Source organism: Rhizobacter terrae (genome assembly GCF_003852895.1).
Classification (GTDB): Bacteria; Pseudomonadota; Gammaproteobacteria; order Burkholderiales; family Burkholderiaceae_C; genus Albitalea; species Albitalea terrae.
Window position 1 is genome coordinate 448,032 of the sequence record NZ_QUSW01000003.1, and the last position, 221,699, is coordinate 669,730.

215 protein-coding genes (2 of these 215 cut by a window edge) are annotated in these 221,699 nt (G+C 67.6%); 133 read left to right on the forward strand and 82 right to left on the reverse strand.

The annotated features are described in order from the left end of the window. Window positions 1-393: the 5' end (the start) of an SDR family oxidoreductase gene (locus DZC73_RS13630; protein ID WP_124540856.1), read on the reverse strand. 612 nt of this gene lie to the left of the window's left edge; only the first 393 of its 1,005 coding nucleotides appear in the window; its start codon is at window positions 391-393; its stop codon lies beyond the left edge, outside the window. A gap of 237 nt (window positions 394-630) precedes the next feature. Here DZC73_RS13630 and DZC73_RS13635 point away from each other — a divergent pair, with 237 nt between their 5' ends. After that, window positions 631-2,715 carry a beta-1,3-glucanase family protein gene (locus tag DZC73_RS13635; protein ID WP_198414852.1) on the forward strand — a complete coding sequence of 695 codons (2,085 nt, stop codon included), beginning with the start codon at window positions 631-633 and terminating at the stop codon, window positions 2,713-2,715. A gap of 362 nt (window positions 2,716-3,077) precedes the next feature. Here DZC73_RS13635 and DZC73_RS13640 read toward each other — a convergent pair whose 3' ends face one another. Further along, entirely contained in the window at window positions 3,078-3,470 is a 393-nt protein-coding gene (locus DZC73_RS13640) for a TraR/DksA family transcriptional regulator (protein WP_124540858.1), read from the reverse strand. A gap of 126 nt (window positions 3,471-3,596) precedes the next feature. On the opposite strand from DZC73_RS13640, the gene DZC73_RS13645 reads away from it, so the two are divergent. The 4 genes from DZC73_RS13645 to DZC73_RS13660 all read left to right on the forward strand — a co-directional run bounded on the left by DZC73_RS13645 (window position 3,597) and on the right by DZC73_RS13660 (window position 8,908). After that, complete coding sequence (locus tag DZC73_RS13645; protein WP_124540859.1) at window positions 3,597-6,104, forward strand: penicillin-binding protein 1A; 2,508 nt, start codon at window positions 3,597-3,599, stop codon at window positions 6,102-6,104. 92 nt (window positions 6,105-6,196) lie between these two features. Beyond that, on the forward strand, window positions 6,197-6,904 hold the full coding sequence (locus DZC73_RS13650; RefSeq protein ID WP_124540860.1) for a hypothetical protein: 708 nt from the start codon (window positions 6,197-6,199) through the stop codon (window positions 6,902-6,904). Window positions 6,905-7,024: 120 nt separating this feature from the next. Further along, window positions 7,025-8,173, forward strand: coding sequence for a metallophosphoesterase (locus DZC73_RS13655; RefSeq protein ID WP_124540861.1), 1,149 nt, complete (start codon window positions 7,025-7,027; stop codon window positions 8,171-8,173). Between the two features lie 78 nt (window positions 8,174-8,251). Continuing rightward, the gene (locus tag DZC73_RS13660) at window positions 8,252-8,908 is read left to right on the forward strand and encodes a class I SAM-dependent methyltransferase (RefSeq protein ID WP_124540862.1); all 657 of its coding nucleotides are present in this window, start codon (window positions 8,252-8,254) and stop codon (window positions 8,906-8,908) included. A 4-nt stretch (window positions 8,909-8,912) separates the two neighbouring features. Here DZC73_RS13660 and DZC73_RS13665 read toward each other — a convergent pair whose 3' ends face one another. Both DZC73_RS13665 and queE read right to left on the reverse strand, forming a co-directional pair. Continuing rightward, window positions 8,913-9,275 carry a 6-pyruvoyl trahydropterin synthase family protein gene (locus tag DZC73_RS13665; protein ID WP_124540863.1) on the reverse strand — a complete coding sequence of 121 codons (363 nt, stop codon included), beginning with the start codon at window positions 9,273-9,275 and terminating at the stop codon, window positions 8,913-8,915. Next, a complete protein-coding gene (queE, locus tag DZC73_RS13670; protein WP_124540864.1) occupies window positions 9,275-9,910 on the reverse strand; it encodes a 7-carboxy-7-deazaguanine synthase in 636 nt (211 codons plus the stop codon). Before queE ends, DZC73_RS13665 begins: the two co-directional genes overlap by 1 nt. A gap of 212 nt (window positions 9,911-10,122) precedes the next feature. On the opposite strand from queE, the gene DZC73_RS13675 reads away from it, so the two are divergent. After that, window positions 10,123-10,716, forward strand: coding sequence for a chalcone isomerase family protein (locus DZC73_RS13675; protein ID WP_124540865.1), 594 nt, complete (start codon window positions 10,123-10,125; stop codon window positions 10,714-10,716). A gap of 37 nt (window positions 10,717-10,753) precedes the next feature. Here the strand turns inward: DZC73_RS13675 and DZC73_RS13680 are convergent, their stop codons facing one another. The 6 genes from DZC73_RS13680 to rpmH form a co-directional block, all read right to left on the reverse strand. Continuing rightward, complete coding sequence (locus DZC73_RS13680) at window positions 10,754-11,221, reverse strand: cyclic nucleotide-binding domain-containing protein (protein ID WP_124540866.1); 468 nt, start codon at window positions 11,219-11,221, stop codon at window positions 10,754-10,756. Between the two features lie 160 nt (window positions 11,222-11,381). Beyond that, window positions 11,382-12,767: a tRNA uridine-5-carboxymethylaminomethyl(34) synthesis GTPase MnmE gene (gene mnmE / locus DZC73_RS13685; protein WP_124540867.1), complete on the reverse strand. Its 1,386-nt coding sequence runs from the start codon at window positions 12,765-12,767 to the stop codon at window positions 11,382-11,384. 237 nt (window positions 12,768-13,004) lie between these two features. Beyond that, window positions 13,005-14,723 (reverse strand): membrane protein insertase YidC, encoded by a 1,719-nt coding sequence (gene yidC / locus DZC73_RS13690; RefSeq protein ID WP_124540868.1) that lies wholly within the window; start codon window positions 14,721-14,723, stop codon window positions 13,005-13,007. Next, window positions 14,720-15,049 carry a membrane protein insertion efficiency factor YidD gene (gene yidD, locus DZC73_RS13695; RefSeq protein WP_124540869.1) on the reverse strand — a complete coding sequence of 110 codons (330 nt, stop codon included), beginning with the start codon at window positions 15,047-15,049 and terminating at the stop codon, window positions 14,720-14,722. The genes yidC and yidD overlap by 4 nt, the downstream gene beginning before the upstream one ends. A gap of 7 nt (window positions 15,050-15,056) precedes the next feature. Then, window positions 15,057-15,662, reverse strand: a complete 606-nt coding sequence (locus DZC73_RS13700) for a ribonuclease P protein component (RefSeq protein WP_124540870.1) — start codon at window positions 15,660-15,662, stop codon at window positions 15,057-15,059. After that, entirely contained in the window at window positions 15,601-15,735 is a 135-nt protein-coding gene (gene rpmH, locus DZC73_RS13705) for a 50S ribosomal protein L34 (protein ID WP_007834827.1), read from the reverse strand. Before rpmH ends, DZC73_RS13700 begins: the two co-directional genes overlap by 62 nt. Before the next feature lie 260 nt (window positions 15,736-15,995). Between rpmH and dnaA the strand changes: the two genes are divergently transcribed. The 4 genes from dnaA (at window position 15,996) to DZC73_RS13725 (ending at window position 22,806) form a co-directional block, all read left to right on the forward strand. Beyond that, window positions 15,996-17,447 carry a chromosomal replication initiator protein DnaA gene (gene dnaA / locus DZC73_RS13710; RefSeq protein WP_124540871.1) on the forward strand — a complete coding sequence of 484 codons (1,452 nt, stop codon included), beginning with the start codon at window positions 15,996-15,998 and terminating at the stop codon, window positions 17,445-17,447. Between the two features lie 244 nt (window positions 17,448-17,691). Continuing rightward, a complete protein-coding gene (gene dnaN, locus DZC73_RS13715; protein WP_124540872.1) occupies window positions 17,692-18,798 on the forward strand; it encodes a DNA polymerase III subunit beta in 1,107 nt (368 codons plus the stop codon). A gap of 108 nt (window positions 18,799-18,906) precedes the next feature. Further along, window positions 18,907-21,429: a DNA topoisomerase (ATP-hydrolyzing) subunit B gene (gene gyrB / locus DZC73_RS13720; protein ID WP_124540873.1), complete on the forward strand. Its 2,523-nt coding sequence runs from the start codon at window positions 18,907-18,909 to the stop codon at window positions 21,427-21,429. 3 nt (window positions 21,430-21,432) lie between these two features. Beyond that, window positions 21,433-22,806 (forward strand): DUF2314 domain-containing protein, encoded by a 1,374-nt coding sequence (locus DZC73_RS13725; RefSeq protein ID WP_124540874.1) that lies wholly within the window; start codon window positions 21,433-21,435, stop codon window positions 22,804-22,806. A gap of 19 nt (window positions 22,807-22,825) precedes the next feature. Here DZC73_RS13725 and DZC73_RS13730 read toward each other — a convergent pair whose 3' ends face one another. After that, a complete protein-coding gene (locus tag DZC73_RS13730; protein WP_124540875.1) occupies window positions 22,826-23,725 on the reverse strand; it encodes a LysR family transcriptional regulator in 900 nt (299 codons plus the stop codon). A gap of 101 nt (window positions 23,726-23,826) precedes the next feature. On the opposite strand from DZC73_RS13730, the gene DZC73_RS13735 reads away from it, so the two are divergent. After that, entirely contained in the window at window positions 23,827-24,933 is a 1,107-nt protein-coding gene (locus DZC73_RS13735) for an aldo/keto reductase (RefSeq protein ID WP_124540876.1), read from the forward strand. Window positions 24,934-24,957: 24 nt separating this feature from the next. Here the strand turns inward: DZC73_RS13735 and DZC73_RS13740 are convergent, their stop codons facing one another. Together DZC73_RS13740 and DZC73_RS13745 are read right to left on the reverse strand one after the other, a co-directional pair. Next, complete coding sequence (locus DZC73_RS13740) at window positions 24,958-25,140, reverse strand: hypothetical protein (RefSeq protein ID WP_124540877.1); 183 nt, start codon at window positions 25,138-25,140, stop codon at window positions 24,958-24,960. A 197-nt stretch (window positions 25,141-25,337) separates the two neighbouring features. Continuing rightward, a complete protein-coding gene (locus DZC73_RS13745) occupies window positions 25,338-26,636 on the reverse strand; it encodes an MFS transporter (RefSeq protein ID WP_235835119.1) in 1,299 nt (432 codons plus the stop codon). 174 nt (window positions 26,637-26,810) lie between these two features. Here DZC73_RS13745 and cyoA point away from each other — a divergent pair, with 174 nt between their 5' ends. The 7 genes from cyoA to DZC73_RS13780 are packed head-to-tail and all read left to right on the forward strand — an operon-like array spanning window position 26,811 to window position 33,606. Then, complete coding sequence (gene cyoA / locus DZC73_RS13750) at window positions 26,811-27,893, forward strand: ubiquinol oxidase subunit II (RefSeq protein ID WP_124540879.1); 1,083 nt, start codon at window positions 26,811-26,813, stop codon at window positions 27,891-27,893. A gap of 54 nt (window positions 27,894-27,947) precedes the next feature. Continuing rightward, window positions 27,948-29,948, forward strand: a complete 2,001-nt coding sequence (gene cyoB, locus DZC73_RS13755; protein WP_124540880.1) for a cytochrome o ubiquinol oxidase subunit I — start codon at window positions 27,948-27,950, stop codon at window positions 29,946-29,948. 19 nt (window positions 29,949-29,967) lie between these two features. Continuing rightward, complete coding sequence (cyoC, locus tag DZC73_RS13760) at window positions 29,968-30,591, forward strand: cytochrome o ubiquinol oxidase subunit III (protein ID WP_124540881.1); 624 nt, start codon at window positions 29,968-29,970, stop codon at window positions 30,589-30,591. Then, window positions 30,588-30,977, forward strand: a complete 390-nt coding sequence (cyoD, locus tag DZC73_RS13765) for a cytochrome o ubiquinol oxidase subunit IV (RefSeq protein WP_124540882.1) — start codon at window positions 30,588-30,590, stop codon at window positions 30,975-30,977. The genes cyoC and cyoD overlap by 4 nt, the downstream gene beginning before the upstream one ends. 2 nt (window positions 30,978-30,979) lie before the next feature. After that, entirely contained in the window at window positions 30,980-31,756 is a 777-nt protein-coding gene (locus tag DZC73_RS13770; RefSeq protein WP_124540883.1) for an SURF1 family protein, read from the forward strand. Continuing rightward, window positions 31,737-33,080, forward strand: a complete 1,344-nt coding sequence (locus DZC73_RS13775) for an ATP-binding protein (protein ID WP_235835120.1) — start codon at window positions 31,737-31,739, stop codon at window positions 33,078-33,080. Before DZC73_RS13770 ends, DZC73_RS13775 begins: the two co-directional genes overlap by 20 nt. Further along, entirely contained in the window at window positions 33,070-33,606 is a 537-nt protein-coding gene (locus tag DZC73_RS13780) for a response regulator transcription factor (RefSeq protein ID WP_124540884.1), read from the forward strand. The genes DZC73_RS13775 and DZC73_RS13780 overlap by 11 nt, the downstream gene beginning before the upstream one ends. A 46-nt stretch (window positions 33,607-33,652) precedes the next feature. Here the strand turns inward: DZC73_RS13780 and DZC73_RS13785 are convergent, their stop codons facing one another. Further along, window positions 33,653-34,369: an aspartate/glutamate racemase family protein gene (locus DZC73_RS13785; protein ID WP_124540885.1), complete on the reverse strand. Its 717-nt coding sequence runs from the start codon at window positions 34,367-34,369 to the stop codon at window positions 33,653-33,655. Window positions 34,370-34,499: 130 nt separating this feature from the next. On the opposite strand from DZC73_RS13785, the gene DZC73_RS13790 reads away from it, so the two are divergent. Then, window positions 34,500-34,970 carry an Lrp/AsnC family transcriptional regulator gene (locus DZC73_RS13790; protein ID WP_124540886.1) on the forward strand — a complete coding sequence of 157 codons (471 nt, stop codon included), beginning with the start codon at window positions 34,500-34,502 and terminating at the stop codon, window positions 34,968-34,970. Here DZC73_RS13790 and DZC73_RS13795 read toward each other — a convergent pair. Both DZC73_RS13795 and DZC73_RS13800 read right to left on the reverse strand, forming a co-directional pair. Then, window positions 34,936-36,174, reverse strand: a complete 1,239-nt coding sequence (locus DZC73_RS13795; RefSeq protein ID WP_161974576.1) for an acyltransferase family protein — start codon at window positions 36,172-36,174, stop codon at window positions 34,936-34,938. The genes DZC73_RS13790 and DZC73_RS13795 overlap by 35 nt on opposite strands. A 121-nt stretch (window positions 36,175-36,295) precedes the next feature. Beyond that, entirely contained in the window at window positions 36,296-37,186 is an 891-nt protein-coding gene (locus DZC73_RS13800) for a LysR family transcriptional regulator (RefSeq protein WP_124540888.1), read from the reverse strand. 71 nt (window positions 37,187-37,257) lie between these two features. Between DZC73_RS13800 and DZC73_RS13805 the strand changes: the two genes are divergently transcribed. After that, window positions 37,258-38,403, forward strand: coding sequence for an MFS transporter (locus DZC73_RS13805; protein ID WP_124540889.1), 1,146 nt, complete (start codon window positions 37,258-37,260; stop codon window positions 38,401-38,403). 22 nt (window positions 38,404-38,425) lie between these two features. Here the strand turns inward: DZC73_RS13805 and DZC73_RS13810 are convergent, their stop codons facing one another. After that, a complete protein-coding gene (locus tag DZC73_RS13810) occupies window positions 38,426-39,664 on the reverse strand; it encodes a cystathionine gamma-synthase family protein (protein ID WP_124540890.1) in 1,239 nt (412 codons plus the stop codon). Between the two features lie 69 nt (window positions 39,665-39,733). Then, complete coding sequence (locus DZC73_RS13815; RefSeq protein WP_124540891.1) at window positions 39,734-41,734, reverse strand: monovalent cation:proton antiporter family protein; 2,001 nt, start codon at window positions 41,732-41,734, stop codon at window positions 39,734-39,736. Window positions 41,735-41,786: 52 nt separating this feature from the next. Between DZC73_RS13815 and DZC73_RS13820 the strand changes: the two genes are divergently transcribed. The 4 genes from DZC73_RS13820 to DZC73_RS13835 all read left to right on the forward strand — a co-directional run bounded on the left by DZC73_RS13820 (window position 41,787) and on the right by DZC73_RS13835 (window position 44,903). Then, the gene (locus tag DZC73_RS13820; RefSeq protein ID WP_124540892.1) at window positions 41,787-42,842 is read left to right on the forward strand and encodes a KpsF/GutQ family sugar-phosphate isomerase; all 1,056 of its coding nucleotides are present in this window, start codon (window positions 41,787-41,789) and stop codon (window positions 42,840-42,842) included. After that, complete coding sequence (locus DZC73_RS13825; RefSeq protein ID WP_124540893.1) at window positions 42,842-43,420, forward strand: KdsC family phosphatase; 579 nt, start codon at window positions 42,842-42,844, stop codon at window positions 43,418-43,420. Before DZC73_RS13820 ends, DZC73_RS13825 begins: the two co-directional genes overlap by 1 nt. Window positions 43,421-43,484: 64 nt before the next feature. Then, window positions 43,485-44,087 (forward strand): LPS export ABC transporter periplasmic protein LptC, encoded by a 603-nt coding sequence (gene lptC / locus DZC73_RS13830; RefSeq protein WP_124541147.1) that lies wholly within the window; start codon window positions 43,485-43,487, stop codon window positions 44,085-44,087. A 12-nt stretch (window positions 44,088-44,099) separates the two neighbouring features. Then, window positions 44,100-44,903: an SDR family oxidoreductase gene (locus tag DZC73_RS13835; RefSeq protein WP_124540894.1), complete on the forward strand. Its 804-nt coding sequence runs from the start codon at window positions 44,100-44,102 to the stop codon at window positions 44,901-44,903. Between the two features lie 92 nt (window positions 44,904-44,995). Here the strand turns inward: DZC73_RS13835 and DZC73_RS13840 are convergent, their stop codons facing one another. Continuing rightward, window positions 44,996-45,487 carry an RNA recognition motif domain-containing protein gene (locus DZC73_RS13840; protein WP_124540895.1) on the reverse strand — a complete coding sequence of 164 codons (492 nt, stop codon included), beginning with the start codon at window positions 45,485-45,487 and terminating at the stop codon, window positions 44,996-44,998. Window positions 45,488-45,814: 327 nt separating this feature from the next. Between DZC73_RS13840 and DZC73_RS13845 the strand changes: the two genes are divergently transcribed. From DZC73_RS13845 to DZC73_RS13895, 12 genes are all read left to right on the forward strand, one after another. Continuing rightward, window positions 45,815-46,735, forward strand: a complete 921-nt coding sequence (locus DZC73_RS13845; protein ID WP_124540896.1) for a hypothetical protein — start codon at window positions 45,815-45,817, stop codon at window positions 46,733-46,735. 78 nt (window positions 46,736-46,813) lie between these two features. After that, window positions 46,814-48,220 (forward strand): YdgA family protein, encoded by a 1,407-nt coding sequence (locus DZC73_RS13850; RefSeq protein WP_161974577.1) that lies wholly within the window; start codon window positions 46,814-46,816, stop codon window positions 48,218-48,220. A gap of 63 nt (window positions 48,221-48,283) precedes the next feature. Continuing rightward, entirely contained in the window at window positions 48,284-48,922 is a 639-nt protein-coding gene (locus DZC73_RS13855) for a MarC family protein (RefSeq protein ID WP_124540898.1), read from the forward strand. 5 nt (window positions 48,923-48,927) lie between these two features. Beyond that, window positions 48,928-49,971 (forward strand): NAD(P)H-dependent flavin oxidoreductase, encoded by a 1,044-nt coding sequence (locus DZC73_RS13860; protein ID WP_124540899.1) that lies wholly within the window; start codon window positions 48,928-48,930, stop codon window positions 49,969-49,971. Further along, window positions 49,968-52,256 carry a tetratricopeptide repeat protein gene (locus tag DZC73_RS13865; RefSeq protein WP_124540900.1) on the forward strand — a complete coding sequence of 763 codons (2,289 nt, stop codon included), beginning with the start codon at window positions 49,968-49,970 and terminating at the stop codon, window positions 52,254-52,256. The genes DZC73_RS13860 and DZC73_RS13865 overlap by 4 nt, the downstream gene beginning before the upstream one ends. Before the next feature lie 123 nt (window positions 52,257-52,379). After that, complete coding sequence (locus DZC73_RS13870) at window positions 52,380-53,576, forward strand: DegT/DnrJ/EryC1/StrS family aminotransferase (protein ID WP_124540901.1); 1,197 nt, start codon at window positions 52,380-52,382, stop codon at window positions 53,574-53,576. A gap of 19 nt (window positions 53,577-53,595) precedes the next feature. After that, the gene (locus DZC73_RS13875) at window positions 53,596-54,297 is read left to right on the forward strand and encodes a GNAT family N-acetyltransferase (RefSeq protein ID WP_161974578.1); all 702 of its coding nucleotides are present in this window, start codon (window positions 53,596-53,598) and stop codon (window positions 54,295-54,297) included. Next, window positions 54,294-55,280 carry a methyltransferase domain-containing protein gene (locus DZC73_RS13880; protein WP_124540903.1) on the forward strand — a complete coding sequence of 329 codons (987 nt, stop codon included), beginning with the start codon at window positions 54,294-54,296 and terminating at the stop codon, window positions 55,278-55,280. Before DZC73_RS13875 ends, DZC73_RS13880 begins: the two co-directional genes overlap by 4 nt. Continuing rightward, complete coding sequence (locus DZC73_RS13885; RefSeq protein ID WP_124540904.1) at window positions 55,277-56,260, forward strand: glycoside hydrolase family protein; 984 nt, start codon at window positions 55,277-55,279, stop codon at window positions 56,258-56,260. Before DZC73_RS13880 ends, DZC73_RS13885 begins: the two co-directional genes overlap by 4 nt. After that, a complete protein-coding gene (locus DZC73_RS29700; RefSeq protein WP_161974579.1) occupies window positions 56,257-56,490 on the forward strand; it encodes an acyl carrier protein in 234 nt (77 codons plus the stop codon). The genes DZC73_RS13885 and DZC73_RS29700 overlap by 4 nt, the downstream gene beginning before the upstream one ends. Further along, window positions 56,487-57,236 carry an SDR family oxidoreductase gene (locus tag DZC73_RS13890; RefSeq protein WP_161974580.1) on the forward strand — a complete coding sequence of 250 codons (750 nt, stop codon included), beginning with the start codon at window positions 56,487-56,489 and terminating at the stop codon, window positions 57,234-57,236. The genes DZC73_RS29700 and DZC73_RS13890 overlap by 4 nt, the downstream gene beginning before the upstream one ends. A 37-nt stretch (window positions 57,237-57,273) precedes the next feature. Then, window positions 57,274-57,606, forward strand: coding sequence for a hypothetical protein (locus tag DZC73_RS13895; protein WP_124540906.1), 333 nt, complete (start codon window positions 57,274-57,276; stop codon window positions 57,604-57,606). Window positions 57,607-57,612: 6 nt separating this feature from the next. Here the strand turns inward: DZC73_RS13895 and DZC73_RS13900 are convergent, their stop codons facing one another. The 4 genes from DZC73_RS13900 to DZC73_RS13915 all read right to left on the reverse strand — a co-directional run bounded on the left by DZC73_RS13900 (window position 57,613) and on the right by DZC73_RS13915 (window position 60,056). Then, window positions 57,613-58,749 (reverse strand): FAD-dependent oxidoreductase, encoded by a 1,137-nt coding sequence (locus DZC73_RS13900; RefSeq protein ID WP_124540907.1) that lies wholly within the window; start codon window positions 58,747-58,749, stop codon window positions 57,613-57,615. Window positions 58,750-58,763: 14 nt separating this feature from the next. Continuing rightward, the gene (locus DZC73_RS13905) at window positions 58,764-59,105 is read right to left on the reverse strand and encodes a type II toxin-antitoxin system RelE/ParE family toxin (protein ID WP_124540908.1); all 342 of its coding nucleotides are present in this window, start codon (window positions 59,103-59,105) and stop codon (window positions 58,764-58,766) included. Further along, window positions 59,102-59,353, reverse strand: a complete 252-nt coding sequence (locus DZC73_RS13910; protein WP_124540909.1) for a type II toxin-antitoxin system ParD family antitoxin — start codon at window positions 59,351-59,353, stop codon at window positions 59,102-59,104. The genes DZC73_RS13905 and DZC73_RS13910 overlap by 4 nt, the downstream gene beginning before the upstream one ends. Window positions 59,354-59,423: 70 nt before the next feature. Further along, window positions 59,424-60,056 carry a LysE family translocator gene (locus tag DZC73_RS13915; protein ID WP_124540910.1) on the reverse strand — a complete coding sequence of 211 codons (633 nt, stop codon included), beginning with the start codon at window positions 60,054-60,056 and terminating at the stop codon, window positions 59,424-59,426. Between the two features lie 74 nt (window positions 60,057-60,130). On the opposite strand from DZC73_RS13915, the gene DZC73_RS13920 reads away from it, so the two are divergent. Together DZC73_RS13920 and DZC73_RS13925 are read left to right on the forward strand one after the other, a co-directional pair. Continuing rightward, window positions 60,131-60,370 carry a GFA family protein gene (locus tag DZC73_RS13920; RefSeq protein WP_124540911.1) on the forward strand — a complete coding sequence of 80 codons (240 nt, stop codon included), beginning with the start codon at window positions 60,131-60,133 and terminating at the stop codon, window positions 60,368-60,370. Then, window positions 60,364-61,671: a M20/M25/M40 family metallo-hydrolase gene (locus DZC73_RS13925; protein WP_124540912.1), complete on the forward strand. Its 1,308-nt coding sequence runs from the start codon at window positions 60,364-60,366 to the stop codon at window positions 61,669-61,671. The genes DZC73_RS13920 and DZC73_RS13925 overlap by 7 nt, the downstream gene beginning before the upstream one ends. Window positions 61,672-61,687: 16 nt before the next feature. On the opposite strand, the gene DZC73_RS13930 is transcribed toward DZC73_RS13925, so the two are convergent. The 4 genes from DZC73_RS13930 to DZC73_RS13945 are packed head-to-tail and all read right to left on the reverse strand — an operon-like array spanning window position 61,688 to window position 65,650. Beyond that, window positions 61,688-63,247: an amino acid adenylation domain-containing protein gene (locus DZC73_RS13930; protein ID WP_124540913.1), complete on the reverse strand. Its 1,560-nt coding sequence runs from the start codon at window positions 63,245-63,247 to the stop codon at window positions 61,688-61,690. Further along, window positions 63,244-64,317, reverse strand: coding sequence for a class I SAM-dependent methyltransferase (locus DZC73_RS13935; protein WP_124540914.1), 1,074 nt, complete (start codon window positions 64,315-64,317; stop codon window positions 63,244-63,246). The genes DZC73_RS13930 and DZC73_RS13935 overlap by 4 nt, the downstream gene beginning before the upstream one ends. Next, window positions 64,317-64,982, reverse strand: coding sequence for an acetyltransferase (locus tag DZC73_RS13940; RefSeq protein ID WP_198414853.1), 666 nt, complete (start codon window positions 64,980-64,982; stop codon window positions 64,317-64,319). Before DZC73_RS13940 ends, DZC73_RS13935 begins: the two co-directional genes overlap by 1 nt. A gap of 26 nt (window positions 64,983-65,008) precedes the next feature. Further along, complete coding sequence (locus DZC73_RS13945) at window positions 65,009-65,650, reverse strand: WbqC family protein (RefSeq protein WP_124540915.1); 642 nt, start codon at window positions 65,648-65,650, stop codon at window positions 65,009-65,011. A gap of 150 nt (window positions 65,651-65,800) precedes the next feature. Between DZC73_RS13945 and DZC73_RS29705 the strand changes: the two genes are divergently transcribed. The 8 genes from DZC73_RS29705 to DZC73_RS13985 all read left to right on the forward strand — a co-directional run bounded on the left by DZC73_RS29705 (window position 65,801) and on the right by DZC73_RS13985 (window position 74,316). Next, window positions 65,801-66,199, forward strand: a complete 399-nt coding sequence (locus tag DZC73_RS29705; protein ID WP_161974581.1) for a RidA family protein — start codon at window positions 65,801-65,803, stop codon at window positions 66,197-66,199. An 84-nt stretch (window positions 66,200-66,283) separates the two neighbouring features. After that, window positions 66,284-67,738 (forward strand): cell envelope integrity protein CreD, encoded by a 1,455-nt coding sequence (creD, locus tag DZC73_RS13955; RefSeq protein WP_124540917.1) that lies wholly within the window; start codon window positions 66,284-66,286, stop codon window positions 67,736-67,738. After that, entirely contained in the window at window positions 67,735-69,387 is a 1,653-nt protein-coding gene (locus DZC73_RS13960) for a GMC family oxidoreductase (protein WP_124540918.1), read from the forward strand. The genes creD and DZC73_RS13960 overlap by 4 nt, the downstream gene beginning before the upstream one ends. A 181-nt stretch (window positions 69,388-69,568) precedes the next feature. Further along, window positions 69,569-69,916, forward strand: a complete 348-nt coding sequence (locus tag DZC73_RS13965; protein ID WP_235835122.1) for a thioredoxin family protein — start codon at window positions 69,569-69,571, stop codon at window positions 69,914-69,916. Window positions 69,917-69,957: 41 nt separating this feature from the next. After that, window positions 69,958-70,848, forward strand: a complete 891-nt coding sequence (locus DZC73_RS13970) for a hypothetical protein (protein WP_124540920.1) — start codon at window positions 69,958-69,960, stop codon at window positions 70,846-70,848. A 109-nt stretch (window positions 70,849-70,957) separates the two neighbouring features. After that, window positions 70,958-72,334, forward strand: coding sequence for a pyridoxal-phosphate dependent enzyme (locus DZC73_RS13975; protein ID WP_124540921.1), 1,377 nt, complete (start codon window positions 70,958-70,960; stop codon window positions 72,332-72,334). Beyond that, complete coding sequence (locus DZC73_RS13980) at window positions 72,331-73,515, forward strand: trans-sulfuration enzyme family protein (RefSeq protein ID WP_124540922.1); 1,185 nt, start codon at window positions 72,331-72,333, stop codon at window positions 73,513-73,515. Before DZC73_RS13975 ends, DZC73_RS13980 begins: the two co-directional genes overlap by 4 nt. 126 nt (window positions 73,516-73,641) lie before the next feature. Further along, on the forward strand, window positions 73,642-74,316 hold the full coding sequence (locus tag DZC73_RS13985) for a PEP-CTERM sorting domain-containing protein (RefSeq protein ID WP_124540923.1): 675 nt from the start codon (window positions 73,642-73,644) through the stop codon (window positions 74,314-74,316). Here the strand turns inward: DZC73_RS13985 and DZC73_RS13990 are convergent, their stop codons facing one another. Then, entirely contained in the window at window positions 74,317-75,576 is a 1,260-nt protein-coding gene (locus DZC73_RS13990; protein ID WP_124540924.1) for an MFS transporter, read from the reverse strand. It abuts the gene before it with no gap. A 31-nt stretch (window positions 75,577-75,607) separates the two neighbouring features. Next, window positions 75,608-76,447, reverse strand: coding sequence for a dienelactone hydrolase family protein (locus DZC73_RS13995; protein ID WP_124540925.1), 840 nt, complete (start codon window positions 76,445-76,447; stop codon window positions 75,608-75,610). A 339-nt stretch (window positions 76,448-76,786) separates the two neighbouring features. Between DZC73_RS13995 and DZC73_RS29710 the strand changes: the two genes are divergently transcribed. Both DZC73_RS29710 and DZC73_RS14005 read left to right on the forward strand, forming a co-directional pair. Next, complete coding sequence (locus DZC73_RS29710) at window positions 76,787-78,394, forward strand: chitinase (protein WP_124540926.1); 1,608 nt, start codon at window positions 76,787-76,789, stop codon at window positions 78,392-78,394. 226 nt (window positions 78,395-78,620) lie between these two features. After that, window positions 78,621-81,269 (forward strand): M1 family metallopeptidase, encoded by a 2,649-nt coding sequence (locus DZC73_RS14005; protein ID WP_124540927.1) that lies wholly within the window; start codon window positions 78,621-78,623, stop codon window positions 81,267-81,269. On the opposite strand, the gene DZC73_RS14010 is transcribed toward DZC73_RS14005, so the two are convergent. Continuing rightward, complete coding sequence (locus tag DZC73_RS14010; RefSeq protein WP_124540928.1) at window positions 81,270-82,112, reverse strand: GH12 family glycosyl hydrolase domain-containing protein; 843 nt, start codon at window positions 82,110-82,112, stop codon at window positions 81,270-81,272. Window positions 82,113-82,344: 232 nt separating this feature from the next. On the opposite strand from DZC73_RS14010, the gene DZC73_RS14015 reads away from it, so the two are divergent. The 7 genes from DZC73_RS14015 (at window position 82,345) to DZC73_RS14045 (ending at window position 88,310) form a co-directional block, all read left to right on the forward strand. Next, entirely contained in the window at window positions 82,345-82,563 is a 219-nt protein-coding gene (locus tag DZC73_RS14015; RefSeq protein WP_124540929.1) for a TOBE domain-containing protein, read from the forward strand. A gap of 10 nt (window positions 82,564-82,573) precedes the next feature. After that, entirely contained in the window at window positions 82,574-83,185 is a 612-nt protein-coding gene (locus DZC73_RS14020) for an RBBP9/YdeN family alpha/beta hydrolase (RefSeq protein ID WP_124540930.1), read from the forward strand. A 119-nt stretch (window positions 83,186-83,304) separates the two neighbouring features. Then, a complete protein-coding gene (locus DZC73_RS14025; RefSeq protein WP_124540931.1) occupies window positions 83,305-84,318 on the forward strand; it encodes a sulfate ABC transporter substrate-binding protein in 1,014 nt (337 codons plus the stop codon). A 176-nt stretch (window positions 84,319-84,494) separates the two neighbouring features. Next, window positions 84,495-85,505: a sulfate ABC transporter substrate-binding protein gene (locus tag DZC73_RS14030; RefSeq protein WP_124540932.1), complete on the forward strand. Its 1,011-nt coding sequence runs from the start codon at window positions 84,495-84,497 to the stop codon at window positions 85,503-85,505. Between the two features lie 9 nt (window positions 85,506-85,514). Then, window positions 85,515-86,348: a sulfate ABC transporter permease subunit CysT gene (gene cysT, locus DZC73_RS14035; protein ID WP_124540933.1), complete on the forward strand. Its 834-nt coding sequence runs from the start codon at window positions 85,515-85,517 to the stop codon at window positions 86,346-86,348. Between the two features lie 2 nt (window positions 86,349-86,350). Further along, entirely contained in the window at window positions 86,351-87,256 is a 906-nt protein-coding gene (cysW, locus tag DZC73_RS14040; protein WP_124540934.1) for a sulfate ABC transporter permease subunit CysW, read from the forward strand. 4 nt (window positions 87,257-87,260) lie between these two features. Beyond that, window positions 87,261-88,310 carry a sulfate/molybdate ABC transporter ATP-binding protein gene (locus DZC73_RS14045; RefSeq protein ID WP_124540935.1) on the forward strand — a complete coding sequence of 350 codons (1,050 nt, stop codon included), beginning with the start codon at window positions 87,261-87,263 and terminating at the stop codon, window positions 88,308-88,310. 3 nt (window positions 88,311-88,313) lie between these two features. Here the strand turns inward: DZC73_RS14045 and DZC73_RS14050 are convergent, their stop codons facing one another. Then, window positions 88,314-88,892, reverse strand: coding sequence for a DUF1569 domain-containing protein (locus DZC73_RS14050; protein WP_161974582.1), 579 nt, complete (start codon window positions 88,890-88,892; stop codon window positions 88,314-88,316). A gap of 94 nt (window positions 88,893-88,986) precedes the next feature. After that, window positions 88,987-89,931, reverse strand: a complete 945-nt coding sequence (locus DZC73_RS14055; protein ID WP_124540937.1) for a CysB family HTH-type transcriptional regulator — start codon at window positions 89,929-89,931, stop codon at window positions 88,987-88,989. 175 nt (window positions 89,932-90,106) lie between these two features. Here DZC73_RS14055 and DZC73_RS14060 point away from each other — a divergent pair, with 175 nt between their 5' ends. Both DZC73_RS14060 and DZC73_RS14065 read left to right on the forward strand, forming a co-directional pair. Then, window positions 90,107-90,451 carry a hypothetical protein gene (locus DZC73_RS14060; RefSeq protein WP_124540938.1) on the forward strand — a complete coding sequence of 115 codons (345 nt, stop codon included), beginning with the start codon at window positions 90,107-90,109 and terminating at the stop codon, window positions 90,449-90,451. Window positions 90,452-90,589: 138 nt separating this feature from the next. Further along, window positions 90,590-92,176, forward strand: a complete 1,587-nt coding sequence (locus DZC73_RS14065; protein ID WP_161974583.1) for a methyl-accepting chemotaxis protein — start codon at window positions 90,590-90,592, stop codon at window positions 92,174-92,176. Here DZC73_RS14065 and DZC73_RS14070 read toward each other — a convergent pair. The 3 genes from DZC73_RS14070 to DZC73_RS14080 are packed head-to-tail and all read right to left on the reverse strand — an operon-like array spanning window position 92,157 to window position 95,476. Continuing rightward, window positions 92,157-93,296, reverse strand: coding sequence for an ABC transporter ATP-binding protein (locus DZC73_RS14070; protein ID WP_124540940.1), 1,140 nt, complete (start codon window positions 93,294-93,296; stop codon window positions 92,157-92,159). The genes DZC73_RS14065 and DZC73_RS14070 overlap by 20 nt on opposite strands. Further along, a complete protein-coding gene (locus tag DZC73_RS14075) occupies window positions 93,283-94,794 on the reverse strand; it encodes a sensor histidine kinase (RefSeq protein WP_124540941.1) in 1,512 nt (503 codons plus the stop codon). The genes DZC73_RS14070 and DZC73_RS14075 overlap by 14 nt, the downstream gene beginning before the upstream one ends. A 1-nt stretch (window position 94,795) precedes the next feature. Next, window positions 94,796-95,476, reverse strand: coding sequence for a response regulator transcription factor (locus DZC73_RS14080; protein ID WP_124540942.1), 681 nt, complete (start codon window positions 95,474-95,476; stop codon window positions 94,796-94,798). 371 nt (window positions 95,477-95,847) lie between these two features. Between DZC73_RS14080 and DZC73_RS14085 the strand changes: the two genes are divergently transcribed. Then, a complete protein-coding gene (locus DZC73_RS14085; RefSeq protein ID WP_124540943.1) occupies window positions 95,848-97,023 on the forward strand; it encodes a porin in 1,176 nt (391 codons plus the stop codon). 97 nt (window positions 97,024-97,120) lie between these two features. Here the strand turns inward: DZC73_RS14085 and DZC73_RS14090 are convergent, their stop codons facing one another. Both DZC73_RS14090 and DZC73_RS14095 read right to left on the reverse strand, forming a co-directional pair. Further along, window positions 97,121-97,609, reverse strand: coding sequence for a hypothetical protein (locus tag DZC73_RS14090; RefSeq protein ID WP_124540944.1), 489 nt, complete (start codon window positions 97,607-97,609; stop codon window positions 97,121-97,123). An 87-nt stretch (window positions 97,610-97,696) separates the two neighbouring features. Continuing rightward, complete coding sequence (locus DZC73_RS14095) at window positions 97,697-98,581, reverse strand: MurR/RpiR family transcriptional regulator (protein ID WP_124540945.1); 885 nt, start codon at window positions 98,579-98,581, stop codon at window positions 97,697-97,699. 267 nt (window positions 98,582-98,848) lie between these two features. Between DZC73_RS14095 and DZC73_RS14100 the strand changes: the two genes are divergently transcribed. From DZC73_RS14100 to phnD, 4 genes are all read left to right on the forward strand, one after another. Further along, window positions 98,849-99,868: an ABC transporter substrate-binding protein gene (locus tag DZC73_RS14100; RefSeq protein WP_124540946.1), complete on the forward strand. Its 1,020-nt coding sequence runs from the start codon at window positions 98,849-98,851 to the stop codon at window positions 99,866-99,868. A 5-nt stretch (window positions 99,869-99,873) separates the two neighbouring features. Next, a complete protein-coding gene (locus tag DZC73_RS14105; RefSeq protein ID WP_124540947.1) occupies window positions 99,874-102,072 on the forward strand; it encodes an ABC transporter permease in 2,199 nt (732 codons plus the stop codon). Window positions 102,073-102,095: 23 nt separating this feature from the next. Continuing rightward, entirely contained in the window at window positions 102,096-103,145 is a 1,050-nt protein-coding gene (locus tag DZC73_RS14110) for an ABC transporter ATP-binding protein (protein WP_124540948.1), read from the forward strand. A gap of 63 nt (window positions 103,146-103,208) precedes the next feature. Beyond that, complete coding sequence (phnD, locus tag DZC73_RS14115) at window positions 103,209-104,213, forward strand: phosphate/phosphite/phosphonate ABC transporter substrate-binding protein (RefSeq protein ID WP_161974584.1); 1,005 nt, start codon at window positions 103,209-103,211, stop codon at window positions 104,211-104,213. Window positions 104,214-104,218: 5 nt separating this feature from the next. Here the strand turns inward: phnD and DZC73_RS14120 are convergent, their stop codons facing one another. Both DZC73_RS14120 and DZC73_RS14125 read right to left on the reverse strand, forming a co-directional pair. Continuing rightward, window positions 104,219-104,581, reverse strand: coding sequence for a hypothetical protein (locus DZC73_RS14120; RefSeq protein WP_124540950.1), 363 nt, complete (start codon window positions 104,579-104,581; stop codon window positions 104,219-104,221). Window positions 104,582-104,731: 150 nt separating this feature from the next. Further along, a complete protein-coding gene (locus DZC73_RS14125; protein WP_161974585.1) occupies window positions 104,732-105,514 on the reverse strand; it encodes a sensor histidine kinase in 783 nt (260 codons plus the stop codon). Window positions 105,515-105,696: 182 nt separating this feature from the next. Between DZC73_RS14125 and DZC73_RS14130 the strand changes: the two genes are divergently transcribed. After that, complete coding sequence (locus DZC73_RS14130) at window positions 105,697-106,059, forward strand: hypothetical protein (RefSeq protein WP_198414861.1); 363 nt, start codon at window positions 105,697-105,699, stop codon at window positions 106,057-106,059. 221 nt (window positions 106,060-106,280) lie between these two features. Further along, complete coding sequence (locus DZC73_RS29995) at window positions 106,281-106,916, forward strand: PEP-CTERM sorting domain-containing protein (protein ID WP_235835123.1); 636 nt, start codon at window positions 106,281-106,283, stop codon at window positions 106,914-106,916. 108 nt (window positions 106,917-107,024) lie between these two features. Here the strand turns inward: DZC73_RS29995 and DZC73_RS14140 are convergent, their stop codons facing one another. After that, a complete protein-coding gene (locus DZC73_RS14140; RefSeq protein ID WP_124540953.1) occupies window positions 107,025-107,252 on the reverse strand; it encodes a hypothetical protein in 228 nt (75 codons plus the stop codon). A gap of 256 nt (window positions 107,253-107,508) precedes the next feature. On the opposite strand from DZC73_RS14140, the gene DZC73_RS14145 reads away from it, so the two are divergent. After that, a complete protein-coding gene (locus DZC73_RS14145; protein WP_124540954.1) occupies window positions 107,509-108,489 on the forward strand; it encodes a S1C family serine protease in 981 nt (326 codons plus the stop codon). Here DZC73_RS14145 and DZC73_RS14150 read toward each other — a convergent pair. Continuing rightward, window positions 108,486-109,037 carry a Crp/Fnr family transcriptional regulator gene (locus DZC73_RS14150; protein WP_161974586.1) on the reverse strand — a complete coding sequence of 184 codons (552 nt, stop codon included), beginning with the start codon at window positions 109,035-109,037 and terminating at the stop codon, window positions 108,486-108,488. The two genes, DZC73_RS14145 and DZC73_RS14150, sit on opposite strands and share 4 nt — an antisense overlap. Before the next feature lie 86 nt (window positions 109,038-109,123). Between DZC73_RS14150 and DZC73_RS14155 the strand changes: the two genes are divergently transcribed. Further along, entirely contained in the window at window positions 109,124-109,615 is a 492-nt protein-coding gene (locus tag DZC73_RS14155; protein WP_161974587.1) for an ester cyclase, read from the forward strand. Window positions 109,616-109,622: 7 nt separating this feature from the next. On the opposite strand, the gene DZC73_RS14160 is transcribed toward DZC73_RS14155, so the two are convergent. Further along, window positions 109,623-110,516, reverse strand: a complete 894-nt coding sequence (locus DZC73_RS14160) for a LysR family transcriptional regulator (RefSeq protein ID WP_124540957.1) — start codon at window positions 110,514-110,516, stop codon at window positions 109,623-109,625. A 140-nt stretch (window positions 110,517-110,656) separates the two neighbouring features. Between DZC73_RS14160 and DZC73_RS14165 the strand changes: the two genes are divergently transcribed. Together DZC73_RS14165 and DZC73_RS14170 are read left to right on the forward strand one after the other, a co-directional pair. Further along, window positions 110,657-111,313 (forward strand): choice-of-anchor R domain-containing protein, encoded by a 657-nt coding sequence (locus DZC73_RS14165; RefSeq protein ID WP_161974588.1) that lies wholly within the window; start codon window positions 110,657-110,659, stop codon window positions 111,311-111,313. Between the two features lie 4 nt (window positions 111,314-111,317). Beyond that, window positions 111,318-112,169: a class I SAM-dependent methyltransferase gene (locus DZC73_RS14170; protein ID WP_124540959.1), complete on the forward strand. Its 852-nt coding sequence runs from the start codon at window positions 111,318-111,320 to the stop codon at window positions 112,167-112,169. Between the two features lie 4 nt (window positions 112,170-112,173). Here the strand turns inward: DZC73_RS14170 and DZC73_RS14175 are convergent, their stop codons facing one another. After that, window positions 112,174-112,743 carry a sigma-70 family RNA polymerase sigma factor gene (locus DZC73_RS14175; protein WP_124540960.1) on the reverse strand — a complete coding sequence of 190 codons (570 nt, stop codon included), beginning with the start codon at window positions 112,741-112,743 and terminating at the stop codon, window positions 112,174-112,176. Window positions 112,744-112,872: 129 nt separating this feature from the next. Here DZC73_RS14175 and DZC73_RS14180 point away from each other — a divergent pair, with 129 nt between their 5' ends. The 4 genes from DZC73_RS14180 to DZC73_RS14195 all read left to right on the forward strand — a co-directional run bounded on the left by DZC73_RS14180 (window position 112,873) and on the right by DZC73_RS14195 (window position 117,116). Then, on the forward strand, window positions 112,873-113,586 hold the full coding sequence (locus DZC73_RS14180) for a response regulator transcription factor (RefSeq protein WP_124540961.1): 714 nt from the start codon (window positions 112,873-112,875) through the stop codon (window positions 113,584-113,586). Continuing rightward, entirely contained in the window at window positions 113,583-115,097 is a 1,515-nt protein-coding gene (locus DZC73_RS14185; protein WP_124540962.1) for a sensor histidine kinase, read from the forward strand. Before DZC73_RS14180 ends, DZC73_RS14185 begins: the two co-directional genes overlap by 4 nt. A 320-nt stretch (window positions 115,098-115,417) precedes the next feature. After that, window positions 115,418-116,185 (forward strand): TSUP family transporter, encoded by a 768-nt coding sequence (locus tag DZC73_RS14190; protein ID WP_124540963.1) that lies wholly within the window; start codon window positions 115,418-115,420, stop codon window positions 116,183-116,185. Between the two features lie 109 nt (window positions 116,186-116,294). Beyond that, on the forward strand, window positions 116,295-117,116 hold the full coding sequence (locus DZC73_RS14195) for an HDOD domain-containing protein (protein ID WP_124540964.1): 822 nt from the start codon (window positions 116,295-116,297) through the stop codon (window positions 117,114-117,116). A gap of 10 nt (window positions 117,117-117,126) precedes the next feature. Here the strand turns inward: DZC73_RS14195 and DZC73_RS14200 are convergent, their stop codons facing one another. Together DZC73_RS14200 and DZC73_RS14205 are read right to left on the reverse strand one after the other, a co-directional pair. Further along, on the reverse strand, window positions 117,127-117,942 hold the full coding sequence (locus tag DZC73_RS14200; protein ID WP_124540965.1) for an anti-sigma factor family protein: 816 nt from the start codon (window positions 117,940-117,942) through the stop codon (window positions 117,127-117,129). Window positions 117,943-117,944: 2 nt separating this feature from the next. After that, the gene (locus tag DZC73_RS14205; RefSeq protein WP_198414854.1) at window positions 117,945-118,478 is read right to left on the reverse strand and encodes an RNA polymerase sigma factor; all 534 of its coding nucleotides are present in this window, start codon (window positions 118,476-118,478) and stop codon (window positions 117,945-117,947) included. Window positions 118,479-118,635: 157 nt separating this feature from the next. Here DZC73_RS14205 and DZC73_RS14210 point away from each other — a divergent pair, with 157 nt between their 5' ends. Next, entirely contained in the window at window positions 118,636-119,148 is a 513-nt protein-coding gene (locus DZC73_RS14210) for a flavin reductase family protein (protein ID WP_124540966.1), read from the forward strand. Between the two features lie 24 nt (window positions 119,149-119,172). Here DZC73_RS14210 and DZC73_RS29715 read toward each other — a convergent pair whose 3' ends face one another. Next, on the reverse strand, window positions 119,173-119,337 hold the full coding sequence (locus tag DZC73_RS29715) for a hypothetical protein (RefSeq protein WP_161974589.1): 165 nt from the start codon (window positions 119,335-119,337) through the stop codon (window positions 119,173-119,175). A gap of 113 nt (window positions 119,338-119,450) precedes the next feature. Between DZC73_RS29715 and DZC73_RS14215 the strand changes: the two genes are divergently transcribed. Both DZC73_RS14215 and DZC73_RS14220 read left to right on the forward strand, forming a co-directional pair. Continuing rightward, window positions 119,451-120,347, forward strand: coding sequence for a LysR family transcriptional regulator (locus DZC73_RS14215; RefSeq protein WP_124540967.1), 897 nt, complete (start codon window positions 119,451-119,453; stop codon window positions 120,345-120,347). An 83-nt stretch (window positions 120,348-120,430) separates the two neighbouring features. Next, window positions 120,431-121,477: a hypothetical protein gene (locus DZC73_RS14220; protein WP_124540968.1), complete on the forward strand. Its 1,047-nt coding sequence runs from the start codon at window positions 120,431-120,433 to the stop codon at window positions 121,475-121,477. A gap of 24 nt (window positions 121,478-121,501) precedes the next feature. On the opposite strand, the gene DZC73_RS14225 is transcribed toward DZC73_RS14220, so the two are convergent. Genes DZC73_RS14225 through DZC73_RS14235 form a run of 3 tightly spaced genes read right to left on the reverse strand, consistent with a single transcriptional unit; the run spans window position 121,502 to window position 126,939 of the window. Next, the gene (locus tag DZC73_RS14225; RefSeq protein ID WP_124540969.1) at window positions 121,502-123,304 is read right to left on the reverse strand and encodes an ABC transporter substrate-binding protein; all 1,803 of its coding nucleotides are present in this window, start codon (window positions 123,302-123,304) and stop codon (window positions 121,502-121,504) included. Between the two features lie 21 nt (window positions 123,305-123,325). Further along, complete coding sequence (locus tag DZC73_RS14230; protein ID WP_235835124.1) at window positions 123,326-125,095, reverse strand: ABC transporter substrate-binding protein; 1,770 nt, start codon at window positions 125,093-125,095, stop codon at window positions 123,326-123,328. 23 nt (window positions 125,096-125,118) lie between these two features. After that, entirely contained in the window at window positions 125,119-126,939 is a 1,821-nt protein-coding gene (locus DZC73_RS14235) for an ABC transporter substrate-binding protein (RefSeq protein WP_328589506.1), read from the reverse strand. 294 nt (window positions 126,940-127,233) lie between these two features. Here DZC73_RS14235 and DZC73_RS14240 point away from each other — a divergent pair, with 294 nt between their 5' ends. From DZC73_RS14240 to DZC73_RS14275, 8 genes are all read left to right on the forward strand, one after another. After that, a complete protein-coding gene (locus tag DZC73_RS14240) occupies window positions 127,234-128,172 on the forward strand; it encodes an ABC transporter permease (protein WP_124540970.1) in 939 nt (312 codons plus the stop codon). Beyond that, window positions 128,169-129,257 carry an ABC transporter permease gene (locus DZC73_RS14245; protein ID WP_124540971.1) on the forward strand — a complete coding sequence of 363 codons (1,089 nt, stop codon included), beginning with the start codon at window positions 128,169-128,171 and terminating at the stop codon, window positions 129,255-129,257. Before DZC73_RS14240 ends, DZC73_RS14245 begins: the two co-directional genes overlap by 4 nt. A 3-nt stretch (window positions 129,258-129,260) precedes the next feature. Beyond that, window positions 129,261-130,952, forward strand: a complete 1,692-nt coding sequence (locus DZC73_RS14250; protein ID WP_124540972.1) for an ABC transporter ATP-binding protein — start codon at window positions 129,261-129,263, stop codon at window positions 130,950-130,952. 121 nt (window positions 130,953-131,073) lie between these two features. After that, window positions 131,074-131,703, forward strand: a complete 630-nt coding sequence (locus DZC73_RS14255) for a TetR/AcrR family transcriptional regulator (RefSeq protein ID WP_124540973.1) — start codon at window positions 131,074-131,076, stop codon at window positions 131,701-131,703. 259 nt (window positions 131,704-131,962) lie between these two features. After that, window positions 131,963-132,847 (forward strand): alpha/beta fold hydrolase, encoded by an 885-nt coding sequence (locus DZC73_RS14260; RefSeq protein WP_124540974.1) that lies wholly within the window; start codon window positions 131,963-131,965, stop codon window positions 132,845-132,847. Window positions 132,848-133,053: 206 nt separating this feature from the next. Continuing rightward, on the forward strand, window positions 133,054-133,272 hold the full coding sequence (locus tag DZC73_RS14265) for a hypothetical protein (RefSeq protein WP_124540975.1): 219 nt from the start codon (window positions 133,054-133,056) through the stop codon (window positions 133,270-133,272). Window positions 133,273-133,290: 18 nt separating this feature from the next. After that, entirely contained in the window at window positions 133,291-133,482 is a 192-nt protein-coding gene (locus DZC73_RS14270; RefSeq protein ID WP_124540976.1) for a hypothetical protein, read from the forward strand. Between the two features lie 256 nt (window positions 133,483-133,738). Next, entirely contained in the window at window positions 133,739-135,025 is a 1,287-nt protein-coding gene (locus DZC73_RS14275; RefSeq protein WP_124540977.1) for a solute carrier family 23 protein, read from the forward strand. A gap of 76 nt (window positions 135,026-135,101) precedes the next feature. Here DZC73_RS14275 and DZC73_RS14280 read toward each other — a convergent pair whose 3' ends face one another. Further along, window positions 135,102-135,587: a MaoC family dehydratase gene (locus DZC73_RS14280; protein WP_124541152.1), complete on the reverse strand. Its 486-nt coding sequence runs from the start codon at window positions 135,585-135,587 to the stop codon at window positions 135,102-135,104. Between the two features lie 50 nt (window positions 135,588-135,637). On the opposite strand from DZC73_RS14280, the gene DZC73_RS14285 reads away from it, so the two are divergent. Together DZC73_RS14285 and DZC73_RS14290 are read left to right on the forward strand one after the other, a co-directional pair. Then, the gene (locus DZC73_RS14285) at window positions 135,638-137,704 is read left to right on the forward strand and encodes a diguanylate cyclase domain-containing protein (RefSeq protein WP_124540978.1); all 2,067 of its coding nucleotides are present in this window, start codon (window positions 135,638-135,640) and stop codon (window positions 137,702-137,704) included. Further along, window positions 137,704-139,794, forward strand: coding sequence for a sensor domain-containing diguanylate cyclase (locus DZC73_RS14290; protein ID WP_124540979.1), 2,091 nt, complete (start codon window positions 137,704-137,706; stop codon window positions 139,792-139,794). The genes DZC73_RS14285 and DZC73_RS14290 overlap by 1 nt, the downstream gene beginning before the upstream one ends. On the opposite strand, the gene DZC73_RS14295 is transcribed toward DZC73_RS14290, so the two are convergent. Beyond that, window positions 139,791-141,932: a hybrid sensor histidine kinase/response regulator gene (locus DZC73_RS14295; RefSeq protein ID WP_124540980.1), complete on the reverse strand. Its 2,142-nt coding sequence runs from the start codon at window positions 141,930-141,932 to the stop codon at window positions 139,791-139,793. The genes DZC73_RS14290 and DZC73_RS14295 overlap by 4 nt on opposite strands. 221 nt (window positions 141,933-142,153) lie before the next feature. Here DZC73_RS14295 and DZC73_RS14300 point away from each other — a divergent pair, with 221 nt between their 5' ends. From DZC73_RS14300 to DZC73_RS14370, 15 genes are all read left to right on the forward strand, one after another. Beyond that, window positions 142,154-143,152 carry a Bug family tripartite tricarboxylate transporter substrate binding protein gene (locus DZC73_RS14300; protein ID WP_124540981.1) on the forward strand — a complete coding sequence of 333 codons (999 nt, stop codon included), beginning with the start codon at window positions 142,154-142,156 and terminating at the stop codon, window positions 143,150-143,152. A 51-nt stretch (window positions 143,153-143,203) separates the two neighbouring features. Continuing rightward, a complete protein-coding gene (locus DZC73_RS14305; protein ID WP_161974590.1) occupies window positions 143,204-143,722 on the forward strand; it encodes a GNAT family N-acetyltransferase in 519 nt (172 codons plus the stop codon). Continuing rightward, the gene (locus DZC73_RS14310) at window positions 143,715-144,170 is read left to right on the forward strand and encodes a GFA family protein (RefSeq protein ID WP_124540983.1); all 456 of its coding nucleotides are present in this window, start codon (window positions 143,715-143,717) and stop codon (window positions 144,168-144,170) included. The genes DZC73_RS14305 and DZC73_RS14310 overlap by 8 nt, the downstream gene beginning before the upstream one ends. Before the next feature lie 34 nt (window positions 144,171-144,204). Next, window positions 144,205-144,558: a hypothetical protein gene (locus tag DZC73_RS14315; protein WP_124540984.1), complete on the forward strand. Its 354-nt coding sequence runs from the start codon at window positions 144,205-144,207 to the stop codon at window positions 144,556-144,558. A 122-nt stretch (window positions 144,559-144,680) separates the two neighbouring features. Next, a complete protein-coding gene (locus tag DZC73_RS14320) occupies window positions 144,681-144,896 on the forward strand; it encodes a hypothetical protein (protein WP_124540985.1) in 216 nt (71 codons plus the stop codon). Window positions 144,897-144,913: 17 nt separating this feature from the next. After that, window positions 144,914-145,297, forward strand: a complete 384-nt coding sequence (locus DZC73_RS14325) for a hypothetical protein (RefSeq protein ID WP_124540986.1) — start codon at window positions 144,914-144,916, stop codon at window positions 145,295-145,297. Next, entirely contained in the window at window positions 145,294-145,812 is a 519-nt protein-coding gene (locus tag DZC73_RS14330; RefSeq protein ID WP_161974591.1) for a DUF4304 domain-containing protein, read from the forward strand. The genes DZC73_RS14325 and DZC73_RS14330 overlap by 4 nt, the downstream gene beginning before the upstream one ends. A 73-nt stretch (window positions 145,813-145,885) precedes the next feature. Then, complete coding sequence (locus DZC73_RS14335; RefSeq protein ID WP_124541153.1) at window positions 145,886-146,323, forward strand: hypothetical protein; 438 nt, start codon at window positions 145,886-145,888, stop codon at window positions 146,321-146,323. A 13-nt stretch (window positions 146,324-146,336) separates the two neighbouring features. Beyond that, window positions 146,337-146,894 carry an NADPH-dependent FMN reductase gene (locus DZC73_RS14340; RefSeq protein ID WP_124540988.1) on the forward strand — a complete coding sequence of 186 codons (558 nt, stop codon included), beginning with the start codon at window positions 146,337-146,339 and terminating at the stop codon, window positions 146,892-146,894. A 19-nt stretch (window positions 146,895-146,913) separates the two neighbouring features. Continuing rightward, window positions 146,914-147,465, forward strand: a complete 552-nt coding sequence (locus DZC73_RS14345; protein ID WP_124540989.1) for a metal-dependent hydrolase — start codon at window positions 146,914-146,916, stop codon at window positions 147,463-147,465. A gap of 10 nt (window positions 147,466-147,475) precedes the next feature. After that, the gene (locus DZC73_RS14350; RefSeq protein WP_124540990.1) at window positions 147,476-147,949 is read left to right on the forward strand and encodes a GNAT family N-acetyltransferase; all 474 of its coding nucleotides are present in this window, start codon (window positions 147,476-147,478) and stop codon (window positions 147,947-147,949) included. A 37-nt stretch (window positions 147,950-147,986) separates the two neighbouring features. Next, window positions 147,987-148,508 (forward strand): DinB family protein, encoded by a 522-nt coding sequence (locus tag DZC73_RS14355; protein ID WP_124540991.1) that lies wholly within the window; start codon window positions 147,987-147,989, stop codon window positions 148,506-148,508. An 83-nt stretch (window positions 148,509-148,591) separates the two neighbouring features. Next, a complete protein-coding gene (locus DZC73_RS14360; protein ID WP_161974592.1) occupies window positions 148,592-150,052 on the forward strand; it encodes a glycosyltransferase family 39 protein in 1,461 nt (486 codons plus the stop codon). Window positions 150,053-150,054: 2 nt separating this feature from the next. Continuing rightward, entirely contained in the window at window positions 150,055-150,438 is a 384-nt protein-coding gene (locus tag DZC73_RS14365) for a GtrA family protein (protein ID WP_124540993.1), read from the forward strand. Between the two features lie 147 nt (window positions 150,439-150,585). Further along, on the forward strand, window positions 150,586-150,996 hold the full coding sequence (locus DZC73_RS14370) for a peptidase inhibitor family I36 protein (protein WP_124540994.1): 411 nt from the start codon (window positions 150,586-150,588) through the stop codon (window positions 150,994-150,996). A gap of 6 nt (window positions 150,997-151,002) precedes the next feature. On the opposite strand, the gene DZC73_RS14375 is transcribed toward DZC73_RS14370, so the two are convergent. Both DZC73_RS14375 and DZC73_RS14380 read right to left on the reverse strand, forming a co-directional pair. Further along, entirely contained in the window at window positions 151,003-151,830 is an 828-nt protein-coding gene (locus DZC73_RS14375; RefSeq protein WP_124540995.1) for a ChbG/HpnK family deacetylase, read from the reverse strand. Further along, window positions 151,827-152,807, reverse strand: a complete 981-nt coding sequence (locus DZC73_RS14380; RefSeq protein ID WP_124540996.1) for a glycosyltransferase family 2 protein — start codon at window positions 152,805-152,807, stop codon at window positions 151,827-151,829. Before DZC73_RS14380 ends, DZC73_RS14375 begins: the two co-directional genes overlap by 4 nt. A gap of 68 nt (window positions 152,808-152,875) precedes the next feature. Here DZC73_RS14380 and DZC73_RS14385 point away from each other — a divergent pair, with 68 nt between their 5' ends. The 4 genes from DZC73_RS14385 to DZC73_RS14400 all read left to right on the forward strand — a co-directional run bounded on the left by DZC73_RS14385 (window position 152,876) and on the right by DZC73_RS14400 (window position 156,881). Further along, complete coding sequence (locus tag DZC73_RS14385; protein ID WP_161974593.1) at window positions 152,876-154,567, forward strand: SulP family inorganic anion transporter; 1,692 nt, start codon at window positions 152,876-152,878, stop codon at window positions 154,565-154,567. An 8-nt stretch (window positions 154,568-154,575) separates the two neighbouring features. Then, entirely contained in the window at window positions 154,576-155,232 is a 657-nt protein-coding gene (locus DZC73_RS14390; RefSeq protein WP_124540998.1) for an alpha/beta hydrolase, read from the forward strand. Between the two features lie 140 nt (window positions 155,233-155,372). Continuing rightward, entirely contained in the window at window positions 155,373-156,059 is a 687-nt protein-coding gene (locus DZC73_RS14395; protein WP_124540999.1) for a helix-turn-helix transcriptional regulator, read from the forward strand. A 168-nt stretch (window positions 156,060-156,227) separates the two neighbouring features. After that, complete coding sequence (locus tag DZC73_RS14400) at window positions 156,228-156,881, forward strand: Crp/Fnr family transcriptional regulator (protein WP_124541000.1); 654 nt, start codon at window positions 156,228-156,230, stop codon at window positions 156,879-156,881. A gap of 6 nt (window positions 156,882-156,887) precedes the next feature. Here DZC73_RS14400 and DZC73_RS14405 read toward each other — a convergent pair whose 3' ends face one another. The 4 genes from DZC73_RS14405 to DZC73_RS14420 form a co-directional block, all read right to left on the reverse strand. Further along, window positions 156,888-157,823, reverse strand: coding sequence for a M48 family metallopeptidase (locus tag DZC73_RS14405; protein ID WP_124541001.1), 936 nt, complete (start codon window positions 157,821-157,823; stop codon window positions 156,888-156,890). A 60-nt stretch (window positions 157,824-157,883) separates the two neighbouring features. Then, window positions 157,884-159,473, reverse strand: a complete 1,590-nt coding sequence (locus DZC73_RS14410; protein ID WP_124541002.1) for an AmpG family muropeptide MFS transporter — start codon at window positions 159,471-159,473, stop codon at window positions 157,884-157,886. 15 nt (window positions 159,474-159,488) lie between these two features. Then, window positions 159,489-161,201 (reverse strand): AMP-binding protein, encoded by a 1,713-nt coding sequence (locus DZC73_RS14415; RefSeq protein WP_124541003.1) that lies wholly within the window; start codon window positions 161,199-161,201, stop codon window positions 159,489-159,491. A gap of 102 nt (window positions 161,202-161,303) precedes the next feature. After that, entirely contained in the window at window positions 161,304-162,089 is a 786-nt protein-coding gene (locus DZC73_RS14420) for an exodeoxyribonuclease III (RefSeq protein WP_124541004.1), read from the reverse strand. 14 nt (window positions 162,090-162,103) lie between these two features. Between DZC73_RS14420 and pyrE the strand changes: the two genes are divergently transcribed. Continuing rightward, window positions 162,104-162,781, forward strand: coding sequence for an orotate phosphoribosyltransferase (gene pyrE, locus DZC73_RS14425; protein WP_407924102.1), 678 nt, complete (start codon window positions 162,104-162,106; stop codon window positions 162,779-162,781). Window position 162,782: 1 nt separating this feature from the next. Then, a complete protein-coding gene (locus tag DZC73_RS14430) occupies window positions 162,783-163,511 on the forward strand; it encodes a DUF4124 domain-containing protein (RefSeq protein WP_235835125.1) in 729 nt (242 codons plus the stop codon). Between the two features lie 39 nt (window positions 163,512-163,550). On the opposite strand, the gene gatB is transcribed toward DZC73_RS14430, so the two are convergent. The 3 genes from gatB to gatC are packed head-to-tail and all read right to left on the reverse strand — an operon-like array spanning window position 163,551 to window position 166,812. Then, window positions 163,551-164,999 (reverse strand): Asp-tRNA(Asn)/Glu-tRNA(Gln) amidotransferase subunit GatB, encoded by a 1,449-nt coding sequence (gene gatB, locus DZC73_RS14435; RefSeq protein ID WP_124541006.1) that lies wholly within the window; start codon window positions 164,997-164,999, stop codon window positions 163,551-163,553. A gap of 2 nt (window positions 165,000-165,001) precedes the next feature. Further along, entirely contained in the window at window positions 165,002-166,516 is a 1,515-nt protein-coding gene (gatA, locus tag DZC73_RS14440) for an Asp-tRNA(Asn)/Glu-tRNA(Gln) amidotransferase subunit GatA (protein WP_124541007.1), read from the reverse strand. After that, entirely contained in the window at window positions 166,513-166,812 is a 300-nt protein-coding gene (gene gatC, locus DZC73_RS14445) for an Asp-tRNA(Asn)/Glu-tRNA(Gln) amidotransferase subunit GatC (RefSeq protein ID WP_124541008.1), read from the reverse strand. Before gatC ends, gatA begins: the two co-directional genes overlap by 4 nt. A 218-nt stretch (window positions 166,813-167,030) precedes the next feature. On the opposite strand from gatC, the gene DZC73_RS14450 reads away from it, so the two are divergent. From DZC73_RS14450 to rodA, 5 genes are all read left to right on the forward strand, one after another. Continuing rightward, window positions 167,031-168,074, forward strand: coding sequence for a rod shape-determining protein (locus DZC73_RS14450; RefSeq protein WP_124541009.1), 1,044 nt, complete (start codon window positions 167,031-167,033; stop codon window positions 168,072-168,074). Between the two features lie 76 nt (window positions 168,075-168,150). Beyond that, complete coding sequence (gene mreC / locus DZC73_RS14455) at window positions 168,151-169,077, forward strand: rod shape-determining protein MreC (RefSeq protein WP_124541010.1); 927 nt, start codon at window positions 168,151-168,153, stop codon at window positions 169,075-169,077. Further along, a complete protein-coding gene (mreD, locus tag DZC73_RS14460) occupies window positions 169,074-169,595 on the forward strand; it encodes a rod shape-determining protein MreD (RefSeq protein ID WP_124541011.1) in 522 nt (173 codons plus the stop codon). The genes mreC and mreD overlap by 4 nt, the downstream gene beginning before the upstream one ends. Window positions 169,596-169,605: 10 nt before the next feature. After that, the gene (gene mrdA, locus DZC73_RS14465) at window positions 169,606-171,654 is read left to right on the forward strand and encodes a penicillin-binding protein 2 (protein WP_124541012.1); all 2,049 of its coding nucleotides are present in this window, start codon (window positions 169,606-169,608) and stop codon (window positions 171,652-171,654) included. Between the two features lie 58 nt (window positions 171,655-171,712). Next, window positions 171,713-172,867 carry a rod shape-determining protein RodA gene (rodA, locus tag DZC73_RS14470; protein WP_124541013.1) on the forward strand — a complete coding sequence of 385 codons (1,155 nt, stop codon included), beginning with the start codon at window positions 171,713-171,715 and terminating at the stop codon, window positions 172,865-172,867. A 33-nt stretch (window positions 172,868-172,900) separates the two neighbouring features. On the opposite strand, the gene DZC73_RS14475 is transcribed toward rodA, so the two are convergent. Together DZC73_RS14475 and DZC73_RS14480 are read right to left on the reverse strand one after the other, a co-directional pair. Next, window positions 172,901-174,403, reverse strand: a complete 1,503-nt coding sequence (locus tag DZC73_RS14475; RefSeq protein ID WP_124541014.1) for a sensor histidine kinase — start codon at window positions 174,401-174,403, stop codon at window positions 172,901-172,903. A gap of 75 nt (window positions 174,404-174,478) precedes the next feature. Further along, window positions 174,479-175,150 (reverse strand): response regulator, encoded by a 672-nt coding sequence (locus DZC73_RS14480; protein ID WP_124541015.1) that lies wholly within the window; start codon window positions 175,148-175,150, stop codon window positions 174,479-174,481. Window positions 175,151-175,323: 173 nt separating this feature from the next. On the opposite strand from DZC73_RS14480, the gene recA reads away from it, so the two are divergent. The 5 genes from recA (at window position 175,324) to DZC73_RS14505 (ending at window position 180,321) form a co-directional block, all read left to right on the forward strand. Further along, entirely contained in the window at window positions 175,324-176,427 is a 1,104-nt protein-coding gene (gene recA, locus DZC73_RS14485; protein ID WP_124541016.1) for a recombinase RecA, read from the forward strand. 57 nt (window positions 176,428-176,484) lie between these two features. After that, a complete protein-coding gene (locus DZC73_RS14490) occupies window positions 176,485-176,997 on the forward strand; it encodes a regulatory protein RecX (RefSeq protein ID WP_407924104.1) in 513 nt (170 codons plus the stop codon). A gap of 355 nt (window positions 176,998-177,352) precedes the next feature. Then, window positions 177,353-178,513: an ADP-forming succinate--CoA ligase subunit beta gene (gene sucC, locus DZC73_RS14495; RefSeq protein WP_124541018.1), complete on the forward strand. Its 1,161-nt coding sequence runs from the start codon at window positions 177,353-177,355 to the stop codon at window positions 178,511-178,513. A gap of 70 nt (window positions 178,514-178,583) precedes the next feature. Beyond that, the gene (sucD, locus tag DZC73_RS14500; RefSeq protein ID WP_124541019.1) at window positions 178,584-179,477 is read left to right on the forward strand and encodes a succinate--CoA ligase subunit alpha; all 894 of its coding nucleotides are present in this window, start codon (window positions 178,584-178,586) and stop codon (window positions 179,475-179,477) included. Window positions 179,478-179,625: 148 nt separating this feature from the next. Then, a complete protein-coding gene (locus DZC73_RS14505; RefSeq protein ID WP_124541020.1) occupies window positions 179,626-180,321 on the forward strand; it encodes a TerC family protein in 696 nt (231 codons plus the stop codon). Window positions 180,322-180,425: 104 nt separating this feature from the next. Here the strand turns inward: DZC73_RS14505 and DZC73_RS29720 are convergent, their stop codons facing one another. Then, on the reverse strand, window positions 180,426-180,590 hold the full coding sequence (locus tag DZC73_RS29720) for a hypothetical protein (RefSeq protein WP_161974594.1): 165 nt from the start codon (window positions 180,588-180,590) through the stop codon (window positions 180,426-180,428). A 38-nt stretch (window positions 180,591-180,628) separates the two neighbouring features. On the opposite strand from DZC73_RS29720, the gene DZC73_RS14510 reads away from it, so the two are divergent. The 9 genes from DZC73_RS14510 (at window position 180,629) to DZC73_RS14550 (ending at window position 190,146) form a co-directional block, all read left to right on the forward strand. Continuing rightward, entirely contained in the window at window positions 180,629-181,318 is a 690-nt protein-coding gene (locus tag DZC73_RS14510; RefSeq protein ID WP_124541021.1) for a TerC family protein, read from the forward strand. 52 nt (window positions 181,319-181,370) lie between these two features. Continuing rightward, the gene (locus DZC73_RS14515) at window positions 181,371-181,814 is read left to right on the forward strand and encodes a hypothetical protein (protein ID WP_124541022.1); all 444 of its coding nucleotides are present in this window, start codon (window positions 181,371-181,373) and stop codon (window positions 181,812-181,814) included. Window positions 181,815-181,950: 136 nt separating this feature from the next. Then, window positions 181,951-183,309: a serine/threonine-protein kinase gene (locus tag DZC73_RS14520; RefSeq protein ID WP_235835126.1), complete on the forward strand. Its 1,359-nt coding sequence runs from the start codon at window positions 181,951-181,953 to the stop codon at window positions 183,307-183,309. 37 nt (window positions 183,310-183,346) lie between these two features. Next, on the forward strand, window positions 183,347-184,129 hold the full coding sequence (locus DZC73_RS14525) for a Stp1/IreP family PP2C-type Ser/Thr phosphatase (RefSeq protein WP_124541024.1): 783 nt from the start codon (window positions 183,347-183,349) through the stop codon (window positions 184,127-184,129). A gap of 94 nt (window positions 184,130-184,223) precedes the next feature. Further along, the gene (locus DZC73_RS14530; protein WP_124541025.1) at window positions 184,224-184,913 is read left to right on the forward strand and encodes an FHA domain-containing protein; all 690 of its coding nucleotides are present in this window, start codon (window positions 184,224-184,226) and stop codon (window positions 184,911-184,913) included. 235 nt (window positions 184,914-185,148) lie between these two features. Then, window positions 185,149-185,994 (forward strand): MBL fold metallo-hydrolase, encoded by an 846-nt coding sequence (locus tag DZC73_RS14535; RefSeq protein WP_124541026.1) that lies wholly within the window; start codon window positions 185,149-185,151, stop codon window positions 185,992-185,994. A 115-nt stretch (window positions 185,995-186,109) separates the two neighbouring features. Next, window positions 186,110-186,589 (forward strand): pilin, encoded by a 480-nt coding sequence (locus DZC73_RS14540; RefSeq protein WP_124541027.1) that lies wholly within the window; start codon window positions 186,110-186,112, stop codon window positions 186,587-186,589. 73 nt (window positions 186,590-186,662) lie between these two features. Continuing rightward, window positions 186,663-188,354: a PglL family O-oligosaccharyltransferase gene (locus DZC73_RS14545; protein WP_124541028.1), complete on the forward strand. Its 1,692-nt coding sequence runs from the start codon at window positions 186,663-186,665 to the stop codon at window positions 188,352-188,354. A 34-nt stretch (window positions 188,355-188,388) separates the two neighbouring features. Further along, on the forward strand, window positions 188,389-190,146 hold the full coding sequence (locus DZC73_RS14550) for an O-antigen ligase family protein (protein WP_124541029.1): 1,758 nt from the start codon (window positions 188,389-188,391) through the stop codon (window positions 190,144-190,146). Window positions 190,147-190,185: 39 nt separating this feature from the next. Here the strand turns inward: DZC73_RS14550 and moaC are convergent, their stop codons facing one another. Continuing rightward, entirely contained in the window at window positions 190,186-190,707 is a 522-nt protein-coding gene (moaC, locus tag DZC73_RS14555) for a cyclic pyranopterin monophosphate synthase MoaC (RefSeq protein ID WP_124541030.1), read from the reverse strand. 114 nt (window positions 190,708-190,821) lie between these two features. Here moaC and DZC73_RS14560 point away from each other — a divergent pair, with 114 nt between their 5' ends. Further along, window positions 190,822-192,402 carry a M48 family metalloprotease gene (locus tag DZC73_RS14560; protein ID WP_124541031.1) on the forward strand — a complete coding sequence of 527 codons (1,581 nt, stop codon included), beginning with the start codon at window positions 190,822-190,824 and terminating at the stop codon, window positions 192,400-192,402. A 28-nt stretch (window positions 192,403-192,430) separates the two neighbouring features. Here DZC73_RS14560 and DZC73_RS14565 read toward each other — a convergent pair whose 3' ends face one another. Beyond that, on the reverse strand, window positions 192,431-192,787 hold the full coding sequence (locus DZC73_RS14565; protein ID WP_124541032.1) for a phage holin family protein: 357 nt from the start codon (window positions 192,785-192,787) through the stop codon (window positions 192,431-192,433). A gap of 434 nt (window positions 192,788-193,221) precedes the next feature. Between DZC73_RS14565 and DZC73_RS14570 the strand changes: the two genes are divergently transcribed. Continuing rightward, window positions 193,222-193,638 carry an SWIB/MDM2 domain-containing protein gene (locus DZC73_RS14570; RefSeq protein WP_124541033.1) on the forward strand — a complete coding sequence of 139 codons (417 nt, stop codon included), beginning with the start codon at window positions 193,222-193,224 and terminating at the stop codon, window positions 193,636-193,638. A 90-nt stretch (window positions 193,639-193,728) separates the two neighbouring features. Here the strand turns inward: DZC73_RS14570 and DZC73_RS14575 are convergent, their stop codons facing one another. From DZC73_RS14575 to recQ, 7 genes are all read right to left on the reverse strand, one after another. Continuing rightward, window positions 193,729-196,533, reverse strand: a complete 2,805-nt coding sequence (locus DZC73_RS14575; RefSeq protein ID WP_124541034.1) for an ATP-binding protein — start codon at window positions 196,531-196,533, stop codon at window positions 193,729-193,731. 131 nt (window positions 196,534-196,664) lie between these two features. After that, a complete protein-coding gene (locus tag DZC73_RS14580; protein ID WP_124541035.1) occupies window positions 196,665-197,270 on the reverse strand; it encodes a 2-hydroxychromene-2-carboxylate isomerase in 606 nt (201 codons plus the stop codon). A 104-nt stretch (window positions 197,271-197,374) separates the two neighbouring features. After that, entirely contained in the window at window positions 197,375-197,671 is a 297-nt protein-coding gene (locus DZC73_RS14585) for a hypothetical protein (RefSeq protein ID WP_124541036.1), read from the reverse strand. A 117-nt stretch (window positions 197,672-197,788) separates the two neighbouring features. After that, window positions 197,789-200,692: an excinuclease ABC subunit UvrA gene (gene uvrA, locus DZC73_RS14590; RefSeq protein ID WP_124541037.1), complete on the reverse strand. Its 2,904-nt coding sequence runs from the start codon at window positions 200,690-200,692 to the stop codon at window positions 197,789-197,791. Between the two features lie 55 nt (window positions 200,693-200,747). Beyond that, window positions 200,748-202,157, reverse strand: coding sequence for a hypothetical protein (locus tag DZC73_RS14595; protein WP_124541038.1), 1,410 nt, complete (start codon window positions 202,155-202,157; stop codon window positions 200,748-200,750). Beyond that, window positions 202,154-202,792, reverse strand: a complete 639-nt coding sequence (locus tag DZC73_RS14600; protein ID WP_124541039.1) for a sigma-70 family RNA polymerase sigma factor — start codon at window positions 202,790-202,792, stop codon at window positions 202,154-202,156. The genes DZC73_RS14595 and DZC73_RS14600 overlap by 4 nt, the downstream gene beginning before the upstream one ends. An 82-nt stretch (window positions 202,793-202,874) precedes the next feature. Further along, on the reverse strand, window positions 202,875-204,830 hold the full coding sequence (gene recQ / locus DZC73_RS14605) for a DNA helicase RecQ (RefSeq protein WP_124541040.1): 1,956 nt from the start codon (window positions 204,828-204,830) through the stop codon (window positions 202,875-202,877). A 109-nt stretch (window positions 204,831-204,939) separates the two neighbouring features. Here recQ and DZC73_RS14610 point away from each other — a divergent pair, with 109 nt between their 5' ends. The 3 genes from DZC73_RS14610 (at window position 204,940) to ssb (ending at window position 206,476) form a co-directional block, all read left to right on the forward strand. Then, window positions 204,940-205,335 (forward strand): hypothetical protein, encoded by a 396-nt coding sequence (locus DZC73_RS14610; RefSeq protein WP_124541041.1) that lies wholly within the window; start codon window positions 204,940-204,942, stop codon window positions 205,333-205,335. A 2-nt stretch (window positions 205,336-205,337) separates the two neighbouring features. After that, entirely contained in the window at window positions 205,338-205,790 is a 453-nt protein-coding gene (locus tag DZC73_RS14615; RefSeq protein ID WP_124541042.1) for a DUF2846 domain-containing protein, read from the forward strand. A 167-nt stretch (window positions 205,791-205,957) separates the two neighbouring features. Further along, the gene (gene ssb / locus DZC73_RS14620) at window positions 205,958-206,476 is read left to right on the forward strand and encodes a single-stranded DNA-binding protein (RefSeq protein ID WP_124541043.1); all 519 of its coding nucleotides are present in this window, start codon (window positions 205,958-205,960) and stop codon (window positions 206,474-206,476) included. Between the two features lie 66 nt (window positions 206,477-206,542). On the opposite strand, the gene DZC73_RS14625 is transcribed toward ssb, so the two are convergent. Beyond that, on the reverse strand, window positions 206,543-206,965 hold the full coding sequence (locus DZC73_RS14625) for a hypothetical protein (RefSeq protein ID WP_124541044.1): 423 nt from the start codon (window positions 206,963-206,965) through the stop codon (window positions 206,543-206,545). Between the two features lie 213 nt (window positions 206,966-207,178). Here DZC73_RS14625 and DZC73_RS14630 point away from each other — a divergent pair, with 213 nt between their 5' ends. Continuing rightward, complete coding sequence (locus DZC73_RS14630; protein WP_124541045.1) at window positions 207,179-209,971, forward strand: ATP-binding protein; 2,793 nt, start codon at window positions 207,179-207,181, stop codon at window positions 209,969-209,971. 1 nt (window position 209,972) lies between these two features. Here DZC73_RS14630 and DZC73_RS14635 read toward each other — a convergent pair whose 3' ends face one another. From DZC73_RS14635 to DZC73_RS14675, 9 genes are all read right to left on the reverse strand, one after another. Next, window positions 209,973-212,447 carry an ATP-binding protein gene (locus DZC73_RS14635; RefSeq protein WP_124541046.1) on the reverse strand — a complete coding sequence of 825 codons (2,475 nt, stop codon included), beginning with the start codon at window positions 212,445-212,447 and terminating at the stop codon, window positions 209,973-209,975. A gap of 22 nt (window positions 212,448-212,469) precedes the next feature. After that, on the reverse strand, window positions 212,470-213,510 hold the full coding sequence (locus DZC73_RS14640) for a TRAP transporter substrate-binding protein (protein WP_235835128.1): 1,041 nt from the start codon (window positions 213,508-213,510) through the stop codon (window positions 212,470-212,472). Window positions 213,511-213,612: 102 nt separating this feature from the next. Next, complete coding sequence (locus DZC73_RS14645) at window positions 213,613-214,254, reverse strand: FMN-binding negative transcriptional regulator (protein ID WP_124541048.1); 642 nt, start codon at window positions 214,252-214,254, stop codon at window positions 213,613-213,615. Window positions 214,255-214,293: 39 nt separating this feature from the next. Then, entirely contained in the window at window positions 214,294-216,753 is a 2,460-nt protein-coding gene (locus DZC73_RS14650; RefSeq protein WP_124541049.1) for a putative bifunctional diguanylate cyclase/phosphodiesterase, read from the reverse strand. Next, window positions 216,750-217,373: a methylamine utilization protein gene (locus DZC73_RS14655; protein WP_124541050.1), complete on the reverse strand. Its 624-nt coding sequence runs from the start codon at window positions 217,371-217,373 to the stop codon at window positions 216,750-216,752. Before DZC73_RS14655 ends, DZC73_RS14650 begins: the two co-directional genes overlap by 4 nt. A 114-nt stretch (window positions 217,374-217,487) precedes the next feature. Next, complete coding sequence (gene mnmA / locus DZC73_RS14660) at window positions 217,488-218,600, reverse strand: tRNA 2-thiouridine(34) synthase MnmA (protein WP_124541051.1); 1,113 nt, start codon at window positions 218,598-218,600, stop codon at window positions 217,488-217,490. A 27-nt stretch (window positions 218,601-218,627) separates the two neighbouring features. Next, complete coding sequence (locus DZC73_RS14665) at window positions 218,628-219,074, reverse strand: PaaI family thioesterase (RefSeq protein WP_124541052.1); 447 nt, start codon at window positions 219,072-219,074, stop codon at window positions 218,628-218,630. Continuing rightward, the gene (locus tag DZC73_RS14670; protein WP_124541053.1) at window positions 219,071-219,466 is read right to left on the reverse strand and encodes a MerR family transcriptional regulator; all 396 of its coding nucleotides are present in this window, start codon (window positions 219,464-219,466) and stop codon (window positions 219,071-219,073) included. The genes DZC73_RS14665 and DZC73_RS14670 overlap by 4 nt, the downstream gene beginning before the upstream one ends. A 36-nt stretch (window positions 219,467-219,502) precedes the next feature. Next, on the reverse strand, window positions 219,503-219,997 hold the full coding sequence (locus DZC73_RS14675) for an NUDIX hydrolase (RefSeq protein ID WP_124541054.1): 495 nt from the start codon (window positions 219,995-219,997) through the stop codon (window positions 219,503-219,505). A gap of 255 nt (window positions 219,998-220,252) precedes the next feature. Here DZC73_RS14675 and DZC73_RS14680 point away from each other — a divergent pair, with 255 nt between their 5' ends. Further along, entirely contained in the window at window positions 220,253-221,368 is a 1,116-nt protein-coding gene (locus DZC73_RS14680) for a Re/Si-specific NAD(P)(+) transhydrogenase subunit alpha (protein WP_124541055.1), read from the forward strand. A gap of 76 nt (window positions 221,369-221,444) precedes the next feature. Continuing rightward, window positions 221,445-221,699 carry the 5' portion of an aspartate 1-decarboxylase gene (gene panD, locus DZC73_RS14685; RefSeq protein ID WP_124541056.1) on the forward strand. The gene runs 108 nt beyond the window's last position, so the window shows 255 of its 363 coding nt (coding positions 1-255); it begins with the start codon at window positions 221,445-221,447; its stop codon lies off the right edge, out of view.

Sequence of the window (221,699 nt, forward strand, 5' to 3'; positions counted from 1 at the left end):
CGTCTCCTGGGCATCCTCATGCTCATTGAGGTAGACGATCGCCACGTCCGCCCCTTCACGGGCAAAGAGGATGGCCACCGAGCGGCCGATGCCCGAATCGCCGCCGGTGATGATCGCCGCCATGTTGCGCAGCTTGTTGCTTCCTTCGTAGTGGGGCGCGTGCGACTTGGGCTGCAGCTCCAACTCGGCCTCCAGGCCCGGCTTTCGGATGTGCTGCGCGGGCAGCTCGTCGGGCTCCTCTCGCGGACCGGCCTGCACGCCGCCCTTGGCCGCGGGTTTGCCCTCGGCTTTTTTCGTTGCGTCCTTGCGGTCCTGCTCGGCCTGCATGCGGGCCTGCTTTTCGGCGGTCGCGTCGGGTGCGTCGCCACGGTTCGTTCGCTTCGATGTGTTCATGGTCGTGGGCTCCTTCAGTGAGTTCGACACCGGCAGACGCCGTGCCCAGCCATCTTTCGTGACTCAAGACACGAACTGACACCAAGCAAGTGCTCGCGCTCGGAGAAACCCCTACCGGAAAGCGCTTTCAACATGGGCATCGAATCTCTATCATCCAGCTGCCACGAAAGCGCTTTCAGAGAACGCGACGTGCAGGGGTTCGGAAGTTGCGAACCGCACCTAAAAGGAGACACCCCGATGAAACGGATTGCACTATGGCTCGCCGGAGTATTGGCGACGCTGTTCTGCCTGCTGCCCTTCGCGCAGGCCCAGACCGCCAGTGACTACACCCAGGGCGTGGACGTCAGCGGCAACGTTGCCACCATTTGGTTCAAGCCCACCTCGTCGACCACCACGTGGGCCGACGTCCACTACAAGCTCAACGGCGGCGCGCAGCAGAACCTGCGCATGACCTGGAACGCTTCCGCCGGCCGCCACGAGACCCAGGTCACCCCGGTGGCCAACGGCAACACGCTGGCCTACAGCTTCACCTACAACAAGGGCACGCCGGCCTACGACTCGGCCAGCTTCAACTTCACCGTCGGCCAGAGCACGGGCGGCGGTGGCGGAGGCGGCGGCGACAGCGGTTCGGGCAGCGGCTACACCTATGGCGTGAGCGTCTCGGGCAACACGGCCACCGTGTGGTTCAAGCCCACGGGCAGCCTGTCGTTCGTGGACGTGCACTACACGCTCAACGGCGGCGCGCAGCAGAACTTGCGCATGACCAACAACACGGGTGCCGCCCGCTACGAGACCAACGTGAGTCCCGTGGCCACCGGTAACGTGCTGAACTACTGGTACACCTTCAGCACCAACGGCGCCACGCAGACCGACACGCCGCACTACTCGTTCACCGTGGGCGGCGGCACGACCAACCCTGGCACGGTGGCCACGCCGACCTTCTCGCCTGCGCCCGGCACCTACAGCAGCGCGCAGAACGTGACGATCAGCACAGCCACCTCGGGCGCGACCATCAAGTACACGACCGACGGCAGCACGCCCACCTCGTCCAGCGCCACCTACGCCGGCGCGATCAGCGTGGCATCGAGCAAGACACTCAAGGCCATCGCGCAGAAGTCGGGCATGACGGACTCGGCCGTCGCCACCGGTTCCTACACCATCCAGACCGGCGGCACCTGGAACGGCATGACCACCTTCAACATGGTCAACCAGACGAATGGGCGCTGGCCTGACAGCCAGGTGTACTGGTCCATCATCGGCAAGGACTGGGCCACCGGCCAGTTCGTGCACGTGGACCTGAACGGCAAGCTGATCCCGATGTCCACCGCCGACAACGGCGCGCTGACCAAAGGCGGCGTGACCTACACCAACTACTTCTACACGCTGGCGCAGTCCAAGTCGGTGACCATCCCCGCGATCAACTCAGCGCGCATCCTGTTCTCGGTGGGTTCGCCGATGTACATCCGCGTGGTGATCGACGGCAACGGCAACGTCGGCTATGCCGGCGCCAACATCGAGAACCCGACCGACCCGAACATCGACGTCTACTTCGATTTCGGCGAGATGGCGATCATTCCGAAGGGCCAGCCCAACCAGGGCATCTTCGTGAACACGACGCGCGTCGACCAGTTCGGCTTCCCGGTCAAGCTGCGCGTGCAGGGACTCAACGGCTTCGACCAGACGGTGGGCGAAGCGCTCGCCGAGTCGCGCGACACGCTGTTCAGCAAGTTCCAGACGGAGACGCCGGCGGAGTTCCACGGCCTGGCCCAGGCGCCGTACTCGCCCTACCGCATCATGGCGCCGTCGCATGCGACCTTCATCGCGGGCAAGGCCAACGCCAACTACCTGCAGTCGTACATCGACACGGTGTGGGCTCGCTACCGCAACGAAGACCTGGTGTTCACGCTGGACAACATGGGCACCTTCCACGGCCGCGTGAGCGGTGACCGTTTCGTCTTCACCGGCGGCAACAAGAACGGCACCTACTACATCAACGGCAAGCCCACCACGTCGATGGTGTTCCTGGGCAATGGCCTGCTGGACGACACCAGCGGCGGCCCGACGGACACCGGCGTGCAGCTGCAGATCCAGGCCCAGCTGTGCGCGGCGCTCAACCGCCACGTGGCCGAGACGCCAGCGAACTGGTACGTGCAGTCGGCCCACCATCCGGCCGGCCTGCCCAGCAACTGGTTCAGCAAGTTCTGGCACGACCACAGCATCAACAAGCTGGCCTACGGCTTCGCCTATGACGACGTCGGTGGCTTCAGCCCCTCCATCCACACTGATTCGCCGACGACCGTGACCTTCACGATCGGCTGGTGATCCTCCGTTGATGGAGAGACGCAAAGAGTTTTTCTGAGCGAGAGCGAGTGAGAGCTGAGCGGTGTGTCCTTCGGGGCCACCGCTCTTTTTTCGTCTGCTGTGGGGTGGGGCAAAGGCGTGGGTGGGCCAGGGGCTGCGTCTGTGGCGGCGAGCAGCGCAGCACCGAGGGGTGGCGCGCGCAGCGCGCTTCGTCCTCTAGCTTGCCGCGGCTGTTTGAGCGCAGCGCACCGCAGGGGCGCGTAGCGAGTTCTGCGGCACACCCCTCGGTGCGAGCAGCGCAGCGCAGTCGGCGCTACGCGCCGACCGCCACAGCCGCAGCCCCTGGCCCATGCCGCCTGCCGCGGATCCACCAAAAGCCCGAATCAAACGCTATACCGCAAGGTCGTCCCGTGCTTCTTCTCCCAAGCCCCCTGGCAGATCAAGCACCGAACCGCCGTCGGCTGCGCCTGCAATCGCTGCGGCGCGATGTCCTGCCCGCAATCCAGGCATTCACCATAGTGCCCACCCGCGATGCGCTCCCGTGCGGCAACGATGTCGGTCAGCTCTTCCTGATCGCGGATGAGTTCCACGTGCTCGATGCCATTGCGAAAGCGTTGCTCGCCTTCCTCGCCAAGATCTTCCACGTGATCGCGATTCGCACTGGGCCGATCCGCCTGCGCTTCCTTCGCTTCGCGCACACGTTCACGCAACTCGGCCTCACGGTCGGACAGGCGCTCTTCGACGGCATGAAGCTGCGCGGGGCTCAGGGCAGGCATGACAGGCTCCGATGAAAGGTTGAGATCATCACCACGAATCGGCAATCACCATGCCCGAAGCCCGGTGGATGGGCACGACGCTTGCCCTGACAGTCCAGGCTGCCACGCTGGCGGCAGGACGTGGACATGAACTACAAACGCCCCGAGTGGACGCGCTGGCCCACCCGCGCAGACGGCCCCGTGCCGTGGCACGCCTATGCGAGGCGCCTGACCCTGTGGGTCTTCCTGATGCTGGGCATCGCCTTGCTTGCGCTCACGGCATTCGTGCTCGCACTCATTCCCGCCTCGCCCGGCGCCCGCGAGCTGCGCGCATTGCAGGACGTGAAACCCAGCGTGCTCATGTCCGCCGACGGCAAGGTCCTCAGCATCTTCCAGCGCACGCAGCAGGAACGCGTGCCCCTCGGACGCATCTCGCCCAATGTCATCAACGCGCTCATCGCCACCGAGGACCAGCGCTTCTACGCCCACCACGGCGTGGACGTGTACCGCACCTTCGGCGCCGCCTGGCGCACGATGGGTGGCGACACGCAAGGCGGTTCCACTATCACGCAGCAGCTCGCGCGCAATCTCTTTCCCGACGACATCGGCCGCTCGCGCACGCTCACGCGCAAGGTGAAGGAGCTGATCACCGCGCTGCGCATCGAGCGCAACTTCAGCAAGCAGGAGATCCTGGAGAACTATCTCAACAGCGCGCCCTTCCTCTACAACGTGGTGGGCATCGAGATGGCCGCACGCACCTACTACGACAAGCCCGCGTCGCAGCTGGATGTGCTGGAAAGCGCCACGCTCATCGGCATGCTCAAGGGCACGCGCTACTACAACCCGGTGCTGCATCCCGAGCGCGCCCGCGAGCGGCGCAACGTGGTGCTCGGTCAGATGGCGCACCACAAGCTGCTGGACGAGTCACGGCTTGGCGCCCTGCGCGAGACACCGCTCAATGTCCAGTTCAACCGCCAGCCCGACGTGCTGGGCGACGCACCGCACTTCGCCATCCAGATGCGCAAGTGGCTCATCGCCTGGGCCGACGAGCATGACTACAACCTCTACACCGACGGCCTGGTCGTGCAGACCACCATCGATTCGCGCCTGCAGGCCGCGGCCATGCAAGCCGTCGATCGCCAGGCCAAGGCACTGCAGGCCGTGGCCGACGTGGAGTGGAGCGCTGCCGGCACGCGCATGAACGCCACGTCTGCCGACGCCTACGTGAAGATGCAACCCAAGGTGGATGCCTTCGGCTTCTTCTGGAACAAGCGGCGCGACCTGGTGGACCTGTTCGTGCGTGAGACGCCGCAGTACCGCGAGGCGCTGAAGGCCCAGGGCAACGATGGTGCAGCCCTGAAGACCGTCATGGCCAACGCCGAACTGATGTCGCGCCTGAAGGCCGAGAAGACCCACCTGCAGGCCGGCTTCCTCGCCATGGACCCGGCCACCGGCGAAGTGAAAGCCTGGGTCGGCAGCCGCGACTTCGACGACGACCAGTACGACCACGTGTCCCTCGCCGCGCGGCAGCCGGGCTCCACCTTCAAGCCCTTCGTCTACGGCGCGGCGCTGGAAAGCGGCATCAGCCCGGAGCACACCTACCTGGATGCGCCGGTGGAGATCCAGCTCAACGACGGCACCGTCTGGCGTCCCACCGACATGTCCACGCCCAGCGGCGAGATGATGACCCTGCGCGATGGCCTGGTCTTCTCCAAGAACGTCATCACCGCCCAGGTGGCGCAGGAGGTGGGCGTGGCGCGCGTGGCCAGCCTGGCGCGGTCCCTGGGCGTGACGCAGAGCCGGCTCGACCCGGTACCCTCGCTCGCACTGGGCACCAGCCCGGTCACGCTGATGGAGATGGTCAACGCCTACGCCACCATCGCGCAGCAGGGCCAGTACCACAAGCCGGTGATGGTCAAGCGCATCTCGAGCCGCCACGGCGACGTGCTGGCGGAGTTCGTCGGCGAAACGCGGCGGGCGATGTCCGCCGATGCCGCAACCGACCTCATCGACATGATGCGCGGCGTGGTCAACCGCGGCACGGGCACGCAGATCAAGTCGCGCTTCGGCATCGTGAGCGACATCGCCGGCAAGACGGGCACCACGCAGAACAACACCGATGGCTGGTTCATCCTCATGCATCCTGGCCTGGTGGCCGGCGCCTGGGTCGGCTTCAACGACTCGCGCGTCACCATGCGCAGCGACTACTGGGGCCAGGGCGGGCACAACGCCATCCTGCTGGTGGGCGACTTCTTCCGCACCGCGCTCAACGGCAAGCTTGTCGACGCCAAGGCACGCTTCCCGCAGGCGCGGCAGCATCCGCCGGAACCGGGCGCGTCGTGGCCGTCGGACCACTGGTCCATCGATCCGAACGCGCCTGAGCCGTCCGAGGGATCCTCCACGCCGGCAGTGACCTCCCCCAACGACGTGGTGATGCGCCGCGAGGGCGACGTGATCGTCATCGGCGACAAGGCGGCGGGCTTCGCATCCAGCCGGCCGGCAGCCAGCACTGACCCGCCCAAGACTTCGGCAGAGCTCGACCGCGCGCTCCAGGGCATGAGCCGCAGCACCGTCGGGCCGATGTCCGGCAGCGGCACAGGCAGCTCCACGCCGGCGACCTCGGACGACGCCGACGCCTCCGGCACGCCGCGCTGATACATCTTCCCCGCGGTCGGTGTGGATTTGGCACGGCTTGATCGCGTTTATCCGGCCCTGGCCGCGTCACGCGCCGGGTCCAATCGAAGGGCATGTGCAAGCCCTTCGTCCTCCTTGCCGCCGCGCTGCTCGCCACCCTGGGTGGTGCGCGGGCCGCCGACCTCACCGACACCGAGATGCGCTGGCTGCGCGCCGGCTGGCCGGTGGTGAACTATGCGAAGGAACAGCAGCTGCCGCTGGACATCGTGGTGCTGCCGCAGGCCAAGCCCGGTGACGCCCCGCTGGCCATGGGCTTCGAGAACAAGCGCTGCAAGCTGGTGCTGGCCATGCGCGGCAACCCCGAGGCTGAATCCACGCTCACGCAGATTCCGCCGGGCCTCGAAGGGCCGGTCGTTCAGGCCATGGTGGCGCACGAGCTGGGCCATTGCTGGCGCTACGTGCACGGCGCCTGGCACACCGTGCCGGCGGGCTTCGTGGACAACATCGACGAGACCGCGCCCATCGCCGACCGAGAGATCGCCCGCCTGCGCCACGAGATGCGCGACACGCGCCGCGAGGAAGGCTTCGCCGACCTGGTGGGACTGGCCTGGACGCTGCAGCACCATCCGCAGCAGTACGCACAGGTCCACGCCTGGTTCGCGCAGGTGCGCGACGACCAGCCGGTGCCTGGCGCGCACCACGACACCCGCGCGTGGCTGCGGCTCACGCGCGACGCTTCGGCCTTCGGCACGGTGAACGGCACCGACCCGTTCAACCAGGCCTGGCCGCTGTGGCAGCAGGGACTGGGCCTGGAACATTGAGGCGCAAGGCGCCATCCCACTGTGGCGATTCGGACAAATTGAGCGGCCAGCCGACGAACGGCGGTTGAATACGGCGCGCAGCCGCTCAACTGCGGAGCTTCCCGGCAACCCGTTCGCGCCATGGCCTTCTCGCCGCTCATCCTCCTGACCGCGCTGCTGCACGGCTACATCGGCCTGCGGCTGGTGCCGGCCTGGGCCGGCGAGCCCCTCGTGCAGTGGCTGCTGTCGGGCCTGCTGGCGGCCTCGGCCCTGCTCATGCCCGGCAGCCTCTTCGCCCGCCGCGCCCGGCAGGACCGGCTCACCCTCGCCCTGACCTGGGCGGGATTGCTCTTCATGGGCCTCTTCTCGTCGCTGTTCGTGCTGACCCTGCTGCGCGATGTGCTCCTGCTGGCGGCCTCCGCCTGGCAGGCCGCCACCACGCCATGGAGCGGCTTCGCGACCGCCGCGATGCTCAGCGGGCGCGCCGTGCCGCTGCTGGCCCTGCTCGTCACCGCCATCGGCTTCCTCAACGCGCGCCGCACTGCCGCCATCGTGCCGGTGGACGTGCCCATCGCCGGCCTGCCCAAGGCCCTGGAAGGCTTCACCATCGCGCAGATCAGCGACATCCACGTCGGCCCAACCATCGGCCGCGAGTACCTCGATGCGATCGTGCGCAAGGTCAACCGGCTGGAGGCGGACCTCGTGGCCGTGACCGGCGACTTGGTGGACGGCCGCGTGCCGGAGCTGTCGGCCCACGTCGCGCCGCTGGCTGACCTGCACTCGCGGCACGGCACCTTCTTCGTCACCGGCAACCATGAGTACTACAGCGGGGCCGAGGCCTGGGTGACGGAGCTGCAGCGCATCGGCCTGCGCGTGCTGCAGAACGAGCACGTGGTGATCCGCCACGAAGGCGAGCCGCTGCTGCTGGCCGGCGTGACGGACTACAGTGCCCACCACTTCGACCCCGCACGGCGCAGCGACCCTCAGGCCGCCATGGCCGGGGCACCGCACGATGCGCTGGTCCGCGTGCTGCTGGCGCACCAGCCACGCAGTGCGGAGGCCGCCGAGCGGGCAGGCTTCCATCTGCAGCTCTCGGGGCACACGCACGGCGGACAGTTCTGGCCGTGGAACCACTTCGTACCACTGCAGCAGCCCTTCACGGCCGGGCTGCACCGGTTGCGGCAGTTGTGGGTCTACACCAGCCGCGGCACCGGCTACTGGGGGCCGCCCAAGCGTTTCGGTGCGCCTTCCGAGATCACGCATCTGAGGCTCGTTCCCGATACGGCGTGAGGGGCTGGGCATCGATGCCTCGCCGGCGCCCGGCCAGAATGCATCAACACCACGCAACGACAACTCAAGGAGCCTCGCATGTCACGCACACTGACCATCGACGACACCCTGTTCCAGTACATCGTGGACCACGCCGCGCGCGAGCATCCGGCGCAGGTCGGCCTGCGCGAGGCAACGCGCGACCACCCCTATGCCGGCATGCAGATCGGTCCCGACCAGGGGCAGTTCATGGCCTTGCTGGTCAAGCTGATCGGCGCGAAGCGCACCATCGAGATCGGCGTGTTCACCGGCTACAGCGCGCTGAGCGTGGCGCTGGCCCTGCCCGAGGACGGGCGCGTGCTGGCCTGCGACATCAACGACGAGTTCACGCGGGTCGGCAAGCCGTTCTGGAAGCAGGCGGGGGTGGAACACAAGATCGACCTGAAGCTGCAGCCCGCGATGAAGACGCTGGACGAACGCCTGGCCGCGGGCGAGGCGGGACGCTATGACTTCGCCTTCATCGACGCCGACAAGCGCAGCTACGACGGCTACTACGAGCGCTGCCTGCAGCTCGTGCGCCAGAACGGGCTGATCGCCATCGACAACACGCTGTGGAGCGGCGAGGTGGCCAGGCCGGCGAAGAACGAAGACACGGCGGCGCTGCAGGCGCTCAACGACAAGCTGCACCGCGATGAGCGCGTGGACGTGTCGTTGCTGACGGTGGGAGACGGGCTCACGCTGGCCCGCAAGCGCTGACGACTCAGCCGACGATCAGCTTGCAGGAATCACCTGTGGCGCGCCACACCTTCACCGAGGCCAGCAGCGGCAGCGGCGCGCGCAGTTTCTCGGCGATGAAGGCGCACAGCCCTTCCAGCGTGGGCTTGGTCAACCCGGCCACCTCGTCCAGCAGGTGATGGTCGAGCATCTCCTGCACGACCGCCAGCTCGCGGCGGAAGAAGCCCAGGTCCATCAGCATGCCGCTGGCGGCGTCGGGCACGCCGCGCAGCGTGACTTCGGCGTGGTAGGTGTGGCCGTGGATGCGCTTGCTCGACGCGGCGTCGATCTCGCGCACCAGCGTGTGGGCCGCCTCGAAGTGGAAGGTTTGGGAGAGCTCGTAAACCATCAGCGGATCCCGATGACCTTGTGGGTCTGCACGCTCAGGCGCCAGCGCGGATCGCGCAGGCACTGGGCAATGGCCCATTGCGTGTTGGCCGACGCCTGCGGGCCGTCCATGGGTTGAAGAAAGAAGTGCTCGAAGTCGAGCATGGCGAGTTCATCGAGCGACAGCTCGGGCTGCGGCACCACCACCTTGAGCTCCTGCCCGCGTGTCTGCTTGAGCGGCGCACCGGCCTTGGGACTGATGCACAGCCAGTCGATGCCCGAAGGCGCGGCGATGGTGCCGTTGCTTTCCACGGCGATCTCGAAGCCCTGGGCGTGCATGGCGTCGATCAATGCCGCGTCCAGCTGCAACAGCGGCTCGCCGCCGGTGAACACCACCAGCTTGCGGCCCGCCACGCCGGCGGGCCAGCGCGAGTGGATCGACGACGCCAGCGACACCGCATCGGCGAAGCGCCCGCCATCGGGCCCATCCGTGCCCACGAAGTCGGTGTCGCAGAACCTGCATACCGCCGTCGCCCGGTCTTCTTCCCGCCCGCTCCACAGGTTGCAGCCCGCAAAACGGCAGAACACCGCCGGGCGACCGGCATTCGCGCCTTCGCCTTGCAGGGTGTAGAAGATTTCCTTGACCTGGTAGGTCATCGATGAGTCGCTGGAAGGAGGCCCGGCTGGAAAGCCTGGGCCAATGGGCCGGCCGGAGAACCCGCGGCCGCGTCAGGTGCGGCACGTAGGCCGAAGGGCCGTGATTTTACCGATTCGGGTTTACTCTGACGCTGAATGTGCTCAATGCACACGTGAGGGGGTTCACGTCGCCAGTACGATGGCAACGATTCCGAGAACAGTTGGGAGAACCCATGCTTCGCCTGCGCACCGCCCTTGCTTCCATCGCCTTCGCCTGCGCGGCAGCTGCCGCCACCCCGGCAGTGATGGCCGCCCAGACCACCACCAAGTTCGAGCCCACCGCCGACGTGCGCGGCACGAAGCTTGAACTGAACGGCGCCGGCACCCGCTACAAGGCGATCTTCAAGGTGTACGACATGGGGCTGTACACCACGAAGAAGGTCAGCACGCCGGCTGAACTGCTGGCCCTGCCCGGGCCCAAGCGGCTGTATTTCGTGGCGCTGCGGGAGCTTCCCGGCACCGACCTGGGCCGCCTGTTCGTCAAGGGTCTGTCGGAGAACTCGCCCAGGGAAGTGGTGCAGAAGCACGCCCTGTCGACCACCCGGTTCATCGAGATCTTCTCGGGCAAGTCCAAGATGATGCCCGGCGAGAGCTTCGCGATGGAATTCACCCCCGGCAAGGGCACGCAGTTCTTCATCACCGGCCAGGCCCAGGGCGAGCCCGTGGGCGATGACGAATTCTTCAGCATGGTGCTGAAGATCTGGGTGGGTGAATCGCCCGCCGACCGCGGGCTGAAGGACGCGCTGCTGGGCAACGACAAGAACTGAAGCCGGGGCCCGTCCGGGCCGCCGGCGGGTGCGGCCTTCAGGTGAACGGGACTTGCCGCACCATGTTGTTGCGCATGCGCATGGACATCACGCCACCGGCCGCGCGAAGCAGTTCGAGCGCCAGCGCCGGCGAACGCGCCGCCAGCTCTTCCAGGCGCGGCCCGCGCAGCGCCCACACCGCGCAAGGCGTCATCGCCTCGACGTTGGCCATGCGAGGGCCATCGCCGAACAGGCCCGGCTCGCCCACCACCGAGCCGGCACGCAGGATGGCGATGCGGTTGCTGCCCGGAGGCCCGCCGGTCACGAAGACCTGCAGCGAACCCTGCCCGAGGAAATACATCGTGCGGTCGGTGTCGCCCTGCTTGATGAGCAAGTCGCCGGCTCGGATGTCGTGGCGAGTGAGATAAGGAGAGATCACTCGCCATTGGTCCAGCGTCAACCGCGGCCTGAATGCATCTTCCGCATTCAGGGTCTGGATGGCATGCACCAGGTCATTGAATTCCATGTGGAAGCTCCGAAGCGACGTCAGCCCCGCCTCGTTGTAGTTGTGCGCCGATTATGGTTCGCCGCGCGAACACCCACAATCGCCCGAGTCGAGGGGCAAGCCCCATTGGTCCACGAATGGGTACCGTCTGTCGTGCCCTTTGTCACGACTGGCGCATCCCTCACTTCCCGATACAAAAGCGGCTGAAGATTTCGCCGAGCAGGTCGTCGGCACTGAATTCGCCGGTGATCTCGCCCAGCGCCGCCTGCGCCAGGCGCAGTTCCTCGGCCAGGATGTCCAGTGCCGGGTCGGGGCTGGTGGCCTGCGCATCGGCCAGCGCCAGGTGCTCACGGGTGCGCCGCAGGGCATCGACATGGCGGGTGCGGGCGATGAACAGGCCTTCGGGGCTGGCGTGCCAGCCGGCCAGTTCCAGCAGCTTGCGGCGCAGTTCATCCAGCCCGGCACCGGTCTTGGCGGACAGCGCGATGCCATGGGCCCGAGCGACCTGCGCTGCATCGGATTTGTTCAGCACATGCACCAACCGGTCGCCACTGGAGAGCGCCGCCGGCAATCGCGCAACGATGTCGGCTTCGCCCGCGTCGTAGTCCGCCTCGCCCATGCGCGTGAGGTCGTGCAGGAAAAGCAGCGCATCCGCACCCTCGATCTCTGCCCAGGTGCGCGCGATGCCGATGCGCTCCACCTCGTCGGTGGCCGCGTGCTCGCCGCGGATGCCGGCGGTGTCGATGACGTGCACCGGCACACCCTGGATCTGGATGGTCTGGCTCACCTTGTCGCGCGTGGTGCCGGCGATCGGCGTCACGATGGCCAGCTCGGCACCGGCCAGCGCATTGAGCAGCGAGCTCTTGCCCACGTTGGGCTGCCCGGCGATGACGACCTTGATGCCTTCGCGCAGCAGTGCGCCTTGCCGGGCGCGGTCGAGCACGGCGTCCAGCTGCGCGGTGATGCGCGTGAGCTGCCCACGGGCATCGGCCTTTTCGAGGAAGTCGATCTCTTCCTCGGGAAAGTCCAGCGTCGCTTCCACCAGCATGCGCAAATGGATGAGCTGGTCGCGCAGGGTGTGGATCTCGCGCGAGAAGTCGCCGCTCAACGAGCGCGTCGCCGAGCGCGCCGCCGCCTCGGTGCTGGCATCGATGAGGTCGATCACCGCCTCGGCCTGGGCCAGGTCGAGCTTGTCGTTGAGGTAGGCCCGTTCGGTGAATTCGCCCGGCTCGGCCACCCGCAGGCCGATGCCGCGGCCGGCCTCCAGGCAGCGCGCCAGCAGAAGTTGCAGCACCACCGGGCCGCCATGGGCCTGGAGTTCGAGCACCTCTTCGCCCGTGTAGGAATGCGGTGCAGGGAAATGGATGGCGATGCCCTGGTCGATGGAGGTGGCGCCGTCGCTGTCGAGGAAAGGCAGGTAGGTCGCGTGGCGCGGCATCAGCCTCTTGCCGCACAGCGCCCGGATGACGACGCCCAAATCCTTGCCCGACGCGCGCACGATGCCCACGGCACCGCGCCCGGGCGCAGTGGCGACGGCAACGATGGGGTCGTGGTGGCGCGGCAGCATGGGCGGGATTGTCGCCGCAGGTGCCAGGGTGGGATGGCGCGGGGGGAGGCCGAGGTCGACGTCCGTGACCGTCGGCGCTCCAGAGCCGGACTGCCATGTGTCCGCGCGCAGCGGGAATGCTGCGCCGGGCAATGGCAGGCCGGGTCAGCCCCGCATTGATCGATTGTGGAAGTTATCGACCCGGCCGGGGAGCCGCTTGAACCGCAGCGCGAATCGCGCGTGCGAAGTTCACGAGGCTCAGGTGTTGAGCACGCCCATGCGCTTGTTGATCACGTACTGCTGCGCGATGGACAGGATGTTGTTCGTCAGCCAGTACAGCACCAGGCCGGCCGGGAAGAAGAAGAACATCACCGAGAACGCCAGCGGCATGAACCACATCATGCGGGCCTGGACGGGATCGGGCGGCTTCGCGCCGAGCGCCACCTGCACCAGGCTGGTGGCCGTCATCAGGATCGGCAGGATGAAGTACGGATCCTTCAGCGAGAGGTCATGGATCCAGCCCAGCCAGGGCGCGCCGCGCATCTCCACCGTGGACAGCAGCACCCAGTACAGCGAGATGAAGAAGGGCATCTGCACGAAGATGGGCAGACAGCCGCCAATGGGGTTGACCTTCTCCTCGCGGTAGATGCGCATCATCTCCTGCTGCATCTGCTGCGGCTTGTCCTTGTAGCGCTCGCGCAGCTCCATCACCTTGGGGTTGATGGCCTTCATCTTGGCCATGGAGCGATAGGCGCTGGCGTTGAGCCAGTAGAAGGCGATCTTCAGCAACACCACCAGTGCGACGATGGCCCAGCCCCAGTTGCCCAGGATCTTGTGCAATTGCGTCAGCAGCCAGAACAGCGGCTCGGCGAGGATCTTCAGCACGCCGTAGTCCTTGACCAGCTGCAGGCCGGGGGCGATTTCCGAGAGCTTGTTCTCTTCCTGCGGACCGGCGAACAGCACCGAGTCGAAGGTGAAGTTCGCGCCGGGGGCCAGCGTGGGCACCGGGAACAGGATGGCCGCGGTGTAGATGCGGTGGCCGTACAGGTTCTCGGCCGCATCGATCGCGCGCACCCGGAACTCGCGCGCGCCCTGGGCCTTGTGCACCCAGGCGCTGGCGAAGTAGTGCTGCACCATCGCGACCCAGCCGTTGTCGGCGTTGAGCGTGGTGGGCGCCTTGTCCACGTCCTTGAACTCGAGCTTCTTGAACTTGGTTTCTTCGTTGTAGACCGCCGGACCGGTGAAGGTGCTGTAGAAGGCCGAGCCGCCCGGGCCGGGGACGCTGTCGCGGGTGAGCTGCAGGTACAGCTGCTGGGCCGGAAGGGCCGCGGTTCCCACGTTGCGCAGTTCGTGCTTCACATCCACGGTGTAGACGCCACGGTGGAACACGAAGGTCTTCACCAGCTTCTGGCCGCCTTGCTCAGCAGATTCAAAGCTGACGGACAGGTCGTTCACGCCTTGCTTGAGCGTTCGCTCGCCCGGCACGACGGCCATGGGGCTCAGGTGGTTGGGAGCGCCCGCCACGCCCAGCACGCCGGTCTCCGCCACGTAGACACGCTGCGACGTGCTGTCGAACAGCACGACGTTGCGCGCGGGCGCTTCTTGCGTCGACGCCTTGCCAACCAGCGCCAGCAGCGGCTCATACCACGGCTTCTCGATCTGCTCGGGCGTGTTCAGCAGCTCCAGGTGCACCAGCGTGCCGCCGCGCGAATCGAAGGTGGCCTTGACCACGTCGGTCACGACCTCGACCTTTTCGGACGCGACCGAGGGGATCACGCCTGATGCGCTCGCGGCGACGGCCGTGGCGGCAGCACCAGCCCCGCCCGATGCGCCATGCGCCGGTGCGCTGGCCGCCGTCTTGGGTGCTGCCGGATGCAGCAGCGAGGGCCGTCCGTTCTGCACGTTCCAGGCTTCGAACAGCAGGAACAGGGAAACCAGAAAGACGCCCCAGAGCAGGGTGCGGCGCATGTCGGTCATGGCGTGTTCTTTTCGCGGGAGATGGGGGAAGGATGGTGCCGGCCGGACGTGTCGCCCAGCAGTCGGCTGAAAAGCGGATAGGGCTTCTCGGGGACCGGATCATGCCCGCCGTTGCACCAGGGGTGGCAACGCAGGATGCGTCCGGCCGTGAGCAGCGTGCCGGCCACCGCGCCGTGGCGCTGCAGGGCCTGCATGGAATAGGCAGAACAGGTCGGCTCGAAGCGGCAGGCCGAGCCCAGCCAGGGACTCAGGAAGAACCGGTAGCCGCGCACCAGCAGCAGCAGTGCGTCGCGTGGTGCGTCGGTGACCCGCCGGAGGATGCTCATGGTCGCCTCAAGTGCGGGCGCCGCGCCGGACTGCAATGGCCATGAGCTCATCGAGCTCACCGCGGGCCGCACAACGCAAGGCATCGGAGGCCGCGCTGGGAAAGTCCTTGACCGCGAATGGCGAACGCAATCGCACGACCCACAAACCGGCGGGAAGACCCGTGCCGCCCTGGGACTGGCGCTGCACAGCGGCCCGGATCTGCCGTTTCAGCAGCGTGCGGGTGACGGACCGCTTGGCGTAGCGCTTGGGAACGACAACGCCCATCCATGCACCCTGCAGGGGCGGGACGGGCGGTGTTGAAGATGCGTCACCCGGGGCGTCATCCACAGCTGGTTTTCCAACAGGCGCTCCGCCTGTGGATAACTCAGTGGACAGCCTGTGGGTGGACGGCTTGCGCGGCTGGCTCGGGCGGTCTTGGACGTGATGAACGGCGAAATGCGCGCTGCGCGCCCGGCTGGGCGCTGACAGCACGCGTTCGAAGTCGACGGAACGCACGATGCGACCGATCACGACGCAGGCCCCGGTTGCGCAGGGCGTGGCGCGGTCGCGATCAGACGGCGAGGCGCTTGCGGCCCTTGGCGCGGCGGGCGTTGATGACGGCACGGCCGCCACGGGTCTTCATGCGGACGAGGAAGCCGTGGGTGCGGGCACGACGGACTTTGGAGGCTTGGTAGGTACGCTTCATGATTGGCTTTCCTGCTGGGGATTCCGTTGGAGGGTCCCGACAGGCTCTTGCGCGGCATGCTGGCTCTGATGGAGCAGCACAGGGCAAGCATTCGGGAAACCCACTATTACACCAAAAACCCCCTTCAAAGTCAAAGACTTGGACGGCAGGATGCGGCTTGCCAAGGGTCTTGACCCCCTCGCGAAAACTGTGGATAACCGCGTTCCTGGCCGACTCGGGGGACGTACAATCCGGCCGCTCCAAAGAGAGTTTTCCACAACATGACCGCAGACCTCTGGCAACGCGGATGCGAGCGACTCGCCGCCGAATTGCCCGAACAACAATTCAATACCTGGATCCGTCCACTGCCCGCTGCCGATGTGGCCGACAGCGAAGCAGGCGATGCGGTGGTGACGCTGCGCGTGCCCAACCGCTTCAAGCTCGACTGGATCCGCAACCAGTACGCCGGCCGCATCGAGGCCCTGCTGACCGAGATCGCCGGCAAGCCGGTGCGCCTGGAAATCGCACTGGCCCAGCGCGAGCCGGAGCAGCGGCTTGCCGTCAACGGCGTCGGCTCGGTCATCTCCATCAATTCACGCCCGCAGGCGCTGTCGCAGGTGCTCAGCGGCCAGGCGACGAACGGCAACGGCCATCCTGCCTCGCTGTCGGTGGTGCCTTCCACGCCCCCGAGTCCGACACAGCGGGCTCTGGCCACCAACCGGCTCAACACCAACCTCACCTTCGACACCCTCGTGCCGGGCCGCGCCAACCAGATGGCGCGCACCGCCGCGCTGCACGTGGCCGGTGCCCCGGGGCAGATGTACAACCCCCTCTTCATCTACGGCGGTGTCGGCCTGGGCAAGACGCACCTCATCCATGCCGTGGGCAATGCGCTGCTGGCCGACAAGCCCGATGCGCGCATCCTCTATCTGCATGCCGAGCAGTTCATCACCGATGTGGTGAAGAACTACCAGCGCAAGACCTTCGACGAGCTCAAGGCCAAGTACCACTCGCTGGACCTGCTGCTCATCGACGACGTGCAGTTCTTCGCCGGCAAGGAGCGCACGCAGGAGGAGTTCTTCAACGCCTTCGAAGCGCTGCTGGCCAAGCGGGCGCACATCATCATGACCAGCGACACCTACCCCAAGGGGCTGGTGGACATCGACGAGCGGCTCACCTCGCGCTTCGACGCCGGCCTGACGGTGGCCATCGAGCCGCCGGAGCTGGAGATGCGCGTGGCCATCCTGATGCGCAAGGCCGACGCCGAGGGGGCGACCATGCCCGAAGACGTGGCCTTCTTCGTGGCCAAGAACGTGCGGGCCAACGTGCGTGAGCTGGAAGGCGCGCTGCGCAAGATCCTCGCGTACTCGCGCTTCAGCCACAAGGACATCAACATCCAGCTCGCCCGCGAGGCGCTGAAGGACCTGCTGTCCATCCAGAACCGCCAGGTCGGCGTGGAGAACATCCAGAAGACGGTGGCCGACTTCTACAAGATCAAGGTGGCCGACATGTACTCCAAGAAGCGGCCGGCGAGCATCGCACGGCCGCGGCAGATCGCCATGTACCTGGCCAAGGAAATGACGCAGAAGAGCCTGCCCGAGATCGGCGAACTCTTCGGCGGACGCGACCACACGACGGTGCTGCATGCCGTGCGCAAGATCGCGGCCGAGCGCCAGAAGAACACCGAACTCAACCAGCAACTGCACGTGCTTGAACAGACGCTCAAGGGCTGAGCCAAGCTCCATCACAATGCGAGCTGACGCGTCAAGGAACAAGGGTGGGGACAACTTTTGAACAAGCTGCCAGATGTCCACAGGCCAAGGATGGTCGAAGAAGTTGTTGTGCCCCCGTCCCGCTGTTTCCGCCCACCGCCCCACAGGGTTGACCGCAACCTAAATGATTGATGGATCAGGAGAAAATGGCGTTCTCCACAGAAGCTGTTCACTCCTACTAGAACGACTAATTTAAGAGGCTGACATGATTGTCTTGAAGGCAGCGCAAGAAAAACTGTTGAACACCTTGCAAGCAGTGGCGGGCATCGTCGAGCGCCGTCACACACTGCCCATCCTGGCCAACGTGCTGATCCGCAAGACGGGCGGCCAGATCGAGCTCACGACCTCCGACCTGGAGATCCAGGTCCGCACGACGGCCGAGTTCGACGGCGACCCCAGCAACTTCGCCACCACCGTCGGTGCACGCAAGCTGATCGACATCCTGCGTGCCCTGCCCTCGGACCAGGCTGTCAGCCTCAGCGCCAACCAGAACAAGCTGACCCTGCAAGGCGGCAAGAGCCGCTTCACGCTGCAGACGCTGCCCAGCGACGACTTCCCGCTGGTGCAGGAAGCCGCCGACTTCGGCCCGATGTTCAGCGTGCCGCAGAAGACGCTCAAGCTGCTCATCAACCAGGTGCACTTCGCGATGGCGGTGCACGACATCCGCTACTACCTCAACGGCATCCTCTTCGTGGCCGAGGGCAAGAGCCTCACGCTGGTGGCCACCGATGGCCACCGCCTGGCGCTCGCGCAAGCCACGCTGGATGTCGAGATCCCGAAGCAGGAAGTGATCCTTCCGCGCAAGACCGTGCTCGAGCTTCAGCGCCTGCTCAAGGACGAGGACACGCCCATCGAGATGCGCTTCGCCGGCAACCAGGCCAAGTTCGGATTCAGCGGCATGGAGTTCGTGACCAAGCTCGTGGAAGGCAAGTTCCCCGACTACAACCGCGTGATTCCGAAGAACCACAAGAACCACGTGACGCTCGGCCGCGCGCCGCTCCTGTCGAGCCTGCAGCGCGCCGCCATCCTGACCAGCGAGAAGTTCAAGGGCGTGCGCGTGAACATCGAGCCGGGCGTGCTGCGCATTGCGTCGAGCAATGCCGAGCAGGAAGAGGCGAAGGAAGAACTCGAGATCGACTACAACGGCGACACCATCGAGATCGGGTTCAACGTGACCTACCTGATGGACGCGCTGGCCAACATGAGCCAGGAGATGATCAAGATCGAACTGCAGGACACCAACTCCAGTGCCTTGATCACCGTGCCCGAACAGGCCGGCTTCAAGTACGTGGTGATGCCCATGCGCATCTGATTCCGGGGCCACCGGCCCCACAGCGCCAAGCGGGCTTCGGCCCGCTTGGGCTTTTCAAAAGGGAACCCGTTCCGATGGGCGCGGGCCCCAGACCGACGTTGAACGAGCATGACTGACACCTCCAACATCCCCAGCGACGAGAACAAGCCCGCCGTCCCGGCCAGCGATGCCTACGGCGAGGGCTCCATCCAGATCCTCGAAGGCCTCGAAGCGGTGCGCAAGCGCCCGGGCATGTACATCGGCGACACCTCCGACGGCACGGGCTTGCACCACCTGGTGTTCGAGGTCGTGGACAACTCCATCGACGAGGCACTGGCAGGGCATTGCGACGACATCGTCGTGACCATCCACACTGACAACTCGATCTCCGTCATCGACAACGGCCGCGGCATTCCCACCGGCGTGAAGATGGACGACAAGCACGAGCCCAAGCGCAGTGCCGCCGAGATCGCGCTGACCGAGCTGCATGCCGGTGGCAAGTTCAACCAGAACAGCTACAAGGTGTCGGGCGGCCTGCACGGCGTGGGCGTGTCGTGCGTGAACGCGCTGAGCAAATGGCTGCGCCTGACGGTGCGCCGCGAGGGCAAGACGCATTTCATCGAATTCCGCAAGGGCTTCCCGCAGGACCGCGTGCTGGAGATGCGCGACGGCTTCGAGGTGAGCCCGATGAAGATCATCGGCGAGACCGAGAAGCGCGGCACCGAGGTGCACTTCCTGCCCGACGAAGAGATCTTCACCAACGTCGACTTCCACTACGACATCCTGAGCAAGCGGCTGCGCGAGCTGAGCTTCCTCAACAACGGCGTGAAGATCCGCCTGATCGACGAGCGCAACAACAAGGAAGACAACTTCGCCTTCGCCGGCGGCGTGAAGGGCTTCGTCGAGTTCATCAACACCGGCAAGCGCACGCTGCACCCCAACGTGTTCCACGCCACCGGCGAGAAGAACAGCGACCAGGGCACGACCATCACCAGCGAAGTGGCGATGCAGTGGAACGACGGCTTCAGTGAGAGCGTGCTGTGCTTCACCAACAACATCCCGCAGCGTGACGGCGGCACCCACCTCACCGGCCTGCGCGCGGCGATGACGCGGGTCATCAACAAGTACATCGAGGACAACGAGCTGGCCAAGAAGGCCAAGGTCGAAGTCACCGGCGACGACATGCGCGAAGGCCTGTGCTGCGTGCTGAGCGTGAAGGTGCCCGAGCCGAAGTTCAGCAGCCAGACCAAGGACAAACTGGTCTCCAGCGAAGTGCGCGGCCCGGTGGAAGACGTGGTGAGCAAGGCGCTGACCGACTACCTGCTGGAGAACCCGGCGGACGCGAAGATCATCTGCGGCAAGATCGTCGACGCAGCGCGTGCGCGTGAGGCTGCGCGCAAGGCCCGCGAGATGACGCGCCGCAAGGGCGTGCTCGACGGCATGGGCCTGCCCGGCAAGCTGGCCGACTGCCAGGAGAAGGACCCGGCGCTGTGCGAGATCTACATCGTGGAGGGCGACTCCGCAGGTGGCTCTGCCAAGCAGGGCCGCGACCGGAAGTTCCAGGCCATCCTGCCGCTGCGCGGCAAGATCCTGAACGTGGAGAAGGCGCGCTTCGAGAAGCTGCTGACGAGCAATGAAATCCTGACGCTCATCACCGCGCTGGGCACGGGCATCGGCAAGGGATCGGGCGGCGACGACTTCAACGTCGACAAGCTGCGCTACCACCGCATCATCATCATGACCGACGCGGACGTGGACGGCGCGCACATCCGCACACTGCTGCTGACCTTCTTCTACCGCCAGATGCCGGAGCTGGTGGAGCGTGGCCACATCTACATCGCCCAGCCGCCGCTGTACAAGGTGAAGCTTGGCAAGGAAGAGCAGTACCTGAAGGACGCGCACGAGCTGGACGGCTACCTGCTGCGCGTGGCGCTGAAGGATGCGAAGCTGGAGACCGGCGTGTCCGGCGCCGCCGTGCTGCAAGGCGATGCGCTGGAGGCGCTGGCGCGGCAATACGTGCTGGCCAACAACGTGGTCGAGCGCCTGAGCAACTGGATGGACGTGGAAGCGCTGCGTGCCATGGCCAACGGCCTGGAGGTGAACCTCGACACGCTGGAAGCTGCCGAGACTTCAGCCGCTGCGATGAAGGCCGCGCTGCACAACGCCGAGGTGACGGCCGAGTTCGACGCACGCATGGACAAGCACATCCTGCGCATCAGCCGCATGCACCACGGCAACGTGAAGAGCAGCGTGATCAGCGCGGACTTCGTGCATGGTGCCGACTACGAAGCGCTGAGCACCGCGGGCAAGACCTTCAAGGGCCTGGTGAGCGCGGATGCGGTCGTCAAGCGCGGCGAAGGCGAGAAGCAGAAGGATGCGAAGGTTGGTGACTTCCGGCAGGCGATGGCCTGGCTGCTGACTCAGGCTGAATCGGCTGTCGGCCGTCAGCGCTACAAGGGGCTGGGCGAGATGAATCCCGAGCAGTTGTGGGAGACCACGATGGACCCGAACGTGCGCCGTCTGCTGAGGGTGCAGATCGATGACGCGATCGAGGCGGATCGGGTGTTCACGATGCTGATGGGGGATGAGGTAGAGCCGCGGCGCGATTTCATCGAATCCAATGCCCTCAGGGCAGCGAACATCGACGTGTAAGTGATGGGCCAAGTCCTCCGCCGGGCCTTGGCCTTGATTGGCCTGGTCTGGTGTCTGCTGTCCCTGAACAACTTGGTGCTGGCGGGCCCTGGGTCTCCCGTCGCTTCTGGCCCGCTGGCAGCCGGCTCGATCAAATACCAGTTCGCCATCTACTACATCGGTACGCCTTCCCAAGCGCCGATGACGGTGTTTCGTTCCCAGCTCAAGTTGACGCCGAATGCCCCATCGGTGGTCACGACGATCCCTGACGAACCAACCGCGGCCTTGGTTCGAGCCAAGCTCGACGATTCGGTGCAGGAACACTATGCGCCGCCAAGCCTGGAGATGCTTCATTATTTCGGACGCGGCCTCACGCGTGAGCAGGCCGTGGCGATGCAAGCAGCGCGGCACGCGTTGATCCTCGACTTTGCACATCCTCGGTCGATGTCATCCTCGTCATACCGGCTTTCGCTTCAGCTGACGGAGCAGGTTGCCCGTGCAACCGGTGGATTGGTGTGGGACGAGGAGACACGCGAGGTGTTCACGGTTGACGAGTGGCACAAGCGCCGGCTCGACAGCTGGGAAGGCGAGACCCCTGACGTGTTGAAGCACACCGTCATCCATGCCTACAAGGGGGACAAACTGGTTCGGGCGATCACGTTGGGCATGGCCAAGTTCGGGCTTCCTGATGTGGTGGTCAGCGACTTTCCATGGTCGTCCAACAGGTCCATGGGCAATTTGATCAACCTGTTGGCCCAGGCCATGGTCGAAGGCGCGAGCGTCGGCTCGAAAGGGTTCTACGACCTGGATATTCGCTCCATCAAGCATGCCTCCGTGCGCCAATCCCAGATGACCACGCTCAAGGCCGGCAGCGAAGCCTTGGCTCATCTGGTGCTGGTCGAAGGCACTCCAGAGGATGGCGATCCTCGCAATCGCCTGGTCGAGATTCGATTCGACCGAGCTACAGGCCCTGATCGATATGCCAAGCAAGAGTTCTTGCTCGGCTCCTTGTTCGGGACTGAAGACTCTGTGGCCTACGTCAAGCACTCCGAGGAGTTGCTTGCCGTCAGCAGGGCCGCCAAGGCCAGGTTGCCTGCGCTCAGGGAAGCCTTAAACAACGGGCTTCAGCCCGGGGAACACCTCCTCGTCAAAGCGCCATTCAAGACGCCTGATGGCGGGCAAGAGTGGATGTGGGTTGAGGTGACAGCCTGGGAAGGCGAAGTCATCCGTGGTCTGCTGAAGAATGAGCCGGTCCAGATCCCGTCGCTTCACGCAGGCCAGATGGTCAAGGTGAATCAGCAGGAGGTGTTCGACTACCTGCGCCGGGACGGCAAGGGGCGCGAAGAGGGCAACGAGACCTCCAAGATTCTTCAGCGCATGCAAGACGCCAAGCGATAACGTTTGGTGCTCGGGCGGGTCAGTCCGCAGCTTCCATCGCGCAGTGCCCCATGAACGCCCGAAGCGAAGCAGGCAGTTGCCTGCGACTGGGATAGTAGAAATGGAATCCCGGTTGCACATGCCAGGCGGAACTCAGCACGGGCACCAGGCGGCCCGATTTCAGCGCCTGGGCGACTTCGCGCTCGAAGGTGTAGGCAATGCCGATGCCCTCCATTGCAGCCTGCGACATGCTCATGCTGTCGCTGACGGTTAGCGGGCCGTCCACTTCCGCTTCGACCAAACGCCCCTTGCGCCGAAGCTCCCAGCGGTACATGGCACCGCTGGCAGGAAAACGGTAGCGGATGCAGTCGTGGTGCTTGAGGTCCTCGATGGTGCTGGGCAGGCCCTTGCGCTTGACGTAGGCCGGTGAGGCCACGAGGCAGGTCCGCTCGCTGCGGGTCAGCGGCACGGCCACCATGTCGCGCTGAACCGATTCGCCCAGGCGAATGCCGGCGTCGTATCCACCCGCCGCGATGTCGACGAAGCCATCGTTGAGCGTCAACTCGATGCGAACTGCCGGATGTTTGGCGAGGAAGCTCGCAAGTGGCTTCTTCAACAGCATGTGATAGACCACCTGCGGGGCGTTGATGCGCAGCTGTCCGCTCAATCCGTCGCGATACGGTTCCAGCTCGGTGCTTGCCGACAGCAGCTCGTCCACTGCCGGCCCCACCCGTCCCAAGTAGCGCTCACCGGCGTCGGTCAGTCCCACGCTTCGCGTCGTGCGATGCAGCAGCCGCACCCCCAGCTTCTCCTCAAGCTGCTTCACCGCCTGGCTCACGGCCGGCGGCGTCACCTCCAACGCCGCGGCCGCAGCCGTGAAGCTGCGCTTATTCGCCACCATCACGAACGCCACCAGCCCATCCAGCTGCGTCAGTTTCATTACAAAGCCATGCTTATCACTTCGTGAAGATTATGGCGATTTATCTTCCCAACGCCACTGCGCACACTCCCTCCCATCGTCAACCGCACTGGGAGCATCGAATGAGCCAGAACACCGCCTACTACACCCTCGGCCGCACCGGCCTGCGCGTCAGCCGCCTGTCGCTGGGCGTGATGACCTTCGGCACCGAATGGGGCTGGGGCTCCGACAAATCCGCCGCCCGCCGCATCTTCGACAGCTACGTCGAGCACGGTGGCAACTTCATCGACACCGCCGACGTCTACACCAACGGCACCAGCGAAACCTGGCTGGGCGAGTTCGTGAAGGAACGCGGCCTGCGCGACCAGCTCGTCATCGCGAGCAAGTACACCTTCAACCTGGGCGACAAGAATGCCAACGGCGGCGGCAACGGCCGCAAGAACCTGATGCGTGCGGTCGAAGGCTCGCTCAAGCGCCTGAACACCGACTACCTCGACCTCTACTACCTGCACGCCTGGGACCAGGTCACGCCCGTGGAGGAAGTGATGCGCACCATGGACGACCTCGTGCGCAGCGGCAAGGTCCGCCACGTGGGCCTGTCCGATGTGCCGGCCTGGTACGCCGCCCGCGCGCAGACGCTGGCCGAATGGCGCGGCTACGAACCGGTGTCCGCGCTGCAGCTGCAGTACTCGCTGGTGGAGCGCAACCTGGAGCACGAGCACGCACGGGTCGCCACTGAACTGGGCATGGGCATCACCGTGTGGAGCCCGCTGGCCAGCGGGCTGCTCTCAGGCCGCTACCGCAAGGACGCCAAGCCCGACGGCCGCCTAGCCGCCATGCAGGGCAACGGCAACCCGGCCTTCCAGCACCTCACCGAGCGCAACTGGCGCATCGTCGAAGCGCTGGAGGACGTGGCGAACGAGGTGGACCGGCCGATGGCGCAGGTGGCGCTGAACTGGGTGGCGAACCGCCCGGGCGTGGCGAGTGTGATCGTCGGTGCGAGCAAGCCCGAGCAGCTGGATGTGAACCTGAAGGCGCTGGACTTCACGCTGCCGCCGGCACTCGTCCAGCGACTGGACGAAGCCAGCGCCGCGCCCGTGCCCTTTCCGTACTACTTCTTCACCAACGCCATGCAGGGAATGATGTACGGCGGCGCCACCGTGGGCGACAAGCCGGCGGGCTACACCGCCCCCGTGCTCATCAGCGGCACGGGCAGCGGGGTGGAGTGAACCTGGAAGGAACCGGCTGGCCGTTCAGGCTGGCCGGAAATACCGCGCTTCCAGCGTCTTGGCATTGGTCAGGTGCAGCCTGACCATCAGCCGCTCCATCCAGGTCAGCGGCTGGATGCGGCCATCCGGCAGCGCCAGCACGGGCCCGAGGATGGGCTCGTCTTCGATCTTGGACTCCTGGTACTCGCGGGCCTGGGGTGCGTTCATGGCGAAAGCTCCTCGCGTGAAAGAGTGACTGGAACCGATGCGATGACGCCACATGGCGTAACCATGTGTAGTTTATGGTGGCTTCCAGTCAGCCGGGCACTTGTTACCTAGGGACTCCCGACGGCTTGAATGGGTATCCGAACATCGCATGAAAAAAGGCCGCCTCGTGGCGGCCTTTGGACATCGGCAAACCGGCGTCAGTCGCGCACGGCGGACATCATGGCCTTGTTCACCCGCAGCGCCAGCAGCGTGCACACCACGCCCGACAGCAGGTACAGGCTCACCGCCACCAAGCCGAACTTCGCGGACAGTCCCAGCGCGACCAGCGGGGCAAAGGCCGCGCCGATCAGCCAGGCCAGGTCCGCCGTCAGCGCGGCACCGGTGTAGCGGAAGTGCGGCAGGAAGTTGGAGGTGACCGAGCCGGCCGATTGCCCGTAGGACAGGCCCAGGAGCACGAAGCCGATGAGGATGTAGGCGTTCTCGCCTGCATCGCCGCCGCTGCCCAGCAGCCACGGCGCCACGATGCTGAACACGCCGATCAGCACCGCCACGGTGCCCAGCGTGCGGCGCCGGCCGATCTTGTCGGCGACCAGGCCCGACACCAGCATGGCCACCGCGCCCAGCACCGCCCCGAACAGCTCCACCGACAGGAACTGCCCGATCTCCTGCTGCGAGTAGAGGTTGATCCACGACAGCGGGAACACGGTCACCAGGTGGAACAGCGCGTAGCTGGCCAGCGCGGCGAAGGCGCCGATGAAGACGTTGGAGCCTTGCTGCGAGAACAGCTCGCCCACGTTGCAGGGGTCGAGCTCGTGCTCGTCCATCTGCTTCTCGTACTCATGCGTCACCACCAGCCGCAAGCGCGCGAACAGCGCCACGACGTTGATGGCGAAGGCGGCGAAGAAGGGATAGCGCCAGCCCCAGGTGAGGAAGTCCTCACTTGAAAGATTGCCCCACAGGTAGGCAAAGATGCCGCACGCCACGAAGAAGCCCAGCGGTGCACCGAGTTGGCCGAGCATGGCGTACCAGCCGCGGCGCTTTTCCGGGGCGTTGAGGGCCAGCAGCGACGGCAGGCCGTCCCACGAACCGCCGGTGGCCAGCCCCTGGCCGATGCGTGCCAGCGTCAGCAGCACGACGGCCAGCACGCCGGCACTGGCGTAGCCGGGCAGCAGGGCCATGCCCACGGTGGAGGTGCCCAGCAGGAAGAGGGCGACGGTCAGCTTGGTGCTGCGGCCGAAATGGTCCTGGATCTTCATGCCCACCAGCGTGCCGATGGGGCGCACCACGAAGGCCAGCGCCAGCAGCGCGAAGGCGTAAAGCGTGCCGTGCAGCTTGTCCACGAACGGGAAGAACACCGCCGGAAAGACCAGCACGGACGCGATGCCGTACGTGAAGAAGTCGAAATATTCGGAAGCTCTGCCTATAACGACACCAACGGCAATGTCGCCGGGCGCGACGCTTGCTGCGTCGTCGCGCGGGTCCTGGGCGGTGGGCATGGAGGCAGCGGAATGGGCGGGATGGAGAGCGTGGGTTCCAGAGGTCATGGGCAGTTACTTCGGGCTGCCAGGCGCGGGGCCTGGGACAAAATGTCCAATCGTTGACTTGGGTCAATGAAGATACATTCCGCCCAAAAGCGCAAGCCTCGTTTTCCCGCGCGCTCGGAAACCCGGATGTATCCTCCTCGCCCCCTTCGAACTCTCGCGGCACTGGCCGGGCTGACCAGCCTGGGCCTGCTGGCCGGCTGTGACCTGGTGGTGATGAAGCCGCATGGCGACATCGCCGCCCAGCAATCGCAGCTCATCGTCACCTCCACCTTGCTGATGCTGCTGATCATCATTCCGGTGATCGCGCTGACGCTGCTGTTTGCCTGGCGGTATCGCCAATCCAACACGCAGGCAAGCTACGAGCCCGACTGGGACCACTCGACCCGCCTCGAACTCGTGATCTGGGGCGCGCCGCTGCTCATCATCATCGCCCTGGGCGCGATCACCTGGATCAGCACCCACAAGCTGGACCCGTACCGCCCGCTGGATCGCATCGACGCCACCCGGCCGATCGCCAAGAGCAGCGCCGAGGCCAAACCCCTGGTGGTGCAGGTCGTGGCCCTGGACTGGAAGTGGCTGTTCCTCTACCCGGAGCAGGGCATCGCCACCGTCAACGAACTCGCCGCGCCGGTGGACCGGCCCATCGAGTTCCACATCACCTCCTCCACGGTGATGAACGCCTTCTACATCCCCGAGCTGGCCGGCATGATCTACGCGATGCCGGGCATGGAGACCAAGCTGCATGCGGTCATCAACAAGCCGGGCGAGTACGCCGGCCTGTCGGCCAACTACAGCGGCGCGGGCTTCTCGAACATGCGCTTCACCTTCCATGGCCTGTCGAACGACGACTTCGCCAAGTGGGTCGAGGCCAACAAGTCCAAGGGCGACCCGCTCACGCGCGATGCCTTCCTGAAGCTGGAACAGCCCAGCGAACGCGAGCCGGTGCGCCGCTACGCCAAGGTCGACGGCGGCCTCTGGGGCGCCATCCTCAACCGCTGTGTCGATGGCAAGAAGATGTGCGTGAGCCAGATGGCCGCCATCGACGCCGCCGGCGGCCTGGGCAAGGGCGGCGTGTCCGGCCTGATGAGCCAGCCCTGGAAGACTGAGGACGGCACGACGAAGCAACGCACCGTGGTGGCCGCGCTGTGCACGCCCACCAACCCGACCGGCGAGCCGCTGCCCGCGAGCAGCGAAGCCCGGCAGCCCTGATGTGAACCGGCCCGGCCGCATTCCGCACCGGGCCCTTGAACGACGAGACCGACGATGTCCAACGATCTCAGCCACCTCCTCCTGGGGCGACTCAGCTGGGAAGCCATTCCCTATCACGAGCCCATCCTCCTTGCCACCTTCGCGGCCGTGGCGCTGGGCGGCTTGGGGCTGCTGGCGCTGCTCACCAAGTTCAAGCTGTGGGGTCCGCTGTGGCGCGACTGGGTCTGCAGCATCGACCACAAGAAGATCGGCATCATGTACATCGCGCTGGGCATCGTGATGCTGCTGCGCGGCTTCGCCGACGCGATCATGATGCGCGCCCACCAGGCCATGGCCTTCGGCGACAACCCGGGCTTCCTGCCGCCGCACCACTACGACCAGATCTTCACCGCCCACGGCGTGATCATGATCTTCTTCGTGGCCATGCCGCTGGTCACTGGCTTCATGAACTACGTGGTGCCGCTGCAGATCGGCGCACGTGACGTGGCCTTCCCGTTCCTGAACAACTTCAGCTTCTGGATGACCGCCGGCGGCGCGGGCCTGGTGATGGTCTCGCTGTTCGTGGGCGAGTTCGCACGCACCGGCTGGCTGGCCTACCCGCCGCTGTCGGGCCTCATGGCCAGCCCCGACGTGGGGGTGGACTACTACCTGTGGTCATTGCAGGTGGCGGGCATCGGCACCACGCTGTCGGGCATCAACCTCATCGCCACCATCATCAAGATGCGCGCGCCCGGCATGACGATGATGAAGATGCCGGTGTTCACCTGGACCTCGCTGTGCACCAACGTGCTGATCGTCGCGACCTTCCCGGTGCTGGCCGCCACGCTGGCCCTGCTCACCGCTGACCGCTACCTGGGCACCGCCTTCTTCACGAACGACCTGGGCGGCAACGCCATGCTGTACGTGAACCTCATCTGGATCTGGGGCCACCCGGAGGTCTACATCCTCGTGCTGCCGGTGTTCGGCATCTTCTCGGAAGTGGTGTCGACCTTCAGCCGCAAGAAGCTCTTCGGCTACGCGTCGATGGTGTACGCCACCGTGGTGATCACCATCTTGTCGTACCTGGTGTGGCTGCATCACTTCTTCACCATGGGCTCGGGCGCGAGCGTGAACTCCTTCTTCGGGATCACGACGATGATCATCTCGATCCCGACCGGCGCGAAGATCTTCAACTGGCTGTTCACCATGTACCGCGGCCGCATCCAGTTCACGGTGCCCATGCTGTGGACGGTGGGCTTCATGGTCACCTTCGTGATCGGCGGCATGACCGGCGTGCTGCTGGCCGTGCCGGCGGCGGACTTCGTGCTGCACAACAGCCTCTTCCTCATCGCGCACTTCCACAACGTGATCATCGGCGGCGTGGTGTTCGGCATCTTCGCGGGCATCAACTACTGGTTCCCCAAGGCCTTCGGCTACAAGCTCGACGAGTTCTGGGGCAAGTGCTCGTTCTGGTTCTGGCTGACCGGCTTCTGGGTCGCGTTCACGCCGCTGTACGTGCTGGGCCTGATGGGCGTGACGCGCCGCGTGAGCCACTTCGAGGACCCGTCGCTGCAGATCTGGTTCGTCATCGCCGCCTTCGGCGCGGTGCTGGTGGCGCTGGGCATCGCGAGCTTCCTCATCCAGCTGGCGGTGAGCTTCATGCGCCGCGAGCAGCTGCGCGACGTGACCGGCGACCCGTGGGAAGGCCGCACGCTGGAATGGTCCACCGCCTCGCCGCCGCCGGACTACAACTTCGCCTTCACGCCCATCGTTCATGAGCAGGATGCGTGGCACGACATGAAGAAGCGCGGCGCGGGCCGCCCGACCAGCGGCTTCAGGCGCATCCACATGCCCAGGAACACGGGCGCCGGTTTCATCATCGCCATGCTCGCCACGGCCTGCGGCTTCGCGCTGATCTGGCACATGTGGATCCCGGTGGCGGTGCTGTTCGCGGCCACGGTGCTCGCGGCCATCGTCCACACCTTCAACTACGACCGCGACTTCCACATCGAGGCGGATGCCGTCACGCGCAGTGAAGACGTCCGCACCGCGGCCCTGGCTGCACCTGCAGCCTGACCCGCCCGAGAGTTCGACCATGAGTTCCACCACCCTCGCGACCCCCGGCGCAGCGCCGGTCTTCTACGACAACGGTGACCACCACCCCGAGCAGGGCACGCTGCTGGGCTTCTGGCTCTACCTGATGAGCGACTGCCTGGTGTTCGCCGTGCTGTTCGCGGTGTACGCCGTGCTGGGCCGAAGCTACGCGGCCGGCCCCTCGGGCGCTGATTTGTTCGAGCTGCCGCTGGTGGCCACCAACACCGCGCTGCTGCTGTTCTCGTCGATCACCTATGGCTTTGCCATGATCTCGATGCAGCACGGCAAGAAGGGCGGCGTGCTGGCGTGGCTCGCCATCACCGGCCTGTTCGGCCTGGGCTTCCTGTCGATCGAAATCTGGGAGTTCGCGCACCTCATCCACGAAGGCGCCGGCCCGCAGCGCAGCGCCTTCCTGTCATCGTTCTTCACGCTGGTGGGCACGCACGGCCTGCACGTCACCTTCGGCACCATCTGGCTGGTGACGCTGATGGTGCAGGTCAACAAGCTGGGCCTGACCACGCCGAACAAGCGCCGCCTGGTGTGCCTGTCGATGTTCTGGCACTTCCTGGACGTCGTGTGGATCGGCGTGTTCACGTTTGTCTACCTGATGGGAGTGTTGCCATGAGCGCAGACCACAACCACGATCACTCGCACGACGACCACCACGACGACATCGGCTACCACGCCACCGTCAAGGGCTACGTCATCGGCTTCCTGCTGTCAGTGGTGCTCACCGCCATTCCGTTCTGGCTGGTGATGGGCAAGGTGCTGCCCACGCCGCGCCTCACCGCCTTCGTCATCCTCGCGTTCGCCGCGGTGCAGATGGTGGTGCACATGATCTATTTCCTCCACCTGAACGCGAAGGTGGAAGGTGGTTGGTCGCTGCTGGCGCTGACCTTCACTGGCGCGCTGGTGATCATCATGCTGGCCGGCTCCATCTGGGTGATGTTCCACATGAACGCCAACATGATGCCCATGGCCGATCCGCAGGTCATGCGCAACATGCCCTGACCATGGACGAGGACCCTGCGCGCTCGCCCCGTCCGCCCCGCGCCTTGTCGGCGCTGGTGGGGCTGGCTGCGCTGGTGTTCCTGGTGCTGATGGCGCTGGGCGTGTGGCAGATTCACCGCCTGGCCTGGAAGGAAGACCTGATCGACCGGGTGCAGCGGCATGTGAATGCCGCACCCGTGGCCGTACCGGCCCAGCCGGCGTGGAACTCGCTGACCCGCGAGAACCATGAATACTTGCGAGTCGAAGTGCGCGGCGAATACGACTTCACCCGCGAAGCGCTGGTGCAGGCCACCACCGAACTCGGGGCCGGCCACTGGGTGCTGACACCCCTGCGCGGCGCCGACGGCTTCACCGTGCTCGTCAACCGTGGCTTCGTGCCCACCGGCCTGCCCAACAGCCGCTGGACCATGCCCGCCGGCGAGCAGCGCGTGGTGGGCCTGCTGCGCTTCACCGAACCGGACGGCAGCATCCTTCGCGCCAACGACGTGGCGCACGACCGCTGGTACTCGCGCGACGTGGCGGCCATCGCCGGCTCGCGCCGCATCGCGGGGCCGGTGGCGCCCTACTTCGTCGATGCGGTGGCCGACGCCGCCACGCTGCAGGCCTGGCCGCGCCCGGGCCTCACGGTGCTGCGCTTCAGCAACAATCACCTGGTCTACGCCCTCACCTGGTTCGCGCTGGCCGCCATGGTCGCCAGCGCCATCGTCTACCTGGTGATGGACGAGCGACGCTTGCGACGCCTTGCCGGAGACCACCAACTTGCCGCTGCCCACCACTGATCTGACGGAGCGTCCGCCGCTGAGCGAAGTGGGTGCGGCGCCCGAGCGGCTGGCCGGCAGCAGGAATCTGGTCCAGCTCATCCAGATGCGCTGGCTGGCGGTGGCGGGGCAGCTGCTCACCATCCTGGCGGTGCACTTCCTGCTGGGCGTGTCGCTGCCGCTGGTGGAGATGCTCACGCTGCTGGCGGTGCTGGCGCTGTTCAACCTGGCGAGCTGGATGCGCAACCGCCTGGCGCTGCCGGTGAGCAACGGCGAACTCTTCGCCGCGCTGCTGGTGGACGTGGCGGTGCTGTCCGGGCAGCTCTTCTTCGCCGGCGGGGTCAGCAACCCCTTCATCTACCTCTACCTGCTGCAGGTCGCGGTGGGTTCGGTGCTGCTCAAGCCGCGCTACATCTGGGCCATCGTGGTGGTGACCAGCCTGTGCTTTGTGGCGCTCACACAGTGGCATCGGCCCTTGCCGGCGCCGGGGATGATGAGCCCGTCCATGTCCGCGCAGTACATCGGCGGCCTGCTCGTCTGCTTCGTGCTCAACGCCTCGCTGCTGGTGATCTTCATCGGCCGAATCGGCCGCAACCTGCGCCAGCGCGACGCGAGCCTGGCCGACCTGCGGCAGCGTGCAGCGGAAGAAGAGCACATCGTGCGCATGGGCCTGCTGGCCTCGGGCGCGGCGCACGAGCTGGGCACGCCGCTGGCGACGCTGTCGGTCATCCTCGGCGACTGGGCACGCATGGCGCCCTTCGCGGCCGAGCCGGAGCTGCGCGAGGAGATCGAGGAGATGCAGGTGCAGTTGAAGCGCTGCAAGAGCATCGTCAGCGGCATCCTGCTGTCGGCCGGCGAGGCGCGCGGCGAGGCGCCCGAAGAAACGACGCTGCACGACTTCCTCGATGACCTCGTGGACGAGTGGCGCACCACGCGGCCCGTGACCTCGCTGCACTACAAGCGCGACGACGTGCCCGACGTGCCCATCATTTCCGACTCCGCGCTCAAGCAGATGATCGGCAACGTGCTGGACAACGCACTGGAGGCCGCGCCCAAGTCGCCGCTGTGGCTGACGGTGGATTGCGACGAGGACACGCTGACCCTGCACGTGCTCGACAACGGCCCGGGCTTCGCGCCGCAGATGCTGGAGCAGTTCGGCAAGCCCTACCAGTCCAGCAAGGGCAAGCCCGGCGGCGGGCTGGGGCTGTTCCTGTCGGTGAATGTGGCGCGCACGCTGGGCGGGCGCATCGAGGCGCGCAACCGCATGGAGGGCGGCGCCGAAGTCATCATCACGCTGCCGCTGGCAACGCTGATGCCGCCAGAATGGGCACCCCATGGAGCCTGAACGCCAGCTGCTCATCGTCGAGGACGACGACGCCTTCGCCCGCACGCTCACGCGCTCGTTCGAGCGGCGCGGGTACGTCGTGCTGCGCGCGAGCAGCCTGGAGGAGGTGAAGGCCGTGCTGGCACAGCACCAGCCGGGCTATGCGGTGGTGGACCTGAAGCTGGCTGGCGACGCGTCCGGGCTGACCTGCGTGCAGCACCTGCATGCCTTCGACGAGCAGATGATGATCGTGGTGCTGACGGGCTACGCGAGCATCGCCACTGCGGTGGAAGCGATCAAGCTGGGTGCGCGGCACTACCTGGCCAAGCCGGCGAACACCGATGACATCGAGGCCGCGTTCGCCCGCGAACAGGGCGATGCCGACGTGGAGCTGACGCAGCGCTCCACCAGCATCAAGACGCTGGAGTGGGAGCGCATCCACGAGACGCTGGCGGAGACGGGCTTCAACATCTCCGAGACGGCGCGGCGCCTGGGCATGCACCGGCGAACGCTGGCGCGCAAGCTGGAGAAGCAGCGGGTGAAGTGAAGATGGATACCGGCGTTCGCCGGTATGAGGTGAATGCGGTGACTCGTCAGTGCTGCATGGACGCGAAGGTTTGACCCTCCAGCGCGAAATCCACCGCCGCCATCGCATGCAGCGTCGTCGTGTCGAAGATCGGATGCTCGATGTCGTGGCTGGCCAGGATCAGCGGCAGTTCCGTGCACCCGAGCACCATGCCCTGCGCGCCGCGTGAGGCGAGTTCGCTGCAGATCTCCTGCAAGGCACGCCGCGAACTGTCCCTGAACACGCCCTTGCACAGCTCCTCGAAGATGATGCGGTGCACCTCGCGGCGCCCGGCCTCGTCGGGCACCACGCACTCGATGCCGTGCTCGGCCAGGTGCTCGACGTAGAACGGCTGCTCCATGGTGAAGCGCGTGCCCAGCAGGCCCACCTTGTGAAAGCCCCGGGCCAGGATGGCCCGCGCCGTGACTTCCGCGATGTGCAGCAGCGGCACCGTGATGGCCGATCGCACCTCCGGCGCCACCTTGTGCATGGTGTTCGTGCCGATGAGCACGCAATCCGCGCCGCCGTCCTGGAGCCGCCGCGCCGCTTCCGCGAGGATGCGGCTCATGCCCGGCCAGTCCTGCGCCCGCTGGCGGGTGGCGATGTCCTCGAAGTCCAGGCTGATGATGTGGAAGGGCGCCGAATGCAGGCCGCCCAGACGGCGTCCGACTTCGCGGTTGATGGTCTGGTAGTACAGGGCGGTGGATTCCCAGCTCATGCCGCCGATCAGGCCGATGGTCTTCATGGAAAGCTCGTGGTGTCGGGTGGTCGATGGGTTGGAAGTTTGCCCATGCTCCCGGAGCATTTGGTCGCAATTTTTGGCGCGGCTGAGTTGGGGTTGGCAATTTCATGCTCATTCAGCTCAAAATCGCGACATGAAATCACTCGATGCCACCGACCGGGCGATCCTGGCCTTGCTCCAGGAGGATGCCGACATCCCCATGGCCAAGCTGGCCGAGGCGGTGAACCTCTCGCCCACGCCCTGCTGGCGCCGCGTCCAGCGGCTCAAGGAAGATGGCGTCATTACCCGGCAGGTCGCCTTGCTGGACCCGGCCAAGCTCAACCTGGGCGTGACGGTGTTCGTCTCGGTGCGCACCAACCAGCACAGCCAGGCCTGGTTCGACCGCTTCCACGCGGCCGTCACCCAGATCCCCGAGGTGGTCGAGTTCTATCGGATGAGCGGCGAGATGGACTACCTGCTGCGCGTGGTGGTGCCCAGCATCGCCGCCTACGACGCGGTCTACAAGCGGCTGATCGCCGGGTCCGACCTCTTCGACGTGAGCTCCAGCTTCGCGATGGAAGAGATCAAGCTCACGACGGCATTGCCGCTGGACTATGCCCTGTGAGCGCCGATGAGGGCGCGCTCTCGCTGCGCTGCCCGCGCAGCCGCCGACGCGCCGGCACCTCGATGAAGCGGTAGCACAGCACCGACGCGCCCACGGTGGTCAGCAGCATCAGCACGTGGACCGGGATGGTGTTGTACTCGCCCAGGAAGCCCAGCCACTGGAACGACAGGAAGGACCAGTGGATGATGTACAGCGCATAGCTGGCCTCGCCCAGCGTCACCATCCACGAGCGCTCCAGCAGCGGGCTCAGGAAGGTGCGGCCCGAGGCACAGGCGAGGATCAGGATCGTGAAGGGCGCGATGTACGCGCCGTACTTGGCCGACACGTCCAGCAGCCACAGCTCGGCGCTCGGGCCGGTGTAGTCGCCCGACCAGATGCGCATGGCCACCAGCGCCAGCGACACCACGATGGCCAGGTTGCGCCAGCCCTGGCTCTTCAGCACGCCCAGGCCGAAGCCCGGTGCACCGCGCAGGCTTTGCACGAACCACCGCCCCGCCAGGCAGCCGCACAGGAACTCGCTGTAGCGCAGGATGGGGCTGTAGACCATGGCGATGTAGCGCGTCTCGTCGGCCACCGGCGTCACGTAGGTCAGCACGTGGATGACTGCCGCATACAAGGCGATGCCGCCCGCGGCCACGGCCAGGTAGAACGCGAACAGCGTGCGCTTGCCCGGCTTCCAGCGGCACAGCCAGGCGCACACGAAGGGGAAGGTCGCGTAGAAGAAGAACTCGGCCGCCACGCTCCAGGCGGGCGTGTTCCAGAACATCGCGAAGGGCACGCTCGGAATCCAGGCCTGCAGGCCCAGCAGGTTCAGCAGCCACGAGGCGAAGAACATCTGGCCCTGTCCCTGCGCAGCGAAGGCGCCGGCATGGGCGCGTTCCCACACGTGCCAGGGCGTGTCCAGCAGCAGGCCCAGCACGTAGATCGGGTAGATGCGCGCGAAGCGGAAGCGCTGGAAGCGCCAGAAGGAGCCGGCCTGCACGCCGGTCTCGAACCAGTCCTGGTAGCGGTAGGTGAGGATGAAGCCGCTCAGGATGAAGAAGAAGGTCACCCCGTACTGCCCGCCCACGATGCCGCGCAGCACCCACGGTTCCAGCGGGCCGAACATGTCGCGGTAGTGCAGCAACAGCACCGCGAAGGCGGCGAAGAAGCGCAGGCTGGTGATGGCCTTGATGTCGGCGGGCGCGTGGTGGGTGGGCTGCATACCAATTCCAGACCATTTCAGCAGTGGCGCATTGTGGCGAACCGGCCGGGCCGGCGGAAGCCCGTTCGTGTAACTTGTTCCTCCGCTGAAACCCGGGGATGGGTTTCGGAGCGTCGCCCCCTCACGTCCGCTCGTCGAAGCGCCCGATGGCCTGCGCCACCCGCGTGGGCAGGGCATCGTCAGCGTCGTCGCTGCGGTGGCACACGACCACCGTGCGCTTGAGCGCCGGCCGCAAGGGCACGGCTCGCACGTCCCGCGGCAGGGGCGTCGAACCGGCCTCCAGCGGCATCACCGCGGCGCCGTAGCCGGCGCTGATCAGGCCGCGGGTGACCTCGTCATAGGGCATTTCCAGGCGCGGCGTCGGCTGCAGGCCGGCCTGCGCGAACCAGGCCATCAGCTGCATGTAGATGTGCGTCGTCGGCTCGTTGACGATGAACGGCCGGGCCGCGAGCCAGCGCGGCGTCACGTGGGCCGGTGCCTTCCACGCCTTGGGCACCACCGCCAGCAGCGGCGTGCTGCGCCACAGCTGGGCGCTGATGCCTTCGCCCACCGGCAGGCCGCCTGCCACGACCGCCACGTCCAGGTCGCCGGCCTTCAGCGATTGCAGCAGGTCGATGGATCGGCCGGTGTGCAGTTCGATCTGCGCATCGCCGAACTGCGCCTCCAGCATGCGCAGCAGCCCGGGCAGCACATGCGACAGCCCGCCGGTGGACGCTCCCACCCGCACGTGCGAGGCGATGCCCAGGCTGCGCCGCTTGACCGAGTCGACCGTGTCGCGAGCCTCGCGCAGCAGCCGCCGCGCGCGCTGCACCAGCTCCTCGCCGGCCGGCGTGGGGCTGACGCGCCGCGGGCCGCGCACCACCAGCGCCACGTCCAGCCGCTTCTCCAGTTCGCTGACGTGCAGGCTCACTGCCGGCTGCGACAGGTGCAGGGCGCGCGCAGCCAGCGTGAAGCTGCCGAGTTCGGCCACGGTGACGAGGGTGCGCAGCTGGTCGAGGTTGAGTTCGCGCATCAGGTTTCCTGATGAAGAGATGAGCAAGTATCGTTTTCCGGATCGATGAAGCCAAGGCAAGATGCTGGCCGATGACGCTTCCCCGATCCATTCCCATCGCGCTGATGTGCATGCTCCAGCACGCCTCGGCGACCGGCTGCCGCGCGGTGCTCCCGCTGATCGCGCTGGCGCTGGGCGCCAGCCCGGCGGCAGCCGGTGCGCTGGTGGCGACGCAGGCCCTCGCGCCGGCGGTGCTGAGCCTGCCCATCGGCAAGCTCGTGGCGCGGCGGGGCACGCGGTTTGGCGCCGGCATCGGCACGGCGCTGGGCGGCCTGGCGTTCCTCGTGATGGCGGCGCTGGCCTCCGCCTGGCATGCCGCCCTGCCCTTCGTGGTGGCGGCGGCCGTGGGCCTGGGTTTTGCGCTGACCCTGGTGAGCGTGCAGCGCGAACTCGGGCATTGCGTGGACGAAGGCGAGGCGCGGGCCTATGACCATTTCTCGCTGTTCGTCGCAATCTCGGGAAGCGCAGGTCCGCTGCTGGCCGGCTTCTGCTTGAGCGCCTTCGGTGCAAAAGGCGCCGCCATCGGCCTGGCGATGCTGGTCGCGGCGTCCATCACCACCATGCGCTGGTGCGGCGCGCGCTGGTCGCCGGTGCCGGCGCAGCCCGGTCCGCAGGATCGTGCCCAGGCTCCGGCCGCCAGTTCATCGCTCAACCGTCCCGCACGGGTGCTGTTGCGCGCCGAGGTGGTGATCTCGCTGCTCTGGAACGCCACGGCGATGCTCGCCATCCTGCGTTCCCATGACGCGGGCTGGAGCGCCGCCCAGGGCGCGGCGGTGCTGTCGGTGCTGGGTGCGGGCGTGGCCGCTGCGCGCATCGCGGGCCCCTGGATCACGCACCGGGCAAGCGACGTGGCGCTGATCAGGCTGTCCATGGCCGCGGCCGGCCTGGGCGTGGCGAGCTTCGTGGTGCCGCTGCCCTGGCTGGCGGTGTGCGCCCTGCAATTCGTCGTCGGCGTGGGACTGGGCGTGTCGCTGCGGCCGGTGCTGTCCGAGTTGCATCGCCGATGCGACGCCGAGGGCTACACCGGCGTGCTGGCCATCCGGCAGCTGCTGCTGAACCTGTGTGCCGTGGCCGGACCGGCCGCGATGGGCCTGCTCGTCGGCGCGCCCTGGAGCGGCGCGGTGTTCGCCGTGCTCGGGGCGATGGCCGTGCTGTCGGCCTGGGCGATGGAGGTCTGATCCCCGCAGCCTGGGCTGCCGGTCACCCGCCGGCCAGCGCCTGGTCGAAATCGGCGATCAGGTCTTCAGGATCTTCCAGGCCGACCGACACCCGCACCAGCCCTTCGGCGATGCCCATCTGCGCGCGCACCTCGCGCCCGGCCTCCCAGAAGATGGTGGGTGCCACCGGAATGACCAGCGTGCGCGTGTCCCCCAGGCCCGTGGCCTTGATGGGAATGCGCAGGCGATTGAGCACCGGCAGCACCTGGGCTTCATCGCGCAGCTCGAAGGCCATCAGCCAGGAGCCGCCACGGAACAGCTTCTTCACGATCGGGTACTGCGGGTGCGACTCCAACGCCGGGTAGTGCACCTTGCCCACGGCCGGATGCGCTTCCAGGAAGTGCGCCAGCGCCAGCGCCGTCTCGCTGCACTGGTTCAGGCGCAGGCTGAGCGTCTCCGAGCCCACGCTGATGCTGTGCGCCTGTTCCGACGAGAGCGAGCCGCCCATGTCGCGCAGGCCCTTCTTGCGGATCTGCTGCAGGCCCCAGCCTTTCGCATCGCCCTTGCGGTACGCCGCGGCGATGTTGGGATAGCCCGACCAGTCGAAGAGCCCGGTGTCCGTCACCGCCCCGCCCAGCGCCGCGCCGTGCCCGGCGATGCTCTTGCTCAACGAGTTGATGACCAGCCCTGCGCCCACGCCCTTGGGCAGGAAGAGGCCGGGCGAAGTGACGGTGTTGTCCACCACGTACAGCAGCCCGCGCTCGCGGCACAGCTGGCCGATGGCTTCGAGGTCGGGCACCTGGGTGCGCGGGTTGGCGATGGTCTCCACGAACACCATGCGCGTCTCTGGGCGGATGGCCGCGCGCACCGCCTCCACCGAGGTCGCATCCACCTTGCTCACGGCGATGCCGAGGTCGCCCATCGTGCCCAGCAGGCTGTTGGTGTTGCCGAACACGTACTGGCTGCACACCAGGTGGTCGCCGGCCTTGAGCAGGGTGAGGAAGGTGGCGGTGACGGCCGCCATGCCGCTGGCGAAGCAGATGGTGCCCGTGCCGCCTTCCATGCGGGTGATCTTGCTCTCCAGCGCGGCGGTGGTGGGCGTGCCCTGGCGGGCGTAGTTGAAGCTGCCCTTGAGCGTGCCCTGGAACACGCCGATGAGGTCTTCGACCTTCTCGAAGCCGTACTGGACGGAGGTGTGGATGGGCTTGTGCAGCCCGCCGTGCTCCACGCCGAACTGGCGGTCGGAGTGCAGCGAGCTGGTGGTGAATCCGGGTTCTGGCATGGCGGTGCTCTCGCAAATCAGCGCAAGCAGTCTGCCAGAAGCCGAAGACCGGCCCGGCCGGTGGGGCCGTCAGGTCGACCCCAGCAGCTTCTCTTCGGCCAGCGCCAGCGGCTCAGGCAGGCCCGAGAGCACCAGCGTGTCGCCGGCCGAGAGCACCACGTCGTCGCGCGGCTTGGTGACGGCGCCCGACGACTTGCGCAGTGACACCACCGACACGCCCACCGCGTGCAGGGCCTGGTCGGCCAGCGAGCGGCCCACGCACTGCGCGCCCGAGGGCAGCGTGACGCTGGCCAGGCGGGCAGTCTGCAGTTCGTCCACCGTGTCGTCGTCCGCGCCGTGGAAGTAGCCGCGCAGCAGGCCGTAGCGCGCATCGCGCTGGTCCTGCACCACGCGGATCACCCGCCGCATGGGCACGCCCACCAGCGCCAGCGCGTGGCTCGCCAGCATCAGCGAGCCTTCCAGCGCCTCGGGCACGACCTCGGTGGCGCCGGCGCCGCGCAGCTTTTCGAGGTCGGCATCGTCCAGCGTGCGGATGATGACCGGCACCTTGGGCGCGTGCGCCTGCACGAGGTGAAGAATCTTCAGCGCCGACGGCGTGTCGTGGTAGCTCACCACCACCGCGCTGGCGCGCGCCAGGCCGGCAGCCATCAGGCTTTGCAGCCGCGCCGCGTCGCCGAACACCACGCTCTGGCCCGCGGCGGCGGCCTGCCGCACGCGGTCGGGGTCCAGGTCCAGCGCCATGTAGGGGATGTGCTCGCCTTCCAGGATGCGCGCCAGGTTCTGCCCGCTGCGGCCGTAGCCGGCGATGATCACGTGGCTGGCGGTATTGATGGAGCGCTTGGCGATGGTGGTCATCGCCACCGACTGCATCAGCCAGTCCGACGAGCTCAGCCGCATCACGATGCGGTTGCTGTACATCACGATGAAGGGCGTAGCCAGCATGCTCAGCACCATGCTGGCGAGCACCGGGCTTTGCAGGTGCGGCGGCAGCAGCTTCTGGTCGGTGGCCAGCGCGAGCAGCACGAAGCCGAACTCGCCGGCCTGCGCGAGGTACAGGCCAGTGCGCAGCGCCACGCCGGTACCGGCGCCGAACAGCTTGGCCAGCGCGGTGACCAGGCCGAACTTGAACACCACCGGCAGCAGCGTGAGCGCGATCACCAGCGCCCATTCGCCCACCACGGCCATGAGATCGAGCTTCATGCCGATGGTGATGAAGAACAGGCCCAGCAGCACGTCGTGGAAGGGCCGGATGTCGGTCTCCACCTGGTGCTTGTATTCGGTCTCCGCGATCAGCATGCCGGCGATGAATGCCCCCAGCGCCAGCGACAGGCCCGCATGCTCGGTGACGTAGGCCAGCCCCAGCGTGACCAGCAGCAGGTTGAGGATGAACAGCTCCTCGCTCTTTCGCCGCGCCACCAGCGTGAGCCACCAGCGCATGACGCGCTGCCCACCCACCAGCAGCAAGGTCAGCACGACGGCGGCCTTCAGTCCGGCCAGGGCCAGCTCGCGGCCCAGCGATTCGGGCGACGAGCCCAGGGCGGGAATCACCACCAGCAGGGGCACCACGGCCAGGTCCTGGAACAGCAGCACGCCCATCACGCGGCGGCCGTGCTCGCTCTCCAGTTCCAGCCGCTCGGCCATGAGCTTGACCACGATGGCGGTGCTGCTCATCGCGAGTGCGCCGCCCAGTGCGATCGCGCTCTGCCAGTTCAGGCTCCAGGCGCGGCCCAGCATGCCCACCAGCCAGGCCATCAGCAGGTTGCCCGCCAGCGCGGCGACGATGGTCAGCCCCACCTGGCTCAGGCCCAGGCCGAACACCAGCCGCCGCATGCTCTTGAGCTTGGGCAGGTTGAACTCCAGCCCGATCACGAACATCAGGAACACCACGCCGAACTCGGCCAGGTACTGCACGCTCGCCGAGCCCTTGGCCAGGGCCATCGCGTTCGGGCCGATGACCACACCCACGGCGAGGTAGCCGAGCATGGGCGGCAGCTTCACCAGGCGGCAGACCACCACGCCCGCGACCGCGGCGACCAGGTAGAGCAGGACGAGTTCGAGAGAAGAGGCCATTCCGGTGGGGTTGAAAGACAGCCGGGCAGCAGGTTCGCAAGGCCCATGCCCGATGGTCGGCGCCGGCTGGAGCCGTGCCTACAATCGGCCCCATCCTAAACGCACACCTGCGTCCCCCGTGCCTGCAAAACCCTCATTCGATGCGCCTCGCGCGCTGCAGCTCGCGCACCAGACCTTTGACATCGAAGCGCGTGCGCTGCTGGGCCTGAAGGCGCGGCAAGGCGAGAATTTCGGCGAGGCGGTGCGCACCATGCTGCAGTGCACCGGCCGCGTGGTGGTGATGGGCATGGGCAAGAGCGGCCACGTGGGCCGCAAGATCGCCGCCACGCTCGCCTCCACCGGCACGCCGGCGATGTTCGTGCACCCGGCCGAGGCCAGCCACGGCGACCTGGGCATGGTCACCCGCGGCGACGTGGTACTGGCGATTTCCAATTCAGGTGAGGTGGACGAGATCGCCGCCATCCTGCCCGCGCTCAAGCGCCTGGGCATCACGCTGGTGGCGATGACCGGCCGCACCGAGTCCACCCTCGCGCAGCATGCGGACATCGTGCTCAGCAGCGCGGTGGACGAAGAGGCTTGCCCGCTGAAGCTCGCGCCCACCGCCAGCACCACCGCGCAGATGGCGCTGGGCGACGCGCTGGCCGTGGCGCTGCTGGACGCGCGCGGCTTCCGCGAGGAAGACTTCGCGCGCTCGCACCCCGGCGGTTCGCTGGGCCGCAAGCTGCTCACCCACGTGCGCGACCTGATGCGCACCGGCGAGGCGCTGCCGCGCGTGAGCCCCGAAACCGGCTTCACCGACATGATGCGCGAGATGAGCAGCAAGGGCCTGGGCGCTGCGGCCATCTGCGATGCCGACGGCCACGTGCTGGGCATCTTTACCGACGGCGACCTGCGCCGCGGCATCGAGCAGGGCCGCGACCTGCGCGATCTCAAGGCCGGCGAGGTGATGCACAAGAAGCCGCGCTCGGTGTCGCCGGACGCCCTGGCCGTCGATGCCGCCGACCTGATGGAAGAGGCGCGCATCACCCTCGTCCTCGTCGTGGACCGTGAGAACAAGCTCGTGGGCGCGCTCAACTTCAACGACCTGATGCGGGCGAAAGTCATCTGATGGCGCCCGTGCTGCTGACTCCGGCCATCGCTTTCCCACCCGAGCTGCTGCTCAAGGCCCAGGGCATCCGTGCGGCCATCTTCGACGTGGACGGCGTGCTCACCGACGGGCGCATCTACATCAGCGAGCGCGGCGAGGAATTCAAGGCCTTCAGCACGCTCGACGGCCACGGCCTGAAGCTGCTCGCGCAAGGCGGCATCGCCCCCATCGTCATCACCGGCCGCGATTCACCGGCGGTGCGCAAGCGCGTGGCGGATCTCAGCATCCAGCATGCCGTCTACGGCGCACACGACAAGCTGGCTGCCGCGGCCGGCGTGATGAAGACGCTCAACATCGACTGGACGGCCCTGGCCGCCATGGGCGACGACTGGCCCGACCTGCCGCTCATGACCCGCGCGGCGTTTGCCTGCGCGCCGGCCAACGCGCACATCGAGGCGAAGGCGGTGGCCCACCACGTCACGCAGGCCCAGGGCGGATACGGCGCCGCGCGCGAATGCTGCGACCTGCTGCTGACGGCTGCCGGCCGCTACGCCTCGCTGCTGCACGGCCACCTCGTCACGCTGGACGATGGCCACTGACATCATCCAGGAGACCAACGTGCTCGCGCCCAGTGCGGCGGGCGCGACCATCCGCCATGCCGACATGCCCTGGTCGGCGCGGCTCATCTCGCAGCTGTCGGCCTACCTGCCGCTGCTGCTGATGGCCATGCTCGCGCTGGGCACCTGGTGGCTGGTGCAGAACACACCCATGGCCGAGGCGCCGCAGGTGGCAGCCCCGCCCCGGCACGAGCCCGACTACCAGATGTCGCATTTCACCGTGCGCCGCTTCGGCCCGGACGGCGCCATGCGCGCGCAGATCGACGGCGACATGATGCGCCACTACCCCGACACCGACACGCTGGAGATCGACAACGTGCGTGTCCGCGCCGTGGCCCCCGACGGGCGGGTGACGCTGGCCAACGCCAACACGGCGCTGTCGAACGCCGATGGCAGCGAGCTGCAGCTCAAGGGCGGCGCCCACGTGGTGCGCGAGGGGCTGAACGGCGAGGAGCCCATGGAGTTCCGCGGCGAGTTCCTGCATGCCTTCCTGAACACCGAGAAGCTGCGCTCGCACCTGCCGGTGACGCTGACCCGCGGCGGCATGGAGATCCGCGCTGACGCGATGGACTACGACAACCTCGACCGGACGGTGCAGCTCAAGGGCCGCGTGACCGCCACCATTCCGCCGACCGCGCGCGGCAAGTAGAAGAACCCCACCATGAGTCCCACATCCACCGCCCTCGTCGCCACGGGCCCGCTGGTGTTCATCACCGGTGCGTCCAGCGGCATCGGGCAATCGCTGGCCGCGCGCTACTACCGGGCGGGCTACCGCATCGCGCTGGTCGCGCGGCGGGCGAACGAGGTGCAGGCCTGGGCGCAGACCCAGGGGCTGGACCCGGCGCGCGTGGGCGTGTACGGCGCCGACGTGCGCGACATCGCGAGCATCACCGCCGCCGGCCGCGCCTGCATCGAGCAGCAGGGGCTGCCGGACGTGGTCATCGCCAACGCCGGCATCAGCGTGGGCATCGACACCGCCATCTATGACGACCTCGAGGTGATGCGCTCGACCTACGAGACCAACAACATCGGCATGGCGGCCACCTTCCATCCGTTCGTGGCCGGCATGTGCAAGCGCGGCAGCGGGCGGCTGGTGGGCATCGCAAGCGTCGCGGGCATCCGCGGCCTGCCGGGCCATGGGGCGTACTGTTCGAGCAAGGCCGCGGTCATCAGCTACTGCGAGAGCCTGCGTGGCGAATGCCGGCCCTTCGGCGTGAAGGTGGTGACCATCGCGCCGGGCTACGTGGCCACGCCGCTTACCTCCGAGAACCGCTACAGCATGCCCTTCCTCATGCAGCCGGACGACTTCGCCGACCAGGCCTTCCGCGCCATCGAGGGCGGCGTCACCTTCCGCGTGATCCCCTGGCAGATGGGCGTGGTGGCCAAGCTGTTGCGTGCGTTGCCGAACTGGCTGTTCGACCGTGCGCTGGCGGGTCGGCCGAGGAAGAACCGCAAGACGCAGTAACGCCGGCCAATGAAAAAGGCGGTGAGCTCGTCGCTTCACCGCCTTTCGCAGCCCGGTGTGAGCACCGGGCCGACTGCCTTGTCGGGTCTGGATCAGTAGCCGCCGCTGCCGCCACCGTAGCCGCCGCGACCACCGCCGCCGCCGCCGTAGCCACCACCGCCGGAGCGGCCGCCGCCACCACCACCGTAGCCGCCGCCGCCGGAGCGGCCACCGCCACCACCGCCGTAGCCGCCACCACCGCCGCCGCCGTAGCCACCACCACCACCGGAGCGGCCACCGCCGCCACCGAAGCCGCCACGGCTACCGCCACCGCCGCCGAAGCCACCCGGACGCTCTTCGCGGGGACGGGCTTCGTTGACGACAACGGCGCGGCCGTCGAGGGATTGGCCGTTCATGCCATTGATGGCAGCTTGGGCCTCGGCATCAGAGCCCATCTCCACGAAGCCGAAGCCCTTGGAGCGACCGGTGTCGCGGTCCATCATGACCTTGGCGGAGGTCACCGTTCCGAATTGCGCGAACGCGCCTTGGAGGTCGTCGTCGCGAACGCTGTAGGCGAGGTTGCCCACGTAAAGTTTGTTGCCCATGGAGAGCGCCTTTCGTTTCCTGTATCAGACAGTCCTGTGGAGCTTCAACCTATCCTGAACCAATCAAGCAAAGGCGCTGCTACCTAACAAGGGAAAATCCATTATGAAGTAAACGCGAAATCGTGCGCAAAGCCGCGCGAAATAAAGTGTTGTTTTCGGGCAGAAGGATTTGAGGCGCAGGTAAATCGCACAGGGTTACCCAGGAGCCTCAGGTAAAAAAAGCCGGCCGTTCCCTCGTGCAAACCCTTAAATTCGGCGCCGGCCGATATCATCCGCCGCCGTTGCCCCGCGAGTTTCCGCAGGCCCCTCATTTTCGAAACCGCTCCCATGGCCCACCGCAGTCCGCTGGATGCGTTGAACATCGTGCTTTCAAGCGTCGACGCGGTGCGCAACCTGCGTGCGCTCTACGTGCTGCTGCTGACCTTTTCGGTGGCGGGGTTGCTCACCGCCATGGCTGAAAATGCCCTGGCGCAGGGTTCGATGCAGGTGGGTGCGCTGGAGGCCGCGGCGGCGCTGTTTGCCGCCTTCTATGGCGGCAATGCGGCCGGCATCCTCGTGATGGACGACGCCCGCGGCGCCCCGGTCCGCGACATCGTCGAAGCCTTGCGCGCCTCGCTGTTCACCGCGCACCGGCTGATCCTCGCGCTGGTGCTGATGCTGGCGGGCTACGCCCTCTTCGGTGCGGTGCTGTTCGGGCTGCTGTGGCTGTGCCGTGCCTCGGTGACCGGGCCGGTCATCGGGCCGATGCTGTTCGGCGCCGTCGTGCCGCTGGGCGTGGTGGGCGTGGGCGTCGCGCTGCTGTCGCTGGTGGCGGTGGTGGTACCTCTGGCCGCACCTGCCATCTGGTCCGGCGAACCGGTGCTGCCGGCGGTGCGCCAGCTCTTCCTGTGGGTGCGCCAGCGCCTGCTGACGGTGGCGCTGCTGATGTCCGCCGTGAGCCTGCTCACCGGTGCCGTCGGCGCGCTGGTCACCTTTGCCGTGATGATGGGCGGCCGCGTCATTGCCGTGATGGGCGTGACGGTGGTGGGTGTGGACGTGCCGGCGCAGCAGCTCATGGCCGGCCTCTTCGGCTACGGCCTGCGCAGCCTGGGTGCCGCGGGCGCGCCCACGGGCTCGACCGGCCATGCGGCGGCCGCGCTGGTCGGCGGCGGCATGGTGTTCGCGCTGGCGCTGGTGCTGCCCGGGCTCGTCTACCTGCGGGGCACCTGCTCGGTCTACCTCGCCATGCGCAACAGCAGTGTGAACTGATGCCGCGGCCGCATGGGCCGGCCTGACTACACTTCGCGCACCGGATTCATAGATCACACACCAAGAGAGGAAGAGGGAATGAACAAGGGCTTGATCGCCGCGGCTGCTGCCGTGGCCCTGGCAGGCGTGGCCGTCGTCGGCGGAGCCGCCGTGACGGGTTCGCAGGCCATGAAGAAGATCCAGGGCGCCCCGGCGCAATGGCAGGCGCAGTGGCCGCTGATGAAGGTGGTGGACCAGAAGTACCAGAAGAGCCTGTTCAGCGCGACCCACACCCTCACGCTGTCGTTCGGTTGCGGTGCCACCACCGACAACCCCATCACCATCCGCCAGACCATCCAGCACGGCCCGCTGCCGGGCTTCAAGACGCTGGCCGCCGCGGTGATCGACACCGAGATCGTGGTGCCTGACAACGAGAAGAAGGCCGTGGCCGCGCTGATCGGCAGCGACAAGTCGCCCTTCACTGCGCACACCGTGGTCGGCTTCGGCGGCGCGACGAGCACCAGCTTCAGCATCCCCTCGATGAACTTCAATGCGCCCACGGGCGAGAAGGTGGCGTGGCAGGGCCTGAGCGGCGATGTGAAGCAAGGCGGCGGCAAGATCCTCTACGACGTGGCAAGCCCCGGCTTCAGCTTCAGCGGCAAGGACGAGAAGTCCACCGTCGACATGAAGCTCGCGGCCCTGCGCATCCACGGCGAGATGGGCGATTCAGCCGGTTCGTTCTGGCTGCGCCCGGGCACCGGCGAGTTCGAGCTGGTGTCGCTGGACATGAACGCCACCAGCAGCGCCCAGCCCGGCATGCCGCCGATGAAGGTGGCGCTGTCGCAGCTCAAGGCCTCGGCCGAGAACAAGCTGGAAGGCGAGCTGCTGTCCAACACCGGCAAGTTCAGCGCCAAGGGCACGGTCAACGACGTGCGCGTGGACAAGATGGAGTTGCAGGCCTCGATCAAGCGCATCCATGCGCCCACCTACCAGCGCTTCATCCAGCGCGTGATCGACACCAGCACCGCCGCCTGCGACATGAAGCAGCCGGTGTCGCCGCAGGTGCTGATGGGGCAGATGCAGCAGGACTTCGCTGCCCTGCTGCCGCACAACCCCGAGTACGCCCTGGACAAGCTGGCCGTGGAGATCGACGGCAAGCGCGGCGAGATGTCGTATTCGGTGGGCGTGGCCGGCGCGACCGCCGCCGATGCCCAGCTGCCGCTGATGGCGCTGCTGATGACCAAGGGCCAGCTGCGCGGCGAGGCCAAGCTGCCCTCGCTGTGGGTGGAGAAGATGCTCGGCCGCTTCGGCGGTGGCCCGCAAGGCGCCCAGGCCGATCCGGCCGCGCAGGCTGAGATGGCCAACGTGATGATCACCAAGTTCGTGAACGACGGCTACCTCGTCAAGGACGGCGAGATGCTCGCCTCCAAGATCAGCTTCGAGAAGGGGCAGCTCACCGTCAACGGCAAGGCCATCACGCCGCCTGGTGCACCGCCGCAGCAGTGACCTCGCCCGGGCAATGACCCCCGGAACGCGCGGGCTGCGGCCCGCGCCTCACAATCAGCCCCCATGGACCTGCTCAAGCCGCTGATCGCGCTGTTGGCCATCGTCAACCCCATCGGGGTCGTTCCCTTCTTCATCCACTTCACGCAGAACCTCACGCCCGAGCAGCGCAAGCGGACCATCCGCGTCAGCGCCTTCACGGCCTTCATCGTCATCGCGGTGAGCGCCATCGCGGGCCTGAAGATCATCGAGTTCTTCGGCATCTCGCTCGCGTCGTTCCAGGTGGGCGGCGGCACCTTGCTGCTGATCTCGGCCATCCAGATGCTCAACGCCCAGCCAGCCGAGGGCCGCAAGGAGGACGTGAGCGAAGGCGAGAGCAAGGTCGACGCGGGCGCGAGCATCGCTGTCGTGCCGCTGACGATTCCGCTGCTCACTGGCCCCGCCACCATCTCCACCATGGTCATCTATGCCGACAAGACGCGGCACTGGTGGCAGATTGGCGTGCTGGTGGGCTATGGCGTGGTGGTGGCGCTGGCGACCTTCCTCGTGTTTTCCGCCTCGGGCCGCATCGCGCGAGTGCTGGGGCAGACGGGCATCAACATCATGACGCGGCTGATGGGCCTGATCCTCGCCGCGCTGGCCGTCGAACTGCTCGCCGACGGCCTGACCAAGCTCTTCCCCGTTCTTGCGAGCAACCTGAGGTAGCTCCCATGGCGAACACGCTCACCCGGTCCCTCGGCATCGAACATCCGATCGTCCTCGCGCCGCTGGGAGGCGAGTCGGCCGGCACGGCCCTGGTGGCTGCTGTGAGCAATGCGGGCGGGCTGGGCATCCTCGGCGCGGCCTACATGACGCCCGCGCGCATCGGCGAGGCGATGGCCGAGATCCGCTCGCTCACGGACAAGCCCTTCGGCGTGAACCTGTTCTGCCAACAGGACTGGCAGCGCGACCCGGCGAAGGAGGCGGTCTTCATCGAGCGCTTGTCGATCTACCACGCCGAACTGGGCATGCCGCCGGTGCAGGTGCCGCAGAAGTTCGAGGAGGACTTCGAGGCGCAGCTCGAGGTGGTGCTTGACCACGCGCCGGCCGTGTTCACCTTCACCTTCGGCGACCTGGGGCCCGTGCGCATCCAGGCCCTGCAGCAGCGCGGCGTGAAGGTCTGGGGCACGGCCACGCAGGTGCGCGAGGCGGTGCACCTGGCGGCGCTGGGCGTGGACGGCATCGTGGCGCAGGGTGCGGAGGCCGGCGCGCACCGCGGCACCTTCATGGGGTCTCGAGACGACGGACTGGTGGGCACCATCGCGCTGATCCCGCAGGTGGTGGACGCGGTGAAGGTGCCGGTGATCGCCGCGGGCGGCATCGCCGATGCGCGCGGCGTGGCGGCGGTGCAGGCCCTGGGCGCAAGCGCCGCCGCGGCCGGCACCGTGTTCCTGCTGGCCGATGAATGCCCGATCTCCGCGGCCTACCGCGAGGCCTTGCTGCAGGCCCAGGACCACCAGACCGTGATGACCCGCGCCTTCAGCGGGCGCTGGGCGCGCGGCCTGGAGAACCGCTTCATGCGCGAGTACGCCAACGCAGACCTGCCGGACTTCCCGATTCCCAATGCGCTGACCCGGCCGTTGCGCCAGGCCGCAGGCAAGGCGGGCAAGGCCGAGTTCCTGTCGCTGTGGGCAGGCCAGGCCGTCGCGATGGCCGAGCGCACCAGCGCGGCGAACATCGTCGGCAAGCTCGCACAAGGCTGGCGGCACGAATGAGCCGCCCCGCAGCCAAGGCAGGACGCAACGATCCCTGCCCTTGCGGCAGCGGGAAGAAATACAAGAACTGCTGCCTGCCCAAGGAGCAGGCGGCGCCGGCGGCCGATCCGCAGGCGGTGCTGCAGATGGCCATCGCCCACCACCAGGGGGGCCGGCTGAGCGAGGCGGAATCCGGCTATCGCGAGGTGCTGCAGCAGCGCCCGAACGACCCGGACGCGCTGCACCTGCTGGGCCTGGTGGCGCACCAGGTGGGGCAGCATCAGGGCGCGGTCGAGCTCATCACACGCGCCCTGCAGATCAAGCCGCGCTATGCCGGCGCCCACAACAGCATCGGCACGGCACTGGCCGCCCTGGGCCGCCATGAGGAGGCGGTGGAGCACTACCGCGCGGCCCTGGGTGTCGAGCCCGACTTCGAGGAAGCGCACGTCAACCTGGGCATGTCCCTGCGCGGCCTCGGGCGGCTGGACCAGGCGCAGGCGAGCCTCGTGCGTGCCGTCGCGCTCAATCCACGATCCGTCTCCGGGCACCTCAACCTCGGGCTGCTGCTGCACGGCCAGGGCCGCGCCAGCGACGCCATCCCCGTGTACGAACGGGCCCTGCAGGCCGCGCCCCAGCATGCAGCGACGCTGAACAACCTGGGCGCTGCGCTGGCGGACACCGGCCGCTGGGATGCAGCCATCGAGCGCTACCGGCAGGCCATTGCCTTGCAGCCGGCCTACGCCGATGCGCACAACAACCTCGGCCTCGCGCTGACGGAAAAGGGACGCTTGCAGGAGGCGTTGCAAAGCTACGAGCGCGCCATCGACGCTCGTCCCGACTACGCCGAAGCCTTCAGCAACCTGGGCGTGCTGCTGCAGGAGGTGGGCAACCTCGAACAGGCGCAGCAGTGCTACCGGCGCGCCCATGAGCTCGGCGCGCCCGGCGCGATCTACCGCTGGGCGCTGATGCTGCCGGCCATCATGGGCACGCGCGACGAGGTGCTGGCCTCGCGCGAGCTGTATGCGAAGAACGTCACGGACCTGCTGCGTTCGCCGCCCCCGCTGGCCGACCCGCTGCACGACGTGGGCGCCACCAACTTCTTCCTGGCCTACCACGGCCTGAACGACCGCGAACTGCAGGCGCAGGTGGCGCAGCTGTACGAGGCGGCCTGCCCCGGCCTGGCCTTCGCGGCGGCGCACTGCACCCAGCCGCGCCGGCCCGGCCCGGTGCGCATCGGCTTCCTGTCCAAGTTCATCTACAACCATTCGGTATCGCGCTGCTTCAGCAAGACGGTGCGCGAGCTGGCGAAGACCGGGCGTTTCGAGGTCGTGCTCATTTCCAGCACCGATGCACAGCAGGCCCAGGTGGAGGCTGCCTACGAAGGCTTCGACGGCGCGCGTGTGCACCTGCCGCTGAACCTCGATGCCGCGCGCCAGGGCATCGCCGCCTTGTCGCTGGACGTGCTGATGTACATGGACATCGGCATGGACCCGCAGAGCTACTTCCTCGCCTTCGCGCGGCTGGCCCGCGTGCAGGGCGTGATGGGCGGGCATCCGGTGACCACCGGCATCCGCCAGGTCGACTGGTTCCTCACCACCGACGCCATGGAGCCGCCCGGCGCCGAGGACCACTACACCGAGCAGCTCGCGCACTTCCCCTTCGGCGTGTCCTTCTTCGAGCGGCCGCCCGTGCCGCAGCGATTGAAGACCCGCGCCGAACTCGGCCTGCCCGAGGACCGGCACCTCTACCTGTGCCCAATGAAGCTGCAGAAGATGCACCCGGACTTCGATGCCGCGATGTCGCGCATCCTCCAGCTCGATCCGCAAGGCGTCATCGTGCTCTTCGCCGACGACCGCCACGAGACCTGGGCCCCGCGGCTCGCGCAGCGCCTGGACCGCACCGTCGACCCGGCCGTGCGCGAACGCATCGTCTTCCACCCGTGGATCAGCGACTACGGCGACTTCATCAGCGCCAACGCCGCGGCCGACGTGGTGCTCGACCCTTTCCACTTCGGCATCGGCTCCACGCTGGTGGCCACCTTTGCGGTTGGCACGCCCATCGTCACCTGGCCGGGGCACTTCCTGCGCGGCCGCGGCGGCGTGGGCTTTTGCCGCATGCTGGGCGTGGAGGAATGCGTGGTCGACGACCAGGCCGCCTACCCCGAACGCGCCGTGCAATTCGCCACGGATGCCGCCTTGCGCGAGCGCGTGCGCGAGAAGATCGCGGCAGCCAGTCACCGCTTCTATGACAACCACGAACCCATCCACGATTTCGTGCGATGGCTCACGGCCTTGCCCCTGGGCTGACTGGATGGCCGGGAATTGGTGGGGCTTTCGGGCTTTCCTCCGGCTCAAGAAAAGCGCCGGCCCGCCAACAATGCCAGTCATGACCTTGCGTCACCCGTGAAGTCCGACGTCAGGAGACCGTGAATGCCTGCCATCCCGCTGATGATTCCCGACCTGCCGCCTGCCGCGGCGGTGCTGCCCTACCTGGAGCGCATCGACGCGGCCAAGTGGTACACGAACTTCGGTCCGCTGGTGAAGGAATTCGAAGCGCAGCTGCTCGTGCAGCTCGCGCCGGGACGTGAAGACATCCGGCTGGTCACCACCTCGAACGCGACGGTGGCCATCGAGATGGCGCTGCAGGCCCTGCACCTGCCCAGGGGCGCGCGCGTGCTGGTGCCGGGCCTCACTTTCGTGGCCACCGGCACCTCCGTGATCCGCGCCGGCCACGAACCCGTCATGTCCGACGTCGATGCCGACTCCTGGCTGCTCACGCCCGCGATCGCCTCGCGTGCCCTGGCCGCGACCCGCATCGATGCCGTCCTTCCCGTCGCCACCTTCGGCTGCCCGCAGGACGTGGACCAGTGGCGCGCCTGGAGCGAGCAGACCGGCGTGCCGGTGCTCATCGACGCGGCCGGCGCCTTCGGCAACCAGCCGGTCGGCCCGGTGCCGGTGGTGTTCAGCCTGCATGCCACCAAGTCGCTGGGCATCGGCGAAGGCGGCTTCGTCGTGTCCGACGACGCGGACTTCATCGAGCGCATCCGCCGCCTGAGCAACTTCGGCATCGGCGCCAACCACGGCGAGGTGGACGAAGCCGGCACCAACGGCAAGATGAGCGAATACCACGCCGCCGTGGGCCTGGCCGCGCTGCCGCGCTGGCAGGCCAAGCGCGAGGTGCGGCTGAGCCTGCAGGCGGGCTACCGCCTCGCGCTGCAGCAGCACGCGCCCACGGTGATGTGGCAGGACAAGCCCGAGGGCATCCCTACCATCCTGGTCGTCGCCATGCCCTCGGGCGTGGATGCCGGCGCCATCGCCTCGCGCCTGGCCACCCGCGGCATCGAGACGCGCCGCTGGTACTGCCCGCCGCTGTTCGAGCACCGTGCCTTCGCCGGCTGCGACGCCGCCGGTCCGCTGGACGTGAGCCGCGACATCGCCGGCCGCCTGCTGGGCCTGCCCTTCCACCTGCATCTGCAGATCGACGACGTGAGCACCGTGTGCAGCGAGCTCGGGGCCGCGATCGACGACGAACAGTCGCACCACACCTCGCCCGCGGCGCTGGACTTCGTGTCCCTGCCTGCGAAGACCGCGGTTCATCGCCCCCGCCGTGCTGCCCGCCGCGGTTGAAGCGCAAGCCTTTCCCCTGATGCGCGGCGTGCTGGAAGGCACGCAGCCCGGGACGGTCTGGTCCTCGGGCGAATCGGCGCTGGTCGTGGCGCGCTTCGGCTTCATGCAGTGGCTGGGTGAATGCGACGACGATGCGTTCTTCGACGACATCGCCGCACGACTGCAGCGCGGCGATCCGGCACTGCCCGGCTACCTGCTCTGGTACGACCCGCCACCGCGCTGGATGGCGTGGTGCCGCGAGCGCACCCTGCGGGAACGCGAGCGTGTGCGCTGGCGATTCGAAGCCCCGCCAGAGCGCGGGATCGCCATGGACCGCGGCCTGCGTGTCGAGGGTTGGAGCCCTGCACTGCTGCCGGCCATTGAAGCCTTCGGGATGTTTCCCATGCGCTTCTGGAACAGCCTGGACGACCTGCTGGAACACGGCGCAGGCATGGCCATCGTCGACGAACAGGAGCGCGTCATCGCCGCAGCCTATGCCGCCGGCATCGGCGCAGGACAGGGCGAGATCGACATCGCCGTGGCGCCGGACCACCGAGGCCAGGGCTTGGGCTTCCTCGTGGGTCGTGAATTGATCCGCGCCTTCGAGGAGCGCGGCATACTCCCCGCGTGGGACTGCTTCGCGAGCAACGAAGCCTCGATGCGCCTGGCCGCGCGCCTGGGCTTCCAGCCGGCTCGCCGCTACGTGATGGTGTCGTTCAACGTACCGCTGGACATCGCATGAACCCAAGCCTCTACCGCTGCCCGGTGTGCCATGCGTCGCTGGCCCAGGACGCGCAGACCCTGGTGTGCGCGCAAGGACATCGGCATCCCGTCGTCGACGGCCTGCCCGACTTCGTGCCGCAGGAGTCGCTCAACGAAGAGCAGCGCCAGTCCATCGACTACTACGACCAGTCGGCCGCCATCTACGACGACGTGGCCGACCTGTCCTTTCGCATCCAGAAGCAGGACGAAGCCGTCACGCGGCGCGAGTTCGTCAAGCTGCTGGCGCTCCAGCCCGATGACCGCGTGCTGGAGATCGCCACCGGCACCGGGCGCGACGCGGTGAACATCGCCGAGCAGCTCGGTGCGGACGGCCTGCTGTGCGCGATGGACCTGTCGCGCGCCATGCTGCTGCGCTGCCGCGAGAAGCTGGCCGATGCAAAGCCTGCGGTCGAGCTGTGCGTGGGCTCCGCGTCCAGCCTGCCCTTTGCCGACGGCACCTTCGACGCGCTCTTCAGCTTCGGCGGCCTCAACGTCTTCCCCGACGTGGCCGGTGCGCTGCGCGAGATGGTGCGGGTGTGCAAGCCCGGCGCGCGCATCGTGGTGGGCGACGAAAGCCTCGGCCCCTGGCTGCATGAATCGGAATACGGCCGCATCCTGCTGCACAACAGCCCGCTGTTCAGGCACCAGCCGCCGCTGCACCTGCTGCCGGTGCAGGCGCGCAAGGTGCGGCTGCAATGGGTGGTGGGCGCGGCCTACTACCTCATCGACTTCGAGGTCGGCGAAGGCGAGCCGCCGGCCGACTTCGACATCGAGATCCCCGGCGCGCGGGGCGGCACCTTGCGCACCCGCTACCACGGCCGGCTGGAAGGCGTGAGCCCCGAGACCCTGGCGCTGGCCCGCAAGGCGCGCGAGAAGTCGGGCCAGAGCATGCACCACTGGCTGGACGACGTCGTGCGGGCCGCTGCCTTGAAGGCGCTGGAAGACGACGGTTCGAGTTCATGACCGAACCACGATTTCGCTGGAGGAAGCTCGGCCGCGTCTTCGCCCCCGACGGCTCGCAGCCGTGGATGCACAGCCATTGCCAGAACCCGGTGCCGCTGCTGATGAGCGATCGCCTGCGGGTGTTCTTCAACACCCGGCAGCGCAGCGGTGACGACGGCATGACCAAGTCCTGCGCGACCTTCATCGACCTCGATCTGGCCGACCCCACGAAGATCATCGCCCTGCCCCAAGGCCCGCTGCTGCCCTTCGGCCCGCTGGGCAGCTTCGACGAATTCGGCTCCATGGCCGGCACCGTGCTGCGCATCAGCGACACCGAGGTGTGGGTCTACTACGTGGGCTGGAGCCGCAACCTGGGCGTGCCCTACAACCACGCCATCGGGCTGGCCGTGAGCCACGACGGCGGCACGACCTTCCGGCGCATCGGCGACGGCCCGGTCATCGGCCGCAGCGTGAACGAGCCCTACATCCAGAACAGCCCCTTCGCGATGAAGCGCGACGGGCTCTACCACCTCTTCTACAGCTCGGGCCTGGGCTGGAAGCTGCATGAAGGCAAGCCCGAGAGCATCTACGTGCTGATGCAAGCAAGCTCTGAAGACGGCATCCACTGGCAACGCGACGGCCGGCCCACCGTGCCCTTCGTCGTGGACGACGAATGCCAGACCAACCCCAGCGTGCTGGAGCTGGATGGCCGCTTCCACCAGTGGTTCTGCTACCGCCATGGCCTGGACTTCCGCAACGGCACGCGCGGCTATCGCATGGGCTATGCCTGGTCGGACGACATGCGGCACTGGCACCGCGATGATGCGCAAAGCGTGCTGGAGCCGTCCGCGCAGGGCTGGGACTCGGAGATGGTCTGCTACCCCAGCGTCTTCACCCTGCCGGATGGGAAGACCTGCATGCTCTATAGCGGCAACGGCTTCGGCCGCGAGGGTTTCGGCATTGCGGTGTGGGACAACGATCCCGCACAATCAGCGCGGTGAACCCCGAACTGCACACACTCATCGCCAACGCGCTGAAGATGCCGCCCGGCAGCGTCGGCCCCGACACCGCCATGGACGCCACCCCCGCCTGGGACTCGCTCGCCCACATGGATCTCGTGGTGAGCATCGAGGAGCACTACGGCATCCAGCTCGCCCCCGACGACATGGTGGCGATGCGCTCGGTGGGCGCCATCGCCGCGCTGCTCAAGGCCAGGGGTGTGATCCAGTGAGTCCGCAAGGCAAGGTCATCATCGTCACCGGCGCAGCCGGCAACCTGGGGCGGGTGATCGGCGATGCGCTGCAGGCGCAGGGCGCCATCGTGGTGGCCTGGGACCGGGACGCGCAGGCGCTGGAGACGCTCCAGCGCGAGCAGCCGGCCCGCACCTGCCTGGCCTGCGACCTGACGGATGAAGCTCAGGTGGCGCACGCCCTGGCCGAGACGGTGAAGGTGCATGGGCGCGTCGACGGCCTCGTCAACAACGCCGGCCTCATCCACAACACGCTGCTGTTCAACATGATGGGCGGCGACCAGCGCCGGCACTCGCTGGCGGACTGGCATCGCGTGGTGGATGCGAACCTCACGTCGACCTTCGTGGCCACGAGCCACGTGGTCGAGCACATGGCGATGACGCGGACCAAGGGCGTCATCGTCAACATCAGTTCCATCGCCGCCGGCGGCAATGCCGGGCAGAGCGCCTACGCCGCGGCCAAGGCAGGCGTGGAATCGCTGACGGTGACCTGGGCCAGGGAACTGGGAGCCATGGGCATCCGCGTGGTGGCGATCGCGCCGGGCTTCGTGGACACGGAATCGACGCGCCGCGCCCTGAGCGAGGCCGTCATCGCCGACCTGACCCGCCGCACGCCGCTGCGCCGGCTGGTCGCACCGAAGAGCATCGCGCAGGCGGTGCTCTTCGCCTTGCAGGACGACGACCTGAGCGGCGTGGTGCTGCCGCTGGACGGCGGGCTGAGGATCTGAGCGCGAGGCGCGGCAAGGGCTCAGCCGTCACACATCCATGCCTCGAAGGGCCAAGCACCGATACAGCGTCTACGTGGTGGAGCTGTCCGACCGGGTCTGGAACGAGCCCAGCTTCCGCAAGGCCAACCCCGACCACCAGCTGGGCAAGCCTTTCGTGTACGTGGGCATGACGGGGCTGGACCCCGACGTGCGCTTCGACAAGCACAAGGCCGGCATCCAGTCCAACCGCTTCGTGCGCGAGTACGGCCTGCGCCTGCTGCCGCCGCTGTACGAGGTCTACAACCCCATGCCCTACGACGGCGCGCGGGACATGGAGGTGGAGCTGGCCATCGGCCTGCGCGAGGCGGGGTATGGCGTGTGGCAGGCCTGAGGTGGTTCAGGCGAACAGGGCAGCCAGGCGCTTGACGGCTTCGTCGGTCAGGGCGCGATCGGGCGTGACGTCCTCGTTGCCGAAGTCGTGTTCGCCTTGCGCCTGCACCAGGATGCCATCTCGCCGAGGCACTACCACGAGGTTGTGGCCGCGGTAGACCAGGCCGTAGTGCGCTTCCGGCTGCGGAATCAACCGTGCGGTCTGGCCGCGGACGGCAACCAATGATTTGTCGTTGAACAAGGCACGGGCGCCGTAGCCGGTGGCATTGACGATGGTTCGCTCGCGCAGCCCGGCCAGCTGCCGCGAGTGCTCGAACTCACGGCCCACGATGTCGCCGCCTTCGCGAAGGAAATCTTCCATCAGCAGGCGCGAATAGGCGGGCAGGTTGAAGGCGAGCTGGGTGAAGCGGCGTACATGCGGCACGTGGAACGGGTGCTGCGAAGGCTCCAGCGTCACGCTGCGCGGACGCAAGTCCCGAACGATGGATTCGATCTCCGGGTATTCGGGCTCACCCTCGCTGGCTGCGAACGGCACGGGTTGGTCGAAGGGCACGTCCGACAGCACATAGCCGTCGTACCACTCCACCGGCTCGCCCGGCAGCCCCAGCAGGCTCTGGTAGACCTTGAACGAAGCCCTCGCCATCGCTTCCCAGCGCTGGAGGAACTGCGGCGTGGCGTGTTCCACCGTGCACAGCCGCGACTCCGGCGTCCACACCCCCGTGGCCGCCGATGAGCGGACTTCAGGCGGCCGGTCCTTGCAGTAGATGCGAACCTTCAAGCCGGCCCGTTGCAGCACCCGCGCCGTGGTCAGCCCGATCGCTCCGCATCCGATGACGGCGACGTGCTTCTCGCGCGTGGCCAGCACCAGCGGCAGCGCCGCCTTGGCCGAACCCCAGGACAGCGACCACCCGCTGCCGCCATGACCGTAGTTGTGGACGATGGCCTTGCCGTGCAGCCGCTCGGCCTCGATGCGCGGACCTTGCGGGCGGAACGGCCGCGTGGCGACGGCGATGTCGATGATGCGGTCGGGCTGGGCGCGGATCGGGGCCAGGGCCGTGGGCGCGGCAAACTCAAGGCCGAATGCGGGAAGGCTGGCCGTGACGCACAGTGCAGCGCTGCCACGCAGAAGACTTCGTCGATGCATGCAGGTGAGGGCTTTCAATGGGAGGTCTTGGCGTCGACGTCCAGCAAGTGAGCCGGGATGTCACGACTCGAGTGCAGGACACGCCAGATATCGATGCGCTGCGGATGCTCCATGTAGAACACGACGTAGGGGAACTTGCGGCATTGCCATGAGCGCAATCCCGGGACATTGAGTTCATGTGCAAATCGTGGGGAGCCAGTCGCAGGCGCGCGTTGGATGTGGCGATACGCCTGCTCCAGGGAATCCACAAAGTTGCTGGCAGAGTGAGGAGCCTCCTCAAGCAGATATTCCAGCGCCGCTACCACGTCCTCCTCCGCCCGTTGCAGGCGAACCAGGGGTTTCAGGCGACTGGTCATTTCTTACGAGGCTTCGCCTCCGACTTCTTGATGCGATTTCGAAGTCCGGCAAAGTACTTGTCATCTGCTTCACCGGCAGGGGCAGAAGCGGCTCCCTCCAGAAGCAAGGCGCGCAGCCGGAGCCGCTCCTGATCCCGACGGATCAAGTCGCGAACGTATTCGCTGGAGGTGCCGTAGCCGGCGGCGGCAACTTGCTGATCGACGAATTCACGCAATGAGTCAGGCAAGGAAATGTTCATCGTGCTCATGAGACAACCGAACAACTGGGTTGGCATATTTTGCCAAAATTTGCCAAGCTTGTGAGCCTGCTCAATGACGCTACGTCGAACTCCGCCGATACAGCGCCAAGGTGCCCGACAGCGCCAGCAGGGCCGCCCCGCAGCACCGGTCCATCCACAGCACGGCACGCCGGTGCAGCAGCCGCATGGCATGTGCGCCCACGGCGGCGTAGATGAACATCACGATGAAATCCAGCCCGGCGAACACCACGCTGATCGTGGCGTACTGCGGCCATTGCGCGGCGCCGGCGTCGATGAACTGCGGCAGCAGGGCCGAGCAGAACAGGTAGCCCTTGGGGTTGGTCACGGCCACGAGAAATGACTTGGCGAACACGGCGCGCGGCGAGGTGTCGGCACTGGCGTCGGATGCCGCGGCCACGTCCAGCCCGCCCTTGGATCGCAGCAGGCGCAGGCCGAGCCAGGCGAGGTAGGCGGCACCGACCCATTTCAGCACCGAGAACCAGAACTCCGAGGCCGCGAGCAAGGCACCCAGGCCCAGCGCGACGGCGCCCACGAGCACGAAGTCGGAGGCTACCGCGCCCAGCATGCCGGGCACCGAGCGCCGCAGGCCGAATCGCGACCCATTGGCCAGCGCGAGCAAGACGGTGGGTCCCGGGGTGGCAATCGCGATGAACGCGACCACGATGAAGGCGACAAGCGTGGTGGTGTGCATGCCGCGGATTGAAGCATGATGCGGACTCTCGTGTCTCGTGCAGGCTGTGAAGTTGACACCGGAGGACATCCCCCATGAAGGTCCAGGGCTCCTGCCATTGCGGCAACGTCCGCTATGAAGCCGAGGTCGAGACCGCCGACAGTGGTGCGAAGCGCGCGCAGGTGTTCTGCGCGAATTGCGGATCGCCCTTGTATACCCATGGGGTGGGCAACACCGAGACTTATGGCTTGCGCGTAGGGTGCATCGAGAGCGCGAGCGCGATTGAACCTGCATCGACCACCCAGACCTTGCCTGGAACCCTCATCCCATGCTGAAAAGAACCGTCGCCGCCACCGCCGCCTTTTTCCTGCTGAACGGCGTTGCTCACGCGCAGCTGTCGGACACCGAACAACGCATCGTCGCCGCCGTCAAGCAGCGCACGCCTGCGGCGCTGGAGTTGCTGGAAAAATCTGTTCGACTGAACAGCGGCACGCTCAATCCCGAAGGTGTGCGCGCCGTCGGCGAGATCTACCGGGCCGAGCTGGATGCGCTGGGCTTCGAGACCCGCTGGATCGACATGCCGCCCGCCATGAAACGCGCAGGGCACCTGGTGGCGACGCACGAGAGCGGCCAGGGCAAGCACGTGCTGCTGCTCGGCCACCTGGACACGGTGTTCGAGAAGGGCAGCGCCGTGCCGCTGTGGGAGCGCCAGGGCGATCGCGTGCGAGGCCAGGGCGTGAACGACATGAAGGGCGGCGACGTCATCATGATCGAGGCGCTGCGCGCGCTCAGGAGCGTGGGTGCCCTGGACCCGGCCCATGTCGAGATCATGTTCACCGGCGACGAGGAACGCACTGGCCATCCGCTGCAGGTGGCGCGCGGCGACATGGTGGCCATGGCCAAGCGTGCCGACTACGCACTGTCCTTCGAGGGCAACAGCAAGCATGAGGGCGTGGACACCGCGGCCATTGCGCGCCGCTCTTCCGGCGGGTGGGTGCTGCGTGTGAAGGGCAAGCCGGCGCATTCCATGGGGGTGTTTTCCGCGCAGTCGGGCTACGGCGCCATCTACGAAGCGGCGCGCATCCTCAATGCCTTCCGGGAGCAGGTGATCGAGCCCAGCCTCACCTTCAATCCTGGCCTCATCGCCGGGGGCACCGACGTCTCGTACGCCGACGACACCGCGACGGCCACCGCCTTCGGCAAGACCAACGTGATCGCCCGCGACGCGGAAGTCCGCGGTGACCTGCGCTACCTCTCACCGGAGCAAGGCGAACGTGCGCGCCAGAAGATGCAGGCGATCGTCTCTACAGGCAACCTGCCGGGCACGTCGGCGACCATCACCTTCAGCGAGACCTACCCGCCGATGCCGCCTACCGACGCGGGCCGCAAGCTGCTCGAGCTCTATTCCAAGGCCAGCCAGGACGCAGGCCTCGGCCGCATCGACACCAACGACCCATCGCTGCGCGGCGCGGGCGACGTGCAGTTCGTGGCGCCCCACACGGTCGGCATCGATGGCCTGGGCGCGCAGGGACGCGGCGCACACACCGACGACGAAGACCTGGAGGTCGCATCCATCGAGCGCGGGACCATCCGTGCGGCCCTGCTGATCTACCGGTTGACGCAGACCGCGCGGTGACGCGGGTAGCCGCCGCTCACGGCAACTCTGCCAGCGCTTTTCGATCCACCTTGCCGTTGCGATTCTTCGGTAGTTCCTGCAGACGAACCACCCGCCGCGGAATCATGTAGTCGGGCAGCGTGCCGCGCAGCTCTTCCCGAACGCGGGCTTCGTCCACGGTGGCATCGCCGGCAACGAACGCCTCGATCTGCCCGAACTCCGCCCTCAGGCGCCGGTAGATCACGCCAGCCTGCGACACATGCGGCAAGGCGCACAAGGCCGCTTCGATTTCTTCCAGCTCGATGCGGTAGCCCATGTGCTTGATCTGGTTGTCGCGCCGCCCGACGAACTCGTACATGCCGCGGTCGTTCAGGCGCACCAGGTCGCCGGTGCGGTACAGGCGCTGCGCATCGTGCGGCTGCAGCGGGTTGCGCACGAAGGCCGCGGCCGTGCGCTCCGGGTCGTTGTAGTAGCCCAGTCCGACCTGCGGTCCGCCCAGCCACAGCTCCCCCACCTCGCCCATGGCCACGGGCACCGAGTCCTCATCGAACACCAGCCCGAAGAAGTCCGGGTTCAAGCGGCCCAGCGGCGCCAGCTTGTCCATGTCCTGCAGGTCGGCTGCGGTCACGCTGTGCGCCGAACAGATGCAGGTGCACTCCGTGGGCCCGTACACATTCACGAAGCCCACCCGCTGCCCATACCGGGCGAACAGCTTGGCCAACTCGCCTTTTGGAAACCCTTCGCCGCCGAACACGAAGCAGCGCAGCGTCGGCAGGCTCTGCGGCTGCAGCGCCTTCATCGTGTTCGCGTAGATCAGCATCGACGGCACCGAGAACCACACGGTGCAGCCGGCCTGCTCCAGGCACCGCACCATGGTCTGTGCATCCCGGGCGGTGGTGCGGTTCACCGCGGCCAGTGAAGCGCCGGTGAACAGCGCGCCGTAGAAGTCGAACACCGAGTTGTCGAAGTACGCGGGATTCAAGCCGCTGAAGACGTCATCCGGCGTGATGTCGAAACGCTGCGCGATCCACTGCACGAAGCGCAGGACCGCGCCGTGCGCAATCACGGCGCCCTTGGGCGTGCCGGTGGAGCCGGAGGTGTACATCAGGTAGGCCGGGTCCGTGCCGGTCACGGCGTCCATGTCTTCGGGCGCAGCGTCGCTCTCGCCCGGCCAGTCCGCCGCACCCTCGCCTTCGAGCACCACCATCGGTGCCTGTGAGTTCGCCGACAGGATGCCGGCATGCGATGCCGGCGCCGTCGCGCACAGGATGAGCGCCGGCCGGGCCATGTCAAGGATCCGCCGCAAGCGCTCCGGCGGATTCGTCTCGTCCAGGTTCACGTAGATGGCGCCCAGCTTGAGGCAGGCCATCATCGCCGCGTAGCCGGCCGCGCTCTTGTCGTGGATCAGGGCGACCACGTCGCCGCGGCGCACGCCATGCCGCAGCCGGAGATGCCGAGCGATCCGGTTCGACATCGCGTCCAGCTGCGCGTGCGTGACGGTGCTGCCATCTGCCAGTCGCAGGGCAACACGCGCACCATGCAGCCTCGCCACATCGGCATAGGCCAGTCCCAGGTTGTGAGGCGATGCCTGGCTCATGCGGCGTGGAGGAACAAGGCCTTGCCCGCGACGAAGGCGCGCGTCCAGCGGCCGGTCTCGCGCAGCAGCTGATCGCCCATGCGCTGCGGCCCGTCGCCATGCGCCCACACGTAGTCGTCGAGGATGAGCCACCCGCCGTGGGCCAGGTGCGGCAGCCACAGCGCACAGTCGCGCGCCACGGCGTCGAAGTCATGGTTGCCGTCGATGTGCAGCACCGCGATGCGCCGTGCATAGCGCGTGGTGCCGAACTCGTCGGACACGACCTCGCCCGCATCGCTGTAGCGCGCATGCCCCAGGTGCGAAGGTTCTCGCAGGTAGTTCAGGTCGCCGCCGCCGCCGAAGGGCAGCAGGTTCAGCAAGAAGCCCTGCACCAGCCGCGAGTGATCGCCCCAGTCGCTGTCGATTTCCTGCAGCGCCCGCGGCGAATCCTTCTGCAGCGCGTGCTCGGCGCTCCACGGGTCCACCACCAGCAGGGGGCCGATGCCCGCGCGCCGCGACAGGGCCAGCAGCGTGAACGCGGTGCGGCCCATCAGCGCGCCGATTTCCACCACGTCGCCACGCGCCTGCAGGTCGGCAAAGATGCCGATCATCGCGGCCAGCTTGTCGATGTCCGACTCGCCGTAGATGCCCATGCCGTGCCTGAGCAGGGCCGCGCTGGCCATGGCGTCCGCGCAGTCGTGGCCATCGGCGCAGGCCTCGATGAAGGGCATCAGCGCCTGGCCCTGCGCCATCGCCTCGCCCACCAGCCGAACCTGGCGCGCGATGGGCGATTCGCCCACCAGCGCGACGCCCTGCACCTGCTGCTCCTTCAGCCAGCGCTCGACGAAGCGATGCACCACCACGACCGGGCATAGGATGCGGTCGATGCCGCGCTCCTTCAGCAAGGCGGCAAGGCGTGGCGTGAAGTCCGCATCGTGGATGAAAGGCAGCGAGACCAGCTCGCCGAAGCGGCGCGTCACCTCCGGCACGGCCACCGAGGCCGCGGCGACCACCGCTTCGCCGCGCCGGCGCGCCTGGGCGATTTCGTCCCAGGCTTCGGGTGTGCTGGCGGGAAAGACGAGGGTGGCCATCAGGTGCGCAGCTTGGAAATCTGCAGGAAGCGCGTGCTGTCCAGCCGCAGCGTGGCCGAATCGGCATCGGCCACCACGCGCTCATCGGGGACGGGCTTGGTCACCAGGGTGCGTGCGCCCAGCAGGCATCGACGCCCGATGCTCACTTCATGTCCCACGGTGGCATTCAGCCCGACGAAGCTGCCCTGCCCGATCACGCTGCTGCCGCCCACCGTGGCGCCCGCGGCGATCCAGCAGTCGTCCTCGACGTGGCTGTGATGCCCGACCGTCACGCCGCTCCACAAGGCGACGTTGCGGCCCAGGCGAGCGCCGGGCTGCACCGTCACGCGGTCGAGGATGAGGCAGTTGTCGCCATGCTGCAGCCCTTGAGGCAACCAGGCCTGTGCGCAGATGTAGCTCGCGAGCCGGTAGCCGCGCTGCCGTGCCTGCTCGCAGCGGTCCGCACGCAGCGCATTGAGGTCGTGGTAGCCGATGCCCACGAACATCTCGAAGCGGTCCGGCGGGAAGTGCCGCTCGATCTCGTCGAAGGGCCACAGCGGCAGGTCCAGGAAGGAAGACCCGCGGCAATGCGCGCGGTCGCAGGTGAAGCCCACCACCGGCCGCGCATCGTCGCGGCTGAAGTAGCCGTGCGCCACCTCGGCGATCTTGCCCGCTCCGAAAATCACGATGCCTTCCATCTCCACCTTTCCGCTCAAGGCCGGGTGCACTGGCGTCGAATGTCGTCGGCGATGCGCCCGGGCGGCTCGCGCAGGAGCCGCTCCAGGACGCTCGAGAAATCGCCCTGCCACTCGGGCAGGAACTGCAACTCTATCCCTTGTGACGAGAAATCGGCAGCGTTGTAGAGGGCCGTGCCGCCGGAGGCGTTGAGGTAGCGGGTGGCCTTGAAGGCCTTCGCGATGGCGAGGATGCGGTCCTGGCCTCGCAGTGCGCCGGGCAATCCCAGCGTGCTGGAGCGCACCGTGTTGAAGGGCATGCCCATCGATGCGCATGCGTGCGCCAGGGTGCGCTCGAGGTAGTCCACCGGTGTGCCGCTGAAGTCGAGCAGCCGCTCGCGCAGTTCGGTGGGGACGGTTGCCAGCGAAGGGAAGCGTCGCATCTGGCGCTCGAAGTCATCGCGCGCGCCGTCGCGGAATTGCAGGTCGCAGATGGCGGTGTCCACATCGGCCGGGGCCAGCGGCAGGGTCAGCCACTGCGGCCGCCCTTGCGCATCAGGCAGCTTGTTGCGATGCACCCAGCCGCGCCGCGGAAACTGCACGCAGTCGTACACCACGAACAAGTCCGTGGCCGCCAGCAGCCGGAAGTAGCCCGCATAGGGCATGAAGTAGGGCTGCATGACAGCGAGGGTGGCGATGACCGGACTCCTTGGCGGGGACGAGCGTCAGGGGCGGAGCTTAGCAATGAAGCGGGGTCATTCGCAGGGGCTTGGCGACGGCGTGGAACTGGAGCAGGATGCCGCGTTTTCCCCTCAGCCACCGTGTCTTCAATGTCACTTCGTTTCGACAACCCCGCCACCGTCCACCCGCCCCTGGGCCTGTACACCCACACCGTGACCGTCCCGGAGGGCACGCAGTTGCTGTACCTCTCGGGCCAGCTCGGCGTGCGGCCCGATGGCTCCACGCCGCCGACGATCGCCGAGCAGGCCGACCAGGTCTTCTCCAACATCGTCACCCTGCTGGATGCGCACGGCCTGCAGCCCACGGACATCATCAAGCTCACCACCTTCATCGTCGCTGGGCAAGACTCGGACGCCGTGCGGGCCGCGCGCCTCAAGCACCTGGGCGCCCATCGCCCGGCGTCGACGGCGGTGTTCGTGTCCGGGTTGATGGACCCGGTGTGGCATGTGGAGGTCGAGGCCGTGGCGGCCAAGAGGACGAGGCCCTAGATCCGCAAGGCCGACTTCACACGGACTTCATGGCCTCTTCACCGGCCGCGCCGACAGTGCGCAGCTTCCCGACTGGAGAGACCCATGAAGATCAACCACTTGCTCGTCAAGGCGGTCGCCGTGGTGGCGATCGTGATGCTGCTGGGCACTGCGCTCAGCCAGATCAACACCCTCGCCGCCGAACGGCAGGGGCGCTTTCGTGAGGCGGTGGCCAGCGTGGAGCAGAGCCTGGCGGGCCGCCAGGCGGTGCTGGGCCCCGCGCTGATCACCTCCTGCACTGAAGAATGGACCACCGAGGTCCAGGAGGGCAAGGTCCGCAAGACCGTTCCTGAAAAGCGTGAATTCACGCTCATCAGCGCACCCCGGCAGTTGTCGGTGAAGGCCAGTGCCGCGATGGAGCCGCGCTATCGGGGCCTCTTCAAGGTCAACACCTACGCCGCACACGCCTCGCTGACGGGGCAATGGAGTTCGTTGAATGCATTGCGCCCCCAACGCGAACACACGGGTTCGAAGCTGAACTGCGCTGCCCCGACGGTGCTGGTGGCCGTGAGCGATGCGCGGGGCATCCGCCAGGCGCAGGTGAAGGTCAACGGCGACGCCTTGTCCGTGGTCTCGGGCACCCAGCACCCGAGCTATCCGCGCGGTTTCCATGCCGACATGGCGCGTGCGCCAGCCGACCTCGATGCGCCCTTGACCGTCGATGTCATGCTCGATCTCGCCGGTACCGCGCAACTGTCGGTTGCCCCGGTGGCGGACGACACGCAGATGAGCCTGAGCTCCGACTGGCCCCACCCGTCCTTCGGAGGCAGTTTCCTGCCCGCCACGCGCCAGGTCCGCGACAACGGCTTCGAGGCCAGCTGGAGGCTGTCGTCCCTGGCAACCACGGCCGTGGCCGACTTCCTCCACGGTGTCCCGCTGTGCGCGTCATCGGGCAACGACAGCGCGGATGACGACGCGCCCTATTCAAGGGCTGCCGCCGCCGCTGTGGCCGCTCGCGACGGGAAGCAGCCCGCAGGCTGCACGGAGACTTTCAGCGTGGCCTTCATCGACCCGGTGAATCCCTACTCCCTGAGCGACCGTGCCATCAAGTACGGGTTGCTGTTCATCGGCCTCACCTTCCTCGCCGTCGGCATGGTCGAAGTGATGCGCCGCCTTCGTGTCCACCCCATCCAGTACCTGCTGGTGGGATCGGCCATCAGCATCTTCTTCCTGCTCCTGCTGAGCCTGTCGGAGCACCTGAGCTTCGACGTGTCCTATGCCGTCGCTGCATCGGCCTGCGTGCTGCTGCTGAGTTTCTACGGCCGCTACCTGCTCGACGGATGGCGTCAGGGCCTCGCCTTCGGTGCGGGCATCGGCCTGCTGTACGGTGCGCTGTACGCCCTCTTGCAGATGGAGCAGACGGCACTGGTCATCGGCTCGGTGCTGCTGTTCGCGGTGCTCGCCGGCGTGATGGTGCTGACCCGCCGCGTCGACTGGTACGGCCTGCTGCAAACCCCAGCCGGCAGCGCGCCGCCTGCCGCGCCACAATCGGCGGCATGAGCGAGCCGACCTACGACTACATCATCTGCGGCGCCGGCACGGCCGGCTGCCTGATGGCCAACCGGCTCAGCGCCGACCCGGGCAAGCGGGTGCTGCTGATCGAGGCCGGCGGGAAGGACGACTACCACTGGATCCACATTCCCGTCGGCTACCTCTATTGCATCGGCAACCCGCGCACGGACTGGCTGTTCTACACCGACGAAGACCCGGGGCTGAACGGCCGCCGCCTGCGCTACCCGCGCGGCAAGGTGCTGGGTGGCTGCTCCAGCATCAACGGCATGATCTACATGCGCGGCCAGGCGCGCGACTACGACCACTGGGGCGCGCTCGGCAACCCCGGCTGGAGCTGGCGCGAATGTTTGCCGGCCTTCATGAAGCACGAGGACTTCTACAAGGGCGCCGATGAATTCCATGCCTCGCCCGGCCATGACCTGACCGGCCGGCGCGAGGGTGGCGAGTGGCGCGTGGAAAAGCAGAGATTGCACTGGGACGTGCTGGACGCCTTCGCGCAAGCCGCGCAGCAGGCCGGCATCCCGCACAGCGAGGACTTCAACCGCGGCGACAACGAGGGCGTGGGCTACTTCCAGGTCAACCAGAAGATGGGCACCCGCTGGAATGCGTCGCGTGGCTTCCTGCGCCCGGCGCTGGACCGCGACAACCTGCAGGTGTGGACGGGGGCGCACATCTCGAAGCTGCTGACCGAGCGCACCGATGCCGGATTGCGCGTGACCGGGGTGGAGGTGCTGCCGCTCGGTGGCGCCGGACCGATGGTCGCCAGGGCCGCGCGCGAGGTCATCCTGTGCACCGGCGCAGTCGGCACGCCGCAGGTGCTGCAGCTGTCGGGCATCGGGCCGGGCGAGGTGCTGCGCCAGCATGGCATCGAGGTGATCCACGACCTGCCCGGCGTCGGCGAGAACCTGCAGGACCACCTGCAGATCCGTTCCGTCTACAGCGTGCAGGGCGTGAAGACGCTCAACACCATGGCGAATTCGTGGTGGGGCAAGGCGCTGATCGGCATGGAGTACGTCATCAAGCGCAGCGGGCCGATGAGCATGGCGCCGTCGCAGCTCGGTGCCTTCACGCGCAGCGATGCGGGCCGGGTGCATGCCAACATCCAGTACCACGTGCAGCCGCTGTCGCTCGATGCCTTCGGCGAACCGCTGCACGGCTACGACGCCTTCACCGCCAGCGTGTGCAACCTCAATCCGACGAGCCGGGGCACGGTGCGCATCCGCACGCCGCACCCGAACGACGCGCCCAGCATCCGCGCCAACTACCTCAGCACCGAAGACGATAGGCGCGTGGCGGCCGATTCGCTGCGGGTCACGCGACGCATCGTCTCGCAGGACGCGATGCGCAAGTACCAGCCCAAGGAAGTGAAGCCCGGCGTGCAGTTCCAGACCGACGAGGAACTGGCCAAGCTGGCCGGCGACATCGGCACCACCATCTTCCATCCCGTGGGCACGGCGAAAATGGGTCCGGCAAGCGACCCGATGGCGGTGGTCGATGCGCGCCTGAAGGTCCACGGCGTGCAGGGCCTTCGCGTGGTGGACGCGAGCATCATGCCCACCATCACCAGTGGCAACACCAACTCACCCACGCTGATGATCGCCGAGCGCGCGGCGCAGTGGATTCGTGACGAGACCTGAGGTCGGCGAGGCTTATGCGCCCAGCAGACAAGCCTCGAACAATTCCTTCGTTCACGCACGCGCTCGCCAGGCGCAACATCACTCCCGTCTTGTCTCCTCGCCCCCCAAGGGCGGTTTGTGCACCCCGGTTCCGCAGGGCTGAACCGGGGTGTTTTTTCGTCGGCTGATGCACACTTGCGCCATGACCAGCGCGCCCCCTCTCCTCGTTGCCGGCCTGTGCGCCCAGTGGTGCGGCACCTGCCGCGAGTACCTGCCGATGTTCGAGCGGCAAGGCGTGGCCTTTGATGGAAAGACCCGCTTCGAGTGGGTGGACATCGAAGACCATGACGAGGTGCTGGGCGCTCTGGACGTGGAAAACTTTCCGACCCTGCTCATCGCCCGCGGCGACGAGGTGCTGTTCTACGGCGTGGTGACGCCGCACGAGCAGACCCTGGCGCGGCTGGTGCAGACCGCACTGGACGGCGACCTCAAGCCGGTGAATGATCCGCAGCTCGCGGGTTTGCCGCAGCGGGTGCGGCAGGCGATGTGATCCACCACAAGAACAACAGGTGTGCCCAAGGAGGAAATGTCATGACGGCGATCAGCAGTTTCATCGACCAGGGCTGGAACGATCATGTCGATGATCTTCCCGGCGTCACCGCCCGGCTCAACGACGGCTTTGCGCTCCTGGAGGATTCCCCGGCCGACCTGAACGGCCTGCTGCAGCTGGCCGAACATGTGCACATCGTGCACCGTGGCGACCCCCAGGCCATGCAGCTGGTGATCGAACGCGCCGCCGCCTTGCTGGCGCGGCAGGGCGATGCGCAGACCACGGTGAACAAGGCCCGCGTCTCGATGGCCTTGCTGCGCGACGAGCCGGTGGATGCGTCCACGCTGCCCCTGCCGGCGCTCATCCGCGCCCATGGCAGCGCCGTGTGCGGCCTCGCGGCCCGCGACGAAGTGGCCAAGGCGCGCCGCCTGTTGCAGGCCACCGCCTCGCTGGCGCGCGATGCCGATGCGGCTGTTCGCACCGATGCCACCAAGGCCCTGGCGGCCACGTACAACAACCTCGCCAGCCTGCTGCTGGACATCCCGCGCAGTGCGCAGGCCGGCCAGCTCATGCTGGACGCCGCCGCCCATGCACGCAGCACCTGGGCCGAAGTGGGCACCTGGCTCAACGTGGAACGTGCCGACTACATGCTGTCCATCTGCCACGCCGCCATGGGCCACGGCGCTCGCGCGGCCGAGCATGCGCAGTCGTGCCTCGCGGTGTGCGAGGCCAATGCGGCCGATGCCTTCGAGCGCTTCTTCGCCCACGAGGCCATGGCCCGCGCCTTGCTCGCTGACCACAACAAGCAGGCGGCGCTGCTGGAATCGCAGCAGATGCAGGACCTGCTCGCGCAGATCGCCGACGAGGGCAACCGCGCCTATGCATCGGTGGTGCTGTCCAAGCTCCAGAAGCAAGAGTCGCAACATCCCTAGGAACCCGGGTGGCAAGCCGGGCTGCCGGGCGTAGGATGGTCTTTCCACAGGGCGCCAACGCGCAATCCGCACGGCGTCCATCATTCCTGCAAACCCACAAGGTGATGGCATGACCACCAACTCCACGCGTCCGGCGGTGCTGGACCAGATCGGCAACACGCCGCTCGTGCAAGTGACCCGGCTCGACACCGGCGTCTGCACGCTCTTCCTCAAGCTCGAAAACCAGAACCCCGGCGGCAGCATCAAGGACCGCATCGGCCTGTCCATGGTCGATGCCGCCGAGCGCGACGGCCGCCTGAAGCCCGGCGGCACGGTGGTCGAAGCCACCGCCGGCAACACCGGCCTGGGCCTCGCGCTCGTGGCGCGCGCCAAGGGCTACCGCGTCGTGCTGGTGGTGCCCGACAAGATGTCCACCGAGAAGGTGCTGCACCTCAAGGCCCTGGGCGCCGAAGTGCACATCACCCGCTCCGACGTGGGCAAGGGCCACCCCGAGTACTACCAGGACTTGGCGGCGCGCCTGGCCCGCGACATCCCCGGCGCCTTCTTCGCCGACCAGTTCAACAACCCCGCCAACCCGCTGGCGCATGAGACCAGCACCGGCCCCGAGATCTGGCAGCAGATGGGGCATGACGTGGATGCCATCGTCTGCGGCGTGGGCTCGGCGGGCACCATCACCGGCCTGAGCCGCTATTTCAAGAAGGTGCAGCCCGAGCTGGGCTTCGTGCTGGCCGACCCGAAGGGATCCATCGTCGCGGAGTACACCCGCAGCGGCAAGGTGGGCAATGCGGGGTCGTGGGCGGTGGAAGGCATCGGCGAGGACTTCATTCCCAACATCGCCGACCTCACCAGCGTGTGCGCGGCCTACGAGATTCCCGACCAGGAAAGCTTCAGCACCGCCCGCGAACTGCTGCGCGCCGAGGGCATCCTGGGTGGCTCGTCCACCGGCACGCTGCTGGCCGCCGCGCTGCGCTACTGCCGCGAGCAGAAGACGCCCAAGCGTGTGGTGAGCTTCGTGGTCGACACCGGCACGCGCTATCTCTCGAAGATGTACAACGACCAGTGGATGCTCGACCAGGGCCTGCTGCCGCGCAAGCGCTACGGCGACCTGCGCGACGTGATCGCACGCCGCGTGGAAGAAGGCAGCGTGGTGAGCGTGGGTCCGGAAGACACCCTGCTCACGGCCTTCGCCCGCATGCGTGCAGCCGACGTGTCGCAGGTGCCGGTGCTGGACGGCAAGAAGCTCGTGGGCGTGCTCGATGAATCCGACGTGCTCATGAGCGTGCATGCCGACGCCGCGCGCTTTCGTTCCACCGTGAGCACGGCCATGACCGATGCCCCCGAAACCCTGTCGCCCAAGGCGAGCCTGGCTGAACTTGAAGCCGTGCTCGACAAGGGCCTGGTGGCCATCGTGGCGGACGCCACCGGCTTCCACGGCCTCATCACCCGATTCGACCTGTTGAACCATTTGAGGAGAACGCTCTCGTGAGCACCGACGATTCCAAGAAGAACCTGTCCTTCGCCACCCGCGTGATCCACGCGGGGCAGTCGCCCGACCCGTCGACCGGCGCGATCATGCCGCCCATCTATGCCACGTCCACCTTCGTGCAGCAGAGCCCGGGCGTGCACAAGGGGCTGGACTACGGCCGTTCGCACAACCCCACGCGCTGGGCCTTCGAGCGCTGCGTGGCCGACCTCGAAGGCGGCTCGCAGGCCTTCGCGTTCGCATCGGGCCTGGCGGCCATCTCGACGGTGCTGGAACTGCTGGATGCCAACTCGCACATCATCTCCGGCGACGATGTGTACGGCGGCACCTTCCGCCTCTTCGAACGCGTGCGCACGAAGAGCGCAGGGCACCGCTTCAGCTTCGTGGACCTGACCGATCCGAAGAAGCTGATCGCCGCCATCACGCCGCAGACCAGGCTCGTGTGGGTGGAGACGCCCACGAATCCGCTGCTGCGTTTGGCTGACCTGCAGGCCATCGCCGAGATCTGCCGCGAGCGCGGCATCCTCTGCGCGGCGGACAACACCTTCGCGAGCCCGTGGATCCAGCGTCCGCTGGAGCTGGGCTTCGACATCGTGGTGCACTCGACCACCAAGTACCTCAACGGCCATTCGGATGTCATCGGCGGCATCGCCATCGTCGGCAAGGAGCCGCGGCATGAAGCGGTCCGCGAGCGCCTGGGCTTCCTGCAGAACGCGGTGGGTGCCATTGCGAGTCCCTTCGACAGCTTCATGGCCCTGCGCGGCGTGAAGACGCTGGCCTTGCGCATGGAACGTCATTGCAGCAACGGCCTCGCGCTGGCGCAGTGGCTGTCGCAGCAGCCGAAGGTGGAACGCGTGCACTACCCGGGGCTGGAGTCGCATCCGCAGCATGCGCTGGCGAGAAAGCAGATGCGCGGCTTCGGCGGCATGATCTCGCTGGACCTGAAGACCGACCTCGCCGGCGCGCGGCGCTTCCTGGAGACGGTGAAGATCTTCTCGCTCGCCGAAAGCCTGGGCGGCGTGGAAAGCCTCATCGAGCATCCAGCCATCATGACCCACGCGACGATTCCCGCGCAGACGCGCAAGACGCTGGGCATTGGCGACGCGCTCGTGCGCCTGTCGGTGGGAGTTGAGGATTTTGAGGACTTGCGGGAGGACCTGCGGACGGCGCTGGCGGCCATCTAGTTTCTTTTTCCTGGGACACGCATCCGTGCGGAAAGTCGCACCGTAAGTCTGGCTCGTCACCGGAGGCAGGCAGTGCGAGCGAGCCGGTGCGGATTTGTTTGTTCATCCAATCCCAGGAGCCCTTCCATGCGTTTGACATCCCTTGTGCGCCGCGCCTGCGGCACGTTGGCAGCCGGCGCTGCCGTGTCGCTGAGCGCGATCTCGACCCAGGTCCATGCGACCGAGGTCGTGTTCAGCACCGATCCCTTCCTCGGCAGCACGGCGCTGACGACACCCGGCCGCCAGGTGTTCGCCGGCCAGGAGCGCTTTCTCTCCGGCTTCAACCTCGCCTCCGACAGCTTCGTCTTCAATGCCGCGACCTTCGGGCTGGGCAACTCGCTGAGCTTCGTGAATTCGCTGTCGGGCGGCATCCCGGCTGCGGGCGCCGATGTCATCGTGCTGCAGGACACCGACAACGACGGCAACCCCGCCACGCCGTTCGCGGCCGGCACCGCCGCCAGCGTGATTGCAGGCAAGGTCAGCACCGACCATGCCGGGTTCTTCATCTATCACAACAGCGTGCTGGACGTGAACCGGCTGGTGTTCTCGACGAACCTGAATGATCCGGCGGCGGACCTGAGCATCCTTGCGCGCATCACGTCGCCGACCGGGCTGGATGCGATCAATGCATTGCCGCAGTTCACGAACGCGAACTTCGTGTCCAGTGTGCCGGAACCGTCGACGGCGGCGCTGGCAGCCATCGGCCTTGCGGGGGTGATGCTGATGCGCCGTCGGTCGAAGATGGCCGAACCGGCCGCCTGATCAGCCCAATCCCTCTTCGCGTGGCGGATGCTGTCGAAAGCTCCGCCATAAGCTGAGGTCATAGGCGATCTTCAGCGCCCCGCCCAGCAGCAGCGGCGCACCAATCCATCCGAAGGCGAACAGCCAACCGGCCAGTGCGGGGCTCAACGCTGATGCCAGACTGCGCGGCACTGCCGTGAAGCTCGCCGCTGCGGTGCGCTCGGCGGGCGTCACCACGCCCATCACGTAGGCGGTGCGCGTGGGCACGTCCATCTGTGAGAGCGCGGCGCGGATGAACAGCAGCACCAGCGTCATCGGCAGGCTGGGTGCCACGGCCGCCAGCATCAGGCAGACGTTGGCCGGGATGTGCGTGAACACCATGGTGTTGAGCAGGCCGATGCGCGCGGCAACCTTGGGCGCGGCGAACTGCGATGCGGCGCTGAGCAGGCCGGTCCAGAAGAAGAACAGGCCGGCTTGCGAGAGCGACAGGCCGAAGCGCTGGAAGAGCCACAGCGACAGCAGCGCATTGAGCACGAGGCCACCGGCAAAGGCGTCGACGCTGAACAGCACCGCCAGCTTCAGCACGATGCCGCGTGACGGACCGAGCGGCGTGGGCGGCGCGACGGCCTGCCCCTGCGCCGGCATGGGCAGGCCGCGGTACAGCAGCCAGATGAGCGCGCCCATCAAGGCATAGGCCGCGAACAAGGCGCGCATGCTGGCGAGCCGGTCCCATCCCGCCCATCGGTGCATCAGGTCCGGCACGCCGGCCGCCAGCGCACCGATGGCCGCGCACAGGGCGCCCAGCACGCTGTAGCGGGCGAAGAGGGCTGTTCTTGCTTCGCCTTGCGCCGCATGCGCGAGCCGGGCGTGCTCCAGCGGCAGGAACACGGACACATCGCCCGAGCTCGGGTTGAGCGTGCCCACGAAGGCGACCACCAGCAAAGGCCAGAAGGAGGAAAGGCCGGCGAAGCCGAGGCCGGTGGCCACCATCAGCGCCGCCGCCGTGATGAACAATGCCCTCGGCGCGAAGCGGTGTCCCCACGCGCCCACCACCAGCGTCGCCGCGGCCGAGCCCAGCAAGGTCGCGGTGCTGATGAGCCCCACCTCCAGCTGCCCCATGCCCAGTGCCAGCAGATAGGCCGGCAGCAGCACCGCCAGGTAGCCGTCGCACAGCGCGCGCATGCCGCGCGCGGCCAGCATGCGCCACGCCTCGGGCGCGGTGCCCGCGGGCAGCAGCACGCGTGTCAGCAGGTGGGGCGATGAGGCAGCGGCGTCCGTCATGGACGCCAAGCCTACGCGAAGCGCCGAAGGCCTACGGCCGCAATCCGTTCTGCGCGAACCAGGCCTTCATGCGCTGCCAGCCGTCCTCGGCCGCCTCGGGCCGGTAGCTCGGGCGGTAGTCCGCATGGAAGGCATGCGGGGCGCCGGGGTAGACCAGCACCTGCGAGGCGCTGTTGACCTTCTTCAGGTCGGAGCGCAGCTCCTCCACCTGCGGCATCGGGATGCCCGGGTCCTCGCCGCCGTACAGGCCGAGCACCGGTGTCTTGAGCTGGCCGGACACGTCCAGCGGGTGGCGTGGCTGCAGGGCGTTCTTCGGGCCGGTGAGCTTGCCGTACCAGGCCACCGCGGCCTTCAGCCGGGGCTGGTGCGCGGCATACAGCCAGGTGATGCGCCCGCCCCAGCAAAAGCCGGTGATGCCCAGCCGGGCCGGATCGCCGCCAGCCTCGCGCGACCAGGCGTAGCAGGCGTCCAGGTCGGCCATGACCTGCTCGTCGGGCACCTTGTTGACGATCTCGGCGCGCAGGGCATCGATGTCGGTGTAGACGGTGGCGTCGCCCTGGCGGAAGTACAGGTCCGGCGCGATGGCGAGGTAGCCGAGCTTGGCCAGCCGGCGCGCGACGTCGCGGATGTATTCATGCAGGCCGAAGATTTCCTGCACCACGAGCACGACCGGGTGCGGGCCGGGCCGGTCGGGGGCGGCACGGTAGGCCGGCAGCACGCCGGTGGCGGTGGTGATCTTCACGTCCTCGGCCACGAGGCCGGCGGTGTCGGTCCGGATCACGGCCATGGTGTTGGGTGGACGGACCGCGGCGGCGTAGCTCGATGACGAAGGGGGTGACGCAGGATTCGGAGGTTGCTGGGTTGAGCTCATGGGCGTGATGCCCTCGCAATGAATGTGCCGTTCAGGATGGATGGGATCTTCGCAGCCTCGCAGCCGCGATTTGGTGAAGGTCGGAAATGCCTGCGCGACGAGCGGGCAATTGCAAATTCCGCCCGCACCGTCTTGAGGCATACAACGGGCACAAGCTTTGCTGGTATTGAAAAGGTATCTATTGGTACTCTAGTGGTTATACCGATGACGTCGTCCACCAGAGAGGGCGATAGTCGCGCCTGTGGTACCAGTGCGTTCCACTGGTGATTTGCTTCCCCGTCGTACCCCATCACACCCCGTCCCGAGCCCACAACCCAAGTCTCCCAGGAGAACTCCGCCATGTCAAAGACCACCTGCATACCACGTAGCCACAAACTGCGCATCCTGAGCGCGTTGTCGGCAGCCTTGCTGGCGACCTCCGTGTATGCGGCGTATCCGGCATGGAAGGCGGACACCTTCTACAAGGCGGGGACCATCGTCTCCTACAACGGCCACGACTACCAGGCCCTGGTGGACCAGACAGACTACACCGGCACCGGCTGGAACCCGACGAACACCAGCCTGTGGAAGGACCTGGGCACCAGCACCAACCCGCCGGCCCCTGCACCCGCTCCGGCCCCCGCACCGACGCCTGCGCCCGCTCCTGCACCGGCCCCTGCGCCCGCCCCGGGCTGCCAGCCGGCGTGGAATGCGTCGACCGCCTACACGCAGGGCCAGCAGGCCAGCGTGAACAACATCAACTACAAGGCCAACTGGTGGACGCAAGGCCAGAACCCGGCCAACAACAACGGCCCCGCCGGCAGCGGCCAGCCCTGGACGCAGGTGAATGTCTGCGGTGCACCCGCTCCGGCGCCCGCTCCCGCACCGGCCCCGGCGCCCGCTCCGGCACCAGCCCCCGCGCCTGCGCCTGCGCCGGCTCCTGCCCCCGCACCTGCGCCCGCCCCGGCTCCGGCGCCTGCACCCGCTCCGGCCCCCGCGCCCATCCCGGGCCTGGCCAAGCATGCGCTCGTGGGCTACTGGCACAACTTCACCAACCCGGCGGGCCCGACCTTCCCGCTGAGCCAGGTGTCCAACGACTGGAACGTGATCGTCGTGGCCTTCGGCGATGACGCCGGCAACGGCAATGTGAGCTTCACCGTCGACCCGGGCGCGGGCACCGAAGCGCAGTTCATCGCCGACGTGCAGGCACAGCGCGCCAAGGGCAAGAAGGTGGTGCTCTCGCTGGGCGGCCAGAACGGCTCGGTCACGCTCAACAGCGCGGCCAACGTGACGAACTTCGTCAACAGCATGTACGCCATCATCCAGAAGTACGGCTTCGACGGCGTCGACCTGGACCTGGAAAGCGGCAGCGGCGTCTCGATGGGCGCGCCCATCCAGACCAACCTGGTCAGCGCCATCAAGCAGCTCAAGGCCAAGGTGGGCTCCAGCTTCTACCTGTCGATGGCGCCGGAGTGGCCGTACGTGCAAGGCGGCTACGTGTCCTACGGCTCGATCTGGGGCGCGTACCTGCCGATCATCGATGGCCTGCGCAACGAGCTGAGCATCATCCACGTCCAGTACTACAACAACGGCGGGCTGTACACGCCGTACTCGACGGGTGCGTATGCCGAGGGCTCGGTGGACATGCTGGTGGGCGGCAGCAAGATGCTGATCGAAGGCTTCCCGCTGAGCTACGGCTCGGCCGGTACCTTCGCGGGCCTGCGTCCTGACCAGGTGGCCTTCGGCGTGCCGTCGGGCCCCAGCTCGGCGAACTCCGGCTTCGTCACCACCACCACGGTGAAGAACGCGGTGGACTGCATGGCCAAGCTCACCAACTGCGGCAGCGTGAAGCCCAACCAGGCCTACCCGACCTTCCGCGGCGTGATGACCTGGTCCATCAACTGGGACAAGCACGACGGCTACAACTTCTCGGTACCGGTCGGTTCCTACCTGAGAACACTTCCGTGACAGCCCCCCAGTCGCTGGCGCTCCTGCCCCCGAGGGGCGCCACCCTGCGGGCTGGCAAAGCCAGTCCCGCGGGCGTTGCTTGATGGGAATGCGCCCCGCGAAAGCGGGGCGCATTGTTTGGGAAGGCCATTCATCGCAAGGGAATTCCTGAGGGCCGTCGCGTTCGTCGTAAAGTGCGGCCCTTCCGCGTCAGACCCGAAGACGCGCACCTCAGGGAGTCCCCCCGATGACCCGACGCTCCACCCGAGCGATGACCCGCCTGGCCGCCGCCTGCACGATTGCGTGCGCCGCCGTGGTGCAGGCGCAGCCCCGATTCAGTTTCGACGACACGCCCGGTGTGTTGCCCAAGACCATCGTGCCTTCGCGCTACGCGATCACGCTGGACCTCGACCCCGCGCGCGACGACTTCAGCGGCCAGGTGCTGATCAACGTGAAGGCGCGCAAGTCCGTGCCCTTCATCGAACTGCACGCCAGCGAGCTCAAGGCCACGCGCGCGACGCTGTTCTCCGGCGGCGTCGCGCGAGCGCTGCATGTGGTGACGCAGGACGAGTCGCAGACCTGGCGCCTGATGCCCGTGGACAACGCGCCCATCGCCGTCGGCGACCATCGCATCGAGCTGGCCTACAGCGGGCAGGTGCATCCCTATGGCGAAGGCCTGTTCCGCGCCACCTCCGAGCGCAACGGCAAGACCGAGCCAATGCTGGCCACGCAGCTTGAGGCCATCTCCGCGCGCACGGTGTTCCCGTCCTTCGACGAGCCGGTGTTCCGCGCGGCCTTCCAGCTCACGGTGCGCGCACCCAGCCAGTACGAAGTGCTGTCGAACATGCCCGCGGAGAAGCACAAGGTGGACGGCTCCGCGACCGTGCACAGCTTCGCGGCCACGCCGGCCATGCCGAGCTATCTCTTCAGCGTGGCGGTGGGGCATCTGGAGTCCGTGTCCGGCCAGGCCGCGGGCGTGCCGCTGCGCATCATCACCGCGCCGGGCAAGCGCGAGCATGCGCACTACGCGCTCAAGGCCACGCAGCAATTGCTGCCCTACTACACGCAGTATTTCGGCGTGCCCTTTGCCCTGCCCAAGCTCGACCAGATGGCCGTGCCCAGCACGCGATGGGGTGCGATGGAGGACTGGGGCCTGATCTCCTACGCCGAGAACGACCTGCTCGTCGACGAGAAGAAGAGCAGCGCACGCACCCGACGCGACGTCTACCAGACGGTGGCGCACGAAGTGGCCCACCAGTGGTTCGGCAACCTCGTCACGGCCGCGTCGTGGGAAGAGATCTGGCTCAACGAGGCCTTCGCCACCTGGCTGGAGAGCAAGGCCACCGACAAGTTCAATCCGACATGGAAGGTGCCGCTGGACGATCGCGTGCCCATCGACCGCGCGATGCTCATCGACGCGGGCAGCGCCACGCGGGCGATCCGTTCCGGCCCGGTGCGCGAGTCGGCGGTGAACGACGTGTTCGATCCCATCACCTACGCCAAGGGCGGTGCGGTGCTGACCATGCTCGAGCACTGGATCGGCCCCAAGGCATTCCAGCAGGGGCTGGCGGCCTACATGCGCAGCCAGCGCCTGTCCAACGCCACCGCGGGTGACCTCTGGTATCACATCGGCCGCGCCTCGGGCCGCGACGTGAATGCGGTGGCCGCGAGCTGGACCGACCAGCCGGGCTTCCCGCTCGTGCAGGTGCAGGAGGCCTGCAAGGACGGCAAGGCCAGCGTGACCTTGACGCAAAGCCGCTACCTCAATGCGGCCGGCACGGCGACCACGCAGGTGTGGAAGATCCCGGTGTCCATGGCGCGCGGCAAGGCCGTGAAGACCCAGCTCATGGACAGCGCGCAACAGACCTTCAGCCTGGGCGCCTGCAGTGCGCAGCCGCTGGTCGTGAACGCGGGCGGCGGCGGGTTCTACCGCGTGGCCTACGAGCCCGCGGCGCTGAAGGCGCTGACGGCGTCGTATGCGGCGCTGGGCGAGGGCGACCGCATGGGTCTGCTGAGCGACACCTTCGCGCTGGTGCAGTCGGGCCGCGTGCCGCTGAACGACTACTTCTCGCTGCTGGCCGCGCTGCCGCGCGTGAACGACCCGTCGCGCACCATGCTGTGGAACGTCGCCCGCTCGCAGCTCGAATTCCTGGATTCATCCATGGCCGGCACGCCGGCGCAGCAGCAGGTGCGTTCCACCGGCCGCACGCTGCTGGGGCCGCAGCTTGCCAAGCTGGGTTTCACACCGGCAGCGAAGGAAGAGGCCGCGACCTCGGAGCTGAGGGCTGGCCTCATCCAGCTGCTGTCGCAGTTCGATGACGAAGAGACGGTGCGCAAGGTGCTGCGCGCATTCGACGACGACGAAAGCGGCAAGGCGCCGCTGCCGACCTCGCTGCGTGAAGCCATCATCCGCGCCACCGGCGTGCATGCCGACAAGGCGCGCTTCGACAAGCTGATGGCGCGGCTGAAGAAGGCGTCCGGTGAAGAGGAGCGCTGGTTGTATGCCAAGGCGCTCGCGTCGGGTCGCGATGCCAAGCGTGCGCAGGAGCTGCTGGCCGCCTCCACCAGCGACCTCGCTCCGCCCAACGTGGTGACGGCGCTGCCCGGCATGGTCGCGCGCAATTCGCCCTTCGGCGAGATGGCCTACCAGTACACGCTCTCGAACTTCAAGCGCCTGGGGGAACTGTCCGGTACCTGGGGCCGGCAGTTCCTGCTGCCCAAGGCGGCTGAAGGCTTCAACGATGCGGAGCGCGCGGCCAAGCTGGTGGAAGACCAGCGGCGCGAGGTGGGCAAGGACGGCGATACGCTGGCAGCGCGAGAGGCGGAGGCCATCCGACTGCGCGCTGCGGTGAAGGCGCGCGAAGCGGCGGGATTGGAGAAGGCCTTGCCCGGCTGATCAGTTGGCCGTGACTTCGAAGCGCTTCACCCAGGTCGTGCCGCTGCCCCCCATCACCTCATTGCCGAACTCCACGCTCGCCACGTACTCATCCTTGCTGGCCCACCCCTTGGCCACCATGTAGGCCAGCAGCGCCTGGATGTCGATGCGCCCGGTGTGCTGGATGGTCGGGCTCTTGAATGAGTAGATGGTCCAGCCGGTGCCGTCGCCCTTGTTGCCGATGTTGTCCATCTTCCACAGCTCGTAGGTGACGCCGTTGATCACCGGCCGGTCCACGATGCTGCCGGCCGGCGTCGCGCCTTGCTGGTAGTCCATCCAGAACATGATCTCGGTGGTGATCAGCTTGGGGTTGGGCGCGTCGCTCCAGGCGCCGCTGCGGGTCAGCCAGATCTCGGGCGCGAGGTTGTAGGTGCCGCGGGCATCGGTCTGAACGTCGAAGTCCATGGTCAGCGACTTGAGGTCGCCCACGCGCATCGGAAAGCGTGCATCCGACGGCTTGCCGCCTGACCATGGCTTCCAGCCCCACATGATCTGCGGATAGGCGAAGACCGACCGGTCCATGCCCGGCCAGTACCAGGTCCAGCCGACCTGCTTGCTGCCGTTCACCGTGCGGGTGAGCAGGCATTGCTCGGGCGTGAAGCCGCGCGCCTTGTCGGCGCCCCACATGTTGTTCTCGTACTTGTAGGCGCCGATGACCTGCGTGTCGCCGTTGCGGCACTGGGCCTGCACGTCAGGAAGGTGGCGGCCGGGTGCGCCCTGGGCTTGCGTTGCCGCCTCGGGGGACGGCACGTTCGAGCAGGCGGCCAGCAGTGCGGCTGCGCACAGGGCGGAAAGTCGGTACATCGCGAGGGTCTCCGTGAGGGGGCGGGTTCGGGGGATGGGTCGGACGATAACGGCAGGCCGCCTGCCGCCGCCTACCGTCGGGGGCGATTCGCCTGACCGATCTTGCGAATCTCTGGTCGGCCATCCGAACCTTCATGCGCAAACCTCATGAAGAGGCGCGCTTTCCTTCGTTCCCAAGCGATGCACCGGTGCTTACCGTGGGAGCACGTTTTCCAACACGTCCGTTCGCACCATGAGCATCAGCGCCATCAATGTTCGCAACCAGTTCCGCGGCAAGATCAAGGAAGTCATCGAGGGGCCGGTGGTCTCCGAAGTCGATGTGGAGACCCCCAGCGGGCTCATCGTCACCTCCGTGGTCACCACCCGCTCCGTCAAGGAGCTCCAGCTCGTGCCGGGCAAGGAGGTCATCGCCCTGGTGAAGTCCACCGAAGTGTCCATTGCGGCGCTCTGAGGGCCGCGCCATGGCCCGACCGTCCGTTCGCGTCCTCGTCATCCCCGGGCTGCACGGCAGTGGCCCGGCGCACTGGCAGACCTGGCTGCAGTCGCGCCTGCCCGGCGCCGTGCGCGTCGAGCAGGATGACTGGGACCATGCCCACCTGGAGGCCTGGTCGGCGCGCATCGGCGAAGTGCTGGACGAGGCACCTGACGCGCCCCATGTGGCCGTCGCGCACAGCTTCGGCTGCCTGGCGCTCGCGCATTGCCTCGGACAGCGGCGCCATCAACCGCGACGCGACGACCGGCCGGCCGGCGTCCAGGGCGCCTTGCTCGTCGCACCCGCGGAGCCTGAACGCTTCCACATCGCCCACCGCCTGCCGCACCACGGCCTGGACGTGCCCGCCATGGTCTTCGCCAGCGAGACCGACCCGTGGATGACGCTCACCAGTGCGCGCCGGTGGGCGGCGGTCTGGGGCGCCAACATCCTCAACCTGGGCGACGTGGGGCACATCAACGCCGAGGCCGGCTTCGGCCCGCTGCCGCGGGCCCTTCATCTGACGCAGGCCTTCATCCAGCGCATCGAGTCGTCTCGTCGGATGTCACGCGTGGACCTGGCTGAGCTCTCGTTTGCCATCTGAGGGATGGCGCTCATCGCACGCGAAGCGAATAAGCAAGGCCGAAAAGCTTCGTTCCGCCCGAGCCGGGCGGTTTCTACGATTCGTCACCTTTTCCAATTTTCTTCAAGGACCCTTTCGCCATGACCACGGCCCGCCTCCTCCGCCAATCGCTCTTGTCCCTGGCCCTCGCTGCCACGGCATGCGTGGCCATGGCCCGCGACATCACCCTGCTCAACGTCAGCTATGACCCGACGCGAGAGCTTTACCAGGAATACAACACCGCCTTCTCCAAGTACTGGAAGGGCAAGACGGGCGACAACGTCACCGTCAAGACCTCGCACGGCGGCTCGGGCAAGCAGGCCCGATCGGTCATCGACGGCCTGGATGCCGATGTGGTGACGCTGGCACTGGCCGCCGACATCGACGCCATCGCCAACGAGGCCAAGCTGGTCGCCCCCGACTGGCAGAAGCGCCTGAAGCACAACAGCACGCCCTACACCTCGACCATCGTGTTCATCGTGCGCAAGGGAAACCCCAAGGGCATCAAGACCTGGGAAGACATCGTCAAGCCGGGCGTGGGCGTGATCACCGCCAACCCGAAGACTTCCGGCGGCGCGCGCTGGGCCTACCTGGCCGCCTACGGCCATGCGCTGACCGCACCGGGCGGCAGCGAGGCCAAGGCGCAGGACTACATCAAGAAGGTCTTCAACGCCGTGCCGGTGCTCGACTCCGGCGCCCGCGGATCCACCGTGACCTTCGCCGAACGCGGCCTGGGCGACGTGCTGCTGGCCTGGGAGAACGAGGCCGGCCTCGTTCTCAAGGAATTCGGCGCCGAGAAGTTCGACGTGGTGTACCCGCCCGACAGCATCCTGGCCGAGCCGCCCGTGTCGGTGGTGGACAAGGTGGTGGCCAAGAAGGGCACGGCCGACGTCGCCAAGGCCTACCTGGAATACCTGTACTCGCCGGAAGGCCAGGACATCGCCGGCAAGAACTTCTACCGGCCGATCGACCCGGCGGCGCAGGCGAAGTATGCGAAGCAGTTCCCGGCGCTGAAGCTGTTCACGATCGACGGGGTGTTTGGTGGATGGACGAAGGCGCAGAAGACGCACTTTGCGGACGGCGGCGTGTTCGACCAGATCTACACCAAGCATTGATTGAGCCCAGTCGCTGGCGCTCCTGCCCCGCGGGCGTGGCTTGATGAAGGCCACGCGTGCGCGTGGCTCATTCATTTTTCGAATAAGGTTGAGCGAATTGCATTGTTGAACAACGCTTCATGCGTGAATAGCATGCACCTTCCTCCGACCTGCTGCTTTTCCAACAGCGATCCCGCATGCAATCCGCCCGCCGCCTCCTCGTTCTCGCACTTCCCGCCCTGGCCTTGTCCACGGCCGTCCAGGCTGCCGGCCCGGCGCTGCTGAACGTCAGCTACGACGTCTCGCGCGAGTTCTACAAGGACTACAACGCCGCCTTCATCAAGCACTGGAAGGCCACCGCCGGCGAGGACGTGACGATCAACCAGTCACATGGCGGTTCCAGCAAGCAGGCCCGTGCGGTGATCGACGGGCTCGACGCCGACGTCGTGACCATGAACCAGTCCAGCGACATCGACGCCATCGCCGACAAGGCCAAGCTGCTGCCGGCGGACTGGGCCAAGCGGTTTCCCAACAACGCGGCGCCCACGACCTCCACCACCGTCATCCTGGTCCGCAAGGGAAACCCCAAGGGCATCAAGGACTGGACCGACCTCGCCAAGCCCGGCATGAGCGTGGTCATTCCCAACCCGAAGATCACCGGCAACGGCCGCTACACCTACGTGGCGGCCTGGGGCGCGGCCATCAAGTCGGGCAAGAACCCGGCGCAGGCGCGCGAGATGGTGCAGGCCATCTTCGCCAACGTGCCGGTGTTCGACGGTGGTGGCCGCGCGGCCACCACCACCTTCGCGCAGCGCGGCATCGGCGATGCGCTGGCCACCTTCGAGAGCGAGGTCAACCTCATCAAGGCCGAGTTCGGCAACGACTTCGATGTCGTGTACCCGACCTGGAGCATCCTGGCGGAGAACCCGGTGGCGGTCGTCGACAAGGTGGCCGACAAGAAGGGCACGCGCAAGCAGGCCGAGGCCTACCTCAAGTACCTGTGGTCCGATGAAGCGCAGGAGATCGCGGCGAAGCACCAGCTGCGCCCGCGTTCACCGGCGCTGCTGGCCAAGTACGCCAAGGACTTCCCCAAGGTGAACCTCTTCACCATCGATGAAGTCTTCGGCGGCTGGAGCAAGGCCCAGAAGGACCACTTCGACGACGGCGCCACCTACGACCAGATCCTCGCCGCGGCGAAGAAGAAGTAGGCGGCGTCCATGTTCCTCTCGCGCACGCTCCTGCGGCGGCACAGCGTGCTTCCCGGCTTCGACCTCGCGCTGGGTTTCACGCTGCTGTACCTGAGCTTCATCGTGCTCATCCCCTTGAGCGCGGCGTTCCTCAAGACCTTCACCATGACCTGGCCGGCCTTCGTCGACGCGGTGGCTTCGCCGCGCGTGCTGGCCTCGTACAGGCTGACCTTCGGTGCATCGTTCGCCGCGGCCATCCTCAATGCCGTCTTCGGGCTCATCGTCGCCTGGGTGCTGGTGCGTTATGAATTCCCGGCCAAGCGCCTGGTGGATGCGCTGGTGGACCTGCCCTTCGCGCTGCCCACCGCCGTGGCCGGCATCGCGCTCACGGCGCTGTATTCGCAGAACGGCTGGATTGGTTCGTTCCTGCCATTCAAGGTCAGCTTCACGCCGTTCGGGGTGTTCGTGGCGCTCACCTTCATCGGCCTGCCCTTCGTGGTGCGCACGCTGCAGCCGGTGCTGGAAGACCTGCACAAGGAAGTCGAGGAAGCCGCGGCCACGCTGGGTGCGTCGCGCCTGCAGACCTTCACGCAGGTGATCTTTCCCATCATCACGCCCGCGCTGCTCACCGGTTTCGCGCTGGCCTTCGCGCGTGCCCTGGGCGAGTACGGCTCGGTGATCTTCATCGCCGGCAACATGCCCATGGTCAGCGAGATCACGCCGCTGCTCATCATCACCAAGCTGGAGCAGTACGACTACAAGGGCGCGACGGCCATCGCCGTGGTGATGCTGGTGTCGGCCTTCGTCCTGCTGCTGGCCATCAACGGCCTGCAGGCCTGGACGCGCAAGCGGCAGGGGCGCTGAAGATGAGCGCGATCCCCGTGTCCAGCGTGCCCGCGCGATCATCCGCCGGTGTCGCCCCGCGCCGCATCGCCGATGCCACCACCGAGCCCACCTGGGTCAAGTGGACGCTGATCGGCGTGGCCCTGGCCTTTCTCACGCTCTTCCTCTTCGTGCCGCTGGCGGTCGTGTTCGCCGAGGCGTTCAAGAAGGGCGTGGATGTGTACCTGGCCGCCATCACCGAGCCCGATGCGCTGTCGGCCATCAAGCTCACGCTGATCGCCGCGGGCATCTCCGTGCCGCTGAACCTCGCGTTCGGCATCGCGGCGGCGTGGTGCATCGCGAAGTTCGACTTCCGCGGCAAGAACCTGCTGCTCACGCTGATCGACCTGCCGTTCTCGGTGAGCCCGGTGATCTCCGGCCTCATCTACGTGCTGGTGTTCGGCCTGCAAGGCTGGTTCGGCGGCTGGCTGCGCGACCACGACCTGAAGGTCATCTTCGCCGTGCCCGGCATTGTGATGGCCACGGTGTTCGTGACCTTCCCCTTCATCGCCCGCGAGCTGATCCCGCTGATGCAGGCGCAAGGCACCGAGCAGGAAGAGGCCGCGCGCGTGCTGGGTGCCAACGGCTGGCAGATCTTCCGCCGGGTGACGCTGCCCAACATCAAGTGGGCGCTGCTGTACGGCGTCATCTTGTGCAACGCGCGCGCCATGGGCGAGTTCGGCGCGGTGAGCGTGGTGTCGGGCCACGTGCGCGGCACCACCAACACCATGCCGCTGCACATCGAGATCCTCTACAACGAGTACCAGTTCGCCGCCTCGTTCGCGGTGGCGTCCCTGCTGGCCAGCCTGGCGCTGGTGACGCTGGTGCTGAAGTACATCGTCGAGCAGCGGGTGAAGAAGGACCTGAAGGTCCAGGAAAGAAGCGAGTGAACGCATGAGCATCGAAGTCCGCAACCTCAACAAGCGCTTCGGCCAGACGGTCGTCTGCGACAACCTCAACCTGGACATCCCCGCGGGCGAACTCGTCGCGCTGCTGGGCCCTTCGGGCTCGGGCAAGACGACGCTGCTGCGCATCATCGCGGGCCTGGAAGTGCCCGACAGCGGCACCGTGCTCTTCCACGGCGAAGACGCGACGAACACCGACGTGCGCGACCGACAGGTCGGCTTCGTGTTCCAGCACTACGCGCTCTTCGCGCACATGACCATCTTCGAGAACGTGGCCTTCGGCCTGCGCGTGCGGCCCAAGGCCACGCGGCCGCCCGAGGCGCAGATCAAGGCCAAGGTGATGGAGCTGCTCAAGCTCGTGCAGCTGGACTGGATCGCCGACCGCTACCCCCACCAGCTCTCCGGCGGCCAGCGCCAGCGCATCGCCCTCGCACGCGCGCTGGCGGTCGAGCCCAAGGTGCTGCTGCTGGACGAGCCCTTCGGCGCGCTGGATGCGAAGGTGCGCAAGGAGCTGCGACGCTGGCTGCGCCGCCTGCACGACGAGATGCACGTGACCAGCGTGTTCGTCACGCACGACCAGGAAGAAGCGATGGAAGTCGCCGACCGCATCGTGGTGATGAACCATGGCCGCATCGAGCAGGACGGTCCGCCCGACGAGGTCTACGACCATCCGGCCACGCCCTTCGTGCTGCAGTTCCTCGGCGACGTGAACCTCTTCCACGGCCGCTACGACCGTGCCGGCGCGGGGCAGGGCGAAGTGAGCTACGTGCGTCCGCACGAGCTGCAGATCCTTGGCCAGCCGCGCGAAGGCTCGATCGCGGTGACCTTGTCACAGGCGCTCACGGTCGGCCCGAACACGCGGCTGGAGTTCAAGCGCGTGGACGACTCGAGCTACGTGGACGTGGAGGTGCCGCGCACCGAGTACACCGCGCTGCGCGAGTCCATCGGACTGCAGGCCGGCGCCACCGCCCACTTGCTGCCGCGGCGCGTGACGCGCTTCGACAGCGAGGTGATGCACGACCCCGCGGCGGCCATCTGAACCTCAGGCGGGGACGATCAGGTCCCAGTGATTCGCGATGTGCATGAGGTGCGCACGCGCGTAGTCGGACTTGTCCAGCGCACCGTAGGCAAAGTGCGGCGCGAGCGGGCCGGTGTGCTGGTCGAAGCGCTGCAAGGCCTGCATCACATCGTGGATGGCGGGCTGGAGTTCGAGTCCGTCAGGGATCGTGGGCAAGCCGGGGATGGGATCCTGCAGGCCGTGGTTCATCCGGCCGCGGGCGCCGAACACCGAGAAGGCCGCGCTGCCGATGCTCGCCTGGAACCAGGCCGGCTTGGGATGCGGGTAGCCGTCGATGGAGCCATGGATGCTTTGCGCCGCGTGGTGCAGCACGTGGGGCAGGTCCCAGCCTGAGCGCATCTTCATGGGCGTGGTGCGCAGCGAATCCAGCGTGCGCAGTGCCGTGGGCAGGTCGCGGAATTCAGCGCTGGCCAGCGCGTGGTCGCGGTGGGTGGCCACGTAGCCGGCGCCCGCTGCAACACCCGCAGCGGCCAACCCGCCCACGGTCAGGAACGCGCGGCGCTTGCGCGAGGGGGCGGACGGCGGCTTGGGCGATGTGTTCATGGCATGCGAAGGACTGCGCGGGGTGCGCAAGCCGTGATCGTATGCCGCCTCGCCCTGGGGGACTGTCAAAAACCGGACGATCCCAAGGCTGGGCTCAGGCCTCCTCGGGCTGCACCTCGCGCTGCAGCGCCTGCTGCACCACCTCACGCGTGAGCGTCGGGGCGAAGGCCTCCATGAAGGCGTAGACATAGCCGCGCAGCCAGGTCCCGCGCCGCACGGCCAGCCGGGTGAGGTTGACCTCGAACAGGGCGCCCGCGTCCACCGCCTGCAAGGTGCGGTCGCGCTCGGGATCGAAGGCGATGGATGCCACGATGCCCACGCCCATGCCCAGCTCCACGTAGGTCTTGATCACGTCCGCGTCCATCGCGGTGAGCACCACGCTGGGCTTGAGGCCCTCGCGTGCGAAGGCCTCGTCGATGTGCGTGCGGCCGGTGTAGCCCGCGTCGTAGGTGATGATCGGGTAGCGGGCCAGGCGCTGCAGCGTCAGCGGGCCGTCATGCTTGAAGAGGTCGTGCCCCGGCGGCGCGACCACGCTGTGCGTCCAGCGGTAGCACGGCAGCGCGACGAGCTGCTCGTAATCGGCCAGTGCCTCGGTGGCGATGCCGATGTCCGCCTCGCCCGACAGCAGCATCTGCGCGATTTGCTTGGGTGAGCCCTGGTGCAGGTTGAGCACCACCTGCGGGTAGAGCTGGCGGAAGTCGCGCACCACCGCCGGCAGGGCGTAGCGCGCCTGCGAGTGCGTGGCCGCGATGGACAGCCGCCCGCTCATCTGCGCGCTGAATTCCTCGCCGGCGCGGCGCAGGTTGTCCGCGTCCAGCAGCAGCCGCTCGACGATGGGCAGCACCGTCTCGCCCGGCGGCGTGAGCCCGGTGAGCCGCTTGCCCGCACGCACGAAGATCTCGATGCCCAGTTCATCTTCCAGCTCGCGGATCTGCCGGCTGATGCCCGGCTGGGAGGTGTGCAGGACGGAGGCGACCTCGGTGAGGTTGAAGCCGCAGCGGACCGTTTCGCGGACCGAGCGCAATTGCTGGAAATTCATGACAGCCCCGGGCGTGAGCTAACACGCCGAATGCATAAGAAGGGCTTGGATTCTGCGGAAACCGAGGAAGGGGGACAAGAACGGAATGGTTGTATCGATAGGCGGGGATCGAATAGCGCCTGATTCGTTCGTGTCCAAAGCGTATCCTGCGCAGCCTGTCTTCGGGGAGCACGCAATGGCTGATGGGTCGGCCAATGTGGAAGAACACACCTTCGTCTGGCCCACCGGGAACACCCACGGAATCGCCCTGCGCGCCTACGACTCGAAAACCGGGCTGTGGGCGATCTGGTGGGTCGACAGCCGCGATCCGCACGGCAAGCTCGATCCGCCGGTGCAAGGCCGCTTCGAGAACGGCGTCGGCACCTTCGATTCCGACTACGTCGCTGACGGCAAGCCGATGCGGGTGCGCTTTGTCTGGTCCCACGTCTCAGCCGACTCGGCCCGGTGGGAGCAAGCGACCTCGGCAGACAACGGGCAGACCTGGGACACCAACTGGATGATAGCGTTCGAGCGCATGTGACCGATTGCATGCCCGGCCGCAGCTGTCGGCCAGCTTTCAACAGCCGGCTTGGTATGCCCGCTCCCCGCACGAGACCGGCGGGCTGACCATCGATCCCTGTGCTGCATCGAGGAGGCTGCCATGGGGATGCCGAGATTGATGAACCGTCCTGCGCTCACCCTGGGACACCGCTTCGGCCTGGGCTTCTCGCTCATCCTGGCCCTGCTGGTGGCCATCACCGCCGTGAGCCAGGTGCTGATGTCGGCGATGGGCCAGCAGATGAAGGCGATCGTGGAGGTGAACGAGCGGCAGATGCACCTGGCCAGCCAGATGATCGACAAGGTCAACGAGATGGGGCTGCACCTGCGCACGCTCACGCTGCTCACCGACATCAAGGAGGTGGACCGGCACATGCAGCTGCTGCAGCGGACCACGGCCGGTGTTCTCGCCATCGAGCGGGAGCTGCAGGACGCGCTGGCCGCCGACGGCGCACCGCAGGAATTCAGCACGCTCATCACGCGCATTTCGCAGCAGCGCCAAAGCGTGCTGCCGCTGATCGCGCGCGCCGCGCGACTCGGCGCGGACGGGGCCACGCCGGAGGCGACCACCGTCCTGATGAAGGAGGTTCGTCCCATCGAAGAACAATGGCGCCAGGCCGTGGCCGATCTCATCGAGCTCGAGCAGCACCGCAGTGCGCAGGCCTATGCGCAGGCCAAGTCCCGGCAGCAGGTGGCCTCCGTGGTGCTGGTGATTGCGTGTGCGCTGTCCATCGGCTTGGGCGCGTTCCTGGCGTGGCGCCTGACGCGCAGCGTGCTGGTTCCGGTGAACCAGGCGATCGAGGCGACCGAGCGCATCGCCGCGGGCAACCTGGCCCAGCCCGTGCTGCCCACGCGGCGCGACGAACTGGGCCGCCTGCTGCTGGCCGTGGGCCGGATGCAAGCGCAGCTGCAGGGGCTGGTGGGTGCCATCCACGAATCCGCCACCTCGATCTCGGTGGCGTCCTCGCAGATCGCCACCGGCAACCAGGACCTGAGCCACCGCACCGAGCGCCAGGCGGCCAGCCTGCAGAAGACGGCATCGAGCATGGCCGCGCTGACCACGACGGTGCGGCACAACGCGAGCGCGGTGCACCAGGCCGACCAGATGGCGGTGCTGGCGTCGCAGACGGCGGCCCGTGGCGGCGCGGTGGTTGATCAGGTCGTCACCACCATGGCCGAGATTTCCGCCAGCTCGCGCCAGATCGAGGAAATCACCGGCGTGATCGACGCCATCGCCTTCCAGACCAACATCCTGGCCTTGAACGCGGCCGTCGAAGCGGCGCGGGCGGGCGAGCAGGGCCGCGGGTTCGCGGTGGTGGCAGGCGAGGTGCGCGGGCTCGCCGGACGCAGCGCCGATGCGGCCCGGCAGATCAAGTCCCTGATCCACACCTCGGCCCAGCGGGTGGCGTCGGGTGCCACGCTGGTGGCCGATGCGGGCTCGACGATGCGCGAGGTCGTGGCCTCGGTTCACCGCGTCACGGCCATCATGTCCGAGATCAGCGCTTCCACGTCACAGCAAAGCGATGGCATCGAGCAGGTCAGCGGCGAGGTCGGGCAGCTCGACCGCATGACGCAGCAGAACGCGGCGCTGGTGGAGCAGTCGGCGGCCGCGACGGAAAGCCTCAAGGCCCAGGCCATGCAGCTGCAAGGCACGGTCGGCGTCTTCACGCTGGGCAGCGATGAACCGGTCACTGCGCAGTGCGCGTGACGGGCGGCATGGGGCTGCCGACCTCCACCCAATCGGTGTCGTCGCCACCACCGCCCGAATGCACGTACGCGGGCTGCGAGCTGTTCAGCACGCTGATGCCGTGCATGCCCAGCGTGAGGTTCACCGGCGCGCCGGGCTGGTGCAGTGCATTCACGTGCCGGCTCGAAGCGAGCAACTGGCCCAGCTCGGTGTCCAGCAGGTACTCGGCACCATGGCCCAGGTAGGAGCAGCGCCTGACCCGCGCGGCCATGCCGTGGACCAGGCCCACCGGGAGGATCTGCCAGGCTTCGGGGCGGATCACCACGCGAAGCCGGGTGCCCGGCGGATACGCCTGGGCGAGGCGGCCGACCGGCAGCGAGCCCAGGTGCGGAACGCCGTCGGCTGCCACCGTCAGGTCGAAGATGCTCGCATCGCCGATGAAGGTCGCCACGAATTCGCTGTTGGGGCGTTCGTAGACCTCGCGCGGCGTGCCCACCTGCAGCAGGTGGCCTTCGTTGATGATGACCACGCGGTCGCTCACCGCCATGGCCTCGCTTTCGTCGTGCGTCACGTAGACCACGGTCAGGCCCAGCCGCCGCTGCAGGCTGCGGATCTCCCCGCGCATCTGGCGGCGCAGGCGATCGTCCAGGTTGGACAGTGGTTCGTCCAGCAATACCACCGACGGCTCCAGCGCCAGCGCGCGCGCCAGGGCCACGCGCTGCTGCTGCCCGCCCGACAGTTCCGCGCAGCTGTCCGACGCCGAGCCCTGCAGCCCGACGAGGTCCAGTGCCCGCCTCGCCCGTTCGCGGGCTTCGTCGCGCGCGAAGCCGCTGTGCTGCAGGCCGAAGGCCACGTTGCCGATGACGTCCAGGTGAGGAAAGAGCGAGTCGCCCTGGAACAGCATGCTGACGTCGCGGTCGCGTCCATGCAGCGTGGACACGTCGCGTCCGTCCAGGTAGACCGCGCCATGCGTGGCCGCTTCCAGGCCGGCGGCGATCCTCAGCAGCGTGGACTTGCCGCTGCCCGAGGGTCCGAGCAGCGTGGTGAGCTGCCCGCCGGGCGCGGTGAAGCTGATGTCCCGGATGGCGCAAGTGCCGTCCGGGAACAGCTTGGTCACGCCGCAGAATTCAAGATCGACCATGGGCTTCGCCGACGGCGGCTGCGCTGGCGGCTGCGGGCTCGTCAGCATTGGCCGCCGCCAGGCCGTGGAAGAACTCGGTGTCCAGCCCGGGCTGCTGCGGGCGCACCCAGCGCACGACCGCATCCACGCCGACGACCTCGCCGGCCTCGATGCGGTTGAACAGGTCCACCGACGCGTTCATGGATTCGGCGATCTGGCGGCAGATTGACAGCCCGAGCCCGATGCCCGAGCTGCCCTTGGGCACGTTGAAGGGCTCGAACAGGCGCTCCAGCACGTCCTCCGAGACACCGCCGCCATGGTCCCAGACCACCATCTCGGCCTCGTGCTTGAGCTCGCGCACGACGATGCCCAGCGCGCCGCCCTTCTTCGAGTGGTGGATGGCGTTGGACACCAGGTTCTTCACCAGTTCACCCAGCAGCCACGGGTCGGTCTGCAGGGTCAGGCTCGTGGCCTGGAGCGAAAAGTCCAGCCGCTTGCGGGCGATCAGCGGAGCGAAGTCCACGGCCACGTCGCGTGCGATGTGGTCCAGCCGCACATCGCGCCAATCGCCGCGCCGCAGCAGCTGGTCGGTCTTGGCCATCGACAGCAGCTGGTTCGTCAGGCCCGTCGCACGGTCGATGATGTTGAGCATCTTGGGCATGCTCTCGGCCGCCGGCGTCTGCCCGAACAGCGTGCCCTGCACCAGCGTGCGCAGCACCGCGATGGGCGTGCGCAGCTGATGCGATGCGTCCGTGAGGAACTTGCGCTGCTGGTCCAGCGAGGCCTGCTGCGCGGCCAGCAGGTCGTTGAGTGCCTTCACCAGCGGCACCAGCTCGCTGGGCCGGTGGGTGTCGACAGTGGTCAGGTCCTGCGGTCGGCGCCGCTTGATCTCTTCCTGCAGAGAGCGCAGCGGCGACAAGCCGATCTCGATCACCACCCACACCAGCGCCAGCACGATGCACAGGCGCAAGGCCTGGCTGCGCACGATGCGCCAGAAGATGTTGTATTCGGCACTGACCCGCGCCTGCGCAGGCTCGGCCACCTGCACCAGCACCGGCTCGGCCTGGGTGCGCAGCAGCAGGTAGTCGCGCACGGCCGCCACCCGCAGCACGTCGCCGTCGACGGTGTCGTCGTAGACCTCGGCCTGCACCAGGCCCGCGCCGCGGCTGCCTTCGCGTGGCGCCTTCAGGTGCGCATCGCCGCCGAGGTAGTCGCCTCGTTCGTTGCTCACGCGAAAGCGCAGGTCCGGCGTCTCGACCTGGCCCAGTTCCTCCTGGAACACCGACGACGGAATCTTCGACGTGTCCGCGTCCTGCGCACGCAGTGCGCGCAGGTAGCCGGCGGCGATGCGCGCCAGCGCCCGGTCGCGCATGTCGATCATCTGCCGGACCGAGGCCCGGTACTCGAACGCGCCGTCGGTCAGCGAGAGCAGCAGCAGCACCAGGGCGATCGCGACCATCATGAACCGGCGGATGGGCGTCTTGCGGCGGATGGGCAGGATCCAGCGGCCCAGCTGCACGTCAGTCGTCCTTCCCGGCAATGGCTTCGTCGATGAGCAGATAGCCCACGCCCCGCAGCGTCATGATCTCGGCGCTGGAGCCGACGATGCGCTTGCGCAGCCGGTGCACCAGGACCTCGATCGCATCGGCCGAGGCTTCGCCGTCGGAGCCGAACACCTGCTCGCGCAAGGCCTCCTTGGTGATGGCCTGGCCACGGTTGCGCAGCAGCGCCTTGAGCAGCGCGTTCTCGCGCGGCGAGAGGTCCAGCGGGCGCAGGTCGTTGTAGAAGATGCCCGTGACGCGGTCCAGCCTCAGGTTGCCGCAGGACAGGTCCTCCTCGCCGCGGCTGCGCCGCAGCAGCGCGTTCAGCCGGGCCTGCAGCTCGGCCAGGTCGAAGGGCTTGGCAAGGTAGTCGTCGGCGCCGATGTTCAGGCCCATCACCTTGTCCTCGATCGCGCCGCGCGCGGTCACGACGAGCACCGGTGTGGTGGTGGCGCCGTCGCGCAGGCGCTGGAGCATCTGCAGCCCGTCGAGGGTGGGCAGGCCCAGGTCCAGGATGATGGCGTCGAAGGCCTGGCGCCTCGCCATGACCAGCGCCTCCATCCCATCGGCGCAGCACACCAGCTGATGGCCCAGCGGCGCGAGCACCCGGCTGAGCGCACCGGAGAGGTCCAGGTCGTCTTCGACGAGAAGTATCTTCACCGCAGGATATTCGGCCCGGACGCGGCACCCTGCCACAGGGAAACCCTGCACCACGCGGGAAAGCTTCGCGAAATCCTGGGCGCGCCTTGGCCGGCGCTGGCGCGATGTGGCGCAAGAGACCGGCTCCCGCCGCGCGCAGCAAGGCTGCAGCGCACAAGCACGCAGATCTGCCGAAAGCTGGCTGAAAGGCGCATCGATACAGCGCTCGCGCATCGGAAAAGTGTGTCGTTCACGCCGCAATTCCATTGATCACTTCATTGATTCATTTATGTATCAATGATACAAATTGGACAGGGGCGCCATCGCCGTCCCATCCGCACCGGCCCCGACCTCAGGCCGGTGCCAACGACACACTGACCTGGAGATTGCTCGTGAAACTCAAGCCGCTACCTTTGCTCCTTGCCTCGCTGTCCGGCGCCCTGCCCGCCGCCGCAGTCCATGCCGAGGGAACCATCACGCTCTTCGGGATGGCCTACGGCCAGTTCGAAAACGTCAGCGCCACTGGCGCCACCAATCCCGCGCAGGACAAGCCGTCGCGCTTCCGGCTGAGCAACGTCAGCTCGGACCTCGGCGTGAAAGGCACGCTGCCGCTCATGGACGGCGTGAGCGGCGTGTTCCAGTACTCCACCGGCGTGAACGTGGACAACGCCTCGAACAACACGGCCGGCGGCATGTGGGCCAACGCCAAGGACACCTTCGTGGGCCTGTCGATCGCCAACGTGGGCACGGTGAAGTTCGGCCGTCTCACCGGCGCGGCGCGCTGGAACAGCGGCACGCCGGACTTTTCGCCCGCCGGCGCGGGGCCGCAGGACAACCAGGCCGCGCTGTCGAGCATCAGTGGCCAGACCGGCGCGGGGCCGCTGTTCAATGTGCGCATCGACAACGCCCTGGGCTTCGAGTCCGCCTCATGGAGCGGCCTGTCCGTTCGCGCCTATTTCGGCGCGAACGAGAACAAGAGCGCCGCCACGGTCGCCAGCGGCTCGCTGCTGGACGACAAGAGCTACAGCCTGGGGGCGCAGTACGTCATCGGGCCCGTGGACCTGCGTGGCTCCTACGAGATCCGCAATGACAAGGGCACGCTGAACAACACCACGACCAACCGCACCAAGGACAAGGACTACCGCTTCGGCGTTCGCTACACCCTTCCCGACAAGGCGACCATCGTGGCTTTCGGCTACGACCGCATGTCCTTCCTCGACCAGGACGCCACGGCCGCGCAGAAGACCTACATCAAGAAGACCGGCTGGGTGATCGGTGCGCGCCACGAGTTCGGCCAGCATGTCGTCTATGGCGGCTACGGCAAGGCCGGCGATGTGAGCTGCAGCATCGCCAGCGGTGCCGTCTGCGATGGCGGCAACACCGGCGGCAAGCAGTTTGTCGTGGCCTACAACTTCACCTTCAACAAGCAGATGCTGGCCGAGGCCTACGTTTCGCGCGTGACCAACGGCACGCGCGGCAAGTACGACTTCGACAGCGGTGGAGTCGGTGGCATCGGTGCAGGGTCCCGGCCCACGGCCATGGGCTTCGGTCTGCGGTATACGTTCTGAACGTGAGGACAAGGGGCGGGGGGCCGCCCCGCCCCTTTGCTGGCCAGACAGCGCAGACCGCCGCGCGGGCAGCGCCCGATGGCGCGGCTCGGAAGTCTCAGGCAGCGATGCGCAAGGTGTCGATGGCGTCCTGCTCGTCCCTGCGGACGACCCTCTCCAGCGCGATCAGGCGCTCCAGCGTCAGGGTGCCCGCAGGGCGCAAGTGCAACTGCGCCGTGAGATGCAGCAGGGACAGGGCCTCGCCCCCGCCGCTCGGACGCAGGCCCCGGACGCTCCAGTCCCCGCGGATCACGCGGTCGACCCGCAGTGCCGACAGCAGCCGTTCGCCGGCCGAATCGGGGCGCGTGACGATGAACGACGGCGGCGCGCAGTCGCAGGCCCACAGGCGCTTGAGGACGCGCAGCTTCTCGGTGGTCGGCGCTTCAAAGCCGAGCAGCACGGCCGAGGTGAGTTCATGCCGGGGCCAGAATGCTCCACCGGCCATGGGCGCTTCTGCCAGGCGGATGACGCGCTGCGTGCCGTGTGCCAGCAAGTCCGCGATGCCTTGCGAACGGGCAGCGTCGCCTTCGACCAGGAGGATGTCCATGCGGCGCATCTTGCCCCTGCGGGCTTGCGGCAATACAGCGGACAAGCGCCGCCGGATGCCGAAAGCGAACTGAAAGCCGTGAACGGGTCAACGGCGCGGTGCGCCCTTGGCCGTTGTCTTTCTGGGCGCTGTTCCTTTTTTTGCCGCCGCCGGCTTCGGCCGCACCGTGGTGACCGATTCGGCGATGCGCGCGCTGCGGCGCGCAGCCACGCCGATGGCCAGGATGTCGATGACGAGCAACTGCGCCAGTTGTGCCGTGGCGGGTGTCAGCGCATCGCCGCTGTCGGGGATGTCGATGCACAGTGCGATGTCGCCGGCCGCCTCCAGGGGCGAGTTGCTGGTGGTCAGCGCAATGCAGGTCGCGCCGCGGACCTTGGCCGCCGACAGCACCTGTTGCAGCTCGGGGCTGCGGCCGGTCTGGGAGATCAGGACCGCGACATCGCCTGCGCGCAGCTGCGCGGCAGCCAGGGACTGCAGGTGGGAATCGGTGCACGCCGCCACCTGGAGTTCCAGCCGCATGAATCGGCGCATCGCGTCCTGCGCGACGCTCACCGCATGGCCGAATCCGAAGAAGTCGACCTTGGCCGTGCGGTCCAGTGCGTCGATGGCCGCCTCCAGCGACTGCATGTCCAGCGTGTCGCGCACCTGAAGCAGCGCGTGGGCGCTGAAGTCGAACAGCTTGTGGGCCAGCGTCGCCACGTCGGGGCTTTGCGCGATGCTCAGCAAGGTGGTCGGCGGCTCGGCGCGCGCCTCGCCGAGCGAGCGCGCCAGGCGCATGCGGAAGTCCTGGAAGCCGTCGCATCCGAGCGAGCGGGCAAAGCGCACGAGGGTGGGCTGGCTCACGTCGATCTGCTGCGCGAGCGAGCGGGTGTCCTGCTCGAGCGCCGCCATCGGGTTGGCGAGGATCCAGCTGCCCACCAGGCGCTCGGACTTGGACAGGTGAGGAAGCTGCGCCTGGATTCGGGTGAGCATGCGCCAATGTATCGCTGATACATGGTCCAGATCAATGGCGTATCGGCGCAGTGCGCACGCCGGCCAATCGCGAAAAGCGTGCGCATTGAACAGGCGGCGCGGTGGATTTCAGATGGCTTTCCACTTCCAACCAGGGTTTCCCCCTGGCGGCTGAGGGGGTGCGGGACGACGATTCCCCTCGTGAACTCGCACCTCACACCTTGCCCGCTGTTCCACGTGCCTGGCCGTCTCGAAGCGGCCGGGCCTTCCATCCCTCGAGGAGACGTCATGAATTACAAAGGCTTGCTCGCCACCGCCGCGATGCTGGCGACCATCACCGCTTTTGCCCAGGACGGGCAGGTCAACATCATCTGCTCGGCCCAGGGGGAGTGGTGCTCCACGGCCCAGGCGGCGTTCGCCAAGTCCACCGGCATCAAGGTCAACATGGTGCAAAAGAGCACCGGCGAGGCGCTCGCGCAGATCCTGGCCGAGCGCAGCAACCCGAAGACCGACGTGTGGTTCGGCGGCACGGGCGACCCGCACATGCTGGCCGCGGAACAGGAGCTCACGCTGGAGTACCAGTCGCCGCTGCTGGGCCAGTTGCATCCCTGGGCCCAGAAGCAGGCGCAGCAGGCGAAGTTCCGCACCATCGCGCTGTACCTCGGGCCGCTGGGCTTTGCCTACAACAGCGAGCTGCTGGCCAAGAAGAAGCTGCCGGTCCCCAAGACCTGGGCCGACCTGCTGCGCCCCGAATACAAGGGCGAGATCCAGATGTCCAACCCGACCTCGTCGGGCACGGCCTACACCACCATCGCCACGCTGGTGCAGCTGATGGGAACGGACAAGGCCTGGGAGTACATGGGCAAGCTGCACAAGAACATCGCCACCTACCAGCGCTCGGGCCTGGGCCCGCTGAAGGCGGTCGCGCGCGGCGAGGCCACGATCTCCATCAGCTTCCTCGGCGATGTGCCGCTGGAAAAGCTCCAGGGCTTCCCGGTGGAAATGGTCGCGCCGTCGGACGGCACCGGCGCGGAACTGGCGTCGATGTCGATCGTCAAGGGCGCCAAGAACCTGGACAACGCCAAGAAGTTCTATGAGTGGGCGTTGACGCCGCAGGCCCAGCAACTGGGATTCACGGCCAAGGTCTTCACCCTGCCGTCGAACCCGGCCACGCCGCTCGATTCGCACATGCCTGACCTGAAGAAGGTCAAGCTCATCGACTACGACTACGCCAAGTACGGCAGCGCGACCGAACGCCGGCGCCTGATCGTCAATTGGGAACGCAACGTCTTCAGCCAGCCGCAGTGATTTCCATGAGCATCGGATTCCTGGAGCGAACGCAGCGCGCCATCTATGGCTGGGTCCTGCTGGGCCTGGCTGCCTACGTGATCCTGCCCTGGTATTTCCTGGACACCAAGAGCCTGTGGGCGGCGACGCCCGGGCTCTTCTCAGGGGAGGAGACGGCCAACGGCCTGACCCATGCCGCGCTGCACGGCCGTGCCTGGCTGTGGGCCGGGTTCGCGGGCCTGCTCATGGCCGGCTCGGCCGCCCTCATGCCCGCCGGTCGCCGCCAGGGCGCCTTTCTCATCGCGGGCGCCGTCACCGGACTGATCGGCGTGCTGGCCAGCGGCTTCTTCATCGGTGTGGGCGGCTGGGCCTTCGGCTGGCCGCAGGTGCTGTGGGGCGCGCTCAAGCACGGCCAGCACGGCATCGGCTGGGGCGGCTTCGTGGTGCTGGTGTCGCTGCTGATGCTGCTGGGTGGAGGCATCGCCCGCATGGGCTACTTCAGGGGCGACCTGTTCGTCGCCTCGGCCGTCGTCGCTTGCGCGGCACTGCTCGTGCTGTTCGTGGCCTTCCCGGTGTGCAAGATGCTGCTGTCGGCGTTCTACGACGAGCAGGGCAGCCTGTCGGTGGGCGCGCTGTCCGAGCGCATCGCCACGTCGCGTGTCTGGGGCCTGGGCTGCCTGTCGGCCGGCACCACGTGCGGCGTCGCATGGAACACCGTGTTTCTCGCCCTGCTGACCGCGGCCGGCACCACGGTGCTGGGAACCATGATCGCGCTGCTGGCCGAGCGTGGCTCCGACCGCCTGCGCAAGCCGCTCAACCTGATGGCGCTGCTGCCCATCATCACGCCGCCCTTCGTGGTGGGCCTGGGCCTGATCCTCCTCTTCGGCCGTGCGGGCATCGTCAACCAGTTGGTGGCCAATCTGTTGGGCATCACGCCCACCCGCTGGTTCTACGGCTGGTTCGGCGTGTGGCTGGCCCAGCTCTTCGCCTTCACGCCCATCGCGTTCCTCATCATGCGTGGCGTGGTGCAGGGCGTGAGCCCGACGCTGGAGGAGGCGGCGCAGACGCTGCGCGCCGGCCGCATGCAGACCTTCTGGTCCGTCACCCTGCCCCTGCTGAAGCCGGGCCTGGCCAACGCATTCCTGGTCGGCTTCATCGAGAGCATCGCGGACTTCGGCAACCCCATCGTGGTCGGCGGCCAGTATTCGGTGCTGTCCACCGAGATCTACTTCGCCATCGTGGGTGCCCAGCTCGACCAGGGGCTGGCGGCCTCGCTCGCACTGATCCTCACCTTCTTTGCGCTGGCGGTGTTCTTCATCCAGCGCAACGTGCTGGGCAAGAAGAGCTTCACCACCGTGACCGGCAAGGGCGATGCGGGCCTGACCATGCCGCTGCCCAGGCCGGTCAGCCTGGCCTGCCACTGGGTCGCCACGCCGTGGCTCGCATTCACCATGCTCGTGTACGTCTTCGCCTTCGCCGGTGGCTTCGTGCAGACCTGGGGGCGCGACTACACCCCCACGCTGGACCATTTCCGAACGGCCTTCGACATCCAGTGGGGCGAACATGGCCTGATGCTCGCGGGCACGGCCTGGAGTTCGCTCATCACCACGGTCAAGCTCGCCGCCATGGCGTCGCCCCTGTGCGCGGCCATCGGGTTGCTCATCTCGTGGCTGCTCGCACGCAACGAGTTCCGGGGGCAGGGTGCCTTTGAATTCGGCGCCCTGCTGGCCTTCGCCATTCCCGGCACCGTGCTCGGCGTGAGCTACATCCTGGCTTTCAACGTTCCGCCCTTCGAGCTCACCGGCACGGCGATGATCATCGTGGTGTGCTTCATCTTCCGCAACCTGCCGGTGGGCGTGCGCGCCGGCACGGCATCGTTCAAGCAACTGGACCGTTCGCTGGACGAAGCCTCGATGATGCTGCGCGCCAGCACCAGCACGACGCTGCGCCGCGTGGTGCTGCCGCTGCTCAAGCCGGCACTCGTCACCGCCCTCGTCTACAGCTTCGTGCGCTCGATGACCACCGTGTCGGCGGTGGTCTTCCTCGTGACCGCGGAGAACGAACTGGCCACCACCTACATCATCGGCCGCGTCACCAACGGCGCCTACGGGGTCGCGCTGGCGTATTGCACGGTGCTGATCGTGCTCATGGCCGCCACCACCGCGCTGATCCAGTTCCTGGTCGGCGAGCGCAAGCTGGGGCGCCGGCAGGCCGCCGCGCACTGACCCATTTCCAGAGAACGCATCTCATGAACCACGAAACAGGCATCGAGTTCCGCAACGTCACCAAGCGATATGGCGCCGGCAAGAACCCGCTGATCGTCAAGGGCATCGACTTCAAGGTGCAGGCGGGAACGCTCACCACCATCCTCGGCCCCTCGGGCTGCGGCAAGACCACGACGCTGCGCATGATCGCCGGCCTGGAGGCGCCGACCTCGGGCCAGATCTTCATCGACGGCAAGGACGTCACCACGCTCGGGCCTGCCGAGCGCAACGTCAGCATGGTGTTCCAGAGCTACGCGCTGTTCCCGCACATGAACGTGCTGCAGAACGTGAGCTACGGACTCAGCGTGACCGGCGTGGACGCGGCCGAGTCGCTGGATCGCGCGCGCGCCGCCATGGCCACGGTCGGCCTGAGCGGCTACGACGAGCGCATTCCCTCCGAACTGTCGGGCGGGCAGCAGCAGCGCGTGGCCCTGGCGCGCGCACTGGTGCTGGAGCCGTCGGTGCTGCTGTTCGACGAACCGCTGTCGAACCTCGACGCCCGGCTGCGCCGGTCGATGCGCGAGGAGATCCGCGCCTTGCAGCAGCGGCTCAAGCTCACGGTGGCCTACGTGACGCACGACCAGAGCGAGGCGCTGGCCGTGAGCGACCAGATCATCGTCATGGACGCGGGAACCATCGCGCAGATGGGCTCGCCGCAGGATTTGTACGAACGCCCCTCCAGCGAGTTCGTGGCCGGCTTCATGGGTGAAGCCATGCTGTTCTCCGGCGAAGCCCTGCCGGACGGCTCCGTGAAAGTGGGGCCCTTGTTCCTGCGCCCGCGCCACCGCATGTCGCCCGGCGCGGTCAAGGCGGCCATCCGGCCGGAGGCCTGGCATGTGGACAAGGCCCATGCGGGCGGCCTGTCGGGCACCGTGTCCAAGGCCTCGTACCTGGGCAGCTTCCAGGAGCTCAGTGTCGACACCGGCCTGGGCTCCATCTTCGTGGTTTCTTCCGAGGTCGCCCAAACCTGGACGCCGGGCGACGACGTGACGCTTCACCTGAACGGGCGAGGCGTATCCATCGTGCCTGCCTAGCGCAGGCACGCCCTGTCGATCGACTGATGAGGACTCCCGGTGAAAGCCGGGATGGGGATGCCTATGCCGAAATTTTCCCGTCGAAGCGTGCTGGCCTGCTGCCTGGCCCTGGCCCCTGCGTTGTGTGCGGCCCAGGGCGGCGCCACCCGTTCGGGCCTGGTGTTCGGAATCATCACGCCCCGTGCGGCCGAGCAGATGAAGGACAACTGGCGCCCCTTTGTCGAACGGCTGGGGCAATCGGTGAGCATGGCTGTCGAACTGCGAGCCTTCGCGGAGTCGAACGAACTCGTGGCTGCCTTCCGCAAGGGCGAGGTGGACCTCGCGTGGATGGGCAACGCCCCCGCGCTGGACGTGGTGGAGTCGGGCGCTGGCGCCGTCTATGCGCAGGGCATCACACGGCAGGGCAGCGTCGGCTACAACTCGGTGCTGGTGGTGCCGATCGAGTCGCCGCTGCGAAGCCTGGACGACGTGCTGGCGCAGTCGAAGAAGCTGCGATTCGGCGACGGCGACCTCAAGAGCACGTCCGGGCACCTGGTGCCGTACTACTTCGCCTTCCAGAAGCATGGCGTCAATGACCTGGCCGCGATCTTCAAGAGCGTGTCCCACGCCAGCCACCAGAAGAACCTGACGATGGCCGCCAAGGCCGAAGTCGACGTGGCCACTGCCAACAACGAGGAGATCGAGTTCTTCGCCCACGACGCGCCTGCGCTGGCCCGGCGCCTGCGCGTGATCTGGGAGTCGCCCGTCATTCCACAGTCGCCGCTCCTGTGGCGGCTGGCCCTGCCGCTGGATCTTCGGCGCAAGATCCTCGCGTTCACGACCACCTTCGGACGCGATGCGGAGCAAAGGCGCATCCTGGCCGAGCTCAACAACCTCTCGGGCTTCCGGCAGTCGAGCAACCGCCAACTGGTGTCGGTGGCCGACATCGAGATGTTCAAGGCGCGCCAGGCCATCAACAACGACCTCGCGCTGGCAGCAGACGAACGTGCCCAGCGCATCGACGAGGTCATCCGCCGCGGGTCGCGCCTGGACCTGCTGCTGAAGGTCAGTTCCGCCTCGGCGCGCTGAGCGCCTCATCCGCGGCGATCCTGCTCGCCGTGCGGCTGCATCTTGCCCAGCACGGCACGCGCGAACGCCTGCGGGGTGATGACCTCGTCATGCTCGACCGCGACGGCGCGGCTGCGTGACCACAATGCGCGGATGGCGCCACGGACCTCGGGCACCAGGCCGTAGCGCGACATCACGATGTCCTCCCAGCCGCCGGTGTGGTTGAACAGGCGCTGAAGCTGCGGCGTGTCCTCGCGCAGCCTCGCTTCCTGCCGCGGGTCCAGTTCGTCGATGCACTTGAGGATGAACGAGTCGGCCAGATCCAGCAGGCGCGTTTCAGGCGGCACGCTCGCCGGCGCGGGCTTGTGGCGGGGGCGGAAGAGCATCATGGGGCGTTCTCGGTCCCTGCGCTGATTGGCATGACAGGCCGGCAGGTGTTGTGCGGGCATGTTGCGCGCTGGCGATCACGCCGAACACCGTGGATTCGCCCACGGGGCTCGAAAGGCAGACGAAAGTCCGTGTATCCGGGCGTGCCGGATTCAGGCCCGGGGCAGCAGCGAGAACTCGAAACTCGCACCGGCATCGACGCGGCCATGGGCGGCGATCCAGCCACCATGCCGGTCGACGATGCGCTTGACCAGCGACAGCCCCACGCCCGTGCCGTGGAAGGACTGTGGGTCATGAAGCCGCACGAAGGGCTGGAAGAGGCGCTGCGCGCGGGCCTCGTCAAAGCCGCTGCCGTTGTCTTCGACCACCACCGACCACGCGCCGGCGCCGCAGGTGTTCATGCGAACGCAGATCGCAGGATGCTCGCAGTGCGCGGTGTACTTCAGGGCGTTGGACAGGAGGTTGCGCATCAGCAGCGCGACGAGGACCGGGTCGGCATGGATCTGCATGCCCGGCTGGATGGTCCATCGCACCGCGCGGCGGTCTGAAGCCAGGGGCAACTCCTCGCGAAGCTGGTGGCACAGCGCGCTGAGGTCGACCCATTCGGGATTCAGCGTGCCGGCCTTGGCGCGCGCGTGGTCCAGCAGCCCTTGCACGGTCTCGCCCATGCACCGCGTCGCGCGCAGCTGAAGTTCGAGCCATCGGCACAGGTCGGATTCCTCATGCGCCCGCGCGCGCTGCAGCAGCAGCTCGGCAATCGCCGTGACCTGCCCGATCGGCGTGCGGATTTCGTGGGCGACCTCCCGGGCGAACGCATCCAGGTCGCGGTTCTCGCGCTCCAGGTCCGCGAGCTTCTGGTCGAGGTGGGTGGCCAGCAGCGCTGGCGCATCCAGGACCTGCCATGTGGCGCTGAGTTGAGCAGGCTGTCTGTCCACGACATCTCTCCTAGCCCCCGCAACCGGTGCGCGAGGATTCCAACGTTCGCCCTGACTGTTCTTTGTGGACAGTTTCGGCGCTGGCCGCGATCTTGGAGAGAGTGCTTGCACCACGGCAGGGTGAAAGCGAGCCGAAAGAGCGGCGGGCTGCGGCATGTGCGTAGACTGGACGCCTCCTCATCCTGGAGTCCGCCATGAAACGCTATCTCGCAGTCTTCACCGGCTCCCCCGCCGCGATGGCCTCTTGGGAAACGCTCCCCGAGAGCGAGCGGCAGCAACGCCAGGCGCAAGGCGTCGCCGCGTGGAAGAAGTGGGCGCAGGACCATGCCGCGTCCATCGTCGAGATGGGTGGTCCGCTCAGCCGCACGAAGCTGGTGTCCAAGGCCGGCATCAGCGACATCCGCAACAACCTCGCCGCCTTCACCGTGGTCCAGGCCGAGTCGCAGGAAGCGGCCGCACGCCTGTTCACGAATCACCCGCACTTCACGCTCTTCCCCGGCGAAGGCGTCGAGGTGATGGAAGTGCTGCCCATTCCCGCAGGCTGAACGGCCGCCGGCGGCGGCAAATCAACGCGCGACCTGGCGGGAGGACCATCCTGGTCCATCCCGGTGCCAACTATTCACTCCCCCATCTCCGGGGCTGCGGTGAAGGCCTGGCCGTGGGCGATGGAACAATTTGAAACACGGACGGCTCTCCGCGGGCTTCCGGCTTCGAACGACACGCGGAATCACTTCAACAACACAGGAACAACGACGTGAAGAATGGCATGAAGATGGCGTTGGGCGCCGCAGCACTGGCACTGATGGGTGGGGCACAGGCCGTGACGGTGACGAGCTATGACGTGACGGGCGCGCAGCCGAGCGGCTTCGGCGGCTGGTCGCACAGCTACACGGGCAGCATCTCGGGCGGCAACTACAGCGGTGGCAGCGGCTCGCTGAATGACGGGGTCATTCCCACCGGTGTGGGCGGCGACCAGCTGTTCACGTTCGACACCAACCCGACCATCACGCTGCACCTCGACGGCACGACCAAGGTGTCGACCATCAACATCTTTGGCGGCGACAACCCGTACAACTACATTCCCGGCACGCTCACCGGCTGGTCGGTCACCATCGGCGGCAACACGCAGGCCTTCACCAGCACGGGCTTCGGCGCGAGCTGCACGAGCGGCCTGTGCAGCGACGCCGTCAGCCTGGCGGGCAGCGGCCTGGACCTGCTGGCCACCGACACGCTGACCCTCAGCAACTTCCAGGGCGGCTGGTACGGCTACTTCAGCGCCGGCGAGATCACCGTCAATGGCGCCGCCGCGGCGCCGGTGCCCGAGCCCGAGACCTATGCGCTGATGCTGGGCGGCCTGGGCGTGATGGGCCTGCTGGCTCGCCGCCGTCGGTCGTCGCGCTGAGAGCGCGTGCGACCCGCTTCGCATGAAGGCGGGTTCGTGAAATGAAGCAAGGGGGCGAGGCTGTGATGCCTCGCCCCCTTGTCCTTTCGGCGGCCGGGCCGCCGTCCATCACTTCTTGGTGTCGTCGGCGGCGGGCTTGTCGCCCTTGGCGTCCTTGCTGTCCTTCTTCTTCTCGGCCTTGGCATCGGCCTTCTTGTCGGTCTTGCTGTCGGCGGCGGATGCGGCGGCTGCCGGCTCGGTGGTGCCCGACGTGGAGGTCTGGGCGAAGGCCGGCGCGGCGGCCAGGGCAGCAGCGACGAGGGCGGTCAGGGACAGCGTGGAGGTCATGCGGTTCATCGGGAGGTCCTCAATGGCATCGGCCCTGGCGGGCCGTCCGCGGAACACGGCAGGCCAAATTCGGCAGGCCGCTCGCAGGAAGGGCGGATGCTATGGAGGTCCGGCTGTCACCACTGCAACCGTTTGAAGCCCTGGGTGATTGATTCCTACAAGCTCGCCGAACCGGTGCGGCGGCGCACCGTGGCCATGCACCGATTCACCGCAACGGGTCGTCACCATTGAAAACATGTGCCCCCATCGCCAGATGCGATGAACCATGGGTGCCAACGACGCCGTCCTCCTCGACGCCTATTCACAGACCGTCAGCGACGTGGTGGAGCGCGCCGCGCCGGCGGTGGTCGCTGTTTCCGTCACGCACGGCGCGCAGCATGTCGGCTCGGGGTCCGGCTTTCTCTACACGCCCGACGGCTACCTGCTCACCAACTCGCACGTGGTGCGCGCCGGTGGACGCACGTCGGCGAAGAACCTCGGGTACCGCGTGTCCCTGGCCGACGGGCGCGAGGCGTCCGCGCGCTTCGTGGGCGACGACCCCGACACCGACCTCGCGGTGCTGCACGTCGACCCCATCAGCACCGGTGCGCTGCCTGCGCTGGTACTGGGCCGTTCCGCGGGGCTGAAGCGAGGCGAGATCGCCATCGCCATCGGCAACCCGCTGGGTTTCGAGCACACCGTCACCGCGGGCATCGTGAGTGCGCTCGGGCGCAGCATGCGGGCGAGCACGGGGCGGCTGATTCCGGATGTGGTGCAGACCGATGCGGCCTTGAACCCCGGCAACTCCGGCGGTCCGCTGGTGAACTCTCGGGCGGAGGTGGTGGGCGTGAACACCGCCATCATCCGCGGCGCGCAGGCGCTGTGTCTTGCCGTTGCCGTCGACATCGCCTCGTGGGTGCTGCCGCAGCTCATGCGCCATGGGCGCGTGCAGCGCGCCTACCTGGGCGTGGGCGGCAGCACCATCCAGCTGCCGCGGCGCGTCGTGTCGGCGCTCTCGCTGGACGGACCCGGCGCGGTGCGCGTGGACGCCATCGAGCCCGACAGCCCCGCCGCGCGTGCGGGCCTGCGCGAAGGCGACCTGGTCATCGGGCTCGACGGCCAGCCTGTGGCCAGCGTCGACGGGCTGCATCAGTTGCTCGACGGCTCGCGCATCGGCCGCGAGATGATGCTCAAGCTGCTGCGCGGCAGCATGCCGCCCGAGGTGATGTACCTGCGGGTGCAGCCCTCGGCACGGGCGCCGGCTTAGCCGTCCGCCGGCCGGCCCCGTATTTCGTCGCGGATGATGCGGTTCAGGCCCACCGGCGTCACGCCCAGGAATCCCGCCAAGTCCTTCTGGGGCACCCGGTCTATCCATTGGGGCGCTGACTGGGCCAGCTTCCGATAGAGCTCGCGTGTGCTCAGGGTCAGCAAGTCGCGCTCACGCTGCAACTTGATCTGCGCCAGCCGCTGGAACGCAAGCCTCAAGGCCTTCTGCCAGGGCAGGCTGCGTTCGGCCAGGGCCTCGATCAGCCGATAGTCGAAGCGTTCGACCACGCTGTGTTCGATGGCCACGCTGGAGAACGTGGCCCGCGACTGGCCGGTGATGGCCATCGGACACGCGAACATGTCGCCTGGCCCGGTGAAGCTCTTGATCCACTCCGAGCCGTCTTCTTCCGTGTAGGTCTGCTTCAGCAGCCCGGTGCGCACGACATGGATGTCAAAGCATTCGGCGCCCTGCCAGAACGCCGCCTCGCGCGGCCTGAGTTCGATCAACTGCAGCTTGCCTGCCAGCGCCTCCACCTCCGGCAGGGCCAACCCATGCGCTGACTCCAACCGCTGCAGCAATGACAACGCAGCCCAACAAGACACGCTTAACTCCGGTTAATGACACGAGACGGCCCGTGTTCGACAGTGGCGTGATTGAACCTTCTTTTCGATTACGCAGAAAGATGCGGACCATGATGACCATCGATGACACAACGATCCTGCAGCGCAACCGCGAGCTGGTGACGCGGTACTTCGAGGAGGTGTGGAACCAGGGCCAACTGGACCTGCTCGACGAGCTGATGGCGCCCGACTACATCAACCACAGCTCGAGCACGCCGAACCCGCGGCCCGGTCCTGCGGATCTCAAACCGATCGTCGCCGAGATGCGACGCGGCATTCCCGACCTCCACTACGACATCCTGGACATGGTGGTCGCCGCCGACAAGGTCGCGGTGCACCTGCGCATGACGGGCACCCACACGGGAACGCTGTTCAAGATGCAGCCGCAGGGCAGGCGCATCGACGTCAGGCAGATGCAGATCGAGTGGATCCGCGGCGGGCGGATTGCTCAGCACTGGCGGCTGACGGACGACCTGGCGCTGCTCAGGCAGATCGGCCAGCTGTGATCGTGACTCAGCCCGTGAGGATGGGCCGCAGTGCATCGATCTCTTCCAGCACGAAGTCGAAGAAGGCGCTGATGCGCGGCGTCTGGCGGATGTCCGCGCGTGTCAGCAACCGCCAGATGCGCGTGAGCTCGGGCACCGGGCCGAACAGCCGCACGAGCTCGGCCTCGCCGTTGCCCAGCGGCATGGGCAGCGCCGCGATGCCCACGCCAGCCTTCACCGAGTAGAGCAGTCCCAGCACGCTGTTGTTGCGTGCCACGATGTTGGCGTGCGGCGCGACGGCCTTCAGCCAGGCCATGGCGCGGTGGTTCGCCATCGATTCGTCGAAGCCGATGAGCGCGTGCTGTGCCAGGTCTTCGATGCGCTCGGGCCGGCCGTGCTGCTCCACGTACTGCCGGCTCGCATACACGCCCCACAGCGAATCGGCCACCTTGCGGCCCACGAGTTCGCTGTCTTCCACGTCGCCTGAGCGCAGCGCCACGTCGGCGTCGCCCTTGGCAATGTCCAGGTACTTGTCGCTCATCACCCATTCCACCCGCAGGCCCGGGTGGCGGGCGTGGAAGCGGTCGAGCAGCTGGGTCTTGGTGATGCGCTGCGCGAGCGGCTCGGGGCAGGTGACGCGGATCACGCCCACCAGCTCATGCCGCTTGGCCTGCACGTGCTGTTCGAGGCCTGACACCGCTTCGGCCACGCGCTTGGCCAGCGGGACCAGCTCGCGCCCGTAGTCGGTGAGGTGATAGCCCGTGGGCTCGCGCCGCACCAGCGCCTGGCCGATGCGTTCCTCCAGCTCCAGCAACCGGCGCTGCACGGTCGAGGCGTTGACCTGCAGCGCACGCGCGGCGGCGAGCGTGCTGCCGTGATCGGCCAGGGCCACGAGGTACTTGAGGTCGTTCCAGTCGAACATGGGGGTGTCATGCCAAGGGGATGCAGTTCTGCGCGGTGCCCATGCACATCTGCGCCTTACGCCGCGTGGGTCCGGCCACTAGGCTTTGCGACATCGAATGAACCGATCGATTGTGCGACAGCCTCGAGGAGAACATGCCCATGAACTGCATCCGGAAACGATTCACCGCCGCCGCCGTGATGGCCCTGGCCGCGTCCTGCGCCCAGGCCGACGTGCTCGTCAGCAACCTCGCCCAGCCCGAGCGTTCCTTCAGCGAGCTCACCTCGCTGTTCTGGGCGGCGCAATCCTTCACCACGGACGGCAGCGGCCACGCGCTGCTGTCCATCGATGCGATGCTGGGAACCAGCGCGTACCGTGGTGACGACACCGAGTACGTCGCCGAACTGCATGCGAGCGGCCCCGGCATCATCGGCTCGCTGCTCACCACCTTCTCGTTCGGCAGCATGCCCTCGGGTGCCCCCACGTCCATCTCGCTGCTGCCCACCAGCGGCGTCACGCTGGCCGCCGGCACCACCTACTGGCTGGTGATGGGCGAGCGGCACGGCAGCCTCGACAGCGAGTACCTGGGCTGGTCCTATGCGGACGGCAATGCTTCCACCGGCCCCGGCTCGCTCGGCGCCTTCGGCTATTCGACCGATGGCGGCATGAGCTGGGCGGCATCGACCTTCGACACGCCCAATCCCTTCCGCTTGGCGGTCAACGTGGCATCGCCCGTGCCCGAGCCGTCGTCACTGGCGCTGACCGCGTTGGGACTCCTGGCGCTGATGGCGATGCGCCGCGTCCACCGCACGGAGTGAGTCCATGAACACCACCCTTGACGCCCCCAAGACGGCTGCCCGCGACCAGTGGGACCGGGCGGCCCCGGGCTGGGACCGCCACACGCCGGTGATCCGCCAGTGGCTGCGCACGGCCACCGACACCATGCTCAACATGGCCGGCGTCGCGCCGGGCGCGAGCGTGCTGGACGTGGCCGCGGGGGCCGGCGACCAGACGCTGGACATCGCGCGCCGCGTCGGGACCGAAGGTTCGGTGCTGGCCACGGACTTTTCGCCCGCCATCCTCGCGCTGGCCCAGCAGCGCGCCCATGACGCCGGCTTTGCGCAGGTGAGGACGCTGGTGGCAGACGGCGAGCACCTGCCCGACGGCCTGGGGCCCTTCGATGCGGCGGTGTGCCGCCTGGGCCTCATGCTGTTCGCCGACCCGCTGCAAGGCCTGCGCGAGATGCACCGGGTGCTGCGGCCCGGCGGCGGCATCTGCACCATGGTGTTTTCACGGCCGGAGAAGAACCCCTGCGTGGCCCTGCTGATGCAGACGGCCTTGCAGCATGCGGGCATGCCGGCACGCAGCCCGTTCCAGCCGGGCGGGTTGATGAGCCTCGGACAGCCGGGGCTCATCGACGGCCTGTTCGAGCAGGCCGGCTTGCGCCAGGTGGCCACCACCGCCATCGAGGCGCCGTTCAGGCTGCCGACGGCCCGGCACTACCTCGACTTCGTGCGCGCCTCGGCCAGCCCCATCCAGCAGATACTCTCTCGGCTCGACGTGGCCGCCCAGGACGCTGCATGGCAAGACATGGAGGCTCGCCTGCACGCCTTCGACACGGCTGACGGCTGGGTCGGGCCCAACGAACTGCTGCTCACCGCCGCTCGCCGCTGAGGCCTCACGACACCAGCTGCTTGCGGGCGCGGTGCAGGCGCACGAAGAGGTTTTCCTCGCTGATGGCGAGCTGCTCGCACACGTCCTCGGTGGACTGGTCCTGCAGCACGCGCAGGTGCATCACGTCGCGCAGGCCGGCGGGCAGCTGGTCGATGCGTGCCAGTGTGCGCTGCAGGAACTCGCGGTGCTCGGCCACTTCATCGGGCCGGGCATGCGGGCACTCGATGGCGGCCACGCCGGCTTCAGGGTGCTCGTCGTCGGCCTGGTCGTCGTAGCTGTCGCAGGCAGCGCGCTGGCGCACCAGGTCCACGATCTTGTTCTTCAGCACCGCGGTCAGCCAGGAGCGCAGGGCCGAGCGGCCGCCGAAGCTGGCGCGGCCGGTCACCACCGCCTCGAACACGTCGTGCACCAGGTCTTCGGCCAGCATCGGGTCGTGCAGCTTGCGCTGGGCGAAGCGCACGAGGTAGGCGCGGTGCTCGATCAGGTCGCCCCAGGACAGCGCCCCGACGGGGTTGTTCTCCACCAGCGCCGGGTGGAAGGCGGCCTGGGCGAAGGGGGTGGCGCTGTGGTTCATCTGGGGCTCCGGCGGTCGTTCGTTGCGATGGGATGAACTTTGGTCGGCGCACCTCGCGCCACCCTCGCCGAAGATCACAGGAAGATCACATTTGCGTAAGAAGCGGTGCCGGCGGAACGACAATCCCGCATGCCCTCCACCATCCTCGTCGCCGAAGACCAGGCCGACATCCGCGACCTGCTGGCCATGAACCTGCGCAACGCGGGCTACGAGGTCACGGCCGTGGCCGACGGCCTGGCGGCGCTGAACAGCCAGAACGAACAGGCCAGTGACCTGCTCATCCTCGACCTGATGATGCCGGGCATGGACGGCCTGGAGGTCTGCAAGGCGCTGCGTGCGCGCGGCCGCAGCACGCCCATCCTGATGCTCACCGCCAAGTCGACCGAGCTGGACCGGGTGCTGGGCCTGGAGCTGGGCGCGGACGACTACCTGACCAAGCCCTTCTCGCTGGCCGAGCTGCTGGCGCGGGTGAAGGCGCTGCTGCGGCGCGCCGACCTGCTGCGCGCCGCCCAGGTGAATGCGGCGGCGCAGCCCGGCACCATCCGCAACGGCGACCTGGAGATCCTGCCCGCCAAGCGCCAGGTGCGCTACCGCGGCGAGGCGCTGGACTTCACCGCGCTGGAGTTCGACCTGCTGCTGCACTTCGCCCAGCACCCGGGGCATGTGTTCTCGCGCGGACAGCTGCTGAACGCCGTGTGGGGCTACACGCACGACGGGTACGAGCACACGGTGACGACGCACATCAACCGCTTGAGGGCCAAGCTGGAGGCGGACCCGATGCGGCCGGAGCTCATCCTCACCGTGCGCGGTGCCGGCTACAAGATGCGCGAGGCGCCGAGGTGACCGTCCGCCTCAAGCTCGCCCTCACCATCTTCATCACCGGCGCCCTCACCGCGCTGGGCGTGATCGCCACCGTGCTGGTGGCCTTCCAGCGCTTCGAGCACGAAACCACCTACTACCGCGCCAACGCCTTCCTGAACCGCGTCGTCGCCATGTACGACAACATGTTCGAGATGCACGAGCGGCATCCGGACGAGTTCACCGGCTTCCTGCGCAACCTCGTGCTGTTCGAGCCGGACACCCAGCTCTACCTGCTGGACGCGCAGGGCACGGTGCTGGCCTTCACCGGCGAGGCACGGCTGCCGCCGGGCTTCAAGGTGGACCTGCGGCCCGTGCGCGAGGCGGTGGGCGACAAGCCCATGCCCTACGTGATGGGCGACGACCCCGAGCGCATGGACGCGGACGCCGTCATTGCCGCCAAGACCATCAAGCGCGCCGTCATCCGCAACGACGAGCCGATGGCCGGTTACCTCTACCTCGTCGCCCACCAGCGCACCTCGCCCGAAGACCGCTGGCAGGTGCTGGGCAGCAGCCTGGGCAAGCCGGCGGTGGCGGGCATCCTGGGCGTGGTGGGGCTGTCGTCGCTGCTGGCCTGGTGGGTCATTGCGATGGTGACGCGCCCGCTGCGACAGCTCAGCGACGCCGTGGCCGCCGTGTCGCGCGAGGGCCTGGGCAGCGGCGCGGCCGACCCCGATGCCGTGGCCTTGCCCAGCCAGCGCGCGGGCGAGGAATTCAGCCAGCTGGCGGTGGGCTTTCGCGCCATGCTGCGCACCCTGCGGCAGCAGTGGGAGGCGCTGCGGCGGCTCGACCATTTCCGCCGCGAAGGCGTGAGCAACCTGTCGCACGACCTGCGCTCACCGCTCACTGCCACCGCCGCCTGCCTGGAGACGCTGGAGACCCGCTGGGCCGGACAGCCCGACCGGGCCGAGGACCTGGGCCTGGTCAGCATGGCGCTGCGCAACACCCGCAACGCCGCCCGGCTGGTGCAGTCCCTGGGCGACCTGGCCCAGCTCGACGAACCGGAGTTCAAGATCCAGGCCGAGGTGCTGGACGCCGGCGAGCTGCTGGACGACATCGCGCTGCGCTTCGGCGAGCGTGCGGCGCAGCGCGGCGTGGGCATCGCTGCCGCGGCCCAGGCCGAGGGCGAGCCGCCCTTTGCGGCGCTGGACATCGAACTCTTCGAGCGTGCGATTGCCAACCTGGTGGACAACGCCCTGAAGTTCTGCCGTCCGGGCGACCGCATTGCGCTGTCCGCCAAGGTCGAGGACGACCGGGTGTCTGTCTGCGTGGAGGACACCGGCCCCGGCATCCCGCCGGCCGACGTGCCGCACCTGTTCGACCGCTTCTACCAGAGCCGCCAGAGCGTGGCGCCTGCCACCGGCGAGGGTGGCAAGGGCCTGGGGCTGGCCATCGTCAAGCGCATCGCCGAACTGCATGGCGGCGATGTATTTGTACAAAGCGAACTCGGCCGAGGCACCAAAGTGGCGCTCAGCCTGCCGCGCGCCATGTTGTGACGCAATGTGCGCGGGCGTTGCGGCCCCGCATCGGCGCAGGGAAAGCCCTGATGCCTGCATTAATCGCACGCGCCTACAGTGCGACCACTCGCGGCGGGCACCAAGCTTGTGCCTGCAAGGGCGGGGGTCTGAGGAGACAAAACGAAAGCGGTGGTGGCGCAAGCCCGCACGCCGCGACAATCGGCAAGGCCTTCGGGCCGATGTCAGAATGAAAGGGCGCTGGTCATCCAGCGCCCTTTTGATTTCCGCCTGGCATTCACGCGGAAGCCATCCAACCACCTCACACCGCACCCTGTCCCGCCATGGGAGAGGCAGCAGGCATGCTTGATCTCGTCGTGGCCACGCTGGCCTCCCTCTTCGCCGGATTCGTCGACGCCATCGTGGGCGGCGGCGGCCTGATCCTCGTTCCCGCCCTGTTCAGCGTCTACCCGAACGCACCGCCGGCCACGCTGTTCGGGACGAACAAGGGCGCGGCGGTGTGGGGCACCGGCTGGGCCACGGTGCAGTTCGCCCGGCGCGTCACCATGCCCTGGAACGCGCTCGTGCCGGCGGCCATCGCGGCCCTCATCGGCGGCGCGGTCGGTGCCTTCACCGTCACGCTGGTCAGCCCCGCGGGCTTGCGCAAGGCGCTGCCCTTCATCCTGCTGGGGGTGCTGCTGTACACGCTGGCGAAGAAGGAACTGGGCCGTCACCATGAGCCGCGCTTTGCCGGTCGAAGTGAAGCGGCGCTGGCCAGCGGCATCGGCCTCACCATCGGCTTCTACGACGGCTTCTTCGGCCCGGGCACCGGCAGCTTCTTCGTCTTCCTCTTCGTGCGGCTGCTGGGCTACGACTTCCTGCATGCCAGCGCCAGCGCGAAGCTGCTGAACACGGCCACCAACGTGGCGGCGCTGGTCACCTTCATTGCCAAGGGCCATGTGTGGTGGCATGTGGCGGCGGTGATGGCCGTGGCCAACGTGGCCGGCAGCCTCCTGGGCACGCGGCTGGCGCTCAAGCACGGCGCGGGTTTCGTGCGCGGCGTGTTCATCGTGGTGGTGAGCGCGCTGATCCTGAAGACCGGCTACGACGCATTCTTCAAACTGGCCTGAGGCGGCTGCGTTGAACTGTGCGGCAATTCACGCGCTCTTCGTTGCAACAATTCGAGCCACATGGTCGTAGCATCCATGGTGGCTCCATGACTTCCCGGATGTTGCGCACATGCCCGTCGATCCCCAACTGCGCTCGCTGAACATCGATATCCCCGCCCAGCCCGAAGCGCTGGTCAAGCTGTCGCTGCTGCTGGCCGACGAGGACGTGAACATGCAGGCCCTGAGCGGGCTGATCGAGTCCGACATGGCGCTGGCCGCGGCCGTGCTCAAGGCGGTCAACTCCTCGCTGTACGGCCTGTCCGGCCGGGTGCAGAGCGTGCAGCAGGCCATCACCTTCCTCGGCACGCGCGAGGTCGCGGCCGTCACCTTCGAGATGGGCCTGAAGGCGGTCTTCCCCGCCGCGCCCGAACTGGAGCCGGTGTGGGAACGCGCCGGCGTGCGCGGGCTGCTGATGGGCCGCATCGGCCAGGCGCTGAGCGTGGACCCGTGGGCCGCGCATTCGGCGGGCCTGTTCGAGGAGTGCGGCAAGGCCGTGCTGTTCCGCCATGCGCCGGACCGCTACCGGCCCATGATCACCACGGCATCGAGCGACGAGGAGCTGTTGTTCCTCGAACACCAAGAGTTCGGCGTCAGCCACGATGCGCTGGGCGCGGCCTTGTGCGAAAGCTGGGGCCTGGCGCCCGCGGCCGTGCACAGCGTGCGCTACCACGTCATCGTCAACACCACGCGCGAGCTGCCCATGCAGGTGCAGCGCCGCGCCATCTGCGCGATCTCGGCCCTGGCCAACGCGCTGATCGTCGATCCCGACACGCTGGACGACGTGGCCCGCGCCGTCGCACCCCAGGCCGACCTGGACGTGACCATGGTGCTGCGCGGCACGCGCCGGGTGAAGGAACAGATCGAGGCGGCAGTGGCGCGCAGCGCCGGCTGAGCCTGCCCGGTCAGCCCACCTGCTTGTAGATCGCCTCCGCCAGCGCGAGCAATTGTTCTCGCGGCAAGGCGCCGACGATCGCGTAGCCGGTCGTGCCTTCCACCCAATAGAACATGCCCAGCTCGCCCTGCCGCTCGTACTTGAACGCGGCCGGCGTGTTGCTCTCGGGCTTGCGCAGGTACACGGTCACGCGGGTGGCGGCCGGCTGGCCCACGCGCTGGTACATGAGCTGGGCGCAGGGGCCGTTGGTCTCGGGCAGCAGCCGCCCGCCGATCAGCTCGAAGCCTTGCGCCCGCAGGTCGAAGAGCTTCACCGGCCGGTCCACGCGCTTGGTGAGCCAGCGCGACAGGTGCTCTTCCTGCGCCCGGCTGTCTTCCGGCGTGGCCGCGGCCACGGCCACCTCCACCGGGTGACGCACTTCCGGCGCATACACGGCATGCGCGCCCATCACGCGGCGTTCCCAGCCCGGGCCGGCGGCGGAGTCGTCATCGCCCAGCATCCGCCAGGCCGAGCCCGCGCCCACCATCGTGCCGAGCACGAAGATTCCCACGCCTGCGGCCCAGCGCAGCGCGCCGGCGCTGCGGCGTGCGGGCGTGTAGTTCATCACCAGGTGCTCCAGCTTGCCCGGCACCGGCTCCTCGGCCGCGGGCCCGAGCCGTGCACGCAGGGCGTCGCGGTCGGCCGCCCACAGGCGGACCCGCGCCGCGTCTTCCGGATGCTCCTGCAGCCAGGCGTCGATCTCGGCGCGCTGGGCGGGAGGCAGCTGGTCGTCCAGCCAGGCCGACAGCTTGTCGGACAGCAAGGGGTCGCGTTCGGGGGTGTTCATGGTCAGACGACGCGGCGCAGACTGCGCGCCGCGGGAGTGGAGGGGGCGTGGCCGTCGAGCAGGGCCCGCAGGGCGGCACGGCCGCGCGAGATGCGTGACATGACGGTGCCGATGGGAATGCGCAGCACGTCGGCGACCTCGGCGTACGACAGCTGCTCCAGCGTGACCAGCAGCAGCGGCTCGCGCTGTTCCACCGGCAGGCGCGACAGGGCGGCGATCAGGTCCATGCGCAGGCCGGGGTCGGAGACGGGGCCTGCGATGCTGTCGGGCCCGTCCTGCAGTTCCGACGGGTCCACGCTCACCAGGTGCGAGCGGCGCCGGCGCTCGTCCATGTGGGCGTTGTGCGCGATGCTGATGACCCACACGAGGATGTCGCGCCGCTGGTCGAACTGGTGCCAGTGCGCCAGCGCCCGCTCCAGCGCGGTCTGCACGAGGTCGTCGGCGGCGCTCGCATCGAACACCAGCGAGCGCGCATAGCGGCGCAGGCGCGGGATGGTCGACAGCAGCTGCTGGCGGAAGGCGGTCGGGGCGGTCACGTCAGGGTGTACGGGCGGCGCGGCGGGCTTATTCCCGTGTCGTTCGGCGAGGGTACTGCGGATGCCCCGCGGCCGAGAAGAAAGTCACGCTGTCGCTGGTCCGATGCCCCCAGGCGCGGTGTTCTCGCCGAATGCCGTGATCCGGGACAATGCCGGCATGACTCCCCCCACCAGGGCCCAGGCGCCCGCCTTCTCGGCCGAGCAGTTCCGCTCGGCGCTGGGCATGTTCGCCACCGGCGTGACGGTGGTGACCGCGCGCGACGCCGCCACTGGCCGCCGCATCGGCCTCACCGCCAATTCCTTCAACTCCGTGTCGCTGAGTCCGCCGCTGGTGCTGTGGAGCCTGGCGCGCGCTGCCGGCTCCATGCCGGCCTTCAGCCGCGGCTCGCACTACGCCATCAACATCCTGGCCGCCGGCCAGCGCGACCTGGCCGAGCGTTTCGCCAGCAAGCTCGACGACCGCTTCGAGGGCCTCGCGCTGCGCGAAGGCAGCGGCGGCGCGCCGATCATCGAGGGCGCCGCGGCCGTCTTCGAGTGCTTCAACCGCAGCCGCTACGAGGAGGGCGACCACGTCATCTTCGTGGGCGAGGTCGAGCGCTGCACCTGCAGCGAGGGCGCCACGCCGCTCATCTTCCACGGCGGGCGCTACTTCACCGAACTGCCGCTCTGACTGCCGCTCGGGCGGCTGCCGCCTTCACTGCAGCGTGATGCTGCCGCCGTGGCGCAGCCGCGACCGTTCGGCCCAGGCCACGAAGGCGCGCTTGAACTGATGCCAGGCCGATCGCCCGTGCCTGTGCGGATCCTGCGGATTCACGCGGCGCGGAATGGGTGTCGTGGCGAAGAACCAGGGTGCTTTCATGGTGCTCTCCTTGCTGTCCGTGAAGACACTTTAGGTCTGCGAAATTGCACAGACAATCTGGCAATTTGCAGTCTGACTTTGCGTTTTCGCAGGGTTCTCGCTAGGCTGCGGGCATGAGCGACATCGACTGGGATGACCTTCGCGTGGCGCTGGCGGTGGCCGAGGCCGGCTCGCTGGCGGGTGCAGCGAGGGCGCTGAACGTCAACCACACCACGGCCCTGCGCCGGCTGGACGCCCTGGAGGCGCGGCTGAACACGCGGCTCTTCGACCGGCAGCGCGGCGGCTACGTGCCCACCGAGGCCGGCGAGCTGCTGGCCGAGGAGGCCCGCGCCATCGCGCCCCGGGTCGACGACCTGCAGCGCCGGCTGCAGGGCCGCGACCTGCGCCTGACCGGCACCGTGCGGCTGACCACCGCCTTCGTGCTCATGGCCCACCTGCTGCCCGAACCGCTGGCCGCGTTCGCGCGGGCGCATCCGGGCATCGAGGTGGAGGTGGCCGAGAGCAGCGTGCTGCTGGACCTGTCGCGGCGCCAGGCCGACGTCGCCATCCGCATCTCGCAGCAGGTGCCGCAGCACTGGGTGGGGCGCACGCTGGGCATGGTTGAGTACCGCGTGTACGCCCGGCGCGGCGCGCCGGCGCTGCCGCAGCGCGAGACGCCGCTGCCCGAGTTGCTGGCCCGCGAGCCGTGGATCAGCTTCGAGCGCGAGATGTTTTCCAACCGCTTCGGCCGATGGATGCAGGAGCACATCCCGCCCGGCCAGGTGCGGCTGCGGGTGGACATGTTCAACAGCCTGTCGGCCATGCTGCTCACCGGGCTTGGCGTGGGCGTGCTGCCCGACTTCGTCGCCGCGCGGGAGCCGGATCTGGTGGCGGTGTCCGGCCCGATCGCGGACCTGGCCACGCCGCTGTGGATCCTGACCCACCCCGACCTGCGGCGCACCGCGCGCATCCAGGCCTTCATGCGGCTCGTTGGCGATTCGCTGGCGCAGCTGCTGGCCAAGGCGACCTGAATGCCACACCTCGCGCATCACCTCTGGCGCGGTGGGCCCGGGCCCTGGCATCCTGTGCCGCACTGTCCATCCACCGCCTCACCATGACCATCCAGTACATCGACAAGAACGGCGAACGAGCGCAACTGCCCGACCGCGAGGCGCTGGTGCAGGCCCTGCGCGATGGCAAGGTGGGCGCCGGCACGCAGGTGTACGTGCCGGCCAGGCAGGGCTACGTCCCGCTGGAGCAGCTCTTCGACCTGGATCGCCTGCGCCGCGGCGACACCTCCCGCCGCGAGACTGCACCGGCAGCGAAACCGCGGCCTGAGCTGCCGAAGAAGACGAACTCGAAGATCGTGGGCGTGCTGGGCGTGGTCGTGCTGCTGGCCGTGTCCTGGGGCATCACGCAAGGGCTCATGGGCCAGCGCGAGAAGGAGCAGGAGAACCGGCGGCAACTGGCCGACGACCTCTCGCGGGTCAAGGGGCAGATGCAGGACGTGATCGACCGCAGCCCTGCGTCCGGCGCGAGCGACGCCGCGCCGGCGTCCTCGGCGAACGTGGCCCGCATGAGCTCGCCGATCGGCCAGCTCGTGTCGGACCACCTCGTCGAGATCCGCGCGTTGAACGCGGCGCACGAGCGCAACGTCGAGAGCATCGTCAACGACAACTTCATGACGCCGCAGTCGCTGTCCAGCAAGGCCGGCATCGCGGCCAACCGGACCAAGCTCGCGGCCATGCGCAGCTCCGTCGAGGAATTCTTCTCCGCGATGGAGCGCTCCAAGACCGAGTACTTCCGCAAGGTCGAGCAGATCGGCCCCGGCGGCCTGTCGCCGGAAAACGCCCAGCGCCGGCGCGACGTGATGGACTTCCTGCAGCGCGCCCACCAGGCCAACCTGAGCATGATGGACAGCATGGAGAAGATGAACGACTTCGCCGCCGAACATCACCCCAGCCTGCGCAACGGCAACATGGTGTTCAAGACCGATGCGGAGGTGGCCCGCTGGAAGCAGCTGGCCGCCGTGCTCGACGGCGAGCGCCGCAAGCTCGAAGCGCTGGAGGAGGAGAACAAGCGCTCCGAGAAGCGGGCAATGGAGAAGATGCAGAACGCGATCGGCGAGCTGCGCAAGCCCGTGGCGGGCGCGGGCGGCTGACGCGCCGCGCCGCTCACACACGACTCAGCGCGGCCGCTTGCTCTCGTCGATGTCGAGCATGTGCCAGAACTCCTGCCAGAACAGCGGCCTGCGGTAGCCGATGAGCCAGGGTTGTGCCATGTCGGTGAAGATGCGGTGGGCGTGGTACTTGTACGGCATGTACGCGTTCACGATGCGCTTGATGCGGTCGAACATCTCCAGCCGTTGCGGACTGTCGGGCATGGTGAGCATCTTCTTGTAGAGCTCGTCGAGTTCGGCGTTCTGGAAACGCGCCAGGTTCTGCTGGCCCTTCTGCGGCCCGTACACCCGCGACAGCGTGGTCTGCCCGTCGGGCACGTCCGCCAGCGAACCCACGCTCCACATCTGTAGCTTGCCGGCGCGCGCGGACTTCATGTTCTCGGGCCACTTGGCGGGCCGGTAGGTCACCTTGATGCCGATGGCGTCCCAGCCCTTTTTCCAGACCTCGTTGAGCTGCCGGCTGCGCTGGTCGGGCTGGGTGGACATGATGATCTCCAGCGGCGCCCCGTCGGGCAGCTCACGCCAGCCGTCGCCGTCGCGGTCGACGTAGCCGTACATGTCCAGCAGCGCGCGGGCCTTGCCCAGGTTGAACTCGCTGTTCACCGACCGGTAGGTGTCGTCGTAGCCGAACAGGTTGGGCGAGACCATGGACTGCGCCGGGATCGCCTGTCCGCGGCGCGCGGAGCGGATCTCGCGGTCCAGGTCCACCGCCAGGCCCATGGCCCGGCGCAGCGCCACCTTCTCGGGGGTGTAGCCGCCGACCACCGGGTCTTCCATGTTGAAGTAAGACATGGTGGTGTCCGACGCCAGCGTGCGGTACAGCTGGATGCCACGCTTGGCGAGGTTGGGCGCGAGCTTGCCGTTGGGCGCGGCGGTCTCGATGAACGCGGCCGGCACGCGTTCGCAGAAGTCCTGCGTGCCGTTGAGGAAGGACAGCCAGTACGGCTGCTCCTCTTCGATGATGGACACCTCCACCCGGTCCACGATGGGAATGCGCTTGCCCTTGAGCTTCGCGAGGATGGCCTGGCCTTCCACGTCGTCGGGCGCGGGCTCGCCGTCGAAGGTGCGCACGCGGTAGTTGGGGTTGCGCTCCAGCGCGATGAAGGAGCTGCGGCGCCATTGCTTGAGCACGAACGGGCCGGTGCCCACCGGATGTTCGGCAATCTGTGCGCCGTAGTGCTCCACCACCTCGCGGGCCACGGCGCCGTAGAGGTCGCTGGCCGACAGCTGGTTGTAGACGAACCGCGGATCGGGCTCGGCGAGCTTGAACTGCAGGGTGTAGCGGTCCAGCGCCCGCAGGCCCTCGATGTTGGCGTCGTAGTCGAAGGGCTTCTTGCCGTCGATGGCGCGTTGACGTGCTTCGGCCAGGCCCAGGTACTGCACCTGCTCGATGCTGCTCCAGCCCGGGCTCTTGAGCGCGGGGTCGGCGAAGCGCTTGAGGGCGTAGATGAAGTCCTGGGCCACCACCTCGCGCGGCTTGCCCTTGAAGGCCGGGTCGTCGGCGAAGAAGATGCCCGGGCGGACCTTCACCGTCCACACGCGGAAGTCCTCCGAATGCTCGGGCATGCCTGCGGCGACCAAGGGCTTGATCTTCAGCGGCCGGGCCAGGTGGTCGTAGCAGTACAGCGCCTCGAAGATGTGCGGCGTGAGGGTGCGCGAATACAGGTCGGTGATCTGCGCCGGATCAAAGCCGGATTCGGCCGTCGGAAAGGCGTAGCGGAACACCTTCAGCGGTGCTTCGGCGGCGTGGGCCAGTTCGGGCGCAGCCAGCGTGGCGGCGGACAGGGCGATGAAGGAGCGGCGGTCCATGGTGGGTCTTCTTGAAATCGGTCAGCGCTTGTCGCGCTTGGTGTCGTCGATGTCGACGTACTGCCAGAACTGGCGGCCGAAGGGTGGGCGGCGGAATCCGATGAGCCAGGGCTGGGCGATGTCGCTGGTGATGCGGTGGACGTTGTACTTGTGCGGCGCGTAAGCCGTGACCAGCGCCTGCGCCTGCCGCAAGATCGCGTTGCGTTCGGGCCCGTCGGACAGCACCTGCAGGCGCTCGTAGAGTTCATCGAAGGCAGGCAGCCGGAAGCGCGACATGTTCTGGCCGCCGGATGCCGGTCCGTACAACAGCTGCAAGGACTCCTGGAAGTCCGGTGACGAAGAGGTGTTTCCCAGGCTCCACATCATCAGCTGGCCGGCACGGCCCGCTTTCAGCTGCTCGGGGAACTTCGCCGTCTTGAATTCGACGCGAACGTTGATGGCGTCCATGTTCTTCTTCAAAAGTTCGTCGAACTGGCGATAGATACTGTCCGGCAAGGTCGCCAGGCTCAACACCAGCGGGCTGCCGTCGGGCATGTCACGCCAGCCGTCACCGTCGCGGTCGACATAGCCAAACATGTCCAGCAGTGCGCGGGCCCTGGCCGGGCTGTACTCGCTGCCTTCGGTCTTGAGCTGCGGGTCGTAGCCCGAGGTGCCGGGCATGACGACCGTCTGTGCCGGCACGCCCTGGCCGCGCCGCACGAGCCGGATTTCCGCGTCGACGTCATAGGCCAGGGCGAAGGCCCGCCTCAGCGCCACCTTGTCCGGCGTATAGCCTCCGACCATGGGATGTTCCATGTTGAAGAAATAGTAGGTGATGTCGGCACTGACGATGCGTTGAATCGCCATGCCGCGCCGCACGAGGCCGGGTGCGAGGATCCCGCCGGGCGCGACCACCGGGATCAGGTCACCGGGCACCTTGAAGAGCAGGTCGAACTCGTTGTTGAGGAACGAGAGCATGCGCGGCTGCGTCTCTTCGATCACCGCCACCTCGACGCGATCGACCATCGGCAGTCGGCGGCCCTTGAAGCGCGCCAGCAGCGCCTGGCCTTCGGCGTCGTCGGCATTGGGCTCGGCGTCGTAGGTAATCTCGCGAAAGGCAGGGTTGCGCTCCAGCACCATCAGCGAGCTTCGGCGCCAGAACGAAAGCCTGAAGGGACCGGTACCCACCGGATGTTCCGCGGACTGCTCGCCGTAGCGCTCGATCACCTCGCGTGCGACAGCGCCGAAGGGGCTCTGGTCGGCAAGCGTGTACAGGAAGCGCGGCCGGGGTTTGGCCAGCTTGAATTGCACGGTGTAGCGGTCCAGCGCACGCACGCCTTCCACCTCGCGGTCGTAGTCGAAGGGCTTGCCTGTCTTGATGGCCTGCTGGCGCAGCTCATCGACACCGATCACCCCTTCCTCGTTGAACGTGGAATACACCGGGCTTTTGTTCGCTGGGTCGTAGGCCCGTTTCCACGTGTAGACGTAGTCAGCGGCCACCAGCTCGCGCTTCTTGCCCTTGAAGACCGGGTCATCGGCGAAGTAGATACCTGGGGTGATGTGGAAGGTCCAGCTCCGGAAGTCCGCAGACACCTCGGGCATCCCTTCAGCGGTGTTGGGCTTGATCTTGAACGGCCGGGCCAGGTAGTCGTACTTGTAGGGCGCCTCGAAGATGTGCGAGTTGATGATGCGCGAATACTGGTCGTTGACCTTCATGGGGTCGAAGCCGGTCTCCGAGGCATCCAGCGCATAGCGCAGGACCTTCGGTTCAGCGGCCCCGGCGGCCGCTGCCCATGCAAGTGCAGCGGCCATTGCCACCATCTTCCACCACCGCTTCACTTGCCCAGCCTTTTCTGCATGTCCGTGTCGATGTCCACGTACTTGAAGAACTCGCGCAGGAACACGTTGCGGTGATAGCCGATCACCCAGGGCTGCGCGAGGTCGGTCCAGATGCGGTGGGCGTGCAGCTTCTGCGGCATGTAGGCCACGAAGATGCGCTGCGCCTCGTCCATCGCGGCCTGGCGTTCGGGGCCGTCGGGCAGCTTCTTCTGCAGCTCGAACAGCTTGTTGTAGGCCGGCAGGTCGAAGCGCGACTTGTTGCTCTGGCCCTTGCTCGGGCCGTAGCCCAGCGACAGGAAGGTCTCGCCGTCAGGCGCGCCTGCGCTCCAGTTCACCTGCCACATCTGCAGCTTGCCGGCGCTGGCCTGCTTCAGGTTCTCGGGCCACTGCGCCATGCGGAAGTCCATGCGCACGCCGATGGCATCCATGTTCTTCTTCCACTGCTCGGCCAGCTCGCGCGACAGGCTGTCGGTCTGCGTGGCCTGCACCAGCCGCAGCGGGCTGCCGTCTGGCAGCTCGCGCCAGCCGTCGCCGTCGCGGTCGACGTAGCCGTACATGTCCAGCAGCGCCTTGGCGCGCGCGGGGTCGTAGTCGCTCATCTCCGTCTTGAAGTTCGGGTCGTAGCCCCAGGTGCTGGGCGCGATCGGGCCTTGCGAGGGAATCGCCTGGCTGCGCCGCACGAGGCGGATCTCCTTGTCGATGTCCATGGCCAGCGAGAGCGCGCGGCGCAGCGCGACCTTCTCCGGCGTGTAGCCGCCCACCACCGCGTCTTCCATGTTGAAGTAGGTGTACGACACGTCGGCCCGCGGGTAGCGCACCATGGTCATGTGCTTCTTGCGCAGGTTCGGTGCGAGCTGGTTGTTGGGAAGCGCGATGTTGGCGACTTCGGGCGGCACTTCCCACAGCACGTCGTGCTCGCCGTTGAGGTAGGCCAGCCAGCGCGGCTGGTTCTGCTCGATGATGGAGATCTCCACCCGGTCGACGATGGGCAGGCGCTTGCCCTTGTTGGCCGCCACGGCCGCCTGGGCGATGGGATCGTCCGCCGGCGCCTCCTCGGCGTAGACCATCTCGCGGAAGTTGGGGTTCTTTTCCAGCACCGTCAGCGACGAGCGGCGCCACGAGGCCAGGCGGAACGGGCCGGTACCCACCGGGTGCTCCATCATCTTGTCGCCGTACATCTCCACCACTTCGCGCGCCACCGCGCCCCAGACCGAGCCGTCGGTGAACTCATACAGCAGGCGTGGCACCGGGTCGGCGGTCTTGACCTGGAAGGTGTACTTGTCCAGCGTGCGCAGGCCGGGCACTTCGCGGTCGTAGTCGAAGGGCTTCTTCGAGGCGAGGATCTCCGCACGCAGCTCGTTCATCCCCAGCAGGTTGGCCTTCTCCAGGATGTAGAGGTTGTTGCTTTTCCAGCGCGGGTCGTAGTGCCGCTTCCAGGAGTACACGTAGTCGGCCGCGACCAGTTCGCGCTTCCTGCCCTTGAAGGCGGGGTCGTCGGCGAAGTAGATGCCGGGCTTCACGTGGAAGGTGAAGGTGCGGTAGTCGGCGCTGACCTCGGGCAGCTCGGTGAGCGTGCTGGCGCGAAAGCGAAAGGGCCGGGCGAGGAATTCGAACTCCAGCGGCGCGTCGAAGATGGCGGCCGCCACGGTGCGCGAGTACAGGTCGGAGATCTGCGCCGGGTCGAAGCCCGTCTCCGCCACGCGAAACGAGTAGCGCAGCACCTTGGGCGCCGCCGCGTCGGCTGCGAATGCCGGCGTGCACGCCAGGGTCAGCAAAGACAAGAGGGCCTGGGTGAGGCCGCGCCGCATCATCGACATCAAGCTCCTTGTGGGACCAGTGCCCGGGGTGGCGGGCAGCCGCGAAGTCTAGGCGGCAACATGGCAGTACACCACCGGACAGACCCGGTGCCGGCACGCAAGTTGCATCGGCAAAGCCCACACAGGGCAAACGCTGTGCATGAGCCATGCCAGCCGCGCTTAGACTCGCCACCGCCGTGAATCCACCAAGCCGGCCCGGTCTCCCACCCCACCAGGGTGGTATAGACCAGATGGGACGGCCCACGCATCGCACTAACGCTCCACCCGAGCTCCACCCGAGACGACACAACCGCCATGGCTGCCTACCTCATACGGCGCCTGCTGCAAATCATCCCGACGCTGATCGGGGTGGTGCTGCTGGTGTTCTTCCTCTTCAAGTTCTTCGGGGGCGACCCGGCCGAGATCATCGGCGGGCTGAACGCCACGCCGCAGCAGATCGAAGCCATCCGCGACCAGCTGGGCTTGAACCAGGCCTGGTACGTGCAGCTGGGCATCTACTTCAAGAGCATCGCCACGCTGGACTGGGGCCGCAGCTGGGCCACGCAGGAGGCGGTGAGCAACATCTTCGCCACGCGGCTGCCGGCCACGCTCACGGTGATGCTGCCCATCCTCATCCTCGATGCGCTGATCGCACTGCCCATCGCGATGTGGGTGGCCTACCGCCGAGGCTCGCTGGCCGACCGCTCCATCATGGTGATCACCACCGTGGCGCTGTCCATCAGCTTCCTGGTCTACGTCATCATCGGCCAGTACGTGTTCGGCTTCCAGCTCGGCTGGTTCCCGGTGCAGGGCTGGAGCGACAGCACGCTCACCAACCTCAAGACCTACGTGCCGCTGCCGGTGATGCTGGCCCTGCTGGTGGGCGTGGCGCCGCAGACGCGGCTGTACCGCACCTTCTTCCTTGACGAACTCGGGCAGGACTACGTGCGGACCGCCCGCGCGAAGGGCCTGGACGAGAAGACCGTGCTGTTCAAGCACGTGCTGCGCAACGCGACCATTCCCATCCTCACGCAGCTGGGCCTGGCCCTGCCGGCGGTGTTCATCGGGTCCTTCCTCATCGAGGTGTTCTTCTCCATTCCCGGCCTGGGCCGCGAGGTGATCCTCGCGGTGAACCGCAGCGACTACCCCGTGCTGCAGGCGCTCACCGTGTACCTCGCCATGATCACCATGCTGATCAACCTGGGCGTGGACATCCTCTACAAGCTGGTCGATCCGCGCGTGGTGCTGAAATGAGTGCAGTCCTCAATGATCCGTCGGTGACCGCGGTCTCCAGCAGCCAGCGTTCCGAAGGCGTGTGGCACGCCGCCTGGCGCCGCCTGCGCGCCGATCGCGTGGGCATGGTGTCGCTGGGCGTGGTGCTGTTCTTCGTGCTGCTCATCCTGCTGAGCGCCACCGGCATCGTCGGCAAGACCTGGCAGAAGGAAGTGGGCGTGCCCAGCGCGCCGCCGAGCTTCATGGGGCCGGCTGCCAAGACCGAGAGCGAGGCCATCCCCGTGCCCAAGGGCCCGAACGTGGACATCTCCGCCGTGGACCCGCTGGCTCCTCGCTACAAGGAGTGGGAAGAGCGCGCCGCCAAGTTCAAGGCCGACGAGACCGTGAAGGCCGAGACCCTGCCCTTCGGCGGTGACCGCCTCGGGCGCGACGTGCTGTCCAAGGCGCTCAAGGGCACGCAGACCTCGGTGGTGGTGGGCCTGGTGGCTGCGCTGGCGGCGACCCTCATCGGAACCGTGCTCGGCGCCTGCGCCGGCTACTTCGGGCGCCGCGTCGGCGATGCGCTGGAGTGGGTCTACAACGTCTTCACCGCCATCCCTGACATCCTGCTGCTGCTGTGCTTCGCCGCGGCGGTGGAGACCAACCCCTTCCTCAAGGCGACGCTCGGACGCGGCATCGGCAGCGTCGCGCTGATCCTCGCCCTGGTGGGCTGGACCGGGGTGTACCGCCAGGTGCGCGCCGAGTTCATCAAGCATGCGGTGCGCGACTACGTGCGCTCGGCCGAGGCCATCGGCGCCTCGACGGCCTCGCGCATGTTCCGCCACATCCTGCCCAACGTGAGCCACGTCATCCTGGTGCGCATGTCGCTGCTGGTGGTGTCGTTCATCAAGTTCGAGGTGATCCTGTCGTACCTCGGCCTGGGCGTGGGCGTGGACAGCGTGTCCTGGGGCACGATGCTCGCCGAAGCGCAGAGCGAACTCATCCTCGGCCAGTGGTGGCAACTGGTGGCGGCCACGGCCTTCATGGCGGTGTTCGTCACGGCCTTCTCTCTCTTCACCGATGCGCTGCGTGATGCGCTCGACCCCAAACTGCGCGGGCTGGAGTAAGCCATGCTGAGCATCAAGGATCTGCGGGTCTCCTTCCGCATGGGCCGCGTCGACGGCGTGGTGCAGCGTCAGCAGGCCGTGGGCCGCGGCGATGCCGGCGTGAGCTTCGACGTGCCCGAGAACACCACGGTGGCGCTGGTGGGCGAGTCGGGCTCGGGCAAGAGCGTGACGGCCATGTCCATCCTCAACCTGCTGCCCGACAACGCCGAGCGCAGCGGCCACATCAGCTTCCAGGGCCGCGACATGCTGCAGGCCACGCTGCCTGAACTGCAGGCCCTGCGCGGCAAGGACATCGCCTGTGTCTTCCAGGATCCCATGACCTCGCTGAACCCGGTGTTCAGCGTGGGCAACCAGCTGTGCGAGCCGCTGATGCGCCACATGGGCCTGTCGCGCCGGCAGGCCATGGAGCGCGCCGAGGCGCTGCTCCACGAGGTGGGCCTGCCCGAGCCGAAGCGGCGCCTGTCGGCCTACCCGCACGAGCTCTCGGGCGGCCAGCAGCAGCGCGTGATGATCGCCATGGCGCTGGCCTGCGAGCCGAAGCTGCTCATCGCCGACGAGCCTACCACCGCGCTGGACGTGACCATCCAGCGGCAGATCATGGAGCTGCTGGGCGGACTCAAGGCCAAGCACCGCATGAGCATGCTGTTCATCACCCACGACCTGGGCGTGGTGGGCGAGATTGCCGACCACGTGGTGGTGATGCGCCAGGGCACGGTGCGCGAGCAGGGGCCGGTGGGGCAGATCTTCGCGAGTCCGCAGGACGCCTACACCAAGGCACTGCTGGCTTGCCGCCCGACGCTCGACAACCAGAGTGCGCGGCTGCTGGTCATCGACGACCACATCGCCGGCCGCCAGGCGGGCGCCGCGGCCAAGCCCAAGGATCCGAACGCCCCGGTCATCCTCGAGGCCAGCGGCCTCACCAAGAGCTTCTGGCTCAAGTCGGGCGTGTTCGGCCGCAAGGAATTCAAGGCAGTGAAGGGCGCGAGCTTCCAGCTGCGACGCGGCCACACGCTGGGGGTGGTGGGCGAATCAGGCTCGGGCAAGACCACCATGGGCCTCACGCTCTTGCGCCTGCACGAGCCCAACGGCGGCCCCACTGGCGGCAAGGTGATGTTCGACGGCCGCGACCTGCTGGCCATTGCACGCCACGAGATGCTGCCCGTGCGCCGGCGCATCCAGGTGGTGTTCCAGAACCCCTACGCCAGCCTGAACCCGCGCTTCACCATCGGCCAGACGCTGCTGGAGCCGATGGTCATCCACGGCGTGGGCCAGGACGCCGCCGACCGCGAAGCCCGGGCCCGCGCCCTCCTGGCCAAGGTGGGTCTGGACGACAGCGCCATGCACAAGTACCCCCACGAGTTCTCCGGCGGCCAGCGCCAGCGCGTGGCCATCGCCCGCTGCCTGACGCTCAACCCCGAGGTGCTGGTGCTGGACGAGGCCGTGAGCGCGCTGGACGTGTCGGTGCAGGCGCAGGTGCTGAACCTGCTCAAGGACCTGCAGGACGAGCTGGGCTTGTCGTACGTCTTCATCAGCCACGACCTGGCGGTGGTGCGCTTCATGTCCGACGAGATCCTGGTGATGAAGGACGGCGAGGTGGTCGAGCAGGCGACCATGGAAGAGGTGATGGAGCGGCCGCAGCAGGAATACACCCGACGGCTGATGGGTGCTATTCCAAGAGGTTTCCAGCCGGCTTGACATCACAACCTGTCTCGAATCCGGGAATTTGCCCATGCGAAAGTTGTTGTAGTCGCTGAAACTACAAAAACTTTCCCTGCGATGAGATTGACATTTCGCACGACCGTGCTAAATTTGCGGCGTGGAAACCAAAACCCATCGCAGCGGGCTCACCCTCACGGCCATCGTCGACACCGCCATCACCATGGCGGCGGAAGAGGGGCTGGAGAGCATCACCATCGGCGAAGTCGCCAAGCGGCTCGGCCTGAGCAAGAGCGGCGTGTTCTCGCGCGTCGGCTCGCGCGAGGCGCTTCAGATCGCGGTGATCGAGGCCTATGACGCCCGCTTCCTGCAAGACGTGTTCGTCCCGGCCATGCGCGAGCCGCGCGGCCTGCCGCGGCTGAACGCCATCATGCGGCTGTGGCTCACCCGCGCCCGCGACGTCGAGATCCGCCAGGGCTGCATCTACTGCGCCGGCGCCTTCGAGTTCGATGACCGCGAAGGCCCGCTGCGCGACAAGCTGATGGAAGGCATCATGGGCTGGCGCACCGCGCTCAAGCGCTGCGTCATCCAGGCCATCGACGCCGGGCACCTGCGTTCCGACATCGATGCCGACCAGCTCGTGTTCGAGATGGACGGCCTGTTCGTCGCCCTCATGCGCGACGCCCGCTTCCTCCGCGACCCGCGCGCTGCCGACCGCGCGTGGGTGGCTTTCGAGCGACTGATCCGCTCCGCCCTTCCTGCCGGTGCCGAAAGCACTGTCCAGGCCTGATCGGCCCACATCCAACGACGCGACTGTCCACAAAACAAGACCGTCACTGCTGCCTCAATTTCGCACGACCGTGCGAATTCTCAAGGAGATTGTCATGTTGATCGTCCTCATCGCCCTGCCCCTGATCGCCATCGTGACCCGCACCGGCTTCGCGCTCCATCGCCTGTGGAGCACGCTGCCGCGCAGCAATCGCGACTTTGGCCTGGAGTAATTTCGCACGACAGTGCGAAATATTGAACACAACCAGAAAGGCTTTGCCATGACCACCACCCCCGCCAACCCGGCCGCCGCCTTCTATGCCGGAAGCCGGGTCGTCCAGGGCCTGGGCTTCGCGCTGCGCGCCCTGCATTCGATGGCCCCTGCACTGAGCACTCGCGCCGCCTTGCGCCTGTTCTTCACGCCGCTGCCTTGGAAGTTCGCCATGCGCCGGGCCGTGCCCGCGCCCTGGGCCACGCAGGCCTGGGCCTTCGAGGGCACCCAGCTCATCGCCTACCGCCGCAGCGACGTGTCGCCGGGCGCGCCGGTGGTGCTGCTGGTCCATGGGTGGGCGGGCAGCGGCCTGCAGATGCGGGCCATCGGCGACGCGCTGGCCCATGCAGGCATGGACCCGGTGCTGCTGGACTTTCCTGCCCACGGCCGCAGCGGCGGCTGGCGCTCCACGCTGCCGCAGTTCGCCAGGGCCATCTATGCCGCCGTGTCGCGCCTCGGGCCCCTGCACGGCGTGGTGGCCCACTCGCTGGGCGCCTTGGCGGCCCTGCACTCGGCGGCTCAGGGCCTGCCGGTCGGGCATCTGGTGCTGGTGGCGCCGTCGCCTCCGCCCCGTCTGTTCCTCAACTGGTTCGCCAGCAGCTTCGGCCTGGCGCCGGTTGTATCCGAACGCATGGCCGCGCGCATCGAGGTGGTGGAAGGGACACCTTTGCAACAATTCGAACCCGACTGGCTGGGCGAACGCATCCAGCAACCCACGCTGGTGGTCCATGACCAGGGCGACCGGGTCGCGCCGCACGCCGCATCGCAGCGTTTGGTGCAGGCATTGGCGAATGCCGCACTGCACACCACCTCGGGGCTCAGCCACACTCGGGTCCTGGGCGACCCGGCGGTGGCCGTCAGCGTGCTGCGGCACCTCCTGCCAAGCGAGCACTGACACAACCGGTCGGATGAAGTAACACGGTTTCACGTTTTGGTCAGGCTTCGGTACGCCCAAGCCGTGACATGGGACGCAATTTGTCCGCCAGACCGGTGGCGGACCACCTCCATGACGCATTTCACGCTGGCACAAAAGCTGCGCTTGTGATGGCACTGGCATAGACCACCGTTGTCGATGCCGAACCCACACAGGATGTCGTTGAGATGTTGTCCAGCAAGCGTTCGCGTACCCCCGCAGCACCCAAGGCCCGCCGTGCCTCGCCCTCGTGCCGTGGGGGCGTGTCCTCGGTGCTCAGACTGGCCCAGCCGGCTGCACCCCGCTTTCCCTCGAAGTTCGATCTCGAAGGCTTGCTGAGCCGCGCCGCAGGCGCGTTCCGCTTGCCTGCCGTGCCGCAGTTCGCGCCCAGCGATTTCGCTGGCTGATTTCCCCCGGAGTCCGACATGCCCAGCACCTTCGTTCCCCGCGCGCCCTCGGTCCTTGCGCGCGCCGCCGCCGAGCGCGAACAGGCTCGCCACGGCAGCACCGGCCCCACGCAGACCAGCGTGGGCCGATCGTTCCAGGTCCTTCAGTCGAGCCGTGCACCTGCACAGCTCAGTCTGTTTCTGCGCCCGAGCGCAGTCGACGTCAAGTGAAGAAGCACTCACTGATCGATTGACGTCCAGGGGAGCGGGCACACCGGGGTAGGAGAGAGCGAGTCCCCGGCTCCCTGTCCCGCTCCCCTTCTTTTTTTCGCTCTGCCCGTCGCCCCGGCTGACGATTCCGTCATCGCCTTGACACGTGCGCAACGCGCGTGCCGTCCCTTCGCATTCCCGCCCTCGACCCCTACACTGGTTTTCGGCCGGCCAACCCGCGCCGGCACAGACCAAGAACCACGAGGAGCGAGACCCCATGAGCTTGATTCCCGCCTGGCGCGTGACCGACGCGCAACCCGGCCGTGTCGTTGCGCCCGATGAGCGCCTGCCCTGGCCGCAGACCGCGGCGCTGGGCGTGCAGCACGTGATCGCCATGTTCGGCGCGACGGTGCTGGCGCCCATCCTCATGGGCTTCGATCCGAACATGGCCATCCTCATGAGCGGAGTGGGCACGCTGATCTTCTTCCTGGTGGTCGGCGGCAAGGTGCCCAGCTACCTGGGGTCCAGTTTCGCCTTCATCGGCGTGGTGATCGCGGCGACCAAGTTCGCCGGACAGGGTCCCAACCCGAACATCGCGGTGGCGCTGGGCGGCATCATCGCTTGCGGCGTGGTGGTGGTGCTGATCGGCCTGCTGGTGCAGGTGATCGGCACGGGCTGGATCGAGTCGCTGATGCCGCCGGTGGTCACCGGCGCGGTGGTGGCAGTGATCGGCCTGAACCTGGCCGGCGTGCCGGTGAAGAACATGGCCCACAGCGGCTTCGACTCCTGGATGCAGGCGGTGACCTTCGTGTCCGTGGGCCTGGTGGCGGTGTTCACCCGCGGCATGGTGCAGCGCCTGCTCATCCTGGTGGGGCTGATCGTGGCGAGCGTCGTCTACGGCGTGCTCACCAACGGCATGGGGCTCGGAGCGCCCATCGATTTCAGCAAGGTGGCCAGCGCGGCGTGGATCGGCATGCCCCACTTCACCGGCCCGACCTTCGAGGGGCCCGCCATCCTGCTGATCGCCCCGGTGGCGGTCATCCTCATTGCCGAGAACCTCGGCCACATCAAGGCCGTGAGCGCCATGACCGGCGCCAAGCTGGACGCCTACATGGGCCGCGCCTTCATCGGCGATGGCCTGTCCACCATCGTCAGCGGCGCGGCCGGCGGTACGGGCGTGACCACCTATGCCGAGAACATCGGCGTCATGGCGGCGACCAAGATCTACTCCACCGCCATGTTCGTGGTGGCCGCGCTCATCGCCATCGTGCTGGGCTTCAGCCCGAAATTCGGCGCGCTCATCGGCACCATCCCGCTGCCGGTGATGGGCGGCGTGAGCATCGTCGTGTTCGGCCTGATCGCCGTGGCCGGCGCCAAGATCTGGGTGGAGAACAAGGTCGACTTCGGCAACAACACCAACCTGATCGTCGCCGCCGTCACGCTCATCCTGGGCACCGGCGACTTCACATTGAAGTTTGGTGACAGCTTCACGCTGGGCGGCATCGGCACCGCGACGTTCGGAGCTATCCTGCTGCATGCTCTCCTGCGCCAACAGCGAGCGTAGCGAAGCGCCCATCAAGCAACGCCCGCGGATCCGGCTCTGCCGGTCCGCAGGGTGGCGCCCCTCGGGGGCAGGAGCGTCAGCGACTGGGGGGCGGTCGTTTTCCGAACATGCCGTACCCTTCCATTCGCATCACGACTTCGCCGTGCTGGTTCAGCACTTCATGTCTGCTCTTCACCAGACCCACCTTCGGCTTGGACTGCATCGGCCGCGATTCCAGCACCGTGAGCCGAATGCTCAGCGTGTCGCCGGGGCGCACCGGCAGCAGCCATTTCATGCCCTCGATGCCGGGCGAGCCGAGGCTGGCCGATCGCAGCAGGTATTCGTCGCACATCATGCGCATGGCCATCGCCGCGGTGTGCCAACCGCTGGCGATCAGCCCACCGAACATGGTCTTGGCCGCGGCGGCTTCGTCGACGTGAAACGGTTGCGGATCGAATTCCGAGGCAAACCGCACGATGTCTTCACGGCTGACGGTCTTCGCGCCGAATTCACGGACCTCGCCTTCGCGAAAATCCTCCCAGTACCAGGTGATGCTGTTCTCACCGGAAGTTCGGGAATCCATGCGTGTGTCTCCAGGGAGTCGCGGGTCAGCCATCGTAGCGATGGCGGCCGATGTCCGCAGGCTGCAAGGCCTCGCCGGTTGAGATGAGCGTGCCTGCACTGTGCCGCGGCCTGGTCCGCATCGTCGCTTGCTGCGTGCTGCCAATGGCGGCCGTGGCGACGGCTGCCGATGCACCGCCGCCGCTGCAGCAGCAGATCGTCGCGCTGGAACACCAGGGCGACGGCCAGCCGCGCGAGGCGGCGCAGGCACTGGACCGCCTGCTCAACTCGACCGCACCCTTCAGCCCCGAGCGGCTGGAACTGCTCACGGTGCGCGGCATCCTGCTCAACATGGCCTCCGAGCCCGAGGCGGCCGACCAGGTGGCGCAGCTGCTGGAAGACTGGTCGCGCACCCCGGCGGGCAACGCCGCGGCCTCGGCCGCCATGCTGGTGCGCGCGCGCGGCCTCGCGCTGCGCGGCAACCTGAAGAAGGCCGACACCCTCATCAACGAAGCCCTGCTCAAGCTGCCGGCCGGTCCGTCGCCGCGCATGCGGCTGCGCTACGTGCTGACGCAGGCCCGCATCAAGGACGATTCCGGCAAGCTCGAAGACGCGGTGCGCATCTACCACGAGGCACTGACCCTGGCCGACCAGGTCGGCGAGCCCTGGCAGCGTGCGGAAGTGCGCAGCTCGCTGGCCTACGTGTACATGGAGGCCAAGCAGCCCGACCGCGCGAGGCGGCTGAACGCCGAGGCGCTGGAGATCGCCATGCAGGCGCAGGACTTCACCGCACTGGGCCGGGTGCACAACACCCAGGGCATCTTGCTGGACGACGCGGGCGACCGCGAAGGCGAGCGCCGCGAGATGCAGATGGCCGTGGATGCGGCGCGCAAGGCCGGCGCGCGCAACGACGAGACCCTGTACCTCGCGAACCTGGGTGACTTCTATCTCAAGAGCGGCCAGTTCAAGACCGCGCTCACGCTGTCGGAAGAAGCGCTGCCTCTTGCCCGCGAACTCAAGGACGTGGGCATCGAGACGGTGGCGCTGGCCAACATCGGCTTCGCGCACATCTCGATGAAGAACTTCGAGCTGGGCAAGAAGTACGTCGAGGACGCCATCGCCATCGATGAGCGGCGCGGCTCCATCCCCGGCGTCTCGCAGACGCTGTCCGAGCTGGGCACCTACCTGGAGCGCGCGGGCGACCTGCCCGGCGCGGTCAAGGCCTACCACCGGCACCGCCAGCTCAGCGACGAGATCCTGCAGCGCGGGCAGCAAAAGGCCATCGTGGAGATGCAGGAGCGCTTCGATGCCGAGCGCCGCACGCGCGACCTGGAGCTGCTCAACCGCGAGAACACGCTGAAGACCGAGCAGCTGCGCCAGCGCGACCTGCAGCAACGCCTGTGGTGGCTGCTGGCCGCCACCTTCGTGCTCAGCTTCGTGGTGCTGCTCGTGCTGTACCGCCGCGTGCGCCAGAGCAACCAGGCGCTGGAGTCGAGCAACTACCAGCTGCTGGTGCAAAGCGAGCGCGACCCGCTCACGGGCCTGGCCAACCGCCGCCATTTCCAGGCGGCGATGAAGCAGCTCGCGGCCGACGGCAAGCTCGCCGGCACGGTGTTCCTCATCGACATCGACCACTTCAAGCGCATCAACGACAGGCACGGCCACAACGCGGGCGACACCGTCCTGGTGGAGATGGCCCGGCGGCTGCGTGACACGCTGCGCGAGCACGACCTCATCGTGCGCTGGGGCGGCGAGGAATTCCTCGTCATCGTGCGGGCGCTGGGTTCCGACCAGGTGGAGGCCCTGGCCCGCCGCATGCTCGGCGCCATGGCCGGCTCGCCGGTGCGGCACGAGGACAGCGACATCGCCGTCACCGGTTCCATCGGTTTTGCCACTTTCCCGATCGAGCCCACACTGCTGCCCGTGTCGTGGGAGCGCGCGATCAACCTCGTGGACACCGCGATGTACCTGGCCAAGGCACACGGCCGCAACCGAGCCTACGGCGTGCGGCTGCTGCATGCGCGCGACGAGTCCAAGCTCGACGACATCACGCGCTCGCTCGAGGCGGCCTGGCGTGAAGGCCAGGTGGCGCTGACGCTGCTGCAAGGCCCGTCGCCCACCAGCGAGGCGGTGGCGTGATGCGTGCATGGCCGGCTTTCGCACTGATCCTCGCACTGGGCGCGACCAGCCTTGCCGCGCAGGCCGTCCCTGGTGGCTACGCAGCGGGCACGCTGGACGACCGCATCGACCTGCTGGTGCGGCAGGGCTACGACCATCCGGCCGAAGCGCTGGCATCGCTCAAGCAGCTGCGCGAAGCGTCGGGCGAGTCGATGGTGCCTGCCGTCGCCCGCAACTTCGTGCTGGCCGAAGGCATCGTGCAGGCGCAGGCCGGCCGCGCCAACGAAGCCGGCACGCTGGCCGAACAACTGCTCGTGCTCTCGCGCGAGCAGCAGGACCCGCTCGCGGCGGCCGGCTCCAACCTCGTGCGCGCCATCGTGGCCGAGACCGCGGGCCAGCTCGACGTGGCGGCTGCGCTGGCGCAATCGGCCGCGACGGCCTACCAGCCGGGCTGCCCGCCGCATGGTCCGGCCGCACCTGCGGCCAGCGATGCCATGCAGGCCGCATCGCAGCAGCCCTGCGACTACCGCTCGCTGTGGCGCGCCCTGCAGGTGCTGGAGCGGCGCGCCATGAGCGTGGGCCAGACGAGCGCCGCGCGCGAGCATGCGCAAGCGGCCTTCGACCTGGCCGACTGGGCCGGCGACGCCTTCCGCAAGGTCTACAGCCTGAGCTCGCTGGCTGTGGCCACCGCGCGCGCCGGGCAGTCCGACGTGGCAGCGCGCTCCATCGCACAAGCCCGCCGCATGGCCGCGGGCCTGGCCGACCCGATGGCCATGGTGCGCGTCAAGCTCAACGAGGCGCGCGTCGCCGACCTGCGCTCCGACCCCGAGGCCACCCTGCGCGCCACCGAGGAAGCGCATGCCATCGCGCAGCGCGCCGATGCACGCCGCATGGCCGCCCTGCTGATGTCCAACCTGTCGGACATCTATGCCAAGCGCGGCCGGCCGGCCGATGCACTGCGCGCCGCCGATGCCGCCCTGCCGGTGGTGCAGGAGTTCAACGACCAGCGCATGGAGCGCGCGCTCATCAACAACGCGGGGCTCGCGAAGATCGGGCTGCACCGCATCGCCGAAGGCAAGCAGGACCTGGTGCGTGTGCTGCACCTGTGGCAGCAAAGCGGCCAGGTCGCCGACGAGGCGCAGACCCTGCGCGAATTCGGCGATGCGCTGGCCGAGGCCGGCGACACGCGCGGTGCGCTGGAGCTGTACCACCGCGAACGCACGCTCAGCGCCGAGGTGATGCAACGCAGCCAGAACCTCGTGCTCAAGGAGATGCAGACCCGCTACGACGCCGAGGCCAAGCAGCGCAGCATCGACCTGGTGCGGCGCGACAACGAGGTCAAGACGGCGTCGCTGGCCAACCGCGATCTGATGCAGCGCATCTGGGTGCTGCTGGCGACCATCATGGCCTTGTCGGTGGCGCTGGCCGTGCTGCTGGTGCGCCGCGTGCGCCGCACCAACCGCCAGCTCGAAGCCAGCCATGCCAGGCTGCGCGTGGCCAGCGAACGCGATCCACTCACCGACCTGGCGAACCGCCGGTACTTCCATTCCGTGATGGCGGCGGAGCCGAAGGCGGTGGGGGAGGGCTTCTCGGGCGCGCTGCTGCTGGTGGACATCGACCACTTCAAGCACATCAACGACGGCCATGGCCACGCCAGCGGCGACGTGGTGCTGGTGGAGATCGCCAGGCGCCTGAATTCCGCCGTGCGCGGCAACGACCTGGTCGTGCGCTGGGGCGGCGAGGAATTCCTCATCCTCGCCTCCAAGCTCACCACCGAGCAGACCGACCAGCTCGCCGCGCGGGTGCTGGCCAGCGTGGGCAGCGCGCCGATCATGGCCAACAACGAGGCCCTGTGGGTCACGGCCTCGGTGGGCTATGCCTGCTTCCCGCTGCCGCCCTATGCGGTGCCGGTGACGTGGGAACAGGCGGTGAACCTGGCCGACATGGCGCTGTACACCGCGAAGAACCAGGGGCGCAACCGGGCGATCGGGCTGGTGTCGGCGTCTGCGTCGGATGCGCAATCACTGCGGGCCATCGAGAGCGATTTCGATCGGGCCTGGCACGAAGGCCGCGTCACGCTGCGCAACACGCCGGGGCCGGGCGCGAGCTAGTCTTTCTCCGCCAGCAACCGGTCGATGCACGTCAGGAACTCACCGATGTTCAAGGGCTTGGTGAGGTAGGCCTTGAAGCCTGCCTCGTTCGCAGCCGCGATCGGCGCGGGCATGGCATCGGCCGACAGGCCGACGATGGGAATCTGCCGCAGCATCCCGTCGCGGCCCAGTCGCTGCGCGACATCCAGGCCGGTCATGTCGCCCAGGTGCATGTCCAGCAGCAGCAGGTCGGGGTGCTCGCTTTGCGCCATGGTGATGGCCTCGCGGCCGCTGCGGGCCACCAGCAGCACGCAGTCCTCGCGCATGCGCAGCACCTCGCGCACCAGCTCCACGTTCATCGGGTTGTCCTCTGCGTAGAGGATGGTGCGGCGGCGTGATCCGCTGCTGGCGGCTGGCGGCGCCCACGGCGAGCCCTCATCCGGCACGCTGGCCTGCACGCCGCTGCCCGGCGCGGCCGGCAGGCTCACGCTGAAGCAGCTGCCCAGCCCGGGCTGGCTCGTGACTTCGATGCTGCCGCCCATGAGCTGTACCAGCCGCTGCGTGACCACGAGGCCGATGCCCGTGCCCTCGATGCTGCTGCGCTCCGCGCCCAGGCGGTTGAAGGGCTCGAACAGGTGCGCGCGCTGTTCCGCGCTGAGGCCCTGGCCGGTGTCGACGACCTGCAGCAGCACATGCTCGCCATCGGGCGCGGCCTGCCAGCGCACCGTCACGCAGCCGTCGCGGTGGTTGTACTTGATCGCGTTGCTCAGCAGGTTCACCAGCACCTGCCGCAGCCGCAGGTGGTCGGCCTGCACGTGGCTGCCCGCTTTTTCGTGCGCGCTGGGCGGCTCCAGCCGGATGCGCACCTGAGCGTCGCGTGCGGCCGTTGCCACCAGCGCCACCGCTTCCGACACGGCGGCCTCCAGCGGCACCGTCTCGGCGGTGAGCGGCATGCCGCCGCTTTCGATGCGCGACAGGTCCAGCACGTCGTTGATCATCGCAAGCAGGTGTGCGCCGGCGCTCTCGATGTGTGCGAGCTTTTCCTGCTGGTCGCGGCTGAGCGCATGGCCCGCGTCCATTTGCAGCAACTGCGCGAAGCCCAGCACCGCGTTCAGCGGCGTGCGCAGCTCGTGGCTCATGCGCGAGAGGAATTCGGTCTTGGCCGCATTGGCCCGTTCGGCGGCCTGCGCGGCCAGCAGGGCGGCCTGGGTCTGCTTGCGTGCGGTGATGTCCTCGATCACCGAGATGAAGTAGGCCGGCTTGTCGTCGCGGTCGCGCACCATGGCGACGGTGAGCGACACCCACACCACGCCACCATTGGCATGGCGGTAGCGTTTTTCCAGCACATAGCTCTTGGCCTCGCCGGCCAGCAGGCGCCTGACCTGGTGCAGGTCGATGTCGAGGTCTTCGGGCAGGGTCACGTCCTGGAAGCGCATGCGCAGCAGTTCCTCGCGCTCGCGGCCGAGGATCTCGCACAGCCGGTGGTTCACCCGCAGGAAGCCGCCGTCGGGCGACACGTGCGCGATGCCCACCGCGGCCATCTCGAAGGTGTTGCGCAGCCGCTCCTCGCTCTCGCGCAGGGCCTGCTCGGCGGCTCGCCGCGCGGCGTCCATGCGCACCGCGCCGATGATGGCAGCCACGCTGGCGAACAGCGGCTGCAGGAACTCCGCCAGGCGCTCGTCGTAGCCTCCGGCGCGGTTGGCCAGGCCTACCATGCCCACCATCTCGCCGCCGTGGAACATGGGCACGCCCAGGAAACAGTTGAGGTCGGGGTGGCCGCCGGGCAGCGTGCCTCGGCGCGGGTCGCGCGGCGGGTCGTTGGCGATGACCGTCTGCCCGCTGGTGATGGCCGCACCGAACAGCGTGGACAGGTTGTGGAACTCGATGGGCTGGCCTTGCCGATGCCGCTGATACAGCGCATGCGTCTCCTCATTCCAGCTGATGTCGGTGAGCACGAACAGGCGCAGGAAACGGGTGGACTGTCCCCCTTCGATCACCTCGCCGATGAAGCCGTATTCGCTGCCCGTGAATTCCAGCAAGTCGGTGAGCAGCGGATCGAACACCTCGTTGGGCGGGGCTGCGCGGATGAACCGCGACTGCACGCGGCTGATGATGGCGCCGAGTTCCGGAAATGCATCGGAGGCAGGGTCGGACTTCAAGATCGACGGATCAGCCAGGAGGAAGTGTCAATGTGACATGGCGCCAGGGTATTGCAAGTCGCAAGACCTTGACGTGCGCTCGCGCGGGGCTCGCACATCGGCGCAGTGGGGTGATTGGGGCGCATTTGCGGCATTGCCGCATGGGGGCAAGCCCTCACTGTGCGTGCTTGCCGCTTGCCACACACTCGTCGCTCCGTGGATGGACTCATGAAGAGGCGCGCATGACCCTGGACACACGTCGCCGATGGCTCATTGCCGGCATGGCCGCATGGCCTTTGTGCCCCGCAGCGGTGTTCGCGCAGGAGCGTTGGCCGTCGCGGCCGGTGCGCATCCTCGTGCCCTTTGCGCCCGGCGGCACCACCGACATCCTTGCCCGTGCACTCGCCCCCGAGCTCAGCCGGGCCTTCGGCCAGCAATTCATCGTCGACAACAAGCCCGGCGCTGGGGGCAACGTGGGCACGGCCGAGATCGCCAAGTCCGCGCCCGATGGCTACAACCTGCTGATGGGGACGGTGGGGACGCACGGCATCAACCAGTCGCTGTATCCGAAGCTGCCCTTCGATCCCATCAAGGACTTCGCGCCCATCACGCTGGTGGCCGGCGTGCCCAACGTGCTGGTGATGAACCCCGCCAAGGCCGAGGCGATGAAGATCGCAAGCGTGCCGGACCTGATCCGCTACGCCAAGGCCAACCCCGGCAAGCTCAACATGGCCTCCAGCGGCAATGGCACGTCCATCCACCTGAGCGGCGAACTGTTCAAGACCATGACGGGCGTGTTCATGGTGCACTTCCCCTACCGCGGATCGGGGCCCGCGCTGCTGGATCTGATCGGCGGCACCATGGACCTGATGTTCGACAACCTGCCCTCGGCCTTGCCGCACATCAAGGCCGGCAAGCTGAAGGCGCTGGCGGTGACGAGCGCGCAGCGCAGTGCGGTGCTGCCCGAGCTGCCGACCATCGCCGAGGCCGGTCCGGTGCCGGGCTTCGATGCGAGTTCATGGTTCGGGTTGCTCGCGCCCGCCGGCACGGCGGCAGACATCGTGAACCGCATCCAGCAGGAGACGGCCAAGGCGCTGGCCACGCCGGCATTGAAGGACCGGCTGATGTCGCAAGGTGCCATCCCGAGCGGCATGGCACCGGCGCAGTTCGCGAGCTTCATCGCGGCGGAGACGAGGAAGTGGGAGAAGGTGGTGAAGGTGTCGGGGGCGAAGGTGGATTGACAATCGTCGTCCATGCGCCCCGCCACATCACCCGTCGTCACCAACTGCCCCTTGACGCTTCGACCGCTGGAGCTGTCGGATGTGTCCGCCTGGTTCGAGTTTGCCGCGGACCCACGGGTGCTGCTTCACACCAGTGCCCAGGTGACACAGGCGGCTGACCTGCTGCCCATCATCGAGCGCGGTCTGTCGACGGAGTCCGGCACGCCCATCCACTTCGCGGTGTGCGGCTCGCCGGACCAACGGCTCATCGGCGTTGCCGGTTTTCACTCCATCTCGGTGCTCAACAAGACCGCGGAGATCACCTACACCATCCACCCCGCCCACTGGGGCCGAGGCTTTGCGTCGGCAGTCTGCGGGGCCACCACCCGATGGGGCTTCGAGCAGCACGGCTTTGTCCGCATTCAGGCCACGGTGCTGCCACCCAACCGGGCCTCCATCCTCGTGCTCGAGCGCAACGGCTTCTTGCTCGAAGGCATCATCCGCCATTTCCGCATCGTGCGCGGCGAGCCACGCGACTACCTCATGTATTCGCGCCTGCCGGCCGACGCCGATCCACTCGACCATGACTGACAAGATGGCTGCTTCTGCCTTCACGGCCCGTTGCTACTGCGGCGCCGTCACCTTGCAATCCTCGATGCCGCCCAAGAGCGTCATCCATTGCCACTGCAACCAGTGCCGCCGGCAAAGCGGCGCGGCCTTCACGACCTGGGTGAGCCTGCGGCGTGAGGCCACGGTCATCGGTGGCGAAGATCTCCTGCTCAGCCACGACGTCAGCGCGAACGGATCGCGACACTTCTGCAAGCGCTGCGGGTCGCACCTGTTCACCATCGACCAGCGCTACCCCAAGGTGCTGGGCGTGCCGGCCGGCATGGTCGACGATCCTTCTTCACTCGTTCCATCCGGCCACTACTTCGTGAGCCACAAGGCACCCTGGCATGAGATTCCCGATGGCCTGCCTCAGCACGGCGGCGAATCGGGGTTCGAGCCCTTGTCGTCCAGGATCGATCCAGCGCGTTGATCGGCTGGGCATCACTTCCAACCGAGGGACTTCCATGAACCGCCGCCTCTTGTCTTCCGCTTTTGCAGGCATCGTCGGCCTGGCTGCCACCATGTTGGCCACGGCTCAATCGAACAACAACGCGCCGGTTCCGGCTGCTCAGCAGTCCGCCAGTGGTGCGAAGGCGGGTGCGGTGCGCAAGGCGCAGCAGTCGAAGGCGGCGCAACAGCCGCCTGCGGTCGGCATGGCCAACCGGCCCACGCAGTCACAACAGAGCCAGTCGCCGCAAGGCCCATCCCAACAAGGCCAGCAACCGGTGTCCCGCCAGGAGAAGGCATCGCGCATCTCCAGCAAGGTGCTCAAGTCCACCCAGGATGCGGCCAGTGCGGCGGCCAGCAACGTGAAGTGACGCGGCGCACGCCGGGGCCCGTGAATCGCAAGCTGGTGGAGCTCCTGGACTGACCCTAGACTCCGGCGACACGGCCGTTCTGTCGATCGGACCGTGGCAGTCCTGCGTCCAAGGGGTCGCTCATGTCCGCTGAAGTCGCGCTCACCACCAGCCAGGTCATCGTCCGCGTGTGCCTGTTCCTCGCCGGGGGCATCGGCATCTTCGGCGCCGGCTGCGGACGGCTGTTGTCCATCAGGAAGGTGGGCCTGCCCGAGCCGCGGGCGGTGTGGCTGGGCTACCTCGTGCCGGAGCTGGTCATGCCGTGGGTGATGGCAGTGGCGCATCATGTGGGCGAGTGAATCTGCGCCCGCCCTGCATGCACCTGATCCCGTTCATCAGCGTCGATGAAGTCCCGTTCACCGTCTCACGCGAGACCATCATGTCGACACAGGGCCGGCCCTTGCAGCAAGGCCGCAACGATGTCGGCCTGAACGAGCTCGACTACGGCTCGGTGGTCTACCGCTTTCAGGACAACGGCCGGTTGGAAGAAGTGACGATGCAGGTGCCGGTGCTCCACCTGGACAAGATCAGCGTGCCTTTCGCGACGCTCGCGGCTTTCGTGGGCGCGCACGACACCGGCTCCTTCGAGCGTGCAGGCTTCATCGTCAGCCCGCGCTTCGGCCTGGCCTTCGATCCTGAATGCCCCTCGTGGGTGACGGCCCTGGCCCCGCATTGCCTGGACACCTGGAGGGCGCTGTGAGCTTCATCAGCCAGACACAGGACCTGCGGCACGCCTTCGACCTGATGCTGCGCCGCCTGGCGTCGGAAGACCTCGCGCCGCTGGGCTTTCGCTGCTCGGGCCACACGCTGTCGCGCGACCGCGGCGACCACGTGCAGCACTTCCAGTTCCAAGGCAGCCAGGGCAATCAGCCCGACGCCGCATGTGCCTGGTACCTCAACTGCGGCATCGACCTGCCGGGCATTCCGATGTCGCTGCGCCGGCGTGTTGCCGCTGCTCATCCGTCCTGGTGGGGGTGGGCGCCGCACATCCTGTGGGCCAGCCGGGCCGAAGGCCTTGTGCCGCAACTGCCGGACCGGTGGGTGATCGACCACGCCACGGACCTGGACGCGATGCGCAGTCGCTTGGCCGAGGTGCTTCCTGCCGCGAGCCATGCACTGGATCAGCGTTCGCGGCAGCTTCGTCGCGAGCTGTGGCTGTTCAGGCTGATGGCACCCCTGGGCCGCATGCTCGGACCAGCGCGGGACCGCACCTGATGGCGCTGACATCGAGCGGTGTATTCTCTTCCGGCACATGACAACGACAACCAGGGAGTGAGTCTTGCCTGCCGTGCCTGACGCCCATCCATACAACCTTGCGCTGATTCTCGCCGCGGTGCTCAGCGCCATCGGCGCGCTGCTGCACGTGGCGTGCATCGTCGGAGGTCCTGCCTGGTACCGCTTCTTCGGCGCCGGGGAACGCCTCGCGAAGGCGGCTGAACGCGGCGAATGGTGGCCGGCGATCGCCACGATGGGCATCACGCTGGTCCTGCTGGCCTGGTCGGCCTATGGCCTGTCCGCCGCTGGCGTGCTGCCGGCCTTGCCGCTGCTCAGGGCGGGCATCGTGGCCATCACGGCGGTCTACCTGCTGCGCGGCCTGATCCTGTTTCCGGTGATGGTGCTCAAGCCGTCCGCGCTCACGCCCTTCGTCGTGTGGAGCTCGCTCATCTGCCTGGGCTACGGCCTGGTTCACCTGTGGGGCGTGGTGCAGGTGTGGGACAGGCTGTGAGCGCATCGGCGGCGTGAAGGTCCTCGCACTGTCCGGCAGCCTCAGGGTTGCGTCGATCAACACCATGCTGCTGCGCGCGGCCGTTCGCCTGGCGCCGACGGGCATCGCAGTGGACCTGTTCGACCGGCTGGGCGGGTTGCCGCTGTTCAATCCGGACATCGAGGCCGATCCGCCACCTTCCGTGATGGACCTGCGCAGGCGGGTCAGCGAAGCGGATGCCTTGGTCATCGCCAGTCCCGAATACGCCCACGGCATCACCGGCCCGATGAAGAATGCACTGGACTGGCTGGTCGGCCACGGCCCCTTTGCCGGCAAGCCGGTCGCCGTGCTCAATGCCTCGCCGCGCGCCCACCATGCGGACGATGCCTTGCGCGAGGTGCTGCGGACCATGGCCGCGGTGATCGTGGAGCCCGCGTCGATCACCATCCCCTTGCTGGCTGCCAAGCTCGATGAAGACGGCATGGTCAACACGCCCTGGTCTGCCGCGGCGATCCGCGAATCGCTGGAGGCGCTGCGGGCAGCCTCGACGCCGGATGGACTGCCGTCCGGTCCTGCGTTTCCGATGCGATGACTGCGCTGCCGCCACGCCGATGCCGACCATCCTGACCCACGCCGTCGTCCCGCTGGCCATCGGGCTGGGCCTGGGCTCGCGCGCCGTGCCACCGCACTTGTTGATGGCGGGCATCGTCGCTTCCATCGCACCGGACTTCGACGTGCTTGCCTTCCGCCTGCACGTCGCCTACGCCGACACCTTCGGCCACCGCGGCGCCACGCATTCGGTGGGGTTCGCGTTCCTGCTGGCCACCACCGCCGCACTGCTGGCCGGCCGCTTGCGCACCTCGCCGTGGAAGGCCTTCGCCTTCGTCGGCCTGTGCGCCCTGTCGCATCCCCTGCTGGACATGTTCACCAACGGCACCCACGGCGTGGCCCTGTGGTGGCCGTGGTCCGACGAGCGCCTGGTGATGCCCTGGCACCGCATCGAGGCCTCGCCGATCGCCTTCGACCGCATTGCCAGCGCCCGCACCTGGGTGGTCCTGCAGTCGGAGATGATGTGGATCTGGCTGCCGGCCTTGGCTGGATTCCTTGCACTCAAACTCTGGAGCCGGGGCGTGACGCGCTCGTCCAGGCACGCCCAGACCTGAATCGACATTCATGCAGACACGCCCCCTCGTCGGAAGCGACTACGACCGAATCTCTCCCATCGTCGACCAGTGGTGGGGCGGCCGGCCGGTGGCACACCTGCTGCCGCGCCTGTTCTTCCAGCACTTCTCCAACACCAGCTTCGCCATCGACGGCGATGACGGCGTCCAGGGCTTCCTCGTCGGATTGCGCTCGCAATCCAATCCATTGCTGGCCTACATCCATTTCATCGGCATCGCGCCGCCGAGCCGTGGGCGAGGCCTGGGCCGCCTGCTGTATTCGCAGTTCTTCGATTCGGTGAAGGCCCTGGGCTGTACCGACGTTGAATGCATCACCTCGCCCGTGAACACCGGTTCCGTGCAATTCCATCGGGCGATGGGCTTCAGCCTCGTGGATAGTGGTCTGGAGCAGAATGGCTTTCCAGTCGTGGCCGACGAGGCCGGGCCGGGGCAGCATCGGGTGAAATTCCGCCGGCACCTGGCCTGAACCGCATTGTCGATCCACCGTTTCACATTGACACCCCATGAGCACCTCCACCCTCCTGCTGTCCCTGTTCAAGTACAAGGCCTGGGCCAACGAAGAGCTCTACGCCGAGATGGCCAAGGTCGATGCCGCCGCGCACGAGGCCGAGCGGCACACGGCCATCCGCATCCTGAATCACATCCACGTGGTGGACCGCATCTTCGCCGGCCACCTGTCGGGCACGCCGCACGGCTTCACCGCCACCAACACGCCGCAGACGCCCACGCTGGAGGAGCTGCGCCTGTCGGTGGCCGCCACCGACCAGTGGTACGTGGCTTACGTGCAGTCGCTCGCGCCCGAGCTGTTCGAGCAGAAGCTGTCCTTCGTCTTCACCGACGGGCAGAACGCGACCATGTCGCGCGAGGAGATGCTGGTGCACGTCAACACGCACGGTGCCTACCACCGCGGCGCGGTCGGACGCATCCTCGCGCAGCTGGGCATCGCGCCGCCGCGCGACCTGCTGACGCGGCACCTGCACATCGTCGAGCCCGAGCGCCGGCAACCCGTGACGGCCATGGCCTGAGGCGACCTGACCGACGCCGTCCCGGCGCCGGCTGACCACCCGGCGACAATGCGGGGCTGACTTCCTCCCACCCCATGTCGCCGATGTCCTCCTGGGCCTCCCCCCGCCGCGCGCTCGCGCTGCTTGCCGTGTGGCTGCTGGCCACCCTGGGCCTGCGCCCGCTGCTGCTGCCCGACGAGGGCCGCTACGCCAACGTGGCGCGCGAGATGCTGCATGGCGACGGGCTCACGCCGCTGCTCAACGGCCTGCCCTTCTTCCACAAGCCGCCGCTGATGTACTGGCTGGACATGGCGGCGATGTCGGTCGTGGGCATCAACCACTTCAGTGCGCGCATCGGTCCCTTTGTCGGTGCCTGGGTGATGGGCGCCGCGCTCTTCCTGGCCGTGCGCCGCTGGCACGGCGAGCGGCCCGCGCTGCTCGCGCTGCTGGCGCTGGCGACGACGCCCTTCTTCTTCGTGGGCGGCCAGTACGCCAACCTGGACATGATGGTGGGCGGCATGCTCACCGCGACCATCCTGGCCTTCGCGCGCGCGGCGGACGACGAGCGGCCGCAACTGCGCTGGGTGCTGGCCGCGTGGACGCTGGCGGCCTTGTCGGTGCTGGCCAAGGGGCTCATCGGCATCGTGCTGCCCGCGCTGGTGCTGGGACCCTGGCTGCTCGCGCGCGGGCAGTGGCGCGTGGTGCTGCGCCTGCTGAACCCCATCGGCATCGCCTTGTTCGCGCTCATCGCGCTGCCCTGGTTTGCGCTGATGCAGCACCGCTACCCGGGCTTCTTCGATTACTTCGTGATGGAGCAGCACTTCCGCCGCTTCGCTCAGACCAACTTCAACAACGTGCACCCGTGGTGGTTCTACCTCGTGGCACTGCCTGCCCTGACCCTGCCGTGGAGCCTGTGGCTTCCGCGGGTGTGGCGCGAGCTGGCGCCGGCCGACCGCGCGCGGGCAGGCTTCTACTTTTGGTGGATCGCCGCCATCGTCGGCTTCTTCTCGCTGCCCAGTTCGAAGCTCGTCGGCTATGTGTTGCCTGCGCTGGCACCGTGGTGCCTGCTGCTGTCGATGGCCGCGTCGCGCGCCGACCGCTGGCGCCTGGCGACCACCGTGGCGGGAGCGCTGATCAGCCTCGCGGCCGTGGTGGCGCTGACGTTCAGGGCCCCGCACTCCGCCGCGCCCATCGCACGCGAGCTCGCCTCGCGCATGGCGCCCAACGACCGCGTGGTGTTCGTCGACGAGGTGTTCTTCGACCTGAGCTACGACGTGAATCTCAAGCGGCCCGTGGTCATCCTCAGCGACTGGGCCAGCCCTGACATTCCCAGGCGCGACAACTGGCGCAAGGAGCTGTGGGACGCCGCCCGCTTCGACACCGTGCAGTCGCAGGCGGTGCTGTGGCAACTGGACCGCGCGCCCGAATTGAGCTGTGGCGACACGGCGGCCTGGTTCGTGCTCAAGCCCGGCAATGAACGGTGGCTGGCCGGCGTGCCTGGCATCGAGGCGGTGGTTGTCCATGGCGACGTGAAGCTCATGCGCGCGCCGGCGCGCCGCTGCTGAGCATGCAGCGCTTCGTCCGCTACGCCCTGGTGGGGGCCATCGCCACCGCGGCGCACTATGCGCTGCTGGCGGTGGTGGTGGAGTGGCTGCACTGGCCCGCCTGGCTTGGCTCGGGCCTGGGTGCGGTGCTGGGCGCGCAGGTGGCCTTCTTCGGCAACCGCGTGTTCACCTTCGGGCATGAGGGCCCCATCGTGCCGGCGTGGCTGAAGTTCATGGGCACCGCCGCGGCGGGCGCGCTGCTGGGCATGCTGATCGTCGCGGTGTCGGTGCAATGGGGGCTGCACTACCTGGTCGGCCAGGTCATGGCCACGCTGGCCAGCCTGGTGCTGACCTTCCTCATCAATCGCGCCTGGACATTCCGGCACCCCGAGGGCCGCGCTCCCTAGATCGAAGGGTGCGCAGGCGGCTGGCCATCCCCTCATTGAAGGATCACGCCGCAGGCGGCGGAACCTAGAGTGGATGGCATCCGCGGGTGCCGGCGACGGAGGGGATCGTCGCGGCACGTCGCGCGGAGCAACACGCAAGGATGCACCATGAAGCGACTGTCCACCATGATCATGACCGGCCTGGCAGGCTGCGTGTTCGGGAGCACCGCGTACGCCGGCGGCACGCCCCCTCCCAAGAGCGCCACGTGCACGATCTACGAGCACCGTGACTACGGCGGTGCGCACTGGACCCTGCGCAACGGCGACGACCTGAAGATGGTCAGTGCGCCGGACTACGGCACGTCCGACGGCATCCACCGGTTCCTCTACGAACCGTCATGGAACGACAAGGTCTCGTCCTTCAAGGTCGACCCGGGCTGCACCCTCACGCTGTGGGAGCACGTGAACCATGGCGGGCACCACTTCCGCTCGGGCAAGAGCTACAAGTACGTGGGCGACGGGTGGAACGACAAGGCCAGCGAGGCTGTCTGCGAGTGCGCCGGGCTGCCCAATTGGTGAGGCGCGTCAGCGCGGCGGCTTGACCGCCCGCCACGCGCGACCGATGCGCACGCCGGCTTCGGCCAGGTCGTCGAGGAACTCGCTGCTGTCGAAGTAGTCGGCCTCCGGGCCGCGCGCGGAGGCGATGGCATCGCCTTCGCCGTCGGCCGCGCCGGGGTGGCAGAACAGCAGGGCGCCTTCGTGCGGCACGGCGCGCAGCCAGCCCTTCATCCATTGGCGGTAGCTGCCCGGCACGAAGTCGTACACGCCCAGCAGCGCGGCGTTGCGGGCGATGCCGCGGCGGTCGAGCGCGCGGCGCAGCGCGCGGCCACCGGTGCCGGCGATGAGCGCGCGCTTGACGGCGAAGCCCGGGCCGCGCACGTCGCCGCAGTGGCGCACGGCCGGCGTGTCCGCCCATTGGCCGATCGAGGCGAGCACCCGGTCGCGAACGCCTGGCAAGTGGTGCACGTGCTGATGCCCATCAACGAACGCAGGGTCGCGCCCCATCGCTTCGACGAAGGCCGCATGCTGCGCATCGAACTCCGCCGCGATGGCGGCCAGCGGCAGCAGGCGCAGGTGCGCCTTGGCGATGAGTTGCGGCAGCGGCGGCATCTGCGGCCACACGCGGCGCAGCTCGGCACTCAGGGGCTGGCCTTCGCTGAGGTTGAAGTGCAGCCCCACGTCCATGTCCTCGGGCAGGCCCTTCAGCATGGGTGCGGTGGCGGGCCAGTGCGCGGCGTTGGTGAGGCAGGAGGTCGCGTTGATGCGCCCGCGTGCCGCCAGCTGCGCGATGCGCGCGGACACGCCGCGCGACATGCCGAAGTCATCGGCGCACAGCGCCAGCGTCTTCATCATGCGTGCGGTTCGGTGGGCTGGCTGAGCGCGCCCTGGCCGGACTCCGAGCCGATGACGTACACCGGCCGCTGCTTCACCTCGTCGAAGATGCGCCCCACGTATTCGCCCAGGATGCCGATGGACAGCAACTGCACGCCGCTGAACAGCATCATGCCGGTGACCAGGGTCGCCCAGCCGGGCACGTCGTGGCCGTGCACGAAATGCTCCACCACGATCCACGCCGCGAACACCAGCGCGCCCATGGCGATGAAGGCGCCCACCGCGCTCCACAGGCGCAGCGGCAGGTTGGTGAAGGCGGTGATGCCGGTGAAGGCCAGCCGCGACAGCGACTTCAGCGAGAAGCTGCTCTGCCCCGCATGCCGCTCGGCCGGAAGGTAGTCGATGATCTCGGTGTGGAAACCCACCCAGGCGTACATGCCTTTCATGAAGCGGTTGCGCTCGGGCAGCGACTTCAGCGCGTTGACCACCCGGCGGTCCATCAGCCGGAAGTCGCCCGCGTCCACGGGAATCTGGATCGACGGGTTGGCGTTCACGAGCCGGTAGAAGAGCCAGGTGCCCAGCCGCTTGGCGAAGGACTCGTCGGCCCGCGACGAACGCGCCGCGCACACCATGTCCGCGCCCTTTTGCCAAGCCTCCAGCATGCGCGGCAGCAGCGCGGCCGGGTGCTGGCCGTCGGCGTCCATCAGCAGCACCACCTCGCCGAGGGCATGGTCGATGCCGGCGGTGAGGGCGGCCTCCTTGCCGAAGTTGCGCGACAGGCGCAGGTAGCGCACGCCCGGCGTGGTGAGGAAGGGCAGGATGGCTTGCGGCGTGTGGTCGCGGCTGCCGTCGTCCACCACCACGATCTCCCAGCGGTCGGTGAGTGCGGCGAGCTGGCGCGAGACCTCGGGCAGCACCACGGGCAGGTTCTCGGCCTCGTTGAAGGCCGGCATCACGCAGCTGATGGCGGGGCGGGAGGGGCGGGGAAGGTCGGTCATGCGCTCACGGTGTCGGATGCGAGACTGTACGACGCAAGCCGTCGACAATCATGAGGACGATGCCGCACTTGACGACGTTTGATCCGGCCCGCTGGCGCGCGTATGCGCAGGGCGCACTGCGCGACGACCTGGTGGCCGCGCTGGTGGTGAGCGTGCTGCTCATCCCGCAGAGCCTGGGCTACGCGCTCCTGGCCGGGCTGCCGCCTGAGGCCGGGCTGTACGCCAGCCTGCTGCCGCTGCTGGCCTATGCCGCCCTGGGTTCCAGCCCGGTGATCGGCGTGGGGCCGGTCGCGCTGCTCTCCCTGATGATTTCCCAGGCGGTGGCCCATGCGCCGCCAGGCGTGCCGCCGCACGCCGTTGCCCTGGTGCTGGCCGTCGAGGTGGGTGTGCTGCTGGCCTTGGCCGCCTGGTGGCGGCTGCATGCGCTGGCGGCGCTGCTGAGCGTGCCGGTGCTGCAGGGCTTCGAGACCGGCGGCGCGGTGGCCATCGCACTCAGCCAGCTGCCGGCGCTGCTTGGCTCCGGCGCGCGCGGGTCCAGCCTGCCGCAGCTGCTGGCCTCGTGGCGCGAGACCCCACTGCCCTGGTGGCCGCTGACGGCGCTGTTCGGCGTGGTCGCCATCGTGGCCCTGTGGGTGCTGCGCAAGCGGGCGGCGGACTGGCTGTCACGCATGATGCCGCGCGGCCGGGCGGTGCTGCTGGCGCGGTTGTCCCCGCTGGTGGTGCTGGCGACGGCCATCGCGGTCGAGGCGATCACTCGGTCCGGCGAACGCGGCGTGGTGCTGGTGGGCGCCTTGCCCGCGCTCGAATGGCGGCTGCATGCCATGTCCTTCGACCTGGCCCTGTGGCGCGAGCTGCTGCCCAGCGCCGCGCCGATCGCGCTGGTGGCGTTCGTCAGCAGCCTGGTGGTGGCCGAATCGATGGCCCGCAAGGAAGGCACCCGCATCGACCCGCGCCGCGAACTGGCCGGCCTGGCGGCCGCCAACCTCGCGGCCGCCGCCACCGCCGGCATGCCGGTGGCCGGCAGCTTCACCCGCAGCGTGATGGCGCTGGACGCCGGCAGCCGCACGCGCATGGCCGGTGTCTTCACGGCGGTGTTCATGGGCCTGGCCGTGCTGCTCATCGGCCGGCCGCTGGCCCTGCTGCCCATCGCGGTGCTGGCGGCCACGATCCTCGTCGCCTCGGTGGCGGTGTTCGACCTCCAGCCCTTTCGCGAGGCCTGGCGCTACGACCGCGCCGAATGCGTGCTGATGACGCTGGTGGCCGTGCTCACGGTGGTCATGGGCGTCACCTGGGCGCTGGGCGTGGGCGTGGCGGCGTCCATCGGGCTGCTGCTGCAGCGCACGGCCCGGCCGCACGTGGCGCTCATCGGCCGCGTGCCTGGTACCGAGCACTACCGCAACGCCGAGCGCTACGAGGTCGAACTCACGCCGGGCGTGATGGCGTTGCGCATCGACGAAAGCCTGCTGTTCACCAACGCCCGGCAGCTGAGCGACGTGGTGGCCCAGCAGCTGGTGCGCTACCCCGACACGCGCCGCGTGGTGCTGCAGATGTCGCCGGTGAATCACATCGACCTGAGCGGGCTGGCGGCGCTGCGTGCGCTGCACGACATGCTGGCCGGCCGCGGCATCCGGCTGGACCTGAGCGAGGTGAAGGGCCCCGTGCTGGACGGCCTGAAAGCCGGCCAGTGGCGGCAATGGTTCGGCGGCGAGCTGTTCCTGAGCCATCACCACGCGATGGAGGCCGATGGGCCCGTGCGATGATTCATGCCATGTCGCTCCAAACCATCGAAGTCGGTCCCGCCGGACCCGTTTCCACCTCGGTCATCATCCTGCACGGCCTGGGCGCCGACGGCACGGACTTCCTGTCCTTCGCCGACGAGCTGGAAGTGCCGGGCGGGCCGGTGCGGTGGATCTTCCCGCGGGCGCCGGTGATGCCGGTCACCATCAACAACGGCTACGCGATGCGGGCCTGGTACGACATCTTCGGGTTCGACGGCGCTTCGGGCGAAGACGATGCCGGCCTTCGCCGCTCGATGGCCGAGGTGCATGCCCTGCTGGACCGCGAGCAGGAGCGAGGCGTGCCGGCCGGCCGCATCGTGCTGGGCGGTTTCTCGCAAGGCTGCGCGATGACGCTCCTGTCGGCGCTGCGCTACCCGAAGCGGCTGGCCGGGCTCATCGGCATGTCGGGCTACCTGCCGCTGGCGTCCACGCTGGCTGCCGAGCGGCATGCCGCCAATGCCGACGTGCCCTTGTTCCTCGCGCACGGCCGCAGCGATCCGGTGGTGGGCTTCGACCGCGCCACTGCCTCGCGCGATGCGCTGCTGGCGCTGGGCTACCAAGTCGAGTGGCACGAGTACCCGATGCAGCACTCGGTGTGCCCGCAGGAGGTGGTGGACCTGCAGAAGTGGCTCCACAAGACGCTGTAGCCTGGGAGCGGCCGGCCCTGGTGCCGCGCCGAAGGTGAATTTCGCACAACCCCGCCGTTCAGATTCACCCCTTCAAAAACACTTGCTTACCTAAGCTTTCAACGAGTCCGAACTTGTTGTGAATGCGAAGGGAAGCAAGCATGTTTGACTTCATCACCCAAGACCACAACCCAGCCCGGGTGCCTTGCGCCGATGGCGGCGCGGCGGGCATGGATGTGTCCATCCTCATGCGGGTGCTCGACGAGATCGACTACGGCGTCGTGCTCGTGGACGGCAACGGCAGCCTGCGCTATGCCAACCAACTGGCCCTGCGCGAGATGCTGGCCGGCGGCCCGCTGCGCCTGGGGGGCGGACGGGTCCACACCACCACGCCCGCCGACCAGCACGTGCTCAGCGTGGCCATCGCCGATGCCGTGCGTGGGCGCCGCAAGCTCTTCACCGCCAGCGACGCGTGCGGCTCGCTGCCTGTGGCGGTCGTGCCGATGCACGGTGCCGCCGACGGCGAAGCGCTGGCCCTGCTGGTGCTGGGCCGGCGCAGCGCGGCCGACTCGCTGACGGTGGACTTCTACGCCCGCAGCAACGGCCTCACCTGCGCCGAGGCCCTGGTGCTCCAGCGCATGTGCGTGGGCCTCAAGCCCAAGGAGGTGGCCAAGGAGCAGGGCGTGGCCATCTCCACCGTGCGCTCCCACATCTGCAGCATCCGCACCAAGACGCAGACGGGCAGCATCCGCGAACTGCTCAACCGCATCGCGGTGCTGCCGCCGATCACGCCGGTGATCAAGGCGATGTCTGTCGAGCATCACCGCGAGCCCGCGACGGCACAGTGAGGCCTGGGCCGCGGGCGGCGGTGATGCAGCGATGCGACGGATGCCCCGCGTGACCGGCGCATCCGGTGTCCAGGGAGGACACCCGGCGGTGGTCCCATGGCGTGCTCGTGCTAGAGTTTTTGCGGTTGCGCGGACCAGGGGGACGCGCCCGTTCGCACGCTGCGCGCCATGGACCACCCAGGTGATATCGCCGAATCGTCGTTGCCCGCGGCCTGGCGCACCCTCGCGGCCCGAGGCGTGCCGCGCCGCTTCGGCAAGGGCATGCTGCTCATCCAGGAGGGTGACCGCGACGACACCCTGTTCATCATCCTGGCCGGCCGCGTGCAGGCCTTTTCCAAGGACGATCAGGAAAGCGGTCGCGAGATCGTCTACAACGACTACGGTCCCGCCGATTTCGTCGTGGGCGAGATGAGCCTGGACGGCGGGCCGCGATCCGCGTCGGTGCGTGCGATCGAACCCACGCACTGCGTGGCAGTGACGCGGCAGACGCTGCGCGAACACATCGCGGCCAACCCGGAATTCGCGTTCGAGCTGTTGGCGCATGTCATCGGCCGCGCGCGTGCCGCCACGAAGGCGGCACGCGAGATTGCCTTCTTCAATGTCTATGACCGGGTGACCCGCTTGCTGAATGGGCTCGCCGTGGAGCGCCCGGATGGCACCCGGATCATCCAGGGTTCGCTCACGCACAAGAGCATTGCCTCGCGTGCCGGATGCTCGCGCGAGATGGTGAGCCGGCTGATGAAGGACCTGGAGACCGGCGGTTTCGTTGCCACCGAGGGCCGGGACATGGTCCTGCGCCGGCGTCTCCCGTCAGGTTGGTGACCCGGGCTACTTCAGCGATTCATCAAACCGGCGGGTCGGCTTTGGAGCCTTCTGGTACACCGGCAGCACCAGCGGCAGGCTGGCCTGGATCTCCTCGATCCGCGTCGCACCCGACGGGTGGGTGGACAGCCATTGCGGCGGCGCGCCCTTGCTGGCCTGGCCCATCTTCTCCCACAGCGTCACGCCAGCGCGCGGGTCGTAGCCGGCGCGCGCGGCCAGGTCGAGGCCGACCTTGTCCGCTTCCGATTCATCGCCCCGGCTGAACCGCAGGCTCAGCAGCTGCCCGCCCAGGCCGGCCAGGTAGCGCCCGCCGTTGCCCAGGCCCAGCAGCGCCGCGCCGATCTCGATCGCGCTGTTGGTGACCGCGCTCTTGCCCATGCGCTCGCGGGCATGCTCGCGCAAGGCATGCGCGATCTCGTGGCCCATCACCATGGCCACCTCGTCGTCGGTGAGCTTGAGCTGGTCGAGGATGCCGTAGTAGAAGGCGATCTTTCCGCCCGGCATGCAGAAGGCGTTGATCTGCTTGCTGCCGATGAGGTTGACCTCCCAGTTCCAGTCCGCTGCTCGCGGCGTGGAATGCAGGTTGGGCGACATGATGTGCGGGATGAGCCGTTGCGCGATGGCGCGCAGCCGCACCACCTGTGGATGCGAGTCCGGCGCCAGCGCGCGCTGCGACGAGGCCTCGGCCAGCATCTTGCGGTACTGCTGCTGCGCCGCCTTCTCCAGCTGCTCGGCCGACACCAGCCCGCTCAGCTGCGAGCGCTCGCCCACTTCCACGCCATCCGCCAGCGCTACCGCGGGCAGGGTGGCGCCGAGGCCGGCACCCGCCACGAGCGCGGTGAAACGGCGGCGCGAGTGCAGCGCGCACTGGCAGCCGAAGGCGTGCGGCTGCAGGGAAGGGGAAGGAACGTAGTCGGTCTGGAAGTCGGAATCGGAGCTCATGGAACCTCGGAATGCGTGCGGCGCCCAACAGCCGCCAGATGATGTTGCCAGAAGAGGATTTCAATCGTCCGCCGGGACGGCGTCGGGGTCAACTTCCAGCGAGCGTACCGCGTGCCGCATCCACCAGAGCATGACCAGCGCGGGCGCGGCCAGGACGGTGGAGATGATGAAGAACGTGGGCCAGCCGATGGACTCGGCCAGCACGCCCGCCAGCGGCCCCACCCACACCCGGCCCACCGAGGCGAAGGCCGACAGCAGCGCGTACTGCGTGGCGGTGAAGCGCTGGTTGCACAGGCTCATCAGGAAGGCGAGGAAGGCAGCGGTGCCCATGCCGCCGGAGAGGTTCTCCGCGGCGATCACCAGCAGCAGGCCGCCGTCCACCGGCGTGGGCTGCGCGAGCTTGACGAAGCCCCAGTCGAAGGCCGGCAGCGTGAGGCCCGACATCAAGCCCTTGCCAGCCACGGCCAGCCACCAGAAGCCCAGGTTGCTCACCATCTGCAGGATGCCGAAGATCATCAGCGAGCGCCACAGGCCCAGGCGCAGCATCAGCGCGCCACCGATCAGCGCGCCGCCGATGGACAGCCAGATGCCCAGGATCTTGTTGACCACGCCCACCTCGGCCAGGCCGAAGCCCACGCCTTGCAGCAGGAAGGGCGTCATCAGCGAGCCGGCGAAGGCATCGCCCAGCTTGAAGAGCACGATGAAGGCGAGGAATGGCCAGGCGCCCTCTTGCGCGAAGTAGCTGCGCAGCCCGCCCAGCAAGGTCTCGAAGCGCGCCCAGCGCGCGGCGAAGGCCGCCAGCGGCAGGGTGAACAGCAGGCCCAGCATCAGTGCCAGCAGGTCCACCCACTTCTGCTTGAGGGGCGCTGCCATGCTCGAGTTGGCGAAGAAGGGCGCGAGCATCGCGTCGGCGGCCGGCGGGCCCAGCGCCTCGCTGAGCTTGAAGCCGATGCCCACGGCCACCAGCACGGCGAAGAAGCCGATGAGGTCCTGCCGCGCCACGCTGCCGGGCGCCTGCGCATGCTGCAGCCGAGGCAGGAAGACGACGGTGACGGCGGCCAGGCCCACCATCATCCAGCCCATGAAGCGGTAGATCTCGGGCCAGGTCCAGGCGCCGCCTTGCGCGGGGTCGGCCCAGATGAAGGCGATGCCGCCGGACAGGATCATCGCCATGCGGTAGCCCATCACGTACATCGAGGAGCCGAGCGCACGTTCATTGGGCGCGTGCATGTTGGTGCGGTAGGCGTCGACGACCACGTCCTGCGATGCCGACACGAATGCGATGAGCGTGGCGAGCAGCGCGAAGGTGCGCGTCGCGTGGCTGGGCGAGGTGCCCGACATCCACCACAGCAGCAGTGCCAGCACGAGCTGTGTGGCGACGATCCAGCCGCGGCGCCGGCCCAGCCAGGGCAGGTCGAAGCGGTCCATCAGCGGCGCCCACAGGAACTTGAAGGTGTAGGGCAGGCCGACGATGCTCAACAGCCCAATGGTGGCGATGCTCACGCCCTCGGACGTGAGCCAGGCCTGCATCGCCTGCCCGGTCAGCGCCAGCGGCAGCCCGGACGCGAAGCCCACCAGCGCGGCGACCGTCAGCCGGTGCAGCGCCGCGAGGTCGAAGCGTGAAGGCGGCGCGGTGTTATCGGCCGCCATGCGAGAGAGAAAGCGTCATGCGGCCATTCTAGGCACCGCTTGCGACGCGCTTTCTCCTTGCCACAGCACGAGGGTGGGCTCCTCCACCCACTTCTCGGCGAGCGCGGCGTAACGGTCTTCCATCGGCTGGCGCTTGAGCTTGAGCGTGGGCGTGAGCATGCCGTTCTCGATGGTCCATGGGTCGGTCGTCAGCACCAGCTTGGCGAGCTTCTCGTGCGAGTCGAGCCGGGCGTTGACCGTCTTCACCAGCTGCACCATGGCCATCTCCACCGCCTCGCGCGGCTGTGCCTTGCCGATGTCCGACAGCACCGCCACCGCCACCGGCTGCGGCAGGCCGCTGCCCATCACGCAGACCTGTTCCAGCAGGTTGTTCTCCATCAGCAGGCTCTCGATGGGCGCGGGCGAGACGAACTTGCCCTTGCCGGTCTTGAACTGCTCGCGCACGCGCCCGACGATGCGCAAGGCGCCATCGGGCGCGATCTCGCCCAGGTCGCCGCTGCGGTAGAAGCCGTCGGCCGTGATGACCTCGCGGGTTTTCTCCGGCTCGCGGTAGTAGCCGTCCATCAGCGCGGGCGTGCGCACCAGCACCTCGCCGGCCGCGCCGCCGTTGAGCGCGCCGTCGCCGAGCTTGATCTCCACGCCTTCATAGGGCTTGCCCACGCTGCCCGCGCGGGCGCCGCCCATGGCGGTGGTGGTGCCCTGGCCGAAGGTCTCGGTCATGCCGTAGACCTCCCAGATGTTGATGCCCAGCCGCGCATACCAGTCCAGCAGCGTGGGCGAGATGGGCGCCGCGCCGCTGGCCACCATGCGCGCCTTGGCCAGGCCCAGCGCCTTGCGGATCTTCTTCTTCACGAGGCCCGAGACGATGGGAATGCTGAGCAGCCGGTCGAGCTTTTCCTGCGGCATCTTGCCCAGCACGCCCATCTGGAAGCGCGTCCACAGCCGCGGCACGGCGAAGAAGCCGGTGGGCTGGGCGACCTGCAAGTCCTGCGCGAAAGTGTCCAGCGACTCGACGAAGTACAGCGTCATGCCGGTGTAGATGCTGCCCATCTCCACGAGCGCGCGCTCGGCGACGTGGGACATCGGCAGGTAGGACAGGTAGCGGTCGCGGTCGCTGAACTCGAACAGCTTCATGCCGGTGGAAATGGCCGCGGCGATGTGGCGGAAGCGGTTCACCACGCCCTTGGGGTTGCCCGTGGTGCCCGAGGTGTACATGATGCTGGCGGTGTCATCGAGCGCGGGCAGCTTGGTGAGCGGCAGCGGCTCGCTCGCCTTGACCACCGCGTCCCAGTCGTCGCCGCCCAGGCGCTTCGGGTAGGGGAAGCTGATGCGCGGCAGGCCCGCGGGCAGCGCCTCGTCCACCCGCTCGGGTTCGTCGAGCTTGCCGGTGAAGACCAGCACTGCGTTGCTGTGCTCCAGCACGTAGCGCGTGACCTCGGCCGACTGGTTCTGGTACATCGGCACGCTCACGTGCCCGGCCATGAGGATGGCCATGTCCGCCATCACCCAGTGCGCGCAGTTCTTGGAAATGATGGCGATGCGGCTGCCAGGCGGATACCCCCTGGCGGCCAGTGCGCCGGCCATGCGCCGCACCTCGTCCAGAGTCTGGGCCCAGGTCCAGGTGCGCCACTGCCGGTCCGTCGGCTGGTGCATGTAGACGGTGTTGGGGCGCTTCCCGGCCTGTGCGATCAGTGCATCGACGCAGGTGATCAACTTCTCTTGCGACATGGCGGCTCCGACGATGTGTTCGCCCGAGTGTCGGCCCCGTGCCGGATGGCGTCGATCAGGGTGATTGCCGGGTGGGCCGGCCGGCCAAGGGATTGGCCCGGCTTACAAGGTGAAGTCGTAGTCGATCACCAGCGGCGCATGGTCCGAGAAGCGTTCCTTCAGGTAGATGTGCTCGCTTTTCGCCGTCGCCGCGATCATCGGCGTCGCCAGGTGGTAGTCCAGCCGCCACCCCACGTTCTTCGCCCAGGCCTGGCCGCGGTTGCTCCACCAGGTGTATTGCTCCGGGTGCGGATTCAGCGTGCGGAACACGTCCACCAGGCCGATCTGCTCCAGGGCATGGGTCATCCATGCCCGCTCCTCCGGCAGGAAGCCGCTGTTCTTCTGGTTGCTCTTCCAGTTCTTGAGGTCAATCTCCTTGTGGGCGATGTTCACGTCGCCCACGAGAATGAATTCACGCTCGGCCTTGAGCTGGATGAGGTGGGGCGCCATCAGCGCCAGGAAGCGGAACTTCGCCTGCTGGCGATGCTCTCCACTGCTGCCGCTCGGAAAGTAGCAGCTGATGACGCTCAACTTCCGCTGCGGCGTGTCGAAACGCATTTCGATGTAGCGGCCCTCGGCATCGAATTCCTCGTTGCCGATGCCGGTGATGACCTGCGTGGGTGCCTTGCGGCTGTACAGGCCCACGCCGGAATACCCCTTCTTCTCGGCGCAATGGAAATGACCGGTCATGCCTGCCACGGTGTCGAAGCGGCCCTCGATGTCGGCGAGCTGGGCCTTGATCTCCTGCACCCCCATACAATCGGCCGAGAGTCCCTCCGCGAACGGGATGAACCCCTTGTTCACCGCCGAGCGGATGCCGTTCAAATTCAAAGTCACAAGACGGAACACAGGCGATGTCCTCAATGAGCGCAGCCCCCCCCAACGACACCCTGGCCCGTGACTTCGTGGCGTTCTCCGTCCAGTCCGGCGTGCTGAGGTTCGGGGAGTTCAAGACCAAGGCCGGGCGGCTGTCGCCCTATTTCTTCAATTCCGGCCTGTTCGACGACGGCGCCAAGCTAGCGCGCCTGTCGGAATTTTATGCGCGGCGCTTGCTGGCCTCGGGCCTGCAGTTCGACATGCTCTTCGGCCCGGCCTACAAGGGCATCACCCTGGCGGCCGGCACCGGCATCGCCCTGGCGGGCCTGGGCCGCAGCGTGCCTTTTTGCCACAACCGCAAGGAAGCCAAGGACCATGGCGAAGGCGGGCTGATGGTGGGCGCGCCGCTCAAGGGCCGGGTGGTCATCATCGACGACGTCATCACCGATGGCGCCTCCAAGCGCGAATCGGTGGAGATGATCCGTGCGGCCGGTGCCGAGCCCGCGGCCGTGCTGATTGCCATGGACCGCATGGAGCGCGGCGGGCGCGATGACAACCTCTCGGACAAGTCTGCCGTTGAAGACTTTCAAAGCCAGTACGGCATTCCGGTCCTGAGCATCGCCAACCTGACCGATCTCATGCAGTATCTGCGCTCGAACGACGACCCGGCGCTGAGAACCCATTTCTCGGCCGTGGCCGCCTACCGCGAACGTTACGGAGTGTGACTTGGTCCTGCGCTGTGGTTTGAAGAAGTCGGACGTTGTCGGCCTCGGCGCGGGGTGGATCCTGTCCGCCTGCCTGCTGGCCGCCGGTTCGGCTGCCGCCGCGGCGCCCATCTACACCTGCGTGGACGCCACGGGCAAGAAGCACACGTCCGACCGCCCCATCGTCGAATGCGCCACCCGCGACCAGCGCTTGCTCAATGCGGACGGATCGGTCAGGCAGATCGTGCCCCCCACGCCCACCGCCGACGAACGTGCCGAGCAGGAGCAGCGCGAGCGCCAGGCCGCCGCCGAACGGGCCCAGCAGCAGGACACCATCCGGCGCGATCGCAACCTGATGACGCGATTCCCCAATGAGGCAGCGCACAACAAGGCCCGCGCCGCGGCGCTGGACGACGTGCGAAACGCGGTGGCCTTGTCCGAGAAGCGCATCGCGGCCCTTGCGGCCGACCGCAAGCCGCTGATGGACGAGGCCGAGTTCTACGCCGGCAAGCAGATGCCGCTCAAGCTCAAGCAGCAGCTCGATGCGAATGATGCGGCCACCGACGCACAGCGGTCGTTGATCCAGAACCAGCAGTCCGAGATCGGACGCATCAACGCGCTGTACGACACGGAGCTGGCGCGGCTGAAGAAGCTGTGGGCCGGCGCGCCGGCGGGGTCGCTCGGGGCGCTGCCCGCTGCGCCGGCGGCTTCGGGGGCGGCCTCGACCGCCGTGGCGAAGAAGGCCAAGTGAAGCAGGGCGGCTCGGCCGCCCCGTTCAAGACCCGTCGAATCAGCCGAGCTTCTTCTTCAGCAGCTCGTTCACCTGCGCCGGATTGGCCTTGCCCTTGGTGGCCTTCATGGCCTGGCCGACCAGGGCGTTGAAGGCCTTCTCCTTGCCGGCGCGGAATTCCTCCACCGACTTGGCGTTGGCGGCGAGCACCTCGTCGAGGATGCGCTCGAGTTCTCCGGTGTCGTTCATCGGCTTGAGGCCCTTGGCCTCGATGACCGCGTCGACGTCCTGAGCCTCACCGGTCCACAGCGCTTCGAAGACCTGCTTTGCGCCGTTGTTGGTGACAGTGCCGTCGCTGATGCGCGAGATCAGCTTGGCCAGGGTCTCAGCCTTTACCGGGCTCGCATCCAGCTCACGACCTTCGGCATTCAAGCGCCGCGACACTTCGCCCATCAGCCAGTTCGCCGCCAGCTTCGGCTGGCCGCACGCCTTGGCCGTGGACTCGAAGAACGCGCCGAAGGCCTTGCTCTGGGTCATCATGGTCGCGTCGTATTCCGGCAGGCCGTAATCCTTCTGGAAGCGGGCGGCCATCACGCGGGGCAGCTCGGGCATGTGGGCGCGCACGTCCTCGATCCATGGCTGCGGGATCATCAGCGGCGGCAGGTCGGGGTCGGGGAAGTAGCGGTAGTCGTGCGCATCTTCCTTGGTGCGCATGGCCCGCGTCTCGCCGGAGTCGGGGTTGAACAGCACGGTGGCCTGCTGAACCTTGCCGCCATCCTCGACCAGGTCGATCTGCCACTGGATCTCGAAGTCGATCGCCTGCTGCAGGAACTTGAAGCTGTTCAGGTTCTTGATCTCGCGCCGCGTGCCGAAGGGCTCGCCGGGCTTGCGCACCGACACGTTGGCGTCGCAGCGGAAGGAGCCTTCCTGCATGTTGCCGTCGCAGATGTCGATCCACTTCACCAGCTCGTGCAGGGTCTTGGCGTACTCGACGGCCTCCGCACTGGAGCGCATGTCCGGCTCCGACACGATCTCCAGCAGCGGGGTGCCCGCACGGTTCAGGTCGATGCCGGTCTGGCCGGCGTAGTCCTCGTGCAGCGACTTGCCTGCATCCTCTTCGAGGTGCGCCCGGGTGAGCCTCACCTTGTGATGCACACCCCCCACGAAGAACTCGATCGTGCCGCCTTGCACCACCGGCGTCTCGTACTGGCTGATCTGGTAGCCCTTGGGCAGGTCGGGGTAGAAGTAGTTCTTGCGCGCGAAGATGGACTGGTTCGCCACCTTGGCGCCCACCGCCAGGCCGAAGCGGATGGCCCGCTCCACCGCGCCCTTGTTCATCACGGGCAGCGTGCCCGGCAGCGCCAGGTCCACCGGCGAGGCCTGCGTGTTCGGCTGCGCACCGAACGCGGTGGACGACCCGCTGAAGATCTTCGATTGCGTGGACAGTTGCGCGTGCGTTTCCAGGCCGATGACGACCTCGTAGCCGCGGATCAGTTTGCTCGTGCTCATGTTCAGAGTCCTGCCGGCGCGCGCGAATGCCAGTCCGTCGCCTGCTGGAAGGCGTGCGCCGCGTGCAGCAGCGTGCCCTCCTGGAAGTAGTTGCCGATCAGCTGCAGGCCCACGGGCATGCCGCCTTCGCCGAAGCCGGCGGGCAGGCTCATGCCGGGCAGGCCGGCCAGGCTGGCGGGCAGGGTGAAGATGTCGGCCAGGTAGCTGGCCACCGGGTCGTCGCCCTTGTCTCCCAGCTTCCAGGCCACGGTGGGCGCCACCGGGCCGGCGATCACGTCGCACTGCCGGAAGCAGGCCTGGAAGTCGTCGGCGATCATGCGGCGCAGCTTCTGCGCCTGCAGGTAGTAGGCGTCGTAGTAGCCGTGCGAGAGGACGTAGGTGCCGATCATGATGCGGCGCTTCACCTCGGGGCCGAAGCCTTCGCCTCGGCTGTGGGCATACATCTGATCGAGCGCAGTGCGCTTCTTCTCGTCGCTCGGGTCGAAGGGAACCGCGCTGCGATGCCCGAAGCGCACGCCATCGAAGCGGCTCAGGTTCGACGAAGCCTCGGCCGGCGCGATGATGTAGTACACCGGGATGGACAGCTCCGTGCGAGGCAGGCTCACGTCCACCAGCGTGGCGCCCAGCTTCTCCAGCTCGGCCAGCGCGGCGCGCACCGCGCCATTCACGTCGGCCGCCAGGGCGGCCGGGAAGAACTCCTTGGGCAGGCCGATGCGCAGGCCCTTCAGCGGCTGTGCAGCCGTGGCGCCGTCGCGGGCCTGCAGCATCGCCGCATGGAAATCCTGCGGCGGGCGCTGTGCGCTCGTCGCATCGCGTTCATCGAAGCCGCTCATCGCCGACAGCAGCAGCGCGCAATCTTCGGCGCTGCGCGCCAGCGGCCCGGCCTGGTCCAGGCTGGAGGCGAACGCGATCATCCCGTAGCGCGAGCACACGCCGTAGGTCGGCTTGATGCCGGTGATGCCCGAGAAGCTGGCCGGCTGGCGGATGGAGCCGCCGGTGTCGGTGCCGGTGGCGGCCGGCACCTCGCGGGCGGCCACGGCCACCGCCGAACCGCCGGACGATCCGCCGGGCACGCGGCTGGTGTCCCAGGGGTTCTTCGCCGGCTTGTAGGCGGAGTTCTCGTTGCTGGAGCCCATGGCGAACTCGTCGCAGTTGAGCTTGCCCAGTGTCACCGTGCCGGCCTCGGCCAGCTTGCGCACCACGGTCGCGTCGAAGGGGCTCAGGTAGCCCTCCAGCATCTTCGAGCCGGCGGTGGTGGGCAGGTCCTGGGTGACGAAGATGTCCTTGTGGGCGATGGGCACGCCCAGCAGTGCACCTTGCTCGCCGGCAGCGCGGCGGGCGTCGGCCGCCTGCGCCTGGGCGACGGCGGCGTCTGCATTCACCGACAGCCAGGCGCCCAGTTGTTCGTGAGTCGCAACCCGCGCGAGCAGATGTTTCGTGGCTTCGACGCTGGAAACGTCTTTCGTGGCGAGCGCGCGGCCGAGTTCGGCCACGCCCATGTCGTGCAGCGCCTTCATTCGATCACCTTGGGAACGAGGAAGAGGCCGTCCTCGACGACGGGGGCGCTGCGCTGGTTGAGCTCGCGCTGGTTGATCTCGGTGACCGCGTCCTCGCGCAGGCGAAGAGCCACCTCGCTCACCGCGGACAGCGGTGTGTACAGCGGCTCGACGCCGCTGGTGTCCATTGCCTTCATCTGATCGACGATGGAAAAGAACCCATTGAGCTGGGTGAGCATCGACGCCTGCTCGGCCGGCGAGAGCTCGAGCCGGGCAAGGTGGGCGATGCGGCTGACGTCTTCGTGTGCCAGTGCCATGGAAATTAGAGTGTTCCGGACCCTGCAGGAGGGTCGTAAACCAGAGGGGATCGGGTATTATCTTCGGTTATCCACAACCCTCGGTGGACACGAGGAACTGAGTGTTCCCGCGGGCTGCCGTTGGGTTTACACGCGTCGCCACCACAACGAATTCAAAAGCGTCCAGCACGGCCCCGGCCAGTCGCCGCGAGCTTGCTTGATGCCCTTCAGCACACACCATGTTCGGATCCTTTCGTCGCTACTTCTCGACGGACCTCGCCATTGACCTGGGCACCGCCAACACGCTGATCTACGTCCGCGGCAAAGGCATCGTGCTCGACGAGCCCTCCGTTGTCGCCATCCGCCACGAGGGCGGGCCCAATGGCAAGAAAACCATCCAGGCCGTGGGCGCCGAGGCCAAGGCCATGCTGGGCAAGGTGCCCGGCAACATCGAGGCCATCCGGCCCATGAAGGACGGCGTGATCGCCGACTTCACCGTCACCGAGCAGATGCTCAAGCAGTTCATCAAGATGGTCCATCCGCGCTCGGTGCTCAAGCCCAGCCCCCGGATCATCATCTGCGTGCCCTGCGGCTCCACCCAGGTCGAGCGCCGTGCGATTCGCGAATCGGCGCTGGGCGCCGGCGCTTCCGAGGTCTACCTGATCGAGGAACCCATGGCCGCGGCCATCGGCGCGGGCCTGCCGGTCTCCGAGGCCTCGGGCTCCATGGTGGTGGACATCGGCGGCGGCACCACCGAGGTGGGCGTCATCTCGCTGGGCGGCATGGTCTACAAGGGCTCCGTCCGGGTGGGCGGCGACAAGTTCGACGAAGCCATCATCAACTACATCCGCCGCAACTACGGCATGCTGATCGGCGAGCCCACCGCCGAGGCCATCAAAAAGAGCATCGGCAGCGCGTTCCCCGGCTCCGAGGTCAAGGAGATGGAGGTCAAGGGCCGCAACCTCTCCGAGGGCGTGCCGCGCAGCTTTACCATCTCGTCCAACGAGATCCTGGAAGCGCTCACCGACCCGCTCAACCAGATCGTCTCCAGCGTGAAGAACGCGCTGGAACAGACGCCGCCCGAGCTGGGTGCCGACATCGCCGAGCGCGGCATGATGCTCACCGGCGGCGGCGCCCTGCTGCGCGACCTGGACCGTCTGCTGGCCGAGGAAACCGGCCTGCCCGTGCTGGTGGCCGAAGACCCGCTGACCTGCGTGGTGCGCGGCTGCGGCATGGCACTGGAGCGCATGGAGCGCCTGGGCGCCATCTTCACCTCGGAATAAGACCGATGATCCGAAAAAGCCGGCACGTTCCTGACGTGGCCGGCTTTTTCAATTCAAACCTGAGAACACAGACGTCGTGGTAACGCCGCTCGGCACGCTGGACCGGACCCCGCCGCCCTTCTTCCGGCAAGGGCCGTCGGCGCTGACCAAGCTCATGTTCTTCTCGGCGCTGGCTGTGTTCCTGATGGTGGCCGACACCCGGCTGAAGATCACCCAGCCGCTGCGCACGGTGGTGGCCACGGTGCTCAACCCGGTCGAGCGCATCCTGCGGGTGCCCATCGATGCCTGGAACGGCGCGGGCGACTACGCCATGGGACTGCAGCACGCCCTGAGCAGCGAGGCACAGGCGCGGGCCAAGCTGGCGCAGCAGGCCGAGCGCTCCTCGCGGGTGGAGCAGCTGCAGGCCGAGAACAAGCGGCTGCGCGATCTGCTCACGCTGCGTCCCGCCCTCGTGGTGAAGTCGTTGCCGGCCGAGGTGCTGTACGAGGCGTCCGACCCGTATTCGCGCAAGGTCATCATCGACCGCGGCATGGCCCAGGGCGTGGCGCTGGCGTCGCCGGTCATCAACGAGGCCGGCGTGCTGGGGCAGGTGACGCGGGTGTATCCGCTGTCGTCGGAGGTGACGCTGCTCACCGACAAGGAAGCCGCCATCCCCGTGCTCAACGTGCGCACCCAGGCGCGGGCCGCGGCCTACGGCACGGCCACCGGGCTGGAGCTGCGCTTCCAGGCCGGCAACGCCGACGTGCTGCCGGGCGACATCCTGCAGACCTCGGGCGTGGACGGCGTCTACCCGCCCGGCATCGCCGTGGCCAAGGTGATGACGGTGGACCGCAAGGTTGACACCGGCTTCGCCCGCGTCACACTCGCTCCGAGCGCCCCGCCCGACGGCGTGCGCCACGTGCTCGTGCTGGAGCCGGTGGGCCTGCAGCTGCCGCCCAAGCCGGAGCCGGTGCCCGAGGAGTCGGCCAAGGCCGGCAAGACGAGGAAGGCGGTGAAGAAATGATCATGCCGCGCAGCTCCGACCAGCTCCTGCTGCCGGTCAACCCGTTGTTCGTGTGGACGACGCTGGTCGTGGCCTTCCTGCTCAACCTCGTGCCGCTGGGGCGCCACGCGTCCATGCCCGACTTCATGGCCCTGGTGCTGGTGTTCTGGAACGTGCACCAGCCGCGCCGCGTGGGCGTGGGCCTGGCCTTCCTGTTCGGGCTGATGATGGACGTGCACGACGGCGCCATCCTCGGCCAGCATGCGCTGGCCTACACGCTGCTGAGCTTCTTCGCCATCACCATCCACCGCCGGCTGCGCTGGTTCACCGTACCCTCGCAGGCGGTGCAGATCCTGCCGCTGTTCGGCGCGGCGCATGCGGTGTCGTTCATTATTCGCATGTTCGCCGGCGGCATGCTGCCGGGCTGGGAACTGGTGTTCGCGCCGGTGTTCGAATCCCTGCTGTGGCCGGTGGTCACGTGGCTGCTGCTGGCGCCGCAGCGGCGCGCGCCCGATCCCGATGAGAACCGCCCGCTGTAAGGGGTGATGCGTGACTGAACTCAAGAATGTCGAGCAGGAGCTGGGGCGATTCCGCACCCGGCTGGTGGCCGCGGCCGCCTTCGTCCTGTTCGCCTTCGCCCTGCTGACCGCGCGGCTGGTGTTCCTGCAGGTCTACCGGCACGAGGAGCTGTCCACGCAGGCGGAGAACAACCGCATCTCGGTGGTGCCCATCGTGCCCAACCGCGGGCTCATCGTCGACCGCAATGGCGTGGTGCTGGCCAACAACTACTCGGCCTACACGCTGGAGATCACACCATCCAAGGTCGAGAACCTGGACGCCACCATCGACCAGATCGCCGAGGTGATCGAGGTGCAGCCGCGCGACCGCAAGCGCTTCAAGCGGTTGCTGGAAGAAACCAAGAGCATCGAGTCGCTGCCCATCCGCACCAAGCTCACCGACGAGGAAGTGGCCCGCTTCACCGCCCAGCGCTTTCGCTTCACCGGCGTGGACATCAAGGCGCGCCTGTTCCGCAACTACCCCTACGGCGACCTGGCCAGCCACCTGATCGGCTACATCGGCCGCATCAACACCGCGGAGAAGGAAAAGCTCGACGACTCCGACGACGAAGCCAACTACCGCGGCACGGAGTACATCGGCAAGCTGGGCGTGGAGCAGAGCTACGAGAACGAGCTGCACGGCCAGACCGGCTTCGAGGAGGTCGAGACCAGCGCCGGCGGGCGGGCGGTGCGGCGGCTCAAGAGCAACCCGCCGACGCCGGGCAACAAGGTGGTGCTGTCGGTCGACATCAAGCTGCAGGCGCTGGTGGAAGAACTCTTTGGTGACCGCCGCGGTGCGCTGGTGGCCATCGACCCGCGCAGCGGCGAGATCCTCGCCTTCGTCAGCAAGCCCAATTTCGACCCGAACCTGTTCGTCGATGGCATCGATGCGGACAACTGGAAGATCCTCAACGAGTCCATCGACAAACCGCTGCTGAACCGCGCGCTGCGTGGTGCTTACCCGCCGGGCTCCACCTACAAGCCCTTCATGGCGCTGGCCGCGCTCACACTGGGCAAGCGCACGCCGCAGCAGGCCATCTCCGACCCCGGCTTCTTCTGGTTCGGCAACCACAAGTTCCGCGACGACAAGGAAGGCGGCCACGGCATGGTGGACATGTACCGCTCCATCGTGCAGTCGTGCGACACCTATTACTACATGCTCGCCAACGACCTGGGCGTCGATGCGATGCATGACTTCATGGCGCCCCTCGGGTTCGGCCAGCTCACCGGCATCGACCTGCACGGCGAGCTCCGCGGCGTGCTGCCCTCCACCGAGTGGAAGCGCAACACCTTCAAGCGCAAGGAACTGCAGAAGTGGTACGCCGGCGAGACCATCTCGCTGGGCATCGGCCAGGGCTACAACACCTTCACCATGCTGCAGATCGCGCAGGCCACGGCCACCGTGGCCGCGGGTGGGCAGCGCTTCAAGCCGCACGTGGTGCATGCGATCGAGAACGTCGAGACGCGTGAGCGGCGGCCGCTGGAAGGCGTCGCGCTGCCGACCATCCCGCTGAATCCGGACCACGTGGCCTTCATCCACCAGGCACTGTACGGCGTGACGCAGGAGGGCACCTCGCGTTCGTCCTTCGTCAACGCGCCCTACAAGACCGGCGGCAAGACGGGCACGGCGCAGGTGGTGGCCATCAAGACCAACGAGAAGTACGACGCCAGCAAGGTCGATGAGCGCCACCGCGACCATGCGCTGTACATGGCCTTCGCGCCGCTGGAGCAGCCGCGCATCGCGGTGGCGATGGTGGTGGAGAACGCCGGCTTCGGCGCCGGCGCGGCTGCGCCCATCGCGCGCCGCGTCTTCGACTACGTGCTGCAAGGCACCTACCCGAGCGTGGAGGACGTCGCCGCCACGCAGCTGGGCCAGTCCACTGCACCCGTGGGCACGCCTCGGCAGGCGTCGATGGTGCCGCTGCCCGGTGCGCCTGCCATCGTGCCCCAGGGCGGCGTGATACCAGCTGCGGCATCAGCGCCGGTGCCGGCGTCCGCTGCGAAGGTGCAGAAAGTGGCCTTGGCGGGGGCTGGCCGATGAGCGCCGCCCGGCCGCCCGAAGGCGCTCGCACCGCAGCCCGCAGGGCGGAGGTTTCCTGATGAGCGCCGTTTTCGACAAGCCCTCCGTCTGGCAACGCGTGCGTCCGGTGTTCACCGGCTTCGACGGCCCGCTCATCTTCGCCATGCTCTGGCTGGCGGCCTTCGGCCTGGTCACGATGTACTCCGCCGGCTTCGACCACGGCACGCGTTTCGTGGACCATGCCCGCAACATGGTGCTGGCGCTGGTCATCCTCTTCCTCGTGTCGCAGGTGCCGCCGCAGAAGCTGATGTCGCTGGCCGTGCCGCTGTACACCGTGGGCGTGATCCTGCTCGTGGCCACGGCCGTCATGGGCGTCACCAAGAAGGGCGCGACGCGCTGGCTCAACGTGGGCGTGGTGATCCAGCCCAGCGAGATCCTCAAGATCGCCATGCCGCTGATGATGGCGTGGTGGTTCCAGCGGCGCGAAGGACGGGTGCGCATGCTGGACTTCAGCGTGGCACTGGTGCTGTTGATGATTCCCGTCGGGCTCATCGTGAAGCAGCCCGACCTGGGCACGGCCATCCTCGTGTTCTCGGCCGGGTTCTACGTGATCTTCTTCGCCGGGTTGTCGTGGCGGCTCATCCTGCCGGTGGTCCTGGTCGGTGCGGTGGCCATCACCGCCATCGTGGTCTCGGCCGACCGCATCTGCCAGCCGGAAGTGAAGTGGCCCATGCTGCGCGACTACCAGAAGCACCGCGTGTGCACGCTGCTGGATCCGACCACCGACCCGCTGGGCAAGGGCTTCCACATCATCCAGGGCATGATCGCCATCGGCTCGGGCGGCGTCGAAGGCAAGGGCTTCATGAAGGGCACGCAGACCCACCTGGAGTTCATTCCCGAGCGCACCACCGACTTCATCTTCGCGGCCTTCGCCGAGGAGTTCGGGCTGATGGGCGTGGCCGGGCTGCTGCTGGGCTTTTGCTTCCTGATATTCCGCGGTCTGATGATCGCGGCCGACGCGCCCACTGTGTTCACCCGGCTGCTGGCCGGGGCCATCACGCTGAGCTTCTTCACCTATGCCTTCGTCAACATGGGCATGGTCAGCGGCATCCTGCCGGTGGTGGGCATCCCGCTGCCGTTCATCAGCTATGGCGGGACGGCGATGGTGACGCTGGGCTTGGGGCTGGGCATTCTCATGTCCATCGCCAAGAACAGGCGCCTGGTTCAGACCTAGTCTGGGGCGGGCGAAGCGCACCCCACCTGCCGATCAGGCCGGTTTCGGTTTGCTGCTGGGCGACACCGGAAACCGGATCGTGAACCTCGCCCCCGGCCCGAAGGCCGCGCCGGCCTGCTCCGTCAGCCCCGGCCGATACCGCAGGTTCGCATCCTCCAGCAGGATCTGCGCGTCGTGCTGCTGCGCAATCTCCTTGACGATTGCCAGCCCCAGGCCCGACCCATCCACGTTCGTGCCCAGCGCCCGGTAGAACGGCTGGAACACCTGCTCGCGTTCCGCGGCCGGGATGCCGGGTCCGGTGTCCTCCACCTGCAGCACCACCACTTGCCCGAACGGGTCGTCCATCACCCGCACCGTCACCGTGCCGCCGGCGGGCGTGTACTGCAGGGCGTTGTCCACCAGGTTGCGGATGAGCTCGCGCAGCAGCAGGGCATGGCCGGGGATGGACAGCGGCGACTGGCCCTCCGACCGCTCGAAGCCGATGTCGATGCGCTTTTCCAGCGCCCGCGGCACGAAGTCGCGCACCGTCTCCTCGGCCAGGCGCGCGACGTTCACGCTCTGCTTGTGCGAGGCGTGTTCGCTGTCTTCGGCCCGGGCCATGGCCAGGAGCTGGTTGACCATGTGTGCCGCCCGCTGGCTGGACAACGCGATCTGCTGCAGCGAGCGCTTCACGTCCTTGGCATCGGCCGAGCCCGCGTCGATTTCACGCTGCGCCAGCTCGGCCTGCGTGCGCAGCCCGGCCAGCGGCGTCTTGAGCTGATGAGCTGCGTCGGCCAGGAAGTGCTTCTGGGCGCTCAATGACTGGTCCAGCCGCGCCAGCAGGTCGTTGATGGCGCGCACCAGCGGCGACACCTCCTCCGGCGCATCGCGCTCGTCGATGGGGCTCAGGTCGCTGCTGTCGCGCTTGCGGATGCGCTGCTGCAGCTCGTTGAGCGGCGCGATGCCCCGCGCCAGCGCCAGCCACACCAGCAGCACCGCCAGCGGCAGGATCACGAACTGCGGCAGGATCACGCCCTTGATGATCTCGGTCGCCAGCCGCGAGCGCTTGTCCAGCGTCTCGGCCACCTGCACCAGCGGCGCGGTATTGGGCGGGCGCCCGGCCGAGTCCACCCACATGTAGGCCACGCGCACGTTGTCGTTGTTGAGCACGTCATCGCGAAAGCGCAGCTCGCCCGGCGGCGCGCGGTCGTCGTCGGCCGGCACGGGCAGCGAGCGGTCGCCGCTCAGGTACTCGCCGCGCAGGCCCAGCACCTGGTAGTAGATGTCGTCGGACTCGTCGGTGTGCAGGATTTCGGACGCACCCGCCGGCAGAGCGAACTTCGCCGCCGGCCGCCCGCCCGGCGCTTCCACCATGACCTGCTTGGACAGCACCCGCACCATCTCGCCGAGCTGCCGGTCGTAGGGCTTGTTGGCGATGCCCTGCGCCACCAGCCAGGTCAGCACCACGCTCATCGGCCACAGCAGCAGCAGCGGCGCGAGCATCCAGTCGAGGATCTCGCCGAAGAGGGAGCGTTGCTCGCGGCGCGGGGTGGTCATGGGCGCGGCAAGAATACCTTCGCCGTCGCGGCGATCGAGCTTCGTCAGGTGGGCCGAAGGTGTGCCCACGCGGCGCTACCCCGGAATCTTTTCGAGGCAGTAGCCCAGCCCGCGCACGGTGGCGATGCGCACCGGCCCCTGCTCGATCTTCTTGCGAAGGCGGTGGATGTACACCTCGATGGCGTTGTTGCTCACCTCCTCGCCCCACTCGCACAGCCGCTCGACGAGCTGGTCCTTGCTCACCAGCCGGCCCGAGCGCTGCAGCAGCACTTCCAGCAGGCTCAGCTCGCGGGCGGAGAGCTCGATCATCTGGTCGTTGATGTAGGCGACGCGGCCGGTGGCGTCGAAGGTCAGCGGCCCGTGCTTGATGACGGTGGACGCCGTGCCCAGGCCGCGCCGCGTCAGCGCCCGCACCCGCGCTTCCAGCTCTTGCAGCGAGAAGGGCTTGGCCATGTAGTCGTCCGCGCCCAGGTCCAGTCCCTTCACGCGCTGCTCGACGCTGTCGGCGGCGGTGAGGATGAGCACCGGCACCGCCGAGCCCCGTGCGCGCAGCTTGCGCAGCACCTCCAGCCCGTGCACCTTGGGCAATCCCAGGTCGAGGATGACGAGGTCGAATTCATGCGCTGCCAGGGCTGCGTCGGCCTCGCTGCCGCTGCTCACCTGGTCCACCGCGTAGCCGGCGTTGCGCAGCGAGCGCAGCAGGCCGTCGGCGAGGACTTGGTCGTCTTCCGCGATGAGGATGCGCATCGTGTCTCCGGCGGTCTGGTTTGTTCTGGGGGCTTGGTCGATTCTAGGTTTCAGCGTGTTTCGCTGGCGCGAGCCCAGGTCGCGACATACCCCAATAAGGACGCCCCCAAAACTACTGTACAGACATCCAGCTTTTGCGATAGCATGCGCCCAACTTTTGAAGAGGAACAACGATGGACGCACCGGTCAAAGCCCTGAACACCGAAAAAGCCAAGGCCCTGCAGGCGGCGCTCGCGCAAATCGAGAAGCAATTCGGCAAGGGCTCGATCATGCGCCTGGGCGAAGGCGAGGTGATCGAAGACATCGAAGTCGTCTCCACCGGCTCCCTGGGCCTGGACATCGCGCTGGGCGTGGGCGGCCTGCCCCGCGGCCGCGTGGTCGAAATCTACGGCCCGGAATCCAGCGGCAAGACCACGCTCACACTGCAGGTCGTGGCCGAAATGCAGAAGATGGGAGGCACCTGCGCCTTCATCGACGCCGAGCACGCACTGGACGTGCAGTACGCCCAGAAGCTGGGTGTGAATCTTCAAGACCTGCTCATCTCCCAGCCCGACACCGGTGAACAGGCCCTCGAAATCGTCGACGCGCTGGTGCGCTCCGGCTCGGTGGATCTGGTCGTTGTCGACTCGGTGGCCGCACTGACGCCCAAGGCCGAAATCGAAGGCGAAATGGGCGACCAGCTGCCCGGCCTGCAGGCCCGCCTCATGAGCCAGGCCCTGCGCAAGCTCACCGGCACCATCAAGAAGACCAACACCATGGTCATCTTCATCAACCAGATCCGCATGAAGATCGGCGTGATGTTCGGCTCGCCCGAAACCACCACCGGCGGCAATGCGCTCAAGTTCTACGCTTCGGTGCGTCTGGACATCCGCCGCATCGGCTCCATCAAGAAGGGCGAAGAGGTCATCGGCAACGAGACCAAGGTCAAGGTGGTGAAGAACAAGGTGTCGCCCCCGTTCAAGACGGCCGAGTTCGACATCCTCTACGGCGAAGGCATCAGCCGCGAGGGCGAGATCATCGACATGGGCGTGGAAGCCAAGGTGCTGGAAAAGAGCGGCGCCTGGTACGCCTACAACGGCGAGAAGATCGGCCAGGGCAAGGACAACGCGCGCGAGTTCCTGCGCGAGAACCCCGACCTCGCCGTCGAGATCGAGAACAAGGTGCGTGAAGCTGTGGGCATCCCGCTGCTGCCGACCGACGGCGCCGATGCGGCCGATGCCGAGGCCAAGCCGGCTCGCGGCAAAGCCGCCAAGGAAGCCAAGGAAGCCAAGGAGTAAGTGCCGGAGCTTGCCGACCTCATGCCCAGCGCCGCTGCGAAGCGCCAGCCCCTGTCATTGAAGGCCAGGGCGCTGGCTTTGCTGGCCCAACGTGAGCAAAGCGTCAGCGAAATCCGGCGCAAGCTGCTGCGGCACTTGCGCGCCACGTCGTTGCCTGCCAGCGCCGGCGCGCTGGCCGAGGAAGTAGATCCGATTCCCGTCGAGGACGATGGCGAAGCCCGGGTCGACGAGGTGATCGATTGGTTGCGCGCCCACAACTACCTCAGCGAAGAGCGTTTCGTCGAAAGCCGGTTGAATGCGCGGTCCGGGCGGTACGGCAATCTGCGCATCCGGCAGGAACTGGCGCAGCATGGCGTCGTGATGACGCCCGAAGCCGCGCAGTCGCTGAAGGACAGCGAGCTCGAACGGGCCACCGAAGTCTGGCGAAAGAAGTTTGCGCACCCTCCGGCGGATGCGGCCGAAAAAGCTCGCCATGCGCGCTTCCTCTCGCAGCGTGGCTTCTCGCCAGACGTCATTTCCAGGGTGCTGCGAAATGCACGTGCCGCAGGCAAGGCTGAAACCGCGGACTGACCGAGCTTCGATGCCGGGGGCTTCCGGCGCTCGTCATCCGGCAGATGCCGGAATCCACAAGTCGCACTATCGGACAGCCAAGCGACAGCCATGTGTCAGTTTTGGTGCATAGCAGCATGCTACATTCTCCGGCTGTCGGTGGATTCAGCGCATTTGCTCCACATGCAGGTCCTCCCCGCCGGCACCTCCTGACTTCCGGCCCCGCCATCGCGACATTTCCCATGGCCTCGCTCACCGCCGCGCCACTGAGACCTCGTCCGTACGATCCACACAGAGATCCGTGCGCGCCGGCTGACAATTCCCCCTGAGCCCCCCGCAGGCACCACCTTTTCAAAAACTCTCGAGAGAGTCCGCTATGAAGATCCATGAGTACCAAGGCAAGGAAATCCTGCGCCAGTTCGGCGTGCCCGTGCCGCGCGGCTACCCCGCGTTCAGCGTGCACGAAGCCACCGAAGCGGCGCAAAAACTGGGCGGCCCCGTGTGGGTCGTGAAAGCCCAGATCCATGCCGGCGGTCGCGGCAAGGGCGGCGGCGTGAAGCTGGCCCGCTCGCTCGATGACGTGAAGAAGCTGTCGGGCGAAATCCTCGGCATGCAGCTCAAGACGCACCAGACCGGCCCTGAAGGCCAGAAGGTGCGCCGCCTGCTCATCGAGGAGGGCGCGGACATCAAGAAGGAATACTACGTCGCCGCCGTGACGGACCGTGCGTCGCAGAAGGTCGCGATCATGGCCTCCAGCGAAGGTGGCATGGACATCGAGGAAGTCGCGCACAACACGCCCGAGAAGATCATCAAGGTCTTCGTTGACCCGGCCACCGGCCTGACGGATGCGCAGGGCACCGAGCTGGCCAACGGCATTGGCGTGCCGGCCGCTTCGCAGGCCCAGGCCGTGGATGTCTTCAAGAAGCTCTACGCCTGCTACATGCAGACCGATGCCTCGCTCGCGGAAATCAACCCGCTGATCCTCGAAGGCAACGGCAACATCAAGGCCCTGGACGCGAAGTTCAACTTCGACTCCAACGCCCTCTTCCGCCATCCCGAGATCGTCGCCTACCGCGACCTCGATGAAGAAGACCCGGCAGAAATCGAGGCCAGCAAGTTCGACCTCGCCTACATCAGCCTGGACGGCAACATCGGCTGCCTGGTGAACGGCGCGGGCCTGGCCATGGCCACCATGGACACCATCAAGCTGTTCGGCGGCGAGCCGGCCAACTTCCTGGACGTGGGCGGCGGTGCGACGGCCGAGAAGGTCACCGAGGCCTTCAAGATCATGCTGAAGAACCCCAAGGTCAAGGCGATCCTCGTCAACATCTTCGGCGGCATCATGCGCTGCGACACCATTGCCGAAGGCGTGATCGCCGCGTGCAAGGCGGTGAACCTGTCGGTGCCGCTGGTGGTGCGCATGAAGGGCACGAACGAGGACCTCGGCAAGAAGATGCTGGCCGAATCGGGCCTGCCCATCATCAGCGCCGACACCATGGCCGAAGCCGCCCAGAAGGTGATGGGCGCCCTCAAGTGAATGTGAAACGTGACGGGCGAAACGTGAGCTGAACCGCCGCGATTCGCCAAGTCACTTCAAGGAATACGACATGTCTATCCTCATCAACAAAGACACCAAGGTCATCACGCAGGGCATCACCGGCAAGACGGGCCAGTTCCACACCCGCATGTGCCGCGACTACGCCAACGGCAAGAACTGCTTCGTGGCCGGCGTGAACCCGAAGAAGGCCGGCGAAGACTTCGAAGGCATTCCCATCTACGCCAGCGTCAAGGATGCCAAGGCCCAGACTGGTGCTTCCGTCAGCGTGATCTACGTGCCGCCCGCAGGCGCCGCTGCTGCCATCTGGGAAGCCGTCGAGGCCGACCTCGACCTCGCCATCTGCATCACCGAAGGCATTCCGGTTCGCGACATGCTGGAAGTGCGCAACAAGATGAAGGCCAAGGAAGCCGCCGGTGGCAAGAAGACGCTGCTGCTGGGCCCCAACTGCCCGGGCCTCATCACGCCGGAAGAAATCAAGATCGGCATCATGCCGGGTCACATCCACCGCAAGGGCCGCATCGGCGTGGTGTCCCGTTCGGGCACGCTGACCTATGAAGCCGTGGCGCAGCTCACCGAGATCGGCCTGGGCCAATCAAGCGCGGTCGGCATCGGCGGCGACCCGATCAACGGCCTCAAGCACATCGACGTGATGCAGATGTTCAACGACGATCCGGACACGGACGCCGTCATCATGATCGGCGAGATCGGCGGCCCCGACGAGGCGGACGCCGCCCGCTGGTGCAAGGCCAACATGAAGAAGCCCATCGTCGGCTTCATCGCCGGCGTGACCGCGCCTCCCGGAAAGCGCATGGGCCATGCCGGCGCGCTGATCTCCGGCGGTGCCGACACGGCCGATGCCAAGCTCGCCATCATGGAAGAGTGCGGCTTCACCGTGACGCGCAATCCGTCGGAGATGGGCAAGCTGCTCAAAGGCCTGCTCTGATTCCAGGCGGCGGCCGTGGTCACCCGTGCGTAGTACCACGCACGTGAAAGTCAAGGCCGCTGTCTAGAATTCACGCGCTTTCGCGTTCGGCAACGAGGGCCTGCGGGCCCTCGTTGCATTTCCACTCCACCGCACCCGGACCCTTGCCATGGACTTCACCTCAGCCGCCTTCTGGGCAGCGCTTGGTTCCATCATCCTGACCAACGTCGTGCTTTCCGGCGACAACGCGGTGGTCATTGCCTTGGCCGCCCGCTCGCTGCCGCCGCAGCAGCAGAAGAAGGCCATCTTCTGGGGCAGCGCCGCGGCCATCGTGCTGCGGATCGTGCTGACCCTGGTGGCGGTGCAGCTCCTGCAGCAGCCCTACCTCAAGATCGTCGGCGCGGTGCTGCTGTTCTGGATCGGCGTGCAACTGCTGCTCGAAGAGGAAGACGAGATCGAGGACGGCAAGGCGCCTGAGCAGAAGAGCATGATGTCTGCGGTGCGCACCATCCTGATCGCCGACTTGGTGATGAGCCTGGACAACGTGCTGGCCGTGGCCGCCGCCGCCAAGGACAGCGTCACGCTGCTCGTGCTGGGCCTGGGCATCAGCATTCCGCTCATCATCTTCGGCAGCACGCTGCTGCTCAAGCTGATGGAGCGCTTTCCCATCATCATCACCGCCGGCGGTGCGCTGCTGGGCTACCTGGCCGGCGAGATGCTGGTGACCGACCCGGCCGTCAAGACCTGGCTGGGCGCTGAGGTGTCGCACACGGTGGCGAACATCGCGGGCGGCATCGGCGCCGCGGCGGTGGTGGCCATCGGCCTGCTCTGGCGCCGCCGTGCCAAGGGCGGCGCGACCACCTGATCGCGCTGCGCCTTCAGTCACGATCGCTGAAGCCCGGACCCTGGTCCGGGCTTCGTCTTTGTGGTCCAATGAAGTTTCTGAAGGGGAGTAGCTCGACTCCAGCGTCACCGGAAGGTGGCGTGCCAGTTTCGGCAGATCGTCAATACGAAGCCTACGGCTTCCGGTCTGTCGGGCAAGAACAACCACTCCATGCCGAGCAAGACCTTCGATGCAAGCCGCATGTCGGCAGGCTCGAAGGTGCCCCGTGCCCCCGACAGCTCCAGCACCATGCAGCTTGCACCGTCGTCGTGCAACACATGGAGCTTTCATGGAACTGTTTTCTTCTGCCTGGCTGTCGGCCCTGCTGGCCATCATCCTGATCGACCTCGTCCTCGCGGGCGACAACGCCATCGTCATCGCGCTGGCGGCCCGCAACCTGCCATCCCACCTGCAAAAGCGAGCCATCGTCTGGGGCACAGTCGGCGCCGTGGTCGTGCGTGCGCTCATGACGATGGGCGTGGTGTGGCTGCTCAAGATCCCCGGCCTGATGCTCGTGGGTGGCCTGGGCCTGGTGTGGATCGCCTACAAGCTGCTCGTGCCCGCTGACAGCGGCGATGAGCATCATCCGATGGCCACCACCTTCTGGGGCGCGATGAAGACCATCGTGATCGCCGATGCGCTGATGGGCGTGGACAACGTGCTGGGCGTGGCAGGTGCAGCCCATGGCGCCTTCGACCTGGTGATCATCGGCCTGCTGATCAGCGTGCCCATCGTCGTGTGGGGCAGCACACTGGTGCTCAAGCTCGTCGAGCGCTTTCCCATCATCATCTACGCCGGTGCCGCGGTGTTGGCCTACACGGCAGCGCACATGGTGGTCAGCGAGCCGCTGCTGGACTCCGTGTTCGACGCGAGCCTCGTCAACCGCGTGCTGGCGCATGCGGTGGTGATCGCCGGTGTGCTGCTCGCCGGCCGCTGGGCGGCGCAGCGCCACGCCCATTCCACCGGTTCGGCGACCTGAGCCTGCCGCCGCGGGCAGCCCTGATCCCCTCCACCTCATCCAGGAGACCGTGATGGAAAAGATCGCTGTGTTCGTCAACGATGCCGCCCATGCCCGGCACATCCTCCAGCCCTTGCTGGAAAGCGCCGAGGCCGCGCACTGGGTGCTGGTGGCCTGCCCGCCGGTGTTCTCGCGGCACATCGGGCGGTTCGCCTCGAAGGCTGCGCGCGTGCAATGGCGTGAACGCTGGGCGCAGGCAGCCTTTGCCGACCTGGAGCCGTTGCTCAAGACCGGCGGCGGCCTGGTCGAGACGCTCGTCGCACGCCGGCCGCTGGTGGAGGTGTCCGCACGGCTGGTGGCCCGGCTGGGCTCGCTGCGGCTGCTGGATGCGCGCCGCCCGCACCTGGGCAAGACGGACGAGCCGCTCACCGCGGGCCAGCCGGCCGGTGCGTCGCCGGCCTGGGCGGTGCCGGTGGTGATCACTGGCCTGAGCGCGGTGCTGGCGCTGGCCGATTGACGGCCGCCGCCGGTGGGCGGCATCAACCAGGCACGCGTCGCGCTGACCCGCTGACGGCTGCCCAGCGGCCGGCGGGCGCGCCATGTCGTGTTCCCCGAGGGTCATTTTTGCGAGGCCTGTGCTAACGTGCACAGGCATGTCCGCATCGCAAGTTCTCGTCCAGGTTCTGACCGGCGGCCTGTCTTCACCGGATGCTTCGGTGGGGCCGCTGGCCGCTGCCTTCATCACGCTGCTGGCCGTGGGAGCCTACCTCGGTGCGGTGGCGCCGTCGATGAAGCCGCGTGCGGCCTTGCTGGCCAGCATTGGCTTGGCCCTGCTCCTGCTCGGCGGCAGCGCAGCCCTGTTGGCAGGGGCCGGTCTCTGGTGGCCGACCTGGCCCGCTGTTCTCGCTCTCGTCTTTGGCCACGTCGGCCTGCGTGGCGGCCGACGATCGGTGCCGCAATCCACGCGGCTGCCGGCCAGCACCGCCGCTGCCAAGCCGGTTTCCAAGCCCGCCGGCGCCGCAAAGAACACCACCCCACCTTCCACCCTGGGCCCCATCACCGTGACGCCTGACCGCACCCAGCTCGGACGCTACCGCATCGACCGGCAGCTCGGCCGCGGCGCGATGGGGGCGGTGTACCTCGGCCACGACCCGAAGATCGGCCGCCAGGTGGCGATCAAGACCATGGCGCTCAGCCAGGAGTTCGATGGCGCCGAACTCACCGAGGCCCGTGCGCGCTTCTTCCGCGAGGCCGAGACGGCGGGCCGGCTGCAGCACCGCGACATCGTCACCATCTTCGATGCCGGCGAGGACCAGGACCTCGCTTTCATCGCGATGGAATACCTCAAGGGCCACGACATGCAGCGCTACACCAGCGCCGCGAACCTGCTGCCGGTGCCCACGGTGCTGCGCATCGTCTCGCGCGTGGCCGATGCGCTGGCGTACGCGCACAGCCAGGGCGTGGTGCATCGCGACATCAAGCCGGCCAATGTGATGATCGATCCGAGCGACGACAGCGTGAAGGTCACCGACTTCGGCATCGCGCGCATCACCGATTCCAGCCGCACCCGCACGGGCATGGTGCTGGGCACGCCGTCGTTCATGTCGCCCGAGCAGATGGCCGGGCGCCGCGTCGACGGCCGCAGCGACCTCTACTCGCTGGGCGTGATGCTCTTCCAGCTGCTCGTGGGTCGTTTGCCTCATCACGCCGACTCCATGGCCAAGCTGATGTACCAGATTGCCAACGACCCGGCGCCGGACATCCGCACGCTTCGCAAGGACCTGCCCGAGCCGCTGGCCAACGTGGTGGCGCTCGCGCTGGAGAAGCGCCCCGAGGTGCGCTACGCCGATGGCCGACAGTTCGCCGAAGACCTGCGCACCATCGCCGCCAACATGGGCGGCGCGGTGCATGTGCGCGCAACATCCGGTGACGCAGCCCCCCCCGAATCTGATGCTTTCGCGGCCACGGTGAAGATTTCCCGGGGCGATCCGGGGCACAATCCCTCGCCTTGATTCACTCGTCACAGAACGACGCCTCGCCCACGCCAACATGAGTTTCGAGTTCTTCAGCGCCACCGACACTGGCCGCGCTCGCAACAACAACGAGGACTCCGTGGCCGTGGACGAGCCATCGGCGCTCATCGTGCTGGCCGATGGCATGGGCGGCTACAACGCGGGCGAGGTGGCCAGCGGCATGGCCACCGCCTTCATCAAGAGCGAACTGGGCCGCTGGCTGCAGGAAGCCGCCGCCACCGCATCCGACACCGACGTGCGCCGCGCGATGGACATCTGCGTGGACAACGCCAACCGCGCCATCTTCAACGCAGCCAACTCCAACCCCCAGTACGCCGGCATGGGCACCACGCTCGTGGTGGGCGTGTTCCGCGACGGACGCCTGCTGATGGGGCATGTGGGCGATTCGCGCGCATACCGCCTGCGAGCCGGCCGGCTCGCCCAGATCACGCACGACCATTCGCTGCTGCAGGAGCAGATCGACGCTGGTCTCATCACGGTGGAGCAGGCGCAGTTCTCGGCCAACAAGAACCTCGTCACCCGCGCCGTGGGTGTGGAAGACACGGTTCTCCTGGAAACACATTTGCACGATCTGATGCCCGGCGACCTGTACATGCTGTGCTCAGATGGCCTGTCCGACATGCTGGACGACGAAACCATCGCCCAGCTGTTGCAGGCAAGCGACTCGCTGGAGGAGCTAGGGTCGTCCCTCATCGATGCGGCCAACGACGCGGGTGGCAAGGACAATATTTCGGTGATACTCGCGAGAGTGCGCGGAACCAACGGTCCGGCGCGTTCGTGGTGGCCCTTCAGGCGATAGGGGCGCGAAGCAATCACGGACGAGGCGGCCAACCGGGGCAATGGAGACCCCGGCGGCAACGAGATAGAGACGAAAACGAGGCACGAGGTCAAGCATGGGCAAACTGGTCGTATCGCTCGACGGTGTGGTGATCAAGGAGGTGCAGATCACCAAGGACAAGACGACCCTTGGGCGGCGCCCCTACAACGACATCGTGATCGACAACCTCGCGGTGTCCGGCGAGCATGCCGTGCTCCAGATGGTCGGCGCCGACGTCTTCATCGAAGACCTCAACAGCACCAACGGCACCTACATCAACGGCAAGGCCGTCAAGAAGCAGCTGCTGACGCACAACGACACCGTCGAGATCGGCAAGTACAAGATCAAGTACCTCGTCGAAGACGGCACCGACTACGAAAAGACCATGATCATGAAGCCCGGGGCCCTGCCCACCGCGGCTCATGCGGCACAACCTTCGCCGGCCGGCTATTCGCCGACGGTGGGCTTCGGCAGCTCTGGTTTCGGCGCGCTTGGATCCGGTTCCATGCCGGCCTCCATCCGGGTGCTGAACGGTGCGGCGGCCGGGCGCGAGGTCAACCTCACCAAGGTCGTCACCACCGTGGGCAAGCCCGGGGTGCAGGTGGCGTCCATCACCAAGCGTCCGGGCGGTTACGTCTTTGCCCACGTGGAAGGCTCCCTGCGTCCCACCGTGAACGGGCACCCGCTGACCGGGGAGACCGTGCAGCTCAAGAACGGCGACGTGATCGAGCTGGCCGGCACGCAGATGCAGTTCGTGCAGCTCTGAAAATCCGCGGCGTGCGCCCTGGATGCCCAGGGTGAGCCGTGAACTTTTCACAGCCTTGGCGACTGTTCGCGGCTCGCCCCCTCGATTGACGAGAAATCGCGACTTCGGCGCCTTGCGCCCAGGGTTTTCCACCATCAAGATTCGGCCACGCGCGAGTGAGACGAGCACGGTTCGGCCACACGCGGATCGATGAACCCAGCCGACGCCTGCGGGCGGCGGCCCGCCAACGCCCGACATGATCATTCGCGTCCTCGGTTGCTCCGGGGCCATAGCCGCCGGAAGCAGGACCACCTCGTTCCTGCTGGACCACAGCATCCTCATCGATGCCGGCACCGGCGTGGGCGACCTGACGCTGGACGAACTGGCGCGCATCGACCACATCCTGATCAGCCATTCCCACCTCGACCACGTGCTGGCCATCGGCCTGCTGGCCGACAGCGTCATGCGCGCGCGGGTGGCGAGGAAGCGCCCGCCGATCGTGGTCCATGCCCTTCCGCAGACGCTGGATGCGCTGCGCCAGCACATCTTCAACGGCGTCATCTGGCCTGATTTCACCCGCCTGCCGACGCCCGAGGCGCCTGCGCTGCGCTTCGAGCCGCTCGAAGTGGGCGAGGTGCTGACCCTGGACGGGCACCGCATCGAGGTGCTGAGCGCGGCCCACACCGTCCCTGCCGTGGGCTTCGCGGTGGACGCGGGCGGCGACCGTGGCTGGTGGGTCTACACCGGCGACACGGGGCCGAACCCGGCCCTCTGGCGACGTCTGGCGTCCATGAAAGTGGCGCACCTGATCATCGAGACGGCGTTCAGCGACGACGAGAGCCAACTGGCCAATGTGAGCCGTCATCTCTGCCCGTCCACCTTGCGGCAAGAGTTGCAACACCTTGCCGGCAGCGTGGATGTCTACGTCACCCACATGAAGCCGGGCGAGGTCTGCGCGGTGATGAACGGCGTCTCGACTTTTGACACACCTCACCGCATACACGCGTTGCAAGCAGGGCAACAAATTGAGCTGGGTCTTTCAGTGGCTGACGTTTTGCGTCAGTTCAAAGAGCCAGTCGTAAGCCGGCCCAACAATTTGTGACCGTCCGCGTCAGTCGATCGGGCAAAAGTCTCAGAAATTCGGGCCCGGCCGCTTGGCACGGGCTCTGCAACTGGAAGAGGGCGAGTTTCACCATCTTTTTCCCAGGAGCACCCTCATGAAGCGCGTTCAGCAAGGTTTCACACTTATCGAACTGATGATCGTCGTCGCGATCATCGGCATCTTGGCGGCTGTCGCGCTGCCGGCCTATCAGGACTACACGAAGCGGGCGAAGGTCTCGGAAGCCATCCTGGCTGCCTCCGCTTGCCGTACCACCATCACTGAGGTGTACCAGTCGGCTTCGTCCGGCGGTCTGCCTGCTGCCGGCGCGTGGGGCTGTGAGTCCACCTCTGGCACCGCCCAAAGCAAGTACGTGGCGAGTGTCGTGACGACCGGTACGGGCATCATTCAGGTGACGTCTCAGAACGTTGGTACCGGTGCCGATGGCATTGTGGAACTGGCGCCTTGCACGGAAACGACAGGCACGACCTGCACGGCGCCCGCTGCTGGTGGCACGGTCAAGGCTTGGCGCTGTGGTGGTGGTACCACTACCGTTCTGGCCAAGTTCCTGCCTGGCTCCTGCCGCGGCACGCTGTAATCGACTTCGATTTGAACTGCAAAAGGGGTGGCATCTGCCACCCCTTTTTGCGTTGACCCTCAAGTTCTTGCCAATGCAGACCAAAACGACGCTGTCCTTACCGTTGGCGGCGGCATGCCTGTTGTGGCTCGCCTGGTTGATGCCAAATCACTACCTGCCGTGGACGAGCTTCTATGGTGAGACCGCAGCCGCCATTGGTGCCGCCTTCCTCGTCGGTGCCGCCCTACACGCCGGCGCCTCCCGGGCCTTCGTGCCCTTTGCATCCTTGGCGTTGCTTGGCTTGTCGCTGGTTCCATGGATTCAGTGGCTGGGCGGACTGATCATCTTCAAGGGAGACGCGGCACTCGCACAGACGTACCTTGCCGGCGCCGCGCTGTGCTGGTGGGCAGGTGGTGCGATGGTTGGTGAAGAGGATTCTCAACGGCGGCTCCGTGGCCTGGCGTGGTTGCTTGTCACCGCCGGTATCGCCTCGACCGCTGTGGCCCTTTACCAATGGTTTGGGCTCACGGGCATGGGGATATGGGCTGTGGACGCAGATCCGGGCCGCAGGGCGATGGGCAACCTTGCGCAGTCGAATCACCTGGCCACCCTGTTGCTTTGCGGAGTCTTCGCGACGGTTTGGCTCAACGGAACGGGCCGTCTGGGACGCATGGGGGCTCTGCCCCTTTCGTTGTTCCTCTTGGTGGGCATCGCGTTGGCGCAATCGCGCACGGCCTGGCTCGCAACGCTCGTTGTTCTGGCCTGGACATTCGTGCGGTCGCGCGCTATCGGGCATCACTTGATCCGGCCCGTCACCGCCGCCGTCTTCATCGCCGGTTTTTCCGCCTTGCATGTGCTGACGGTCTACGCGCCTGAGTGGCTGCTCATGAACACCGAGATGCCCAACATGAGGCTGGAGGCCGGCCTGAGACCCATCTTGTGGAAGCAGATGGTGGCTGCCATCCAGATGGCTCCCTGGCAGGGGTTTGGCTGGATGCAGATCCACACCGCCCAAGGAGCGGTGGCGCCCATGGTCCCCGGGCTGGAATATTCCGCGTACGCGCACAACCTGTTCCTCGATCTCATCCTCTGGAACGGCCTGCCAATCGGCGTGGCGGCGGCTGCCGGCCTCGCTTGGTGGTATTTCAAGATGTCGTGGGCAGTGCGTGACGAGGGTCAGTGGCTGCGATGGGCCATTCTCACGTGCATCGGCACGCATGCGATGCTGGAGTACCCCCACACCTATGCCTATGCACTGCTGCCCTTTGCGTTTGTCGCGGGCCAGATGGAATCCATGGCTGGCCTAACCCGTGGAGTCCAGGTGCCGCGGCCTGTGATCGGCGCGGTGGCGGTCGCCGTCTTCGCGACTGTCATCGCTGTCATGCATGACTACGTGCAAGTGGAGAATGAGGGCCGGCTGCTGCGCATGAAGCTGGCGCACATCCAAGGCCTGGAGTCCGCCGGCCGCACGCCCGACACCTGGGTGCTCGACCAGATGCGCGAGACCGTTCGCATGGGACATCTGGAACTCCGGGCCGGCATGGACGATCAGGCGTTGTCCGATCTGCTCCGGATATCCAGACGCTTCCCCAATCGTTTTTTCCTTCCAAGGGCCATCATTGCGCTGCAGCTCAACAACAAGCCTGCGCAGGCGTTGGAGGAACTTGCGCGGTTTCGCGGCATTCATGGTCCTGAGGCCTACGCGAGTCTGTTGCGCTCGTTCGAGGAAATGGCCAACGGCGATACCCCGGCGTTGATGCCACTGGTCAAGGCGGCACCACGATAATCGGAGCCTTTCCGATGCCTGTCTTGTCCCGCGAATGACCGACTACTCCCTTTCCTCCGGCGCCGATTCCCGTGTCATTCCGGCTGCCACGGCCTTGATCGTCGCGATCGTTTGCCCCACGTTGATTACTTTCAATCTGGCGCCCTCATCAACCTTCTTCAATCAGGTCGCTGCACTGGCCGGCTGGGGTATCGCGGCCATCGTGATTGCCATGCAGGTGCGCGTTCGCGCGACCGCATGGCGTCCGGTATGGCTCCTTCTCGTGCCGCTGGCCTTGCTTGTTGCGAGCGCAATTGCATCCATCCTTGTCGGCTATCCATCCACGCTGGGACTGAGCGCCGTGGGGACAATCCTTGCGGCCATTGTTGTTCTGTTGGTGGGCGCAGGTGCCGGTGCATCCCCCTCGATCCACGGCATCTTCCGCGGCTTCTGCCTGGCCCTGCTGACTGCTGGCTTGGTCGGAGGCGTGCTGGGCTGCGTGCAGGTCTTTGTGCCTGAGTGGTCGGGTGGTGACTGGATTGCCGCGATGGCCGGTGACGGCCGCGCATCAAGCAACCTTCGCCAGCCGAATCACCTCAGTAGCCTCTTGGTCTGGTCGCTGGTGGCGATGGTTTGGATGTGGCAATCGGATTTGGTGCATCGTGTCCTTGCAGCAGGCCTTTGCGTGTTCCTTGTCTTTGCGATCGTTCTCACAGGATCGAGGACCGGATTGCTCGATGTCATCCTGTTGGCCGCCTGGGGGCTGCTGGATCGGCGCCTTCCCAAATCGGCCCGCTTGTTCATGCTTGTGATGCCATTGGTCTATGGAGCCGGATGGTGGGGGCTGCGTGAATGGGCACACACCACAGGCAATGTATTTGGTGGCGAAGCACGAATGGGAGCACAGGCGGACATCTCCAGCTCGCGCTATGCCATCTGGTCCGATACTCTCGCCCTCGTTGCACAGCATCCGTGGACTGGCGTGGGCTTCGGGGAGTTCAACTTTGCGTGGTCGCTGACGCCGTTCCCGCATCGGCCGGTCGCGTTTTTCGACCACACGCACAACATCATTTTGCAATTTGCCGTCGAACTTGGAATTCCGATGGCGTTGCTGATCCTCAGCTTCATGACGGCCGCGCTGTTTACCAGCTTCCGCAACAGCTGGCGAGCCCATGCAACTCAGGCATCGAGCATCGGGAGAACGGCATCAATGGTTGTTCTCATGATCAGTGTTCACAGCATGTTTGAGTATCCGCTGTGGTACTCGTATTTCCTGTTGCCCTGTGCCTTTGCGTTTGGTGTTGCACTGTCGATTCGCGAGCCAGAATCCGGCTCGAAGGATTTGGCTGGCCCTGCGACTGGATATCCCAAAGCCCTCGCGGCAGCAGGAAGTGCATTGCTGATGTGCAGTGTCTTGGCCTTCGCCGACTACATGCGCGTGGTCCCGATTTTTGAATCGGGTGATGGGGTGCCGCTGAGCGAGCGCATCGAATCGGGTCGCCGCAGCATGTTGTTCGGGTATCAGGCGGACTACGCAGCGGCCACGACGGCCGACAGCCCTTCGAATGCCATGGCCTCGTTCAGGACGGCCACGCACAATCTGCTAGACACGCGCTTGATGATCGCGTGGTCCAAGGCCTATGCCGAACGAGGAGATCTCGAACGTGCCCGGCACATCGCCCAGCGCTTGCGCGAGTTCAAGAATGCCGATGCTGCAGCCTACTTCGCACCCTGTGATTCCGCCGACCCACCTGCTGGCAGCTTTCAGTGCCAGCGCCCCGCGTCATCGATGGACTACCGCGACTTCCGCTGAGTCTTCAGCACTGATTCGGCGTTGCGCCGCAGGTGGATTTCAGGGCGAGGGAACCACCCAATCCCCCGACTTCCCGCCCTTCTTCTCCACCACCCGGATCCCGCCCATCACCATCGCGCGATCCACCGCCTTGCACATGTCGTAAACGGTCAGCAGCCCCACCTGAACGGCCGTCAGCGCTTCCATTTCAACCCCGGTGCGGCCCAATGTCTCCACCTGTGCCGTGCAGCGCACGCACGATTGCGCTTCGTCCAGTTCGAACTCCACCGCCACCCGCGTGATCGGCAGCGGGTGGCACAGCGGCACCAGGTCCGCGGTCCTTTTCGCGCCCTGGATCGCCGCGATCCGCGCCACGCCGAGCACGTCGCCCTTCTTCGCCGACCCGCTTCGAATCAGCTCGAAGGTCGCGGGCTGCATGCGGATCTCGCCCTCGGCACGCGCAACGCGATGGGTTTCTGTCTTGGCTGACACATCCACCATGTGCGCCTGACCGGCGGCATCGAAGTGGGTAAGGCCACCGGACGAGGCGGTGCCAGAGGGAGAATCAGGGGTGGAGGGCATGGTCATGACTCGAAACAAGCCGGCAATGTCATGCTGGCATGATAGTCAGGCCACATCGGGCGAACTCACAGCGAGGTTCAGGCTCGAACCCCTCTTTCGCCGCAGGACTTCCGCGTGAATCGTTTCTCTCTCCGCACCTCCCGCCCGCTTCGCCAGCGCCTGCTGGCGGCCTTGTGCGCCGCGGCGCTGGCCGCACCCGCGGCTCCGGTGGCCGTCGCGGCCTCCAACCAGTTGCCCGCGCTGGGCGACTCCACCGGCGAGGACTTCGGCGTGGGTGCCGAGCGCAAGCTGGGCGACCAGATCATGCGCGAGATCCGCCGTGATCCGGACTACGCCGACGACCCCATCCTGCTCGAATACCTGCAGGGCATCTTCCAGCCGCTGGTGGTCGCGGCGCGCCAGCGCGGTGAGATCGGCCCCGACCTCGACCAGCGATTCGCCTGGGAGCCCTTCCTCGTGCGCGACCGCAGCGTCAATGCCTTCGCGCTGCCCGGCGGCTACATCGGCGTCCACCTGGGGCTGATGGGCATGACCGCGACCCGCGACGAACTCGCGTCGGTGCTGGCCCACGAGCTGTCGCACATCACGCAGCGCCACATCGCGCGCAGCATGGCCAACAACAAGCGGCAATCGCTCATCGGCATCGCCGCCACCATCCTGGGCATCATCGCTGCCTCGCGCAGCAACAGCATGGACGGCGCCCAGGCGATCATCGCCGGCGGGCAGGCCGCGAGCATCCAGGGCCAGCTCAACTTCTCGCGCGACATGGAGCGCGAGGCCGACCGCATCGGCTTTGCCGTCATGACCACCGCCGGCTTCGCACCCGGCGGCATGGCGGCGATGTTCGAGAAGCTCTCGCAATCGACACGGCTCAACGACTACGGCAACTTCCCCTACCTGCGCAGCCACCCGCTGAACACCGAGCGCATCGGCGAAGCGCGTGCGCGCCTGGGCACCGCGGCGCCGGTCGCGCCGGTCAGCGTGCTGGAGCACACCGCCGCGCAGGCCCGCGCCCGCGTGCTGGCCGATCCGCGCGCCGATGCGCTGCGGCGCTGGCAGGCGCTGGACAACGATGCCGGTCAATCCACGGTCGCCGACAAGCTGGCCGCGGCTTACGAAAGTGCGCTGGCCTCCAGCCTGCTGCGCGACTGGCAGCGGGCAGACGCCTCCATCGCCCGCGCGATGGGCCTGGTGCAAGGCAGTCCGCGCAGCGACGCGCGCGCCGAACGCGCAGTGGTGCTGCTGAACGTGCAGTCGCTGCTGGAACGCGGCGACGCTGTCCGTGCCGAGAAGGCCCTCAAGCCCTACGCGAACGAGCCTTCGCGCCCCGTCACGCTGTTCGCCGGCCGCATCGCGCTGGCCCAGGGCGGCGACGAGACGGCCCTGCGGCGCGTGTCCGAAGACCTGCAGACCTGGGTCAGCGGGCACCCCATGGATGCCGAAGCCTGGACCGTGTTGGGTCAAGTCTGGGGTCGGCTGAACCAGCCCTTGCGCTCGCTGCGCGCCGAGGCCGAGGCGCGCTACGCAGTGGGCGACCTGCCCGGCGCCGTCGACCGGCTCAAGGCCGGCCAGCGCATGGCGCGCAGCGGCAAGGGCGTGGATTTCATCGAGGCCTCGGTCATCGACGCGCGGCTTCGCGACATCGAGACCCAGCGCAAGGCCCACATGGCCGAAGAGCGGCAAGGCGGCGGCTGAGCGGCCGCCGGGGCCCTGGTGACAGGCTTCAGCGCGCGGGGAACAGGCGCTCCATCGCCACGTCGATCACCATGCCGCACAGGCTGTAGATGAGCGAGCCGATGAGCGCGGCCCAGAAGCCGGTGACGTTGAAGTCGTTGCCCAGCACGGCGGCCGCGGCGTAGAACATCACCGCGTTGATGACAAACAGAAACAGGCCCACGGTGAGCACCGTCACCGGCAGCGTGAGCAGCACCAGGATGGGCCGCAGCAGCGCGTTGAACAGCCCGATCACGAAGGCCGCGATCATCGCGGCGCCGAAGCTCTTGACCTCGACACCGGGGTAGAGATGGGCCACGAGCAGCAGCGCGGCGGCCAGGAGCATCCAGCGGACGATGAGCTTCATAGGCGCGCAGCATAGCGTGCGCCACGCTCGCGGCAAGTGCCGCGCATCGCCCGCAGGGCGCTGTGCGCAGGCCGGCGGTGATGCCTGCGCGGAGCGCGCCGCAGAGGGAAACGCCGAGGGAAATCGGGCATGCGCGCACGCTCCTGCGAGGGCCGTCGAAGTGTCCTCGCCCTGATCTCGAAGGCCGCAAGAGGAGGCCGAGAAGCGCTCACGAGGGAGCCACGAGGGACGCGAGAGAGTGCGTCGAGTGATGTCTGCCTGCGACAAAAGGGCTTCTCTCCTCTGAAGATTGCGCGTTTCTCCTATGAAAACTGCTTCTCAATGCAGCACACACGCAGTACCATTCGCTCCGCGCGGTCCCTGGAGAAACGAGAGTTCATGCGGCTCTCACCCAGCCCGCCACATCAACAACTCATTTGATGGAGAGAATCGAAATGGCAACTGCGAAGAAGGCTCCCGCCAAGAAGGCGGCAGCAAAGAAGGCCGCTCCGGCCAAGAAGGCCCCGGCGAAGAAGGCGGCGCCCGCCAAGAAGGCAGCGCCGGCCAAGAAGGCGGCTCCTGCGAAGAAGGCGGCTCCGGCCAAGAAGGCTCCCGCCAAGAAGCGCACCCCCAACGCCGCCTTCATGAAGGCCATGACCCCGAGCGCTGCACTGGCCGCCATCATTGGCGACAAGCCGGTTCCGCGCACGGAAGTCACCAAGAAGGTGTGGGACTACATCAAGGCCAACAAGCTGCAAGACGCAGCCAAGCGCACGATGATCAACGCTGACGCCAAGCTGAAGGAAATCTTCAAGAAGGGTCAGGTCTCGATGTTCGAGATGACGAAGCTGATCAACGGCCACCTGAAGTGAGCCTTGCGTGACGGCCCTTCGGGGCCTCACCTCAAAAAGCCGGTGCACTGCACCGGCTTTTTTCTTTGCCCGGTCCTTGGCCTGCCCGGATCAGGCCAGCAACCGCCCTAGGTCGCTCAGCACGCGCCGAATGTCGATCGGCTTGGTCCAGTAGTCATCGAAGCCCGCGGCGAGCGCTGCGTCGATCTGCTCGCGCATCGCATCGGCCGACAGCGCGATGCATTTCAGCTGCCGTGTGCTCGGGTCCTGCCGCAGGCGCCGGATGAGCGCCAGGCCATTGGTGTCGGGCAGGTTCATGTCGATGAGGATGAGGTCGGGCCGCGATTCGCGGGCGATGCGCGCGCCCGTCGCGCCGTCGTCGGCCACCAGCAGCGTCCACTCGGGCTGCGTGCGGAAGACCTCTTCCATCAGCACCATGTTCAGTGGCTCGTCCTCGATGTAGAGCACCTCGCGCGGCCCGGTGGCCGGCAGCGGCGGCAGCTGCAGCACCGAGCCAGCCTGCGGCTGCGGCTGCGGCGCGCTGGCCGTGCCAGCGGGCAGTTCCACCGAGAAGGTCGAGCCGAAGCCCGGCCGGCTGTTCACATGCAGCGCGCCGCCCATGGCCATTGCCAGGCGCTGGCAGATCACCAGGCCCAGGCCGCTGCCTTCGGTGCGTGTGTTCTCCGCGCCCAGGCGGTTGAAGGGCTGGAACAGCGAAGCCTGCTGCTGCAGCGACAGGCCGCGGCCTTCGTCGCGGATGCCGATGCGCACCTGGGCACCGTCAGGCACCACCTCGAACTCGACGCGGCCGCCCGGCCGGTTGTACTTGATGGCGTTGGACACCAGGTTCACCAGCACCTGCTCCAGCCCGCGCGGATCGGCCTTCACCCACACCGGCGTCCGGTCGCCCAGCGGCATCAACCGGATGCAGGCCTCGTCGGCCAGCGGCTGGATGAGATCGGCGCAGTCGCGGATCGCCGCCCACGCATCCACGCTGATGGCGCGCAGCGAGAAGTCCTCGCTCTCGATGCGGGTGAGGTCCAGCACGTCGTTGATGAGCCCGAGCAGCCGGCGTCCCGCGCTCTCCACGCTGTGCAGCCGCCGCTGCTGCGCGGGGGCGAGCGTGTCCACGCGGTCCAGCGCCATCACCTGCGCGAATCCCAGGATGCCGTTGAGCGGGGTGCGCAGTTCGTGGCTCACGCGCGAGAGGAATTCGCTCTTGGCGCGGTTGGCGCGCTCGGCGGCTTCCTTGTCGCGCTGCAGCCGGTCGACCGCGTGCTGCGCGGTAACGTCGCGGCAGGTGCCCACCAGGCTGGTCGGCTGTCCCTGCGGGTCGTAGCGGCCGCGCGCGGTGATCTCCAGCATCACCTCGCTGCCGTCGGGCCGCACGAGCCGGCAGCGGGTTTCCAGCGTCGTGCGCGTGGCCAGCGCGTGCTGAAACCCGGCCTGCACGGCCTCGCGGTCAGACCTGTCGATGGTCTCGACCCACTGCCCCATGGTGTAGCCCTGCAGCGGATAGGGCAGTCCATGATTGATGCAGGCGCGCCGGTCCATGCTCATGAGCTTGCTGCCCAGGTCGACCTCCGCAATGCCGATGCCCGCTGCATCGGCCGCCATCTCCCAGCGCTCTTCGGAGCGTCGCAGCGCGATCTCGATCTCCTTGCGCTCGGTGACGTCCGCAGTGAAGCCGTGCCACAGGGTGCCGCCATCGTCCAGCCGCTCCGGCGTGGCGCGGGTCTCGAGCCATCGAAGGCTGCCGTCGCCTCGCACGATGCGGTATTCGCGGTGGAAGTGCGCGAGCCGCAGCGCCGACTCGCGGATGGCGTCCATGAAGCCGGCGCGGTCGTCGGGATGCACCACGCGCAGCGGCGTCGACACCTCGCCCTCGATGGGCATGTCCATGCCGAACAGCTCCTTCAGCCCCTCGCTGGCGTAGGGGTAGGAGAAGTGGCCCGCGACATCCATGCGGAACTGGAAGATGGCGCCGGGCACCTGCGAGGACAGCTTGCGCAGCAGGATGTCGTGCGTGCGCGAGCGGCGTGCTGCCCGCACCTGGGCCGTGATGTCACGCGCCGTGCCGCGGTAGCCGCGGAACTGTTGGTGGTCGTCGAACACCGGCACGGCGCTGCGCGAGACATAGGCCAGGCCGCTGGTCGTGCGCTGCTCGGTGACCACCCGCGAGAAAGGCTCGCGGCGGCGAAGCAGCGCGGCGAAACCAGCGGCGTCCGGCTGGCCGAATCCTTCCTCGGTGGTGACCGGTGCGGCGGTGAGCAACTGGCCGATGAGGGATGAGGGCGGACAACCCAACACAGCCTCCACGCCGTCGGACACCCAGGAATGGCGCAACTGCGCATCGGTCTCCCACATCCAGTCGCCCGAAGCGCGGGCGAAATCCAGCAGGCGATGCCGTTCTTCGTTGAAGGCGGCCAGCCGCTGGCGGCTGCGCAGCAGGTCGCTGGCGATGCGCGTGAGGTGCCTCAGCGCCTCGACCTCATCGGCACTGAGCGTGCGCGGTTGCCGGTCGATCACGTTGAGCGTACCCAGCCGCACGCCATTGAAGACGATGGGCATGCCGGCATAGAAGCGGATGAAGGGCGGCCCGGTGACCAGCGGGTTGTCCGCAAAGCGCGGATCGGCGAGCGTGTCGTTGACCTGGAACAGGCCCTCTTCCAGGATGGCGTGGCCGCAGAACGAAAACTCGCGCGGCGTCTCGCACACGTCCAGCCCCACGCGGGCCTTGAACCACTGGCGCGTGTCGTCGACGAAGCTCAGCAGCGAGATGGGGCAGTGGGTCAGCCGCGAGGCGGTGTGGACCAGCGAGTCGAAGCTGGCCTCGGCGTCGCTGTCGAGCACGCCAAGCTCACGCAGCACCGCCATGCGGCGCGCTTCGTCATGAGGGATGGGTGGCGACTGCATACGAACAGGCTCGGGCAGGATTGTCCTGCCGAGTCCGCATGCCGGGGTAGTCTTCAACCCTTGCGACAGCGCTGGGGCGTGAACCAAGTCGCGCCAGGGTACTGCCCGGTTCCTGCTGGTACCGGCGAGTCTCAGCCTTGCGCCAGGCGCCTTGCCACGAAGTCCAGCCGGTCCTGGCCCCAGAAGATCTCGCCATCGATCACGTAGCTCGGCGCACCGAACACTCCGGCGTCGATGGCCAGCTGCGAGTCGATCTCGTAGCGTTCATGCACCGCCTGGGAGTGCGCATCGTCCAGCCGCCTCGCGGGCAGGCCGGCGGCGGCCAGCAGCGCAGCGAGTTCGTTGGGGTCGGCGATGTTGCGGTCTTCCACCCACACCGCGCGCAGGATGGCTCCGGCCAGCGCCATCGCGGCGTCGGTGCCCTCGTTCATGTCCACCGCGATGATGAGCTGCGCAGCGTCGTCCGGATTCACGGGGAAGTACTTCGGCTGCAGGTTGATGGGCTGGTTCAGGTAGTTGGCGAAGCGCTGGAGCTCCACCAGCCGGTAGGCCTGGCGCTGCGGTGCGCGCTTGGCCAGCGGCAACCCGCCGCTGACGGGGAAGACCTTGCCGCCCAGGTCCACCGGCAGCACTCGCACGGTGGCGTTCGCGGCGCAGGCGATCTCGGTGAAGCGCTCATGTCCGAGGTAGGTCCACGGTGACTGCGGGGCGAAGTAGTAGTCGACGGTCAGGCTCATGGCGATCTCCTCGAAAGTGCGCGGAGTCTAGCGAGAGCGGGAAGCCCCTGTGCGTACACGCCTCTTCCGGGGCCGGACAGGGAAGGCAGCAAGCTGCCGTGGTCTCAGCTGGATTCGATCGCCGGCTGCGGACGCTGGCGGGCGGCCTTGGGTGCGGCAGGCGTGACGACGGCGGCAACCGGTGTGGCAGGCAATGCGGGCATGGCAGGCATCGCGGGTGCATCGCCTTGCTGCTCGGCGATGCAATGCGCCAGCACGTTCAGGCCTTCCTGCGCGCGGCGCAGCTGTTCAGGCGTCATTGCGAGGGCGGCCTTCTCGACCCAGGCCGGATGCGACTGCGCCAGCTGCATCACCGAATGCAGCTGCCTGAGCACGTCATGGCCGGTTCGCTTGGCTTTCACGTTGGCGTGTCTTCTTGTTGAGTGGGGATCCCTCGGTGGAGGCGGATTCTATGGACGCCCGGCGGCCGTGCACCACCCCGCACACGGGCAGTGCGCACTATTCACGAACAAGCCCGCTCAGAGCAGGGGCTTGAGGTAGCGACCGGTGTGGCTGGCCGGGTTGGCGGCCACGTCCTCGGGCGTGCCGCTGGCCACCACCGTGCCGCCGCCGGAGCCGCCCTCGGGGCCCATGTCGATCAGCCAGTCGGCGGTCTTGATCACGTCCAGGTTGTGCTCGATGACCACGATGGTGTTGCCCGCGTCGCGCAGCTGGTGCAGCACGCGCAGCAGCAGGTCGATGTCGGCGAAGTGCAGGCCGGTGGTGGGCTCGTCCAGGATGTACAGCGTGCGGCCGGTGTCGCGCTTGGACAGCTCCAGCGCCAGCTTCACCCGCTGCGCCTCGCCGCCCGACAGCGTGGTCGCGCTCTGCCCGAGGCGGATGTAGCCCAGGCCCACGTCCAGCAGCGTCTGCAGCTTGCGCGCAATGTTGGGCACGGCGTTGAAGTAGCCGTGAGCGTCCTCCACCGTCATGTTCAGCACTTCGGTGATGTTCTTGCCCTTGTACTGGATCTCCAGCGTCTCGCGGTTGTAACGCTTGCCGTGGCACACGTCGCAGGGCACGTACACGTCGGGCAGGAAATGCATCTCCACCTTGAGCACGCCGTCGCCCTGGCAGGCCTCGCAGCGGCCGCCGGCCACGTTGAAGCTGAAGCGCCCCGGACCGTAGCCGCGTTCGCGCGCGGCAGGCACTTCGGCGAAGAGTTCGCGGATGGGCGTGAACAGGCCCGTGTATGTGGCCGGGTTGCTGCGCGGCGTGCGGCCGATGGGCGACTGGTCGACGTTGATGACCTTGTCGAACGCATCCAGCCCTTCGATCGCGTCGTGCGCCTCCGGCTCCGCATGAGAGTTGTAGAGCTTGCGGGCGACGGCGGCATACAGCGTGTCGTTGACCAGCGTGCTCTTGCCCGACCCCGACACGCCCGTCACGCAGGTGAACAGGCCCACGGGGATCTCCGCGGTCACGCCCTTGAGGTTGTTGCCGCGGGCGTTCACGATCTTCAGGGCCGGCGTCTCGTCGTCATCCTTGGGCTGATGCCGCTCCTTGGGCACCGCGATGCGCAGCACCTGCGACAGGTAGCGCCCGGTGAGCGATTCCGGCGAGGCCGCGACTTCCGCCGCCGTGCCCTGCGCAATGACCTGCCCGCCGTGCACGCCCGCCCCCGGTCCCATGTCGATGACGTGGTCGGCCGCGCGGATGGCGTCTTCATCGTGCTCCACCACCAGCACCGTGTTGCCGATGTCGCGCAGGTGCCGCAGCGTGGCGATGAGCCGGTCGTTGTCGCGCTGGTGCAGTCCGATGCTGGGTTCGTCCAGCACGTACATCACGCCGGTCAGGCCCGAGCCGATCTGCGAGGCGAGCCGGATGCGCTGCGCCTCGCCGCCGCTGAGCGTGTCGGCGCTGCGGTCCAGGCTGAGGTAGTTCAGGCCCACGTCGTTGAGGAATTTCAGGCGCGAGCGGATTTCGCGCACCACCTTGTCGGCGATCTCCGCCTTGGCGCCCTGCAGCTTCAGGCCTTCGAAGTAGGCCAGGCATTCGCGCAGGGTGAAGTGCTCCACGCGGTAGATGGGCTCGCCCTTGTCTTCGCGCTCGTCCAGCAGGAACACGTGCCGCGCCTCGGTGCGCAGCCGCGCCCCCTCGCAGTCAGGGCAGGCCTTGGCGCTCTGGTAGCGGGCCAGGTCCTCGCGCACCGCGGCGGAATCGGTCTCCTTGTAGCGGCGCGTGAAGTTGGGAATGATCCCTTCGAAGGTGTGCCAGCGCTTCACGCTGCGCGTCTTGCCCTTGGCGCCCTCGGCCTCGTAGACGAACTCGATCTCGTCCTTGCCCGAGCCGTTCAGCAGCACGTTCTGCGCCTTCTTCGGCAGATCCTCGAAGGGCGTGTCGATGTCGAAGTCGTAGTGCCGCGCGACGCTTTCCAGCAGCGAGAAGGTGTAGCCGTTGCGGCGGTCCCAGCCCTTCACCGCGCCGCTGGCCATGCTCAGCGACGGGAAGCTCACCACGCGTTCGGGGTCGAACACCGTCACCAGGCCCAGGCCGTCGCAGCTAGGGCAAGCGCCCACCGGCGAGTTGAAGGAGAACAGCCGCGGCTCCAGCTCGCTGAGCGAATAGCTGCAGATGGGGCAGGCGAACTTGCTGGAGAACAGGTGCTCCTGGCCGGAGTCCATCTCCAGTGCCATCGCGCGGCCTTCGGCGATGCGCAAGGCTGCTTCGAAGCTCTCGGCCAAACGTTGCTGCAGGCCCGGCTGCACTTTCACGCGGTCGATGACCACGTCGATGTCGTGCTTTTCCGCCTTCTTCAGCTTGGGCACGTCGGCGGCTTCCACGGTCTTGCCGTCGACGCGAAAGCGCACGTAGCCCTGGGCCTGCATGTCGGTGAAGAGTTCGGTGAACTCGCCCTTGCGGTCACGCACCACCGGCGCGAGCACCATGAGCTTGGTGTCCTCGGGCAGCGCGAGCGCGGCGTCCACCATCTGGCTCACGCTCTGCGCGCGCAGCGGCAACTGGTGCTCGGGGCAGAACGGCGTGCCGGCGCGGGCGTAGAGCAGCCGCAGGTAGTCGTGGATTTCAGTCACCGTGCCCACGGTGGAGCGCGGGTTGTGCGAGGTGGCCTTCTGCTCGATGCTGATGGCCGGGCTCAGGCCCTCGATCACGTCCACGTCGGGCTTGTCCATCAACTGCAGGAACTGCCGCGCGTAGGCCGAGAGGCTTTCCACGTAGCGCCGCTGGCCTTCGGCATACAGCGTGTCGAAGGCGAGGCTGGACTTGCCCGAGCCGCTCAGGCCGGTGATGACCACCAGCTTGTTGCGCGGGATGTCGAGGTCGATGTTCTTGAGGTTGTGCGTGCGCGCACCGCGGATGCGGATGGTCGGTGCTTCGATGGAAGCGTCATCAGCGCGAGGTGGGGGCTTGGGTGCGGCAGGCATCGTGGCGCGAGGGCGAAACCGACCATGATAGCGGCGCGACGATCCGCGCGCGCCGTCAGGGTGTCAGCCGGTCGAGGGCGGCGCGCAGGGCCTGGAGCTGGCGCTCGTCCAGCTGGATCACGCGGACCGTGCGGCGTGCCGGGGCGGAACCGTCGCGTTCCCAGACCAGCGAGCGGCCCGCCAGGCGCAGCACGTGCGCGGGCTTGCCGTCGCGCAGGAGGCGCACGGTGCGCACGACCGGCTTGCCGGCGGCCGACGCATCGGACTTCGCGAGTTCGCTTTCGGCGGGGCCGACCTGGCCGGACACGATGACCTCGGTGCTCGACGCCCAGCCGGCCTGGCTGGCCACATCGACCTGCGCGAGGAAGGCGCCGAGCGTGTCGTCGACGGCATGCGACGGGCCGCCGTCGCGTTGCCAGGTCCACGGCGCGGGTTCTGCGGTGAGTGCAGCGCGCAATGCCACGAAGGCCTGCGTGTCTTCCTCCAGCCGGACCACGGGCTGCCCGCCTGCCGCGAAGTTCGAGGCACCCGGCTTGGCCTCCTGGGCCAGCATCCTGGAACGCGCAAGTCCGGCCGCAGGCGCCGCCATCGGTGCGGTGGCCGTGCTGGGCATCGGTGCTGGCGCGGGTGCGGGTGCGGGTGCGAGAGCGAGAGCGAGAGCGGGTGCCGGTGCCACCGGCACGGCCGCAACGGGCGGCGGCGGGACAGGTGCGGGCACTGCGGCCATCCGCTCCGCCGCCGGCTTGGGCGCCACGGTGACCGCCGGAGCGGCAGGCGACATGGCTTCCGCCGTGCGCGCGGCCTTCGACAAGGCGTCGGGTTCGGCCTTCAAGGCCGCGTCGCGCTGGCGTTCCTCCTTGGCCGCGAGCGCCTTGGCGGGCTGCTCCGCCTGGCGCTGGGCGTCGGTGAGGAGTTCATGCTGCCGCCTCTTCGCGTCGTCGACCGCGGCCTCCAGCTTCTTCCGGGACATGGCATCGGCCACGACCTCCGGCGTGCGCTTGTCCTGTGCCGAGGGCTTCGCGAGCACCGGGGCTTGCGCGGCGACCTGGTCAGCCGCAGTGGCGGCAGCGCCCGCTGTCGCAGCTTGCTCGTGCGGTGCGGCTGCCGGCGGTGGTGGCGCAGCGGGCGCCGCGGCAGGCACGGGCAGGTCCGTCCTTGATCGAGGCGACGAATCCTGCAGCGGCCGATCCCACATCATCACGCCCACCAGGCTGGCCACCAGCACGCTGGCCAGGCCCGCACCCACGGCGGGCTTGGCCGACCACACCCACAGCCGCGTCCACCACGGCACGGGCGGACGCGGCGCGGGTTCCGCAGGCTTCGCCTTGGCCTGCGCCTCGCGAAGAATCATCTCGCTCAAGGAGGCGGGCGGCGCGACGTCCGCGTCCGGCGCGTGGCGCAGGGCCTCGCTCAGCCAGGCGTCGCGGTCGGCATCGGGCACGGCCGGAGGCACCGGGCGGCTCATCGCGCCTCTCCTTTCGAGGTCTGGAAGGGCGACAGGTAGGCCCCCATGCACGTGCGCAGTTTGCTCATGGCGTAGCGCAGCCGCGTCTTGGCGGTCTCAAAGCCCACGTTCAGCGCGCTCGCCACGTCGGCCAGCGGCAGGCCATCGTCGTGATGCAGCAAGAAGGTGCTGCGCTGGGGCAGCGGCAACTCTTCCAGGCATTGAAGCAGACGTTCGCCAGCGCGCCGCCAGAAGGCCAGGTCTTCGCTGGGCAGCGTCGCGCTCGCGGGGGGCGGCCAGTGCTGCCAGGCGGCCGTGCCTTCGGGTTCCCAGGGGCCGCTGTCGGAGTCCTCGTCGACTTCGATGGACACCTCGCGCCCGCTGCGCCGCCAGAGGTCGATCACGCGGTTGTTGGCCATGGTGAACAGCCAGGTGCGGAAGCTCGCGCCCTGCGGATCCCAGCTCGCGCGTGCGTGGACGACGCGCAGCCATGTGTCCTGGAATACCTCGTCGGTCTGCGCTGCAAGCGCCGTGCCGAGCAGGCGACGGATGAAGCGGTACAACGCGGCCTGGTGCCGCGCATACAGCGCCTCGAACGCCGAGGCATCGCCCGCCGCATAGGCGGACATCAGCGCGTCGTCGTTCAAGTCTTGCATGGGTCGCGAGTCTGCCTCATTCACGGGTGATACGGCCAGATCGCCCCGATGGGGTGAATGCAGGCGCCGAATGCAGGCCCCATCACCCGGCCATGGGCTCCAGCACGCGCAGGATTTCACGTCCATACGCTTCCAGCTTCTTCGCCCCGACCCCGCTGATCTGCCCCAGCTCGTCCAGCGAGCGCGGCAGGTTGCGTGCCATCTCTGCCAGCGTCGCGTCGTGGAACACCACGTAGGCCGGCAGGTTGTGCTCGCGGGCGATCTCGGCGCGCCACGCCTTGAGCGCGGTGAAGCGCTCGGTGCCGGCGTTGTCCAGCGCCACGGGCGGCGCCTTGGGCGTGCCGCTCTTCGTGACGCGGCCGGTCCTGCTGCGCTTGGGCGTGTCGGTGGGCTGGCGAAGCAGCATCTGCACTTCACCTCGCAGCACCTGCCGCGCCGAGGGCGTGAGCTCCAGCGTGTTGTACTCGCCTTCAGTCTGCACATGGCCCAGCGCGATGAGCTGGCGCAGCACCGCCCGCCACTGCTGCTCGCTCACGTCCGCGCCGATGCCGAAGGTGGACAGCGACTGGTGGCGGTACTGCGTCACCTTGTCGGTCGCCTTGCCGCGCAGCACGTCGATGAGGTGGCCCGCGCCGAAGCGCTGCCCGCCGTTCTGGTGGAAGCGGTAGATGCACGACAGCGCCTTGCGCGCTGACTCGGTCGCATCCCAGGTGGCGGGTGGCACCAGGCAGTTGTCGCAATTGCCACAGGGGGTGCTGTGCTCGCCGAAGTAGGCCAAGAGCCGCACGCGGCGGCAGTCGTGCGCCTCGGCCAGCGCCAGCAGCGCATCGAGCTTGCCGCGCTGGGCGCGCTTGAATTCCTCGCCGGCCGGGCTCTCGTCGATCATGCGGCGCTGGTTCACCACGTCGGCCAGGCCGTAGGTCATCCAGGCGTCGGCGGGCAGGCCGTCACGGCCGGCGCGGCCCGTCTCCTGGTAGTAGCTCTCGATGTTCTTGGGCAGGTCCAGGTGCGCGACGAAGCGCACGTCGGGCTTGTCGATGCCCATGCCGAAGGCGATGGTGGCCACCATCACCAGCCCGTCCTCACGCAGGAAGCGGTCCTGGTGCTTCTTGCGCACGTCGGCGTCCAGCCCCGCGTGGTAGGGCAAGGCGTTGACGCCCTCGCTCACCAGCCAGTCGGCGGTCTCTTCCACCTTCTTGCGCGACTGGCAATACACCACGCCGGCCTCGCCTTCATGCTCGTCGCCGATGAAGCGCAGCAGCTGCGTGCGGGCGTTGTCCTTCTCGACGATGGCGTAGCGGATGTTGGGCCGGTCGAAGCTGCTGATGAAGATGCGCGCCGACTGCAGCTGCAGCCGCTCGATGATGTCGCGGCGCGTGAGCTCGTCGGCAGTGGCAGTGAGCGCGATGCGCGGCACCCCCTCGTAGCGCTCATGCAGCACGTTCAGCGCGAGGTAGTCCTCGCGGAAGTCGTGGCCCCACTGGCTCACGCAATGCGCTTCGTCGATGGCGAAGAGGCTGAGCAGGCCGCGCTCGTGCAGCGAATCGAGCTGGGCGAGGAAGCGCGGCGTGGTGATGCGCTCCGGTGCGGCGTACAGCAGCACCAGCCGCCCGCTCATCATCTCGCGCTCGATCTTCTGCGTCTCCTCCAGCGTGAGCGTGGAGTTGAGGAAGGCGGCGTGAACGCCCGCTTCCTCCAGCGCGCCCACCTGGTCATGCATGAGCGCAATCAACGGGCTCACCACCACGGCCACGCCGCGCCCTTGGCGGTGCCGCACGATGGCCGGCACCTGGTAGCACAGGCTCTTGCCGCCGCCGGTGGGCATGAGCACCAGCGCGTCGCCGCCGGCGGTCGCGTGATCCACGATCTCGGACTGCGCGCCTCGAAAGGCGGCATAGCCGAACACTTCCTGCAGGACGGATTGAGGCGACAGCGGGGTGGAAGCGGATTTCACGGACGACGGGGACGCGGTGCGAAGACGCGTGATGGTACGGGACCGCGGCGGGTGGCCCGTCCACCCGCAGGGGCGCCGCGCCATGGCCTTTTCGGGGGAACCCCATCGGACGATGTAGTCGTTGTCGCTACACTCCCCCGCACCACGCGGCCGTCCAAGCGTGGATCCAACTCTTCTCAGACCCGGGAGGTCCATGTTCCATCGCCTCACAGGCGCGGCATTCGCCGCGGTCCTGCTTCTCGCCGCTGGCTGCGCCAGCGAAGTCACCCGCCAGGTCATCGACGCGCCAGTGGCCACGCCGCAAGCCGGCAAGCGCTTCACGCTGAGCCAGCCCGCGTCGTTCCGCCTGGACTCCGGCTACGGCCGCACGGTACCGGCCCACGCCGAGTTCGCCGGCGTGGGCCGCATCGCCCAAGGCCTGGTGTTCCGGCCCATCGACATCGTGCTCACCGTCGAAGGCAAGCACATGCACGAGGCATATGCCGTCGTGCGCGACGACACGCTGGTGGGCTTCTACCTGCCGGTCGAAAAAGCGTTCTCGCCGTTGTCCCAGACAACACCCTTCCTCCTCATCGAAAGGAAACAATGACAATGAAGATGCAATCGTTCTTCCGCTTCGCCGCGCTCGTGCTGGTCGCCTTCCTGACCGCCTGCGCCTCGGGTCCCAAGCATGCTGAAGTGGCCTCGTCCATTCCCGGCCTCAAGCCTGACCAGGGCCGCGTGTACCTGTACCGCAGCAACAGCATGCTGGGCGCGGCCATCCAGCCCAACATCACGATCAACGGCAAGGTGATGGGCGAGTCCAAGCCGGGCGGCTTCTTCTTCGTCGACCTGCCTGCCGGCCCGGTCGAGATTGCCACCTCCACCGAAGTCGAGAAGAAGCTCACCTTCACGCTCGACGCCGGCCAGACGCGCTACGTCAAGACCACCATCGGTTTCGGCCTGATGGTCGGCCGCGTCTACCCCGAGCTGGTGGACAACGCCGTCGGCGCCAAGGAAATCACCGAGACCAGCTACACCGGCACGGCCCTGACCAAGCGCTGATCGCTGCGCCCGCTGGCAAGGTCGCGCTTGCCAGGGAACGCCCGTTCGGGCCCTTCCAAGGAGGGGACGGCGGGCGTTGCTCTTTCCGACCTTCGGGGCGTGCGTGGCAAAAGGGTGACAGGCGATAATCCGTCCCATCGTCTGTTTCACCCCCGCTCGGAGTTCACATGGCCTCGGTCAACAAAGTCATCATCGTCGGTAACCTGGGCCGTGACCCCGAGGTCCGCTACAACCCCAACGGCGGCGCCTGGTGCACGGTCAGCATCGCCACCACCCGCAACTGGAAGGACAAGACCTCCGGCGAGCGCGTGGAAGAAACCGAATGGCACCGCGTGGTGTTCAACGACCGCCTCGCCGAGATCGCCGGCGAATACCTGAAGAAGGGCCGCTCCGTCTACGTCGAAGGCCGGTTGAAGACCCGCAAGTGGACCGACAAGGACGGCCTGGAGAAATTCACCACCGAAATCATCGCCAACGAGATGCAGATGCTCGGCGGCCGTGAAGGCATGGGTGGCGGTGGCGGCGGTGATGAGGAAGGCGGCGGCTACAGCGGTGGCGGCGCACGCAGCCGCGGTGGCGAGGAGCGCGAAAGCCGCGCACCGGCCGCACGTCCGCAGCAGGCCAGCAAGCCCGCGCCCAAGACGGCGACCGGCTTCGACGACATGGACGACGACATTCCGTTCTGATCGCCTCGCCAGCCAAGCTTCCGAAGGCCCGCAATCGCGGGCCTTCTTCATGGCGCACCCTGCCCGCTACGGACGCCAGCGCGCGACGTCGCCGTCGTCGTAGAGCGCCTTCATGGACGGATGGAACATCGCGTAGGCGGCGATGGCGGCCATCATGGCGGCCACCAGCCAGGTGATGCCGGCCTCCACCGGGTTCCCGGGCCACAGCCGCAGGCCGGTGACGATGCTCAGCAGGCAGCCCAGGACGAACAGCCCGGCCACCACGCGCGACGCGGCCCGGCTTCCCTTGAACATCCGGCTCACGGCGATGCCCAGCACGATCAGCCGGATCGCCAGCCACGGCTGGCCTTCGATGATGATGCCCAGCCCCTCCAGGAGGAAATAGATCACGATCAAGGCGATGAACACCCGCGGCACCCGTTTGGCCGGTGCGGCCGCCACGTCCTCGACCTGCGCCGCCGGCGGCAGGTACGGATTGTTGTCACTCATGAGACCCCTCCCGTGGTCGCCGTGTCCTGGGCGGCGATTATCCGGTGGGCCGCCAACGAAAGCTCACGGACGTCACATCGGAAACCCGGGTGCTTTGGCACTTTGCAATGTTCTGGCCCTAACATCGCTGCCAGCCATGAGACCCGCGTTGTCCAATCCAGCAACTGACGCCCGTTCTCCCACCCGGGGGCCGGGGCGGGACGGCAGGCACTGATGCGCAGCGTCGGCCTTCGCAGGCGTTTCGCCGTGCTGGTGGTGGCGGCCATCCTGCCGCTGGCGGTGATGTCGGGCGTGGGCATCTACGCGCTGGTGCAGCAGCAGCGCGAGCAGGCCGACCGGTCCAGCCTGGAGCTGGCGCGGGCGCTGGGCACCGCGGTGGACGGGGAACTGCGCAGTACCGTGGCCATTCTCGAAGGCCTGGCCACCGCGTCGTCGCTGGACGATGCGGACATGGACGAGTTCTACCGCGTCTCGCAGCGCGTGGTGGCCACGCGGCCGCAGTGGCGCGCCATCATCTTGCACGACCCGAGCGGCAAGGTCGTGATGCACACCGGCTACCCCCAGGGCCGGGCCGACCTGGCCATCGCCGAGCCCGGCAGCTTCGACCAGCTCGTGCGAAGCCGCCAGCCCCTGGTGGGTCCGATGCGCCGGGGCCAGCGCGGCGAGCAGGGCATTCCGGTGCGCGTGCCGGTGCTGCGCGACGGCAACCTGCGCTACGTGCTGACGGCAGTCATGAACCCCGATGCGATCGTCGACGTCGTGTCGCACCAGAAGGTGCCCGACGACTGGATCGTCTCGGTCTTCGACATCAAGAGCGCTCGGGTGGCGAGGTCCCGCGAGCACGCCAAGTACCTCGGCGGCCCGCCCGCGCCCGGCCTGCAGCGGCTGATGGCCGCGGTGGGCGACGAAGGCGTGGGGCCGACCTACGCGCTGGAGAGCGATGCGTTGCTGACCGCCATCTCGCGCAGCAAGTTCACCGGCTGGACGGTGGCCATCGGCATCCCCACGGCGAACGTCGACTCCGGTGTGTACCGATCGGCCATCGCCTACGGCAGCGGCATCCTGCTGTCCATGCTGCTGGGCGGCGTGGCGGCCTTTGCCATCGCGCGCAGCATCAACCGCCCCATCGGTGAGCTGCGCCGCGCGGCGCAGGCGCTGGGCCGCGGCGACATGCCCGCGCTCACGCCCTCGGACATCCACGAGATCCAGGAAGTGGCCGACGCGCTGATCGTCGCCGGCGAGCAGCGTTCGCGCGACGAAGCCGAACGCGAGCGACTGCTGGCCGCTGAACGCAATGCGCGCGGCGGCGCCGAGCACGCGCGCCGCCGGCTCGAGATGCTGGCTTCCGCCGGCGCCGTGTTCTCCCGTTCGCTGCAGCCGCATGCCACGCTGGAAGCCATCGCTTCCATCGTCGTGCCCAACATCGCCGACTGGTGCCGGGTGGACCTGGTGGATGCCGAAGGCAAGCTGCAGCGCGCGCTCACGCACCATTCCGATCCGCAGAAGACGCGCTTCGGGCAGGAGCTGGTGCAGCGCCTGCATGCATCGTCCGAGACGCCGGGCTCCATGGCCTGGGCGGTGGCGACGGGCCGCTCGCACCTGGCGCATTTCGATCCGCCCAATGAGTTCGACCGCATCCGCGACCGCGACCTGCTGACTTTCGCGCAGGCCATCGGGCTGCGGGCCTACTTCATCGTGCCGCTGGTGGCCCGAGGCCGCACGCTGGGCGCGATGGCCGCGCTGCAATCGGAGTCCGACCGACAGTTCAGCGAGGACGACTGCGCGCTGCTGGTCGAGCTCGCCCAGCGTGCCGCGCTCGCGCTCGACAACGCACGGCTGTATGCCGATGCGCAGTCGGCCCGCTCGCAGTCGGAAACCGCCAACCGCGTGAAGGACGAGTTCCTCGCGATGCTGGGCCACGAGCTGCGCAATCCGCTCGCGCCCATCGTCACCGCGCTGCACCTGATGGCGCGCCGCGGTGCGCAGGAATCGGCGATGGAGCGGCGCATCATCGAGCGCCAGGTGGCGCACCTGATGCGCCTGGTGGACGACCTGCTGGACGTGTCGCGCATCGCGCGCGGCAAGATCCAGCTGAGCATGGAGCGCGTGCGCATCCAGTCGGTGGCCGACCGCGCGCTGGAGCTCACGCAGCCGATGCTGGAGCGCCGCGTCCTGCCCGTCGCGGTGGACCTGCCCAAGGAGCCGGTGGTCGTCAACGGCGACCCGGTGCGCCTGGCGCAGGTGGTGGCCAACCTGCTCAACAACGCCGCCAAGTTCACGCCCAGCGATGCGCGCATCGCGCTGAGCGTGCGCGTCGATGGCGACGTGGTGGAGATCGTCGTCGAGGACGGCGGCAGCGGCATCGCGCCCGACCTGCTGCCGCGCGTGTTCGACCTGTTCACGCAGGGCGAGCAGGGCATGGACCGCCACGCCGGCGGCCTCGGCCTGGGCCTGGCCATCGTGAAGACGCTGGTGTCCATGCATGGCGGCACGGTCAGTGCGGCCAGCGAAGGCATCGGCCGCGGCGCGATGTTCACCGTGCGCCTGCCCATCGCGCAGGAAGCTGCGGCGCCCGACGTCGCCTCGGCGCCGACGGCCAGCGTGGACAGCCATGGCGGCCGCATCCTGCTGGTGGACGACAACGTCGATGCCGCGCAGTTGCTCGAAGTGGTGCTGGTCGATGCCGGCTACGACGTGCGCGTGGCCCACGATGGCCCGTCGGCGCTGGCGTCGCTGGATGGCTTCGTGCCCGACCTCGCGCTGCTGGACATCGGCCTGCCCGGCATGGATGGCTACGAACTCGCCAGCCGCCTGCGCGCCGATCCGCGCCTGCGCAGCATGAAACCCTTGCGGCTGGTGGCATTGACCGGCTACGGCCGCGAGCACGACCGCGCGCGTGCGCTGGCGACGCACTTCGACGAGCACCTGGTCAAGCCGGTGGCGGCGGACCTGCTGCTGTCGACGATGGCCGCCTTGCTGGGCAGTCCGGTCGCCGTGGCGAAGTAGCTCAGCTCAACACCCGCGCAATCGCCGCCGCGAGCATCTTCGAGTTGATCGGCTTGGACACGTAGTCGTTCATGCCCGAGGCCAGGTAGGCCTGCCGGTGCTCCACCATCGCGTTGGCCGTCATCGCGATGATCGGGATGGCCGACACGCCGTTGCCCAGTTGGCGGATTGCTCGCGTGGCGGTCTCGCCATCCATCTCGGGCATCTGGATGTCCATCAGCACCAGGTCGTAGTGCGCGTTCTGCACCTGGCTCACCGCCTCGATGCCGTTGGCCACGATGTCGCTGAAGTGGCCCATGTGGTCGAGGATGGCCTTGATGAGGATCTGGTTCACGCCGTTGTCCTCGGCCACCAGGATCCGCAGGCCCGCCATGTCGGACATGCCGATCATGGTGGAGTCCGCGCTGATGCGCTTGACGCCGTCGCCGTGCGCCATGGGCACGACCACGCGGAAGGTGCTGCCCACGCCCACGGCGCTGTCCACCTCGATGCGCCCGCCCATCAGGTCCACGATCTCGCGGCTGATGGCCAGGCCCAGGCCCGTGCCGCCGTAGCGCCGCGCGGTGGTGGCATCGGCCTGCATGAAGCGGTCGAAGAGCTTGGGCATGGCGTCGGGCGCGATGCCGATGCCGGTGTCGTGCACGGCGATCGTCAGCTCGATGCGCGACTCGCCCAGCTGGCGGTGCGTGACCTCCACCTCCACGCTGCCGTGTTCGGTGAACTTCAGCGCATTGCCGATGAGGTTGAACAGCACCTGGCGCAGGCGGCTGGGGTCGCCTTCGAGCGACTCGGGCAAGTCCGGCGGCAGCTTCAGCCCCAGCGTCAGCCCCTTGGCCTGCGCGCGCACGGCCAGCAGCGACACGACCTCGTCGAACATGCCCGAGGGATCGAACTCGACGATCTCCAGCTCCATGCGGCCGGCCTCGATCTTGGCGAGGTCGAGGATGTCGTTGATGACGGTCAGCAGCGTCTGCCCCGAGCTGCGGATGAGTTCGGCGAAGCGCCGCTGCTCCGGCGTGAGCGGCGTGTTCAGCAGCAGCCCGTTCATGCCCAGCACGCCGTTCAGCGGCGTTCGGATCTCATGGCTCATGGCCGCGAGGAACTGCGACTTCGATTCGTTGGCCGCCTCGGCCGCAGCCTTGGCGCGCGACAAGGCCCGCTCGGCGGCGGTGATGTCGCGCGTGACGCTCACCACCCCGCCCTCGGGCGTGCGGCGCTCGATGGCGTGCACCACCATGCCGTGCGACAGCTCCTGCTCGTACATGCCGTTGCCGCTGCTGTGGATGGCCAGGCGCCGCTCCACCCAGGCCGAGCGCTCGGCGTCCGTGCCGTCGGGCAGCATCGCAGGCGCGGCCAGTTCGGCCAGCCGGCGGAACGGCAGGCCCACGGCGATCTCCTCCTTCACCCAGGGAAAGATTTCCACGTAGCGGCCGTTCCACGCGACCACGCGGTCCTGCGCGTCGCACAGCAGGAAGCCATCGCCCATGGAGCCCAGTGCCTGGTCCAGCGTGGCCTTGGCGCTGGCCACGTCGCTGCGCGCGCGCGCCAGGCGAGCCAGGTGCCAGTGGCTGAGCGCGCCGGCGGCGAGGATCATCGCGATGAAGGCGGCCGCCACCCGCATGATGTCGCGGCGGTCGTTGCGCCAGCTGTCCAGTGCGGCGGTGATGGGAATGCTGGCCGCGATCAGCAGCGAGCGGTACAGCGTGGGCCGCGCGACCACGATGGCGGGTTCCGAGCCGAGCCGGTTGGCCATGCGCATGGGCATGCCATTGGCGTTGCGCGAGTCCAGCGGCGGCGTGAGCTTCTGGCCCATCAGCCGCTCGTCGGGCGGAGCGCTGGCGATGAGCTGGCCGTCTTCGCGCTCGAAGGTGGCCGCCAGCCCGCGGATCTCGATGGCCTGCGCGAGCACGGTGTTGATGAGCGTCACCGGCACCTCGCCCACCGCCATGGCCCGCCGCGATTCGCTCAGGCGCAGCGGCCGGGCGAAGTACACGACGCGCTCGGAGGTGGCGAAGTTCACCACCGGTGCGCTGATGGCCAGCTGCGGCGACGACTGCGCGAACACCTCGCGGGCGAAGTCCTTGGGCAGGTCCACGCCCATGCGCTGGGTGTGGGCCTGGGCGGCGCCCAGTACGCTGCCGTCCTCGGCCAGCACGGCCACGTCGCGCACCAGCAGGTTGCGGCCGGCCATCTCCAGCAGCAGGCGGTTGGCCTGCGGCGCGTCCAGCGTGCCGTCGGGTTTGAGCGCGGGGCGCAGCAGCGAATCGGTGCCGGCCAGCAGCACGTCCACGCCCAGCAGCATGCGGTTCAGCGCGGCTTCGGCGCCGCTGGCAAAGCGCGTGGCCTTGGACTCGGCGTCGGCCAGCGCATCGTGCTCGCCGCGCGAGATGAGGTTGGCGGCCGATGCGAGCACGGCCCCCACGAACAGGAGCACCACGCCCCAGATGACGGCTTGAGTCCGGCGCGGCAATGCCATGGCGTCTCGTGCGGTCCCTGCTCTACTTGGCGCGCGCTTCTGCGCCCACCACCGGCCCGATGGTCTGGTTCCAGACCTCGGCGCAGCTTGCACCGCAGCGATGGACCCAGCGCGACAGGATGGTGTTGGCGAAGATGGTGCGGCGGCGGGCGTCGTCGGTGGGCGCGGGCTTGACCTCGGTCATGTGGAACTTGCGGCCGTCCACGCAGGCGGCACTGCCGATGTTGCAGGCGATGCCGTTGCCCGTCTCGCGCTCGGCCTCGTTCCAGATGGCGGTCTCCAGCTTGGGCAGCTCCTGCTTGAGCTTGGTGCGCAGGTCTGCCGGCAGGGCTTCCCAGGCGGCGATGTTGGCGCCGAAGATGGCCAGTCCCCAGCTCACCGGCATGGTGTGGATGTGGGTGGTGACGTCCGGCAGGCCGATGGTGTTGCCCGACATGGTGCCGGTGATCGCGCACTCGATGTTGCCGCTTTTCATGTTGGCCATGATCTCGGCGAAGCCGGTCTGCACCGGCGTGCCGCCCAGTGCCTCGATGAGGTCGGCCTGCGGCGGGCTGGAGGTGCGAGTGCGCCGTCCGGCCAGGTCGGCCAGGCTGGAGAAGGGCTTATTGCAGAAGATGACCTGCGCCGGGTAGGCGTAGATGGCCAGCAGCTCGATGCCGTAGCGATCGCGCAGGGTCTTCTCGAGGTAGGGGCGGAAGGCGGCGGTGGACTTGCGCACGACCGCCATGTCGGCGCTCAGGCCGGCGAGGTCGGGCGCGGCGAACGACGGTTCCTGCGCCGCGGTGAGGCTCAGCAGCGCCGTGCCGAAGGGGACCACGCCCAGCTGCATCAAACGCAGCATCTCCTGGCCGCGGATGCCGGCGCGGTCGAAGGGCACGATCTCGGCGGTGACACGGCCGCCGGTGAACTTGGGCAGCTCGCGCGTCCAGAAGGGCTCTTCCTGCCGGGTGTACTGGTTGATTTCCGCCAGCCCGCCGACGATGCGAAGGCGCTTCACCTCCGTTTGCGCGAGGCTCGTGCCCGTCAGCGCGACGGCCATGACCACCGCGAGCAAGGCAGTCATGAATCGGTCAAAGCTCTTCATTCACCATCCCTGGATTGACCGCATCCCATGTTGCGGTGCCGCACGCATGATGCAGCAGGGCGGCGAACCTGAAAAGCGGGTTCATCCTGCATTGCCGGGTTGTTTCACTTGTGCGGCCATGGCATGCGACATCTCCGAGCCCTGTCGGGCGAGACCCGTGATCACGCCTTCCCGGTCTGCGGCAGGGCGGTTCTGGCTGACCTTCCACTTGCCTTCGAGCGAGGCCAGTTCGATTTCCAGCCCGACGATGGCCTTGAGCAGGCCTTGCGTGAAGCCCTGCGGCGCATCAGCCACCTTCCACGGCGCGTCGCGCGGCGCCTCGTGGCGGTCGGTGAGTTCGGACACCAGCTGCAGCACCCACTCGGGGTCGTCGCGGACCTGCAAGCGCCCGCGGGCCTGCACCATCACATAGTTCCAGGTCGGCACCACCATGCCGGTCTGCGCCTTGGTGGCGTACCACGATGGGGAAACGTAGGCCTGCGGCCCCTGGAAAACCACGAGGGATTCGGCGTCCTGCCGCGCCTCGCGCCACACCGGGTTGCCGCGGGCCACGTGCGCGCGCAAGGTGCCCAGCGGGCCGCGCTGTGCATCGAAGAGAAAGGGGATGCCGTTGGCCGACAGGCCCGCATCCGACTGGGTCACCAGCAGGCCGAAGGGATGCTCGCGCATCAAGGCGTGCAGCACCTCGGGCCGGGACTCGTCGAAATGCGCTGGCGTGTACATGGCGGCAAGTATGCCGTGCAGGCCGCCGCGTGGGGCCGTTCAGTGCAGCATCGTGCGCGATTCGCCATCGCTGCCGCGGTGGCGCGCCGTCCAGCTCACCGACCAGTCGGTGAATTCGCTGGCGGCCATGGGCCGGCCCATGTGGAAACCCTGGGCCTGGTCGCAGTTCAGGTCGCGCAGCATGTCCCAGACCTTGGCGTTCTCCACGCCTTCGGCGACCACCGACAGGCCCAGGTTGTGGGCGAGGTCGATGGTGGAGCGCACGATCTTGGCGTCGTCGGCGTCCTTCTCCATGCTCAGCACGAAGCTCTTGTCGATCTTGAGCTCGTCCACCGGCAGGCGCTTGAGGTAGGCCAGCGACGAGTAACCGGTTCCAAAATCATCGATGGACAGCTTGAAGCCCAGCGCCGACAGCCGGTCCAGCGTGGCCTGTGCGCGCTGGGGGTCGTCCATGATCGCGCTCTCGGTGATCTCCAGGCAGAAGGCCTCGGCCGGCACGCTGTGCTTGACCAGCAGCGAGTCGAATTTCTGGGGCAGCTCCGGGTCCAGCAGGTCGCGGGTGGACAGGTTCACCGACAGCGTGATGCGCAGGCCTTCGCTGTGCAGCCGCCGCCAGTGGCGCGCGGCTTCCTCGAACACCCACATGGTGATGGTGCGAATGAAGCCGGTCTGCTCCGCGAACGGAATGAACTGCATGGGCGGCACCATGCCGCGCACCGGATGCTGCCAGCGCACCAGCGTCTCCGCGCCCATCACCTTGCCGCTGTCCAGCGCCAGCTTGGGCTGCAGGAACAGGCGCAGCTGGCCTTCGCCCACCGCCAGGCGCAGCTCGCTCATGAGTGACAGGGTCTGCGCGCTGGACAGGTCGATGGACGGGTCGTACACCAGCGGACCGCTGGTCTGGCGCTTGGCGCTGTACATCGCCACTTCGGCACGAGAGAGCAGCACGTCGGCATCGCCCGCATGCGTGGGCCAGCAGGCCAGGCCGATGCCCGCGCCCATGTCCACCGTGTGCTCCTCCAGCGACAGCGCCACGTCGAAGGCGCGCTCGATGCGCTGCGCCACGCTTTGCGCGAGCGCCAGGTCGCCGTTGCGCAGCAGCACCGCGAATTCGTCGCCGCCCAGGCGCGCGACCAGGTCGGCGCCGCGCACCGACTGCTGGCTCAGCCGCTCGGCCACGCGCATCAGCAGCAGGTCGCCGAAGCGGTAGCCCAGCACGTCGTTCACGTGCTTGAAGCGGTCCAGGTCCAGCATGATGACCGACACCGTGCCCGAGCCGAGCTGCTCGGCTTCGCGGATGGCTTCATGCACGGCATCGCGGAACTGCACGCGGTTGGGCAGGCCGGTGAGGCTGTCCCAGTACGCGAGCTTGAGGATCTGTGCCTGCTTGTCGGCCACGCTCACGCGCATCTGCTCGAAGGCCTGCGCCAGGTGGCCGATTTCATCGTTGCGGCGCACGCCCGTCGTCACCGGTGTGCTGTAGTCGCCCGCACCCAGGCGGTCGGCGGCGGAGGACAGCCTGCGCAGCGGCGTGGTGAGCCGGCCGGCGGTGAGCACGCCGAAGACACTGAAGGCCGCGAAGCCGACCAGCGTCACCAGCAGCAAGGCGAGCTGCAGGTCGCGCGGCAGCTTGACGGCCTCGTCCACCGACAGCGAGATGACCGCCAGCACCGAGCCGCCCACGCTGGCGGTGTCGGGCGTGTTCAGCCACATGGGATGCACGCCCAGCTCCTCGCCGTGGACGGTGATGTTGGCGGTGGCCTGGCCGTCGCGGCGCAACTGGCCCCAGCTCTGGCGCGCCAGCCACCCGGCTTCCGCCGCGGGCAGGCTCGACAGGCTGGGCACCCAGTTGTCGCTGTTGGCGGGCTGCGACAGCAGCGTCACGTTCAGGGCCGACAGGCTCTGCATGTCGGAGGCCAGTCGCATGTCCAGCGGTACGCCCATCAGCACCCAGCCCACGGTGAGCGGCGCCTTGATGGGCACCATCACCACCTGGTGCGGGCGGCCGCCGAGCAGGGCCACCTGGCTGGCGCGGCCCTGCGACAGCGCACCCGCGGCCAGGCGCGACACGAGGGCCGCCAGGTCGGCCGTGTCGTGATGTCCGGCGGCGGCGCGCAGTTCGAAAGAGGTGGTGACGAGCGCCGCCTGTGTCGCACCGATGCGCGCGCCGTGGTTGGCCAGCACCGAGGCGATGGTGTCGCTGTCGTTGCTGCTCACCGCCTCGCGAAAACCGTAGTCCGAAGCCAGCAGACGCGCGCCTTCGATCAGCGTCTGTGCCTGGCGGTCGAGCAGGCTTTGCAGCACCCGGCCGCCCACCATCAGCTTCTCGGGCACCACGTTGTGCGCATGGCGTGTGAGGCTGGCCTGCAGCGCGGTGTAGCTGGCGATCTGCACGATCAGCAGCAGGCCCAGGAACATGGCGATCACCCGAGCGCCGATCGAGCCGCGCAACCAGCGGTCGGCGCGCGACAGCAGTGGTGTGGCGCTCAAGAAGCTCATGGCTGCGCCGCAGCCACCGGCAGCTTGACGGTCTGTTCGACGTCCGCGGCGGCGATGGTGAGGTTGGTGATGACTGCCTGCTGGTCGGCCGGCAGCCCGGCGTGCCAGACCTTCAACTTGTAAGCGCCGGCCGCCACCGAGGCGATCTGCGCACGGCCCGCGCTCGCGCTGACGGCATACAGCGGCGTGTCGACCACCACCACCCAACCCAGCATCTGGTCGTGGATGTTGCAGCCGAGCACCACGACGCCGGGCTTGTCGAAGACCACTGGCGTGCTGGGCGTGCCGGCGTACAGCTTCAGTTCGAAGTGCTTGGCGGGCGAGAAGGAATAGACGTGGTGGCGCACCGTGTCGAAGTTCGGGAACTGCACGGCCGTGCCGACGGTGACGACGGTGACCTGCGGCGAGAACTGGCGCTTGGCCTGGCTGATTTCCACGCCGGCCAGGGGCGCGACGGGCAGCTTGCCGGAGGCGGGCTCGAGCATCACCACCGCATGCGGCAACGGCTTGCCGGCGGCGTCGGTGACCTGCACCGCCAGTGATGCTGCCTGGGCTGCCGGTGCGGCCAGTGCGGACAGGATGGCGATGCGGTGGAGGGCGAAACCCCGGGAGAACTTCATGGGGGATGGGCAAATCACGGACACGGCGACGCCATGTCGACGATCTTCTATCGGCGGTGCGCGGGGGTGACTTGAGCCGGCTGGCAGGCAGACGTGACTTCGGTCACGGGCCTTTTACGAGGAAGACGCGATCACGCCGCCGCCGAGGCAGACCTCGCCGTCGTACAGCACGGCCGACTGCCCGGGCGTGACCGCCCATTGCGCCTGCGCGAAGCTGAGCGCGAACGCGCCATTCGCGCCCGCTGCCACGTCGCAGGCCGAATCCGCCTGGCGGTAGCGCGTCTTGGCTGCGATGGACACGGCAGCCGGCGCCTGGCCCGACACCCAGCTGGCGTCGTCTGCCCTCAGCGTGTGTGACAGCAGCCACGGATGGTCATGCCCTTGCACCACGTACAGGGTGTTCGCTGCCATGTCCTTGCGCGCCACGAACCAGGGTTCGTGCTCGCTGCCGCCCTTGGCGCTCTTGCTTTCCTTCACCCCGCCGATGCCGATGCCCTTGCGCTGGCCCAGCGTGTAAAAGCTCAGGCCCACGTGCTCGCCGATCTTGCGGCCGCGGTCGTCCTTGATGGGGCCGGGCTGGTTGGCGAGGTAGCGGTTCAGGAACTCCCGGAAGGGCCGCTCGCCGATGAAGCAGATGCCTGTGGAGTCCTTCTTCTTCGCGTTGGGCAGGCCGATCTCGGCCGCGATGCGTCGCACCTCGGTCTTGGGCAGTTCGCCCACTGGGAACATCGTCTTGGACATCTGCGCCTGGTTCAGCCGGTGCAGGAAGTAGCTCTGGTCCTTCAGCGGGTCCAGGCCCTTGAGCAGTTCGAAGCGGCCGTCGCGCTCGCGAACCCTGGCGTAGTGGCCGGTGGCAATCTTCTGCGCGCCCAGGCGCATGGCATGGTCGAGGAAGGCCTTGAACTTGATCTCGGCGTTGCATAGCACGTCCGGGTTGGGCGTGCGGCCGGCCTGGTATTCGCGCAGGAACTCGGCGAAGACGCGGTCCTTGTAGTCGGCGGCGAAGTTGACGTGCTCGATCTCGATGCCCAGCACGTCGGCCACGCTCGCGGCATCGAGGAAGTCCTGGCGCGAGGAGCAGTACTCGTCGTCGTCATCGTCTTCCCAGTTCTTCATGAAGATGGCGACGACCTCGTGGCCTTGCTGTTTGAGCAGGTGGGCGGACACGGCCGAGTCAACCCCGCCCGACAAACCCACCACCACGCGCTGCTTCTTTCCCGACGACATGCCGGGATTGTAGGAAGCCCCGGCCGGTCAAGCCCGGGCGGGGACATTGCGCGCCGTGCCAAGCAAGGTGGCGCACAGGGTCTCGTGGTCGTGCTTGTCCACGGCGTACACGTCGGCAGCGCACACGGTGAGGTGCTTGCCGGCATCCACGACCCGACCGCGGGCGCGAAGGGTGGTGCCCTGGGCCGGCGCCACGATCTTGAGGCACGTGTCGATGGTGGCGTTCACGAGGCCCGGCTCCAGCAGCGTGCCGGCGGCCGAGACCGCGGCGAAGTCGGCAGCGGCGAAGATGGCCGTGGCCTGCAGCTGGCCCGGCCTGAAGCAGAAGGCATCGGCCACCGGAAGCTCCACCTCCGTGGTGCCGGGCTCGATGCGGGTGAAGCGCAGCCCCAGGGTCCGGGCCGCGGGCATGGCCAGCACCATGCGGCGCACGAGGTCGCACTGGGCAGCGCGGGGGTCGCTGTTCGAGGTCATCGCTTGGCCTTTCTGGCAGAGGGAAACTTGGACGCCGGTTGGCGCGCCGCGCGCTCCTTGAACCAGCCGATGTGGTCGACCAGCCGCTGGCGCAGCGCCTGGTGCTCGGCAATGACGGCATCGACTTCCTCGATGCGTTGGCGCAAGGTGAAGACCATCTCCTCGATGCTCAGGGTGCCGGCCCGGTAGCGCGGCAGGGCGTCGGCCAGCGTGGCGAGCGACAGGCCGAGGTCGCGGCCCATGGCGATGAACACCACCTCGCGGATGGTCCGCTCGCCGAACTCCCGGTAGCCGCCCGTGCTGCGCTCGGCGCGGATCAGCCCCTGCGCCTCGTAGCGCCGCAGGCGGTGGGCGGAGACGCCGGTTCGTTTGGCAAGCTCGGAGATGCGCATGCCGGGCAGGTTAGCAACCCTGGCACTGCGCGAAGGTCAGCCGGGCTTGATTTCCGGCACGAACACCGTGGGATCGCAGTAGACGGCGTCCAGCGGGAAGCGCCGGCCGGCGGCGTAGTCCTCGATGCACTGGAGCACCAGCGCGCTGCGGTGCCGGTTCACGCTGGCGCGCACCTCGTCCAGGGTCATCCACAGGGTGCGGACGATGCCCGTGTCCAGCGAACGGGCCGGATCTGCCTCGCCGCAGGTGCCGCCGAAGGCGAAGCGCAGGTAGGTCACATCCTCGTCACGGGCCGGGCGCCGGAATCGGGCCAGGTACACGCCCACCAGCCGGTCGGGGACGAAAGTGCACGTGGTTTCCTCCAGGGCTTCCCGCACGGCGCCCTGCTGCGGCGACTCCCCCGGGTCCAGGTGCCCCGCAGGGTTGTTCAACCGCAGACCCTCCGGCGTGTGTTCTTCTACCAACAGAAAGCGACCGTCCTTTTCGATGACGGCCGCCACCGTGACGCTGGGTTTCCATCGCTTTGACATGCGGGGATGTTAGCCCCCCAGTCGCTGCGCTCCTGCCCCCGTGGGGCGCCACCCTTCGGGCCGGCAGAGCCGGTCCCGCGGGTGTTGCTGGATAAGAGGCCATCTTTGGGGGCTCTCTCGAAAAGCGGAACGGAATATCCACCCAGTTTGTGTAAGCTGCGCGACATTCGAACCCGGCGGGCCTGTCGCCCGCGAGACCGTCGCTGCCCGCGCATCCAGGTTCAATAGCAATCCAAGGCGTCCAGGAGGCTTTCCATGTTGATAGGGGTACCGCTCGAAACGGCGGCCGGGGAGACGCGTGTCGCGGTCACCCCGGAGACGGCCAAGAAACTCAAGGCACAAGGGCACACGCTGCGCATCCAGTCCGGAGCGGGCCTGAAAGCCTCGGTGACGGACGAGGCGTATGCGGCGGCGGGTGCGGAGATCACCGACCAGGCGGGGGCGTTTGCCTGTGAGCTGGTGCTCAAGGTGCGCTCGCCGCTGGACAGCGAGCTGCAGTTGATGAACACCGGCGCGGCGCTGGTGGGCATGCTCAACCCGTTCGACCGCGACAACCTGCACCGGCTGGCGGGCGCAGGGGTGACGAGCTTCGCGCTGGAGGCGGCGCCGCGCACGACGCGCGCGCAGAGCATGGACGTGCTGTCGTCGCAGGCGAACATTGCCGGGTACAAGGCGGTGATGATGGCGGCCGACCGGTACCAGCGCTTCTTCCCGATGCTGATGACGGCGGCGGGCACGGTGAAGGCCGCGCGGGTGGTGATCCTGGGCGTGGGCGTGGCGGGGCTGCAGGCGATTGCCACGGCCAAGCGGCTGGGCGCGGTGATCGAGGCCAGCGACGTGCGGCCCAGCGTCAAGGAGCAGGTCGAGTCGCTGGGGGCGAAGTTCATCGACGTGTCGTACGACACGCCCGAGGAGAAGGAAGCGGCCGAGGGCGTGGGCGGCTATGCCAAGCCGATGCCGCAAAGCTGGCTGGAGCGGCAGAAGGTGGAGGTGGCCAAGCGCGTGGCGATGGCCGACGTGGTGATCACGACCGCGCTGATCCCCGGCCGCCCGGCGCCGGTGCTGGTGACCGAGGAGATGGTGAAGTCCATGAAGCCCGGCTCGGTGATCGTGGACCTGGCGGCGGCGCAAGGCGGGAACTGCCCGCTGACAGAAGCCAACCGCACGGTGACCAAGCACGGCGTGACGCTGATCGGCGAGACCAACCTGCCGGCGCTGGTGGCGGCCGATGCGTCGGCGCTGTACGCGCGCAACGTGCTGGACTTCCTGAAGCTGGTCATCACCAAGGAAGGCACGTTCAACGTGCCGATGGATGACGACATCGTGGCGGCATGCCTGATGACGCAAGGCGGCGAGGTCAAGCGCAAATGAACGGCACATCGCAGAGCCGCCTCAAGATGTGCTGCGCCCCCTCGGGGGGCAGGAGCGTAGCGACGTGGGGGCAGTCATGAACCGGATCATGCTTCGCGCCAAGCTGCATCGCGCGACCGTCACCGAGGCCGACCTCCACTACGAAGGCTCCTGCGGCATCGACGAGGACCTGATGGACGCGGCCGACATGCGCGAGTACGAGGCGATCGACCTCTACAACGTGCAGAACGGCGAGCGTTTCTCCACCTACATCATCAAGGCTCCGCGCGGCTCGGGCGCCATTTCGCTGAACGGCGCCGCGGCGCGCAAGGCGCATGTGGGCGACCTGCTC

What these genes read in the sequence shown, in the direction of transcription:
- DZC73_RS14535 (WP_124541026.1), top strand. Translation starts at nt 185,149, where the DNA reads ATGATCATTCGCGTCCTCGGTTGCTCCGGGGCCATAGCCGCCGGAAGC.
- DZC73_RS13730 (WP_124540875.1), bottom strand. Translation starts at nt 23,725, where the DNA reads ATGAAACTGACGCAGCTGGATGGGCTGGTGGCGTTCGTGATGGTGGCG.
- sucC (WP_124541018.1), top strand. Translation starts at nt 177,353, where the DNA reads ATGAAGATCCATGAGTACCAAGGCAAGGAAATCCTGCGCCAGTTCGGC.
- DZC73_RS14145 (WP_124540954.1), top strand. Translation starts at nt 107,509, where the DNA reads ATGGGTGCCAACGACGCCGTCCTCCTCGACGCCTATTCACAGACCGTC.
- DZC73_RS13745 (WP_235835119.1), bottom strand. Translation starts at nt 26,636, where the DNA reads ATGCCCACCGCCCAGGACCCGCGCGACGACGCAGCAAGCGTCGCGCCC.
- DZC73_RS14600 (WP_124541039.1), bottom strand. Translation starts at nt 202,792, where the DNA reads ATGCAAGACTTGAACGACGACGCGCTGATGTCCGCCTATGCGGCGGGC.
- lptC (WP_124541147.1), top strand. Translation starts at nt 43,485, where the DNA reads ATGCCCTGGTCGGCGCGGCTCATCTCGCAGCTGTCGGCCTACCTGCCG.
- queE (WP_124540864.1), bottom strand. Translation starts at nt 9,910, where the DNA reads ATGACCTACCAGGTCAAGGAAATCTTCTACACCCTGCAAGGCGAAGGC.
- creD (WP_124540917.1), top strand. Translation starts at nt 66,284, where the DNA reads ATGAAGATCAACCACTTGCTCGTCAAGGCGGTCGCCGTGGTGGCGATC.
- DZC73_RS14275 (WP_124540977.1), top strand. Translation starts at nt 133,739, where the DNA reads ATGAGCTTGATTCCCGCCTGGCGCGTGACCGACGCGCAACCCGGCCGT.
- mnmE (WP_124540867.1), bottom strand. Translation starts at nt 12,767, where the DNA reads ATGCTGCCGCGCCACCACGACCCCATCGTTGCCGTCGCCACTGCGCCC.
- DZC73_RS14395 (WP_124540999.1), top strand. Translation starts at nt 155,373, where the DNA reads ATGTTTGACTTCATCACCCAAGACCACAACCCAGCCCGGGTGCCTTGC.
- cysW (WP_124540934.1), top strand. Translation starts at nt 86,351, where the DNA reads ATGAGCGCGATCCCCGTGTCCAGCGTGCCCGCGCGATCATCCGCCGGT.
- DZC73_RS14005 (WP_124540927.1), top strand. Translation starts at nt 78,621, where the DNA reads ATGACCCGACGCTCCACCCGAGCGATGACCCGCCTGGCCGCCGCCTGC.
- DZC73_RS14260 (WP_124540974.1), top strand. Translation starts at nt 131,963, where the DNA reads ATGACCACCACCCCCGCCAACCCGGCCGCCGCCTTCTATGCCGGAAGC.
- DZC73_RS14220 (WP_124540968.1), top strand. Translation starts at nt 120,431, where the DNA reads ATGACCATCCAGTACATCGACAAGAACGGCGAACGAGCGCAACTGCCC.
- DZC73_RS13990 (WP_124540924.1), bottom strand. Translation starts at nt 75,576, where the DNA reads ATGACGGACGCCGCTGCCTCATCGCCCCACCTGCTGACACGCGTGCTG.
- DZC73_RS14250 (WP_124540972.1), top strand. Translation starts at nt 129,261, where the DNA reads ATGCTGAGCATCAAGGATCTGCGGGTCTCCTTCCGCATGGGCCGCGTC.
- DZC73_RS13900 (WP_124540907.1), bottom strand. Translation starts at nt 58,749, where the DNA reads ATGCATCGACGAAGTCTTCTGCGTGGCAGCGCTGCACTGTGCGTCACG.
- DZC73_RS14270 (WP_124540976.1), top strand. Translation starts at nt 133,291, where the DNA reads ATGCCCAGCACCTTCGTTCCCCGCGCGCCCTCGGTCCTTGCGCGCGCC.
- DZC73_RS14370 (WP_124540994.1), top strand. Translation starts at nt 150,586, where the DNA reads ATGAAGCGACTGTCCACCATGATCATGACCGGCCTGGCAGGCTGCGTG.
- DZC73_RS14195 (WP_124540964.1), top strand. Translation starts at nt 116,295, where the DNA reads ATGCCCGTCGATCCCCAACTGCGCTCGCTGAACATCGATATCCCCGCC.
- DZC73_RS14640 (WP_235835128.1), bottom strand. Translation starts at nt 213,510, where the DNA reads ATGACTGCCTTGCTCGCGGTGGTCATGGCCGTCGCGCTGACGGGCACG.
- DZC73_RS14390 (WP_124540998.1), top strand. Translation starts at nt 154,576, where the DNA reads ATGTCGCTCCAAACCATCGAAGTCGGTCCCGCCGGACCCGTTTCCACC.
- DZC73_RS13640 (WP_124540858.1), bottom strand. Translation starts at nt 3,470, where the DNA reads ATGCCTGCCCTGAGCCCCGCGCAGCTTCATGCCGTCGAAGAGCGCCTG.
- DZC73_RS13920 (WP_124540911.1), top strand. Translation starts at nt 60,131, where the DNA reads ATGAAGGTCCAGGGCTCCTGCCATTGCGGCAACGTCCGCTATGAAGCC.
- DZC73_RS14095 (WP_124540945.1), bottom strand. Translation starts at nt 98,581, where the DNA reads ATGCTCACCCGAATCCAGGCGCAGCTTCCTCACCTGTCCAAGTCCGAG.
- DZC73_RS14325 (WP_124540986.1), top strand. Translation starts at nt 144,914, where the DNA reads ATGCACCTGATCCCGTTCATCAGCGTCGATGAAGTCCCGTTCACCGTC.
- DZC73_RS29710 (WP_124540926.1), top strand. Translation starts at nt 76,787, where the DNA reads ATGTCAAAGACCACCTGCATACCACGTAGCCACAAACTGCGCATCCTG.
- DZC73_RS14065 (WP_161974583.1), top strand. Translation starts at nt 90,590, where the DNA reads ATGAACCGTCCTGCGCTCACCCTGGGACACCGCTTCGGCCTGGGCTTC.
- DZC73_RS14625 (WP_124541044.1), bottom strand. Translation starts at nt 206,965, where the DNA reads ATGAGTGACAACAATCCGTACCTGCCGCCGGCGGCGCAGGTCGAGGAC.
- DZC73_RS14525 (WP_124541024.1), top strand. Translation starts at nt 183,347, where the DNA reads ATGAGTTTCGAGTTCTTCAGCGCCACCGACACTGGCCGCGCTCGCAAC.
- DZC73_RS14345 (WP_124540989.1), top strand. Translation starts at nt 146,914, where the DNA reads ATGCCGACCATCCTGACCCACGCCGTCGTCCCGCTGGCCATCGGGCTG.
- DZC73_RS13800 (WP_124540888.1), bottom strand. Translation starts at nt 37,186, where the DNA reads ATGCGCGAACTCAACCTCGACCAGCTGCGCACCCTCGTCACCGTGGCC.
- DZC73_RS13840 (WP_124540895.1), bottom strand. Translation starts at nt 45,487, where the DNA reads ATGGGCAACAAACTTTACGTGGGCAACCTCGCCTACAGCGTTCGCGAC.
- DZC73_RS13925 (WP_124540912.1), top strand. Translation starts at nt 60,364, where the DNA reads ATGCTGAAAAGAACCGTCGCCGCCACCGCCGCCTTTTTCCTGCTGAAC.
- cyoB (WP_124540880.1), top strand. Translation starts at nt 27,948, where the DNA reads ATGTCCAACGATCTCAGCCACCTCCTCCTGGGGCGACTCAGCTGGGAA.
- DZC73_RS13860 (WP_124540899.1), top strand. Translation starts at nt 48,928, where the DNA reads ATGGCGAACACGCTCACCCGGTCCCTCGGCATCGAACATCCGATCGTC.
- DZC73_RS14650 (WP_124541049.1), bottom strand. Translation starts at nt 216,753, where the DNA reads ATGAGCTTCTTGAGCGCCACACCACTGCTGTCGCGCGCCGACCGCTGG.
- DZC73_RS13785 (WP_124540885.1), bottom strand. Translation starts at nt 34,369, where the DNA reads ATGAAGACCATCGGCCTGATCGGCGGCATGAGCTGGGAATCCACCGCC.
- DZC73_RS13975 (WP_124540921.1), top strand. Translation starts at nt 70,958, where the DNA reads ATGACCACCAACTCCACGCGTCCGGCGGTGCTGGACCAGATCGGCAAC.
- DZC73_RS13770 (WP_124540883.1), top strand. Translation starts at nt 30,980, where the DNA reads ATGGACGAGGACCCTGCGCGCTCGCCCCGTCCGCCCCGCGCCTTGTCG.
- DZC73_RS13905 (WP_124540908.1), bottom strand. Translation starts at nt 59,105, where the DNA reads ATGACCAGTCGCCTGAAACCCCTGGTTCGCCTGCAACGGGCGGAGGAG.
- DZC73_RS14595 (WP_124541038.1), bottom strand. Translation starts at nt 202,157, where the DNA reads ATGAGCCGCCCGGTGCCTCCGGCCGTGCCCGATGCCGACCGCGACGCC.
- gatB (WP_124541006.1), bottom strand. Translation starts at nt 164,999, where the DNA reads ATGAGCACGAGCAAACTGATCCGCGGCTACGAGGTCGTCATCGGCCTG.
- DZC73_RS14380 (WP_124540996.1), bottom strand. Translation starts at nt 152,807, where the DNA reads ATGACCGACCTTCCCCGCCCCTCCCGCCCCGCCATCAGCTGCGTGATG.
- DZC73_RS14110 (WP_124540948.1), top strand. Translation starts at nt 102,096, where the DNA reads ATGAACCACGAAACAGGCATCGAGTTCCGCAACGTCACCAAGCGATAT.
- gatA (WP_124541007.1), bottom strand. Translation starts at nt 166,516, where the DNA reads ATGAAGGCGCTGCACGACATGGGCGTGGCCGAACTCGGCCGCGCGCTC.
- DZC73_RS14545 (WP_124541028.1), top strand. Translation starts at nt 186,663, where the DNA reads ATGCAGACCAAAACGACGCTGTCCTTACCGTTGGCGGCGGCATGCCTG.
- DZC73_RS14060 (WP_124540938.1), top strand. Translation starts at nt 90,107, where the DNA reads ATGGCTGATGGGTCGGCCAATGTGGAAGAACACACCTTCGTCTGGCCC.
- DZC73_RS13885 (WP_124540904.1), top strand. Translation starts at nt 55,277, where the DNA reads ATGACCGAACCACGATTTCGCTGGAGGAAGCTCGGCCGCGTCTTCGCC.
- DZC73_RS13995 (WP_124540925.1), bottom strand. Translation starts at nt 76,447, where the DNA reads ATGAGCTCAACCCAGCAACCTCCGAATCCTGCGTCACCCCCTTCGTCA.
- DZC73_RS13895 (WP_124540906.1), top strand. Translation starts at nt 57,274, where the DNA reads ATGCCTCGAAGGGCCAAGCACCGATACAGCGTCTACGTGGTGGAGCTG.
- pyrE (WP_407924102.1), top strand. Translation starts at nt 162,104, where the DNA reads ATGAGCGCAGCCCCCCCCAACGACACCCTGGCCCGTGACTTCGTGGCG.
- DZC73_RS14070 (WP_124540940.1), bottom strand. Translation starts at nt 93,296, where the DNA reads ATGGTCGATCTTGAATTCTGCGGCGTGACCAAGCTGTTCCCGGACGGC.
- DZC73_RS14515 (WP_124541022.1), top strand. Translation starts at nt 181,371, where the DNA reads ATGGAAAAGATCGCTGTGTTCGTCAACGATGCCGCCCATGCCCGGCAC.
- DZC73_RS14170 (WP_124540959.1), top strand. Translation starts at nt 111,318, where the DNA reads ATGAACACCACCCTTGACGCCCCCAAGACGGCTGCCCGCGACCAGTGG.
- DZC73_RS14300 (WP_124540981.1), top strand. Translation starts at nt 142,154, where the DNA reads ATGACCCTGGACACACGTCGCCGATGGCTCATTGCCGGCATGGCCGCA.
- DZC73_RS14200 (WP_124540965.1), bottom strand. Translation starts at nt 117,942, where the DNA reads ATGAACACCCCCGAACGCGACCCCTTGCTGTCCGACAAGCTGTCGGCC.
- DZC73_RS14210 (WP_124540966.1), top strand. Translation starts at nt 118,636, where the DNA reads ATGACTCCCCCCACCAGGGCCCAGGCGCCCGCCTTCTCGGCCGAGCAG.
- DZC73_RS14090 (WP_124540944.1), bottom strand. Translation starts at nt 97,609, where the DNA reads ATGGACATCCTCCTGGTCGAAGGCGACGCTGCCCGTTCGCAAGGCATC.
- cyoA (WP_124540879.1), top strand. Translation starts at nt 26,811, where the DNA reads ATGTATCCTCCTCGCCCCCTTCGAACTCTCGCGGCACTGGCCGGGCTG.
- DZC73_RS13870 (WP_124540901.1), top strand. Translation starts at nt 52,380, where the DNA reads ATGCCTGCCATCCCGCTGATGATTCCCGACCTGCCGCCTGCCGCGGCG.
- phnD (WP_161974584.1), top strand. Translation starts at nt 103,209, where the DNA reads ATGCCGAAATTTTCCCGTCGAAGCGTGCTGGCCTGCTGCCTGGCCCTG.
- DZC73_RS14410 (WP_124541002.1), bottom strand. Translation starts at nt 159,473, where the DNA reads ATGGCGGCCGATAACACCGCGCCGCCTTCACGCTTCGACCTCGCGGCG.
- DZC73_RS13855 (WP_124540898.1), top strand. Translation starts at nt 48,284, where the DNA reads ATGGACCTGCTCAAGCCGCTGATCGCGCTGTTGGCCATCGTCAACCCC.
- DZC73_RS29720 (WP_161974594.1), bottom strand. Translation starts at nt 180,590, where the DNA reads ATGGTGCTGGAGCTGTCGGGGGCACGGGGCACCTTCGAGCCTGCCGAC.
- DZC73_RS14030 (WP_124540932.1), top strand. Translation starts at nt 84,495, where the DNA reads ATGCAATCCGCCCGCCGCCTCCTCGTTCTCGCACTTCCCGCCCTGGCC.
- DZC73_RS13945 (WP_124540915.1), bottom strand. Translation starts at nt 65,650, where the DNA reads ATGCAGCCCTACTTCATGCCCTATGCGGGCTACTTCCGGCTGCTGGCG.
- DZC73_RS13935 (WP_124540914.1), bottom strand. Translation starts at nt 64,317, where the DNA reads ATGGCCACCCTCGTCTTTCCCGCCAGCACACCCGAAGCCTGGGACGAA.
- DZC73_RS13650 (WP_124540860.1), top strand. Translation starts at nt 6,197, where the DNA reads ATGTGCAAGCCCTTCGTCCTCCTTGCCGCCGCGCTGCTCGCCACCCTG.
- DZC73_RS13815 (WP_124540891.1), bottom strand. Translation starts at nt 41,734, where the DNA reads ATGGCCTCTTCTCTCGAACTCGTCCTGCTCTACCTGGTCGCCGCGGTC.
- DZC73_RS14450 (WP_124541009.1), top strand. Translation starts at nt 167,031, where the DNA reads ATGTTCGGATCCTTTCGTCGCTACTTCTCGACGGACCTCGCCATTGAC.
- DZC73_RS14025 (WP_124540931.1), top strand. Translation starts at nt 83,305, where the DNA reads ATGACCACGGCCCGCCTCCTCCGCCAATCGCTCTTGTCCCTGGCCCTC.
- DZC73_RS14405 (WP_124541001.1), bottom strand. Translation starts at nt 157,823, where the DNA reads ATGAGCTCCGATTCCGACTTCCAGACCGACTACGTTCCTTCCCCTTCC.
- DZC73_RS14365 (WP_124540993.1), top strand. Translation starts at nt 150,055, where the DNA reads ATGCAGCGCTTCGTCCGCTACGCCCTGGTGGGGGCCATCGCCACCGCG.
- DZC73_RS14310 (WP_124540983.1), top strand. Translation starts at nt 143,715, where the DNA reads ATGACTGACAAGATGGCTGCTTCTGCCTTCACGGCCCGTTGCTACTGC.
- DZC73_RS14285 (WP_124540978.1), top strand. Translation starts at nt 135,638, where the DNA reads ATGTCCGCAGGCTGCAAGGCCTCGCCGGTTGAGATGAGCGTGCCTGCA.
- DZC73_RS14580 (WP_124541035.1), bottom strand. Translation starts at nt 197,270, where the DNA reads ATGAGCCTGACCGTCGACTACTACTTCGCCCCGCAGTCACCGTGGACC.
- DZC73_RS13930 (WP_124540913.1), bottom strand. Translation starts at nt 63,247, where the DNA reads ATGAGCCAGGCATCGCCTCACAACCTGGGACTGGCCTATGCCGATGTG.
- DZC73_RS14655 (WP_124541050.1), bottom strand. Translation starts at nt 217,373, where the DNA reads ATGAAGTTCTCCCGGGGTTTCGCCCTCCACCGCATCGCCATCCTGTCC.
- DZC73_RS13835 (WP_124540894.1), top strand. Translation starts at nt 44,100, where the DNA reads ATGAGTCCCACATCCACCGCCCTCGTCGCCACGGGCCCGCTGGTGTTC.
- DZC73_RS14050 (WP_161974582.1), bottom strand. Translation starts at nt 88,892, where the DNA reads ATGAACACATCGCCCAAGCCGCCGTCCGCCCCCTCGCGCAAGCGCCGC.
- ssb (WP_124541043.1), top strand. Translation starts at nt 205,958, where the DNA reads ATGGCCTCGGTCAACAAAGTCATCATCGTCGGTAACCTGGGCCGTGAC.
- DZC73_RS13735 (WP_124540876.1), top strand. Translation starts at nt 23,827, where the DNA reads ATGAGCCAGAACACCGCCTACTACACCCTCGGCCGCACCGGCCTGCGC.
- DZC73_RS13675 (WP_124540865.1), top strand. Translation starts at nt 10,123, where the DNA reads ATGCTTCGCCTGCGCACCGCCCTTGCTTCCATCGCCTTCGCCTGCGCG.
- DZC73_RS14020 (WP_124540930.1), top strand. Translation starts at nt 82,574, where the DNA reads ATGGCCCGACCGTCCGTTCGCGTCCTCGTCATCCCCGGGCTGCACGGC.
- recQ (WP_124541040.1), bottom strand. Translation starts at nt 204,830, where the DNA reads ATGGCGCGGCGCCCCTGCGGGTGGACGGGCCACCCGCCGCGGTCCCGT.
- DZC73_RS13740 (WP_124540877.1), bottom strand. Translation starts at nt 25,140, where the DNA reads ATGAACGCACCCCAGGCCCGCGAGTACCAGGAGTCCAAGATCGAAGAC.
- DZC73_RS14165 (WP_161974588.1), top strand. Translation starts at nt 110,657, where the DNA reads ATGAACTGCATCCGGAAACGATTCACCGCCGCCGCCGTGATGGCCCTG.
- DZC73_RS13635 (WP_198414852.1), top strand. Translation starts at nt 631, where the DNA reads ATGAAACGGATTGCACTATGGCTCGCCGGAGTATTGGCGACGCTGTTC.
- DZC73_RS29705 (WP_161974581.1), top strand. Translation starts at nt 65,801, where the DNA reads ATGTCACTTCGTTTCGACAACCCCGCCACCGTCCACCCGCCCCTGGGC.
- cyoC (WP_124540881.1), top strand. Translation starts at nt 29,968, where the DNA reads ATGAGTTCCACCACCCTCGCGACCCCCGGCGCAGCGCCGGTCTTCTAC.
- sucD (WP_124541019.1), top strand. Translation starts at nt 178,584, where the DNA reads ATGTCTATCCTCATCAACAAAGACACCAAGGTCATCACGCAGGGCATC.
- DZC73_RS14180 (WP_124540961.1), top strand. Translation starts at nt 112,873, where the DNA reads ATGCCCTCCACCATCCTCGTCGCCGAAGACCAGGCCGACATCCGCGAC.
- yidC (WP_124540868.1), bottom strand. Translation starts at nt 14,723, where the DNA reads ATGACCGACATGCGCCGCACCCTGCTCTGGGGCGTCTTTCTGGTTTCC.
- DZC73_RS14235 (WP_328589506.1), bottom strand. Translation starts at nt 126,939, where the DNA reads ATGTCGATGATGCGGCGCGGCCTCACCCAGGCCCTCTTGTCTTTGCTG.
- DZC73_RS13875 (WP_161974578.1), top strand. Translation starts at nt 53,596, where the DNA reads ATGCGCGGCGTGCTGGAAGGCACGCAGCCCGGGACGGTCTGGTCCTCG.
- DZC73_RS14215 (WP_124540967.1), top strand. Translation starts at nt 119,451, where the DNA reads ATGAGCGACATCGACTGGGATGACCTTCGCGTGGCGCTGGCGGTGGCC.
- DZC73_RS14140 (WP_124540953.1), bottom strand. Translation starts at nt 107,252, where the DNA reads ATGAACCGCATGACCTCCACGCTGTCCCTGACCGCCCTCGTCGCTGCT.
- DZC73_RS14480 (WP_124541015.1), bottom strand. Translation starts at nt 175,150, where the DNA reads ATGCGCATCCTCATCGCGGAAGACGACCAAGTCCTCGCCGACGGCCTG.
- DZC73_RS13845 (WP_124540896.1), top strand. Translation starts at nt 45,815, where the DNA reads ATGGCCCACCGCAGTCCGCTGGATGCGTTGAACATCGTGCTTTCAAGC.
- DZC73_RS13915 (WP_124540910.1), bottom strand. Translation starts at nt 60,056, where the DNA reads ATGCACACCACCACGCTTGTCGCCTTCATCGTGGTCGCGTTCATCGCG.
- DZC73_RS14190 (WP_124540963.1), top strand. Translation starts at nt 115,418, where the DNA reads ATGCTTGATCTCGTCGTGGCCACGCTGGCCTCCCTCTTCGCCGGATTC.
- DZC73_RS13880 (WP_124540903.1), top strand. Translation starts at nt 54,294, where the DNA reads ATGAACCCAAGCCTCTACCGCTGCCCGGTGTGCCATGCGTCGCTGGCC.
- DZC73_RS14230 (WP_235835124.1), bottom strand. Translation starts at nt 125,095, where the DNA reads ATGGCCGCTGCACTTGCATGGGCAGCGGCCGCCGGGGCCGCTGAACCG.
- mnmA (WP_124541051.1), bottom strand. Translation starts at nt 218,600, where the DNA reads ATGTCGTCGGGAAAGAAGCAGCGCGTGGTGGTGGGTTTGTCGGGCGGG.
- DZC73_RS14280 (WP_124541152.1), bottom strand. Translation starts at nt 135,587, where the DNA reads ATGGATTCCCGAACTTCCGGTGAGAACAGCATCACCTGGTACTGGGAG.
- DZC73_RS14635 (WP_124541046.1), bottom strand. Translation starts at nt 212,447, where the DNA reads ATGGCATTGCCGCGCCGGACTCAAGCCGTCATCTGGGGCGTGGTGCTC.
- DZC73_RS14055 (WP_124540937.1), bottom strand. Translation starts at nt 89,931, where the DNA reads ATGAATTTCCAGCAATTGCGCTCGGTCCGCGAAACGGTCCGCTGCGGC.
- DZC73_RS14045 (WP_124540935.1), top strand. Translation starts at nt 87,261, where the DNA reads ATGAGCATCGAAGTCCGCAACCTCAACAAGCGCTTCGGCCAGACGGTC.
- DZC73_RS13850 (WP_161974577.1), top strand. Translation starts at nt 46,814, where the DNA reads ATGAACAAGGGCTTGATCGCCGCGGCTGCTGCCGTGGCCCTGGCAGGC.
- DZC73_RS13825 (WP_124540893.1), top strand. Translation starts at nt 42,842, where the DNA reads ATGGCGCCCGTGCTGCTGACTCCGGCCATCGCTTTCCCACCCGAGCTG.
- DZC73_RS13810 (WP_124540890.1), bottom strand. Translation starts at nt 39,664, where the DNA reads ATGCCAGAACCCGGATTCACCACCAGCTCGCTGCACTCCGACCGCCAG.
- DZC73_RS29995 (WP_235835123.1), top strand. Translation starts at nt 106,281, where the DNA reads ATGAAGATGGCGTTGGGCGCCGCAGCACTGGCACTGATGGGTGGGGCA.
- DZC73_RS13680 (WP_124540866.1), bottom strand. Translation starts at nt 11,221, where the DNA reads ATGGAATTCAATGACCTGGTGCATGCCATCCAGACCCTGAATGCGGAA.
- DZC73_RS13645 (WP_124540859.1), top strand. Translation starts at nt 3,597, where the DNA reads ATGAACTACAAACGCCCCGAGTGGACGCGCTGGCCCACCCGCGCAGAC.
- DZC73_RS13960 (WP_124540918.1), top strand. Translation starts at nt 67,735, where the DNA reads ATGAGCGAGCCGACCTACGACTACATCATCTGCGGCGCCGGCACGGCC.
- DZC73_RS14615 (WP_124541042.1), top strand. Translation starts at nt 205,338, where the DNA reads ATGAAGATGCAATCGTTCTTCCGCTTCGCCGCGCTCGTGCTGGTCGCC.
- DZC73_RS14120 (WP_124540950.1), bottom strand. Translation starts at nt 104,581, where the DNA reads ATGATGCTCTTCCGCCCCCGCCACAAGCCCGCGCCGGCGAGCGTGCCG.
- DZC73_RS14520 (WP_235835126.1), top strand. Translation starts at nt 181,951, where the DNA reads ATGTCCGCATCGCAAGTTCTCGTCCAGGTTCTGACCGGCGGCCTGTCT.
- DZC73_RS14320 (WP_124540985.1), top strand. Translation starts at nt 144,681, where the DNA reads ATGTCCGCTGAAGTCGCGCTCACCACCAGCCAGGTCATCGTCCGCGTG.
- gyrB (WP_124540873.1), top strand. Translation starts at nt 18,907, where the DNA reads ATGACTGACACCTCCAACATCCCCAGCGACGAGAACAAGCCCGCCGTC.
- mreD (WP_124541011.1), top strand. Translation starts at nt 169,074, where the DNA reads ATGATCATGCCGCGCAGCTCCGACCAGCTCCTGCTGCCGGTCAACCCG.
- DZC73_RS29715 (WP_161974589.1), bottom strand. Translation starts at nt 119,337, where the DNA reads ATGAAAGCACCCTGGTTCTTCGCCACGACACCCATTCCGCGCCGCGTG.
- DZC73_RS13665 (WP_124540863.1), bottom strand. Translation starts at nt 9,275, where the DNA reads ATGGTTTACGAGCTCTCCCAAACCTTCCACTTCGAGGCGGCCCACACG.
- cysT (WP_124540933.1), top strand. Translation starts at nt 85,515, where the DNA reads ATGTTCCTCTCGCGCACGCTCCTGCGGCGGCACAGCGTGCTTCCCGGC.
- DZC73_RS14245 (WP_124540971.1), top strand. Translation starts at nt 128,169, where the DNA reads ATGAGTGCAGTCCTCAATGATCCGTCGGTGACCGCGGTCTCCAGCAGC.
- DZC73_RS14315 (WP_124540984.1), top strand. Translation starts at nt 144,205, where the DNA reads ATGAACCGCCGCCTCTTGTCTTCCGCTTTTGCAGGCATCGTCGGCCTG.
- DZC73_RS14630 (WP_124541045.1), top strand. Translation starts at nt 207,179, where the DNA reads ATGCGCAGCGTCGGCCTTCGCAGGCGTTTCGCCGTGCTGGTGGTGGCG.
- DZC73_RS14100 (WP_124540946.1), top strand. Translation starts at nt 98,849, where the DNA reads ATGAATTACAAAGGCTTGCTCGCCACCGCCGCGATGCTGGCGACCATC.
- DZC73_RS14505 (WP_124541020.1), top strand. Translation starts at nt 179,626, where the DNA reads ATGGACTTCACCTCAGCCGCCTTCTGGGCAGCGCTTGGTTCCATCATC.
- DZC73_RS14265 (WP_124540975.1), top strand. Translation starts at nt 133,054, where the DNA reads ATGTTGTCCAGCAAGCGTTCGCGTACCCCCGCAGCACCCAAGGCCCGC.
- DZC73_RS14350 (WP_124540990.1), top strand. Translation starts at nt 147,476, where the DNA reads ATGCAGACACGCCCCCTCGTCGGAAGCGACTACGACCGAATCTCTCCC.
- DZC73_RS14355 (WP_124540991.1), top strand. Translation starts at nt 147,987, where the DNA reads ATGAGCACCTCCACCCTCCTGCTGTCCCTGTTCAAGTACAAGGCCTGG.
- DZC73_RS13725 (WP_124540874.1), top strand. Translation starts at nt 21,433, where the DNA reads ATGGGCCAAGTCCTCCGCCGGGCCTTGGCCTTGATTGGCCTGGTCTGG.
- DZC73_RS14675 (WP_124541054.1), bottom strand. Translation starts at nt 219,997, where the DNA reads ATGTCAAAGCGATGGAAACCCAGCGTCACGGTGGCGGCCGTCATCGAA.
- DZC73_RS14015 (WP_124540929.1), top strand. Translation starts at nt 82,345, where the DNA reads ATGAGCATCAGCGCCATCAATGTTCGCAACCAGTTCCGCGGCAAGATC.
- DZC73_RS13655 (WP_124540861.1), top strand. Translation starts at nt 7,025, where the DNA reads ATGGCCTTCTCGCCGCTCATCCTCCTGACCGCGCTGCTGCACGGCTAC.
- DZC73_RS14475 (WP_124541014.1), bottom strand. Translation starts at nt 174,403, where the DNA reads ATGACCACCCCGCGCCGCGAGCAACGCTCCCTCTTCGGCGAGATCCTC.
- DZC73_RS14175 (WP_124540960.1), bottom strand. Translation starts at nt 112,743, where the DNA reads ATGAACCACAGCGCCACCCCCTTCGCCCAGGCCGCCTTCCACCCGGCG.
- DZC73_RS13790 (WP_124540886.1), top strand. Translation starts at nt 34,500, where the DNA reads ATGAAATCACTCGATGCCACCGACCGGGCGATCCTGGCCTTGCTCCAG.
- rpmH (WP_007834827.1), bottom strand. Translation starts at nt 15,735, where the DNA reads ATGAAGCGTACCTACCAAGCCTCCAAAGTCCGTCGTGCCCGCACCCAC.
- moaC (WP_124541030.1), bottom strand. Translation starts at nt 190,707, where the DNA reads ATGCCCTCCACCCCTGATTCTCCCTCTGGCACCGCCTCGTCCGGTGGC.
- DZC73_RS14665 (WP_124541052.1), bottom strand. Translation starts at nt 219,074, where the DNA reads ATGACCTCGAACAGCGACCCCCGCGCTGCCCAGTGCGACCTCGTGCGC.
- DZC73_RS14400 (WP_124541000.1), top strand. Translation starts at nt 156,228, where the DNA reads ATGGACCACCCAGGTGATATCGCCGAATCGTCGTTGCCCGCGGCCTGG.
- rodA (WP_124541013.1), top strand. Translation starts at nt 171,713, where the DNA reads ATGAGCGCCGTTTTCGACAAGCCCTCCGTCTGGCAACGCGTGCGTCCG.
- DZC73_RS13965 (WP_235835122.1), top strand. Translation starts at nt 69,569, where the DNA reads ATGACCAGCGCGCCCCCTCTCCTCGTTGCCGGCCTGTGCGCCCAGTGG.
- DZC73_RS13985 (WP_124540923.1), top strand. Translation starts at nt 73,642, where the DNA reads ATGCGTTTGACATCCCTTGTGCGCCGCGCCTGCGGCACGTTGGCAGCC.
- DZC73_RS14510 (WP_124541021.1), top strand. Translation starts at nt 180,629, where the DNA reads ATGGAACTGTTTTCTTCTGCCTGGCTGTCGGCCCTGCTGGCCATCATC.
- DZC73_RS14540 (WP_124541027.1), top strand. Translation starts at nt 186,110, where the DNA reads ATGAAGCGCGTTCAGCAAGGTTTCACACTTATCGAACTGATGATCGTC.
- DZC73_RS13910 (WP_124540909.1), bottom strand. Translation starts at nt 59,353, where the DNA reads ATGAGCACGATGAACATTTCCTTGCCTGACTCATTGCGTGAATTCGTC.
- DZC73_RS13780 (WP_124540884.1), top strand. Translation starts at nt 33,070, where the DNA reads ATGGAGCCTGAACGCCAGCTGCTCATCGTCGAGGACGACGACGCCTTC.
- DZC73_RS14240 (WP_124540970.1), top strand. Translation starts at nt 127,234, where the DNA reads ATGGCTGCCTACCTCATACGGCGCCTGCTGCAAATCATCCCGACGCTG.
- DZC73_RS14105 (WP_124540947.1), top strand. Translation starts at nt 99,874, where the DNA reads ATGAGCATCGGATTCCTGGAGCGAACGCAGCGCGCCATCTATGGCTGG.
- cyoD (WP_124540882.1), top strand. Translation starts at nt 30,588, where the DNA reads ATGAGCGCAGACCACAACCACGATCACTCGCACGACGACCACCACGAC.
- DZC73_RS14415 (WP_124541003.1), bottom strand. Translation starts at nt 161,201, where the DNA reads ATGTCGCAAGAGAAGTTGATCACCTGCGTCGATGCACTGATCGCACAG.
- DZC73_RS14360 (WP_161974592.1), top strand. Translation starts at nt 148,592, where the DNA reads ATGTCCTCCTGGGCCTCCCCCCGCCGCGCGCTCGCGCTGCTTGCCGTG.
- DZC73_RS13660 (WP_124540862.1), top strand. Translation starts at nt 8,252, where the DNA reads ATGTCACGCACACTGACCATCGACGACACCCTGTTCCAGTACATCGTG.
- DZC73_RS14375 (WP_124540995.1), bottom strand. Translation starts at nt 151,830, where the DNA reads ATGATGAAGACGCTGGCGCTGTGCGCCGATGACTTCGGCATGTCGCGC.
- recA (WP_124541016.1), top strand. Translation starts at nt 175,324, where the DNA reads ATGGACGCACCGGTCAAAGCCCTGAACACCGAAAAAGCCAAGGCCCTG.
- DZC73_RS14575 (WP_124541034.1), bottom strand. Translation starts at nt 196,533, where the DNA reads ATGCAGTCGCCACCCATCCCTCATGACGAAGCGCGCCGCATGGCGGTG.
- DZC73_RS14565 (WP_124541032.1), bottom strand. Translation starts at nt 192,787, where the DNA reads ATGAAGCTCATCGTCCGCTGGATGCTCCTGGCCGCCGCGCTGCTGCTC.
- DZC73_RS14610 (WP_124541041.1), top strand. Translation starts at nt 204,940, where the DNA reads ATGTTCCATCGCCTCACAGGCGCGGCATTCGCCGCGGTCCTGCTTCTC.
- gatC (WP_124541008.1), bottom strand. Translation starts at nt 166,812, where the DNA reads ATGGCACTGGCACACGAAGACGTCAGCCGCATCGCCCACCTTGCCCGG.
- DZC73_RS14290 (WP_124540979.1), top strand. Translation starts at nt 137,704, where the DNA reads ATGCGTGCATGGCCGGCTTTCGCACTGATCCTCGCACTGGGCGCGACC.
- DZC73_RS13805 (WP_124540889.1), top strand. Translation starts at nt 37,258, where the DNA reads ATGACGCTTCCCCGATCCATTCCCATCGCGCTGATGTGCATGCTCCAG.
- DZC73_RS14680 (WP_124541055.1), top strand. Translation starts at nt 220,253, where the DNA reads ATGTTGATAGGGGTACCGCTCGAAACGGCGGCCGGGGAGACGCGTGTC.
- DZC73_RS14225 (WP_124540969.1), bottom strand. Translation starts at nt 123,304, where the DNA reads ATGGACCGCCGCTCCTTCATCGCCCTGTCCGCCGCCACGCTGGCTGCG.
- dnaA (WP_124540871.1), top strand. Translation starts at nt 15,996, where the DNA reads ATGACCGCAGACCTCTGGCAACGCGGATGCGAGCGACTCGCCGCCGAA.
- DZC73_RS13820 (WP_124540892.1), top strand. Translation starts at nt 41,787, where the DNA reads ATGGTCGGCGCCGGCTGGAGCCGTGCCTACAATCGGCCCCATCCTAAA.
- DZC73_RS14570 (WP_124541033.1), top strand. Translation starts at nt 193,222, where the DNA reads ATGGCAACTGCGAAGAAGGCTCCCGCCAAGAAGGCGGCAGCAAAGAAG.
- DZC73_RS14670 (WP_124541053.1), bottom strand. Translation starts at nt 219,466, where the DNA reads ATGCGCATCTCCGAGCTTGCCAAACGAACCGGCGTCTCCGCCCACCGC.
- DZC73_RS13795 (WP_161974576.1), bottom strand. Translation starts at nt 36,174, where the DNA reads ATGCAGCCCACCCACCACGCGCCCGCCGACATCAAGGCCATCACCAGC.
- DZC73_RS13970 (WP_124540920.1), top strand. Translation starts at nt 69,958, where the DNA reads ATGACGGCGATCAGCAGTTTCATCGACCAGGGCTGGAACGATCATGTC.
- yidD (WP_124540869.1), bottom strand. Translation starts at nt 15,049, where the DNA reads ATGAGCATCCTCCGGCGGGTCACCGACGCACCACGCGACGCACTGCTG.
- DZC73_RS14550 (WP_124541029.1), top strand. Translation starts at nt 188,389, where the DNA reads ATGACCGACTACTCCCTTTCCTCCGGCGCCGATTCCCGTGTCATTCCG.
- DZC73_RS13865 (WP_124540900.1), top strand. Translation starts at nt 49,968, where the DNA reads ATGAGCCGCCCCGCAGCCAAGGCAGGACGCAACGATCCCTGCCCTTGC.
- DZC73_RS14645 (WP_124541048.1), bottom strand. Translation starts at nt 214,254, where the DNA reads ATGTACACGCCAGCGCATTTCGACGAGTCCCGGCCCGAGGTGCTGCAC.
- DZC73_RS14530 (WP_124541025.1), top strand. Translation starts at nt 184,224, where the DNA reads ATGGGCAAACTGGTCGTATCGCTCGACGGTGTGGTGATCAAGGAGGTG.
- DZC73_RS14010 (WP_124540928.1), bottom strand. Translation starts at nt 82,112, where the DNA reads ATGTACCGACTTTCCGCCCTGTGCGCAGCCGCACTGCTGGCCGCCTGC.
- DZC73_RS14160 (WP_124540957.1), bottom strand. Translation starts at nt 110,516, where the DNA reads ATGTTCGACTGGAACGACCTCAAGTACCTCGTGGCCCTGGCCGATCAC.
- dnaN (WP_124540872.1), top strand. Translation starts at nt 17,692, where the DNA reads ATGATTGTCTTGAAGGCAGCGCAAGAAAAACTGTTGAACACCTTGCAA.
- uvrA (WP_124541037.1), bottom strand. Translation starts at nt 200,692, where the DNA reads ATGCCTGCCGCACCCAAGCCCCCACCTCGCGCTGATGACGCTTCCATC.